The sequence below is a fragment of the Nocardia sp. IFM 10818 genome (assembly GCF_054655275.1).
Map to the genome: position 1 here is coordinate 4539021 of NZ_BAAHJH010000001.1, position 225121 is coordinate 4764141.

A 225121-nucleotide genomic window follows, 5' to 3' on the forward strand; every position below is an offset into this window, starting at 1 on the left:
GCGTCCCGGTGGGGGGACCGGTGCGAGTAGGGCAAATCCGAGCACGACCGGGACAAGCAGCGAAGCGTCGAGCGACGTGCCGTGTTACGGAGTAGACCTCCTGGGTGCGATGTCCGCCAACCTGTCTCGTTTCAAACCTCTTCAGAGGACGATGGTTGATACTGGGCAGTCGGCACATGGAAGGGCCGACGCAGTAATTGCACGACCGTGCCGACCGGTACACCGAGGTTGGTGCGAGAAGTACCAGGAGACAACATGATCCACCGTCGTTCCGCGAAGCTGACGCTGTTGATCGCGGCGGGGATAGCCCTGTCGACCCTTTCGGCCACCACCGCCCAGGCTGAGCCCCAGTACCCCACAGGGTGCAGATCCGCAACCGGAGTGAATCAGTGGTGGAACGAGGTGCGGGCATGGTGCACGGGAGGTCAAGGACAGGTTCGAGCAGTGGCTGTCTGCCGAGACGGCGGGACGACTTGGACCCAATATGGTGCATGGAAATACGTCCCGAATACGGCGGAGCCTTATTGGTCCACGACCGCATGTCCTCCGAACATCCCGGTGGATTCGCACTCGTACCAAACCAGCCGCCTGTAACAGGTGACGCTGGAGATCGGTCATCTCGGCCGCAAGAGCGCGGGGTGCTCCGGTGCGAGGGGCTTACCGTCGTCGTCCAAGCGCTCGATTTGGCCGCGGTAGCCCCACATGCGCACCGGACGCGGATCCACGGACAGCAACTCCCCGGTCCCCGCCGGCAGGGTGTGGGAAGTACGAACAGAAAGTCATGCCGCCCGGCAAGTCCTGGGGCGATTTGCCTGACCGAGCAGGTATCAGTGGATTCAGAACTTGACTCGATGGAATGACGAGAGCCGTTTGCGGAAGGGGGATTCCGGATCGGCTCTCACCAGACGATGCAGCGGAAACTCACTCAATGACGTCGAGGAGCGTACGCCGCCGCGGTCTACGTAGCGACGTTCCCGGCCTGCTCCGTCCTGGGTGCGGCCACCGCACGATCCTGACTTTCAGCTCGCCCGAGTGCCCACTCCGGCGGAGCCGCTTTGGCCTCCGCGCGCAGCATCTCCTGTGTGGAATCCAGATCGCGAAGTGCACTCCGCAGTTCCTCCGGGTTGTCGACGACCCGCACACCGCGATAGCGGTGGGCCAGGGCGTCGTATGCCGACCGCAGGCGTCGGCACTCCTCTTGGTGAACGTCGCAGTTCAGCTTCGTGTGGATGATCGTGAACACCGCGCTCGTCAGAGCAAGGTAAGCAGGCAGGTTGAACAGGCTCGACGCTCAAAGTTTCCCGCCGGTCGATTAGGTCGTTCATCACTGCGCTCCGAGGGGTCACGACGTCCTCGTAGCATTGGCGTGCCGCAGCCGAACTGTATAGCGCCATCAACTGACTCTGATCGAGAAACTCGAGCAGCGCCACGTCGTACTCGGTTGTGAACTGCGCAACCGCATCTGCCTATCCGACTGTGCTGCCGCCTGTGTCCTGGCCGCCAAGAACGTTGCCGCTCCACCGACCGCTGCCCCGATGAACAGGTGCGCGCCGTCCCCCAGATGCCATGGGCCAATGATGCAGTTGGCTGGCCGGTTCGGGTGCGGGATCCACCGACGTGCCGATAGACGATGAAGGGTGGAGTTGTCGTCAAAACGTGCCTGTGTGGTTTCCATCCGTATCCCGAGCTTCACCCCACGCATTCTTGATCCAGTCCCCCTCGTTGCAGAATGTGCTGGACCAAGCGCCCGGCGACACCCAGGTGCCGTAGCGGTTGTAGGTGCCCGGCGTATCGTTCCGCTGGCAGACCGCGACTATCCGTACGCTTCCGTAACCACTTGAGCAGTGGGCCTCGGCGGCTGTCCGGCTCGGCTCGTATATGAACGACACGCAGTCGTAAGGTGCGGGAGGGGCCGCTGTCGCGGTTGTGGCCGGCAGTCCGAGAGCAGCTCCGGTGAGGGCTGCGGCCGCCATCCACCGGGTTGCGTTCAAGCGGTCGATCATGTTCTCTCCTGGTGTTCTCAGCGACCGCGTTGCAGTGAATTGCACGGTGACGCGGCTCGGAATGGCTTGCTGAACACCGACGATCTTTGAATGAATGACGCTGCGCTTCAATACCATTCGGCGCAGCCCGAATCGAGTAGCACCGACGCGACAGCGCGGGCTATCACTCCCGTCAGCAGCATGAGCGCCACCTCCAGGCCCGGCCGGTCCTGCACCCGAGTCGTGCGTGAGGGCGCGTTCGAGGCGGGCGCGAGCTTCGGCCTGCTCGCGGAACTCGCGCTCTTCGTAGGACTCGGCGTCGTCGATCATGGCCTCGATCCTGCCGCCCGGAGTTCGTCCCGGCTGAGTTTCTCTCGGCCCCCTGCGCAGCAGGCGAATTGGTCCGAACGAGATCCTCGGCCCGCATCGGGAAGGCGTAGGCGAGGCTTCGTCGCCCCCTGCTCCGGCCGAAGGGCAGGGGCTGTACGACACCGATCGCGTGCGGTTCGAGGCCGTTAGCCGGGCGGTTGCGCAACCGGGAAACTTCTTGGCGTGTCGAATCGACGACACGCCAGCGAGAACCGTTCTACCGAGACTGGGCCGCAGACATTCACAGCGCGACTCGCCGATCGAGTCCCAGCCTGGTGAAGCGCGCCCGACGGATGGATTCAAGTGCCGAGTGGGCCGGTATTGATCGGTAGTTGTCGGTAGGCGCGCTCCACTTTTGACTCCGCTTTTGCTGGGTTGAAACCGGTAGTGTCCGGTAATGCGCGGTAGAGACCGGTAGGTAATCGATAGAGCTAATCCGCAGTTCATGGACAGGTCCGCGCCTTTGAACTCGACGGTTCCTATTCGCCCCCAATATCTTTCGGAAACCACAAGATCAGAGCCCCGGTCGCCGTACGCTGGCCCACCGACCCACGTATCGGCACAACCCGGAGGCACCATGCTGTCCCTGCAGGAGATTTCGGACCGCCTGGAGATCGAGGACCTGATGGTCCGCTATTCGCATGCGGTGGATACCCACCAGTGGGACCTGCTGGACGAGATCTTCACCCCTGATGCGCACATCGACTACACCGCCATGGGCGGCCCGGCCGGTGACCTGGCTTCCACCAAGACCTTCCTGGCCACCGTCATGCCGAACTTCTCCGCCTTCCAACACCTGATCAGCAACTCGTCCATTCGCGTCGACGGCGATCACGCCACGGCGCGCACCATGTGCCACAACCCCATGCTGGTCGCCGGGGCGGACGGGCACAGCCGGCTGATGCTGTGCGGGCTCTGGTATCACGACACCTTCGTGCGCCTCGGCGGCGGCTGGCGCATCCACCAGCGCGTCGAGGAGAAGAGCTACATGTTCGTCGCGCCCACCGCCAATTGACGTCTCAGCGCCGGTACCGCTGCAGCACCACTCCCGATTTCGGAAACTCGCGCGTTTCCAGCAGGCGCAGCTCGCGGCGCGGTCCCGGCGCGAAGAACCGCTGCCCGAGTCCGAGCAGGACCGGGAACACCGCCAGCCACAACTCGTCCACCAGCCCGAGCCGCAGGAACTCCTGCGCCGTGGTGGCGCCGCCGAACAGCACCAGCGGTTTACCGGGCCGGGCCTTCAGCTCGGCGACCTCCGCGGCCGGATCGGCGCCGATCCGCACCGCCGGCTGCCACGGCAGCTCCTGGCGCCGATGCGAGACAACGTATTTCGGCAGCCCGTTGACCCGGGGCGCGAGCTCGTCCCCGGGCGCGGCGGGCGCACGCTCGGCCTACGGCCAGTACTGCGCCAGCTCCTCGTAGCAGACCCGGCCGAAAATCTGCCCGTCCACACTGTCGAGCAGCGCGGCGAGATATTCGTGGAAGTCGGGATCATCGATCTCGATCCAATCCATCACCCCGCCCGGTCCCTGGGTGAACCCGTCCACCGACACCATCATGTGCAAGAGCAACGCGCGCATGCGATCACCCCTTCGCTCGGATTCATGTCTCGCTGTGGTGACCGGGCGAGCGCGCGAAACTCATCGGCGCGGCCTACCTGTGCGCCGGGCCCGCGGCGGTGGCGAGCAGCTGATCGAACAGATCGCGGTAGCCGCGCAGGGCTTGGCGCAGGTCCTCGGTGTCGGCGCGTTCGCCCTGGTGCCAACGGCGTTCGATGGCCTGGCGGCGCTGGGCGCAGGTGTCGGCCAGCTGCCGGATGGCGTCGCCGACGAGTTCATCGGCGTGAGCGACGCAGTTCTGCGGGTCGTCGACGAATTGGGTCTGCACCTCGCGCCACTGCTCACGCAGGCGGCGCAGGTCCTTCTCGGCGAAGAGCCGGCCGCGGTCGGGCGCAGCGGATTCGGGCTGTCCGGTAGTGCGCGAGTCCATCTCCGGGGACGTGCGGCGTTCCGGATTCGGGGGGACGATCCGCTGGCCGCCTTCGGCGGAGACCGGCTCCGCATCCCGGGACTGCCGCTGTTCGGCGCCCTGCGCCGACCACGGCTCGGCGCCTTGCGGCTGCCTTCCCTGTGCACCCGGGGACGACCACGGCTCCGCGTCCTGGGACTGCCTCCGCTCCCCGCCCTGGGCCGGCCCGTGCTCCGCGCCGGTCACCACCGGATTGGGGCTCGTGGGTGCGGTGCGGTCGGTGACGATCGGCGTGGACGGTTCGGTGGCCTGGGTGTCGGCGGGCGAATCAGCCTGGGTGTGCTTGTTCTTGGCGCGTTCGGATTCGATGCTCATGGCGGTGCCTCACTGGTTGTGGCGGGTGCTGGATGCGGCGCGGTGGCCGTTCATCAGGTCCTCGAACAGTGCGCGGTAGTGCACGATGGCGGTGCGCATGTCCTCGGTCGTCACCTGGCCCTGCCCGGCCCGCCCGGTGATGTCGTGGGCGATCCGGTACTGCTCGAGCGGGCGGGCGTGCTCCACCGAGAGGATGTCCAGTTGCTGGCGGTAGCCCTCGGCCGGATAGCCGCGATCGGTCATGACCGCGGTGACCAGATGGTCGGCATTGGTGAGCGCGCCGACCGGATCGTCGATGAACTGTTCCTGCACCTGCGCCCACTGCATGGTGTAGCGGCGCTTCTCGTCCTCCGAGAGATCGCGCAATTGCAGCTGCTCGTGGCGCTTTTCGCGTTCGGTGAGCTCGCGTTCGGCCACCCGCCGATTCTGGGCCTGCTGCATTGTGCGGTCGTATTCCGGGCCGAAGCGGTCGCGCAGCCGGCGACTGCGCAGGCGCGGGATCAGCGCGACCGCGAGCAGTGCGGCCAGTGCGATCACCGCCGCCACGATGATGGTTGTGATTACTGCACCCGACATCTGATGCCTCCTGGTCGAGTCCGTCGTTTTGGACGGAATGCCTCGGCAGGACGGCACCAAACGCAGGCGCGCCCGGTCAGGTTCCGCGCAGCAGCGGGATGAGCGGGGCGAATTTGTCGATGTTGAACTCGTTGACCGTCAGGTAGTTGAAGCCGAAGCGGTCGCGGCGCTCGCGCAGCGTCCGGGCTTGTTCCTCGGGAGTACCGACCAGCAGCACCGGAATGTCTTCCAGGTCGTCCCCGCTGCCGGGGGGCAGGTGCGGGGCGAGCTGCTCGTGGAACGCGGCGCGGTCGGCGTGTCCGGTGAGACCCTGGATGAGCAGGTTGAATTCGACCGTCTCCGCGCGTGATCCGAGCAGGCCGCGCACGAAGTCGACCTTCTTGGCGGTGGTCGCCGAATCGGCGACGGTGATGTGGCCGCTGTCGGCGGCCCCGCCGCCGACGAAGGCGATGATCTCGGCGTGCTCGGCGGCCACCCGCAGGGCGCGATCACCCCAGGCCGCCATGAGCACCGGCGGCCCGCCCGGCTGCACCGGGCGCGGCTGATGGTCCGGGTCGGCGAACAACCGCCGCAGCGTGCTCACCGTCTCCGCGACGTGCTCGACGCGGCGGCCCGCGGACGGGAACGGTATTCCGGCGGACTCGAATTCGGACTGCACGTAGCCCGTGCCGAGCCCCAGCTCGAAGCGCCCGCCCGAGAGCTGGTCGAGTCCGGCGACATCGCGGGCCAGCAGGGTCGGATTGTAGAACGGGGTGTTGAGCACGAAGGTGTTGAGCCGCACCCGTTCGGTCACCTCGGCCGCCAGCATGAGCGCGGGAAACGGGGCGACCAGTCCCAGATGGTCGGGCACGCCGATGACGTCGAAGCCCAGTTTCTCGGCGCGGCGGCACTTCTCGACCCACGCGGCGCGCGAGGTGGGGGCCAGCAGATTCACACCGAAGCGGAATGGGAGGACCATAGTTCTTGTCTACCAGTCGAATCCACCGGCGTCTCGGCGCCGCGCACACGCCGTCGCGGCGGCGGGGTGAAATGGGCGGTCAGCGAATACTGCGAAGCTGCAGGGAATGAATTAACGCGGCGAGTGCGGCGAATGGGCTCCGCGCGCTCGCGCCGCGCGCCATCATGAGATATCGCACTTCGTCGACCGCTGCGAGGAGTTTGCACGATGGCCCGGTTGCCCGCTCTCTCCCAGCAACGTGCGGAGTTGGAAAAGGTGTGGGCGCGCTGGGCCACCGGCGCCGGCCGGCCGTCGGGGCGGGAGATCGCGCTCCGGCACGAGGTCGCCGAATCCTGGGAGCGCTCGCTGCGCACGGTGGACCCGGCGCGCGCGGTCGCACCGGCCACCGATCGCGACGAATTGAGTTCGCGCTGGGCGGAATCGCCGCTGCGCACACCGGTGACCGAGCTGGCGGGCGAGCTACGGGCCATCACCGAGGACGCCGGCCTGATCGCGGTGGTCACCGACGAGGCGGGCACCGTGCTGTTCTGCTGCGGCGATCGCGGCGTGCGGCGTCGGGCCGAGCAGGTGAACCTCGCCCCCGGCGGATGCTGGGACGAACCGTATATGGGGACCAGCGGCGTGGCGCTGTCGCTGCACACCGGGCAGCCGAGTTCGGTCTGGGCCGCGGAGCATCTGGTGGAGGCGCTGCACGGGTGGGTCTGCTACTGCGCGCCGATCCGCGCGGCCGACGGGCGGCAGCTGGGCGTGCTGGACCTGTCGACGTACTGGGATCGCTCGCATCCGATGATCCTGACCACGGTGCGGGCGCTGGTCACCGCCATCGAGGCGCGACTACACGCCGAGCAGGCCCAGCCCGCCTCGCGCACCCGGCTGGAGTGCCTGGGTGTGCCGCGGCTCTACAAGGAGGGCAAGCAGGTGCCGATGCGGCCGCGGCAGCTGGAGATCCTCACGCTGCTGGCGCTCGAACCCGAGGGCTTCACCCCGGAACGCCTGCACGAGGCGGTGTACGGCGAACGCTCGGTGTCATCGAGCACCCTGAAAGCCGATGTCTCCCGACTACGCCGGGCCACCGACGGCCAGGTGGCCGGTCGCCGCTACATGCTCACCGAGCCCATGGCCTGCGATGCCCTCGAACTGCTCGCCGCCCTGGAGGCCGGTGATATGACCACCGCCGTGCGCCTGTATCGCGGTCCGCTGCTCCCGGATTCGGATGTGCCGGGCATCGTGCAGTGGCGCGAACACCTCGACGTCTGCCTGCGCACCGCCGTGCTGGCCGACCGCAATCCCGAACACGCGCTCCGGTTCGGGCAACGCTGCCCGGACGATATCGAAATCCACGAGCACGCCATGCGTTTGCTGCCGCACGGGGACAGCCGGCGCGCCCTGGCGACCGCTCGTCTGCACACCGCGATGCGCGCGTAGGCCCGCCGACCCACGGCTGTGACCAGCCGACGTTTCACCAACCTCGCGCCAACCCTACGCCAACCTTCGCAGTTCATAGTGACCCCCGTCACCCACAGGTCTGCGATCAGGAGCCGCGCCATGATCTACGCCAAACCAGGCAGCGACGGCAGCATTGTCAGTTACGCCCGCCGCTATGACAACTTCATCGGCGGGGAGTGGAAAGCCCCGATAGAGGGCCGGTACTTCGACAATCCCTCGCCCGTCGACGGTGAAATCTTCTGTGAGGTAGCACGTTCCAGCGCCGCCGACATCGATATGGCCCTCGAGGCCGCGCACCGGGCCGCCGACGCCTGGGGTGCCACCGCGGTGACCGAGCGTGCCAATATTCTCAACCGCATCGCCGACCGCCTGGAAGCGAACCTGGAGAAGCTCGCGGTCGCCGAGACCTGGGAGAACGGCAAACCGGTACGCGAGACGCTTGCCGCGGACTTGCCGCTGGCCATCGATCACTTCCGGTACTTCGCGGGATGCATTCGCGCGCAAGAGGGTTCACTGGCCGAAATCGACGCCGACACGGTGGCGTATCACTTCCACGAACCGCTCGGTGTGGTCGGGCAGATCATTCCGTGGAACTTCCCGATTCTCATGGCGGCCTGGAAGCTGGCGCCCGCGCTGGCGGCCGGCAACTGCGTCGTCATCAAGCCCGCCGAACAGACACCGGCCTCGCTGCTGCTGGTCGTGGAGCTGATCGCCGATCTGCTGCCGCCGGGAGTTCTCAACGTGGTCAACGGTTTCGGCGTCGAAGCCGGTAAACCGCTGGCATCCAGCCCGCGGGTGGCCAAGGTCGCCTTCACCGGGGAGACCACCACCGGGCGGCTGATCATGCAGTACGCCAGCGAGAACATCATTCCGGTCACCCTGGAGCTGGGCGGCAAGAGCCCCAATATCTTCCTGCCGGATGTGACGGCCGCCGATGACGACTTCCTGGACAAGGCGGTCGAGGGCTTCGTCATGTTCGCGCTCAACCAAGGTGAGGTGTGCACCTGTCCCTCGCGCGCGCTGATCCACTCGTCCATCTACGACGAGTTCATCGCCCGCTGCATCGAGCGCACCAAGGCCATCAAGGGCGGCAATCCCCTCGATGATTCGACCATGATCGGCGCGCAGGCCAGCAACGATCAGTACGAGAAGATCCTGTCCTACATCGACATCGGCCGCAAAGAGGGCGCCAAGGTGCTCACCGGCGGCGAGATGCGCAAGGTGGAGGGCCTGCCCAACGGGTACTACATCGAGCCGACCATCTTCGAGGGCCGCAATGACATGCGGATCTTCCAGGAGGAGATCTTCGGCCCGGTGGTAGCGGTGACCCGCTTCGACAACGAGGCCGAGGCGGTCACCATCGCCAATGACACCCTGTACGGTCTGGGCGCGGGCGTCTGGACCCGCGATGGTGGCGCGGCTTACCGCCTGGGCCGCGCCATCAAAGCCGGCCGGGTGTGGACCAACTGCTTCCACGCCTATCCCGCGCACGCGGCCTTCGGCGGCTACAAGAAGTCCGGTATCGGCCGCGAAACCCACAAGATGATGCTCGACCACTATCAGCAGACCAAGAACCTGCTCGTCAGCTACTCCCCCAAGAAGCTCGGATTCTTCTGACGTCGAATCGTGTTGCCGCATCACACGTGGAGGAGTCGTATGAAAACGGGTTCCGTCTCCCGGGTGGGCATCACCGAGGCCGCCGCCGACGTCCTGCAAGGACTGATCGCCCACCACGGCCCGGTCATGTTCCACCAATCCGGCGGCTGCTGCGACGGCAGTTCGCCGATGTGCTATCCGCTGGGCGAGTTCCGGGTGGGAGCCGCCGACGTCCTGCTCGGCCGGGTCTTCCCCGACACCTCGTTCTGGATGAGCGCCGACCAATACGAATACTGGCGCCACACCCATCTCACGGTGGATGTGGTTCCCGGCCGCGGCGGCGGCTTCTCCCTCGAGGCCCCCGAGGGAGTCCGATTCATCATCCGGTCCCGGTTGTTCACCGATGCCGAAGCGGCGGCGTTGGAAGCGGCTCCCGCCCCACCGCGCGGCGCGGACCTGACCGGATGAGAGATGGCGCGGCCGGTTTCTCCGGGCCGGCCGCGCTGTCGTTATGCTGTGCCGCATGGGGAGGAACTCCGCGGTCTGGTTCTTGGTTGCTGCTGCTGTCGCCGGTGTTTCGGGATGTGACAGTGTCAGTGGGCTGCCACAGGAATCCGCGCCGTCCGCGACGACCACCGCAGCCGAATCACCGCGGGTGACGACCCAAACAACTACGACGCCAACGACTTCCACCACCACGGCGGATAACCCCTCCGGGGTCTCGTTGCAGGTGCGGCGGAGCGGGAGCGGGCAGGACGGCGTGCTCACGATCGATGTCGCGGCCGCGGATGGCTCGTGGGCGCAAACCATTACCGAGGAGAATGTCGACATCGACTTCTCCCAACCGTCCTTGCTCGATACCGATGATGACGGGCGCGAAGAACTGCTCGTCCCCTTGATCCTCGGCCCGTATTGGGCTCGAACCGCCGTGTACCACGCCACCGGTACCACCGGCGAGTTCGTCCGCGCCGGTGAATTCACCGGCCTCGGAATCGAATCCGCCGGCGACGGCTACACCGTCACCGACGGAAAGCTGCCGGGCTATCAGGGCTACTTCTACAGCTTCTGGATCTACGAGGACGATCAACTGGTGCCCATCGCCACCGCCGAAGTGCACGTCACCCCCGACTCCACCGGCACCGCCGTCGCCGGCACCGAATGCGTCCTCACCGACGACGGCGGGCTCTACCGCACCGGAATGACATTCACCGAAGCCCGCCGGTACTTCTGCGCCCAGCCCGCCGTCACAGCGACGCACCGATAAAGGCTCCGTCCACGAGCAGCGGGACGGCCGTGCTGGAATCGATTTCGCTGGCGACGGCGACGTCATCGGCGAACCCGATCGCCGCGAGTTCGCGGCCCGAAGCGCAATCGGCGATAAGCGCGGCAATATCGGCGAGCCCGTCGTGACAGGACTTGGCGGCCACCGCCTCCGGTGACAGCGGCCCCGCGCCGTGCGCCTCCAGCGCCGAGATGACGGCAGCGGCTCCGAACCAGTCCTCGATGGCCGGGCGCAGGATGTCCTGACCGGGCCTGCACGAACCAGGTGATGGCGTCGGCACGATTAGTTGTCGTCCGGTTCGTCCAGTCCCTGTGCGATCTTCATGCGTCTGTTGAGCGCCGCAATTTCTTCAGCCGTCAGCGCGCCGACGTGGGTCGCCAGCCAGGGGCGGTAGAGGCGCTTCTGACCCAGGACGTCGGCCCAGCCGTGCGAGGTGGAAGTGGCCAGGGCGTGGCCGGGGTCGATTTCCGAGATAGGGACGCCTTGGAGCCACTGGTACGGGGAATCGATTACGGACTGATCCGAGACGATGACCACGAGCTCACGGCGCGGTGAGGGGGTATCGCTAACGGTCAGGGCATGAATGTAGACATCGCCTCGGTTCATGCGGCGGTGTCGCGGGAGCGGCGCCGCGCATCAGCTTCAGCGGCCATCAGGTAGGCCTCGGCCTCCTGAGCGGCGGCGAGATCGACCGCGGGATCGACTTGCAGCCGGGCCAGGCTGTCAGTGACCTCTTGGCGGGTCGGAACGGGCTCGCTCATATGTCTGGTGTACCAGATCGCGGGCCGCTCGGCCCAGCTTCCTTGGTGATTACACGGAATCCCCGGCGCGGCGTCGGCGGGGACCCCAGCTGTGTCGTCACTCCGGGGACTGGGGCATTGCGGTTCAGCGGCCCGGTAGGAAGCGGATGGCGCGGGCCACGCCCATCAGGAAGGGCTGCCACTTGTCCTGGGAAACCAGCGGGGGCGCATCCAGATTCAGGAAGCGGGTGACGACGACCGTTTGGGGTTCGGTGAACTTCAGCAGGCCGTCGGGGCCGTGGCGGCGGCCCACGCCGGAGATGCCCATGCCGCCCATGGGGGCGCCGGTGGTGCCCCAGGCGGGGGCGTAGCCTTCGTCGACATTGACGGTGCCGGCGTGCAGGCGTTCGGCGATGCGCTCGCCTTCGGCTTTGCTGCCTGCCCAGACACTGGCGTTGAGGCCGTATTCGGTGTCGTTGGCCCGGGTGATGGCCTCTTCGACGTCGGCGACGGGGTAGATGGAGACCAGGGGGCCGAAGGTTTCGTTGCGGCCGCATTCCATGGCGTCGGTGACGTCGGTGAGGACGGTGGGTTCGAAGAAGAGGGGGCCGAGGTCGGGGCGGGGGTTGCCGCCGGCGAGGATCTTGGCGCCCTTGGAGACGGCGTCGGCGACGTGCTTGGTGACGGTTTCGAGTTGGGATTCGGAGATGAGGCTGCCGATGTCGGTGGAGAAGTCGTAGGCCGCGCCGAGTTTGGCGGATTGGACTGCGGCGACGAATTTTTCGGTGAAGTCGCCGGCGACCGCCTTGTCGACGTAGAGGCGTTCGATGGAGATGCAGAGCTGGCCGGCATTGGAGAAGCAGGCGCGCACGGCGGCTTTGGCGGCCTTGTCGAGGTCGGCGTCGCGGGTGACGATCATGGGGTTCTTGCCGCCGAGTTCGGCGGAGAAGCCGATGAGGCGGCGGCCGCACTGTTCGGCGAGGGTGCGGCCGGTGGCGGAGGAACCGGTGAACATGAGGTAGTCGCACTGGTCGACAATGGCCGTGCCCACCACGGTGCCGGGGCCGGTGACCACGGCGAACAGGTCGCGCGGCAGGCCGGCGCGGGCCAGCAGTTCGGCATTGGCGAGGGAGGAGTAGGGGGTCTGGCTGTCGGGCTTGACCACCACGCCGTTGCCCGCGAGCAAGGCGGGGATGGAATCGCCGACCGACAGCAGCATCGGATAGTTCCAGGGCGCGATGACGCCGACCACGCCCTTGGGCACGGCGCGCACCGAGGCGCGGTTGAGCACCGGGAACGCACCGGGAACGCGCTGCGCGGACAGCAGTTTCGGCGCGACCCGGGAGAAGTAGCGGGCCGCGAAGATCAGGCCCATGATCTCTTCCTGGGCGGCCCAGCGCGCCTTGCCGGTCTCGGCTTGCACCACGTCCATGAGGTATTCGCGGTTCTCCACCACCAGCGCGCGATAGCGCTCGAAGACCGCGGCCCGGTCCTTGGCGGGGCGGGCGGCCCATTCCCGCTGGGCGGCACGGGCTTTGGCGACGGCGGCGGTGACATCGGCGGCGGTGCCCACGGGCACGCTGCCCAGGGTGTCGCCGGTGAAGATCTCGGTGATGGCGCGGGTCTCGCGATCCTCGCTCGTGTCCACTGCCGCGAACGACTTCAACCGTTCGAAAACCGCGGGTGCCGGCACCGGCATCATCGCCTCCTGCGTACAAGTTACTTGCGGGTACAGACAATCTACCCCGATGCGGGGACCACGGCCGCCGAGTCCGGGATTCGGGCCGCTCGCGTCGGGTTTACGGCCGAAAATATCGGTCTCCGGCCAGCCGACTCGGTCTGTTTTCTCCGCCTCGCCGCGAGACTCGCCGCACCCGGTGCGATACCGGACATCCCGGCCGCCGTATCCCCTACCGTCGGAGGGGCAAGTGCTCGAGCCGGCTCGAGGACGCGCTGGCGAATCACTCTCGGTAACCGGAGGACCTGCCCTGTTGACGACGAATTACGTTCCCGGCACACCCACCTGGCTCGACCTCGGCGCTCCCGATCCCGGCGCCGCGGCCGCCTTCTATTTCTCGGTGTTCGGCTGGGAGTACCAGAGCGCCGGGCCCGAGTCGGGCGGTTACGGGTTCTTCCTGCTGGACGGCAAGATGCTGGGCGGCATCGGCCCGCTCACCGAGGAGGGCGCGTCCTTGGCCTGGACGCTGTATTTCCACACGCCCGACGCCGATACCACGACCAAACTGGTGCAGGAGGCGGGCGGCACGGTGCGGGTCCCGCCGATGGATGTGTTCGGTTTCGGCCGGATGGCCGCCTACACCGATCCGGCCGGAGCCGAATTCGCGGTGTGGCAGCCGGGCGAGACGCGCGGCATGGAGGTGGTCGCCCAGCCCGGCGCGCTGTGCTGGACCGAGCTGTACACCACCGACGCGAAGGCCGTGCAGGACTTCTATGCCGCGGTGTTCTCGTGGAATACCGAGGACATGAAGATGGGGCCCGACACCGTTTACACGGTCGTGTCCAGTCCGGGTGCGGAGGGCGCCGACACGGGGCAGGGCGGGATCATGCAACTGCACCAGGACAATCTGGACGCCGGGTCGACCTCGGAATGGCATCCGTACTTCGCCGCGGCCGACTGCGATGCGTGCTTCGCCAGGGCCGTCGAGGCCGGAGCCACCGCGCTCATCCCGCCCATGGACACACCGGGTGTGGGCCGCCTGGCCATGTTCGCCGATCCGGCCGGCGCGCCGTTCGCCATTCTGCAACCCGAATAGGTCCCCGCCATCGGCCGTTCGGCACCGGACGATCCCCAGCGGTAGTACCGAATAGCAACCATCGAGTTCATAGTTCGGAAAGGGATTGTCCGATGCGTACTGTCGTGCACGAGGCCGCGGGTGTGACCGCGGCCGCCGTGCTCGCCTCCTGATCCGTGACCGCCGAATCCCGCACACGCCGGAAGTCGCGGGCGGGGCTAGCGGAATCGCCGGCGTCGCGTCAAATCCCATCCTGCTCAAAAGGACTCGTCGGGCGGCAGCCGGTGTGGGATGGCTACCCTCGGGCAATGCTCAGACGGCGGCTCGGTGTCCGGATCCGGATTCTGGCGATCGCGCTGGTGCCGAGCCTGGCGTTGGTGGTCATCGGCGTGGGTGCGGCCGGCGCCCTGGTGGATCGCTCCGATGAGGCGCGCACCTGGGCCGATGAACTGCAGGCCGGTATCGCGCCCACCCGCGAGATCATCGAGGCCGTACAGGCCGAACGCCGAATCTCGGTGTGGCACACCGTCGGCGCCGAACCCGATATTCGCACGCTCACGGCGGCGCGGCTGCGGCTGGACACTGCGCTGCGGCTGCTCGCGCCCGCGCAATCGCGGTTGTCCAGCATCGGCCCGGAGGAGATGGGTGACGCCACCGCCGCGTTCAGCGCCTTGGGCGACCGCCTCACCGGGATTCGCGCCGGAATCGACGCGGGCACGCTGCCGATCGCCGAGGCCGACGCCTTCTACAGCCGGATGCCCGCATTGGTGGCCGCGGGCACCGGCATCGCCCAGCAGACCGCGCCCGATGCCGCCACCGCGACCGAGCTCTCGGACGCGAGCGAGGTCCTGCGGAGCCTGGAATCCATGAGCCGCGCCACCGCATTGGGCGCGGCGCTGGCCACCGAGGCCGGACTCACCCCGGGGCTGTCGGCCGAATTCATCCGTCTGGTGGGCTATTACCGCACGCGCATCGAACGGATGGTCATCGATACCGATCCCGGCCAGGTGGCGGCGGTGCAGACGCTGGTCACCGGTACGGCCTGGCAGCGCACGGGTGCGATGGAAACCGTTCTGGCCCAACGCGCGCTCCCCCGCCCCGCCGGCGCCGCCGCTCCGGAAGCGGAGCTGCCCATGTCCGTGGGGGAATGGCAGAGCGCGGCCGATGAGGTCAATCGCGCTCTCGCCGAGCTGTGGCAGTCCCGGAGCGCGCACGCGCAGCGGCTGGCCAGCGACGCCGCCGCCGAGACCACCCGCAAGTCGTTGTGGGCGGGTGCGGGCATGCTCGTGATCGCGCTCGGCGCGATCCTGGTGGCGCTGATGCTGGCCAATCGGATCATCCGGCGCCTGAAGCGTCTGCGCGATCAGACCTTCGCCCTCGCCGACGAGCAGCTGCCCGAGACCATGCGCCGCCTGTCCGCGGGCGAACCGGTCGACATGCGTGCCGAAACACCCCCGCTCGACTTCGGCAGCGACGAAATCGGCCAGGTCGCAAAGGCGTTCAACCACGCGCACGAGGCCGCCGTCGCGGCCGCGGTCACCGAATCCCGCACCCGCGAGGGCGTGAAAGCGGTCTTCCTCAATATCGCCCACCGCTCCCAGGTGGTGGTGCACAAACAACTTGAGCTCCTCGACGAGGCCGAATCCCGGCAGGAGGATCCGGCTCTGCTCGACACCTTCTTCCGGCTCGACCATCTCGCCACCCGCGAACGCCGCAATGCCGAGAACCTGGTCATCCTCGCCGGCGGCCGGCCCGGCCGCCAATGGCGCAATCCGGTGCCGCTGCTCGAACTGGTCCGCAGCGCCGTCGGCGAGACCGTCGACTACAAGCGCGTCCGGACCGGCCGCCTCCCCGAGGTTTTCGTCGTCGGCATCGCCGTCGGCGATCTCATCCACCTGCTCGCCGAACTCATCGACAACGCCACCGCCTTCTCCCCGCCCCAATCCCACGTCGCCATCACCGGCCACACGGTCGGCCGCGGCGTGGCCCTGGAAATCAGCGATCAGGGCATGGGCATCCCCGACCCCGATCTCACCCGCATCAACGCCCTGCTGGCCACCCCCGCCGATTTCGGCGTCACCACCCTGTCCGAAGACTCCCGCCTGGGCCTGTTCGTCGTGTCCCTGCTGGCCGAACGCCACGGCATCGCCGTCAAGCTCGCCGAATCCGACTACGGCGGCATCCGCGCCATCGTCCTCATCCCCGCCGCCCTCATACCTGGCGAATTCGCACCCGCCGAATATGATTCCGAGCAGCTCGCCATAGGCCGTCGCGCCGCGGCCAGGACCGTCGCCGAGCGCGCAGCCGAGGCGGCGAGGGCTGCCGATTCGCCGCACACCACCGAGTTCTTCCCTGCCACAGGCGAATCAACCGGACTGTATGCCGAGCAACCCGCACTGCCCACCGCCCCGGTACCGGAGGCCGGGCCGGGCGATGCCATCCGTCGAGCACGCGACCGCCCGCGGCCATCCGCGTACCGAACGTCATCCGACGCCACGATGTACGAAGCGGCGGCACCACATCCGCCCACCGCCACACCGAAGCAGCCCGGTGCCCGCACTCCACAGGGCGATTTCGTGCCCGGCGACCGTCCTGAGCCGCCCGCTGGTGGCCCCAGCGCCTGGGCCGGGGCCGCGGGCCGCCGCGGCGACGACGCCCCCGTCGGAGGCGAGGCGTCGTCCACCGTTCCGGGGCATGGCTCCACTCCGGAAGCACCGCAGAGCCGGCCACACAACGGGACCGGCGACGCAACGCGGCCCGTGTTGCCGCGGCGTCGGCGGCAGGAGAGTCTGGCGCCGGAGCTGGCGCACGATCCGGGGCCGCAGGCCGATCCGCCGCCGGTGGCCGTGCAGCGCAGTGCCGAACAGGCACGAGATCTCATGTCCGCCATCGAGATCGGGACCCGGCAGGGCCGGCAGGCCGATGTGGGCGGGTTCTCTCCCAACGACTATCGACAGGAAGGTGATGGTGAGCAGTTCACCCGCCGGTGACCTCGACTGGCTGCTGGATGATCTCGTGGACAAGCTGGCGGGGGTTCGCCATGCCGTGGTGCATTCCACGGACGGATTGCTGCTGGGGCGGTCGGCCGGGATGGGTCGCGAGGACGCCGAGCATTTCGGGGCCATGTCCTCGACGCTGTACGGGCTCTCGCGCAGTGCGGGACATCGATTCAACGGTGGCGGGGTGCGGCAGGCGGTGATCGAGCTGGAGCGGGCGGTGCTGTTCGTGACCGCCGCGGGCTCGAATGCCTGTCTGGCCTTACAAGCCGGGCCGCAGGCCAATCTGGGCATGGCCGCCTACGAGATGAATCTGACCGTGCAGCGGGTCGGCGCCTTCCTGTCCACGAGCGCCCGGCGATCCGGATGAACCGATCATTCCGGTGCACGCATAGCAGTGCTTGTCAATTGCTCTCCCGCTCAACGGGATCGAAGCGGCGGGTGTGACCTACGTCCCGATACGTTGCGCAGATGTTCAGAGCGAGGCTCGGTGTCCGGACCCGTGTTCTCGCCATCGCACTGGTCCCGAGCGCGGCGCTGCTCGTCATCGGTGTGGGTGGCGCGGGATATCTGGTGGCACAGGGCAATCACGCACGTGAGTGGGGAGCCGCACTACAGGACGCCACCCCGACGACCCGGGAACTGGTGAACGCGGTCCAAGGGGAGCGGCAGGTGACGCTGGCACAGCTGGCCGGTGAGACCCCGAATCCGAAAGCCTTGGCCGAGGCCCGATTACGGATGGATGCGGCCATCATCCTGCTGGAGCCGATCACCAAGCAGATGGAGGCGCTGGGCCCGCAGGGGGTCACCGGCGACGTCGGCGGCTTCCAGACCCTGACCCGCCAGCTGTCGGCCATCCGCACCCAGGTCGACGCGGGCGCGCTGCCGTTCGCCGACGCGTACAGGTTCTACGGCCATCTGCTGGATCTGGTGTCGGTCGGCACCAGCGTCGTCATGGTCACCGCGCCCACCTCCGAGGTCGCGGTCGAGACCGGGGAAACCCTCACCCTCATTTCGGCCTCCGAGATGCTCACCCGCAGCGCGGGACTGGCCGAGGTGCTGCTGCACGACGGCACCCTGCCGCCGGAGCTGGGCATCGAATACGCGCGCCTGACCGGCGGTTACCGCATCGGCGTCGAGGCCCTGGCCCGCGATGCCGACGACGCCACCACCATCAATGCCGCGGCGCTGATCACCGGCCAGAACTGGCAGAAGCTGATCATCATGGAGAACTCCCTGATGGCCCGCGCCCTGGATCCGGTCACCAATCCCGATCCGAAACCGGTGCCGCTGGCGTTCACCGAGCAGGAATGGCGCGACACCGTCAACAGCGTGAACCAGACGCTGCTGACGCTGTGGGACGTGCAGAGCCTGCACGCTCAGGGCCTGTCCGAGCAGGCCGGAGAAGAGGACGCCCGCAACTCCCTGCTCGCCGGCGGCGGCATGTTCCTGGTGGCGGTGTCGGCCTTCGGCGTCGCGCTGGTGCTGGCCAACCGGATCATCCGCCGTCTCAAGCGATTGCGCGACCAGACCCTGGCCCTGGCCGACGACCGGCTGCCGCAGACCATGAACCGGCTGCGCTCCGGCAAGGACGTGGACGTGGCCGCGGAAACCCCGCCGCTGGACTTCGGCAGCGATGAAATCGGCCAGGTGGCCAAGGCATTCAGTCACGCCCACGAGGCCGCGGTCGAGGCCGCCGTCACCGAGGCCCGCACCCGGGAGGGCGTGAAGGCGGTCTTCCTCAATATCGCCCACCGCTCCCAGGTGGTGGTGCACCGCCAACTGGAGGTGCTCGACGACGCCGAATCCAAGCAGGAGGACCCGGCGCTGCTCGAAATCTTCTTCCGCCTCGACCATCTCGCCACCCGCGAACGCCGCAATGCCGAGAACCTGATCATTCTCGCCGGCGGGCAGCCGGGTCGGCAGTGGCGCAACCCGGTGAGCCTGGTGGAGGTCGTGCGCTCGGGTGTCGGCGAGGCCCTCGACTACACGCGCGTGAAGATCACTCGCCTGCCCGAGGTGGCGCTGGCCGGCAGCGCGGTGGCCGACCTCGTGCACCTGATCGCCGAGCTGGTCGACAATGCCGCCCATTTCTCCCCGCCGTCCTCGCAGGTCGAGGTGCGCGGCAATGTGGTCGGCAAGGGCATTGCCGTGGAGATCGTCGACCAGGGCATGGGCATGCCCGAGTCCGAACTGGCCCGGGTCAACGAGATGCTGCGCAATCCCCCGGATTTCGGTGTCAATACGCTGTCGGAGGATTCGCGGCTGGGCATGTTCGTGGTCGCCCAGCTGGCGGTCCGCAATGGGATCTCGGTGCGGCTCACCGAATCCGATTACGGCGGTGTGCGCGCCATCGTGCTGATCCCCTCCAGCCTGACCGTGGCCGCCGCCGGCACCGGGGAGATCCCGGTGGTGGCCGAGCGGCTCGAACCCGTTGCCGCGCAGCCGGAGCAGCCGCCCGCGGCGCGCCAGCTCGAGGCCCCGCCGCCGCTGCCGGCCCGCCCCGGCCCGACGGCTCCCGAACGCCCGCTCACGCCCCGCTACTCCCCCGCTCCGGCGTTCGACGCCTTCGCCGCCCCGGCGCGTTCGTTCGAGGAGCAGGCCAAACCCTATGAGCCGCCGACCGAGCCGAATCCGCCGCATCGGCCGACCAATCCGGCTCCGCAACCGGAAATCGGTTTCCGGCCTCGAGAATTCATGCGCGCCCAGTACACTGGCTCCGACGTCCGGCCCGCGCTCCCGCGTAGGCGCCGGCAGGCAAGTCTCGCACCGGAATTGGCGCAGGACACGACGTCCCCCGAGGCGCCGTCCCAGCCCACCCGCACGGCCGAGCAGGCCCGAGACCTCATGTCCGCCATCGAAAACGGAACCAGGCAGGGCCGCCGGGCCGATCCCGGTGTGGCCGAGCCTGTGTCCAACCCATTCCCCGACCGACAGGAAGGCGACGGTGACCACCTCAAACGCTGGTGATCTCAACTGGCTACTCGACGATCTGGTCGATCGGCTAGCCGGTGTCAGACACGCCGTTGTGCACTCCACCGACGGCCTGCTGCTGGGCCGCTCCTCCGCCATGAGCCGGGAGGACGCCGAGCACTTCGGCGCCATGTCCTCCACCCTGTACGGGCTGGCCCGCAGCGCGGGAACGCGTTTCGACGGCGGCGGCGTGCGCCAGGCGGTCATCGAGCTGGAGCGGGCGGTGCTGTTCGTGACCGCGGCCGGTAGCCACGCCTGTCTGGCCCTGCAGGCGACCGAGCAGGCCAACCTCGGCATGGTCGCCTACGAAATGAACCTCACGGTGCAGCGTGTCGGCACCTATCTGTCCACCACCCCGCGCCACCATCTGGCCGGACAGGTCAATCCCCGACTGTCATGATGGCCAGGCCGGGGGAACATTGGTTCGACGAGGCTGCTGGTCCGTTGGTGCGCCCCTACGCCCGGACCGGCGGCCGAACCATGGGCGCGGGACACGATCTGGACATGCTCACGGTGGTGGTGGTGCCCAATGCCGCCCCGCCGCTGCGCCGTGTCGAGCCGGAGTACACCGATATCGTGCGGTTGTGCCGGCTCCCGCTCTCGGTGGCCGAAGTGTCGGCCGCCCTGCGGCTACCGCTCGCGGTGACCAAAATCCTTGTCGGCGACCTCATCTCAGACGGCATCCTCAACTTCCGTGCACCGGCCTCCCCCGAGACCACACCCGGTGACCTCAACATTTTGCGAGCAGTTCTCGATGGCATCCGAAAACTTTGACAATTCCGCGCCCCTGGCCGCCTCGGTGAAGATTCTCATCGCGGGCGGTTTCGGCGTCGGCAAAACGACCCTCGTGTCGACGATCAGCGAGATCACCCCGCTGCGCACCGAAGAGCTCATTACCGAGCTCTCCGCGGGCGTGGACGATCTGCGCGGCGTGGAAGGCAAGACCACCACCACGGTGGCCCTGGACTTCGGCCGCATCACCATCGACCAGAGTTTGGTCCTGTACCTGTTCGGCACCCCCGGTCAGGACCGGTTCTGGTTCCTGTGGGACGAATTGGCCCGCGGCGCCCTGGGCGCGGTGGTCCTGGCCGACACCCGCCGCCTGGAGGGCTCCTTCGCGGCCATCGACTTCTTCGAACGCCGCGGAGTCGCGTTCACGGTCGCGGTGAACTGCTTCGAAGGCGCCCCGCTCTACACCCCGGTCGAGGTGCGCGACGCCCTCGACCTCGACGAGCACATCCCCGTCCTGCTCTGCGACGCCCGCGACCGCGGCTCCTGCAAGAACGTCCTCATGACCCTGGTCGAATACCTCATCGACCGCGCCGCCGCCAAGGTCGTCAGCTGAGCTCTTCTCGAACCATCCGATAGCAGTCGAGCCCGCTCCAGATCGACCGGAGCGGGCTCGAGTGTTTCGAGAGCGGTTACTGGACTCGCGGTTACAGCTCGCCGGGGGCGACGTCGGCGAAGTCGCCGATCCAGCGGTGCGGCGGGCGCGGGCTGTTGGGCTCGCCCGGGCGGGTGACGCCGAGGGCCTGCCAGCCCGCGGCGACGGCGGCGTCGAGTTCGTCCGGATGATCGGACAGGAACAGGATGCTCTGTGCCGGAACGCCGATGGCGCTCGCGATCTTCTCGTAGGAGGCGGCTTCGCGCTTCGGCCCGGCGGTCGAGAGGTCGAAATGGCCGCTCAGCAAGGGAGACAGGTCGCCCTCGCGGGTGAAGGCGAACCAATCCTTCTGGTTGCGAACCGAACCCGAGGAGTAGATGTAGAGTTCCAGGCCGGAGTCGCGCCAGGCGCGCAGCACCGGGGGCACATCGGGGAAGAACTCGCCGAACAGGGCTCCCGCGCGGAAGCCCTCCGCGCAGATGATGCCCTGGGCGGCCTTCAGGGGTTCGGATTTCACATCCGTGTTCAGCCAGGTGATGAGGATGTCGGCGACCTCGGCCGCGTTCGCGTCCGGGCGGTCGGCCTGGGCGCGGGTGGCGGTGATGATGGGATCGGCTGCGCCGCCCTGGTTTTCGGCCAGCCAGCCCGGCAGCCGGGTGCGGGTGTACCCGTACAGGTCCTCGCGCACGGCGCTGGTCGGGCTGGTGGTTCCCTCGATGTCGAGGACGATGGCCTTGATCATGCGGTGAGCAGGTCGTCGAGGGTGGGGAAACCGCTCGAGATCTTGTCGCCGGTGAAGTCGCCGATCCAGCCGTCCTCTTCCTCGAAGAAGCGCACGGCCACGAATTCGGGGCGGGTGCCCATATCGAACCAGTGCAGGGTGCCGGCGGGCACCGAGACCAGATCGCCGGCGGTGCAGACGGTGGCCAGGACCTCATCGCCGAGGTGCAGGTAGAAGCAGCCCTGGCCGGCGGCGAAGAAGCGCACCTCGTCCTCGGCGTGGCGGTGCTCGTCGAGGAATTTGGTGCGGGCGGCGACGGCCTTGGCGGGCCATTCCGGGTCGGCGTCGTCGGGGTGGATGCGGGCGACGTCGATGAACTTGTAGCGGCCGTCGGCATTGAGTTCGGCAATGCGGTCGGCGTATTCGGCCTGGATGTCCTCGGTGGGGGTGGCGGCGGACAGGCCCGCCAGCAGCGGCCAGCGTTCGAAGGTGATGCCGCGCTTGCCCAGTTCGGCGGCGATCTCGGCGTCGTCGCCGGTGCGCAGCTTCACCTCGGTGGCGTCCTGGTCGGACATGATCTGGAGCAGAGTCATCAGGGGTTCCTCCTCGGAACTAATTGTCGCCCACCGGAATCTCACGGTGTCCGGTCAATGTGGTCAGCTCGCACATCGCCTCGAGGCATTCGGCGCGGTCGCGCGCCTGCGCCAGATTCGCGCCCCAGGCGGTGATGCCGTGCCCGGCGATGAACAGCACGGGCGGGGCATCGGGATGCTCGGTCAGGTATTTCTCGATATCCGCGCCGATGCGCGGCACTTCGGCGTGATTGGGGAACACCGGGATATCGATGGCGTCCGGGCGAGTTCCGCCCAGGCCCTTGATCAGCTCGTAGCCGGCGAAGCGCACGGTCCGCGCCTCGGGAGCAGCGGCGCCGATCGACAGCGCCGTCGCATGCGGCGGGTGCACGTGCACCACCGCGCCCGCCTCGCGGACCCGGTACACGGCGGTGTGAATGGTCGTCTCCGCCGAGGGCCGCTTGCCGCCGGCGGCGACCGGCGTCGAATCGGCGACGGCGACGGTCACCGTGTCGGTCTCGGTGAGCTCGCCCTTGGACAGTCCGCTCGCCGTGATCACGGCCGAATCGCCTTGGCGCACCGAGATATTGCCCGCGGTGCCGGGCATCCACCCGTTGGCGTAGAGCCCGCGTGCGATATCGGCGATCTCCCGCCCGGCGCGCAGGGCGGCGTCGGCCTCGGCCAGTCGCAGGACGCGTTCCATGGCGGTGAGCACCTCGTCGGAGGCGGTGTCGCCGGTCGTATCCGCGGCGGTGCGCGCGGTGGCCGGATCGGTGAGCACGCCGTGCTCGGTGACGACGGCGGTCACCAGCTCCGGCGGGGTCACGTCGAAGGCGGGGTTGAAGGTCTTCGTGCCCTCGGGAGCCGTTGTCACTCCGCCGAATCCGGTGACCTCGGCGGCGGCGCGCTGCTCCACCACGATGTCGCCGCCGCGGGCGGTGGCGATATCACGGGTGGATTCGGGCGCGACGACGATGAACGGAATCCCGTGCTGCTTGGCGGCGACGGCCAGCATGTACGTGCCGATCTTGTTGGCGACCGAGCCGTCGGCGGTGATGCGGTCGGCGCCGACGATGACCGCGTCCACCTGCTCGGTGGCCATGGCCCATGCGGCGGCGGAATCGATGGTGAGCCGGTGCGGGATACCGGCTTCGGCCATCTCCCAGGCGGTCAGGCGCGCGCCCTGCAGCAGCGGGCGGGTCTCGTCCACGATCACCTCGGCCACGGCGTCGCGCTGATGCAGCACGCGCAGCGCGCCGATGGCGGTGCCCCACGCGGTGGTGGCGAGGCGGCCGGTATTGCAGTGGGTGAGCAGCCGCAGCGGACGATCCCCGCACAGCCGCTGCAGCAGATCGGCGGCATGGGTGGCGGCGGCGAGATTGACGCGGCCGTCCTCGGCCTGCATCTCGCGCGCCTCGGCGAGCACGGCCGCCACGCCCTCCGGCAGTTTGGCCAGGGCGCGCTGCACGCCCCACGCCAGATTGACCGCGGTCGGGCGGGCAGCGGCGATGCGCGCCGCCTCCGATTCCACCGCCGCGGTGTCCACGACGCCGTCGGTGGTGTGGGCGAGCGCCGCGATCACCACACCGAAGGCTCCGGACACGCCGATCGCCGGGGCGCCGCGAATGGCCAGGGATTTGATGGCCTCGATGAGTTCGTCGACCGTCGTGATCCGCAACTCCCGCAATTCCTGCGGCAGCACCCGCTGATCGATGGTGACCAAGGCTCCGTCGACCCACTCGATCGAACTCTGATCCATCTGGATGTGACCCCTCGGCTGGCGTATGTCGGCGCGTCCGCCGACTGCGGGCGCACGCACACCGTATCGAACCAGGATCCCCGCGTGACCGGCAGGTTTCGGATCAAGTGAATCCGAAACGCCCGGATCGTGCCGCGCGCGAGTGCCGGACTCGGAGATGGGCGCGGGTCCCGGTCGCCGGGATGCCCGCGGTGTCCTCTCCCAGCGCCCGCCCATACCCGACTACCATCTCGGTATGGCGAGAGAACGGCGCACCCGCAAGATCACCGTGTCGGTGCCCGAGGAAATCGCCGCCACCCTGGATGATTGGCGGCGCAAGGGCCGGATCGAATCGGTGTCCGCGTTCGTGGCGGAATCGGTGAAGGCCCGCGTCGACCGCGCCGAATCGCTGGCCCGCATCGAGCAGATCTTCGGCGGCCGCCCACCCCTGGACCTGATCAATCGCGCCCGCGCCGTGCAGGGTCTGCCCCCTTTACCTGAGGAGGATGCCGCCGGCGACCACGCCGGCGCGGCATGACCTCCCCCGGCGCGACCCTCGGTGGCGTCGTCTTCGATACGGCCGCTCTCACCGCCTGGGCGCATCGCGTGGCCTATGTGCAGTCGGTGGTCTGGGCGACCGCCGATGCCGGGCACACCATCATCATTCCGGCCACCACCCTCGCCGCCGCCCGCGCGCTCATCTCGCCCGGCCGCCACGACATTCTCTCGGTGCTGCTGGATCTGCCCAATACGGTGATCCAGCCGCTCGATCGGCCCGCCAGCGATCATCTCGGCGCGGCCCTGGCCGACCGGCCCGACGCCGATGCGCTCATTCCCGCCGGGCACGCCACCATCGAGGCCGTCAGCCGCGATTGGCCGTGCCTGACCGATCGCCCGGACACCTTGCGCAAGCTCGACCCGCGCGTGCAGACCGACATCCTGCCCTGATCCGCAGCGTGGCCGCCGGGTCTCTCTCGGGCGAGCGGTGATTCAGGCGCGGGCCAGCGCCAGGGTCACATTGTGGCCGCCGAATCCGAAGGAGTTGCTCAGCGCGTATTCCAGGCGCTGGCGGCGCGGGCGGTCGGCGACGACATCCAATTCGACATCCTCGTCGAGCTTTTCGACGTTGAGGGTGGACGGCACCAGTTGTTCGCGCAGCGTGCGCAGGGTGAGGATGGCTTCCACCGCACCGACCGCGCCGATGGAATGACCCAGGGCCGATTTCGGCGCGTAGACCGAGGCGTGCGGGGCGACCGCCATGATGGCTTTGGCTTCGGAGGCATCGCCGATCGGGGTGGAGGCCGCGTGCGCGTTGATGTGGTGGATATCGGTGGATTCCAGGCCCGCGGTGGCGATCGCCTTGCGCATGGCCCGGGCCGCGCCTTCGCCGTCGGGGGCGGTGCCGGTGATGTGGTAGCCGTCGGAGGTGATCCCGGCGCCGAGGACGCGGCCCTCGAGGACGGCCCCGCGGGCGCGGGCGTGCTGTTCGGATTCCAGCACCAGCAGCGCGCCGCCCTCGCCGAAGACGAAGCCGTCGCGGTCGCGGTCGAAAGGCCTTGAGGCGCGGGCGGGTTCGTCATTGCGGGTGCTGAGTGCGCGCATCATGGCGAAGCTGGCGATCGGGACCGCGTCCATATGCCCTTCGACGCCGCCGGCCACCACGACGTCCGCCTCACCGGTGACAATGAGCCGCCAGGCGTGCGCGATCGCCTCGGTGCCGGATGCGCACGCCGAGATCGGCGCGTACACACCGGCTTTGGCGCCGAGTTCGAGGCCGATGGTGGCGGCCGATCCATTGGGCATGACCATCGGCACGGTCAGCGGCGGCACCTTGCGGTACCCGCCCGCGCGCATGACATCCACCGCGTGCACCAGCGAATCACCGCCGCCGAGGCCGGTGCCGATCACCACCGCCAGCCGTTCCGGATCGACCTCCGGCGCGCCCGCGGTCTGCCACACCTGCCGCCCCAGCACCAGCGCCAGCTGCTGCACGAACGACAGCCGCCGCTGCTCGATCCGGGTCAACCGCTCCCCCGGCTGCGCGGTCAGCCGCCCGCCGATGCGCACCGGCAGCCCGTATTCGGTCACGAAATCGTCGGTGAGCGCGGCGATTCCGCTTTCGCCCGCGAGCAGTCGCGCCCAGGTGCCGTCCAGGTCCGGCGCGAGGCAGGTGGTGGCGGCCATGCCGGTGACGACCACGCGACGGGCAGTTTCTGAAGCAGTTGTTACACCCATGCCGTCAAGGAATACCTGTAGCACCCGCTACAGTCAAACCGTGCCCCGACCACTCGACCACGCTCGCCGCGCCGAACTGCTCGACGGCGTCATCGCCTACCTCGCCGACCACTGCCTCGCCGAGGTCTCACTGCGCCCGCTGGCCGACTACCTGGGCACCAGCTCGCGCATGCTCATCCACTACTTCGGCACCAAAGAGGCCATGATGGTCGCCGCCCTGGAAACCCACCGGCCCGATATCGGCGCCCTGTTCGCGAATGTGGACGATCTGGACACGCTGCGGACGCGGCTGCTCGAATCCTTCACGCTGAACACCACCGGCGAGGGTGCCGCCAGCCTGCGGGTCCTGCTGCAAGTGCTCGGCGCGGCCACCGTGCCGGACAGCCCTCTGCGCCCATTCGCCACCCAGGCCATCGAGGCGGTCGTGACTCCGCTGACCGAGTCCCTGCGGCGCATCGAACCCCGCCTGGACGATCCGGAGTCGGCGGCGACCCTGCTGGTCTCGGGAATGCGCGGGCTGATCCAGGATTGGTGGATCACCGGCGACACCGCACGAGTGGAACGCGCCGTGCACAAACTGGTGGATGGCGCCGTCGCCCGAAACTGACAGGCATCCCGCAGTCTCGTCCGAAGCGTCAGCGCGCGACCGCGCAGCGATAGAGCGCTGCCCGAACTGTGACCACAGCAAGTCGAGTTGTGTGCCCTGCCCCCTGGCCGTCGCCAGTACCCGTGCCGCGCGCACGGCTCGGTCCGCCGGGGCCGAGTCTGCCGGTTCGCGCTGACCCGCGCGCCGCATTGAGCGCTCGCTGCCTCCACCGTGCGGTGGCCGATTGTCGGTAGCGTGTTTCACGGACTGTGGAGAGGGGAGCTCGATGTTGGAAGTCGCGCATTTGGTGCGCCGGTTCGGAGAGCACATTGCGGTGAACGACGTGTCGTTCGCGGTGGGACCTGGGGCGTTGACCGGGTTCGTGGGCGGCAATGGCGCGGGGAAGACCACGACCATGCGGATGATCATGGGTGTGCTGGCCGTGCACGGCGGTGAGATTCGCTGGGATGGGCGGGCCGTGACGGCGGCGGATCGGCGGTCGTTCGGGTATATGCCCGAGGAGCGGGGGCTGTATCCCAAGCAGCCGGTGGCAGATCAGCTGGTGTATCTGGCGCGGCTGCGGGGGATGTCGGCGGCGGGGGCGCGGGCGCGGGCGGATGAGCTGTTGCGGCGGTTCGATCTCAGCGGGCGGGGCAAGGACAGGTTGGAATCGCTGTCGCTGGGCAATCAGCAACGGGTGCAGATCGCGGCCGCCATGATCGCCGAGCCCGCGGCGCTCATCCTCGACGAGCCGTTCTCCGGACTGGATCCGGTGGCGGTGGACTCGATGGCGGAGCTGTTGAGAGAGTATGCCGCACAGGGCGTTCCGGTGCTGTTCTCCTCTCATCAGCTCGATCTGGTGGAGCGGCTGTGTGATCGGCTGGTGATTCTCGCGGCGGGCAAGGTGGTCGGGCAGGGCTCGGTCGATGAGCTGCGCGCCGGCAGTTCGCCGCGCTATCGGCTGGTGCTCGGCGGTGATCCGGCCTGGCTGAAGGGATTCGCGGGGGTGCGGGTGCTGGAAACCAATGGCGCGCGGGCGGTGCTCGAACTCGACGGCGCCACCACCGACGACCTGCTGCGCGCGGCCCTCGAACGCGGTTCGGTGCGCGAGCTGGCCGAGGTGCGCCCCTCCGTGGCCGAGATCTATCGAGAGGTGACGGCATGACCGAGTCGCATTCCCCCGCAACGGAATCAGCGCCCGGCGGGATGTGGCGCATTGTGGCCCAGCGCGAGATCGCGGTGAAGCTGCGCGACCGCAACTTCCTCATCTCCACCGCCATCACCATCGTGGCCATTGTCGCCTCGCTGGCCATGAGCGGGTTCATCAGCAGCCGCACCGCCACCATCGAGGTGGCCGTGGCCGGCGCCGACGCCGGACAGGTCGTCGCCACCGCCGATGCCCTCGCCGACAGCGCCGGCAAGAACATCGATTTCACCACCCGCACGGTGGCCGACACCGCCGCCGTCGAACAACAGGTCCGCGACGAGACCGTCGAGATCGGCCTGGTCCCCGCCGAATCCGGCTGGCGGCTCCTCGGCCGCTCCGCCGAGAACACCGACGCGGCCACCTACATCACCGCCGCCGCCCGGCAACTCGCCTTGCAGCACAATGCGGAAGCGGCGGGCACCTCCCTCGAGCAGCTCGTGCGCGGCGGCACGGTCACCTACGACCTGCTCGACAAGGCCACCGTCGATCCGGGCCTGGCCAAGGTCGTCGCCATCGTCTTCGCCTTCCTGTTCTATCTCGCCTCGGTCCTGTTCGGCATGGCCATCGCGCAGAGCGTCGTCGAGGAGAAGCAGAACCGCATCGTCGAAATCCTGGCCAGCGCGATCCCCTTGCGCCAGCTGCTGATCGGCAAGGTCGTCGGCAATACCGTCATGGCCTTCGCCCAGCTGGTCCTGTTCGTCGCCGCCGGCCTCCTCGGCCTGGCCGCCACCGGGCGCGGTGATCAGATCACCCGGATCGGCAGCGCCGCAGGCTGGTTCGTCCTCTTCTTCGTCGTCGGCTTCCTGGCCCTGGCCAGCCTCTGGGCCGTCGCCGGCGCCCTGGCCACCCGCAATGAGGACCTGCAATCCACCGCCACTCCCCTGTCCATGTTCATCATGCTCGTCCTGTTCGCCGGCATCTTCCTCACCGGCACCGCCCGCGTCATCGCCTCCTACGGCCCCATCGTCTCCATCGTCTCCATGCCCTCCCGCCTCGCCGACGGCACGGCCGCCTGGTGGGAGCCCCTCATCGCCCTGGCGATCATGGCCCTGGCCACCTACGCCATCGTCGTGGTGGCGGAGAAGATCTACCGCCGCTCCCTCATGCAAACCCAGGGCCGCCTGACCATGAGACAGGCACTGGCTGTAGAAGATTGAGTGTGAAACAGCACCGACCGGGAACTGGTGGCGGCAGCTTCTCGCACAATGCCGCCACCAGTTCCCGGTGATCGCATGACCAGCTCACGCACGGCCGGATTGGGCCGGAGTTCGGGTGGTTGTGGTCCTCCTACGCGGTGAGCACCTTCGGGACCCGGCTCGCGTTCGACGCGTTTCCGCTGATCGCCATTCCGGTGCTGCACGCGGGCGCGGCCCCGCCCGCACCAGCACCCGCCCGACTCTTCCCGAGACCGCCGAGGGGTGGCGCTATATCCTCCACCATCCGCACCTGCGCCCGCTGTTCTTCAATACCGTGCTGGTCAGCGCCCTGATCATGGCCATCGCGCCGCTGTGCGCCATCCTGTTCCTGCGCGAACTCGGTTTCGCCCCATGGCAATACGGCCTGCCCGGTCTCGGGGAGCTGCCGGCCGCCGCTCTCGGCACCCGCCCCGCCATCGCCCTCGCCGGTCTCCTGATCCTCACCACGCCACTGCTGTTGCCCCGCACACGGGACCTGATGCGGGCGGACACCGACGCGACACCCGCCCCGATACCTGCTCCCCGCTAGGAAAGGCGAGGGTTCGCGACCTGCTCGCCGCTCGGGAAGACGCGGGTTCGCGCCGCCGGTGGCCGTCACCCGCCGGTGCGCTCTGCGCCGACCAGGTGACCGCTGATTCCGTCGGCGGTGAGGTCGCGCAGGCAGCCGAGCAGGCGGCGTTCGGTGTGGGTGCCGAGGGCGGGTTCGACTGTGACGGACCAGAGTCCGTCGTGTTCGACCGGCCCGGCGGTGAGGCGGACGTGGTTGACGTGGCTGCGGCATTCTTGCCACAGCTTCAGGGCGGGGTCCGGGTCGGCGGAACCGTCGCGCGCTTGCGCGTCGAAGGTGATCACGGTGCGGCTGCCGGGCCTGCCGGTGTCGGTGTGGAACTTCATGGCATCCGACATGGCGCCCACACCCACGACGACGAGGACGGCGAGGGTCAGCGCCAGGAGGGCGGCGCGCATGCCGGGCACCTCCTATCGCACGAGTGGGCCGCGCAGCAGTCGCGTTCCATCGTCGACGGGAGCCAGAAATCCGTTGGCGGGCAGCTGCAGTCGGTCCAGGCCGGAGATGATGCGCTGGTCCACCGCGGGTCCGGCGGTGACGCGCGCGACCCGTTCGACCACCCAGGCGATTCCGGTGAGCAGGACACCGCCCGCCAGCAGGACCGGCACGAAGACCGTCATCCGGTCCGGGCGGCTCGCCAGCCAGTCGAAGGTGACGCGCGAGCGCGGTGCCGCCGCCCGCACGATTCGCGCGGTCGAATGCCGGTCGCCGCCACCCTCGTCCAACCGGGCCTGCACGGCACGCAGCCGGTTGGTGAGCAGCATGGCCACCAGCGCCACCTCCGCGGCGATGAACAACGTCGCCGACAGGATCGCCCGATTCCACTCCCACCGGTAGAGATAGACGAAAACGTAGGTGCCGGTGGCGATCACGGTGCCGAGCGCGAGCAACACTCCGATCCGGCGAGCCATCATCACAGTCCTCCTTCGCTCTCGGGAACGATCCGCACCTCACCGGTGCGCCCGTCGACCTCCACCAGCGCGCCATCGGGCAACCGCCGCGTCGCCTCGGGAAACCCGACCACGGTCGGCACCTTGTGCTCGCGCGCCAGAATCGCGAGATGGCTGAGCGGACTTCCGGTCTCGGCCACCAGCCCGCCGAGCCCCGGCACCACCGCCGCCAACCGCGGATCCAAATGCCGGACCACCAGCACCGACCCGCGCGGCGGCCGATCCCCCATGTGCACGATCCCGCGCCCACTACCCCCACCTGCTCCGACACCCTGCCGCACAGCCGCTCCGGAGCGCACCGTCGCCACCGGCACCCCCTCCGCGCTCAACCGGAACGCCGTCGGCAACGAGACCGCTTCCGCCCCACGCCGATCCGCAAGATCGGCGGGCACCACCCACCGCAGCACCGCGGCCCGCAATTCCCCCAGCCGCAGCAACGCCACGTCCCCCGCGTTCTCGAGCACTCCGCCATCCACCAGCCGCCGCCCGAGTTCCCCGGCCGCCCGCGCCCCGAGCTCCTGCACCCACCGCGCCCGCAGCCGCAGCGCCTCCCGCAGCACCGCCAGCTCACTGAATCCGTCCGACCGCCCGGTCTCCTCGAACCCGCCCCGCAACGCCCCGAACCCCGCCTCCCCCAACCGCCCCGCCGCAGCCGCGGTGCCGATCACCGGCTTACCATCCGCATCGCCGATCGGCTCCGATGGTCGGCCACCGCCACGCGTGCCGACGCCGCCCGCCGGTCCCGAACTCGATGTCCGGGTCGGGTAGCCCGCCGCCGCATCGCCCGAAGACCACGACTGGTGCGCACCGAAGAGACCTGCCGCGCTGACGATCTCGCCGGTCCCACCGGCGAGCTCACCTTTGGCCGCACTCGCGATTTCACCGTTGGCCGCGCCGAGAATCTCACTGTCGGCTCCGCTGGGGTTCTTGCTGTCGGCCATGCTGGCCATCTCTCTCTCGGCCATGCCGACGATCCCACTGTTGGCCGCGCTGGAGGTTTCACCGTTGGCCGCGCTGGCGATTTCATCGCTGGCCACGCCGAGGTTCTCTCTGTCGGCTCCGCTGGGGTTCCTGCTGTCGGCCGCGCCGGCCATCTCACTGTCGGCCATGCTGGCCATCCCGCCTTTGGCCGCACTCGCGATTTCACCGTTGGCCGCGCTGGCGATTTCATCGCCAGCCACGCCGAGGATCTCACTGTCGGCTCCGCTGGGGTTCTTGCTGTCGGCCATGCTGGCCATCCCACCGTTGGCCGCGTGGGCGATCTCACCGTTGGCTGCGCTGGGGTTCATGCTGTCGGCCGCGCCGGCCATCTCTCTCTCGGCCATGCCGGCGATCCCACTGTTGGCCGCGCTGGAGGTTTCATCGTTGGCCGCGCTGGAGATCTCGCCGTCGGGCGCGCTGGTGCACCCACCGCCAGGGGTCGTGGCGATCTTCCCTTCGGCCACAGTGACCGCGGCGGAGACGATGCGGGGCGGGGTGAGGGCGAGCAAGACCGGGTATTCCTCGATCATGCGGTGGGTGGGGATTTGGGCGGCGCGGGCCTCGGCGAGGGCGGTCAGGGCCGTGGCCGCGGCGGTGGGGGCGGGGCGGCGGTCGTGGTCGAGCATGCCGGCCAGGGCCTCGTAGCCGTGCAGGCTGGTGAGGGCGGTCGTGGTGTGGTGCAACACGTCCAGGAGGGTCTCGTGGGAGAGGTGTTGGAGGGGTGGGACTTCGGCCAGGTCGGTGTCGACGCGTTCGCAGACGCGGCGGCTCAGCTCTGGGAGGGCTGCGGTGAGGCGGCCGACGCGGACGGCGGCGGACAGACGGCGTGCGCCGGGGCGGGGGTCCAACCAGCGCAGGGGTCCGGTGCGGCGGATTACGCCCAGTGCCTGGAGATCTGCGACAGCGAAACCGGCGACGGGGCGCGCGATCGGGATGCGGAGCCGGCGGGGCGAGGCGGTGCCGGACAGTTCCAGGGCCGCGCGCAGGCCCTGGTCGAGGGGGGTCAGCCAGAGGTCTTGTTCGAGTGGGGCGAGCGGGTCGGGGAAGGTTTCGGCCAGTGGGCCGGGGCCCAGGATCGGGCCTTCGCCGGGTCCGTGCAGGGCGGTGATCGGGCGGGCTTGCAGCAGGATCGGGCGGCCGCCGGTGTCGACGGCCCATTCGATGTCGAGTGGGCCGCCGAAGACCCCTTCGGCGCGCAGTGCCATGCGAACGACTCGGCGGCGCAGTTGTTTCGGGAGTTCCTCGCCGTCGGCGGTGAGGACGCGGCGGATGCGGGCGCCGCGGGTGATGGTCGCGGTCCAGCCCGCGTCGATGCCGCCGACAACCGCGGCGGGACCGCCCTGGACGGCGGTGAGCACCATGCGGTCGCGTCGCCCGCTGACCGGGTCGGCGGTGAAAAGGACTCCGCCCCAGGCGGCCCGGAGGAACGGCTGGACCAGCACCGCCATATTCGCCGCCGCGCGGGGCACGAGGGCGCCGGGCATGTCCTCGGGAACGCCGGTCAGCGCCAGCGGTCCGTCGAGCCCGGATCCGGCGGTGGTGGCCGCAGCGTTCAGGGCCGAGGCGCGCACTTCGGCGACGGCGGTGCGGAAGTTCTCCCACCCGCGCACGCCCAGCACGGAGGTGAACAGCCCGGCCATGGAGTGCTCGGCGCCGTCCTCGGCCACCGAGGACGAGCGCACCACCAGCGGGCGCAGGCCGTGCCGGGTCAGGCGCAGCCATTCGGATTCGGGTGGTTTGCCGAGATCGGGCCAGGCGGTGGTGAGCACGAACCCGTCGAGCACGGGGATTCCGTGTGCCCGCGCCTTGGCGAGCGCGGCCGCTTTCGCACCGGTGAGGGCGGAATCGTGGGCCCGCGGATCACGCAGGGAGACGACTCCGGGTTGCTGAGTGGCGGTGAGCGTCATCGAAACACTGCCTTACAGAAGCGATTTCCCTATCTGGAGAGATTCCCTCCGCGTAACTTCGAGTGTTCACCGCACATTCACGCGGTGTCAAGAACGTCCGTTCGTTGTGAGATGACGGGTCGATCACAGGATGCGGCCATAGAACACGTTTCAGTATTGTGTCCGCCATGGCTTTCGTTCTCGATTACCGCGTCGATATCGACGCCCCCGCGGAGCTGGTGTGGCAGGTCCTCACCGACCTCGGCAGCTACGGGGAGTGGAACCCCTTCGTGGCGTCCTGCTCGTCCACCCTGGAACCCGGCGCGCCCATCGATATGCAGGTGCGTTTGATCGGCTCGAAGCCCAAGGCGCAGCGGGAGTTCATCCATTCGCACACGCCGGGCAAGGAATTCAGCTACCGCATGAAGCCGATCCCGGGCCTGCTGCGCAGCGAGCGCTCGCACACCCTGACCCCGCTCAGCGACGGCCGCACCCGCTACGACTCGCACTTCCAGCTCGACGGCCCGCTCAGCATCGTGGTCAGCACCCTGCTCGGCTCGGCGCTGCGCCGCGGCTTCGACGGCATGACCACCGCGGTCAAGCGGCGCGCGGAAACCCTGCGGGCTGCGGCACACTGAGGGCCGGCCCTTCGAAGGCACACTGAGCGCCGGCCCTCGAAGCCGCACCGCTTGTCAGGCCTCGAACGGGATGGTGTTCCCGGCGGCGTCGCGCTGGCCCTGCACGGCGGTGACCGCCGCGGCCAGGTCCTCGACCGAGGACCAGCGCAGCGGCGGCCGGTCCTCGAGATTGCCGATGGTGTACCAGGTGTCGGTGTCGCGGTAGCGGACCAGGCCGGTGCCGTCGGCGTCGACGGCGATATCGAGCTCGCCCGACACCGTCCCCTCCTCCTGGGTCATGACGGCGGTTTCGGTGAGAAGCTCGATGACGTCGATTATTTGAACCCTCCTCGCGCGATGCAGTCATCGACCGCGGTACGCAGTGCGGCTTGCTCATCGGAATCAACGGACAGCCCGTATTTTATCTTGACCTTGATGTACCGATCGATATAGCCACACCGGAACGCCCCCGGCGGCAGGTAGTGCGCCGCGTCCTGATCACCCTTGGACCGGTTGGGCGTGGGATCGGAGGCGACGAGGTTGATCGCGTCGTTGGCGATGCGCCGGCGGGTGTCCTCGTCCATCTTGGCCGCGCCGGAACGCCAGGCCTCGGCGAGCGCGACAATGTGCTCCGCGTCCACGCTCGACGGGTCGGTGATGAACTTGTAGGGCTTGAGCTGTCCGGTCTTCGGATCGAGCACGCCGTACTGGTCGCGCCAGCCGCCGTCCTTGCCGACCTTCAGATCGCAGGTCTTCGCATCGAGGGTGACCGCGCCCTCGGCGTCGCGCAGCATCATCACCTCGCGGGTGGTGCACTTGGCGTACTGCACGTACTCCGGGCCGAAGCCGTGCTCGGATTTATTGGTGTCCCAGTGCGGGAACTTCTCGCGGCTGTAGCCGGTCATCGCCAGTTCCTGCGCGACAACCAGTTTCGACAGCGAGGCGGTGACCTCGCTGCCCACCGCGGCGGGGGCGCCGCCGGAGGGCCCGGCCGGCCGACCGTCGCCGCCGCCCCGCTGTTCGAGGACGACGTAGACGATGATCAAGGCCAGGGTCAGGCAGAGCCCGGCGATGGTGGACAGTCCTCGGCGTGACGGCTTCTTCTGCAACATATCCCGATCACCATCACAATCCACTACCTCAAACAGCAAGCCGCACGGTCGGTTCGGAGACGGGTCTCACACCGAGCCCCCGGAATGCAGGGCTGTCGGCGAACGCGACGCAATCTCCATACTGAGGCCCGTCAAGATCGAGAACAATGGAGGGCCACATGAATTCGCAAAAGTTGCTGGGCGCGCTCGCCGTGTCGATCGCCCTGCTCGCCCCCGCCGCGCTGCTCGCGCCCCCCGCCCAGGCCGAACCGCTCACCCTGGTCGAGGCCGAGCAGATCGACGACAGCGGCGCCGCCAGCGGCTCGGCCACCTACTCCGCCGAAGGTGTGGAACTGCTGGTGTGTCTGCTGAAGGGCGGCTTCACCGGATCCAAGTACCCGCTCTGCTGAGCGGTCCCACGGCCGGCTGCGGCGGGCGGTAGCACAAGCGTGGTGCGGCGGATCGGTGTCCCCGATCACTCGGCTCCCGGGTACTATTCCGCCGCAACCGATTTCAAGGAGACTACGTGTATCCGCAGCACGCGCATCAGGGTGCCACCTCCAGCTCGCGGCAGCCGATCGACGGCACGGGTCCTCGAATCCCGATCCACAGTCCCGAGTTCGCGGCCGATCCGCACGGGACGCCTTCGAGCTCGACGATGAAATCCTCGGTGCGCCAGTGCTTTCCGAGGATCTCCCGGCGGCATGGGATGCGCGCTGCGCCCCCGCGGCCAGCTGATACCGTCAGGCCTGATGCAGCCAGGCCATGAAAAACACTATCCCCACCAGGAATAGGACCAGCGCGACCGGAACGGGCCACCACGGCCCGTTCCGGCCGAGCAGCCGTTGCGCCAGCCGCAGCTCCACCGCGCCGATCCCGGCCAGCAGCACCGCCCACACCGGGAGCAGCCCCACCCCCAGCGCGGCATGCACCGCCCACGCTCCCGCCAATGTCGGCCCGCCCCACGCATTCTCGTAACCGCTCGCCGCCACCAGCGGATAGAAGATCCCCCGCACGGCCGCGATCCCGGCCAGGAACACCACGAACCACGCGACCACACCCACCGCGGCGGACAGCAGCGAATGCGCCACCGCCCGCACCACTCCCGGCCCCCGCAACTCCAACGGCAGCCGCAACACCCGCCGCGTCACCCGCGCCCGCGCCGCCGGGGAGCCGAACGCCATCGGCAACCCCAGCACCGCGAAATACCCCGACCGCAGCACACTCTGAACTCTGCCCACGATCACCACCGTAGCGCCGCGGTGATCGAAGACCACCGAAGCGTGTAGCCAGAAGTCCACCCGGCATCAACATGCGGCCAGAAGTCCCACCCGGCATCAACATGCGGACAGCCCCACCCGCCATCAATGTGCAGACAGTCCCACCCGTCATCCCGGCGTGCCTTTGGCCGGGATCCACCACCTCATCGGAGATTCCGGCCAGAAGCACGCCGGACCGACGAGGTGAGTCCGGGATCGTCACACGGGTGAAGGGTTCGGCGTGACGATCCCGGGCCGAGCCATCACGCCTCGTTGAGCTTGTTCAGCCGCTCGCAGGCTTCCAGGTACTCGGCGATGAGGCGCTGCACGACCTCGGTGGAGCGCTCGACCTTGTTCATCATGCCCACGACCTGGCCGACCGGGTTGAAGTTGACGTCCTTGGCGGCCTCCGGGTAGCGGTGGCCGCGCTTGACCCCGTCGAGGGCGACCATCATCTGCAAGGGCATGGGCAGCGGGTCAGGGGTGCCCTCGGCTTCCCATGCCTCGGTCCAGTCGTTCTTGAGCATGCGGCAGGGCTTGCCGGTCCAGGAACGCGAACGCACGGTGTCGTGGCTGGTGGCGTCGATGTAGGTCTGCATCTGGGCCGGGGGCACATTCGCCTCCTCGACCGTCAGCCACAGCGATCCGGTCCAGGCGCCGGCCGCACCCATGGCCATGGCCGCGGCGACCTGACGGCCGTTGCCGATGCCACCGGCCGCGAGCGCGGGCATATCGCCGATGGCGTCGATCACCTGCGGCCACAGCACCAGCGAGGAGATCTCACCGCAGTGTCCGCCGCCCTCGGTGCCCTGCATGACGACGAAGTCGAGCCCGGCCCGCTTGTGATTGAGCGCGTGCTTGACCGAACCGCACAGCGCGCCGATCAGGCGACCGGAGTCCTGGATCTGCTTGATCACGTCATCCGGCGGGGTGCCCAGGGCATTGGCGACCAGTTTGGCCTTGGGGTGCTGCAGGATCACCTCGATCTGCGGGGCGACCGTGGTGGCGGTCCAGCCCAGCAGCTGGTTGTGGTGCTCCTCCGGCGGCAGGTGCGGCACGCCGTGATCATTGAGCAGCTTCTCCGCGAAATCGCGGTGTCCCTGCGGAACCAGTTCGGCCAGTTTGGCTTCCAGCTCCTCCGGGCTCAGCCCGTCGACGCCCTTGCCCTCGTACTTGGAGGGAATGACCAGGTCCACGCCGTACACGCCGTGCACGTGCTCATCGAGCCAGGCCAGCTCGACCTCGAGCTGTTCGGCGGTGAACCCGACCGCGCCGAGCACGCCCAGCCCGCCGGCATTGCTGACCGCGGCCGCCACATCGCGGCAGTGGGTGAAGGCGAAGATGGGGACATCGATGCCGAGGCGGTCGCAGATCTCGGTACGCATATGTGGTGGGCTCCTCTAACTAATTCCCGGCACTGGAAACGTTGTGCCCACCACGTTAGAACATGTTCTACATTCAAACCAGACTATCGACGCCAGCCTTTTATCGCGCAGGGCAACCCGTTCTAGTTACTAGCGTTAACAAATAGCCCGCACGCTGGGGATTCGCGCTACCGGGCCAGCAGGCCGTCCGCCACCAGATCGTCGAACAGCAGCTGATCCACCGGCGGCACGTGCGGCCGATCGGCATAGGTGAACCAGGCGATCTCCTCGATCTCACTGCTCACCGCGATCGTCCCGGCGTAATCCGCGGTGTAGCAGGCCATTCGCACCACCGCCTCCGGCACCACCGCCTCATAGGTGCCGACATGCGCGACGCTCTCCTCGACCAGCGCGACCGTCAGCTCCTCCTCGATCTCGCGCACCAGCGTCTCGAGATCGGTCTCGCACCCCTCCCGCTTCCCGCCCGGGATATAGAAGACGTCCTTCCCCGCCGGCCGGGCGCACAGGATCCGCCCGCTCTCGATCCGCACCCAGGCCACAGTGTCGATCAACCGCTGCTCCGTCCGCATCCTGGCACCTTATCCGCCGCACATCGCGACACACGCAGCCACACATGTCTAGATGCGCATATGCCCATGTTGGTATGCCAGAGTCTGCTCGGCAGCGGAAGCCGGAGGGATTCGGGCTATGCCGCGAGCGCTGCCCTGGCGGCCTCGATGGTCATGGCCCGATACGAGTCACCGAAGAGGACGACGTGGACCAGCAGCGGATGGAGCTGGTGCAGCGGAATGCGTTGGCGCCAGCCGGGACTCAATGGCGCGTGCTCCTGATAGGAGGACAGGATCGTGTCCAGATGGGGTGCGCCGAACAGGTCGAGCATGGCCAGATCGGTTTCGCGATGGCCGCCGTGCGCCGCCGGATCGATGAGGACCGCGCGGTCGGCGGTCCAGACGATATTGCCCGACCAGAGGTCGCCGTGGATGCGGCTGGGCGGTTCGGAGGGCCCGGCGAGCTCGTCGACACGGGTGATGACCTCTTCGATCAGGCGGGTTCCATTGCGGCCCAGATGCGGTGCGGCCGCGGGGAGATAGGGCGCGAGGCGGTGGGCGGCGTACCACGGGCCCCACTCCCCCGCCGCCGGTGAATTGTCCAGGGGCAGTGTGGCTATGAAGCCGGGCCAGGGCGCGCCGTAGGCGCTCGGGGTCGCGGCGTGCAGGGTCGCCAGGTCGCGGCCGAACCGGTGGGCGGCGGCGGGTGTCGCGGGTTCCGGGGATAGCCAGGGTAGGACGAGCATGGTGTCGTCGACCGCCAGGACTTCGGGAACCAGAGTGGGCACGGCCGCACCGAGCCAGCGCAGTCCGGCCGCTTCCGCGGCGAAGATGCCGGGCGCCGGAGTTCGCGGTTCGAGCAGGGCTTTGACGAATACCGAACGCCCGTCGGCCAGTTCCGCTCGATTGAGGGTCCAGCCGTGACTGCGCCCGATGGGGTGCAGGGGGCCGGCGTGGGTGCCCGTCAGGCGAGTCAGGCGCTGGGTGCCGCTCATAGCGGCTTATTCTCGCGCACTTCGCCCGATGTTACGGACTGCGTATCAGTCGGTTTGGATAGCGATGCGCTCTCGCAACAGGGCGGCGGTGGTGGCGTCGGCCGGGAAGAAGGCTTCGATGGCGAGTTCGGCGACGGTGACGTTCATGGGTGTGCCGAAGACGGTGGTGACGCTGATGAAGGCGAGTTCGTGGCCGTCGTAGCGAAGCCGGAGCGGGACGACGGCCTGATCGGGTTCGGGCAGACCGGGAGAATCCTCACCGCCGGGGTAGCCGCGCAATTCGGTGAGCAGCTCGATCAATTCGGGTGCGCCGCTGACGTCGATCTGGCGTTGCAGGCGTTCGAAGAGATGCCCGCGCCATTCGGGCAGATTGGCGATGCGCCCGGCGAGCCCCTCCGGGTGCAGGCTCAGGCGCAGGGCATTCACCGGCGGCGCGAGCAGCTGCGGATCGACTCCCTCCAGAAACAGGGCGATTCCGGCATTGGCGTCGACCATGTTCCAGCCGGCGTCGACAGCCAGGGCCGGATGGGGTTCGTGGCCGGTGAGAATCTGTCGAATGGCGTTGCGCACGGGTTCCATTGCCGGGGTATCGAGGGCTGGTTCGGTATAGACGGGCGCGTACCCGGCGGCCAGCAGCATCTTGTTGCGTTCGCGCAGCGGGATGTCGAGCTCGTCGGACAAGTGCAGGATCATCTGACGGCTCGGCGTGGCCCGCCCGGTTTCGATGAAGCTGAGGTGGCGGGTGGAGGTTTCGGCACGACCGGCCAGTTCGAGCTGGCTGAGGCGCCGGGTCACTCGCCAATGCCGGAGTAGGTCGCCTGCCGTCTGTGTGCGCATTCCTCGATCGTACGAACCGGTTGGCGGCGTATCCATTACTCGCGAGGTAATGCCCAGCGGTCAGTGGCCGGGGCGGTGGGTGGTGAATTCGGCGAGGGAGATCGGCGGGTGACCGCCGTATTTCTCGATGGCGGGGGTGATTTGGTAGAGGCCGGTGCCTTCGCCGAGGACGCGGAATATCTCCCAGAGTTTGGTGAGGTGGTCGGCGGCGTGGCCGCTGCCGTAGAACTCGAGGGCCCAGCGATGCCAGGCGTCGGGGCTGGTGTCGAGATAGGTGCGGCCGAGCGTGCGGGCGGCCGCGCCGATGGTTTGGACGTCGCCGGTGAGCAGCAGGATCGGATCCGTGTCGAGAGTGGGGTCGGCGAGCAGGCCGGCCGCCACGCGAGCGACATCGGCGGCGGCGACGAGCGGAAGTTCGGTGGTGGCCGGTCCCATGGGGAGGGTGAGGGTATTGCCCGTCCCGGTGTCGGCGATGCGGGCAAGATTCTCGTGGAAGACGGCGGCGCGCAAGTGGACCGCGCCGATCCCGGCCCAATCGAGGATCTGCTCGGCCACCCAGTGCTGGCGCATGCGCGGGGTGAGGGCATGCGGCCCGGCGGCGAGCTGGGAGACGGCGACCACGCGTCGCAGACCGGCCTCACGCGCGGCGACGGCGAATGCGCCTGCGGCATCGAGGAGTCCGTCGATGACCGGATAGGTGAAATAGGCGGCACGGGTTCCGGCGAGGGCGGCGCGGGCGACGGCGATATCGCGGAGATCGCCGATGACGACCTTGGCGCCGAGCGCGCGCAGTACTGTGGCGCGTCCGTCATCGGTGTGAACGAGGGCGCGGACGGGGATGCCGCGGCCGAGCAGTTGTGCGGTGAGGTGCCGACCGGTCGATCCTTGTCGTCCCCCGGCGGCACCGGTGACGAGAACCGGCTCCATTGTTCAACGGTACGGCGCGGCATATTGCGGCAGTGGAGGTTTCACGGATCGACGGCGTGCGGTGCGGCCGGTCTGCTCCCCCGCGCAGCAGTGCGCGTGTCACCGTGGTCGGGTATCACGTCACACTGCTGTACGCGGTCAGCGAGCTTATGGAGGAATGGGTAGTGAAGCGCATCGGCATCATCGGGGTCGGCGAGATCGGCCGGGCCCTGGTCGCGGGTCTGCGGAGCGGGGGCGACGAGTCGGTCGAGGTATTTCTCTCCCCGCGTGGCGCCCGCACGGCTGCGGAGCTGGCCGAGCGGTATCGGGGTGTGCGGGTGTGCGCCGACAATCAAGCCGTCGTGGACAGTTCGGATGTGGTGATCATCGCGGTGCGGCGCGACGACCGGCGCGAAGCGCTCGCCGGGGTGCGGGTGGACGCGGACAAGATCGTGGTGAATGTGATGGCGGGCGTCGCCAATGACGATCTGCGCACCGCCCTGGGCACCGATGCCGCGCTGGTGCGGGCCATCCCGCTGCCCGCCATCCGGGAACGTCGTTCGGTGACGGTGACCTATCCGGCGCACCCGGTGATCGATGAGCTCTTCGAGAGCTTGGGCGGGGTGGTTCCGGTCGCGGACGAGGCGGCGTTCAATGTGTTCTCGGCGCTGACGGGAACGCTGACCGCCCACTACTCGTATCTCGCGACGCTCGCGTCCTGGGCCGCCGATCACGGCGTCGCCGCCGAGGACGCGGATCGCTATGTGCGCAGCCTGTTTCAGGGCGTCGGGCGGTCCCTGGGCGATGAGACCCGCTCGCTGCCCCGGCTCGCGGCCGACCACGAGACGCCGAAGGGCAGCAACGAGCGCATCCGCACCACCTGGTTCACCCCGGCCAATTCCGAGGCCCTCGGCAAGGCCCTCGATGACCTCCTCACCGATCTGAACCGGTCACGCTGATTCCGCCGCGATTTCCGTGGCGAGCGGAGTGGCGAGAAAGGTCAGGCGGCTCGGGTGGCGGGGGTCGAGCACGATGGTCTGATCCTTCATGTGGCGGGCGACCGCCGGAGTCAGGAAGTAGCGGGGCCAGCTGGTGCGGGCCACGGCCACGCGCAGGCGATGCCCGGTGCGCAGGACGGCTTCGGTGGGAGTGAGGTCGATGTCGAGATCATGGGGCAGACCGGGTTTGACGGGCAGGATCGATTCGGCGGTGAGCGGGTGGTCGGGGCTGAGCAGTTCGCCGTCGCGGTACAGGCTGGTGGTTTCGCTGATGGCGCGGCGGGTGGACCGCAGCGCGCCGCGGGCGATGACGGTCGAGGCGCCGTCGGGGGCCACATCGCAGACGGTGACGGCCCAGAAGGCGTCGGTGCCGCCGGTGACCACGCGCAGGTGCAGGTTCAGCGGGCCGGAGATGAGCAGGTCGCCGGTGAGCGCCGGACCGGTGAAGGTGGCGGCCCCGGCTTCGTGGGCGCGATCGTCGACCGACCAGTCGCGGCCGAGCAGGGTGGGCAGGCCCATGAGGATCCAGCTGCTGGTCTGGGAGGCGATGGCGGGGCGCTTGCGGGGCAGGCGGATTCGCTGCGGATACCGGTCCGGGTCGCCGCCGAGGGAGCCGTCGGCGGCGGCGTGCGCGGCGGTGCCGCTGGGGCGGGCCGACAGCTGCCAGCTGTGCACATGGGCGGCGGGATGCGGGTAGGCATCGCGGCTGACCCAGTCGCCGCCGAGCTGGCGCACGGTGACCGGCCCGTATGCGTCGATGCCATTGTCGATGCCCTTGACCCAGCGGTCGAAGAACGCGCACTGCAGTTCGTCGAGGCGTTGCGGATGATCCGGGCTGCCGAAACCGGTGCCGGGCCCGACGTGATAGCCGTCCTCGACGACGAGTTGGGCTGCGCCGGGCGGGAGTTGGAGGCGCTGGTGCAGGGCGGGCGCGGAGCGGGCGAACACATCGTGCCAGCCGGCGTGGATCCAGGTGGCGGCGGTGAAGTTCTCCAGATTGGGTCGGCGGGTGCGGGCGTCGTCGGTGTAGAAGTGCTCGCGGTGCTGGTCGTCGACCATGGCGCCCGCGATATCGGAGAGGCGCGTGAAGGGGCTGGCCAGTCGGTCGCGCAGATAGCGCGGGGCGGCGCCGGATTTCAGCAGGCCGGGGATGGAGGGCAGCCATTTCATGCCATTGACTCCGGCGACCCAGCCGAGGGTGAACATGGATTGGACGCCGCCGGTGAGGATGATGTCGCGGGTGGGATCCTCGGAGCCGACCAGCGCGAACACGGCTTTCAGGCCCGGCGGGCGGTGCCCGGCGGTCTGCAAGGCGGTGATGGCCAGGTAGGAGATGCCGGTCATGGCGAGATCGCCGTCGCACCACGACTGGGCGCGCACCCAGTCCAGGACCTCGAGGTGATCGCGCTGCTCGCGCTCGGACATGATTTCCATACGGCCGGTGGAGGTTCCGGTGCCGCGCACATCGACGGCGACATGCACGTAGCCGCGGGACACCAGGGTCCGGCTGGCGCGCACCGATTCCAGGGCGCCGCCGCCGAGGGCGCGCAGCATCTCACGCCCGCCCGCGCGCCCGTGCGCGGAGGGCGGGACCACGCGATAGATGAGCGGCCCGACCGCGGAGATCACGTTGATGAGCGGGTTGGCACGCGTCATCAGCGTCTTGTTGTACGGCGTGAGCGTTATGACGGCCGGCAGCGGATCGGTGACCGGATTGCCGTGCCGGTCGGCCGGACGGGTGATGTCGGCGGAGAGAATCGTGCCGTCGCTCAACTCGATTCCGACCCCGCGGTGCAGGCGGATGCGCGGGTATCGCACCGGTTGCAGCGGGAAGCGCGCATTCGGCGGCAGCGGGACGCCGCGCGCGGGCAGGGCGGGCGAGGTCGGCGAGAACTCGTGCGGATGCGCCATGATTCGGCTCCTTTGCCGATGCGGCCCGCCACCACGCGAGCGCGTTGTCTCAGACGGTAGCGGGCCACCGGGCATCCTGTCACTACGGCAAAGCGTTCGAATTCCGCGACCGGGTTTGTGCAGCGTGACAGTCGTTGAACCGTTGCCGGACAGTGACTTTCGCGAGATTCACAGGGTCCGGATGACGCGGGCGGGATTGCCTGCGGCGAAGACCTTTTCGGGCAGATCCTTGGTGACCACACTGCCCGCGCCGACCACGGTGTTCGCACCGATCGTCACCCCGGGGCAGACGATCACGCCACCGCCGAGCCACACATTGTCGCCAATCGTGATGGGGGCGGCGGTTTCCCAGCGCCGGCGGCGCAATTCGTGATCCTCCATCGGGTGCAGTGCGGTCAGCAGCTGGGCGCGCGGGCCGATGGAGACGTCATTGCCGATGGTGATGGGCGCGCAGTCCATCAGGATGGCGTCGTAGTTGAGGAAGCTGTTGTCGCCCAGCCGGATCAGGTATCCGTAATCGCATTGGAAGCGCGGCATGATCCACGAGCCCTCCCCGATGCCGCCGAGCAGATCCTCCAGGATGGTGCGGCGTTGCGCGTCCTCCCCCGCGCCGGTCGCATTGAACTTGTCCAGCAGCTGCCCGCAGCGCAGCCGCTCGGCGACGAGGTCGGGATCATTGTCGCGGTAGAGCTCGCCGGCCAGCATGCGGTCTTTATGTTCGCTCACGATCCCATCATGCGTGCGTCACCGGGGATGCCGCCGTGGCGGGCCGCGCTACCGGCGTCTGGTAACCAGGAAGACGTGAAAATCGGCTTCTCACTTCCCCAGCACGGTCCGCAGGCCCGCGAAGGCGCACAGATCCCGCGTTTGGCGATCGAGCTGGAAAAGGCGGGCGCGGACAGCCTCTGGGTGGGTGAGCGGCTGATCGCGGCCACCGATCCGAAGGTCGGGTACGCGGGCAAGGACACCATTCCCGACGAGTTCAACCTCGTGCTGGATCCGTTCCTGGTGCTCGGGCTCGCCGCCGCGGTGACCGAACGAGTCCGGCTGGGCACCAATGTGCTCATCGCGCCGCTGCATCGGCCCGCCGTGCTGGCGCGGGCGCTGACCACCCTGGATGTGGTCAGTAGCGGGCGGCTGGTGCCCGGGTTCGGGATCGGCTGGTCGCCGGAGGAATACGAGGCGGCGGGGGTGCCCTTCACCCATCGCGGGGCGCGACTGGACGAGACTCTCGATGCGCTGGAAGCGATCTGGACCACCGATCCGGCCTCGTATCAGGGGCGATTCGTGACCGTGCCCGAGCATCGCACCGAGCTGAAGCCGGTGCAGCGGCCGCGGCCGCCGATTCACCTGGGCGCGTTCAGCGCCGAGGGGTTGGCGCGCATCGGCCGCCGCGGCGACGGCTGGCTGCCGGTCGTGCCCGTACCCGGTCCGCCCGGCTGGGGTAAGCAGCTGCTGAAGCTGCGGGCCGTGATCGATCGCGCCGCGGAGGCGGCGGGGCGGGATCCGCGGGCCATCTCCACGATCCTGCGCGTGAATGTCGCGGCGGGCACCGATATGGGCCTGGTCGCCGACACCATCGAACAGGTCGCCGCCGACACCGGATTCGACGACTACTTCATCGATCCGATGTATGTCGCCGACTCGGCCGACGCGACACTGGAGATCGCGCTCGGGCTGCTGGCGCGGCTGCGCGCCTGACCGGTTACTCCCCCTTGCGGCGCACCATCTCGGCGCGGGTCCGTCCCCTTCCCTCCCGGGGACGGGCCCGCGCCCGGGATCGGGCTCAGCGGGCGGCCGAACGCGACCGGTTCCAGCCCTGCCAGGTGTCGTCGTCGAGGCCGTGGCGGATGGCGTTCTCGATCGCGCTGCGCTGCGGTTCGGGCAGCCGGTCGGTGGCGGGCAGGGCATCGGTGGACAGCCCGCCCAGATAGTCGATGTCGAGGTCCTGCGTGGTTTCCCGGCGACCCGTGTACTGCGCCTCGCCCGGGTGGACCGCGACCGTGGTGCCCGCCAGCCAGCGATCGATATTGCGGTCGGCGATGAGCAGTTCCGGATTCACGACGGCCAGCACCAGCAGGGTGGCCGCGCCCGCGCCGATCGCGGCCCGCGGCACCCACTGCCGCCGCAACCGCACCAGACTGGCCAGCACCAGCAGATACACCACCCCGATCCACACTTCGAACACCTCCACCAGCAGCCGCAGCACGGTGAACCCGAACGACTGCTGGTACAGCCACATCCGGTGCAATGCCGAAGCCACGATCACCAGCGTCAGCACGCTCACCGCCGCCACCGCCACCCGCAGCCACAGCCGATCCCGCGCCTGTTCCTGCGCCGCCCACGTCTGCACCACCGCGATCACCGCGAGGGTGAGCATGCTGACGATCGACAGCTGCCAGAACCCGCTGCGCGCATATTCCGCCACCGTGAGATCCGCATTGCGCCGCACGTACTCCGCCCCGCCGAACAGCACCGCCAGCTGCGTCCCCACGAACACCGCGAACACCACCGTCAACGCCCCCATCGGCAGCCCCCACTCGATGCGCGACCACCGCCTCCGAACCAGCCGCCCCGCAACCGAATCCGACTCCCCCGCCGCCGCCGGCGGCGGCCCCGCCAGCAGATACAACGCCCCCGTCGCACCCAACCCCGCCACGGTCCCCACGAACACCCACCGCACCACCGAGTCCACCTCGAACTCCGGCACCACGCTCTCCACCAGCCGCGCGAACACCGCGTCCGCCCCCGCCAGCAACGGCACGAACACCAGCAGCACCCCCACCGTCGCCGCCACCGACCACCCCACCCGCTGCACCGACGACACCCGCCGCCCCCGCACCCGCTGCACCCCTCGATACAGCCACGGCACCGACATCACCGCCGACACCGGCACCGCCGCCATGTCGAACACCAGCCCATAAACCGACCGCCTGACCACCGCCAGCGACCCGGCCACCGCCGCCCCCAGCAAACACAGCACGAACAACCACTCCGCCGCCCGCACAGCCCCAACAGCCAAGAGCCCCAACGCAATCGCGGTCCACCACAACGGCGCCCACCGGCGCAGCGACTCGAGTGACCCGCGATCCCCGGAATTCCGCGCGGCCGACGCGGCGACGCCGGCGCCGATACCAGCGCCCTGGGCCGGCCGTTCGCCGACCGCAGCTTCCTCGCCGTGCTCAGCCTGAGCATTCGGCCGGGCCGGCAAGCCTTGCGGCTCTTCACCGGACTGCTCGTCCGCAGCCGGCCGCACACCCCGAGTCTCGTCGATCTCGTGATCGGCTGCGGTGGAACCACCGCCCTCACCGGCGCCCTGCGCGACTCCACAGGTTCGGGGTGCCCGACCGGCCCCGCCGGTTCCGGGGTTCCTGCTTACATTTTCAGAGCTCGTCGAAGCCACGCCTGCCACGACCAGAGAGCCGGCTGATGCGACAGCGACTGGCGAACCGCTCGGCGTAGTGGCAGCCGGAGAGCTGTCCGGTGTGGCGTCGGTCGGAGTGGCGCGTCGGGCCATACGGTCCACCGTGTACACCGCGCCCGCTGTCGCCAGACCGGCAAGGAGCCAGCCGATGCCGGGGCGGTCCAGCGGGATGAATACGGCGGCGGCGATTCCCGTGAGCGCTGTGGCGAGCAAGGCGCCACGTGGCAGGGGTACGCGCATGGATCGCGGTGGGACACGCGGCGGCAGTGGAGCCCTCGGGTAGGGCGCCGAGCCGAACAGATCCTCGGACACAGTGCCATTGCCGCCGTGTGCCGGAGCGCTCGGCGGAGGTGGCGTGGCGGAAGCGACGGTGCCGGTACCTGTGGCGGGAACCGAGGCCGCCTGCGCCTGGGGCGTGGATGACTCCACCGCATGGGTGCGTGTCGTCAGCGCGGTTTCGGAGTCCGGTGCCGCCGCTTCCGAACTCGCCGGGTCCGTGGCCGTTCCGCTGCGCTGCCCTGCTGCGTCGGAGGGTCCGGCGGGGGCGTCGACCGGGCCGCGGGGTGTCATGCGCTGGATGGGCAGGACCGGTGGGCGTTTGCGCTTCGGGCGGGTGGGGGCCGGATCGGCGGGGTCGGTGGGGGTCGGGTTGTCGGGCATGGGTTCTCCGTTGCGTGTGCGGGACCGTCCCGGCGGCCGGGTGGGGCCGAGAGGTGGTTGTGGGTATGTCGTTTCAGGAGGTGGGGAGGGTTACCCGGATGCGGGAGCCCGGGTCGGCGATGGCGATGGTGCCGCCGTGCAGTTCGACGATCCAGCGGGCGATGGCCAGGCCGAGGCCGGTGCCGCCATTGGTGGTGCGGCCGCGGGTGAAGCGTTCGAAGACGCGGGCGCGTTCGGCCGGTGGAATGCCGGGGCCCTCGTCCTGGACTTCGATGACGACGTGCCCGCCGCGGGCGTGGGCTTCGATGCGGACTTCGCCGTGGGCGGGGCCGTGGCGGGTGGCGTTGTCGAGGAGGTTGAGCAGGACCTGGTGCAGGCGGGCGCTGTCGGCGCGGACGGTGAGGCCGGGGGTGGCGAGGTGTGTGGTGAAGCGGACGGGGCGGTCGACGGCGGCGGCCATGACCTCGGCTTCGGCGACGACCTCCTTCAGGAGGGGTTGCAGCGGAGTGGTTTCCAGGTCCAGGCGCACCGCACCGGCTTCGATGCTCGACAGCGCGAGGAGTTCGGAGACCAGTAGGCTCAGCCGCTCGGTCTGGGCGAGCGCGGTCCGCAGGGTGGCCGGATCGGGTTCGGCGACGCCGTCGACGAGGTTCTCCAGCACCGCACCCAATGCCGTGATGGGCGTGCGCAATTCGTGGGACACGTTCGCGATGAAGTCGCGGCGCTGCTGGTCGGCGGCGGCCAGATCGGCGGCCATCTGGTTGAAGGCCTCGGCCAGCTGACCCACCTCGTCGCGCGAGGTGGCGAGCACCCGATGCGAATAGTCACCCTGCGCCATGCGTTTGGCGGCCGCGGTCATCTGCCGCAGCGGCAATGTCATGCCGTGGGCGAGGATCTGCGACAGCACCAGCGCGATGAGCATGGCGCCGATGGTGGTGGTCTGCGGCAGCCATCCGATCCGCCAGCCGAAGTATCCGAACGCGGCGGCACCGGAGCCGACCATGAGGATGGCCAGCTTCAGCTTGATCGACCGCACCCGATCGAGCGGCCGCGGCAACCAGGCCGACAGCTTGTCGGCGGCGGCGCGCACGCGGACCTTGAACGGAAGCGTTTCGCTCGTGCTCAGCGCTGGTCCCCGCTCCGGCGTCATCGCGCCTCCAGGGCATAGCCGACGCCGTGCACCGTGCGGATCAGATCCGCGCCGAGCTTGCGGCGCAGGGCCTTGACGTGGGAATCGACGGCGCGCGTGCCCGACGCGTCGGCCCACCCCCACACCTCGCTGAGCAGTCGTTCCCGGGCCAGCACGGTCCGCGGCCGCCGCGCCAGATGCACGAGCAACTCGAATTCCAATGGCGTGAGCTGAGTTTCGGCATCGGCCCGCCACACCCGCCGCTGATCGATATCGATGCGTAGGTCGCCCACGACCAGGGTCGCTCCCGACTCGGCCGTCCGCTCGACCCGCCGCAGCAACGCGTGCACGCGAGCGGTGAGCACCCGCATGGAGAACGGCTTGGTCAAGTAGTCGTCCGCCCCCACCCCGAGCCCCACCAGCACATCGGTCTCATCCGTCCGCGCCGTGAGCATGAGCACCGGCACCGGCCGCCGAGCCTGAATCCGCCGGCACACCTCGAGCCCGTCGAACCCCGGCAGCATCACATCGAGCACGACCAGATCCGGATCCAGATCCTCCGCCGCCGCCACGGCCGCGGGCCCATTGTGCGCGAGATCCACGGTGAACCCCTCGGCACGCAGCCGAGCGGCCACGGATTCGGCAATGGTGGGCTCGTCCTCCACCACCAGAATCCGTCGCCCGGTGCGCTGCTGGCTGTGTTCCATGCAGGTGACCCTATGAGGTCGGCGTGGAGATGCGTTGCATCGATTGTGAAGATCTTGTGGAGACGCCCCCACAGCAGGCCGGCAAATCCGGCCCGAGCTGGATATCCGCAGGTCACACCGTGCTGCCGAACCGAATCGTTACCTACCGTATGGTCGGTAGGGTCATGTTGACCTTATTACTGGCACTTGCAGGGTTCGCCTTCCTCGATTCCCTCCACGTCCTGAACATAGGGATCACCGCCGCGGTGGTCGTCGACAGCCGCCTGAGCCGTCGCTCCCCGGTACCGGGAGCATTGGCCTTCATTACAGGAATCTTCACTGTCACAACCGCTTTCGGAATCTGCACCGTACTCGGGCTGAGCTTCCTGACCGACCTCGTCGCCTTCGACATCACGCCGACTGTTCGCTATTGGGGAGAACTCGTCGTCGGTGCAATCCTCGTGATCCTCGGGGCCATTCGACTACCGGTCGCCACCACAGGCGCAACACCACCCTGGGTAGTCGAAGCACGCCGCCGACCCTGGATGCTCGGCTTGATCGGAGCGGGCGTCGGCCTCGGCCAAGCCCCCACGGCAGTCCCCTACCTGGCAGCCCTGGCAATGCTCACAGTCCGAGAACCAAGACCCCCACTCTGGCCACTGATCGTAGCCGCATACTGCCTGATCGCCCTGCTACCGCCAATCCTGGTGCTATTCACCGCAACCCGCACCTCCCCCCGCGCACAACGCTCCTACCGCGCCCTCGTCCGAGGGCTCCGCCGCTTCGGCCCCCTATCGGTTCGCGCCCTCTTCCTGGTCTTCGGCACCGTACTCATTGTCGATGCCTTCCGGAATCACTCGTCCCTCTAGCCGACCACCCAAACCGAAACACCATCGACCGGGAACTGGTGGCGGATCCTTCTCGCATTTTGCCGCCACCAGTTCCCGGTCGACGCCGTTTCAGAATGCCGCCGCACGTTCCGTCGCCGGAGCCATTCGCGCTGTCCGCGAGCAAGGCTGCCCTCTCGGCCGAATCATCGAGACGACAGCCTTCCTGGCAACGGTGTCAGTTGCCAGTTGCGGGATCGGAGAGTCGGCCAGGCCCGCCGACAACGCGTTGGATTCGGTCGAGTGCAGATGCAGGAAATGGATAGTCTGGCCGTCGAGCTCGGTCACGAAATGCGGCGACGCGTTCAGCTCGGCTTCGTGGGCTCGCCAATCGAATCCGTCGGCCCAATAGGCGGCCGTGGTCCCACCGCGCGCCGGCGCCGGACACCGGACAGGGCGAGCGGGTACGGGCGAGACGGTCACGCAGATCATCGAGCTCAACCTGCGGAATCTGAATCCGGAAGGGAATGATGTCAGCGTTCATGCAGATCAACCTAGGAACCGACCAGGCCAGAACCTGTCCTAGTTCACCCGAGGGAGATCGAGTCACCCACCACACCTCGCTGCCGCGAACCTATCGACTCACCAGGAAAGATGCACCCAGCTCGGCAATATGGTGCGTTCGCCGCCGCGGCGGCCCACTCCAGATCGCCCGGGGTCGCGGCATAGCGGATGGTCTGCGCCGCGGCCGGTCTCGCTGTCCGCCACGTCGTACTGGCGGGGTCTGTGCGATCGCGGCAATGGCGGATGCGCTCGAGCGTCGAATGCACTCCCCTACGGTCGGGTTGCCTTCCTCAAAACTTGCTGTCGGTTACGGAGATTCACGCCTGTTGGACTTCGCTCCGGTTGTAACGGATGCTGTCTGCCGGGCGACTGATCGGTGAAGGCTCCGGCGCGGTAGGGAGCGGAACATGCCTGATATATCCGGATCGGTGGCGCGGTCGGCGCGCGAGCTGTGGCCGGACTTCATTCGACCGGTCGCCGGCGTTTTCGCAGCGGTCTCGCTGGTCGTTGCCGGCCTTGTTGTGTTTCCGGGTCATCCGTCGCCCGCGCCGGTCGGGAACTCTCGCGTGAGTTTCCCCGTGGTAACCAAGCCCCTGCCGCGGGAATCCCCGTCGGCTACCGTTTCGGTCAGCGGACCCGCCACCCCGCCGAAATGAGCTCGGATGGATAGGCACACCATTTCGGTTGACGTACAGGACAACTGGAGATCTCGACCATGCGAATCCTCGCCACCGTCGTCGTAACACTCGTCGCCACAGTCGTGCTCACGGTCGGCGCGGTGGTGCTGTACTACTACGACGGCGGGTCCAAGGATCACACATACCTCCAGGTCGGCGACTGCTGGGACTACAGCGCTCGATTCGACGAAGCGGTACACCTGAAGCCGTGCTCGGAACCGCATTACGGCGAAGTGATCCTCGAAGCGGACGACTCCGCCATCGAGCGGGATCCCGCCGGGGGGGCTCGACGCCTGGGGCTTCTGTAAACGGGAGCTGGGCGAAATCCTGTCGAGGAACAGCCATCTGAACTACTGGATGGTGCCGAGCGGTGACATCCTCTGCGCGGTGATCTCCGCCGATAATCTCGATACGCGGATCGGCGGCCTTACCGGCAGAGTCGATCGCTAGAACCCGAGCAGTCAGTTTCCCTCGAAGCGGGCTTGTTCGCGGTTCTTGAAGGCTTGGAAGCCGCGGCGGAGGTCCTTGGTCGTGAGGATGCGGGCGAATTCCATGCGGATCTTGCCGATGGCCTTCGCGGCGCCCTTGTCCTGGGCGAGGCGGCCGTTGCGGAGGATGGTTTCGACGCCCAAAGGGGCTTGGCGGGCAATGGTTTCGGCGATTTCGTGGGCTTTGGGCACGGCCTGGCCCGGTTCTGTGAGTTCTTGAATGAGGCCGATGCGGTGGGCTTCGGTGGCGGGGAACTCGTCGCCGGTGAGGGTCCAGCGGTTGGCGTTGTGGGTGCCGACGGCCAGGGGCCAGCGGACGGTGCCGCCGCCGAAGGGGAACAGGCCGCGGCTGACCTCGTATTGGGTGAAGGTGGCCGAGGTGTCGGCGACATTGATGCTGGCCGCCAGGAGGAGTTCGATGCCGAGGGTGAAGCAGCGGCCTTCGACGGCGGTCACGATCGGTTTGCGGCACAGCGGGGTGGTGATGCCCCAGGGATCGACTCCACCCTTGGGCACCAGGCCCCGGACCAGCTCGAAGGGAAAGGGATTGAGCTGGGACAGGACCTCCTGCGGCAGCTTCGGGGCCAGGGCGGCGAGGTCGAGGCCGCTGGTGAAGTAGCGGCCCTCGGCGCGCAGGACGCCGACGCGCAGGGTCTTGTCGTGCGCGAGTTCGGTGTAGGCCTCGGCCAGTTCGCGCAGCATCGGGAAGTCGAAGGCATTGAGCTTGTCCGGACGGTTCAGGGTGATCGTCAGGATGTGCCCGCTGCGTTCGGTGAGGACGGTCGGCGTGGTCATGAAAAGAGCGTAGTAAACCAATCGGTCTACTTCAATGGGTCCACGCCAGCGTCCGACCCGCTCTAGACCACGTTGGCGGCGATCAGCAGTTTCCAGATCTCGCCCTGGTCGACGACCTCGACGCCGAGCTTCTCCGCCTTGGTCAGCTTGCTGTCGCCGACTCCCGCGCCGGTGATGAGCATGTCGGTATTCGCCGAGACCGAGGAGGCCGCCGTCGCGCCCGCCTGCTCACACAGGCGCTGGAAGGCCGGGCGGGCGACCTTCTCGCCGGAACGCGGGTCGCTGATGGCGCCGGTGATCACCACGGTCTTGCCCTCCAGCGGCGCGCCGGCGGCGACGACCGGGGGCAGGTCCTCCTCGCGCACGTCCAGGGAGACGCCCGCCGCGCGCAGGCGCTCGAGCTCCGGGCGCAGGCGGGTCAGGTGGGTGACCAGGGAGGCGGCGACCTTCGCGCCGATGTCGTCCACCGCGACCAGGCGTTCCTCGCCCGCGTCGGCGACTTCTTCCAGGGAGCCGAATCCGGCTCGGGCCAAGCGGGCCGCGGTGCCGTCGGAGGCCATGGGGATGGCCAGGCCGATGAGAGCGCGGCGCAGGCCGACCGAACGGCTCGCATCGATCGAGTCGATCATGCGCTGCGCCGAAACCTCGCCGACGCGGTCGAATTCGAGCAGGCGTTCCTTGGTCAGGGTGTAGAAGTCCGAGGGGCTGGTGAGGATGCCCGCCTCGGCCAGGCGCTCGATCCATACCGGCCCGATGGCGTCGATGTCCGCGGCCGCGCGGGAGGCCCAGTGGATGAGCCTGCGAACCGTCTGTGCGGGGCAGGAGACATTGGTGCAGAACAACTCTCGGCTATTGCCCTGTTCGGTCACCGGCTGCCCGCAGGAGGGGCAGGCGGTGGGCGGGATGATCTCGCGTTCCTCGCCCGTGCGCTTGGCGGCGTCGAGCACGCCCGCCACGAACGGGATCACATCGCCCGCGCGGCGCACCAGAACCGTGTCGCCGACCTTGATGTCGCGGGCGCGGATCACCTCCTGGTTGGCCAGGGTGGCCTTGGTGACCGTGGTGCCGCCCACGAACACCGGCTCCAGCCAGGCGACCGGGACGATCTTGCCCGTCTTGCCGACATCCCAGACGACCTCGCGCAGCAGTGTGGTCTTCTCTTCGGCGGCGAACTTGAACGCCAGCGCGCCGCGCGGGGAGTTCGATCGAGTTCCGGCCGCCGCGTAGGCATCCCGGTCGGCCAGCCGCAGCACCGCGCCGTCGAGGTCGTAGTCCAGGTCATTGCGACCGTTCTCGATCGCGGAGATCGCAGCCTGCGCCTGCTCGGCGTCGGAGCAATGCCGCATCCGCGCGCCGGTGATGCCCAGCGCCAGCAGCCCCTCCTCCAGATCGACCGCCGCGCCGCCCGCGGCGGCATCCAGGTCGAAGCCGAAGAACTGCAGGCGCCGCTCGGCCACCGTGGCCGGATCCTTGGCCCGCAGCGTGCCCGCCGCCGCATTGCGCGGATTGATCAGCGGCTTGTCCGGATGCGCGGTGTTGTACGCCGCGAACGTCGACCGCAGCATGACCGCCTCACCGCGCACCTCCACCCGCCCCGGTGCGTCGATGCGCTCGGGAACGCCGTCGACCAGCGCCCGCACCAGCATCGTCACGTCGTCACCGGTGGTGCCGTCACCCCGGGTCACGGCCCGCGCGAACCGCCCGTCCTCGAAGACCAGCGCCAGCGACAGCCCGTCGAGCTTGGGCATCACCACCACCGACTGGCCGGGGAACCGGTTGAAGAAGGCCTCAACCTGCTCGGGCTTGGTCGCCTTCTCCAGCGACAGCATCGGCCGCGAATGCCGGATCGGCGCGTGCAGCACCGCGGGCGCGCCGACCTGCTCCAGCGGATTCGGATCGGGCGCGAGTTCGGGATGGCCCGCGATCAACTCGCGCAGTTCATCCTCGATCCCGTCGTACTCGGCATCGGCGACCAGCGGCGAGCCCTGGTAGTAGGCGTCCCGCAACGCCACGATCCGGTCCGCCAGCTCTTGGATACGTTCCCCAATTTCCACGGCACCGACGCTACCCAAACCGACCGACATGGACGTCATGGTTGACGGCCTCGTCTGCCATGCGGAGATCGGCCCCGGAGCTGAACAAGCACGGCGGTCCGAAGCAGAGACGCCGGTCATACCACCTGAGCGCGGTACCGACTACGCGCGGTCGTAGCATATTCGGGTGCCCTCACCGACCGATCACACCGCGCGCCTGCGCGGCGCTGGGGTCGGCGCGGCCTCGGGGGCGGTCGCGATTTTCGCGCATGCCCTCGGCGGCGGGACGACTACGCCGGATGGCTCGTCGGTGGCGTTGCTCGTCGCGGCGTGTGCGCTGATCGGGGTGGTGGTCGGATCGGTGCGGCCGCGGGGCGGGGTCGCCGCGCTCATGGGGATGCTGACGGTCGGACAAGCCATCGGGCATGTCGCGCTGTCGGTTTCGCCGACGCATCATCATCACTCGGTGACGCCGCTCATGGTGGCCGCGCACCTGGTGGCCATTCCGGTGGGCGCGGTGCTCATCTCGGCGGCCGAAGCCGGGGTGCGGCGGGCGATCACGAGCCTGCGGCGGTTCATTGTCGCGTTGGGGCTCGCGCCGGTGCCGCCGGAACGACCCGGGCGCGCGTTCGCCGCCGATGAGCGGGCCATGGCGCGGCGGCTACTGGTGAGCCCCGGCATCGGACGCCGCGGACCGCCTCGGAACACGAATCCTCTTCTTCACCTCACTCCGGCATAGCAGCCGGCGCATTCCGTGTGCTGAACACACCCGCGTAGCGCCGCGCGCCCGGAGCGAATTCCCTGTCTATTTCGACGATTCGGAGTGATTCGTGTCCAAGTCTGTTCTCGGCCGCCTGCGTACGGCCACCACCGCTCGCCGTCTCGGCGCCGTCGCCGCCCTCGCGGCCGTCGCCGTGTTCCCCGTCGCGTGTTCCTCGGATTCCGGGTCGAGCAGCTCCGCCGGTAAGGCCGCCGACAGCGTGAGCATGAACGATCAGTGGATCAAGGCCGCCGACAGCGGCATGTCGGCCGCCTTCGGCGAGCTGAAGAATTCCAGCGACCAGCCGGTGCAGCTGGTCGCCGCCTCCAGCCCGGTGTCGGCGCGCGTGGAGATCCACGAGGTCGTCGCCGATTCGGCCACCGGCGACAAGACCATGCGCCCCAAGGAAGGCGGGCTCACCATTCCCGCGCACGGCTCCGCCACGCTGAAGCCGGGCGCCGACCACCTCATGTTCATGGAGCTGAAGGAGCCGCTGCGCACCGGCGCGGAGACGCCCATCACGCTGACCTTCTCCGATGGCTCCACCACCACCGTCACCGCGCAGGTGCGCGACTTCGCCGGCGGCAAGGAGAATTACGAGCCCGGCGCCGACAATGCCGCCCACGGTGGCTGAGCCGAATACTCCGCATCCCAAGGGGTTCTCCCGGCGGCGTCTGCTCGGCGGCGGCGCCGTCGTGGCGGGCGCGGCCGGGGCGGCCGGAATCGGCTGGGGTGCGGCCACTCTCACCCATCGCGAGCATGATCGGGATCCGGCGCAGGAGACCGTCTCGTTCTACGGGACCCATCAGGCCGGGGTCGAGACCGATCCGCAGAATCATGTGGCGTTCGTCGGCTACGACCTGGTCGAGGGCGCCGATCGCCAGGACGTGATCGGCGTGCTCAAGATCTGGACCGATGACGCGGCGCGGCTCACCCAGGGCAAGCCCGCGCTCGCCGATACCGAACCGGAATTGGCCGCGCGCCCGGCCCGGCTCACCGTGACCGTGGGATTCGGGCCGGAGCTGTTCGCCAAGGCGGGGCTGTCGAATCTGCGCCCGCATTGGCTGAAGCCCTTGCCCGCCTTCGAGAAGATCGACCGTCTCGATCCCGCGTACGGCGGCACCGATCTCATGCTGCAGATCTGCGCCGATGAGGCGACCACCGTCTCGCATGCGGTGCGCGTGCTGTCCAAGCATGTGAAATCGCTGGTCACCGTGAAATGGGTGCAGCAGGGATTCCGCAATGCCGCCAAGGGGCAGACCATGCGCAATCTCATGGGCTCGGTGGACGGGACCGTCAATATCGCCCCGGGCACAATCGATTTCGATCGCCTGGTATGGGACGACGGCTCCCACCGGCCGTGGATGGCGGGCGGCACCTCCATGGTGTTGCGACGCATCGAGATGATCCTCGACACCTGGGACGAGCTCGACGCCGATGCCCGCGCCATCACCGTGGGCCGGCGCGTCGACAACGGCGCGCCGCTCGGCGGGGAGAAGGAGTTCGACGACCCGGACTTCACCGCCGTCGACAAGTACGGCATCCCGGTCATCCCGCCGTCATCGCATATCGCGCGCGCCCACCACCAGCACGACGGTGAGCGCTTCCTGCGCCGCGGCTACAACTACGACGATCCGCCGCCACCGGGTCAGGTGTCGAATTCGGGTCTGCTGTTCGCCTCGTTCCAGCGCGATATCGATGCGCAGTATCTGCCGGTTCAGGTGCGGCTCAATGAATTCGACGCACTCAACCAGTGGACGGTACCGGTCGGTTCGGCCGTGTACGCCATCCCGCCCGGCGTCCCCGCGCCGGGCGGCTATCTGGGTCAGCAGCTGTTCGAGGCCGGTTCCTCCGGCAGTTGAGATTCCGGCCGGGTCGCGCATGAGGGCGGCCCGGCCGGGTCCTAGATTGTTGATCATGGTGCTGCGTTCGATCCTGCTCTTCGCCCTGGCGGCCGTCGCCGAGATCGGCGGCGCCTGGCTGGTGTGGCAGGGCGTCCGCGAGCACCGCGGCTGGGCCTGGATCGGCGCGGGCGTGATTGCCCTGGGCCTCTACGGCTTCGTCGCCACCCTGCAGCCCGATGCCAACTTCGGCCGCATTCTCGCCGCGTACGGCGGCGTGTTCGTGGCCGGTTCCCTGGCGTGGGGCATGGCCGTCGACGGCTTCCGCCCCGACCGCTGGGACGTGCTCGGCGCCCTCATCTGCCTGGCCGGTGTGGCGCTCATCATGTACGCGCCCCGATCCACGTGAAACCACCTGTGAACAGCGTGCATTCATGCATCGCACGCAAACTGCACACCCGCGCGCGGTGCACACTTGCACTCCGCGAACCGATTACGCATTCCCCCCGATCAGCGCGTCGATGATGCCGCGGGCGGTGGTGAGGGCGGAGTCCTCGCCCATCTGGGCGGCGGTATTGGCGGCGGCGACGATGGCGTCGAGCTGGAAGGCCAGGGCGTGCGGGTCGTGGGCGGTGAGGTGGCCCTGATCCTGGGCGCGGCGGATTTCCTTCTCCAGTAAGGCGAACCAATCGGCGCGGTCGGCGGCGAGGGCGTCGCGGACGGGGCCGGGGCGGGAGTCGAACTCGGCGGCGCTCTGGACGCGGAAGCAACCGCCGGGCAGGACCGGCTCGGCAATGTAGGCGAACCAGTTGTCGATGAGGGCGCGCAGGCGGGGCATGCCCTTGTCCTGACCCAGGGCCGGGACGATGACGTGCTGGATGAAGACCTCGCGGGCGGATTCGACGGCGGCCAGCTGGAGTTTCTCCTTGGTGCCGAACAGGGTTGCCACGCCGCTCTTGCTCACGCCGAGGTCGGTGGCGAGACGGCCCAGGCTCAGGCCGGTCAGGCCCTCGGCGGAGGCGACGTCGGCGGCGTGGCGGGCAATGGTGGCGCGGGCGCGGGCGCCTTTGAGCAGGCGCTGATCGGATATCTGCGCTTCGGCGGAGGTGGTCGGCTCGGGCACGTCTCCATTCTGGCATCAACTCTTGCAAAAAAGCACGATCGGTCGTACTTTTCAACAAAACGCACGATCGTGCGTACAGTTTGACCTCGCCTCGCAGCTCCTCGCCTCGAAAGTCCTTCCATGACCGAGTTGACGCCGCGGCAGCACGCCGCATCCGCCGACCTCCCGCCCTCCGCTCCTCCGCCCGCGACTCCCGCACCGGATCGCACCGCGCGCCGCGCGCTCCTGGTCGCCTGCGGTGCGGCATTCGTCGCCTTTCTCGATCTCTCCGTCGTCAATATCGCTTTCCCGGCGATCACCCGCGACTTCCCGGAGACCTCCGCGACCAGCCTCACCTGGGTGGTCAGCGGGTATGCCGTCGCATTCGCCGCATTTCTGACCCCGGCGGGGCAGCTGGCCGATGCGCTGGGCCGGGCGCGCGTATTCCTGTACGCCCTGGCCGGATTCGCGCTCACCTCACTGCTGTGCGGGCTCGCGCCGGGCGCCGAATGGCTCATTGCGGGCCGGTTCGCGCAGGGCGCGACCGCGGCATTCCTGATTCCCGCGGGACTGGGCGTGGTGCTGAGCGTGACGCCCGCCGCACGCGTCGGCGTGGCCATGGCCGCCTGGACCGCCGCCGGTGGGTTCGCCGCCACCGTGGGCCCGGCCGCCGGTGGGGCGCTGGTCGAATGGTTCGGGTGGCGTTCGGTTTTCGTGGTGAACGTGCCCGTCACCGCCGTGCTCGTCGCGCTCGCCTGGCGCCTGACCGCCAAGGATGTGCGGCACGGTGACGGATTGCCCGACCCGATCGGAACCCTCGCCACCGGACTCGGCATCGGGGCCGTCGTCGCCGCGGTCACCCAAGGACAGCAATGGGATTGGGGGTCGTGGCGCACACTCGTGTGCGGGCTCGGCGGACTCGCGCTGCTGGCCCTCGCGCTGTGGCGGTCGCGGCGGCATCCGCGCCCGGCCATTGCGGTCGGGTTGTGGCGGCATCACCGCTACGCGCTCGTCAATGCGGTCGCTTTCGTCTTCGGCGCCACCATGTTCGCGTGGCTGCTGGCCGGGCCGATCTGGCTCGACGCCGTCTGGCACTACTCGGTGCTCACCTCGGCGGGCGCCATGACCGTCGGCGCCATCGCGGCCATGGTCACGGCCGTGCTGGCCGGGCGGGCGCCCGAGCGCTGGAACCGCCCGCTCGCCGTCGCCGGTGCGCTGTTGTTCGCGGCGTCCACCTTCTACATGAGCACCGGCGCCTGGAATGCGACCCCGGCGTTCTGGTCGGCGTGGGTTCCTGCCGGAATCCTCGGCGGCGGCGGGATCGGCCTGCTCATCACCGTGCTGGCCACCATGGCCGCGCGTTCGCTGCCGCCGCGGCAATTCGCCGCCGGAATCGGCATGAACCTCACCGCCCGCCAGTCCGGCGGGGCGCTCGGCGTCGCCGTCCTGGCCGCCGTGTTCGCGGCGAATCCAGAGGACGGGCTCACCGCCTTCCACACCCTGTTCGCCGTCTGTGCCGCCATCGCGCTCGCGGCCGCCATACTGGCGGCCCTGCCCGTTCGTTCCGAGGAGGTAAACGCATGATCCGCAACAACATCCACACCGAGGTGATCGCCGATCCCGAGGTGCGCACCGAAGCCAATGATCCGATGTGCCTGCCGGATTCGGACGGCCGGGCTGTGCTGGGACTGGTCCCGTGGCGGCGTTTCGCCATTATCGGCGATTCCACCGCGGCGGGCGTCGGCGATCCGGTGACCGGCTACGAACCCATTCCGTGGGGGCATCGCCTGGCGCGCTGGCTGACCGCCGCCCATCCGGAGACGGCGTACCTCAATACCGGCCGCATCGGCGCGACCATTCCGGAGGTGGCCGCCGAACAGTTCCCGAGCCTGGTCGATTTCCAGCCGGATCTGGTGCACATCAGCTGCGGCGGCAACGACCTGTTCCGTAAGAACGCCGATCTCGCCCTGGTCGAACGCGACCTCGACGAATTGTGCCTGGCCGTCGCCGCCACCGGCGCGCGGCTGTCGCTGTTCACCCTGGCCGACTCGTTCACCGGCGCACTGCGGCCGCTGCGCCCGCTGTTCGCGGGCTTCGCCGAGAGCGTGCGCCGCGTGGCCGCCCGCCACGACGCCATCCTCACCGAGTTCTGGTCCCATCCGGCCAGATTGCGGCCGGATTGGCTCAGCGCCGACCGTATCCACCTGACCATGGCCGGTCAGGCGGTGGTCGCCGCCGAGATGGCGAAGTCCTATGCGGCGGTCAGCTCCACAGCGTGGCGATGAAGACGTTGACAATGGCCAGGCCGCCGGCGGCGTGGGTCATCCACGGCACCGCCTTACCGCGCTTGGCATCGGCCCGCCCCATCTCCGCGAAGGCCGCAACGGCCACGGAGACAACGAGTTTCACGCCGATCTTCGTCATATTCGGATCCTTGCCGAGCGAGTCGATCGACTCGGCCATACCCACCAGGATGATGCCGGTGATCAGCTGGGCCCGCGCGCCCCACACCATCAGTTCCGACACCCGCGGCTGGGAGGCGGCGTACCCGCCGACCACCGCCGCCATACCGAGCAAATGCGCCACGACCATCAGGTTGTAGACGAAGTCCATGCGCCATACCGTAGTTGATCAACCCCGGATTACGACATTCGGTAGTACAAGTTTCCCAACTCTCGGGGCTCTCAGGGGGCCCTGCCGCGCACCGCAGACCGGCGGGCGGCGGCTGAGGGCACTCGCCGGGGGGCGGTGCGATCGAACCGTCGCGACCAGCCGGGGACGTGTTTCGTGGGGGTCGGCATCGGGTAGTCCCCCTCCAATGGCCCTCCATTGTTGGTTTTGGAGGGTCGTCCCGTTGTGGGCAGTGTGACCGGCTAGGAGATCTCAGGTGGCGGTTGTACTCGTGCTACGAGCACGTGGACTGGGTGATCTGCTCACCGCGGTCCCCGCCCTGCGTGCGCTGCGTAGGGCGCGACCCGAGGACCACATCGCGCTCGCCGCGCCGCATCGGTTGAAACCCATCGTGGACCTGATCGCCTCCGTGGACGAGATGGTGCCCACCTCCGATCCGGTCGGAATGCGCTGGGACGGAACGCCGCCCGCGCTCGCGGTCAATCTGCACAGCGGCGGGGCCGAGGGGATCGTGGAGCTGGTCAAGACGCGGCCCGAACGCATTCTCACCTATCGCAATCCCGCCTTCCCGGAGCTGGCCGGGCCGGAGTGGGAGGCGGATATGCACGATGTGGACCGCTGGTGCCATCTGCTCGAGACCGACGGGATGACAGCGGATCGCCGCAATCTCGGGCTGGTGCCGCCGGTGGCCACCACCAGTCACCGCGATTGCGTGGTCGTGCACATCGGCGCCGGAGCGCCCGCGCGGCGCTGGCCACCGGACCGGTTCGCCGCGGTGGTGCGGCATCTGCTGGTGCTGGGGCGGGAAGTGGTGCTGACGGGGGATGAGAACGAGCGCGATATCGCGCTCGGGGTGGCCGCGCGGGCCGGGCTCTCGCCGAACCGGGTGCTGGCGGGGCAGCAGAATCTCATCGAGCTGGCCGCGACGGTCGCCGAGGCCGCGCTGGTGGTGTCCGGGGATACCGGGGTTGCGCATCTGGCGACGGCGTTCGGCACCCGCACCGTACTGCTGTTCGGTCCGACCCCGCCCAGCCGCAGCGGGCCTCCCCCGCATCTATTGGGACGGCACGCGGTGCTGTGGGCCGGGCAGACCGGGGACCCCGATGCCGCCGCGCCCGATGCGGGACTGCTGAAAATCGGTGTGCCCGAGGTCGTCAATGCGGTGGACAAGCAGCTGCGCAAACGGCCGTGGCCGGGCACCGGATTGGATCGCCGCTCCCAGCAAGCCTATCGCCGCGTAGGTTGAGCACCCTTATATAGTTGAGCACCCTTATATAAGAGATACGAGCCTCGCCCACCGACCGTGGCCGAGGCTCTCCTTATATCCCTACATGTCCGCGAGATCGGCACGCGCACTGGACAATGCTGCCGAGTAGGCGGCGATCGCGCTGGGCCAGAACTGCTCCAGATAATCGCGCGCATCGGCGAGGCCGCGCGGATCCAGGGAGTAGAGGCGGTGATTGCCCGCCGGTTGCACCATCACCAGCCTGGCCTCCCGCAAGACCTTCAGATGTTGCGAGACCGCCGAGCTGCTCACGCCTACCGCGGCCGCCAAATCCCCCACTGACCTGGGACCTTGCGGTAGGGCTTCGAAAACGGCCCGGCGGGTGGGGTCGGCTAGTGCGCTCAGCACTTTCACTCCGTTAGTGGGCACTTAAATAGTGTGCCCTTGTACCGGCATGTCGGTCAATACAACGATTCTCAGCTTTTCCCAAGGTCATCCTGAAATTACCGGCGTGTCGTTATCTAGTCGTAATACTCGACCTGGGCTTTTGTACCGCTGTGACGGTAACAACAGGGTTTCGAAACGACCATCACGCTCCCATACATTCGGTGCATGCCCGTAACCGTTCCGTTATCTCGCAGCCTCAAGGCCGGGGGTCGGTATCGAACGGCCGCTACCCGTGCCGTGGCCGTTACCGCCGTCGTGAGCGCCTCCCTGAGCGTGCTCGCCGCCGCCGATCAGCGCGCCGCCGGGGCTCCGACGGACCAGCTCGTCACCCAGGCCGCGCAGGCCCTGCCCGTCGCCTTCACCCCGCCGGAAGCGCAGATCCCGCAGATCGTGCCGCCGGAGGTGCTCGACTTCCTCAATGGCCTGCAGCACGAGCAGGCCCGCCCCAAGACCGTGCGCCCGGTCGCCGGACCGCTCAGCTCCGGCTTCGGCATGCGCTGGGGCGCCATGCACGCCGGCCTGGACTTCGCCGACGGCTTCGGCGCGCCCATTCTCGCCGCCACCGACGGTACCGTCATCGAGGCCGGCCCGGCCTCGGGCTTCGGCCTGTGGGTGCGCGTGCTGCAGGACGACGGCACCATCGGCGTCTACGGCCATATGCAGGACATCCTGGTGCAGGTCGGCCAGCAGGTGCGCGCGGGCGACCACATCGCCACCGTGGGCAGCCGCGGCTACTCCACCGGCCCGCACCTGCACTACGAGGTGCACACCGACGCCGGCCCCATCGACCCGATGCCGTGGCTGGCCGGTCGTGGCGTCGACGTCGGCGCGCCCGTCGACTGACACCGGTTCTGTTGCCGCGCACCGGGAATCGATGAGGGGTTCCCGGAGCACGGCGCCGGTCAACTGAACAACCGCACGTCCCCCGGACCCGGGTAGCGCGCGAGGCTCGGCTCATACCCTGGTACTACGTGCGAACCCCACCGCCGGGGGACGTGGCGTATCGCCGCCCGGTCCTAGCGTCGCGATCATGACCACCGCTCCCCCGGTTACCGCCGCCCGCCGGCTGCATCGCCCGCTGCTCGCCACCACGGCCGTCATGACGGCGCTGGCGCTGTCCTCCCTGTGCGCCATGGCAATCGACGATCGCCTGCTGTTGCAGGAATCGGTGTGGCTCAAACCGCTCAAGTTCGCCATCGCCATGGCGCTGTACACCGGCACGCTCGCCTGGCTGCTGTCGTTCCCGCATCGCGGGCAGCGCGTCACCCGGTGGATGGGGACGCTGTTCGCGCTCACCGCCATCGTGGACGTCGGTTTCGTCACGGTACAGGCCGCGCGCGGCACGTTCAGCCACTTCAACATGCAGACCGATGCGGTGAACAGCATCGGGCAGATGGTCTTCGCGTCCGGGGTGCTCGGACTGTTCGGCGCGAATCTCGTGATCGCCGTGATCCTTTCGTGGCAGCGGGTCACCGATCTGCCCACCACGCGCGCCATCAAGGCCGGACTGGGCATCGCGGTGGCGACCATGGCCCTGGGCTACGCCGTGGTGCCGGGCACCGGCAAGCAGGAGGTCACCGATGCGGCCGGCAATCCGGTGAGCCTGTCCGCCGGGCACACCATCATGGAGGGACAGCCCACGGTGCGCGACGGCGTCGACGGGATGCCGGTCACGCACTGGAGCACCGCGGGCGGCGATATCCGCATCTCCCACTTCGTCGGCATCCACGGGATTCAGCTGCTGATCGTCGCCGCCATCCTGCTCGCCAAGTTCGCGCCCCGGCTGCCGTGGCTGCGCGGTGAACGCACCCGCGCCGATCTGATCGGCGTCCTGGCCTTCGGCATCGCCGGGCTGATGGGCGTGCTGCTGTGGCAGGCGCTGCGCGGACAGCCCGTAACCGCGCCGGACGGCCGCACCCTGGCCGCCCTGGGCCTGCTCGCCGCGGTGACCGCCGCCGGTATCGGCCTGGTCTACGCCCGCCGCGACCGCACCGCGGCGTTCAGCGCAGCCGTTCCGCGTCGCGTGCCAGCTTCACCAATATCGCGGTGAGATCGGCGAGCTCGATGGGATCCGCCCCCTCGGCGACGGCCGTGGCCACGTCCTCGGCCGCGCAGCGGGCCGCGAACCAGCGATCGGACAGGTCGGCCACCTCATGCGCGGACAGCACCACCGAATCCTCGGGAATACCGGTGCCCTTCACGCTGTTTCGATGCTCGTAGGCGCGCTGGCGACAGGATTGCCGACAATATCGTCGGCGACGCCCCATCTCGGATTCGGTGATCTCCCTCCCACACCACATGCAGGACTGGCGTCGCGACATGACCGCTGACCTTAGCGGTTTTGCGGCGTCCGCGGGGGCGGGGCACGCCGGACGAGGGCATTCACCGCCAGCCGGTAGAATGGCGGGGTTCTCCCCACGGGAACCACAGCCCGCGCTGACGCGTTGATGGATGCGGAAGCGCTGAACTGAACTAGACGTTGCCGACAGGCGAGAAGGGACCGCACTCATGGCAGATCGCGTACTCCGGGGCAGTCGGCTCGGAGCGGTGAGCTACGAGACCGACCGCGACCACGACCTGGCGCCGCGTCGGGTGGCGCGGTACCGGACGGACAATGGCGAGGAATTCGATGTTCCCTTCGCCGATGACGCCGAGATTCCCCCGACCTGGCTGTGCCGCAACGGCCAGGAGGGCGTGCTGATCGAGGGCACCACCCAGGAGCCCAAGAAGGTCAAGCCCCCGCGCACCCACTGGGACATGCTGCTCGAGCGCCGCTCCAAGGAGGAGCTGGAGGAGCTGCTCCAGGAGCGGATGGAACTGCTGAAGAACCGCCGCCGCGGGTAGCAGCGAATCACGACAAGGTCCCCCCACACCTCGGTGTGGGGGGACCTTTCGCTGTCGGGGCCCGGTTCGCGGTCAGTGACTGGCGACCTTGCGGTATTGCAGCAGCGCCAGGGGCATGGCGATGAGCAGGATCCCCACCGAGCACATGATCGCGTATTCCACGCAGTGATCGGCGGGCCAGCCCTGGGCGGGGGTGAAGGTCGGGGGTGAGCCGTTGTCGAATAGCTTGCGGCCTGCGGCGGATACGGCGGTGATGGGGTTCCATTCCGCGATGGTGCGCAGGGGGCCGGGGAGGGTTTCGGCGGAGATGAAGGCCGAGGAGATGAAGGTCAGGGGGAAAAGCCAGATGAGGCCGGCGCTTTGGGCTACTTCCACGCTCGGCGACATGAGGCCGGTGATGGCGCCTACCCAGGACATGGCGAAGGCGAAGAGCAGGATGACGCCGAAAGCGAGTGCGGCGTCGGCGATTCCGCCGTTGATGCGCCAGCCGACCACGTAGCCGCAGCCGACCATGACGGCCAGGGCGAGGATGTTCACGACCAGGTCGGACAGGGTGCGGCCCATGAGGACCGCCAGGCGGGACATGGGCAGGGTGCGCATGCGGTCGATGATGCCCTTGTGCAGGTCGTTGGCCAGGCCGACGGTGGTGAAGGCGGCGTTGAAAGCGACTGTCTGGGTGAAGATTCCGGCCAGCAGGAATTCGCGGTACTGGCTGCCGCCCAGGGAGGCGCCGAAGATGTAGGCGAACAGGAAGACGAACATGAGCGGCTGGATGGTGGCGGTCACCAGCAGGGTGGGGACGCGCAGGATGGTGAGCAGGTTGCGGTAGGCGACTATGGCGCTGTCGCGGAACACGCGGGGGAACAGGATGGGAGCCGGGGCGCGGGTGCGCCCGGGCTCGGCCGGTCTGGCCGCGGGATCGGCGGTCAGGGTCGTCACGACAGGATCTCCTCTTGCACGGTGTCGGTGGTGCGGGCGCGTAACTTGCGGTCGGCGGATTTGCCGGTGAGGGACAGGAATACGTCGTCGAGGCTGGGGCGGTGCACCGAGGCGTCGACCACGCAGACGCCGGCGTCGTCGAGCCGGCGCAGCGCCTCCACCATGGTGCGGGTGGAGTCGCCGACCACGATGGTCACCGCGTCCGCGCCCGGATCGTGGCCCGGATCGCCGATGCCGACCCCTGCGAGCACCTGCATGGCGGGTTTGGGATCCTGCCCGGCGGCGAGGGTGACGGTGAGTTTGTCCCCGCCGATGGAGGTCTTGAGTTCGTCGGCGGAGCCGCGCGCGATGACGCGGCCGCGGTCGATGACGGTGATGCGATCGGCGAGGAGGTCGGCCTCCTCGAGGTACTGGGTGGTGAGCAGGACGGTGGTGCCGTCGTCGACGAGTTCGCCGATGACCCGCCACATATCGAGCCGTCCGCGCGGGTCGAGCCCGGTCGTCGGCTCGTCGAGCACCACCACCGGCGGGCGGCACACCAGGGCGCCCGCCAGGTCCAGGCGCCGCGCCATGCCGCCGGAGTAGGTGCCGGCGCGCCGCCCGGCGGCATGGTCGAGGCCGAGGGCGGTGAGCAGTTCGGTGGCGCGGTCGGCGGCGCGTTTGTGGGTCATGCCGTAGAGCCGGGCCACCATGCGCAGGTTCTCGAATCCGGTCAGGTTGGCGTCGATGGCCGCGTACTGCCCGGACAGGCCGAGACGAGTGCGGGCGCGCGCCGGGTTCTCGAGCACGTCGACGCCCGCGATCCGGACCTCGCCCGCGCTCGGGCGTAGCAGGGTGGTGACGATGCGGACCGTGGTGGTCTTGCCCGCCCCATTGGGGCCGAGCAGCCCCATGACGGTGCCGGACGGGATCGCCAGGTCGATGCCGTCCAGCACGCGCACCTTGCCGTAGTACTTGACCAGACCCAGGACTTCCACCGCGAGGCTCATCGGGCGTCCTCCCGCTCGGTGCGGGCGGACCCGTCGGCGCTGTGCCGCAGGAACTCTCGCAGTACCGGGCCGATGACCGACAGCGATTCGGGCGTGGTCATGCCCGAGTGCCGGCAGCGCACCAGCTGATCGTGCACGACGCCGGTGACGTGCGGTTCCCAGGCCGCGGCGCAGCGCTCCGGATCGGCGCGGTTGACCTCGTCCTCGGCGGCGGTGAAGAACAGCAGATCGCCGTCGAAGACGCGCGGGTGGAAGGCATTGGCGAGCATGGCGCCGTCGATGAACCCGCTGTAGATGCGCTCGAGGTGCTCGGTGGTGAGCGCCGCGAACGCGCCGGGCCGGTTGCGCAGCAGCTCCACCGCTTCGTGCAGGTTGATGCGCGGGTCGATATCGGCGGCGTCGCCGAGCAGGTCGCTGCCGAATTCGCCGATGATGTCGGCGATTCCGGGGCGGGCGCGGTCGAGCCATTCATCGGAGAGCCGGAAGCTGTCCATGAGCGCCAGCAGCGCCACCTCGTCGCCGCCCTCCTGCAGCTGTACGGCGACCTCGTGGGCGATGAGACCGCCCAGCGACCATCCCAGCACGTGGTACGGGCCTTCCGGCTGCACCGATTTCATGTGCGCCACATAGTATTTCGCGGCTTCGGCAATGGAGCGGTGGCCTTCTTCCCCGTGCACGTGCGGGGCCTGCAGACCGTAGACCGGCTGCTCGGGCGGCAGCTGGGCCAGCAGTCCGGCGAAGCACCAGGACAGCCCGATGGCCGGGTGGATGCAGAACAGCGGCGGCACCCCGGGTTCATGGATGGGCCGCAGCGGCAGCACCGGTCCCAGCGCCGCGGCCAGGGCGGCGTCGGCGTCGCCGTGCACGTCGGCGAGCCGGCGGGCGATGGCGGCCGGGGTGGATTCGCCGAACATGGCCTGCACGGGCACGTCGATGCCCTCGGCGCGCACGTGCGCGACCACCTTGGTGGCGAGCAGCGAGTTGCCGCCGAGTTCGAAGAACCCGTCGTCCGCGCCGACCTGTTCGACGCCGAGCACATCGGCGAAGGCCCGGCACAGCGCCTCCTCGATGGGCCCGGACGGCGCCCGGTAGCCCTCGCGGGCGGCGAAGACCGGTTCGGGCAGCGCCTTGCGATCCACCTTGCCCACCGGTGAGAGCGGCACCCGCTCCAGCAGCATGATCGATTGCGGGACCATGTAATTGGGCACCAGCTGCGCCACGTGCGTGGTCAGCTGCAGCGGGGTGGGCGCGGTGCCGTTGCGCGGTTTCACATACGACACCAGGGCGGTGGATCCGGCGGCGGTGCGATGGCCAATGGTGGTGGCGAACTCCACCGACGGGTGCTTGGCCAGCGCCGCGTCGATCTCGCCGAGTTCGATGCGGAAGCCGCGGATCTTGACCTGATGGTCGGTGCGGCCCACGTACTCCAGATCCCTGGTGCGGCCGTACTTCTCGACCCACCGCACCAGGTCGCCGGTGCGGTACATGCGTTCGCCGGGCTTGCCGAACGGATTGGCCACGAACTTCTGCGCCGTGAGCCCGGGCCGCCGCAGATAGCCGCGCGCCAGAGCCGCACCGGCCAGATGCAGTTCGCCGGTGACCCCGGCCGGGGTCGGATGCAGACGGCCGTCGAGGACGGACGCGCCGACCCCGCGGATGGGCCCGCCGATGGTGATGTGGCAGCCCGGTGTCATGGGCTGCGAGATGACCGTGACGATGGTGGTCTCGGTGGGCCCGTACACGTTGTAGAACCTGCGGCCGGGCGCCCAGCGGGTGACCAGGTCCGGCGGCAGCGCCTCACCGCCGACGAGTATGTGCCGCAGCGCCGTGACCCCGGTCGGGTCGACGGTCCCGAGCGCGGCGGTGGTGATGAAGGCGTGGGTGATGCCTTCTTCGATGAACACCTGCCCGAGTTCCGCGCCGCCGACGACCCCGGGCGGGGTGATGACGAGGGTGGCCGCGCCGCCGAGCGCGAAGAGCAGGTCGAGCATGGCGGCGTCGAAACTCGGTGTGGCGAAGTGCAGCACGCGGCAGCCGGGCCCGACGTCGAAGCGCTGCGCGGTTTCGGCGGCGAAGTTGGACAGGCCGCCGTGGGTGACGACCACGCCCTTGGGGATGCCGGTGGAGCCGGAGGTGTAGATCACGTAGGCCGGATTGTCCATGCGCAGCGGCGATACGCGTTCGGCGTCGGTGATGGGCGCGTCGGAGGTGGTGAGCACCCGCCGCCGGAACGACGGCGCGTCCAGCACGGTCCAGTTGGCGCCGTCGGGCATGCGCTCGCGGTGCGCGGCCAGGGTGATGCCCACGGCCGCGCCGGAATCCAGCAGCATGTGGCTGATGCGCTGTTCCGGGTAGGTGGGGTCGATGGGCACGAACGCCGCGCCGGCCTTGGCGATGGCCAGCATGACGGCCACCGACTCCGCCGAGCGTGGAATGCCCATGGCGACCAGGGTTTCCGGGCCGACGCCGTAACCGATGAGGACGCGGGCGAGGCGATTGGTCCAGCGGTCGAGGGCGTCGTAGGAGATCTGGGTGCCGCCCGCCCGCACCGCCACGGCTTGGCGGTTGAGGTTGGCCGCGGCCTCGAACACCTCCGGGAAGGTGATGGGCAGCCCGGCCTCCGCGCCGCGCACCGGCGCCAGGGCCGACCATTCGGCGGAGTCCAGGAGTTCCAGATCGCCCACGGCCGTGGCCGGATTCGCGGCGGCGGCGCCGAGCAGCCGCACGAAGCGCCGGGCCAGCCGCTGCGCCGTCGCCTCGTCGAACAGGTCGGCGGCGTAGTTGACGGCCACGGTGATGCCGTCGGGTTCGCGGTTGCGCGTCCAGGATTCGGTCAGCGTGAACTGCAGATCGAATTTGGCGATACCCGGGTCGGCGTCGTCGGCCTCGATGCGCAGGCCCGGCAGTTCGAGCACCCGCAGCGGCTGGTTCTGCACCGACAGCATGACCTGGAACATGGGGTGATGCGCCTGCGAGCGCACCGGATTGAGCACCTCCACCAGGCGTTCGAACGGGACGTCGGCGTGAGCGAAGGCTTCCAGGTCGGTATCGCGCACCGTGCGCAGCAGATCGCCGAAGGCGGCCCCGCTCTCGATCTCGGTGCGCAGCACCAGGGTTCCGACGAACATGCCGACCATCCGGTCGAGCGCGGGATGGCCGCGCCCGGCAATGGGCGTGCCGACGGTGATGTCGTCACTGGCGGTGAGCCGGTGCAGCAGGGCGACCAGCGCCGCGTGCAGCACCATGAACATGGTGACGCCGTGCTCGGCGGCCAGCACCCGCAGTTCGCGGTGGGTGAAGGAGTCGATATCGCATTCGACGATGCCGCCGCGGTAGCTGGGCACCGGCGGGCGCGGGCGGTCGGCGGGCACCGCGAGGAGTTCCGGAATGCCGTCGAGAGCGCGCCGCCAGTAGTCGAGCTGGCGGCTGATGACCGATTCCGGATCGTCCTCACGGCCCAGCACATCTTGCTGCCACATCGTGTAATCGGCGTACTGGATGGGCAATTCGGGCCACTGCGGCGCCTCCCCGCCGGTGTGCGCGCGGTACGCGGCGGCCACATCGGCCGCCAGCGGTTGCAGCGACCAGCCGTCCATGGCGATGTGGTGCACCACCATGACGAGGATGTGCTCGTCGTCCGCGGCACCGGTGACGCGCAGCAGCGCGGCGCGCAGCGGCGCCATGGAGCTGAGATCGAAAGCGGCCGAGGCCAGTCGGCGGATCTCGATGTTCACCTCGGCGGCGCTGACGGTGCGCAGCGGCAGCGAGGCCGCGGCGTCGCTCGGATCGAGCACGTGCTGGCAGGGCTCGCCGTCGATCTCGGGGAAGACGGTGCGCAGCGTTTCGTGCCGGGCCTGCACGGCGTGCAGGGCGGCGCGCAGGGCCGCGATATCGAGCTGCCCGGTGAGCCGCAGCGCGACCGGAATATTGTAGGCGCCCAAGGCTTCTCCGGGATCGCCGGAGGCATTGAACTTCTCCAGGAACCACAGCCGGCGCTGGGCCGCCGACAGCGGGATGCGCTGCGGGCGGGTGCGGCGGCGCGGTTCGGGCCGCAGTTCGGCCGAGCTGGTGCCGGTGTCCAGGGCGGCGGCGAGTCCGGCCACGGTGGGCGCGGCGAACACCGCGCGCACTTCCAGGCGCACACCGGTGGCGGCGGCCAGGCGCGCCACCAATTGCGTGGCCAGCAGCGAGTTTCCGCCGACCTCGAAGAAGCTGTCGTCCGCGCCGAGGGCTTCGGCGCCGACCAGATCGCCCATGACCTCGGCGACCAGGCGTTCGGTCTCGGTCTCCGGATCGCGGGAGACCACCGCCACGACGGCCTGGGGTTGCGGCAGCGCGTCGCGGTCGAGTTTGCCGACCGGGGTGAGCGGGATGTGATCGAGCAGGGTGAAGCTGCCCGGGACCATATGGGCGGGCAGGCGCTGCGCGCAGTGCGCGCGCAGCTCTTCGGGATCGAAGGCGACCGCGGCCGCCTCCCCCACCATGCCGTGCTGGTCGACGCCGCCGAGCTGCACATAGGACACGATGCGCGGGGTGCCCGCGATCTCGCGAACCTCGGTGTGCGCGAACCGGATCGCCGGATGGGCGGTGAGCACGGCGTCGATCTCGCCGAGTTCGATGCGGAAGCCGCGCACCTTGACCTGATGGTCGCTGCGGCCCAGGTACACCAGTTCGCCATCGGCGGTCCAGCGCACCACGTCGCCGGTGCGGTACATGCGCGCGCCCTCGGGGCCGTACGGGTCGGCCACGAACCGGGCGGCGGTGAGCCCGAGCCGGTCGAAATAGCCGCGCGCCGTGCCCTGTCCGCCGACGTACAGTTCGCCCGGGACGCCGACCGGGACCGGTCGCAGCCGCTCGTCGAGAACCAGCGCCCGCGCACCGCGCACCAGGGTGCCGATGGTGACCGGCTGTCCCGGCGTGAGCGCGGCGATGGTGATGACCACGGTGGTCTCGGTGGGCCCGTACCCGTTGAACATGGTGCGGCCGGGCGCCCAGCGCGCCACCAGCTCCGGCCCGCAGGCCTCGCCGCCGACCATGATGGCGCGCAGGTGCGGCAGCGCCCAGCTGTCCCGGTCGATGGTGGCCAGCGCGGCGGGGGTCATGAAGGTGTGGGTGACCTGCTCGGCTTCCATGAGCGCGGCCAGTTCGTCGCCGCCGTAGATATCGGGCGGCACGATGACCATGGTGGCCCCGGAGCCGACGGCGAGCAGCAGATCGAACAGCGCCGCGTCGAAGCTCGGCGAGGAGAAGTGCATGGTGACCGACTCCCGGTCCACCCGCATGCGGTCGCGCAGTTCGTCGGCGAAGTTGGACAGGCCGCCGTGGGTGACGGCCACGCCCTTGGGACGGCCGGTGGACCCGGAAGTGTAGATCACGTACGCCAGGTCCGCGGTCCACAGGGTGGCGGTGCGGTCGGCGTCGGTGATCGGGCCCTCGTCGAGCACCTCCAATTCGTCGAGCAGGGCCGGATTGTCCAGCGGCAGCCATTCGATGATGTGATCGCCGGCGGCGGTGTAGAGCCGGTCCACGAAGTCGCTCATGCTCACCCCGACCCGGCAGCCGGAGTCGGCGAGCATGTGCCGCACCCGATCGGCCGGATAGTTCGGGTCGACCGGCACGAAGGCGGCGCCGGACTTGGCCACGGCCAGCATGGCCAGCACCGATTCCACCGAGCGGGTCAGGCCCAGCGCGATCCGGTCGCCCGGGCCGAGACCGCGGGCGATGAGGGCGCGCGCCAGGCGATTCGAGTACACGTCGGCGTTCTCGTAGCTGAGTTCGGTCTCGCCGGAGCGCAGGAAGATCCGGTCCGGGTTGAGGTGCGCGGTGGCGGCGAAGTACGCGGCCAGACTGCACTGGGGTTCCGGCGCGGGCCCCCAGGCGGGGGTGAGCAGTTCGCGCTCGAGCTCGGTGCGGGCGTCGATATCGCGGATGCGGACCCGCGGATCGGCGGTGACCGCCTCGAAGACCTGCACCAGGCGCTCGGCCAGGGTCTGCACGGTGTCCTGGTCGAACAGTTCGGCGGCGTAGACGAATTCGAAGACCCGATCGCCGGCCTCGCCGGCCGGGGCATTGCGGTCGGCGGGCAGCGCCCGCAGCTCCAGGTCGAACTTGGCCAGCGCGATATCGAGTTCCTCGGCCTGCAACGCCAATCCGGGCAGTTGCAGCGCGGGCAGCGGGGTGTCCTGCACGGTGAGCGCCACCTGCAGGGTGGGCCGTAAGCCGCCGCTGCCGCCGCTGCCGAATTCCTCCACGATGCGTTCGAACGGCACCTCGGCATTGGCCATGGCGGCGAGTTCGGTATCGCGGTCGGCTTGCAGCAGTTCGGCGAAACTGCGGTCCGGATCCACGTCCGAGCGCAGCACCAGGGTATTGACGAACATGCCGACCAGTTCGTCGAGGCGGGTGTCGCTGCGCCCGGCGACCGGTGTGCCGATGACGATGTCACGTCCGCCGGTGACCACGCGCAGCAGCACGGCCAGGGTGGAGCGCAGCATCATGAACAGGCTGACGCCGTGGGCGCGGCCGATATCGTCGAGCTTGCGCTGCAACGCCTCCGGCACCTCGAAGCGGACGGCGCCGGCGCGCTGGGTGGGCTCGGCCGGGCGGGGCCGGTCGTAGGGCAGCGGCATCTCCTCGGGCAGATCCGCCAGGGCGTGCCGCCAGTACGCGAGCTGGGTGGCGGCGACGCTGCCCGGATCGGTTTCCTGACCCAGGATTTCGCGCTGCCACAGGCTGAAATCGGCGTACTGCACCGGCAGTGGCGTCCAGGCCGGGACCGCTCCGCCGAGGCGCGCGGCGTAGGCCACGGCCAGGTCGCGGGTGAGCGGGCCGAGCGACCAGCCGTCGGCGGCGATGTGGTGCAGCACGATGCCGAGCTGATGCCGCCGGTTCCCGGTGCGCAGCAAGGCCATTCGCAGCGGGATGTCGCGGGTCAGGTCGAAGCCGCGCCGGGCCAGCGAGCGCAGCGTGGTGCGGGCGCCGACATCGTCGGTCTCCACGGCCTCCAGCACCGGCAGGCAGCGGGCGGTCTCCAGGACCTCCTGCCGGGCGCCGTGCGCGTCCTCGGGGAAGACGGTGCGCAGCACCTCGTGGCGCTCCACCACGTCGGCGAGGGCGGCCTGCAGGGCCGCGACATCCGGATCGCCGTCGATCCGAAGCACGAAAGCAATGTTGTAGGCGCTGGATTCGGGAGAATATCTATTGAGGAACCACAGGCGCTGCTGCGGCAGCGACAGTGGGATGCGTTCCGGACGCGGGGCATGCACAGCCAGCGCCGCCCGCTGCGTCCGGGGCGCTTCCGCCAGCCGCGCGGCCACCCCGGCCACCGTGGGCGCCTCGAAAATGGCGCGCACCGGCAGCTCCACCCCGAATTCCCCGTGCAGGGCGGCGGTGAGGCGGGTGGCGAGCAGGGAGTTGCCGCCGATCTCGAAGAAGTTGTCCTCCGCGCCGTGCACGGGTGTGCCGAGCACGGCGCCGAAGACCTGCGCGACCTGCTGCTCCAATTCGGTTTCAGGGGCGCGCGAGGGTGCCACGGCCACGAAATCCGGTGCGGGCAGGGCCTTGAGATCCAGTTTGCCGGTCGGGCCGAGCGGCAGCTGCTCGAGCACCGTCAGCGCCGAGGGCACCATGTAGCCGGGCAGGCGGCCGCGCGCGGTGTCGAGCACCGCGGCCAGGTCCAGTTCGGTGTCGGCGGTGAGATAGGTGACCAGGCGCGGGATGCCGCGCTCGTCGTTGTGCACGATGGTGAGCGCGCGGGTGACTCCGGGATGGGAGGCCAGCACATGGTCGATCTCGCGCAGTTCGATGCGGAAGCCGCGGATCTTGATCTGATCGTCGGCGCGGCCCAGGAAGCGCAGCTGCCCGGTGCCGTCGGCGACCACGAGATCGCCGGTGCGGTACATGCGTTCGCCGCGGCGGCCGTGCGGATTGGCCGGGAAGGCCTGTGCGGTGAGCCCGTGCCGGCCCAGGTAGCCGCGGGCCAGGCCGGGACCGGACAGGTACAGCTCCCCCGCCACCCCCGGCGGGACCGGGTGCAGGCGCGGGTCGAGGACGAACAGCCGCATACCGCGCACGGGCAGGCCGATGGGCACCGGCTGCCCCGCGGCCATGGGGCCGGTGGCGGTGGCGGCCACGGTGGCCTCGGACGGGCCGTACATATTGTGCATGCGGCGCGGCGCCGCCGGGGCGGGCCGGGATTCGGGATCGGTCCAGATCCGCACGAGATCCTCGGGGCACGCTTCGCCGCCGACGATGACGGCCTCGAGCGCGGGCAGGTCGTCCGCGGGCACGGTGGCCAGGGCGGCCGGAGTGACGAAGGCGTGGGTGACGCGTTCCGCGCGCAGCAGGGCCGCCAGTTCCGCGCCGCCGAAGATGCCCGCCGGTGCGACCACGATGGTGGCGCCCGCCGCGAAACCGAGCAGCAGCTCGAGCACCGAGGCGTCGAAGCTCGGCGACGAGAAGTGCAGCGTGCGTGCGGAATCGGTGACGTGGAACAGATGCATCTGCTCGTGCGCGAGCGAGGCCAGGCCGGCATTGGTGACGACGACGGCCTTGGGCTTGCCGGTGGAGCCGGAGGTGTAGATGAGATACGCCGGTCCCGCGGTGCGCAGCGGGTGGTGGCGGTCGGCGTCGGTCAGCGGGGTGTCGGGGAACTGCGCGCATTCCTCGGCGAGCTCGGTGGAGCCCACCAGCAGCCAGTCGACATAGGACTTGCGGTGCCGGCCCCGGTTGCCGGGCCAATCCGGCAGGTCCGCACGGCATTCCGCGGTGGTGAGCCCGAGCATGGCGCCCGAGTCGGCCAGCATGTGGGCAATGCGGTCGGCTGGATAGTCCGGGTCGATGGGCACATAGGCGGCGCCGGTCTTGGCGACCGACCACACGGCCAGGATGGATTCCAGGCTGCGCGGCAGGGCGACCGCCACCACCACCTCGGGACCCGCGCCGTGCTCGATGAGCACGCGCGCCAGGCGATTCGAGCGTTCGTCGAGTTCCCGGTAGCTGGTGTCGTGGCCGAGGTAGCGCACGGCCACGTGGTCGGGGACGCGTTCGGCGGTATCGGTGAGCAGCCGGGCCAGGGTGATGGCGGGCTCGGCGGGCGAGCCCATGATGGGCACCAGTTTGGCGGTCTCGCGCGCGTCCAGGATGGGCAGATCGCCCACCGGGACAGCCGGATCGGCGACGGCGGCGGCCAGCACCGCGCCGAAGCGGCGGGCAATGGCCTCGACCGTGGCGTGGTCGAAGACGTCGGCGGCATAACCGAATTCGGCGGTGAGCCCGGCGTCCTCGGCGGCGCCGGGTTCGTGCACGGTCAGTTGCAGGTCGAATTTGGCGACGTCGACCGCCATGGGCAGCACCCGGGCGTGCACGCCGGGCAGCTCCAGGCGCAGTTCCGGACTGCTGTCGTAGGACAGCATGACCTGGAACAGCGGGTGGCGCGCCGCGGAGCGCTCCGGGTTGACGACCTCGACGAGGCGTTCGAAGGGGACGTCGGCATTGGCGAAGGCATTGAGGTCGGTGTCGCGGACCTCGGCGAGCATGCGGTCGAAGCCGGCGGCCGGATCGACGCGGGTGCGCAGCACCAGGGTGTTGACGAACATGCCGACCAGGTCGTCCAGGTCCGGATCGCTGCGCCCGGCAATGGGCGTGCCGATGGCGATATCGGTCGTATTGCACAGGCGCGCAAGGACGGCCGCGAGCGCCGCGTGCAGCACCATGAAGGTGCTGACGCCGCGTTCGGCCGCCAGCGCGGCCAGGGCGCGGCGGGTGTCGGCGGCAATGGTGAACTCGACACGGCCGCCGTCGGTGGAGCGCTGGCGCGGCCGGGGCCGGTCCAGCGGCAGGTCCAGCTGATCGGGCAGATCGGCCAGGGCGGCGCGCCAGTAGGCGAGCTGCCGCGACAGCGCGCTGGCGGGATCGGCTTCGTCGCCGAGCAGTTCGCGCTGCCACAGCGCGAAGTCCGCGTACTGCACCGGCAGTGGCGTCCACTGCGGCGCCCGGCCCTCGGCGCGGGCGGCGACCGCGGCCATGATGTCGCGGGTCAGCGGCGCGATGGACCAGCCGTCACCGCTGATGTGGTGCAGCACCACCAGGAAGACGTGCTTGTCGGGCGCGGTGGCGTAGAGCGCCACCCGGATGGGGGCCTGGCTGCGCAGATCGAAACCGTAGCCGGCGAATTCGCCGGCCAGGGCGAGCACGTCGGCGTCGGTGGCGTCGATGGGATCGAGGGTGAGCGGGATCTCCGCGGCGGGGTGCACCACCTGGCACGGCCCCTGCGGGGTGTCCGGGAAGGTGGTGCGCAGGCTCTCGTGCCGGTCGAGCACGTCGACCAGGCCCGCGCGCAGGGCCGGAATGTCCAGCGGCCCGGTGAGTTCCACCGCCAGGGGCATGTTGTAGGCGGCGGCGTGCTCGGCGAAGCGGTTGAGGATCCACAGCCGCTGCTGGGCCAGCGAGAGCGGTACGTGCGCGGGCCGCTGCGCCGCACCCAGCTTCGGGGAGGCGGCCTCGGCCTGCGGATTGGCCACCCGGGCCGCCAGGGCCGTCACGGTCGCCGATTCGAACAGGTCCCGAATGGTGAGCGCGACCCCGAGCGCGGCATTGACGCGGGCGATGGCGCGGGCCGCGGACAGCGAATTGCCGCCGAGGTCGAAGAAGCTGTCGCCGACGCCGATCTCCGCCACGCCGAGCACCTCGGCGAAGATGGCGGTGAGCTGCCGCTCGGCCTCGGTGCGCGGGCCGGCGGTGGGACGGGCGGGGCGGCGCGCGGCCGTGCCGGGATCGGGCAGGGCCTTGCGGTCCACCTTGCCGTTGGCGCTCAGCGGTAGTTCGTCGAGCACCATGAGCACGGCCGGGACCATATAGCTGGGCAGGGTGCGGCGCAGGCCGGCGGCGAGTTCGGCGGTGTCGAGCGGGCCCGCGCCGGGGGCGGCGACGGCATAGCCGATGAGCTCGTCCCCGCCGCGGCCGTGGCGGGCCACGCAGACGGCGCGGGCGACGCGCCTGTCCGCGAGCAGGGCGTTCTCGATTTCGCCGAGTTCGATGCGCAGGCCGCGGATCTTGACCTGGAAGTCGCTGCGGCCCAGGTATTCCAGCACGCCGGAGCGGCCGCCGCGCCAGCGCACCAGATCACCGGTGCGGTACATGCGGGTGCCCGGGGTGAACGGGTTGGCCACGAAGCGATCGGCGGTCAGGGCGGGGCGGCCGAGGTAGCCGCGGGCCAGCTGCACACCCGCCAGGTACAGCTCGCCCACCACACCCGGCGCGACGGGTTGCAGCCGGGCGTCGAGGACGTAGGTGCGGGTGTTCCAAATGGGCGCGCCGATGGGCACATCGGTGGCGCCGGGCGCGCAGTGCCAGGCGGTCACGTCGACGGCGGCCTCGGTGGGGCCGTAGAGGTTGTGCAGCTGCGGTGCGTCCGGACCGGTGCCGAGGGCGGCGTGGAATTCGGCGACGGTGGCGGCGGGCAGCGCCTCACCGGAGCAGAACACCCGCGACAGGCCGGTGCAGCCCGCGACATCGGTGTCGGTGAGGAAGACCGAGAGCATGGACGGCACGAAATGCGCGGTGGTGACGCCCTTCTCGGCAATGATCCGGGCCAGGTAGCCCGGATCGCGGTGCCCGTCGGGGGCGGCTATGACCAGGCGGGCGCCGATCTGCAAGGGCCAGAAGAATTCCCAGACCGAGACGTCGAAGGTGGAGGGGGTCTTCTGCAGCACGACATCGCCGCCGTCGAGCGGATAGGCGTGCTGCATCCAGCGCAGCCGGTTGACGATGGCGGCGTGGGTGACGCCCACGCCCTTGGGCCGGCCGGTGGAGCCGGAGGTGAAGATGACATAGGCCAGGTGGTCGGCGCGCAGCGGGGCGCGGCGGTCGGCGTCGGTGACCGGACGGCGCGAGCGCTCGGCCAGGTCGGCGGTGTCGATATCGAATCTGTCTGCCGCCGCGGGCAGTTCGACCTCGTCGCGGGTGGTGCTGAGCACGCACAGCGGCCGGGCCTGGTCGAGGATGGCCTCGATGCGGTCGGCCGGGTGGTCGGGATCGATGGGCAGATAGGCCGCGCCCGCCTTGACGATGGCGTACATGCCGATGAGCAGATCGAGGCTGCGGCGGATGGCCAGGCCGATCAGGGTATCCGGCCCGGCGCCGCGGTCGATGAGCTCGCGCGCCAGGCGATTGGCGTGCTCGTCGAAGGCGGCGTAGGTGAGGGTGCGGCCCTCGAAGTCCAGCGCGGTGCGGCTGGGGCACATGGCGGCGCGGTCGGCGAACAGGCCGGCCAGGGTGCCCTCCTGGCGGGCCACCTGAGTCGAATTCCATTCGTGCAGGACGCGTTCGCGCTCCAGGTCGGTGAGCACCGGCAGATCGCCGACGGCGTCCTGCGGGGAGGCGCGCAGGAACCGGTCCAGGAAGTCCAGGAACCGGCCGTGGTGCATGGTCAGCTCGGCATCGCCGTACAGGCGCGGATTGGCCTCGAAGTCGATGTGGATGCGGTTGCCGACGCCGTTGTAGAGGTTGATGGACAGATCCTCGACCGGCCCGGTGGAGAGCACGTTGAGCGAGCCGACCAGGCTGCCGAACTTCAATTCGCTGTGGAACAGCATGAGATTGACCATGGGCCCGAAGAAGCCGCGGGCGTCACGGGAGTAGCCGCAGTCGCGGCGGATATCGTCGCTGCGGTAGCGCTGGTGCCGCAGCGCGCCGGTGATCTGCAGTTCCACCGCGCGCACGGTGTCGGCGACGGTGGCCGCGCCGCCGAACCGTACGCGGATGGGCACCACATTCGACACCACGCCGGCGGAGCGGCGCAGCGCCACGGTGGTACGGGCCGAGACCGGCAGGCTCAGCACCACGTCCTGAGTGCCGGTGACCGCGCGGACGTAGCAGGCCAGGGCCGCCACCACCAGCGCGGGAGTGTTCGAACCATAAGTGGTCGCGGCCGCGACGAGGGCGGCCTCGACCTGTTCGCCGAGGACGGCGGTGGCGCTGCGGCGGCCGGCGTCGGAGGCGGAGCCGATGACGCCGGCGCTGGAGAGCGTCAGCGGTTCGGCCGCGCCCTCGAGCTGTTCGCGCCAGTATTCGGCGTCGGCGCGGCAGCGGCTGGTCTCGTGGTAGCGGCTCTCCTCGGCATAGATGGCGGCCAGCGGCGTGGCGCGGGAGACGACCGGTTCGGTCTGGTTCTCCAGCGCGGTGTAGATCTCGGCGGCGCGGGTGGTGGCGTTCATGGCGCCGTAGCCGTCGATGACGATGTGGTGGCCGCGCGTGTACCAGATGTAATCCGAATCCCCGGTGCGCAGTACCACATTGATGGTGAGCGGATCGTGCTCGATATCGATGGGCGAGCTGGCGTGATCGTTCATCCACGCCAGGGCCGCCGCCCGCGGATCCGGTTCCCCGCGCAGGTCGATGCGCGCCCAGCCGGGCCGCCAGGTCGGATCCACCACCTGGTGCGGCACCCCGTCGATCTCCAGCAGCCGGACGTGCCCGACCTCGGTCTCCGAGCCGAAACGCTCGATGGCGTACAGCAATCGGCCGACATCCAGATCACCGTGGATCTCCACGTACTGCGCGATGGTGAGCGGAATGTCGGGCCTGATGCGTTGGGCGTACCAGAGTGCCGATTGCGCGGGCGAGAGCGCGAAAGGTTGAGCCGAAAATTCACCCGAAGAACATTGGTCGACACGGTCCGTGGCCAATGAACTCATCAATCACTCCGTTCTGCCGCTGTTGACGCAACTCCCCGAGCCCCAAATACCCCGAACCCTGTGGTCTTTTCGAAGGACCACTCCGGCTTTCGCGCACGCGCGAGCCGTAGGACGTGACCCACGCCCTATGATTCGGAGCATCCCGCCGACTGGATCGGTGGTGATCTCGAGTTGTCCGGCAACGAACGTCGTTGGCGGAGCGCAGTATTAGATAGCTACCTCGCGGCAAACTTCACGAAGCTCGCTTAATTCGCATAGACAACCGCAGGAAACTCGGACATTTGGGGCACACAGAAAAGCTTGGCAATGCTTCGGCGAATCGCGATTGCCCGAAGCTGGACGGCCCTCGTCACACGTCCTGGTCGGTCGGTTTGGCAGGGGTACGCGTCCGCCGCCGAATCGCCGCCGCCACAGCGGCAGCCGCGGCAAGGATACACAAGACCGCCTCCGGCGCGGGGCCGATCCGGGTCGCGAGTGTCGTGTCGGTGCGCAGCGGCAGCTCCGCTACCAGCGCCGCGGGGACGAACTGCTCGGTCTGCTGCCGGATGGTCCCGTCCGCGGTGATGATGGCGCTGACGCCGGTGGTCACCGAGACCACCACGGCGCGACCGTGCTCCACCGCGCGCACCCGGGACATGGCCAGCTGCTGAAAGGTCATCTCCGAATCGCCGAAGGTGGCGTTGTTGGAGGGGACGGTGAGAATCTGCGCGCCGGCCCGCAGGGCGTCCTCGAAGGCGCGGTCGAAGGCCACCTCGTAGCAGGTCGCGACGCCGATCGGCACCGGCGCGCCGCCGGTGGCCGGCTGCGCGTGCACCACGCCGTCGCCCTTGCCGGGCACGAAATAGCCTGCGCGGTCCGCGTATTCGGAGAACAGCCGGAAGAACGAGCGCATGGGAAGGTACTCGCCGAAGGGCTGGATGATCTTCTTGTCGTGCCGCTCCCCCGGCCCGTCCGCGCCGTTCCACACGATGACCGAATTGGTGGTGGTGTCGTCATCGTTGACCAGGACCGCGCCGACCAGGATGGGCGCCTTCACATCCCGGGACGCCTTGGTGATGAGGGCGGCGGCGTCGGCATTGCGCAGCGGGTCGATATCGGAGGAGTTCTCCGGCCAGATGACCACATCCGGCTGGGGGGTCCGCCCGGCCGCGATATCGGCGGCGAGTTCCTCGGTGCGCTTGACGTGATTGTCGAGAACCGCGCGGCGCTGGGCATTGAAGTCCAGTCCCAGGCGCGGCACGCTGCCCTGGATCGCGGCGACCGTGATCGGCCGGTTGCCGTCCTCCGGGCCGGGCAGCGCGGTCCGGAGGATCACTCCGGTGAGGGGAACTATAGCCACAAGCATTGCCGCAGCAACAATCCGGTACCACGATGTGAGATGCCGGGCTTCCGATCTGGGACTTTTCTCCCGCATGATCGCCAGCAACCACACCGCGAGCGCCGCGATCCCGGTCCCCGTCAATGCCACGACGAAACTCACCAGGGGCGCGCCCCCGAGCATGGCGTAGGGCAGATACCACCCGTCGGATTGCCCGAAAGCCAGCTTCCCCCAAGGAAATCCCCCGAACGGAAAACTGGCCCGAATCCATTCCGTCAGCGACCAGCAGGCCGCCACCCACAATGGCCATCCCGGCAACCCGCCCACCAGTCGCGCCAGCGCCCCGAAAAGCCCGACATAAACGGCACACACGGCAGACAAAGCCAGCCACGGCACCGGCCCCACATAAATCCCGGTCCACGGCAGCAAGGGCAGGAAGAACCCCAGCCCCGCGATCATCCCGTACCCGAAACCCCCACGCAGACGACCGTTTCCGCGCACCACGAGGGTGAAAATGGCGATCCCGATCGGCGCGAGGAACCACAGCGTCCGCGGCGGGAAACTGGCGAACAGCAGGAGCCCGGCGACCACCGCCGCCAGCATGCGAGTGATCACTGGATGATCGGCCACGAATACGGTCGTCCGCGCGCCCCGGCTCCACTGCGCTGGATTCGCGTCGTTTCCCACGCCCGCGCCTTTCGCCTCGCCCGCGCCTTCCACCGTAGAAGTGGCGTTCAGCGCGGGAGCATCACTGCGCGCGTGGCGCTGCCCGACCGGCTTCTCTGCCGCCGCAGCGGCATTCGCGTCATCCACGGACGGTCGGCTCGCACCAGCGGTCTCCGGAGCGTCATCGGCACCGCCGGTGGCTGGGGCAGCGTGCGCGACAGCCGGGTCGGCGGCCGGGCCCGCGGCATCCGGCTCGAGGTGGTTTCCCGAGAGTTCGGAAGTGACTGCCGCAGCGGAGTTTTCGGGGTGGGACTCAGGCTTCATGGATGACGGCCCCACGGTGCACGGTGCGCAGGCAGCGCGGGAGGGTGGCGTCCGGGGTGAGCGGGGGGAGGCCGGGGACGCGGGAGCGGGGGTCGGTGGACCAGCGCTGGACGGTGTCGGCGGCCGCGGCGACGACGAGGTCGTCGGCTTCCCAGACGGCGTAGGTGGCGGGGGCGCCGGGGACGAGGGTGCCGATCTGGCCGTCGCGCAGTCCGCCTGCGCGCCAGGCGCCTCGGGTGGCGGCGGTGAAGGCGGCGCGCGGGGAGATCTGGTGGCCGGGGGTGCGGTGATTGGCGGCGGCGCGGACCGCTTCCCAGGGGTTGAGCGCCGTCACCGGGGCGTCGGAGCCGATGGCGAGGGAGACGCCCGCAGCGGCCAGGGCCGCGAAGGGGTTGAGGGTGGCGGCGCGGTCGGGGCCGAGGCGGGTGGCGTACATGCCGCCGGGACCGCCCCAGGTGGCGTCGAAACCCGGCTGGACACTGGCGATGACGCCCCATTCGGCGAGTTTGGCGATCTGATCGGGGTCGACCATTTCGGCGTGTTCGAGGCGGTGACCGCGGGCGGCGAAGGCCGGACCGCCGACCTGGGCGACGACGCGCTCGAAGCCGGTGACGACCGTGTCCATGGCGGCGTCGCCGATGACGTGGAAGCCGGTCTGGATGCCCGCTTCGGTGCAGGCCAGCACGTGGGCGGCAATGGCGTCGGCATCGAGGTAGGAGTTGCCGGTGGTGTCGCGGTCGGCATAGGGCGCGCGCAGCCGGGCGGTGCGCGAGCCGATGGAGCCGTCGACGAACAGATCGCCGCCCAGGGCGTGCACGCCGAGTTCCTTCACCAGGGCGCGGGCCTCGTCGGCGGTGCGCACGGCCTGACCCCAGTAGGCGCGCACCTCGACGCCGTGCGAGAACGCCAGCAGTTCCCGGATATCGGTCTCACCGGAGATCTCCGGGCCCGCGCATTCGTGCACGGCCGCAATGCCATTGGCGGCCGCGTGGTCGAGTGCGGCCCGGCGCGCCCGCTCGCGCTGCGCGAAGTCCAAGGCCCCCAGGGCGGCTGCCCGGGCCCGGTGGTGCGCTTCGGCGCGCAGGGGTTCGCCGCGGGTGAAGCCGTGTGCCGCGGTGATTCCCGGCACGGCCTCCAGCAGCGGCGTCGATACGGCCGCCGAATGCGCGTCCACCCGAGCCAGATACACGATGCGGCCGGGTGCGGCGGCGTCGATCTCCGCGGGGGTCGGCGGGCGGCCTTCCGGCCAGGCGGTCTCGTCCCAGCCGTCGCCGAGGATCGCGCCGTCGGGCTGCGCGGCGGCGTGCGCGCGCAGCAGCTCCAGGCATTCGGTCAGTGAACGCGCCTGCGCCAGATCGAGTCCCGTGAGTTTGAGTCCCAGCGCGGTGACGTGCACGTGCGGGTCCACGAAGGCGGGTGCGACGAAGGCCCCGTTCAGGTCGATGACCTCCGCGTCCGGATGCAGCGCCCGCCCCGGCCGTTCCAGCCCCACCCACACCACGGTCCCGTCGGTCACCGCCATGGCAGTGGCATCGGGATTGCTCGAACTGTAGATACGGCCGCCGACCAGCAACTGGGTACTCACGGCCACCCAGTCTGCCTGACCGCGCGTGCCGGCTCCCAACCGCCCGCATTCGCACTGGCAAGAGATCTCTGTACTTTGTAATCTATTTAGCGATTGCTGTACTTTGTATAGAGTTTGGAGGCGGGGATGAGCAGCGTAATCGTCTGTGACCAGGTCCGGAAGCGATATGGCGGCGCCGCGGCGCTGGACGGCTTCGATCTGACCGTGCCGGAGGGAGTGGTGTACGGGCTGCTCGGCCCGAACGGGGCGGGCAAGACCACCGCGGTCCGCATCCTGACGACCCTCACGCGACCGGATTCCGGGCGGGTCGAGGTCGCCGGATTCGACGCGCTCGCCCGGCCGGCGCGGGTGCGGGAGCGGATCGGCCTGGTCGGCCAGCACGCGGCCCTGGACGAGGTGCTGTCGGGGCGGCAGAACCTGGAGATGTTCGGGCGGCTGCACCACCTCGGCGCGGCGGGTGCGCGGCGGCGCGCGGCGGAGCTGCTGGAGTGGTTCGGGCTCGCCGATACCGGCGACAAGGCCGTCCAACAGTATTCGGGCGGCATGCGGCGGCGGCTCGATCTGGCGGCGAGTTTCCTTGTGGCGCCGGCGGTGCTGTTCCTCGACGAGCCGACCACCGGGTTGGATCCGCAGAATCGCACTCAGGTGTGGCAGGCGGTGCGCAATCTGGTGGCCGCGGGCACCACGGTGCTGCTGACCACGCAATATCTCGAGGAAGCCGATCAGCTCGCCGCGACGATATCGGTGCTGAACCACGGCCGGGTGATCGCGACAGGCAGTCCGGCACAGTTGAAGTCGCGCATGGGCGGGGACCGGATCGACATCGTGGCGCACGATGCGGCCGATCTGAGCGCGGCCACTTCCCTGCTGCGCGAACATCTTCGGAGCGAGCCGATGGTCGATCTCGCCGCCCGGCGGGTCAGCGCCGCCGTGGACGATCCGGTGACCGCGCTCGCCGATATCGCCTACGCGCTGCGGGACGCCCGCATCCCCATCGAGGATCTCGCGCTGCGCCGCCCGACACTCGACGAGGTCTTCCTGCATCTGACCGGCGCGTCCACCGACCACATTGCCCAGGAGGCCCGCGCATGATCGGCACTGCCGCAACCGTTTCCACTGCGTCCCTGCACCGCCTGCGGTGGGCGATCTCCGATGCGATCACCATTGCCCGGCGCGAGCTCGCGCACTGGCGGCGTCAGCCCGGCGTCGTCATCGCCAACACCCTGCTGTTCCCGATCATGATCGTGCTCATGTTCGGCTACCTGCTCGGCGGCGCCATGACGGTGCCGGGCGGCGGCGACTACCGGGAGTTCCTGCTGCCGGGCATGTTCGCCATGACCATGGTGTTCGGCATCGGCACCACCATGGTGGCGGTGAGTTCCGATGCCGCGCGCGGCATTACCGACCGCTTCCGTTCGATGCCCATGTCGGCCTCGGCGGTCCTGGCCGGGCGGGCCGTCGCCGATATGCTGAATTCCGCCATCGCCCTGGTCGTCCTGCTGGCCTGCGGCCTGGCCGTCGGCTGGGCGCCGCATCGCGGCCCGGGACCGACCCTAGCCGCGGTCGGGCTGCTCTTGTTGCTGCGCTTCGCATTCCTGTGGGTCGGCGTCTATCTCGGCCTGCTCACCTCTGCGAATCCGGAAGCGGTGACCGCGGTGCGCACCTTCGAATTCCCGCTCGGTTTCCTCGCCAACCCGTTCGTCGCCACCGCCACCATGCCGGCGTGGCTGGGCGTCATCGCCGCGTGGAATCCCTTGTCCGCCACCGTCACCGCGACCCGTGAGCTGTTCGGCAACCCGACCGGCGAGGATGCGTCCTGGATCGCCGATCACGCGCTGCTGATGGCGGTGGTCTGGCCGGTGCTGCTGATCGCGATCTTCCTGCCGCTGTCGGTGCACCGGTATCGCCGTCTCGGCGACTGATCCCGCTGCGATGGGCCGGGCGCCCACTCGGCGCCCGGCCCGCGAAAGACCCTGGCAGCGATCCGGTTTCCCTCCATTGGGGGAGATCGAAGTCCGCCTCGCGGCCGACGTGCAGGGTACACACATTTCCCTACCGTTCGAGTGGCATAAGGCGCGGCTCCCCTTCTCGCGGAATGCGCGCTTGTCCATCACTCGTGTCAGTTGTCGGGAGGAACCGTGCTATCCGCCTTCGTATCGGCATTCCGGGTACCGGACTTACGGCGGAAGATTCTGTTCACCCTGGGACTGCTCGGGCTCTATCGCCTGGGGGCGGCGCTGCCCTCCCCCGGTGTCGACTACCCGGCGGTTCGCCGGTGTGTGGACCTCGTATCCGGTGGTGAGTCCGCGGGCATCTATCAGCTCATCGATCTGTTCTCCGGCGGCGCCATGCTGCAGCTGTCGGTGTTCGCGATCGGCGTCGTGCCGTTCATCACGGCCAGCATCATCACGCAGCTGCTGACCGTCGTGATCCCCCGCTTCGAGGAATTGCGCAAGCAAGGACACTCCGGTCAGGCCACGATCGCGCAGTACACCCGCTATCTCGCAATGGCATTGGCGGTGTTGCAGGCGTCGGCGCTGGTGGCGCTGGCCGCGCGTCGTCAGCTGCTGCGCGGGTGCCCCGAGGACATTCTGGCCGACACCTCGCCATTGGGCATGGCGGTCGCCGTGCTGGTCATGGTGGCGGGCGCGGCGGTGGTCATGTGGATCGGCGAGCTGATCACCGATCGCGGCATCGGCAACGGCATGTCGCTGCTCATCTTCACCGGCATCGCGGCGCGAATTCCGAGCCAGGGCAGGTCGATACTCGACAGCCAGGGCGGGCCGGCCTTCACCGCGGTCTGCGGCGCGCTGGTCCTGCTGCTGGTCGCGATGATCTTCGTCGAGCTGGGCCAGCGCCGGATTCCCGTGCAGTACGCCAAGCGTGTGGTGGGTCGCAAGCTGTACGGCGGTTCGTCGACCTACCTGCCGTTGAAGGTGAATCAGGCGGGCGTGATCCCGGTGATCTTCGCATCCTCGATGCTGTATCTGCCGAACCTGCTGGCGCAGTTCACCCGCAATGGCGACGGCGCCACGGCACGGTGGCAGGAGTTCATCCAGAAGTATCTGGTCAGCCCGGCCAACCCGGTCTATGTCGTCACCTATTGCGCGCTGATCGTGTTCTTCAGCTACTTCTATGTGGCGATCACTTTCGATCCCCGGGAGCGCGCGGAGGAGATGAAGAAGTTCGGCGGCTTCATCCCGGGCTATCGCCCCGGGAAGCCCACCACCGACTATCTGAACCATGTTCTCGTCCGGGTCACTCTGCCCGGCTGCCTGTATCTGGGTGCGGTCGCGGTGTTGCCGGGCCTGATACCGCAGTTCGGCGGCGCGGGCGCGGCCCAGAACCTGATGTTCGGCGGTACGTCGGTGCTGATCGTGGTGAGCGTCGGGCTGGACACGCTCAAACAGGTGGAAGGCCAGCTGATGAACAGGAATTACACCGGGTTCCTGCGCTGATACGGTCGACGATCATGGACCTGACACCGTCCACCCGCGCCCTGCTCCGGGTACTGCCGTCGCTGCTGCTCGCCATCGCCGCCATCACGCTGCCGACCGGGTACGCGCATGCCGCCGCTCCGGTCACCGGGCGGATCGGCGCGGTGGAGCCGGCCGATATCCGCACCGCCGACCCGAATTCGGCGATCTCGGTACTGCTGGCCGACGATCACGTCGTGTTCCGCACGGGTATGCGGGCCGTGATCGGCGCCCATCCCGATATCGACTGTGTCGCGGAGGCGCCCGACACCCGCACCGCCCTGACGGAAATCGCGCGGCTACGGCCCGATGTCGCGATCCTCGACCTGGACATGCCCGGCCTGGGCGATACGACCGTCGTGGACACGGTGGCGGCGCTCAGCGGGCGGACCCGGATCCTGACGCTCGCCGCCACGGAGACCGAGGAAAACCTCTATCGCGCACTGCGACTCGGCGCGAGCGGGTTCCTCACCAGGTCGCTGCCGTCCGAGGATCTGATCGCCGCCATCCGGACCGCCGCGCGCGGCGACGCGCTGATCGACCCCCAGTTGACCCGCCGCTTGATCGGCCGGTTGACCGGCGGCGTCGAACCGTTCACCGCCGCACCGGAAATCGATACGCTCACCACGCGTGAGTATCAGGTCCTGCTATTGCTGGCCAAGGCGCACACCAATCCCGAGATCGCCCGCGCGCTGGGCATCGGCGAGCAGACGGTCAAGACCCACGTGTCGAATGTGCTGGCCAAGCTCGGCGTCCGTGATCGCGTGCATGCCGTCGTCTACGCCTACACGCGCGGCATCGTGCCCCGGGAGCCGCAGGGTCTCGCGTAAACCGTTGGGTATCAGTTCGGGTCGATCATGCGGCGGGCCGTGCCCTGGCCGTCGTCGTAGTACTCGGTCACGACGGTGGCGTCGATGATGTCGCCGTCCGGGTCGATGACCACATGGCGCGCGCCGAAGGGGCCGACGGCCGTGGCGACGCGGTTGAGGCGGCGCGCGGCGAAGGCCGCGACGGCCGGGCGCAGCAGGAAGCGGGTCGGCGGGGCCAGGGCCAGCAGGCCCACGAACGAGGTGAGCAGGCCCGGGATGAACATGAGCATCGCGCCCACCGTCACCAGCGCGCCGTCGGCGACGGCCGTGCTGGGTTCGATCTCGCCGCGCGCCGCCTTGCGGAAGCCTTCGAAGACGCGCCGCCCCTGCGAGCGCACCAGGATCAGGCCGGCGGCCGAGCCCGCGATGAGCAGCAGGATGGTCGGGAACACGCCGATGAGGTTGCCGACCAGCACCAGGGTGGCGATTTCCGCGACGAAGTAGGCGAGGAACAACAGGGCAGGCATTGCACGATCCTTTCGATCGATCTACCTGGGTAACGCCGCGACTACCAGAATTTCTCCCGAATGAGGGATCTCTCACGGAAAACTCAGCCGCGGCGGTGCGAGTTCAGGCGCTGCCCGGACGGACCAGGCCGGTTTCGTAGGCCAGGACCACGGCCTGCACACGGTCGCGCAGGCCCAGTTTGGTGAGGACCCGGCCCACATGCGTCTTGACGGTCGCCTCCGACAGGAACAGCTCACCGGCGATCTCGGCATTGGACCGGCCCGCCGCAATGTGCTCGAGCACCTCGCGCTCGCGGGCGGTGAGCACCTCCAGGACCGAGGGATCGCGGCCCTCGGCCGGATCGTCGGCGATGAGACGGTCCAGCAGGCGTTTGGTGACCTTCGGGGAGACCACGGCGTCACCGGCGGCGACACTGCGGATGGCGGAGATGAGGTCCTCGGGCGGGGTGTCCTTGAGCAGGAACCCGCTGGCGCCCGCGCGCAGCGCGCCCAGGGCGTGTTCGTCGAGGTCGAAGGTGGTCATGACGAGAACGCGGCTGCCGCAACCGGATTCGATGATGGATGCGGTGGCGGTCACGCCGTCGGTGACCGGCATGCGGACATCCATGAGCACCACGTCGGGCCGCAATTCGGTGGTGCGGGCAATGGCGGCGGCGCCATTGTCGGCCTCGCCGATCACCTCGATGTCGGGGTGCGCGCCGAGCACCATCTTCAATCCGGCGCGCATGAGTTCCTGGTCGTCGACTACGAGAACGGTGATCGGCACGTCCCTCACCCTATCGGGCGCAGTCGGCGTAGCCGTTCCTTAGTCTGCGCATGGCCGCAGCGAAGGCGGAGGTACGCCTATCGGCCAGCGTTCAGTGGTTATTCGTCGGTAATTCGCCGCAGCGGGATGGTGGCGCGCACCGACCAGCCGCCATCGGGGCGGCGGCCGGTGGACAGGGTGCCGCCCAGGACCGCCATGCGTTCGCGCATGCCGACCAGGCCCAGACCACTGCCGGGGATGCGGTTGTTCGGACCGGGCGGATCGGTGGTGCCCAGGCGGGCGACGGGCGCGCCGGAGTCCGCCACCTCGATGAGGATGTCTTCCTCGCGGCGGGCCACCCGGACCTCGGCGCGCGGGTCCGGACCGGCGTGGCGCAGGGTATTGGTGAGCGACTCCTGCACGATGCGATGGATGCCGAGGCTGACTTCTGGCGTGACGGCGTCGATTTCGCCGCTGAGTTCCAACGACACCTGCAATCCGGCGCTGCGCATCATGTCGATGAGCTTGGCGATGCCGGCGGTGCCGTGCTGCGGGAGTTCCTCGGGGGCGTGCTCGCTGCGCAGCAGCTCCACGGTGCGGCGCAGTTCGCGCAGGGCCTCGCGGCCGGTGCCGGCAATGGTGGTCATCGCCTTCTCGGCGGTGTCGGGATCGTGCCGGAGTGCGTAGCGGGCCCCGTCGGCCTGCACGATGATGACGCTGACCGCGTGCGCGACCACATCGTGCAGTTCGCGGGCGATGCGAGTGCGCTCGGCGGCGACGGCGTCGTGGGCGCGGCGCTCGCGGTCGTAGTCGGCGACCGCGAGGCGGGCGGCGACCTCGGTGTCGTAGGCGTGACGGGCGCCGATGAACTCGGCGAGGGTCCAGCACAGCGCGTAGTACAGGACGGTGAAGGCGATGTCGTTGCCGTCGGGCGTGCCGATCAGCCAGCGGGCCAGCACGCCGTCGACGAACAGCGCGACCACATAGAGGAGCCCCTCGCGGCGGCCCACATAGGCGACCAGGGTGTAGAGCATGATGCCCAGGCCCAGCAGCGCCGGATGCACCGATTCGTCGAAGAATCCCCAGTGCACGACGGTGGCGCAGGTGGAGACGAGGAACACCGCCAGGGCGGCGGCCCGGGGGTAGGTGCGGCGGAAGATGATCGGCAGCGGCAGCAGCACGCTGAACACCAAATAGGTGATCTTGGACTTGCTTTCGCCCATGGCGAGCACATCGATGGCGAGCAGGGCCAGGGCCAGCATCGAATCGGAGACCAGCGGCCTGTCCCGCAGCCACAAACTGAACCGGCGCACACGACCACCCTAATCAGCCGATCCCCGGCGCCCGGCAGCAACGCCCGCCGGGCGGGCGCCGCATATCCGAGTTGCTCGCGGTGTGCGCGGTCTGATTGGGTCGCCGGGTGGGTGTTGCGGACTGGGCGGTGTTGTTGACGGCGGCGACGGCGGCCGGATGGGTGGATGCGGTGGTCGGCGGGGGTGGGCTGATCATTCTTCCGACGCTGTTCGTGGTGCTGCCGGGCGTGGCGCCCGCGACGGCGCTGGGCACCAATAAGCTGGCCGCCTTCTCCGGAACCAGTGCGGCGGTGGCCACTTTCGCGCGCAAGGTGCCGATGCGGTGGAAGGCGTTGCTGCCGGCGGCGGTGATCGCAGCCCTGGCCGCGGGCTGCGGCTCGGCGGCGGTCTCGCTCATCGATCGGGAGCTGTTCATTCCGATCGTCATGGTGGTGCTGGTCGGGGTGGCGATCTTCGTGACCATGCGGCCCTCGATCGGGGTCACCATGGCCACGCATCCGCCGACCCGGCGCAAGGCGATCTATGTGATCGGCATCGCGGCCGGGGTCATCGGCCTCTACGACGGCCTGCTCGGGCCGGGCACCGGCACCTTCCTCATCATTACCTTCGCCACCCTGCTGGGCACCGAGTTCGTGCGGGCCGCGGCCATGGCGAAGGTGATCAACTGCGGATCCAATCTCGGCTCGCTCATCTTCCTCGGCGCGACCGGGCACGTGCTGTGGGCGCTCGGCCTGGCCATGGCGGTGGCCAATATCGGCGGCTCGATCGTCGGATCCCGCATGGCGCTGGCCAAGGGCGCGGGCTTCGTGCGCATCGTGCTGCTGGTCGTGGTGGTGGCCATGGTGATCCGCTTGGGCTGGCAGCAATTCGGCTAGACCGGCCGCGAATCCGGTTACACCAGGGCGTCTTCGGGCCGGCCTAGCTCGTGGTCGGTCTCCCGGTGCCGCGGCTGCTCCGCGGCCGGCAGGTGATGGATGGGAATCGGGCGGATGCTCTCACCGCCCAGGCGACGGGGCAGCTCCGCCGAGTGGCACACGCCCGATTCCGGCGCGCGCCCGGGGAATTCGGCGGCGGGACGGTTGAGCAGTTCGGTGGCGGGGCGGCCGGGCAGTTCGGCGGGGCGGCGCGCCTCGAGGGCGGCCTCGCGAGCCGCGTCGACAGTGGGCCGCGGCTGCGAAAGCCACGGCGCCAGCACCTTGTTGGTGGTCTCCTGAATACGGCGCTGCAGGGTCGCCGGATCCTCGACGCACTGCGGGTCCTGGAACAGGACGGTCAGCGCACCCGACACCGCGCCGACGACGGCACCCACCAGGGCGGCCGAACCGACCTCGTCGAGCTCCTCCGGAAACGCGACGCGCAACTGCTTGGCGATCTCCTGTTGCGCGGCCAGCTGCGCATGCGCCGCGCGCCCGCTCACCGCGGGCACGGTGCGCGACACCTGCGCGCGGACCACGGCGATCCGCGCGGCGAGGGTGTCGCCCAGATGATCTCCGGGATTGTCGCCAGCGGCGCGCAGCGCCCGCAGCAGCACCTCCACCGGCCGCTCCCCCGGCCGGCGCGAGTCGATGGCGCGCACCGCCGAGGTCACCCGCTCGTCCGGTTCCGGGAACAGCAGCTCCTCTTTGGAGGCGAAGTAGTTGAAAAACGTTCTGGTGCCGACCTCGGCGGTCGCGGCGATATCGGCGACGGTCGTCGCCTCATAACCTCGTTCCTCGAACATGTCGACGGCGGCCTCGAGCAGGGCGCGGCGGGTACGTTCGCGTTTGCGGTCGCGGAGGGCGGATGGCGGCACGCGGGCAGACCCTACGGCATCAGCCCGGCGAAACGCGGCATATCCAGCACTTCTCGCGTGCCGTTTCACGATGTGCCGGTTCACACTTCACGCAACATTGCAGCGTGTGCAAGGTTGCACGGAATGTATTTCACTCGGAATGAGCGTGTTCTTGAACCCTCGGTGTGTCGCCCTCTAGCGTGGTGCGGGTGAGCATCGCAACCAAGGTCGTGGACGCCGAGTTCCGCGCACTGCCACTGGCCGCGCTCGCCGACGCCGCCTTGAGCGCGGCGCGGGCGGCGGGGGCCGAGTATGCCGATCTGCGCGTGCATCGATTGGTGCAGCAGTCCATCAAGTTGCGCGACGGGCGTGTCGAATCGGTGCGCGACAGCACCGATCTCGGGTTCGCGGTGCGCGTGATCGTCGACGGCACCTGGGGATTCGCCTCGCATGCCGATCTCACCGTGGATGTGGCGGCCGAGGTCGCGCGGCGCGCGGTGACGGTGGCGACGACGCTGCGGGGGTTGAATCGCGAGCGCGTCGAGCTGGCGGCGGAGCCGCGCTACGACGGCGTGGAATGGGTGTCGGCCTATGAGGTCGATCCGTTCACGGTGCCCACGCCGGACAAAGTGGCGCTGCTGCTGGACTATTCGGAGCGGTTGCGCGCCGCCGACGGCGTCGACCATGTGACGGCGAGCGTCCTGCAGGCCAAGGAGCAGACCTTCTACGCCGATACCTTCGGCTCGCGCATCACCCAGCAGCGGGTGCGGTTGCAGCCGCAGCTCGAGGCCATCACCGTCGATCCGTCGGCCGGGGTGTTCGAGACCATGCGCACGCTCGCCGCACCGGCCGGGCGCGGCTGGGAGTATGTGACCGGGGCGGACGGAATCTGGGACTGGGCGGGCGAACTGGGGCAGATTCCGGCGCTGCTGGCGGAGAAGGTCAAGGCGCCGAGCGTGCAGGCCGGACCGACCGATCTGGTGATCGATCCGAGCAATCTGTGGCTGACCATTCACGAGTCCATCGGCCACGCCACCGAGTACGACCGCGCCATCGGATACGAATCCGCCTATGCGGGAACCTCCTTCGCCACCCCGGATCTGCTGGGCAAGCTGCAGTACGGCACGCCGATCATGCACGTGACCGGCGACCGCACCCAGGAGCACGGCCTGGCCAGCGTCGGCTACGACGACGAGGGCGTGGCCGGGCAGCAGTGGGATCTGGTGCGCGACGGCATTCTTGTGGGCTACCAGCTCGATCGCGTCTTCGCGCCGCGGCTGGGGCTGGAACGCTCGAACGGGTGCTCCTATGCCGATTCCGCGCATCACGTGCCCATCCAGCGCATGGCGAACGTGTCGCTGCAGCCGGATCGCGAGCACGACACCTCCACCGCGGAACTCATCTCGCGGGTGGAGAACGGCATCTACATCGTGGGCGACAAGTCCTGGTCGATCGATATGCAGCGCTACAACTTCCAGTTCACCGGGCAGCGCTTCTTCCGCATTCGCCATGGCGAACTCGCCGGGCAGGTGCGCGATGTCGCCTATCAGGCCACCACCACCGACTTCTGGGGATCCATGGAGGCCGTGGGCGGTCCGTCCACCTGGGTGCTCGGTGGGGCGTTCAACTGCGGTAAGGCGCAGCCCGGACAGGTCGCGGCGGTCTCGCACGGCTGCCCGTCGGTTCTGGTGCGCGGCATCAATATTCTCAATACTCGCGCCGAAGCCGGGCAGTGAGGAAGGACTACAGGTGAGTGTGCTCCCCGCCCCCGAGGTCGTCGCGGCCGCACTGCGCGCCTCGCGCGCCGATGAGGCCATGGTGATCGTCACCGACGCGCACGAGGCGTCGCTGCGCTGGGCCGGAAACTCCATGACCACCAATGGATCCTCGGTCGCCCGGGACTGGGCGGTCGTCTCGATCTTCCGGGAGGGCCCGAATACCGCGCGGGTCGGCAGCGTGAGCTCCACCAGCGTGGACCCGGCCGATATCGAGGCCGTGGTGCGCGCCAGCGAGGAGGCCGCCCGCACCGCCGAACCGGCCAAGGACGCCATGCCGCTGCTGGATCCGGACAGCCTCGGCACCGACACTCTCGATTGGGCGCTCGACTGGGACGGCGATCCGGCCACCACCGATATCGGCGTGTTCGCCGATCTGGCCCGCGATCTCGCGCCCGGCTTCGACGGCGCGGACCGGCTCTACGGGTTCGCCCACCACCAGATGCACTCCACCTGGCTGGGCACCGCCACCGGCATCCGGCGGCGCTGGGTGCAGCCCACCGGCTCGGTGGAGATCAATGGCAAACGCGGCGCCGGCGCGGAGCTGGCCAGCGCGTGGGTCGGCACCGGCACCTACGACTTCCGCGATGTCGACGTGCCCGGCCTGCTGGCCGAACTCTCGCGGCGCCTGGACTGGAGCAAGCGGCGCGTCGACCTGCCCGCCGGCCGCTACGAAACCCTGCTGCCGCCCTCTGCGGTCGCCGATCTCATGATCTACATGGCCTGGACCATGGAGGGCCGCGGCGCGCACGAGGGCCACACCGCCTTCTCCCGCCCCGGCGGCACCCGAATCGGCGAGCGCCTCAACGACATTCCGCTCACCCTCTACTCCGATCCGAGCGCCACCGGCCTGGAATACCGCCCCTTCGTGGCCACCCCGTCCTCCTCGGAGGCGCTGTCGGTCTTCGACAACGGCCTCAGCGCCAGGCGCAGCGACTGGATCCGCGACGGCGTCATCGAATCCCTGGTCTACCCGCGTGCCACCGCCGCCGAATTCGACGCCCCCGTCACCCTTCCCGGCGAGAACCTGCTCATGACGGGCGGCACCGACGCCACCCTCGCCGATATGATCGCGAACACCGAACGCGGCCTGCTCCTCACCTGCCTCTGGTACATCCGCGAGGTCGATCCGGCCACCCTGCTGCTCACCGGCCTCACCCGCGACGGCGTCTACCTGGTCGAGAACGGCGAAGTCACCGGCGCGGTCAACAACTTCCGCTTCAACGAGAGCCCCCTGGACCTGCTCCGCCGCGTCTCCGAAGCGGGCCGCACCGAGATCACCCTCCCCCGCGAATGGAAGGACTGGTTCACCCGCACCGCCATGCCCCCGCTGCGCATCCCCGACTTCCACATGTCCTCGGTCAGCCAGGCCACCTGACCGCACAATTTCACGGCCTCGGGCCGTCTCAACTCCCAGGAACCACCGGAACCCTGGAGGAGCAGCATGAGCAAGGTAGTCGCGAGCGCGACCATGTCACTGGACGGCTATATCGCCGGTCCCGAGGAAACCGGCTTCGAGCACCTGTTCGCCTGGTACTCCACCGGCGAGACCGACTACCCGAGCGCCAACCCGGACGTGCCGTTCCGGATGACCGAAGGCGACGCCGCCTACCTGCGCGCCGTCGTCGACTCCGCGGGCGTGTTCGTGGTCGGCCGCCGCCTGTTCGACATCACCAACGGCTGGAACGGCATCCACCCCCTCGACAAACCCATAGTCGTCGTCACCCACCGCGTCCCCGGCCAATGGATCGCCGACCATCCGGACGCCCCGTTCACCTTCGCCGATGGCATCAAGGAAGCAATCGACCTCGCCCGCGGCATCGCAGGCGAGAAGAACATCGCGGTCAACGGCGGCACCATCGCCCGCCAATGCCTGGAAGCCGGACTCCTCGACGAACTGTGGGTGGACCTCGCACCGGTCCTGCTCGGCGACGGCGTCCCCCTGCTCGGCCACCTCGACAACGCCCCCGTCCTGCTCGACGGCCCCGAAATCGTCCCCGGCAACCGCGTCACCCACCTGCGCTACCGGGTCGGCTGAATTCGCCCGCCCCACCTGTTCCGCTCCGGCGAATCGCACCGCCGGAGACGAGAGCGTCGGCGTCCCGGGAGGCACCTGACCGGCCGCAGCCCGCAAGTCCGCTGTTCCGCGAATTGCCGATCGGCCCTACCGATCGATGGCAGAGTCCGCATGGTGGGACGTGCCCAGGTCGGTCGTGGGACTCACGACGCCGCGCTGCCGTCAGGCCGCTCGCCGGCGCTACTGGTTTCGCTGAATTCGCCCGTTCCCGAGCGTTTTCGCTGTCGGCGAACCGGTTGTCGGTGCGCGGAAACGCGCGCATGCTGGATTGACAGACGTAATCATGTAATCGGGACGGTGATCGTCGTGGACGACGACTCAGCTTCCTCGTCGACCGCGAAGCCCGAAGATGCCGCGCGGCGGCCGAATTCGGGTGACTTCGCCGGGCGCGACGGGGACTCACGCGGGGCGGCGGGATCGGGCGCGGCCCACAATGTTTCCGATCCGTTCGAGGACGGCGCGAGGGGCGGCGGGAACGGGCTGGGCGGGGATGGCTTGCCGCCGGAGATTCTGGGCGGGACCCCGGATGCGGCTGCGCTGGACTCGTATTCGCGCACCGTGATCGCGGTGGCCAGGTCGGTGACGCCGCAGGTGGCCAGTGTGCAGACGCGGCGCGGGGGCGGGTCGGCGGTGGTGTTCACCGATGACGGGTTCCTGCTCACCAATGCGCATGTGGTGGGGTCGGCGGGGAATGGGGTCGTGGTGTTCGCCGACGGGGTCGAGTCCCGATTCGATGTCGTGGGGGTGGATCCGCTGTCGGATCTGGCGGTGCTGCGGGCGCGCGGGGGCGCTCCGGCGGCGGCCGTGCTCGGGGATGCCGATCGGCTCGCGGTCGGGCAGTTGGTGGTGGCGGTGGGGAGCCCGCTGGGGTTGGCGGGCTCGGTCACCGCGGGCGTGGTCAGTGCGCTCGGGCGGTCGGTGCCGGTCGGCAGCCGGCGCACCACCCGGGTGATCGAGGACGTGATCCAGACCGACGCAGCCCTCAATCCCGGCAATTCCGGTGGTGCGCTGGCCGATTCGGCCGGGCGGGTGGTGGGGATCAATACCGCGGTGGCCGGAATCGGCCTCGGACTGGCCATTCCGATCAATGGCACTACTCGCCGCATTATCAGCACACTGCTCAACGAGGGCCGGGTTCGGCGCGCCTACCTCGGGGTGGTCGGCGTCCCCGCTCCCCTGCCCGCCGCCGTCGCCGCCCGCACCGGGCAGGACGCTGGCCTGCGGATTGTCGAAGTGGTGCGCGGCGGGCCCGCCGAACGCGCGGGCCTGCGCCGCGGTGATCTCGTGCTGAGCGTCGCCCGCACCGAAGTGCGTGATGCGCAGGGCATTCAGCGCCAGCTGTTCGGCGACGCCATCGGCCGCTCACTGCCGGTGACAGTGCTGCGCAATGGCGCGATGGTGGACGTCATCGCCGTCCCCGTGGAGTTGACGGTGGATTGATACGCGCCTCGACGGTGGGCTGGCCCGGGGCCGGATCCCGCGCGGGCGCCGCAGCCGCGCGCGCTGGTTCCGCATACGAAGTCGGCGACGACGCCCGCGCCGTCCTGGACGCAGGCGGCGCCGTCCTCGAGCAGGGCGGTGCCCCACTACGGCTCGAGTGCATCAGGTCCGGGAGCACGCGAACCGCCCGTTGTCAGGATGCGGTGCGGTGCGAATTCTCGGTCTCGGCGGGCTGCCAGTGCTCGGCGAGGTCGTCCAGGGGCACGCCGAGGGCGCGGCTCAGGGCGACCACGGTGCCGAAGGCGGGGGTGGGCAGGCGGCCCGATTCGATCTTGCGCAGGGTTTCCGGGGAGATGCCGGCATCGGCGGCCACCTCGGTCAGATCGCGGTCGGCGCGGGCGGTGCGCAGCGCCCGGCCCAGCCGGCGACCGGCCTCCAGCTGGGCCGGGGTCAGTGGGAGTCGAACCATGCGGGTCAGCCTACGATTGGTATTTAAATACCGCAACCCGCTATGGTCGGTATTAAAATACCGAATCGGAGGTTGTTGTCATGGTGGAACTCAAGACCGCGGCGGAGATCGAGCGCATGCGGGTCACGGGGCAGTTCATCGCCGGGGTGCTGGCGGAGCTGCGCGAGAAGGCGCAGATCGGGGTGAACCTGCTCGAACTGGAAGCCTGTGTGCGCGAACGCATCCGGGAACGCGGGGCGGTGTCGTGCTACTGGGATTACTCGCCGTCCTTCGGGCGCGGACCCTTCCGCAATACCATCTGCCTGTCGGTGAACGACGCCGTGCTGCACGGGCTTCCGTTCGACTACCGGCTGCGTGACGGCGATGTGCTGAGCATGGATCTGGCGGTGGGCATCGACGGCTGGGTCGCCGACTCCGCCACCACGGTCATCGTCGGCGCGGCCGCACCCGAGGACACCCGGCTGGTACGCGCCACCGAACTCGCCCTGGAGGCCGCCATTGCCGCGGCGCAACCGGGCAACCGGATCGGCGACATCTCCGCCGCCATCGCGGCGGTGGCCCGCGAGCACGGCTACCCCGTGAACACCGAATTCGGCGGTCACGGCCTGGGCCGCACCATGCACGAGGATCCGCACGTGCCCAATGACGGCGCGCCCGGTCGCGGCTTCCGGCTGAAGCCGGGTCTGACCATCGCCATCGAGCCGTGGTTCGCCTGCACCACCGATCGCGTCGTCACCGATCCGGACGGCTGGACCATCCGCTCCGCCGACGGTTCCCGCACCGCCCATTCCGAGCACACCGTCGCCATCACCGCCACCGGCCCGCAGGTCCTCACCCGCGCCGCCTGAGCCGCTCACCACGGGATCCGCGCGACCGCCCGGCCCGGCCGCGCGCCCGAAACCCCCTCCCCGCGATAATGATTCGATGGGCAACGACGACAATCCGCCGGGAACCGCCACCGCCGCCTTGGCTTCCGCGCTGGCCAACCTGGAGCGGAGCCAGCGCCGCTTCCCCGAGGGACGCCGCCGCATCTTCCTCGCCGCCATCGACGCCTTCGCCGAACGCGGCTTCCACGCCACCACCACCCGGGACATCGCCGCCCGCGCCGGCCTCTCCCCCGCCGGGCTCTATGTGCACTTCGGCTCCAAAGAGGAAGTCCTGCACCGCATCTCACTGTCATCGGTGCGCCTCACCCAGCAGGTCGCCCAGGCCGCCGCGGCCACGCCCGGCAGCGCGGCGCACCGGCTCGCCACCACCGTGGCCAATCTCGCCGCCTGGCACGCGGAGCACAATGCCGCGGTCCGCGTGGTCCTGCACCACCTCACCGACCTCACCCCCGACCACCGCACCGAGGTGCTCGCGGCGCAGGACGCCATCCACGCCATCCTGCGCGATCTGGTCGCCACCGGCGCCGACCAGGACGAATTCGCCCTCGCCCCAGCCGATCCCACCACCACCGCCATCGCCCTGTACTCCCTGTGCGTGGACACCGCCCGCTGGTACCACCCCGCCCACCACCGCACCCCCGAGCGAATCGGCGCCGACTACGCCGCCGTCGCCCTGCGCATAGTCGGGGCCACCTGATCCGAAACGACGCCGACCGGGAACTGGCTGATGTAGGCCTGTTCGGCGGTCAGGTCCTTGGGTGTGCACAGGACCGGAATCGACACAGCGGCCATTGGGTGCCTCCTCGTGATTGCCTCGGAATCGACGCTATCCAAGCCGGAGCCGCACACGCACACGATTCCTTCCGGGCGGCCGGCGCCGGGGACCGATAGGCTGCGGGCGTGGACAATCCCTTCGGGCCGGTGGGCACCGCCAATTACGTTCTGCTGACCACGTTCAAGAAGGACGGCACTCCGGTCGGCACCGCGGTGTGGGCCGCACTGGACGCCGGTCGTCTCTATGTCTGGACGGTGACCGACAGCTGGAAGGTCAAGCGCATTCGCCGCGATCCGCAGGTGACGCTGCAGCCGTGCGATGTGCGGGGCAAGCCGCACGGCGAGGTGGTCAAGGGCACCGCCACCGTGCTCGACGCGGCCGGCAGCGATCGAGTGCGCGCACTGGTCAAGAAGCGCTACGGGCTGCAGGGTCTGCTGGTCGTGACCGGCAGTGTGCTGCGCCGGGGCAAGCAGGGCACGGTCGGTATCGAGATCACCCCGGCGTAGCGGGCGCGCCTAGGCGGGCGCATCGGGGACGACGGCAATGCCGACCGAGCGATGCGCGCCGCGAAAGAGCTTGTGCGCCTTGATGGCGAGCGTGCCGATCACGCCGTACTTGCGCGCGACCACGCGGCGGACGTGCTCGGTGCCCTCGGCGTCGAGAATGCGGGCGGCGCCGGTGATCACCTCCTCCCCGCGAATACGGCCGCGGCCGTCGCAGGCTTGCAGCGTCACCGCCGGATTGCGCCGGATCCGCTTGACCTTCCAGGTGCCGGTCATGGTCCAGATGACGATGCGGTCGCCGTCGGGCGCCACCCATACCGGGGTGGTGACGGGCGTGCCGTCCTTCTTGTAGGTGGTCAAGGCCGCGAAAGTGGTCCGGGCCACGTCGTTCCAGGTCATGGGAGAACGGTACGGCCGCGGCCCCGGCCCCGGCCCCGACATCCGTCCGCGATCGCGCGGCCGCGTACGTCCGCAGTCGTACGACCCTCATCGCCGCGCGATCATCGGATCGGAAACGGCCGCCGGACCCCGCTGGTCCGGCGGCCGATCATTGGGGTCGCGACGCCGGGGTGCGCCGCGGCCGGATCGAATACCGCCGCGCCGGCTACCTGTTCTCGGCCGCGATGATGCCGCCGATGACCGCGCCGATGATGCAGCCCGGAATCGCGCCGACCAGGAAGAAGATCAGCCCGATCAGTGCGCCGACCACGCACCCGATGGCAATGCCGGCAATGATCTGGCCGGCCGAGGCAATATCCTTCAGCACCACCGCATCCGGCGAGGTCGCCGCGGGCGCGGTGGCCGGCCGGTCGATGGTCAGCGTGGTCCCGGCGGCGTCGACGCGCGGATCCAGCCGCACTTCGCCGAGAACCATGGGGATGGACGCGATCACGCCGCCGCCGGGTGCGGCGACCTCGACCGTATCCGGGGTGATTCGGAAGGTGCCGTTGTCGAGCGTGGTGCTCACACTGCTGTAATCGGGCGCCCACCCGGCGGTATAGGTGACGCCTTGATCGATTCCGCGCACGGCGTTCGCGGCCTGACCCTGCGCTGTGGCCGTGGTGATGCCGAGCCCGGCCGCCACCAGTAAAGCGGCTATTGCAAACTTCTTGATACCCATGACGATTACCTTCAATCGAAGCGCCGATTCACCTGAAAACGAGTAGGCGTATCCGATCGAATTCGTCGAATGGCGACGACTCGATAACTCGGCGAACCGGAAATGCGGGTTCCAATATTCTGGCCCAATAACAAGATTGGGTATGCCCGGCGCCTCCCCGAGTATGACGCCGAACGATTCTTATGATCCTCTTAAGTACGCGCACAGGGAAGCCCCCTGTACCAGGGTTGTCCGCTCTTGTCCTGATCAAGAGCGGCGACGTCGCCCCGTGCGCGTGCCTCGAACCCGCCTCGAATGAGGAATTCCGTTACTCCAGTTCGCCTTCGGTCTCCAGGTAGACCTGCCGCAACCGCTCCAGGGTCTCGGCCTCGGGCTGCTCCCACAGTTTCCGCTCGGCGGCTTCCAGCAAACGTTCCGCAATACCGTGCAGCGCCCACGGATTGGACTGCTCCATGAACTTGCGATTGATCTCGTCGAAAACGTAGCTGTCGGCCAGCTTCTCGTACATCCAGTCGGCGACCACATTGGTGGTGGCGTCGTAACCGAAGAGATAATCCACGGTGGCGGCCATTTCGAACGCGCCCTTGTAGCCGTGCCGGCGCATGGCCTCGAGCCAGCGCGGATTGACCACGCGGGCGCGGAAGACGCGGGTGGTCTCCTCCGACAGGGTGCGGGTGCGCACCGCGTCCGGGCGGGTGCTGTCGCCGATGTAGGCCTCGGGGTTCTTACCGGTCAATGCGCGCACCGCGGCGACCATGCCGCCGTGGTACTGGAAGTAGTCGTCGGAGTCGGCGATATCGTGCTCGCGGGTGTCGGTGTTCTTGGCCGCCACCGCGATTCGCTTGTACGCGGTGCGCATGTCGTCGGCGGCGGGTGCGCCGTCGAGATCGCGGCCGTAGGCGTAGCCGCCCCAGGTGGTGTACACCTGCGCGAGATCTTCGTCGGTGCGCCAGCTCTTGGAATCGATCAGCTGCAGCAGGCCCGCGCCGTAGGTTCCGGGCTTGGAGCCGAAAATGCGGGTGGTGGCGCGACGTTCGTCACCGTGCTCGGCGAGGTCGGCCCGGGCGTGCGCGCGCACGTAATTGGATTCGGCGGGCTCGTCGAGTTCGGCGACCAAGCGCACCGCGTCGTCGAGCAGCGCGAGCACGTGCGGGAAGGCGTCGCGGAAGAAGCCCGAAATTCGCACGGTCACATCGATGCGCGGCCGCCCGAGCTCTTCCAGCCCGATCACTTCCAGCTTGGTGACGCGGCGGCTCGCCTCGTCCCACACCGGGCGCACACCCAGCAGTGCGAAGACCTCGGCGATATCGTCGCCGGAGGTGCGCATGGCGGAGGTGCCCCACACCGACAGGCCCACCGAGCGCGGGTATTCCCCGTGATCGGCGCGGTACCGCTCGAGCAGCGAATCCGCCATGGCCTGACCGGTTTCCCACGCCAGCCGCGACGGCACCGCCTTCGGATCCACCGAGTAGAAGTTGCGCCCGGTGGGCAGCACATTGATCAGCCCGCGCAGCGGCGACCCACTCGGCCCGGCCGGAATGAATCCGCCATTGAGCGCGTGCAGGATTCGCGCGATCTCCACGCCGGTCTGCCGCAGCCGCGGCACCACCTCGGTCGCGGCGAACCCGAGCACCTGGCGCACGGCCGTGAGCCGCGCCCGCACAGCGGACTCCGACTCCCCCACGCGCGCGAGCGATTCCGCTGCCGCCGGGGTGGTTGCCGCAGCGCCGGACGCAGTATCGGCGGCGGGATCGCCCGCGGTAGCAGGGTCGCCCGCGATGGCAGGGCCACCCGCAGTGGCAGCGCTGCCTCCGGTGGCGGAGCCCTTCGACTCCCCCGCCGCGGCGCCGACCAGGGCTTCCGTGATCGCGTCGATCGCATCGACATCCCAGTCGACTTCCTGCATGGCCGAGACCAATTCGCGAGCACGGGACTCGAATTCGTCGACGCGGCCGCGGGATTCGTCGCCGGATTCGCTCAGTCCGAGGGCTTCGCGCAGGCCGGGGACATTGGTTTCCCCGCCCCACAGCTGGCGGGCGCGCAGCATGGCCAGGACGAGGTCCACCTCGGCCTCACCGGCGGGCGCCTGGCCGAGAACGTGCAGGCCGTCGCGGATCTGGACGTCCTTGATCTCGCACAGCCAGCCGTCGACGTGCAGCAGCATATCGTCGAAGACGTCCTCGTCGGGGCGTTCGGCCAGCCCCAGGTCGTGGTCCATCTTGGCCGCGCGCATGAGCGTCCAGATCTGCTGGCGGATGGCGGGCAGCTTGGCCGGATCCAGGGCGGAGATATTGGAGTGCTCGTCGAGCAACTGCTCCAGACGCGAGATGTCGCCGTAGGTTTCGGCGCGCGCCATGGGCGGGATGAGGTGGTCGACCAGGGTGGCGTGGGCGCGGCGCTTGGCCTGGGTGCCCTCACCCGGATCGTTCACCAGGAACGGGTAGATCAGCGGCAGATCGCCGAGCGCGGCGTCGGTGCCGCAGGAGGCGGACATGCCGAGGGTCTTGCCGGGCAGCCATTCCAGATTGCCGTGCTTGCCGAGGTGCACCATGGCGTCCGCGGCGAAACCCTCGGGGGCGGCCAGCCAGCGGTAGGCGGCCAGATAGTGGTGCGAGGGCGGCAGATCCGGATCGTGGTAGATGGCGACCGGGTTCTCGCCGAAACCGCGCGGCGGCTGCACGATGAGCACCACATTGCCGAAACGCAGGGCGGCGATGACGATTTCGCCCTCTGGGTCCTGAGAGCGATCGACGTACATCTCGCCGGGCGGCGGGCCCCAGGCTTCGACGACGGCCGCGCGCAGATCCTCGGGCAGGGTGTCGAACCAGGCGGAGTACAGGTCCGCGCCGATGCGGATCGGATTGCCTTCCAGCTGTTCGGCGGTCAGCCAATCCGGATCCTGGCCGCCGGCGGCGATGAGCGCGTGGATGAGCGCGTCGCCGTCACCCTGCTCCAAGCCCGGGATCTCGCCTTCCGCGCCGAGATCGTAACCGGCGGCACGCATTTCGGTCAGCAGCTTGATGGCGCTGGCGGGAGTGTCGAGGCCGACGGCATTCCCGATGCGGGCGTGCTTGGTCGGGTAGGCCGACAGCACGATGGCAATGCGCTTGTCGGCGGCGGGAATATGGCGCAGCCTGGCGTAGCGCACCGCGATTCCGGCCACGCGGGCCGCGCGTTCGGGATCGGGGACGTAGGTGGACAGGCCGTCGGCGTCGAATTCCTTGAAGGAGAACGGGACCGTGATGATGCGGCCGTCGAACTCCGGCACCGCGACCTGGGTGGCGACATCGAGCGGGGACAGGCCGTCGTCATTGGCCTCCCACTGGGCGCGGCCGCTGGTGAGGCAGAGTCCTTGCAGGATGGGCACATCCAGGTCGGCGAGCGCGCCCACATCCCAGGCTTCGTCATCGCCGCCCGCCGAGGCGGTGGCGGGCTTGGTGCCGCCCGCGGCGAGCACCGTCACCACGAGGGCGTCGGCTCGGCGCAGTGTGGCGAGGAGTTCGGGTTCGGCGGTGCGCAGGGAGGCGCAGTAGAGGGGAAGCGCGCGGGCGCCCTTGTCCTCGATAGCGGTGCACAGGGCGTCGATGTAGCCGGTGTTTCCGGCCAGGTGCTGGGCGCGGTAGTAGACGACGGCGACCGTGGGCGCATTCTCGGCAATCGGGCGGGCAGCGCGTTCCAGCTCGCCCCAGCCGGGCATCTCCACGGGCGGCTCGAAGCCGTGGCCGGTGAGCAGGACGGTGTCGGACAGGAAGTTGTGCAGCTGCCGCAGGTTCACCGGGCCGCCGGCGGCCAGATAGTTGTGGGCGTCCGCCGCCACACCGCCGGGGACGGTGGAGGATTCCATGAGCTCGGCATCGGGGGCGATCTCACCGCCCAGCGCGACCAGGGGAATGCCGCTGGCGCGCACGGTCTCCAGGCCTTCCTCCCAGGCGCGTTTGCCGCCGAGAATGCGCACGATCACCAGGTCCGCGCCCGCGAGCAGGGCGGGAAGGTCCTCGGTCAGGATGCGGGCCGGGTTGGCGAGCCGGTAGTCGGCGCCGCTGGCGCGGGCGCTCAGCAGATCGGTGTCGGAGGTGGACAGCAGGAGAATCACAGGGGTTCGGGCCTTCCTCGGGTTACGCGCCCAGCACGGTTCGGCGCTCATCGGGAAGGTCTGACTGTCACAGTGGCGCGACCGCACCGGAATTGCACCGGTTTCTTCCGTTCGATGAGCTGTTGGATGCTATCGCGTGCGGGTCACAGTGCCGCAAAGCCTGGTCCGCGGGGGTGTTCGGAGGGGGTGGCGCGGCGTACGCTCCGGGTATGCCGAACACCCCGAGCTGGGTCAGGCGGAACAGGTTTGCCGCCTGGTCAGGATACTTTTGCATACTGGTTGCTTTCGCAACGCTGGCAATGGCCCTGACGGCCGCCGGCTCCGGTCATACGCAGTACGCGATGCTCGCCGGGATCGTTTGTGCGGCGACTGTGCTGTTCGGAGTGACCGTTCTGGGTACGACCATCCATCGGGACAATATGGAGCATCACAATGTTCCCAGTTTGTTGAACGACAGCTGGGAACAGTCGCCGGCGTTTGCGCGGCGGCGGGGAGCGCCGCGGGCTATCGAGCCGCATCGGGCCGGATAGGGGTTGGTGCTTGGCGGGTGTCCTTGCTTTGCGGGGACGCCCGCTGAGTGACGTTTTGGGGCTGATTGGCGTTGGGGGCGGGTCTGATCAGGGACGCTCGTGGCTGTGTTTGATTGCCTCCGCTTCGCTCCGGCGGGGTTCGGGGCCTGGAGGTCTCGATTTTTCCCTCCCTCCGCGCACGCCGGAGCTCCTCCGCTTCGCTCCCCCGCTCCGACGCACGCTCCACTCAGTCCAAAATCGAGACGGCCCCGAACCCACACAGTTGATGCACCAACTGTCATCCCTACAGTTCATTGACAGTTCGCCTGCGGCGGACCAACACACAAGCACACGAGCTGATGACCAGACCAGCTGGTGCCCGGACCAGCCGGCAATCGCACCGGCTGGCGATCGGACCAGCCAACGATCGCACCAGCGCGCAACCGCACCAGCCAGCAACCGCACCGGCTGGCGATCGGACCGGCTGGCGAGCGGACGGGCCGTACTTGGGAAGGCTGACTGGTGGGCGGGGCTGGGTCGAGGATTCGGGGCGGTCGTAGGGTGGGGTGGTCATGAGTCGATTCGAAGCTGATTCCTGTCCGGGTGTGCTGCGGCTGCACGAGGCCGCCGATGGGCCGCTCGCTCGGATTCGTGTGCCCGGTGGGCGGTTGACGTCCGAGCAGTTGCAGGGGCTGGCTGCGGCGGCCGTTGATCTCGGGGACGGCAATATCGAATTGACTTCGCGTGGGAATGTGCAGTTGCGGCAGGTTCGCGATGCGGGGGACCTCGAGGAGCGGCTGGCGGGGGCGGGGTTGTTGCCGAGTGCGTCGCACGAGCGCGTGCGGAACATTGTTGCGTCACCGCTGTCCGGGCGGGTCGGCGGGTGGACCGATGTGCATGCGCTGGTGACCGCGCTCGATGACGGGCTGCGGGGGGATCCGCGGCTGGCGGAGTTGCCCGGGCGGGTGCTGTTCACGCTCGATGACGGCCGGGGGGACGTGAGCGGGCTCGGCGGGGATATCGGGGTGCACGCCGTGGATGAGAACACCTATGCGCTGTTGCTCGCGGGAGACGATTCCGGGGTGCGGGTGGCGCCCGAGCAGGCGGTCGATCTGATGCTCGCGGCGGCGCACGGGTTCCTCGAGCTGCGGGACGGGCAGTGGCGGCTGCACGAGATTGCGGAGGGGGCCGGTCGGCTCACCGAGCATCTGCTGGCCGGTCGGCCGGGGCTGGACACGGCCGACGAGCGGGTGGAAGTGGTTGCTCGGCAAGAGATTCCGATCGGCTGGCTGAATCAGTCCGATGACAGGGTGGCGCTCGGCGCGGGTGTGCGGCTGGGGTCGCTGCCGGCTCGTACGGCCGAGTTCATTGCCGCCGTCGAGCGTCCGGTGTTCGTGACTCCCTGGCGGAGTGTGGTCATCACCGATATGGACGAGTGGACCGCCGAACAGGTCGTGCGCGTGCTCGCCCCGATGGGCCTGATCTTCGACGCGAGTTCCCCCTGGCTGCAGGTCAGCGCCTGCGCGGGCATGCCGGGCTGCGCGAAATCCCTGACCGATGTGCGCGCCGATGTGGCCGATGCCGTGCAGTCCGGCCGCGTCCTCGTCGAGGGATCGGCGAACGCTCCGCACGAGGGATTGGCCGCCGCAGAGATCGTCGCGTCCGGCCGCCAGCACTGGTCCGGCTGTGAGCGCCGCTGCGGACGGCCGCGCGGCGCGGTCACCGATATCACCGCCACCGCGGACGGCTACCGCGTCATCCCGGCCGACTGAGCAGACGCAGCCGGACCCGTGCTCTCACGGACGGCGCAAGAGGGTCGAGATCTGTTCGGACGGCACACAACTCGCGGCGTCACCGGGAATGTAGACGACATCGTCGCGATGGCGGTAGTAGAGGGTGTTCCAGATAGCGCGGACTCGTTGATTGCGTTCCCTGGTCTTGCGGCGACCGGCCAGACCCGCCGCGCTGCCGATCGCGACGGCCGGGCTGAGCAGTCCGAGCGCGGCCGATATCACCAGCGGCGCCCCCGCATGCGCCGATGGTATGCGGGGAATCGGGCGTCGTAGTGCGAATCGACCGGCGTCGATACCGGTTTCGAGTCGAGCCGCGACCGCTCAGGCCGCGGAGGAGTCGAGTACGGTTCCGGCGCGGTGCAATTCGAGGGTGCAGCATTTGACGCTGCCGCCGGCGCGCAGGAGTTCGGACAGGTCGATGCCGATGGGGTTGTAGCCGCGGGCGCGGAGTTGGTCGGGCAGGGTGGTGGCGCGGTCGCTGAGGAAGACGTTGTAGCCGTCGCAGACGCCATTGAGGCCGAGGACTTCGGCATCGGCTTCGGTGGCGATGATGGCGTCGGGGTACATGCGCGCCAGCAGGCGGGCGCTTTCGCCGCTGAAGGCCGCCGGGTAGTAGGCGATGGTGTCGTCGAGGACCATGACCGCGGTGTCGAGGTGGTAGAAGCGGGGGTCGATGAGGTCGAGGGAGATGACGGGGAGGCCGAAGAACTCCGCGACTTCCTCGTGGGCGGTGCGGGAGGTGCGGAAGCCGGTGCCGGCCAGGATGTGATCGCGGGTCACCGCGAAATCGCCTTCGCCCTCGTTGGTTTCGCTGGCGGCGGTCAACTGGTAGCGCCCGCGGGCGGACATCCAGTCGTGGTAGGCGGGGCCCTCGGCGGTGCGTTCCGGATTGGCGAAACGGGCGGAGATGGCGCGGTCGCCGATGACCAGGCCGCCATTGGCGGCGAACACCATATCGGGCAGGCCGGGTACGCCGTCGATGACCTCGACCCGATGGCCGTGGCGTTCATAGGTGGCGCGCAGGTTCTCCCATTGGGCGAGGGCGAGCGCGCGGTCGACGGGGGTGGAGGCGTCCATCCACGGATTGATGACGTAGGTGACGTCGAAATGATCCGGGCGGCACATGAGGTACTGCCGCGGGGTGGGGCGGCGAGCACCGGTGGGTTCGGGGGTGGGGAGGGTGGTTACGGACGTCAACGGGGACTCCCTGGCAAGTCGGCGCGGACAGGCGTTCACCTGAAGGTAAGTGGCGTAGCGTTGCGCTCGAAATAGCGATTCGTTGCGGAGATCTTGATGTTTGCGGCGAATCGTTGCGCGATGGCGAAAGGATCGGTGTGGACGACCTCGATCGGCGAATTCTCGGCCACCTGCTCGAGCACGCGCGGGCCTCGTTCCAGGAGATCGGCGCGGCGATCGGGCTGTCCGCGCCGGCGGTGAAGCGGCGCGTGGACAAGATGGTGGCGGGCGGGCAGATCACCGGCTTCACGGCGGTGGTGAATCCGGCCGCGCTGGGCTGGCGCACCGAGGCCTATGTGGAAGTCTTCTACCGCGACAATATCTCTCCGGCCGAACTGCGCCGCAGCCTCGAACCCATCCCCCAGGTGGTCGGGGTGTGGACCATTGCCGGCGAGGCCGACGCGCTCGTCCACGTCATGGCCACCGATATGGCCGAGATCGAATCCACCGTCGAGCGCATTCGCGAGAACGCCCGCGTGGGCCGCACCCGCAGCAGCATCGTCATGTCGCGGCTGCTCGAGCGCCCGCGCACCTGAGGGTGGGCACAATGGTCGCCCGCACGGCGCACCACCCCTTGTGCGAGGGTGTGAGCGGGGCGACTTAGGGTGGGACGCATGTCCGACGTGCGCACCAGCTACCTGACCGACGGGGCCGAGATCTATCGGCGATCGTTCGCCACGATCCGTGCCGAAGCGGATCTCGCGCGATTCCCGGCGGACGTGTCGCAGGTCGTGGTGCGGATGATCCATGCCTGCGGGCAGGTGGATCTGGCCGAGGACGTGGAGTTCAGCGCCGATGTGGTGGCGAAGGCGCGGGCGGCCCTGCGCGCCGGGGCGCCGATTCTGTGCGACGCCAAGATGGTCGGCTCGGGCGTGACGCGCAAGCGGCTGCCCGCCGGCAACGATGTGCTGTGCCTGCTCGACGATCCGCGGGTGCCGGACTTGGCGGCGGCCATGAACAACACCAGATCGGCTGCGGCGCTGGAGCTTTGGCGGGATCACCTGGATGGCGCGGTGGTGGCGATCGGGAATGCGCCGACCGCGCTGTTCCACCTGCTCGACATGCTCGATGCCGGTGCGCCGCGGCCCGCGGCCGTGCTGGGCATCCCGGTCGGGTTCATCGGGGCCGCGGAATCCAAGCAGGCCCTGACCGAATACGGCGGCGTCGAATTCCTGACCGTCCGCGGCCGGCGCGGCGGCAGTGCCATCACCGCGGCCGCCCTCAATGCGATTGCGAGCGAGGCGGAATGAGCGCGTCAGGCCCGGAGGCGGCAGCGCAGCGTAACCACGGAGGGCCCGCGCTCGTTCCCGGGGGACACGGCATGAGCGGCAAGCTCTGGGGGGTCGGACTCGGCCCCGGTGATCCGGAACTGGTGACGGTCAAGGCGGCGCGGGTCATCGGCGCGGCCGATGTGATCGCCTTCCACAGCGCGCGCCACGGCCGCAGCATCTCCCGGGCTATCGCCGCGCCGTACATGCGCGAGGGCCAGCTCGAAGAGCACCTCGTCTACCCGGTCACCACCGAGACCACCGACCACCCCGGCGGCTATCAGGGCGCCATCGACGAGTTCTACGAACGCGCCGCCGCCCTGCTGGCCGGCCATCTCGCCGCCGGCCGCTCCGTCGCCCTTCTGGCCGCGGGCGATCCGCTGTTCTACAGCTCCTTCATGCACATGCACCGCCGCCTGGCCGACCGCTTCGATACCGAGATCATCCCCGGCGTCACCTCGGTCAGCGCCGCCTCCGCGGCCCTCGGCACTCCCCTGGTCGAAGGCGAACAGGTCCTCACCATCCTTCCCGGCACCATGCCCACCGAGGAGCTCACCCGCCGCCTCCGCGAAACCGACGCCGCCGCCATCATGAAACTCGGCCGCACCTATCCCGGTGTGCGCCAAGCCCTCTCCGATTCCGGCCGCCTCGCCGACGCCTACTACGTCGAACGCGCCAGCAGCACCCGCCAGCGCGTCCTGCGCGCCGCCGACGTCGACGACGCCGACGTGCCGTACTTCGCGATCACCGTGGTCCCCGGCCCCGCCCCGGCCACCCGTATTCCCCTGACCGGCCACACCGGCGAACCCACCGACACGGCGGCCACCACCGCAACGACGGCATCCGGCGGACAACCCGCCACCACCGCTGCGGCACAACCCGATCCACGCGGTACGGCGCACGGCGCACGCCGGTCCGAAGCGCCGGTCGCCACAACGTCTTCCAGCGCTGCGAACCGTGGCGCGTTCTCCGTCGCGGCGCAGGATGTTTCGGCTGCTGGAGAGTCCGGATCCGCCACCGGTGAACGCGCCGTCGACGTCGGGCGGCCCGGGTCGCCTGTTGTGGCGATGGGACATCAACGGGGTGAAGTAGCCGCCGGCGCAGCGTCCGGACCGGCGTCTTCGCCTGGGATGCACGGTGATTCGCCGGGTGAGGTGGTCGTGGTCGGGCTCGGGCCGGGGGCCGAGGGGTGGACCACGCCCGAGGTGGCGCGAGCGCTGGAAGAGGCGACCGACATTGTCGGGTACAGCACGTATGTGAATCGGGTGCCGGTGCGGACGGGGCAGCGGCGGCATGCCAGTGACAATCGGGTCGAATCCGAGCGGGCCGCAATGGCTTTGGATATGGCCAAGGCGGGGGCGCGGGTTGTGGTGGTGTCGTCCGGGGATCCCGGGGTGTTCGCCATGGCGGCCGCCGTGGTCGAGGAGTCGGCGGATCCGCAGTGGCGGGATGTGCCGGTGCGGGTATTGCCGGGCGTGACCGCCGCGAGCGCGGTGGCCAGCCGGATCGGCGCGCCGCTGGGGCACGACTTCGCCATGATTTCGCTGTCGGACCGGCTCAAGCCGTGGGAGGTTGTGGCGCAGCGGATTTCGGCGGTGGCGTCGGCGGATATGGCGTTCGCCGTGTACAATCCCGCCTCGTCGCAGCGCCGGTGGCAGGTGGCGGCCATGCGGGATCTGGTGCTCGAGCATCGCAAGCCGGAGACGCCGGTGGTGATCGGCCGTGACGTGGGCGGGCCGGCCGAGACCGTGCGGGTGGTGTCGCTGGCGGAGCTGGATCCGGCCGAGGTGGATATGCGCACGCTGCTCATCGTGGGAGCGTCGACGACCACCGTCTTCGACGCGGCCGGCGGACCCCGGGTGTTCACCTCGCGACGATACGGCGACTAATATTCCATAGTGGAATGTGTGTGTGCGTGGAAGGAGTGGCAGTGGCAGACAGCTCGACCCGGCGCCCGCTCAATTCGACGGCCGCTTCCCTACTCGGCTTCCTGCACCAGGGCGATATGTCCGGATGGGATCTGGTCGCCCTGGCGCAGGAGCGCATCGGCGACTTCTGGACCATCACCCAGAGCCAGGTGTACCGGGAACTGGCCACCATGCATCAGCACGGCCTGGTCGAGAAGGGCGAGGCGGGCGCGCGCGACCGCACGCCCTACCGGATCACCGAGGACGGCCGGGAAGCGTTCGCGGAGTGGATCGCCCGCGATCCCGGGGCCGAGACCATCCGCGTGCCGCTGCTGTTGACGCTGTCGTTCGGCGAGTTCGTCGACCGGCACCGCCTGGACCGGATCATCGCGTCCAATCGGTCCATTCACGAGCAGCGACTGTCGGGCTACATGTCGGGCCACGACGAGCAGCGCATGTCGCCGTTCGAGCGCGCCACCCTCGATTTCGGCATCCGCTATGAGCGCGCGGTGCTCGAATGGTTCGACCGGCTGCCCGACCTACTCGAACGCACCAGCCGCCTGAGTTGATCCGGCGCTCGCGCCGGCGTAGTCGTCCAGGGGAATCTCCAGGTGCACCGTCTGGAAGGTGGCGGCCGGGTCCCGGCCGTCGTGCACGATGACGCCGAAGGTCTGCCAGAACTCCAGCGCGCCCGGCGTTCTGGCGTCGGTGTGCAGGTACAGCCGGGTCAGACCGGGCGTATCGCGCACGAATTCGATACCGCGCCGCACCAATCGGCTGGCGAGCCCCCGCCGCTGATGCTCGGGCCGGACGTAGACCCGGAAGAACTGGCCGGTGGTCGCGTCCGGATAGCGGTTCACCAGCCAGTGCGGATGCGGCGGGTGGCGTGGGCCGCGGGCGCGGATCGCACTGGTGGCGACGATCTTTCCGGCCTGCTCGGCGACCCAGAGCCGCTGGGTGGGCTGGTCGAGATAGACCCCGGCGAGGTCGATGACATCATCGTGCAACTCGGGCAGATAGCCGTAGCCGAAGACCTGGTAGAAGGTGTCCAGCATGACGCTGCGCGCACCGCGCAGGTCCTCCGGGCGGGCTTCACGAATCTCGTAGTCGTCAGGGCCCGTGGTCACTTCAGGGCTCCGATCTTGGTGTCGAGCACCTCGAGCCCTTCCACCGCCACCGGCCCGGGTCCGGTGTAGCCGAAAGGCACCGCGATGATCCGGTCCGCGGCGATGGCCTGCACGGAGGCGAGTTCGGGCCTGCCGCGCAGTGCCGCGCGCGCCGACTCCGGGGTCTGGTCGCCCTGGGTCAGCAGTATGACGACCTCCGGATTGCGCTGGATGAGGGTCTCGGTATTGGCTTGGAAGCTGCGTTTGGCGACATCACCGAAGACGTTGTCCAGTCCCAGCATTCGCAGCTGCGCGTGCACGGTGCTGGTGCTGCCGTAGGCATTGAGCGTGGACCCGTCGCGGGACAGGATCAGCGCGGCCGCCGGGCGCGGGTTCGCCGCGGCGGGATGACGGGCCTCGACCGCGGCGACCCGGGCGCGCAGGGCCGCGGCATTGCCAATGGCGGTCTGCTCGGTGCCGAAGAGCTTTCCGTACAACTCGATATCGCTGAAAATATCGTCGAAGGCGCCCGCGGCGTCCTTGCAATAGCCGCGGGTGATCAGCAGCGGAATTCCGGTGGCCGCCAGATCTTCCGGTTCGATCGCCGCGCCTTCGAAGCTCACCACCACGTCCGGGCCGCGGCTGATGATCTCCTCGCGCGCCAATTCCGCCTTGGGGGCGATCATTTCGGCGTGCTGCAGCGCGTCGGCGTACTCGCCCGGGAAGGGTGCGGTCTCGAAGGTGCGGGTGACGACCTTGTCGGCCGCTCCGGCCGCCGCAATGAGCGGTGCGGCAACCGATCCCACGGTGACGGCCCGCTGGACGGGCGCGGTGAAGGTCACATCCCGCCCGCAGCTGTTGATCGTGAGCGGAAAGCCCTCGTGCGCCGCCGTAGCGGTCTGCGAGGCGGAGCCGCCGCAGGCGGTCAGCGTGGCCGCGGCGAGAACGGCCGTGGTCGCAAGTCCGAGGCGACGGCTGCGCCGCCGATGTCCTGTGGTCACTGAAGTGTGAATTCCTTTCCGGGAACTAGGAAGCAGAAGGGTTCTGCAGCCGCCGCACGAGCACGAGCAGCAGCGGTGCGCCGACGACCGCGGTGACGATGCCGAGCGGCAGTTCGGTGGGCGCGAAGGCGGTGCGCGCCACCACGTCGGCGACGACGAGGAAGATCGCGCCGACCAGTGCCGAGGCGGGCAGCAGTCGCCGGTGCGAACCGCCGACCGCGAGCCTGGCCACATGCGGGACGATCAATCCGACGAACCCGATGGCCCCGGCCACCGCGACCACCGCGCCGACGGCCAAGGCCACGACGGCGAGCGCGATCACCCGCAATCGGGTGGGCGCGAAGCCCAGGGTGCGCGCGGTGTCGTCGCCCACGGCGAGCGCATCGAAGCGAGTGGACAGGAGGAACAACGCGATCGAGCATCCGCCGACCACGATCGCCGTCGTCACCACCGATGGCCAGGCCGCCGAAGCCAGCGACCCGAGCAGCCAGAACAGCACGGCCCGTGCGCCTTCCGGAGAATCGGAGGCGAAAATGAGGAAACTCGTGGCCGCCGAGAAGACGTAACCGATGGTGACGCCGCCGAGCAGCAGCCGCAGCGAGGTCAGCCGACCGTTGATCCGGGCGATGAGGAACAGCAGCCCGGTCGCCGCCAGGCCACCGAGAAACGCACTGACCGTGAGCGTTCCCGCCGCCCCGATCCCGAACAGCAGCGACACCGCCGCACCGGTCGAGGCCCCGGACGTGACGCCGATGAGATGCGGATCCGCCAGCAGGTTCCGCACCACCGTCTGCAGCACGGCCCCGCCCATCGCCAGCGCGGCTCCCGCCAAGGCTCCGAGCAACACCCGCGGCACCCGGACTCGCCATACGATGGCATCCTGCGCTGCGGTCCAATCCGCCGTACCCGGCACCCCGATTACGTGATGCCCGATGATGCGCGCCACCGTCACCGGCGCCACGCCCACCGGCCCCACACCCGTCGCCACGACGATCACCACGACCAGCGCCGCAGCAAATCCGCCGATCCACAAGGCGGTCACCCATCGCGCCCGGGCATACCCGAGATCATCGGTCGGCCGCTGCGGATCGTCGGCTTCGGGCCGTTGCACCACAAGCGTCATGACGACATCACCTCGTCGCTGTCGGAGACGACTTCGGCCGTCTCGATACGTCCACCGAGCACCGTGTCGTCGGCATTGGTGCCGCCCCGCCCACCCGATCCAGAGGAGGTGCCACCCCGCCCGCCCGCTCCGGTGGAGGAGCCGCCCTGTCCGGCCACTCCTGTCGAGACGGCGCCTTCTCCGGCCGCTCCGATGGAGGAGCCGTGTTCATCGGCGTCCACGTCCTCGGCAAAGGCACTCTCAGCGGCCGCCTCCTCTACGGAGACCGAACCGCCGGCATCCCTCGCGGCGATTCCCGCATCGTCCTCGCTCGCCGGCGTGGCCGCGCCGGTGCCGTCGCCCGGCTCGCTCGGCCCGAACAGCAGTTGCAGCGACCCGAAGGCCGTGGACCGCTGCACGGTGACCTGGTAGACGGGCTCGAGCACCTCGGGCCGCAGCACCTCGTCCACGCTGCCCGCCGCGGCCACCCGGCCGCGATCCAGCAGCACCAGCGAATCGCAATAGCGCGCGGCCAGATTCAAATCGTGCAGCACCACCAGGGTCGTCACGTCCAATCCGCGCACCAGCCCCAGCAGTTCGTGCTGAAAGCGGATGTCGAGGTGGTTGGTCGGCTCGTCGAGCAGCAGGTGCTGCGCCTGCTGGGCGAGCGCGCGGGCGATCAGCACCCGCTGCCGCTCACCACCGGACAGCGAGCCGAAGGCCCGATCCGCCAGATGCCGCGCCCCCACCCGCGTCAAAGCCGTTGCGGCAGCGATCCGATCGTCGCGCGAATACCCTTGGAACGCACCCGCCCACGGCGCGCGCCCCAGCAACACCATCTCGGTGACGGTCAGCGGCGTATCGGCCGGTGAATCCTGCGCCACGACCGCGAGTCGCGCGGCCAGCTCACGCCCGCGCAGCCCGCTGACCGGCAGGCCATCGATGACGACCGCGCCGGCGCGCGGGCGCAGCGCCCGGTAGATGATGCGCAACAGCGTCGACTTCCCCGACCCATTGGGCCCGATCAGCCCGACGGTGGACCCGGTTTCGGCAATGAGCCCGACGCGGTCCAGCACGATCGCACCGGAGTAGCCGAAACCGACGTTCTCGACAGTGATCACGCCGGCTCACCTCTGGACGCGGCTACCGTCAATACGGCCTGCGCGACCTGCGCTGTCGCGCGTCGGTCGTCGATGCGGTCGGCCACTTCGTCCATCGGTATCGCGGCGTCCATGGGCACCGTGGTGCTTCCGGCCGGCGACAGCAGGCTCGGCCAATCGGGCGGTCCGGGGCGCCAGGTGCGGTGCACCGTCACCTCGGTCGCGAAATCGGCCGAAATCCGCCGGGCCTCGTCGACTTTCGCGGAATAGTCCGGATCGTCGTCGGCCAGCAGGATACCGGAGGTGGTACCGCTGTGCGCCACGATCACGCCGAGCGCACCGAGGCCGCGGGCGGCGGCGATCATCTTGTCCAGGTGCGGACGCGCACGCAGGGTGGTGCTCAGTTCGGCACTGCGGGTGGCGATTTCACCGATCGCCCGGAGGTCCCCGCGCTCGGCCGCGGTGGTGAGCGCGCCGAGGAGACGGCTGTACTCGTGCTTGTCGGCGGTGGTGAAAGGCTTTGCGCAACGGTTGAACTCGACGGTGTCGACGTAACCGCCCTCGTCGCCGGTCACGATGGTCAGCGACCGCAGTGGAGCCAGGCGGGTGAGCAGCCGGACCTCACGGTGATAGAAGGCGACCGAGCCGGGGTACATGACGCCGTCGGAGGGTTCGATGGCGCGCAGATCGCCTTCGATCTCACTCGCGGTGATCCGGCGGCCCTGGGCGTCGGCTATGGCGCGGGCGGTGGCGACCAGGTCGGCGGTGGAGCTGGCCAGACCCTTGCCTTCCGGTAGATCGCTGATCAGGGTGAGGCGGCCGCCACGCGTCCTGGCGCTGCTGCGGGAGCGCGCGAGCATGAGGGCGGCCAGGCGCTGGGATTTGGATTTGTGCGGCGGGAAGGTTTCGATTTCTCCTGTCGGTGAGCCGGGTTCGAAGACCGCGACCGAGCCGGCACGGATGGGAAGGGTGACCAGGAAATCGCGGTTCTCCGTGGTCACGCCTTGCAGGAGCTCGCCGCAACTGCCGAATGAGCTGCCGACCCCGGTGCGCAGGGTCATCGTGCGGCCCCGGCGCGTCGGGCGACGACGTGCAGGCGGTCGCCGTCGAGGGCGGTGCAGAGGTGCCCGTCGCCGGGCCAGCCCGGGTCGGTGAGGGGCCCGGGGGCGTCGAAGAGGGCTTCGACGTGGAAGCCGTTGCATTCCAGCAGGTATCGCAGTTCCTGGGGGAACAGCAGCCGCCAGGCGGTGTGCTGGTCGACCGGATCCGGGCAGCCGTCCCACGTCCAGGTGCGGCGGCGGCGCAACAACTGTGCGGGCAGGTCGAGGGCCAGGGTGGTGCGGGCGGTGTAGGTGACGCCCTCCCAGTCGATGCGGCGGACCGATTCCTCGTCGAGCAGCTCGCGGCGGCCGCGATCGGTGAGCAGGAATGCGCCACTGCGCATTTCGAGTATCAGCAGACCCCCGGGCGGGAGGCAGGCGCCGAAGCGGCCGAGCGCGGCGGCGATATCGGAGGTGGCGTGCAGGTGCAGCAGGGTGCTGCCGAGACAGGTGACCACATCGATTGGGGCGTCGGTGCGCACGTGGCGCGCATCGCCGACTGTGAAGGACACGTCCGGATATTTGGCGCGGGCGTAGGCGACCATGCGGGGTGAGATGTCCACGCCGGAGACGTCGTAGCCGAGTTCGGCCAGGCGGGCGGCATCGCGGCCGGTGCCGGATCCGACATCGAGCAGCGTGCGCGGTGTGCCGGTGGCGAAGCGCGCGACCAGGTCGTGAACGAAGCGGGCATTGCGATCGCCGGTGTCGGGGAAGGTGCGTTCGTACAGGGCCGGGTTGTCGGTCAGCAGGTTTTCGCTGGCCCGGACCGGGCCGGTCGTGGATGGTGTCATCGTGGCAGTCGTCTTTCGCCTGTGGTCGGGATATCGACGGGTGTGGCGGGTTGCGCTGGATCGGAATCCGGGGCCGTGGGCAGCAGACCGCGGCGGTGCAGGGCGAAGACGGCGAGGGCGCTGAGGAAACCCGCGCTGGCGCACAGCAATCCGGGGCCCCATGCCAGTGCTCCCCCGGCGTGGTCGACGGCCACGCCGACCAGCGAGGTAGAGGCGACGGTGAACAGCCCGGCCACGAGATAGAAAGCGCCGTAATATGTTCCGGTCAACTGCGGTCCGCTGAAGCGCGGAATGAGTTCGTTCACGAACGGCTGGACGATCATGATGCCCAGGGCGAGCGCGACCACTGCCGCCAGCACGGGTGCAACCCGAATCGCCGTGGGCAGCAGTCCGTCTCCAGTCGCCCCCGCCAGCACCGGCGCGGTGAGCGGTGGGATCAGGAAGGCCGCGCCCATGACCGCCATACCGGTGGCCATGGCGGGCCCGCGTGCACGACGACGCCCGAATACCTTGGTGATCCGTACTTGCAGCAGCACCATCGCCACCGTCTCGACGACGTAGAGCGAGGCCACCGCCGCGGCTCCGTGTGGCCCGGCCACGCGCTGGGCTTGCAGAGTCAGGATGAAGTAGATCTGGCTCTGCAGCGCCAGATTCGCCATCATCGCGCCGGCGAAGGCCCAGAACACGCGATGCGAGAACACCTTTCCGAGGTCGCCGAGCACGCCCCCGCCATCGCGCCGCACCGGTCGGGCGGGCAGGAAGGCCAGCTGCGCCAGGGTGAGCGCGGCGAAGATGGCCGCCGACACCACCGCCGTCAGCCGGAAACCAGCTGCCACCAATACCGTTCCGGCCACCGGCCCGACCGCGGATCCGATATTGCCGAACACGTTGAACAGCGCGAAGGCCGCCGCGGCCCGGTCCTCGCTGTCGCGGGCGATATAGGCGCGCACCGCCGGATTGAACAGCGCCCCGGCGAATCCGGTCAGCACCGACGCCGCCATGACCACCGGCACCGAGCCGCCGATGGCGAACAGCGCGAAGCCGACGGCCCGGATGCCCGCCCCGGTGATGATCACTCCCCTGGCGCCGACCCGGTCCGCGATGGTCCCCCCGACCAGGAACAAGCCCTGCTGGCTCAGATTGCGCACGCTCAGCACGACGCCCACCACGGCGGCGGACAGGCCGAGATCGCTCAGCAGGTAGTCGGCCAGGAATGGAATCAGCAGGTAGAACCCGATGTTCCCGGCCAGATGGTTGGCCAGCAGCAGGCGCACCGACAACGGGAAGCTGCGGAAGGAGCCCAGCATCTCAGTCCTCCCCCGCGCGGCGCACGCCGAGGCCCGTTCCGCCCGGACGGTGCAGCACACCGGCTTCGCCCCGCAGCCCCTGCCACGGATCGTCGGCAATGAGCAGGTGGCCGTCGAGATCGACCCAGCGGGCGAAACCGGTCAGGTGCGCGGCGGCCGCGATGCTCAGCGAGGTGGAAGCCTGACAGCCCAGCATGATGTCCCGGCCGGTGCGGGTCGCCTCATCGATCATGGTGAGCGCGGCGTTCAGGCCACCGCATTCGGCGAGCTTGATATTGATTCCGGCCACCGCGTCCGGCAGCGCGCGCAAATCCTCGATCGTCCCCGCGTCCTCATCGGCGATGACCGGAATCGCCACCGCATCGGCTACTGCCGCAAGCTCATCCAGCCGTCCGGGCGCGGTCGGCTGTTCCACCGCCGCGATATCGAACTCGGCCAGCTTCGACAGCATCGCCACTGCGGTGGGCGCATCCCAGGCCCCATTGGGGTCCAGCAGCAGCCGGGCCCGCGGAGCCGCGGCGCGCACCGCCCGCACGCGGGCGATGTCGTCGGCCGGGTCGGGTGCGCCCAATTTCAGCTTGAGCGTAGTGAATCCGGCCGCCGTCAACCGCGTGGCCGCCGCCGTCGCCGCGTCCCGGGTGACGAGGCCGATGGTGTAGGCGGTCGGCACCGCGTCCCAGTGCGGCGCACCGAGAAACTCGTCGAGAGCCAGTCCGGCCGTGGTCGCGGCGAGATCGTGGACGGCCCCATCCACCGCGCAGGCGACCGGCAGCGCCGCGTGCAGGCGCGCCCGCAGCTCGGGCAGCCGGGAAAGCAGTGACGCCGGATCATCGCTCTCGCCGAGCCAGGCGGCGGCCTCGGCGAGGCCGTAGCCGATGCGTTCGACAGTGAGCCCGAGTCGCGGGCTGGTCACCACCTCGCCGTATCCGGCAATGCCGTTGTGCGACAACCGAACCGTCACCGCATCACGCTCCGACATGGCGGCCCGCGAGATGCGCAGGGGCTCGCGCAGGGTCAATCCGGTCGTGGTCCAGTCGAGTTTCATACCGGCACCTGCGTCTGCACCGGATCGCTGATCACACCGCAGCGCGCCCAGCCCTCGACCTCGCGCTCACCGGGTGTGCGGATCTCCAGGGGTTCGGTGCGGAGTGTGCCGAAAAGTCCACGCGCGGCGCACCATTCATCGTTGTAGATGGTGCGCAGGTACCGGTGCGGACCGTCCGGGAAGACGGTGAGCACCCGGCTGCCCGGTTCTCGCCGCGCGGTCCACTCCGCGACCAGGGCCGCCGCGCCGGTGCTCCAGCCGCCGGCCAGGCAGGTGCGGGCCGCGAGTTCGCGGCAGGCGGCCACGGTTTCGGCCGGACCCACCCAGTGCACCTCGTCGTAGTCGGCGTAGGCGACATTGCGCGGCAGGATGCTGCTGCCCAGCCCGCGCATCACGCGTTCGCGCGCCGGTTGACCGAAGATTCGCGAACCCACCGAATCCACGCCCACCACCCGCAATCCGGGCCAGCGTCGGCGCAGCACCCGGGTGAGCCCGGCGCAGTGACCGCCGGATCCGACGGTGGCGACCAGCACGTCCATCGGCTCGACCTGGGCCAGGATCTCCGCCGCCATGGCCTCGTAGCCGAGGGCGTTGTCCGGGTTGTTGTATTGGTTGGGCCAGTACGCGCCCGGTGTCGCGGCGAGCAGGTCGGCCAGCCGGTCCAGTCGCGCCCGCTGCCAGCCGCCCGCCGGATGCGGTTCCTCGACCACGTCCACGCTGACGCCGTAGGCGGCGAACAATGCCCGCATATCCGGTTCGAGTTCGCGGTCCACGACCAGGACGACCGGATGCCCGAGCGCTCGCCCGGCCAGGGCCAGGCCGATACCGAGTGTGCCGCTGGTCGATTCGATCACCGGTGCGCCGGGGGCGAGTTCGCCCCGGTCCCGCGCGGCGGTCAGCATGGAAACCGCGGCGCGGGCCTTCATTCCGCCCACGCCCGCCGACTCCAGTTTCGCCCAGTATCCCAGACCCTCGGCCACCGGGACCCGGGCGACCGGGGTGCCGCCGACGGCGCGCAGCAGGCCGGCGCGGTCGTCACGTATCACAGTGCGCGCCACGGCGACTCCGATCGATAGTGGTACAGGGTGCTGGGACCGCCGTCGAGGGAGAAGAACGGATACGGTTCCGCGGACAGGGCGGTCACGCCGGGCGCGCCCACGAACCACGGCAGCACCGCGCTGGCGGACTGCGCGAACATCACCAGTGGCAGGCCGTCGGCCCGCGCGCGGTTCAGCAGTGCGTCGAAGCTGTTGGTGCCCAAGGTCATTCCAGTCACCAGCAGGGCGTCGTACGAGCCGGTCGCCTGCTCGGCGGACTCCAGCACCGGTTCGCCCCATTCGGTGACGCCTCCGGCCCGGTCACAGGGGAGGTAGCCGATGCCGCGATTGCGCAGCTCGGCCAGCAGCGAGTTCACCACGCCGATCACCAGCACCGTGCGCACACCGGCGGGCAGCAGATCGACCACCAGTCGCGCCCGCTGCCGCGACTTCACCAGGGAGTTCTCCCCCGCCACCGGCACCGCGACACCCGCGCCACCTTCCCAGGGATGGGGGCGCACGTGCATCAGATACGCGTCCAGTGCGGCCATCCGCACCGCCGTCAGCGGATGCGCCAGCAGCTCGCCGACCGACGCTCCCACACACTCGTCGATCACCGCGAGGTGATCACCCCGCTCGTCCGGCTCGAACGCGCACGATCCGACGGCCGCGCCGACCCGGAGGCTGAGTACTTCATTGCGGTACCGCTGCTCCCGCCCTACATGCCGCGTGGCGTGCGAAGTCAGGAACGCACCCGCGACGGCGACCTCGGCCGGGTCCGGGCCGAGCCACCCGCCGACCACCCACGACACCAGCTCCGCCACCGAACTCGGCTGTCCCGCGGTCCCGATGCGGCCCGCACGGGCACCGGGTCCGCTGCCCGCAGGCTCATTACCAGCTGTCGCGCCATCGTGATCGACGAGGCTCTCGCACATCGCGAGCCGACCGTCGGTGACGGCGGGCTCTACTTTCGCGAGCCCCCTCGTCGCGGGCTCCCTCGTCGCGGGCTCCCTCCTCGCGGGCTCCCTCACCGCGGGCTCCCTCCTCGCGGGCTCCCTCACCGCGGGCTCCCTCCTCGCGGGCTCCCTCCTCGCGGGCTCCCTCACCGCGGGCTCCCTCGTCGCGGGCTCCCTCGTCGCGGGCTCCCTCGTCGCGGGCTCCCTCACCGCAGACTCCCTCACCGCAGACTCCCTCACCGCGGACTCCTTCACCGCGGACTCCCTCACCGCGGGCAACCTCCTCGCGGACTCCCCTGTCGCGGGTGGGTTCTCATCGGCGCCGCGGCTGTCCACGCCGGAGTCGACGGCGGTCACGACCGTGACTCCGATTCGGCGTAGGCCGGATGCAGGCTTTCGATCAGGTCGCGCGCGACAGTGCCTGCGGTTCCGGGCTTTTCGTCGATCACCATCACGTGTGCGAGGTATCCGTTGTTGTTCTGTGCGGCGGTGACGACCCGGCCGGGGGCGGCGAGGTCATGGTCGACGATCCGGGGATCCTGCGGCCAGTCTTGCGCGCCATGGATTTCACCCAGCACTCCGGACTGCTCCGGAATCAGGAATGCGATTGCGGCGCTCCCGATTCCGGTCTCGATCGGCGTCAGATCGGGTTCGCGGCCGAGCGCCAGATCGGCGTGCACGGCGGCCAGGTCGATGCCGGTCACCCGGCGTACCAGTTCGGTGATGCGGTTTCCGGCGGGACGCGGGTTGACCTCCACCAGTTTCGGTCCCGAGCCGGTCAGCTTGATCTCGGTGTGCGCGACCGTGGCGTCCAGGCCGAGAGCCGCGATGGCCGCCGTGGCGACCTCGCCGATCTCCAGTGCGACAACCGAATCCAGGGCGGCGGGGAACATGTGCCCGGCTTCGATGAACCACGGCGCGCCCACCACCGGCTTGTCGGTAATGCCGACGACCGCGGTGCGCCCGCCGGAAGTGACCGTCTCGACACTGAATTCGGGGCCGTCCAGGCATTCCTCCAGCAGCACCCGAGGTGAGCGCCGCTGTCCCCGGGCGTTCACCGGGAACCCGGCCAGCTCGTCGACCGCCGCCCGGAGCTCGTCCTCGTCCTCGACGCGGCGCACGAACATGCCGCCGCACAGGTCGACCGGCTTCACCACCAGCGGGAACCCGATGCGCTCGGCGGCGGCCGCCAACTCCGGCCACTCCGAGGCCACCTCGAATTCCGGCTGCGGAACACCGGCCTCCCGGCAGATCCGCCGGGTGCTTTCCTTGTCACAGGCCGCGGCCACCGCATCCCGGCTCGGCCCCGGCAGACCCAGCTCGTTCGCCACCGCCGCCACAGTCGGCAGGTAGTAGTCGCAGGAAGACAGCACGCCGTCGAACGCCAGGACCTCGTGCAGCCGCCGCACGTACGGCAGCAGCGTCGCCTCGTCGTTGGTCTCGGCCGCGACGATATTGGCGGCGGTGAGCAGCGGATGCGCCGCTCCCGCTGGCGATTTCAGGTAGTGCCGCAGATCGCGGGTGAGCAAGCTGAACCGGTCCCCGCGCTGGTGAATCCCGTGCGGGAGCAGGGTGCTCATGGAGCCGACCCAGCTCTCGATCATCAATAGGTGTCCCACGGCGTCGCCTCGCTCACTTCGCCTGCGGCGCGGGCGCGGGCTGGTTGATGGTGGTGAAATACTGGGCCGCGGCCAGAATCGCGACGGGCGCGGTCACGAAGATCTGCCCCGCCAGGGTGCCGAGGAAGCCGATGGCGCTCATCCCCGCGATGCACCCGACGATCGCGCCGGGCAGGGCGCCGAACATGGCCGAGAGCGCACCGGTCAGCGTCGCGCCCGCCACACCGCCGATGAGACAGCCCGCCGCGCCGCCCGCGAGCCCGCCGGCGAGGGTGCCGATGGTCGCGCCCATGCTGATGGTGCTGGTCATGCGGCTCCAGGCCGCCTGCTCGCGCTCGTACTCGGTCTTCCACGGCGCGGAGTTCTCGAACGGCAGCGCGACCGGCTCGTACCGTGCGTGCGCCAGGTCGAATCGCGGGGTCAGCGTGGCCGTCCGCCCAGAGATGTCCGCGGCGATGGGGAATACGAATTCGTCGACGCGGAAGGACAATTCGGTGCCGGCGACGGTGGTGCCGTCCGCGGCCCTGATCCGGAATACGCCGTCCTCGACCGTCATCGACCCGGCATCGGTCCTGATGACGGTGTTCTGCCCGGTACTGGTGGCGGTGTAGTTCACGACCCCCTCGTCGGTGGGCTGGGCGTGGGCGACACCGGGCGCGCTGAGCGCGGCAGCCAGGAGCAGAGCCGGAGCGGCGGTGGACTTCCTCATCGACAAATTCCTCGCAAAGGCCGTGATCGGACCCCGACAGGCGGACGAGATCCATTGGGGGCTAGAGCATATGGCGAGCCCCCGTCTTATTGCAAATGATTTTCATTTACACTGGTCACGGGTATACGAGGCCACGACCGAGAGGAGTGCGGGGTCGAGGAAACGACGAAAGCCGCGCCGGGAGACTCCCGTACGCGGCTCGACGAAGGCGGTCCGGTCAGAACCGGCGCGGCCTCGAATCACGATGGCGGCGCAGCCAATCCCATGCGGCGGCAACGGTTTCCACCGTCACGGCGTCCGGCGGCAGCGCGGGGCGATCCACCACCACGACCGGCAGTCCCAGGCCGCGCGCGGCGGTGAGTTTGGCTTCGGTCTGCGCACCGCCGCTGTCCTTGGTGACCAGCACGTCGATGCAGCGCTCGGTCATCAACCGGACTTCCTCGGCGACGGTGAACGGTCCGCGCGCCAGCAGCAGCTCGTGCCGCGGCGGCAGCGCGCCTTCGGGCGGATCGATGGCGCGAATGAGGAACCACAGCTGGTCCAGGTCGGCGAACGCGCTCACACCCTGGCGTCCGATGGTCAGGAACACCCGCTCCCCCACCGTGGCCACGGTCTCGGCGGCCCAGGCCAGATTGGGCACCCGGATCCAGTGGTCCCCCTCCGTTTCGGCCCAGGCCGGGCGGCGGACGTGCAGCACCGGCAGCCCGAGACTCGCCGCGGCGGCCGCGGCATTGGCGGTGATCCCCTCGGCGAACGGGTGCGTGGCATCGACGACGATCTCGATTCCGTTGTCCGCCAGCCATTCCCGCAGGCCGTCCACCCCGCCGAATCCCCCCACGCGCACCTCGCCGACCGGCAGCAGGGGTTCGCGCACGCGGCCGGCGAGCGAGGAGACGATGTCGAATCCTCGCTCGCCGGCCGCGAGGGCGGCCAGTTCCCGGGCTTCCCGGGTGCCGCCCAGAATCAGCGTCTTCAGGGTTGCCCGCTGAAGTAGGCCGAGCCCGAAGCGATCAGCGGCTGACCGCCCGCGATCAGCAGACCGATGATGGCGCCCGGAATGGCGCCCACCCCGAGCACGAAGAATCCGATGATGCCGCCGATGAGCGCACCCAGCGAGGCCCGCTGCAACTCGGCCATGAACCACTCCTGCGAGCTGATGTCCTTCAGCGTCCCCACGGACGCCGACACCGGGCTCAAGGTCAGCTTCCCCCCGTCGTTCTCCACCGCGGCGGCCAGCTCATAGGGCTTACCCTCCCACTCGCCCACCAGCGGCACCTGGAACAGGGTGTCCCCGGCCGTGTTCGTCAACGCCACCGTCTTCGTGCCCGCATCGAGCCCGAACCGCCCGCCGGTCACCTCGGTAATGATCTGATTGCCGATTTCGGCCATCGTCACTTTATAGTCGACGCCCTGCTCCTGCCCTTGGAATTGCGGCTCGGCAGGTTGCACCTGCTCGATCGGCGCCGGCTCCGCCGGAGCCGCATACCCGGTCCCTGCGGCAATCCCGGTGGCGGCAATCGCCATCAACGCAGTGGCGGCGAACTTCTTGTGTTTCATGAATCTCCCAATATGGCTGGTACGCAACCCGTTACAGACCGAGTTGCCGCACGTGACGATACCGTTGACCTATGGATGTTTCAGTCTGAAGGGCTCATCCGAGCGCCAAACTGCTACTTCGGTGTAAGTTTCGCGGGCTTCAGCTCCTCCAGCAGGTCGAGTTGTCCACCACTGCGCGAACATGACCGGCCCGATGTAGTGCCTCGAAGCGACGCTCGAGCCCTCCGAATGCCCCAGTTGCGCGCTGGCACGACGCTTGTCGCCCCTCCGTCCAGCGATGTGGGTGGCCACGGTGTCTCGGAGATTGCCCCATGTCACCCACTCGACGGTGGACCCAGCCGTCGCCCTCGCACGATCGACACCGCGCCCGCAATGACGCGGGTGGTGACGACGAACGGAACCGACCGCAGCCCGAGCTCGCGGGTGCTGGCGAAGGAGGCCACGATTCCGGTGAGCGGACCCGGGCCGACCAGGTTCAGCGTCGAGAAGGACTGCACGGCCATCGCCGCACCGACCACCAGGCACAGCAGCACCAGCATCGGCACCGTGCCCCGCCCACGCACCGGATCGGATCGATGCCCATCACCCGCAAGGCGTCGATCTCCTCGCGCATGGTGCGCGCGCCCAGATCAGCGGCGATGGCGACAGCTCCCGCGCCGCCCAGCAGCAGCCCAGTGGCCAGCGGCGCGCCCTGCTGCGGAGCTGTGCATCTTGACTCTCTAGGTCATATGACCTAGCGTCCTGTCTAGGACGTATGACCTACATGTTGTGCGCGTGGAGTCCCGGAGGATGCCGTGTCTACTGGTTTGTTCGGCCCGTTTCGTTTGGGTGAGTTGACCTTGGCGAATCGGATGGTGATGGCACCGATGACGCGCAACCGCGCCGATGCCGATGGCGTGGTGCCGCCGGCGATGGTGGTCCACTACGGGCAGCGGGCCAGCGCGGGATTGATTGTGTCGGAATCGGTTCCGGTATCGGCGCAGGGAGTGGGCTATCCGTTCACGCCCGGCGTGTACACCGACGCGCAGGCGGTGAGCTGGCGGCGGGTGACCGATCTGGTGCACGCCGGAGGGGGTTGCATGTTCGCGCAGTTGCAGCACTGCGGGCGCATCTCGCATCCGAGCCTGCAACCTGGCGGGACCCTCCCCGTCGCTCCATCGGCGGTGCGACCGGACGGGCAGGCGGTGACGTATACCGGGATGCAGGATTTCGTGACGCCCCGTCAACTGGACAGCGAGGAGATCCCGGCGATCGTCGCGCAATTCCGCGACGCCGCGCGGCAAGCCAAGCGGGCCGGGTTCGACGGTGTCGAGGTGCACGCAGGCAACGGCTATCTGATCGATCAGTTTCTGCGCGACGGGACCAATCACCGCACCGACTCCTACGGAGGCAGTGTCGGCAACCGGATGCGGCTGCTCAACGAGATTCTCGACGCCGTGTGCACCGTCTGGCCGGCGAGTCGTGTGGGTGTGCGGGCGACACCGGAGAACAGCTTCAACTCCATGTCCGACTCCGACCCGCAGCGACACTTCGAATACTTTGCCGACCAGCTGAATCCGCGAAATCTGGCCTATCTCCACGTCCTCGAGGGCGACATGACGACCACGGCGCGCACCGTGGACTATCACGCGCTGCGAGCGGTGTTCGCCGGAACATACATCGCCAATAACGGCTACGACCTCGAACGCGCCCAGCACGCCATCGACTCCGGGCACGCCGATCTGATCGCCTTCGGAACCCCGTTCGTAGCCAACCCGGATCTGGTGCGCCGCTATCGCGAAGGTCTGCCCCTGGCCGTGCCCGATCGCGGCACCTTCTACACCGGCGGTGATACCGGCTACATCGATTATCCGTTCCATCCGCACGAGGAGGCGCTCAGTGCCTGATCCACGGACCGCGCGACCCGGCACGGGGAGTAAAACGGTCAACGGCAAGACAACTCGCGAACACATCGTCGCTGCCGCGGACGAACTGTTCTACCACCACGGATTCGAGCACACCTCCTTCGCCTCCATCGCCGAGGCGGTGCGGCTCTCGCGCGGCAACTTCTACTACCACTTCAAAGCCAAAGACGACCTCCTCGACGCGGTCATCATCGCCCGCCACGCCTACACCCGGGAAATGCTGGACCGGTGGGAATCCGAGGCGCCGGACCCCGTCGCGCGGATCCGCAAGTTCATCGACATCCTGCTGGTCAACCGCGCCGACATCCAAGAGCACGGCTGCCCTGTCGGCACCCTGACCACCGAGCTGGCCAAACTCGACCACAGCGCCCTCGACGCCGCCAGCGGACTGTTCAGCTTGTTCCGAGACTGGCTGGGCGAGCAGTTCGCCCAGCTCGGACGCGGGGACGCCGACGAACTGGCCATGCATGTACTCGCCGCCAGCCAAGGCGTAGCCACACTGGCCAATGCCTTTCGCGACGAAGACTTCATCCGCCGCGAAGTCGCGCGACTGTACGACTGGCTCGACGACACCATTGAACAACGCTGACGACAATAGAAGCGAGACAACAATGTTCGTAGTTCAGCTCGAGTTTTCCGCCAACAAGGCCGAGGCCCCGCAGCACATGGCCGCCCACCAGCAATGGATCCAACAAGGTTTCGACGACGAGGTGTTTCTCCTCGTCGGCAGCATCAAACCCGGTGTGGGCGGACTCGTTCTCGCACACAACACCACCGCCGAAGGCCTCCAGCAGCGCGTCGCACAGGACCCCTTCGTCGTTGCCAATGTCGTTGTCGCCGAGATCGCCGAGATCGCCGTGGGCCAAACCGACGACCGACTGAAGTTCCTGACGACCCCCTGACAGCACGTCAGCGCGGGCAGCCTCGAGACCCTACGTCGCAGGTCTGGATCATGGGGGACCGGACGACGAACCCTGCCGGGTAGTATGTGGCTGCGATTTCGCTGCCGGTTCGGGTGTCGTTGTGGCGCTGTCGAATTCGGCCCACCAGTCGGTAAATCGCTGCCGCGAACTCCGCTGGAGCGTCCGATTGCAGAAAGTAACCGACGCCGGGAAGGATCACGGTGGTGTGATCGGCAAGTTCGGCTTCCCAGCGTCGGCGTTCGCGGTCGTCGAAGGCGATGTCGGCATCGGCCCAAACGATAAATACGGGAAGCTGGCTGATCGCGGTCAGCCCGGTCTCGACGCGGTCACCGACCGCGATGCGCGATTCGTCATGGCGCGTTTCGACAATGTGACCCAACCCGACCGCATCCTCGCCATGAAAGTGGACGCCACCGGCGTAGAGCCCGGACTCGACGAAATATGGCTCGTGCAGCATGAACCGGGATTCGGTACAAACCGCACAACCTGTCCACAAACGCCGCGCTGCGATCCGCCCCGACCGAGGCAGGTGGCCCCGGCACTCACCGATGTCGACGCTCCGGAAATGGGACCAAGGTCCTTGGACAGCGGCCTTGACCGCCCTACCGCGACATTCGGCAGATCGGCACAGTGGATGAGCGCAGGCCGGGCTGCAATATCGCAGCTCGGATACCCGCGGAGAAGGGAGACACGACAGAGCCTATCCCCGGTGAAGGATCCCCTGTGGGAGTAGGGGCTGGATACCCCACCCGTTTGTCGCCTGCAACCGTGGCACACCACCTCACAGGGTGATCCACTGAATTCGTTTCCAGCCGAACGGAATAGGTCGATCAGCCGATGTCGGTGAACCGGCTCGGCCCGGAGCGAGATACTGTCAAGACCTGTGGATCAGCAAGGTTCAAGCGACCCCGGTCGAGGTGGTGTCGCCGATGACCAGCCCGAGCGCCTGACCGGCGAAGGCAAGATCTACAGCTGCCGCAGTGGCGAGTTGTTTCTCACGACGATCGACGACAAGGGCGAACGCACCACTGTGTTATTGGGGCGCGGTCCGCACACCGACGGGAACGCCACCATTTCCTGCGTCGGCAATCGTGTCAGGACGGTCATCGGCTCCTGACCCGCGTCGCACAGCGACCCTCAGGCGAATGCTCGCCCTCACCTGGCAGCTGGGATTATTCCGCGCGAATCTGGGGCCTGTAGAACGGAAACCCGATCGCGGCGCTTTGGCCCATGACGGACCGGTGATCTCGGCCGCTTCGGCCCGCCTCATCGACGGCCCGATGATGGCGGTCACCGGCTCCTACAGCGGCCTCGTGGAGGCAGACCGCGGCGCCATCACGTAGATCGATGTGGTCGACCGGCGCTGCTCGGCGGAGGCGTGAGTGGGCCGTCCTGGTCACCGTTGGCCTCCTCGCGATATCACCACTCGGCAAGCGCATTCGCACCCGCTGCCGGTCACGGTGGTTGAGCCGGCGTGAGCGGCGACCGACCGGATGGTCCCGGACATCCCCACCCCACGCGAGTGTACCCACCGCCCACACATCCGCGGCCGTTTCCCGCGGCCCTGATCACGGGCCGTACCGCGCCTGCCGGCCAAGATTCGACATGCTTGCAATCTCGATCCAGGCGATCGTGTGCTGGTCGCGGCCGCACGAACGTGCTCACTATTGATCGTCTACTCGACGCCTGTTCTTGCAGCGGCGCTTTGGGCGTACCGGCCGATCTCGTGGCGAGAGCTGCCGTGAAGTCCGACGATGTCGGTCGAGCTCGCGACCCAGCTGAAATTCCGAAGAATTGCCGGCGGTCTGGGCAGCAGCGAAACGCGGAGTTGGCGGAACACCGCGCGCTGCGGAGGTGGACAAGTGGATCGAGCACAACGTCGTCGAAACTACTCGACGTGGCTGGCGTCGTCTCGTCAGAAACCTTTGCCACTTGGAAAATTGGCCAATCGGTGACATCCGCTCTTCCGATACACGGGCCTGGAAGGTTCAGCTCAGCGGGGGCGGACGCGAAGCGGCGAGCTCCCGTCCGGCGAGAGAACCCTGAATCGGTAGCTTTCGATTCCTGCCCATGGCGGCACATAGACGGGGCAGCAGCCGCCGACAGACCCCGGCTCCGGCTTCTTCAAGTCAGCGAGGAATTATCACCTCCCTGCCGAGCGCCCCGTTCTGACCTGCTGGACCCGACCATCGAACCTCACGATGGGTGTCACCCAGCCGAGTGGCGGCTCGGGAAGTCGCAGGAATCAGACTGCAGGATTCGGTGCCAGTTTCCGCGCAAAAGTCGGGAAACCCAGGACGCCGCGGGAAGTCCAGGGAACCCCCCGCTGCGCCCGCACTCCCTGAGCCCCAGCCGATTAGGACCTGCAATCTGGGGCTCGAGATCTCATCTTGAGAGCTTTATGAATCTCTATGAAGGGCTCTGTCTGCATGTCCCAATTGCGCACTCACCCCACACGGGCACCTGTCCTACCCACGATATGGGCACTGGTCGCCCTCATTGTCGCTGTGGTCATCGGACTTGGGTGGCTGCTCGTCGATCGGGCAGAACTGAGCCGACGGTCCCGTCGTTCGGGATGGATCAGTAGTCGCAGAGTTTGATCCACTCGAAGGTGCCGTTGTAATCGTCGAGATCGCTGTAGCTCGAATCGCGGTCACCCCAGTGGTCGGTGTTCTCGAGCAGGAACAACCCGGCGCCGTCCACATAGGGGACGGCTAGGTCGAAATCCGTGGCGCGGTAGATGATCCACTTCCCGTCCCGGGCGCCCAGCACACGCGCCTGCTCGGCAGGCTCGAGGAACCCCATGAAGGTGAAGTCGTGGTCTTCCCAGCTGCCCACTGTGCCGTCGAAGGATGGGCTCGCCCACTGCCAGGTATGGGCGTAGAAGTAGCCACGATCCTGAAAGGACCGATCGACCGAACCCGAGCAACTGCCCGATGCGCTCGACGCCCCGATATTCGTGGCCTGCCCGGGCGTCGACGGAGCAGCGCCACCGGCACCGCCGGACGAGCCCGAGCTCGGCGCGCCGACCGGCAATACCGACGGGTTGGACACGGTATCGGCCCCGGCGGGGGTGGCCGAGAGCAATGCTGTACCGGTCAGCAGCGCGCCGAGGGCCAGTCGAGAAAGGCAGTTCCGCATGAATAGTTCCTTTTATCAAGAGTTTTCGACCAGCAACCGCTGATCACTCCGATGATCGGAACCGCCGGCGCGGGCGTTTCACGCTAGAAGATCCCGATCCGATCGATGAGCCCTGCGGGTCCAGCCACGGCTTCCGAGTGCCATAGCGCGTCGTGAATGGTCAGTGTCCCGGGCTCTCCTGCCGAGTAGCCACCGGGGCTGCTCGGTCACGGGGTTTCAACAGCAAGTTGGCGATTGCCGGTGAACTCATCCGACTGCGGAGGGCGGGGGTGTCCAGTTTGTGCCTGAAGCCCAGAACATTTGACGTGCGGCGATTCTGGCGGGAGTCTGCGCGGGTATCACCAGGACGTCCAGCCGGGTGCCGTTCGGGCCGTACAGATACATGACGGCCAGCGCGGGGGCGGCTCGCGTGGTGGCGTCTTTGCCGTAGCGATCGGGATTCGCTGCCGCCCAGTCGAATCCGATCCGGGTCATGTGTCCCATCAGGGGTATCAGGGCAATGGTCAGTTCGTTCAATTCGCTGGCGGGGTCGGCGGTTCTGGGCCACCACGCCCCGTCGACCGGACCACCCAGCTGGTCCGGATCGCGCAGGGCAATACGAGCGGACAGCCGCCCTGGGCTCCGCGGACCGTATGTGATCGATAGTGGGGTCATGAAAACGTTCTCCTGTCAATGGTTGACGTGGCTGAGCAGCGAAAAGAGTTGAACAGGGCGGCGATACGATCGATCCCGCGGAGACCTGTCTCGCACCCGGGTACCGGTCGATCGGACGGCCTCACTCGATGCGAAGGGCACGACCGCAGATCAACACAGCGGCAAACGCGCTCGCTCAGAAGGTGGATAGACGCAGATCGTGGAGCAGCGTCATGACTGACGCTCCCATCCGGCCGTTGATCCGGCCAATAATGCGGCGCTGACACCGCCCGGTCGACAGCATCTGCACAACCACCGCTGCTTACACGCTACACACCCAGCGCGGTCGACGGTCCGGCAATGTGAATCCACCCGGCAATCTTCCAGAGTCGGACACGACACGAAGGGCCGGACCTGGAACTCAGGGACTCACCATCGCCTGAACGAACATGTCGAGCCTCCCCGACAGATCCTGTGCGGTGGTCGCGGCCCGGCCTCCTTGATCGGCTGCTACTCGACCGGGGTGATTGTCGCCGGTCCGGTGGCTGGTGCTGATCCCGTGGCGGTCGGCGATGTCAGGCGTTCGCTCGGCGGAGTCGTTCGGCTGCCTGTATCCAGAGCGCTTTGCCGGACAATGCCGTGTAGCCGTGGAGCGATTCCCATCGGATGTCGTGTGCCGCGGGCCAGAGTCCGGCCGCCCACGCGATCTGCTGCTCTTCGGTGGTGAACGCGCGGCCCCGCTCGTGTTGGTAGGCGGCCAGGAACGCCTCGGTGCTTTCGATCGGCGGCAGCGTAGCCGGTCCCGTCTTCGGGAACACCGCACTCGCGGCTCCCACCAGGGCAGCTTCCGGTTGCCATGCCAGGCTGTCCCAGTCGTGCACCGTCCGCACCTGCCGGTCGTGCCAGCGCAGGTTGTGTGCCTCGAAGTCGGCGTGACCCAGTACCCGGGGCAGGTCGGCGGCCAGCATGCGCCGGCGGGCCCGGGCGGCTGTGTCCACGACCAAGGCGGGGACGAGATTCTGGTCCTTGTCGTCGAGTGACTCGATCGACGGCCACAGCCCCGGGTCGGTGTGATCGCGTAGCGCGCCGCCACCTCCGGCGAGTCCCCGTGCAACACTGCGCCTTCGGGGCGGAATTCCTCGGCGTGCCCGGCCAGGCGACCGATCCCGACTACCGGCGTGAGCGGGCGGGCGCAGGGGAATCGTCGCGGACCGGGCGCTGGCGGGAATGGACGTCGAGATCTTCACCAGTATCGACATCGGCGAGACCCGCTCCGCTGCCGGCAGCATCCCGATATCCGTGCTGCCGCTGCCCGCGCGAGCCGAGATGCGTTTCGCGAAAACCGCTCTCGGTTTCCAGCCGCGCACCGCGCTGCGGGACCACCCGGGTGAGCCGCCGTTCCCGTTGTCGGCCGAACCGAGGATGGTCGACGACGGTCTTGCCGACCTCGAGAAACGTCCCGACCTCATCGCCCCGGCCGAGCTCGACCGCTGTCCTTCGTCGATGCCGTCGGCATGGCCCGGACGTTGGCCTGCCTCGCACTCGTTCCGCAGCTGCTCATGCGCGGACAGGCCCTGAAACCGGCCATCCAGCAATGGCGGACGACGCCGCCGTTCACGGAGAGCCTGCGCGGCTGAACAATACGTACCGCTCCCGCCGCGGTACTTGCAGCTGCAAGTGCAGCATGCTCGTCAGCATGTGATATGAAACATGTTGTGGCACAATCCCCTACGCTATTGCGAGGCGATTGGAGGGCTGGTGCAGGTTCCCGCGCGAAGGCCGGGCGACGGTGGTTCAGCCGCGCTGCGGCGGGAGGACTATCTCGCACTGGAGGACGAGGCTTCGATAATACGGTGCTACGCACCGGGAGTTGTGCCCGAGCTGCTGCAGACGGCCGCCTACGCGCACGCGGTGAGCGCGATCGGGCGGCCGGAATCGACGGCGCGGATTCAGCATCGGGTCGAGCTGCTCATGCGGCGGCAGCGGGAGCTGCTGGACCGCCCCGATCCGGCGAAACTGTGGGTGGTGATCGAGGAGGGGGCGCTGCGGCGGCCGTTCGGCGGCCTGGAGGCCTGGCGTGATCAGCTCGCCCACCTCGTCGATAGTGTTGCGCGCCAGAATATTACGGTCCAGCTCATGCCGGATCACGCCGGCGGACCGGCCATCTGCACCGTGCCGTTCACAATGCTCCGGTTCGAGGACCCCGTCCGCGGCGATATCGTGCACCTGCACCACGCGGCCGGTGCGCAGTTCCTGGGCGACCGCGCCGACCTGGACACCTACCACGCGATCTGGGACCGATTGTCCGTGCACGCCATGCCGCCGGAGTACACCGGCGAGCTGATCACCGCGCTCACCGCGGGCTGGGCCGAGACCGTCGGGCCCGCCGAGCGAATCCACCAGGGGGACCACTGATATGACCGAGCTCCACAACACCGCACCGCTGCCGACGGAGATCGACACCACGATTCCGCACGAGGCGCGCGTCTACGACTACTGGCTCGGCGGCAAGGATCACTATCCGGCGGACCGGGCGCTCGGCGATCTCATCGCGGGCCACATTCCCACCATCAAGACCATGGCGCGGGCGAATCGCGCCTTCCTCGCGCGTTCGGTGCGCCATCTGGTCGGCGCGGGCGTCACCCAGTTCCTCGATATCGGCACCGGGATCCCGACCGCCGGCAATACCCATGAGGTCGCCCAGAAGCTCGCTCCCGAGGCGAATGTCGTGTACGTGGACAAGGATCCGATCGTGCTGGCCCACGCCCGCGCGCTCATGACCAGCACGCCGGCGGGCCGCACCCGGTTCATTCACGCCGATCTGCACGATCCGCGCAGCATTCTCGACCATCCCGCGACCGCCGAGACTCTCGACCTCGACCGGCCGGTGGCCATCATGCTCGTGGCGATCATGATGTATTTCCGCGACAGCGACCGGCCGGCCGACATCATCGGCAGCCTCCTCGACGCGGTACCCTCCGGCAGTTATCTCGTGATCACCCATCCCACAGCCGATTTCGACGCGGCGGCCATGGCCGGGGTGGTCGCCTCCGCCGAGGCGTCGGGCATCACCTTCCACCCGCGCAGCCGCGCGGAAACCTCATTGCTGTTCGCCGGCACCGAACTCGTGGAACCGGGGGTCGTCCCGGTCGCCACCTGGCGGCCCGGCCTCACCGACGGCCCGACCCCGGTCGGCGAGGCCGACAGCGCCTGGTACTGGGCCGGGGTCGGGCGCAAGCCCTAGGAGGCGATCAGTTCGGGTGGGGCGTCGACGCGCGACCCTCGGGGCACCGTCATGGTGGCGACGAGGGTCGCGATCGCGAGGACGAAGCAGGCGATCGTGTACCAGAGGTTGCCGATGGGGTCGCCATTGGCGGTGATGCCATTGGTCGCATCGAAGAAGTCGGGTAGCGCGGTGGCCCAAAGCAACGCCATCACAACCAGGTACACCAGCGCGTACCACTGCACGGCGCGATTGCGGTACGGGGGCACCCCGGAGGTCCCGGCGCGCAGTGCCGACCACTGCCGCGCCAGCACCACCACCGCCACCGCCGTGAGCACGACGAGCTCTGCGGCATAGAGGAATCCGCGCACGGTGTCACTGCCCATGCCGAAGACGGTCGCGGGCAGCGGCAGCACGAAGGTGCCGACCGAGGCGGCCAGCCCGACCACGATGGTGCGCCACACCAACTGCGGCCCAGTGAATTTCGTGCCCGCGTCGACGTGGCGTCCGACGAAGAACTGCACGCACCAGGCCAGCGACATCGGCCACAGCGCGGCGAAGACGACCACGCTCGGCAGCGGCACCGAATCGAACATCGGCTGATTGAGCGGATGATCCACCGACCACTCCCACCAGCGCAGCTGCGGGCCGATCTGATCGAAGATCTCGTAGAAGGCGTGATGCACGAAGCCGACACAGGTCGCGCCGATCAGCACGCCGTAGCGCCGGAAAACGCCCAGCATCCGGACGATTTCGAAGGCGAGAGTCGCCATCAGCGGATAGATCGCGATGATGTAGAGCGGCAGCCTTCCCCACAGGAAGTCCACCGTGAACACATTGTGCGCGAACATGGTGTCGACATGCGCGGCGATGCCGAAGGCCGACGGGAAGTACAGCGGCGGCTCGATGACGAACAGGTAGGCGGTCGCGCCGAACCAGAGCACCAGGTTGGTGGGATCGCCGTGGCGGCGCAGTCGCACGATCGCATAGATCAGCGCGAGCACCGAACCCAGCACGATGGTCGCCTCGAGCACCGGCAGCGTCCAGTTCTCCAGCGCGGCCGGACTGCGGAATTCGACCAACCCGCCCGCTTCCGCGCACGAGAAGCCGAGTCTCCCAGCGAGATCGGCGAAAGTGGGGGTGCACAGCTCGGACATCACTTGACCTCCGACGCCGTCAGCGCGTTCTGCCGCGCCGCCGCGGTGTACCAGCGGGTGCAGTCGTATCCCGCGTCGTAGCGTTCGAACCAGCGGCCGGCCAGCTCGGGCAGATCCTCGTGCGTCGGATCATGTTTGGGCATCTGGCTGCGAACGATGCCGCGCAGGGCCACGAGCTGTTCCCGCACCGGCAGGCCGGCGAAGGCGCGCGGCATCGGGCCCTTGGTCAGGTACGGCGCGAAGTACTCCAGCACCCGCTGCTTGGCGCGATGGCGGGCGAACATGGACAGCGAATCGACCTTCCGGTCCGCCAGCGGAACGTGCTGATTGAAACCGGCGCAGGCGATCCGGATCACCTTCAGCACATGCGCGAAGATCGACGGCGCCATCCGCATCCGGTAGAGCTCGTCGCCCACAATCGCGTTGAACAGGATCAGCGCCGAGCTGCGGTGCTCGACCTCCTCCACGAAATGCCAGATGAACAGCGATGCGACGCGATCGTCACCCGGCCGGAACAGCGTGTCCTCGTGGTCGAGCATGAGCTTGAACACCGGAGTGAAGGTGGCCTCGAGATCGGCGGTGTAGGCGAGCCGGTATTCGTGCGAGGTCGCCTCGGTGAGCAGATCGAACTCGCCGATCACCGCGTCCAGGGTGTTCTGCAGGCCCGGATACCGCTTGATCAGCGCCTTGACGTGCTGGCGGTGCGCCGTCGAATGGTGCCCTTCCTGCCGCATGAAGGCAATGGCCTCCGCCGCCACCTCCGGATCGGTGAATACCGGTTTGAGCTGCATGATCAGCTTCACGATCATCTTCTCGAAGCCCACCGCGAGGAACGAGACCGCATTGGACATGCTCGACCAGGCCGGGTTCTGGGGGTTCCACAGGAACGGGACATCGGCGTCCTCGAAGCCGAAATCCATCTTGCGGGGCTGTAAATGGGTCACCGTGCGTACCTCGCGTCGGGGTGTGGATCGTTCGGATGCCGCGCTCGGCCAGCGCGATGAGACAATCATACAAACACACGTCTATATGTATGATCACTTTGCCGGAACTGCCGCTCCTGCCCGGTTCGAGCCTGGTCGCTGTGATAACTTCCCCCAGTGGCGCGCAGACGGGGGTGGGGCGGAAGTCCGCCGGAGAACGACGGGGAGGCGCACCGCCGCATCGTCGCCACCGCCGTCGAACTGATCGGCGAAACCGGGTCGGCCATCAGCATTGCCGACGTGGCCGACGCGCTCGGCGTCATCCGCCAGACGGTGTACCGCTACTTCCCCAGCGCCGACGCCCTCATGACCGCCGCGGCCATCGCCTCGGTCGACGGCTTCCTGGACCGCCTCACCGCACACGTCGCGGGCCTGGACGACCCGGTCGACGCCATGACCGAGGGCGTCATCTACACCCTCGCCGAGGTCCGCCGCACCCCCCATCTGGGCATCCTGCTGTCGAACTCGTACGCCAACCCCGACCCCGACAGCCTCACCTCCGAACAGGCCCGGGCGTTCGGCATGTCGATGATCCACCGTTTCGACGTCGACTGGAACGAGCACGGCTACGACGAAGAAGCCCTGCGCGAACTCGTCGAATACGTCCTGCGCACAATGCATTCGTTCTTCGTGTCCCCCGGCAACCCACCCCGCACTGAGGATCAACTCCGCGCCTATCTGCACCGCTGGATGGGCACCGCGATCGCCGCCCAGCGCGAATACGCGGCGGGGCGGTAGAATCGGTCGTCGCGGGTGTCCTCGCATTTGCAGTCTCGGCTGAATTCTCGTGTGCTGCAGAAATATTCGTCTCGCGCGATGGGGACAGCTCGACGTAGACTGGAATTTCACGGCGAGAATGTACTGATAGGCGTGAATTGCCATGTCGCGCACATTGCCATTGCTGGGTGATACGATACCGCTGCTTCGCGATCCGATTGGATTCCTGTCCAGTTTGCCGGAGCGCGGGAGACTTGTCTGGATACGGCTCGGCCCCGTACCGGTCGCGGTGCTCTGCGATCCGGAACTCACCCGCATAGTTCTCAGGGATGACGGCACTTTCGATAAGGGCGGTCCGTTTTTCGATCGGTTGCGCGACCTGTTCGGCGATGGTTTGGGCACCTGCCCGCATGCCGAGCATCGGCGATTGCGCCGGCTCGTCCAGCCCGCGTTCCGGCCCGGGCAGCTGCGCCGGTACGACGAGGTCATGCGGGACGAGGCGCGGCGGATGTCCGAATCCTGGTGTGATGGACAGGTTCTCGATGTGACCGGGGAGACCATGTCCTATACCGCGCGGATCGCGCTGCGGACGCTGTTCTCCGCCTCGCTCACCGAGGAGCTGCTGGACGGCGCGATCACCGATCTCGACGATTTCGTCGCCGGGGTGCCGCGCCGGATGCTCATGCCCCATACCCTCGCTCGGCTGCCGCTGCCCGGCAATCGCCGCTATCAGCGCACCATCACTCGCCTGCGCGCGACAATCGACGAGATCATTGCGGAGCGACGACGGCGGCCGATCACCGTGGGGGAACCGGATCTGCTGGCCAGCATGATCATTGCCAATGACAGTGACAGCGGCGGGCTGACCGATACCGAACTCACCGATCAGGCAACCACTTTCCTCGCCACCGGCACCGAAACCAGTTCCACCACGCTGGCTTGGGCGCTGTATTTGCTGGCGCGCCACCCGCACATCCAAAAGCAACTGCACGTCGCGGCCCGCACCGCCGCACCTACCGGCGCGACATCACCCGGTGAAGACGACTCGGAATTGTTCCGGCACGTTATCGATGAGACCCTGCGGCTCTATCCCCCACCGTGGCTGCTCACCCGGCGGGTCACCACGGACACCGTGCTGGACGGCCATCGGCTGCCCGCCGGAACCATTGTCGCCTACAGCGCCTACCTCACCCAGCGCAACAGCGCCTACTATCCCGATCCCGACGCCTTCGACCCCGGCCGCTGGCACGGCACCGATCCCCGGCCGGGCACCTATCTCCCCTTCGGGGACGGGCCGCGCGGCTGCATAGGCGGCCGGTTCGCCGCAAAGGAACTCATCGCCGCACTCGAGGCCGTCACCGCGCGGTGGCATCTCACCCCGCTCACCGACCGGCCGCAGCGACCCCGCATCGGAACCACGGTGTCACCGCACGGACTGCGACTGCGCGTCACCGCCCTCGGATAAACATCCCGGCGAATCTGGTCCGAGCTCTTGACCAACCGTCGTGTAATCGTTTCCAATACTGCGTGTAATCGTTTCCACGAGGAGGTGGGCCACCGATGGCGGGCATCAAGGATGTCGCCGCGGCCGCGGGTGTTTCCGTTGCCACGGTCTCGCGGGCGCTCAATGGCCATCCCTCGGTCAGCGAAGAGGCCCGCGGCCGCGTGCTGGCGGCGGTGGAGGCGCTGGGCTACCACCCCAATGTCGTGGCCCGGTCCCTGCGGACCGACCAGACCCGCACGCTCGGCCTGGTGACCAGCGATCTGCTCAATCCGTATTTCACCGAGCTCACCCGCTCGGTCGAGGAGCAGGCGCGCGCACTCGGCTACAGCGTCATTATCGGAAATGCCGATGAGCGGCCCGAATTGCAGGACCACTACATTCGCACGCTGCTCGACCGCCGCATCGACGGCTTGCTGGTGGCGCCCACCGACGGCGGCTCGCCGCTCATGCTCGACGCCGTGCGCGACGGCACACCCATGGTGTTCGTGGACCGGTGGATCCCGGGCATCGATGTGCCGGTCGTGCGGGCCGATGGTCGCGCGGCCGTTCGCGATCTGGTCGCTCACCTGCACGGTCTCGGTCACCGCAGGCTCGCCATCATCGCCGGTCCGGCGGTCACCACCACCGGTCGCGAACGGGTCGAGGCATTCCGCGACGCGCTCGGTGCGTACGGGCTCGCGCTGCCCGAAAGCTATATCGGCCAGGGCGATTTCCAGGCCGACAGCGGCCGCCGGGCGACGGAGCGGTTCCTCGATCTCCCCGAGCCGCCCGAGATCGTCTTCGCCGCCGACAATCTCATGGCGCTCGGCGCGCTGGACGCCATTCGCGCCCGCGGGCTGCGCGTACCCCGGGACATCGGGCTGGCCGCCTTCGACGATATCGCCTGGTTCATTCACACCGATCCGCCGATCACGGCGATCGCCCAACCGACCGAGGAACTGGGCCGCGCCGCCGTGCGCGCCCTGGTCGAGCGGATCTCAGGCAGGCCCGCGGAATCGGTCGCCCTGCCCGCCCGTCTCATCGTCCGCCGCTCCTGCGGCGAACCGGCTCTCGAGCAAAGGAGTGATTCGTGAGCGAGCTCGCGAGCCAGCCCGCGGCGCCGCCCGCGTCGGAATTGCTGCGCCTGGAAGGGATAGGCAAATCCTTCCCCGGTGTGGTCGCGCTCGACGGCGTCGATTTCGACCTGCGCCGCGGCGAGGTGCACGTGTTGCTGGGCGAGAACGGGGCGGGTAAGAGCACCCTGATCAAGATGCTGTCCGGCGCCCACCGGCCGGACAGCGGGCGAATCCTGGTCGACGGCAAGGACGTTCGCATCAATGGCGCGCAGGACTCCGAGCGGCTCGGGATCGCCACCATCTACCAGGAGTTCAACCTGGTCCCGGATCTGACCGTCGCGGAGAACATATTCCTCGGGCGGCAGCCGCGGCGCTTCGGGTTGATCGACCGCAAGAAGATGGAGGCCGACGCCGCCGAACTGCTCGAGCGGGTGGGGCTGTCCATATCGCCCCGCGCGCGGGTGCGGGAACTCGGGATCGCCCGCTTGCAGATGGTCGAGATCGCGAAGGCCCTCAGCCTGCGCGCCCGGGTGCTGATCATGGATGAGCCGACCGCGGTGCTCACCTCCGACGAGGTCGACAAGCTGTTCACGATCGTGCGCGCCTTGCGGGACGACGGCGTCGGCATCGTGTTCATCACCCACCATCTGGAGGAGATCGCCGCCCTCGGCGATCGGGTCACCGTCATTCGCGACGGCCGCAGCGTCGGGCAGGCGCCCGCGCACACCCCCGCCGACGAACTCGTGCGCCTGATGGTCGGGCGATCCATCGAGCAGCAGTATCCGCGCGAACGGTCCGATGCCGGGGCCACGCTGCTGACCGTCGACGGCCTGACCAGAGACGGCGTCTTCGAGGACGTGAGCTTCCGGGTCCACGCCGGCGAGGTCGTCGGCATCGCCGGTCTGGTGGGCGCGGGTCGCACCGAGGTCGCGCGGGCCGTGTTCGGCGCCGATCCGTACACCAGCGGCACCGTGCACGTCGCCGGTGCGCCGCTGCGCCGCCACGACGTGAATGCCGCGGTGTCGGCCCGCATCGGCCTGGTCCCCGAGGACCGGAAAGGCCAGGGACTCATCCTCGACGCGTCGATCGAGGAGAATCTGGGGCTGGTCACGCTCCGATCGGCCACGCGCGCGGGGCTTGTCGACCGCGCCGGGCAGCACGACGCCGCCGCCCGCGTCGCCCGGCAGCTGGGCGTGCGCATGGCGGGACTGGATCAGCGGGTGCGCACGCTGTCCGGCGGCAATCAGCAGAAGGTCGTCATCGGCAAATGGCTGCTGGCCGACTCCCGGGTGCTGATCCTGGACGAACCCACGCGCGGTATCGATGTCGGCGCCAAGGTCGAGATCTACCGGCTCATCAATGAACTCACCGCCGCCGGCGCCGCCGTGCTGATGATCTCCAGCGATCTGCCCGAGGTGCTCGGTATGAGCGACCGGGTCCTGGTGATGGCCCAGGGCCGGATCGTCGGCGAACTCGCCGCCGACGAGGCGACCCAGGACGCCGTCATGGCCCTGGCGGTCGCCACCCCGAATTCGACTGTTCCACGCTCGACCGAACTGGAGTCCACCCGTGGCCACTGACACGCTCGCCGGCAGCGCCGGCGTCCGGGGCACCTCGGGCGGCCTGCGCCGCCTGCTGCTCGACAATGGCGCGCTGACCGCGCTCATTCTGCTCGTCATCGTCATGTCGGCGCTGTCGGGTGACTTCCTGACCACCAATAATCTGCTCAATATCGGTGTGCAGGCGGCGGTTACGGCGATTCTCGCCTTCGGCGTCACCTTCGTGATCGTGGCGGCCGGAATCGATCTGTCGGTGGGCTCGGTGGCCGCGCTCTCGGCCACCGTCCTGGCCTGGAGCGCCACTTCGGCGGGCGTCCCGGTGTGGATCGCGGTGATTCTCGCGCTCGCAACGGGTCTCGCCTGCGGCCTGGTCAATGGCGCGCTGATCTCGTTCGGGAAGCTGCCGCCGTTCATCGCCACGCTGGCCATGCTGTCGGTGGCTCGCGGTCTGTCCCTGGTGATTTCGCAGGGCAGCCCGATCGCCTTCCCGGAGTCGGTATCGCATCTCGGTGACACGCTCGGCGGCTGGCTGCCGGTGCCGGTGCTCGTCATGGCGGTGATGGGCCTGATCACCGCGCTGATTCTGGGCCGGACATACATCGGCCGCGCCATGTACGCGATCGGCGGCAACGAGGAGGCCGCGCGCCTGTCCGGGCTGCGGGTATCGCGGCAGAAGGTCGTGATCTACGCTCTGGCAGGCGTTTTCGCCGCGGTCGCGGGCATAGTGCTGGCCGCCCGGCTCTCCTCCGCGCAGCCGCAGGCCGCGCTCGGCTACGAGCTGGACGCCATTGCCGCGGTCGTGATCGGCGGTGCGAGCCTGGCGGGCGGTAAGGGCAAGGCGTCCGGAACGCTGATCGGCGCACTGATTCTGGCGGTGCTGCGCAATGGTCTCAATCTGCTTTCCGTATCGGCCTTCTGGCAGCAGGTCGTCATCGGTGTCGTGATCGCGCTGGCGGTGCTGCTGGATACCTTGCGGCGCAAGACCGCCGCGGCTCCGGCTTCGGCCGGGATGGAGACGACGGGCGGAAAGGGCCGTCAGGCCTTGACCTATGCGCTGGCCGCCGTGGTCGCCATCGCGGCCCTGGGCGGGATGTCCTTCCTGCACACCGGTTCCGGCTCGACCTCCACGAAACTGGGCCTGTCGCTGTCGACCCTGAACAACCCGTTCTTCGTCCAGATCCGGGAGGGCGCGCAGGAGGAGGCGGACAAGCTGGGCATCGATCTGACGGTGACCGATGCCCAGAACGACGCCTCGCAGCAGGCCAATCAGCTGCAGAACTTCACCAGCGCCAACTCCGGGGCCATCATCGTCAACCCGGTGGACTCCGATGCGGCGGGCCCGTCGGCGCGGGCCGCCAACAAGGCCCGCGTCCCCGTCATCGCCATCGACCGCGGCGTGAGCAATGCCGAGACCGCCGCGCTGGTGGCCTCCGACAATGTCGAAGGCGGCAGGCTCGGGGCTCGCGCCCTGGCCGAAAAGCTCGGCGGGCGAGGCAAGATCGTGATCCTGCGCGGCCAACCGGGCACCTCCGCGAGCCGGGAACGCGGCGCGGGCTTCGCCGACGGCATCAAGGAGTATCCGGGCATCACGGTCGTCGCCGAGCAGCCCGCGGACTTCGATCGCACCAAGGGCCTCGACGTCATGACGAACCTGCTCCAGGCGCACCCCGATATCCAGGGCGTCTTCGCCGAGAACGACGAGATGGCGCTCGGCGCGATCAAGGCCCTCGGCGCGAAGGCGGGCGCCTCGGTCCAGGTCGTCGGCTTCGACGGCACCCCGGACGGCCTCACCGCCGTCGAGGCGGGCACGCTGTACGCCTCGGTTGCCCAGCAGCCCAAGGAACTCGGCCGCATCGCGGTCCGCACCGCGCTGGCCGCCGCCGAGGGCGAGCCGGTCGAGCAGTCGATCAAGGTGCCGGTGCAGGTCGTCACCAAGGACAATGTGGCCGGATTCGGCAAATGACGCGCCCCGCGAAACCGGATGGGAGAACAGCCATGCACGACTTCGACCTGGTGGTCGTCGGCTCGGCCAATGCCGACCTGGTGATCGGCGTCGAACGCCGGCCCGCCGCCGGTGAGACGGTGCTCGGCTCCGACCTGGCCGTGCACCCGGGCGGCAAGGGCGCCAACCAGGCCGTCGCCGCCGCCCGGCTCGGGGCGCGCACCGCCCTGCTGGCCCGCATCGGCGACGACGACCACGGCCGCCTGCTGCTCGACTCCCAGCACAAGGCGGGTGTCGACACCGCGGGCGTGCTGGTGGGCGGCGCGCCCACCGGCGTCGCCTTGATCACGGTGGATCCCTCGGGCGACAACAGCATCGTGGTGTCGCCGGGGGCCAATGCCACACTCACGCCCGCCGATGTCCGCGCGGCCGCCGACCTGCTGCGCAGCGCCCGGGTGGTCTCGACCCAACTGGAGATTCCCCTGGAGACGGTCCAGGAGGTGGTCCGGAACCTGGTGCCCGGCAACCGATTCGTGCTGAACCCGTCCCCGCCCCGCCCGCTGCCGCGGGACCTGCTCGACGCCGCCGATCCGCTGATCGTGAACGAACACGAAGCCCATGTGCTGCTGGGCGATTCGGCGGGCGCGACGCCCGAGGACTGGGCCACGGCACTGCTCGCGCTCGGCCCCCGTTCGGTGGTGATCACCCTCGGTGCGCACGGAGCGCTCGTGGCCGACGCCGACGGCATGGAACGCGTTCCGGCAGTACAGGTCCGAGCCGTGGACACGACGGGCGCCGGTGACGCCTTCACCGCGGCCCTGGCCTGGCGGCTCGCGCTGTCGGAGCCGCTGTCCACCGCTGCCGCCTACGCGGCCCGCGTCGCGGCCATCGCCGTCACCAAGGCGGGAGCACAGGAGTCCTACCCCACCGCAACGGAAATCGCGTCCGGCTGACAGGCGCTCAGAATACTTGGCGCAGCTCCACCCCCGCGGCGCCGGTACGTTGCTCCACGAGTCTTTCCGGCTCCCCGGCAGGTTCATCATCGAGCGCCGGGATGCGGTCGGGCGCGCCGCGCTGTCCAGCGAGCTCGGCAGCAGCGGCAGGTTCCACTCGGGCGGCAGCGGGCTGGGCCGGGTAGAGCAGTCCAACGAGACCGAATCCGATTGTGGCGCCGATCAGTTGGGCGGCGATGAAGGCCGCCGCCGAGGTGGGGGCGATGCCGGTGAAGGTGTCGGAGAAGATCCGCCCGATGGTGGCCGCGGGATTGGCGAAGGAGTTCGAGCTGGTGAACCAGCATGCGGCCCCGATGTATGCCGCGACCGTCATCGCCGACAGGGCGGCGCGGCCGGTACGGGCCAGCGCGGTCACGACCAGAATCAGCCCGGCCGTCGCCACCACTTCGCCGACCAGGTGCCCGGCGGTAATGCGATGCTGTGCGGAGATCTGGACGGCGGGCTGATCGAACATGACGTTCGCCAGCACCGCACCGGCGACGCCGCCGAGTATCTGAGCGCCGAGGTAGCCGATCAGCCCGGAGGCCGGCAAGCCGGTGCCGCCGCGCCGTCCGGACCACCAATCCGTCATGGAGACAACGGGATTGAAGTGCCCGCCGGATACCGGTCCGATCACCAGGATGAGGACGCCCAGCCCGAGTACGGTGGCGGTGACGTTCCCCAGCAGCTGCTGACCGGCATCGGCGGGCGACATTCGCTGGGCCGCGATACCGGAGCCGACGATCACGCACACCAGCAGCCCGGTGCCGATGAACTCGGCCAGCATGCGCCGCGCCGCGGCACCGATTTCGCTCATCGATGTTTTCCCTTCTGTGGTCAGCAAAGATAAACATCCCGAGCGAATGCGGGCACCTGTCGCTATGTACAGACTCGGCTCGTCCAGTGGCGGCCGCGTGCGGAGAAATCAGCAGTTGACAATCGCCTACTCCAAGAGCGGAACGACCGCGCGGTACTTCCCGCCCGGCGCCCGCTCCGGTGGTTCCTCTCCACATTCGACGACCACAGTGCCGAGGTCGTTGTCCGCCAGCAAGCGGGTGAGCTCGTCGTGCACGCTGCGCCACACCTGTTCCGGAGCGGGGGTGCGAGTACCCGCCCGGACCCGCGGTGTGCACCGATGCCGTGACACCTACCGGCGGGTCTCGAACAAGGCGGGATCGGCAAATCTCGGATCGCGCGCGGTCTCAGTTGCCGAAGCCCGCGAGGGCGCTGGCCAGATCCGGCACCTCCAGCACCTCGAGCGCCTGACCCCGCACATCGGGGCAGGTGCCGCTGGTGGCGGCGTCGACGATCGTCTTGTCGCGCAGGATCTCGTCATTGAGGCCGTCATTGCGGGCAGCCCAATTCTGCACCGTCCCATTGAAACTGACCTTGGCCAGGGCCGATCCCTGGCCGCGCCAGTTGCCGATCTCGGAGCCGATCATGTCGCACAGCTGCTGCGCGGCGGCCGGTGTCACCACGTCCTCGTCGTCGCCGGTATCCCTGGTGGGTGCGCCCGGCGCTGTCACATCGATGGTCGGAGTCCGCGGAACGTCGACGTCTCCGTCGCCGCCGCAGCCCGCCAGCACGCCGCCGGCGGCGATCACGCCGGCGGCGATCATCGAACGCATGATCGTGGTGCCGTTCTCGCTCATTGCGTCTCCTCGAAGTCGGAATCTCTACGACCGCCTTACCCAGGCCTCGCCGTTTGACGCCGCCGACACGCGAGAACCGCCGGAGGAGGATTCCGTTATACGCGGGCCATGGGCCGCTAGACGCTGATGATCGGCGCTATGTGGGTGCGGGCGAAGGCGGTGAGCTCGGCCTCGGAGTCCAGGTCGGTCGTGCCGATGGGCTGCAGGATCAGCGAGTGGACGATGCGGCAGCCGACCTCGACGCGGGTGGCGAGGTCGGCGGGCTCCGAAAATCCCCTGTCACGCAATGCGGTTCGCAGAATCTCCGTGGTCGCGGCAACGGACATGGTGAAGAAGGCACCGCCCTCGGTGGTGAGCTGCGGGAGCAGGCGGTCGGGTTCGAGGGCCAGCATGCGCTCGACCAGCGGGTGGTTGCGCCAGCGGGTGAGCACGGTGACGAAGATGCCGGCGATCAGGTCTTCCAGGGTCTGGTGCCGAGCCGGGATCTCCTTCAGTTCATCGAGCAGCCGGCCCACCTCCCGACCGGTGACCGCGCGCACGACATCGTCGCGGGAGCCGATGCGGCGATAGACGGTGACGCGATCGACGTCGGCCTTGCGGGCGATGTCCTCGATCGTCGTCTTCTTCACGCCCACCTGTTCGAACTGGACGAGGGCGGCATCGAGAATGCGGTCCTCGATGGCATCGGCCTTGACGGCGTTTCCCGAGGTGGCGGCGGAGGAGGGCACGGTCCGAGGCTAGCACCGGCGAGCCCTCCTGCAACAATCTCGAGGCGTTTGTGGCTGCAACATTGCAATCCAAATTGTTGCACTGTACGTTCGGCGCATGGCTGATAACAGTGCGACGAGGCGCTCCTATCAGGACGAAGCCCATGCGATCCACGCCCGTGACGTGCACTTCGACTTCTCCTCGGTGCCGATGCACTACATCCCGGGCGAAGTGCTCGCGACCCATGTCACCAATGTCATGCATCTGGTGCTGCCGGAAGGGGAACGGGCAATGGCCGCATGCCTGGCCGAGGCGCTGCCGTACATCGACGACGAGCGGCTGCGGGAAGAGGTCACCGGATTCATCGGCCAGGAGACCATGCACGCCGGCAGTCACGAGGGCGCGCGCACGCATCTGCAGTCGATCGGGCTCGATGTCGAGTCGTATGTGCGCAAGGTGGCGTGGCTGGTCGATCGCGTGCTCGGTGATCACGGGCTGACCGGCAAGGCGAAGCAGGAGTGGCTCAAGGAGCGACTCGGGGTGTTCGCGGGGATGGAGCATTTCACCGCGGTGATCGGCGAGTGGCTGCTGGAATCGGAGGCGCTCGAGAACGCCGGGATGCATCCCACCATGCTGGATCTGGTGCGGTGGCACGGCGCCGAGGAGGTCGAGCATCGCAGCGTGGTGTTCGACGCCTATATGCACGTCGACGGCGGCTATGGGCGGCGGGCGCGCACCGGGCTGCTGGCCGCCGGAGTGTTGTTGCCGCTGTTCGTGATTTCGACGGCCTATCTGTATCGCAAGGATCCGAGTGCGGACAAGGGCCGGTTCTGGGGGACGCAATTCGTGAGCGCCACCGTGCGCGGGGTGATCCCCAGTTTCACCACGTTCTTCACCGAGATTCCGCGGTACCTGCGGCCGAGTTTCCATCCCTCGCAATTGGGTTCGATGGACAATGCGCTGCGCTATCTGGCGCATTCGCCGGCGGCGCGGGCATGAGCGGTCACGATGTCGCGACGCCGGGCCTGCGGGCGCTGGGCGCCGCCATGGACGTCTACAAGAAGGTTTTCACCACTCCCGCCGTCTCACGCCCGAATCCGGTGCGATTCAACGGATTCGAGCTGGACGCGGTGGTCGAGACCGTGCGCGCCGAAGCGGCGGAGGTGGTGTCGCTGACATTGCTCGCGCCGTGGCGGGGTTCGCTGCCGGCGTGGCGGCCGGGCGCACATCTGGATGTGTTCCTGCCGTCGGGACGGCAGCGCCAGTATTCGCTGTGCGGCGACCCGCGTGATCGGCGGCGCTATCGCATCGCGGTGCGGCGGATTGCCGACGGGGACGGCGGATCCCGGGAGATGCACGAGCTGCGGCCGGGTGACCCGCTGCGCATTCGTGGGCCGCGCAATGCGTTCACTTTCATCGGGAATGCGCCGTCGTATTTGTTTCTCGCCGCCGGTATCGGCATCACGCCCATCCTGCCGATGGTGCGCGCGGCCGGAGCCAGGGGTCGGCTGGTGTATCTGGGGCGGTCCCGGGCGACCATGCCGTTCCTGAGCGAACTGCCGCCCGAGGCCGATATCCGGCCCGACGACGAGACCGGCGGAACCGATATCGCCGCCGTGCTCGCCGAGGCGAAACCCGGTGCGGCGGTGTATGTCTGCGGTCCGCCACCGGTGCTCGAGGCGGCGCAGCGCCAGATGTTCGGGCTCAATCCGACCGGTTCACTGCATACCGAGCGATTCTCGGCGCTGCCGGTGGTCGACGGCCGCGAGTTCGATCTGTCCCTGGCGCGCACCGGACTGAATGTCCGTGTCGGCGAGCAGGAAACCGCACTGGAGGCCATCCGCCGGGTGCGGCCCGATGTCGCGTACTCGTGCCGCCAGGGCTTCTGCGGCACCTGCAAGACCCGCGTCCTGTCCGGCGATATCGCTCACCACGACCGGCTGCTCACCGCCGGTGAACGCACCGGCCACATGCTGACCTGCGTCTCCCGCTCGACCGGCGGGCCCCTCGTTCTCGATCTCTGACCACGACATCACACCGGAGGATCGGCTCAGCTGTGTCCACACGAATCGAACACCGTCGGATCGCCGTTCTCGGAGCGGGTTTCGGCGGAATCGGACTCGCGATCAAACTGCGGGAGGCCGGTTTCGACGACCTGATAGTCCTCGAACGCGCCGCGGATCTCGGCGGCACCTGGCAGGCGAACACCTATCCCGGGGCGGCCTGCGATGTGCCGTCACACTTGTACAGCTACTCCTTCGCACCCAATCCGGACTGGTCCCGCACCTACGGGCGGCAGGGCGAGATACTCGACTACATGCGCGCGGTCGCCACGAGACACGATGTGGTGCGCCATATCCGGTTCAGCACCGAGCTTCTGGACGCGCGCTGGAACGAGCGCGACTCGGTGTGGGACATCGAGACCTCCCGCGGGAAGCTCACCGCCGACTACTTCATTTCGGCGGCGGGGATCTTCGCCGAGGCGAAGTACCCGTCACTGCCCGGCCTGGAGACCTTCGCGGGCAAGACGTTTCATTCGCTGCACTGGGACCACGACCACGACCTGACGGGCGAGCGCGTCGCGGTCATCGGCACCGGCGCGTCGGCGGTGCAGTTCATCCCCGAGATCCAGCCGAAAGCGGCCGCGCTGACGGTGTTCCAGCGCTCCGCGCCCTGGATCGTCCCACGCTTGGACCGCGAGACCATGGGGCTCGAACGCCTGTTGCTCCGCCATGTCCCCATGGCTCAGAAGGCGATTCGAGGCACCTGGTACACCCTCATCGAGAGCTTCGGCCTGGTCGGCTTCGTGGACAACCGATTCCGCCATCCCTACGAGTTGCTCGGCCGCATCCAGCTGCGCCGCCAGATTCACGATCCCCGGCTGCGCGCGCGGCTCACCCCCGACTACATGATCGGCTGCAAGCGCGCCATCTTCTCCGACGCCTATCTGCCCGCCTTGGCGCAGGACAATGTCGAGGTCGTGACCGACTCGATCGCGGAGGTCCGCCCGCACTCGATCCTGACCCGAGACGGGACGGAGATCGGCGTGGACACCCTCATCTACGGCACGGGTTTCGAGCCGATTCCCACCGCCTTCGAACGCATCATCGGTCGCGAGAACCTCTCCATCGCCGATCTGTATCACGAGCAGCCGCAGACCTATCTCGGCGCGACCATCGCCGGATTCCCCAACTTCTTCTGCACCCTCGGGCCGTTCGGTGCGGCGGGCAACCAATCCGCCATTTTCATGATCGAATCCCAGATCGCCTACATCGTGGACGCCCTCGTCACACTGCGCGCCCGCGGTGCGCGCCGGGTCGAGGTCCGCGCCGCGGCCCAGGACGCCTTCGTCGAGGAAATGCGCCGCCGCAGCACCGAAACGGTCTGGCTGACCGGCGGCTGCCAGACCTACTACACCACACCCGACGGTGGCAATGCCGGTCTCTACCCGAGCTGGAGCTTCGAATACCGCAGGCGCACCGCACGATTCGACGCCGATGCCTACGAGGTGGCCTGATGAGCATCCGCAACCCGCTGACCTGGCTCTCCCCCAACACCTACGACGTGGCCGGAAAAGTCGTGCTCATCACCGGGGCTGCACAAGGCATCGGGCGCGAACTGGCCCGGCTGCTGCACGCCCGCGGCGCGCACGTGATCGTGGCGGACGTCGACGAGTACGCCGCCAAATGCGCGGCAACTGAACTGGCCACCCGCGCGCACGCGGTCGTGGCGGATGTCGCCGACCGCGATGAAATGGTGCGCGCCGTGCAGGCGGCCATCGAATGCCACGGCCGCCTCGACGTGGTGGTCGCCAATGCGGGCGTCACTCCCATCCCCGCCACCCTGCGCACCATGGACCCGCACGACTTCGACCGCGTCATGAGCATCAACCTCACCGGCGTGTTCAATACCGTCCACCCCGCCCTCGACCACATCGTGGCCTCGAAAGGCCATGTCGTCGTGGTCTCCTCGTGTGCAGCCTTCGCCCCCGGCATGGGCGGCTCCCCCTACATGGTGAGCAAGGCGGCCGTCGAACAACTCGGCCGCGCCCTGCGCGTCGAACTCGCCGCCTCCGGGGCCAGCGCCGGCGTCGCCTACTTCGGCATCGTCGACACCGCCATGACCCACGACCTGCTCGACGCCGACGACCTCGGCCGCCGCCTCGACGGCATGCTGCCCTGGCCGCTCAATATCCGCATCACCGCCGCCCAGGCCGCCCGCACCATCGCCGACGGTATCGCCCGCCGCTCCGCCCGCACCATCGCCCCCGCCGGATGGGAGCCCTACGCCCTGCTACGCGGCGCGCTCAACATCGTCCTCGACAACCGACTGGCCTCGAATCCCGCCGTGCACGAACTCATCCGAGCCATCGAGCGGCGCGCCTGACGCCGCCGTCCGATCCGGAAAGATCCCGTCCCCGAGCACAACCCGCTTCGACACGCTGCCCGCGGCGTTCCAGCACACCAGGACCTGGAGGACGGTGTGGGCGGCGAGTTACGGTGGCCGCATGCGGGTTCGGCTCATGCGGTTACTGGCGGCCTTCAATCGGCGGGTGACCAACCCGGTGTTCGGGCGGATCGCCGGTCGGGTGCCCGGGTATGCGAATGTCGTTCATGTCGGACGGTGTTCCGGGCGTCGGTATCGGACGCCGGTTGGGACGACTTGGCGTGGAGAGGAATTGCTCATTGCGGTGAATTACGGGCGCGGCAGTGACTGGGTGCGGAATGTGCTTGCGGCAGGTGAGTTCGAGCTCGAGCAGGGGGCGGAGGTGGTGCGCATGGGGCATCCGCGGCTCATTACCCTTGATGGCCGGCAGTTTCTTGCCGCGGAATCTGTTCGTGGACGGTGAGCAGGAGGTGGTCGAAGGCGCTGCGCCAGTTCACGGGCGGTGGGGGCCGGGAGGTGACGGCGGAGACGAGGGCGGCGGCCAGGGTGCGGAGTTTGGTGTTGGTGGCTTGGGAGCGCCAGGTCAGGACCCGGAAGGCTTGGTCGGCGCCGACGCCGTAGGCCATCATGAGCATGCCCTTGGCCTGTTCGATGATGCCGCGGTGCTCGACCAGATCGGGCAGGAGCTCGTCGACGACGTGGTTGCGCTGGGCGGTGACGGCGGCGGTGACGTCGATGTAGTAGCCGGCCGTGCCGATGATGGCGCCCTCGTCATCGGTGATCGAATCCGATACCACGATGACCTGGTGTTCCCTGCCCGCGGTGTCGACGATGCGATGGCTGCTCGTGAACGGCTCGTGATCGTGCACCGAGGTCACGATCACATTCGACACCCGATCGCGGTCGTCGGGATGTTTGTGCGCCAGTAGCAATTCGGTGGTCGGCGTGACCTCGCCGGGCGCATAGCCGTGCATGCGGGCCACTTCATCCGACCATTCCCAGCGCTGGTCGTCGAACCAGAACCGGAACCAGCCGACCGTCTGCTCCTCACCGACCGCGACGACCTTCTCGATCGCCGTGCCCGGATCCGTGCCGAGGTGTTCATCATCACCGCTGATCATCGCATTCAGTATGCGGCGTGCGCGCGACGGCGACCAGCCTTGCGCACCGCAGCACCCGCCCCGGCCCGGTGATCAGGCCGGGGTGCGGCGCAGGTAGCGGCCGTGCGGATCGCCCTGGACGCGGCCGTCGCGGACCACGTGCCGGCCGCGGAGAAAGACATCGGTGACGGCGGCGTTCATTGCGAAACCCTCGAAAGGCGTGTATTCCTGGGCGGATTCGGAATCTGCGGCGCGCACCGTCCACCGGGCGTCGGGGTCGATCAGGACGATATCCGCGTCATGGCCCGCGCCGATGGCGCCCTTTCCGGCCAGGCCGTAGCGGCGCGCCGGATTCCAGGCGGTGAGTTCGGCGATGCGCGAGAGGGCGACGCCGCGTTTCATCCCCTCTCCCACCAGGCCGGGCAGGAGGTATTCGGCGCCGCCGAAACCGGACTTGGCGGCGAAGACGTCCGCCGGATCGGCCCCGAACTTCTGTTCGTCGCGGCAGCAGGCGTGATCACTCACCACCCAGTCGATATCGCCCGCCAGCAGGTGCCGCCACAGCGCTTCGACGTCGTCACGGTCGCGCAGCGGCGGGTTCACCTTGCCGCCGATGCCGGGTGCGGTGTCGACATCGGCGAGCAGATGACCGATGGTGACCTCGCGGCGGAAGTCCACCTGTGGGAAGGCCGCGGCCATGGTGAGCGCGGCCGCCACCGCCTTGGCCGAGGACAGGTGCAGCAGATTGATATTGGCCAGGCCGGTCTCGTGGGCGAGGTAGGAGGCCATGGTGATAGCCAGGCCCTCGGAATGCGGTGGGCGCGAGGCGCTGTAGGCGCGCAGGCCGGTGAGCGTGCCCTCGCGCTCGACCAATTCGGTGTAGGCGGCCATGATTTCGGCGGTCTCGCAGTGCAGTGACAGCGAGAGGCCGGGGCCCAGGTCCGCGCGCGCCCGCTGCACGGCGCGCATGACGAATTCGAAGTGGGCCAGGTCGTAGCGCTCGTGTGGCGCGAGCATGAGGAAGTCGGCCTGGTCCGTGGACCGGCCGTGCAGGCCGTGGCCGCCGTAGAACATGAAGATCTTGAACGAGGTGATACCGAAATCCCGGACCAGGTACGGTATTTCGGCAATGTGCTCGGCGCTCATGGGCGCCAGGTGCAGGGCGTGGTCCACGAAGGACCGCCCGGCCATCCGCGCGAGCACCTCGGGAACGAATTCACGGTAGGCGCCGCCCCGGTTCAGGTAGTAGCGCCCGGTGCGCATATAGGTGATCGAGGTGGTGACCCCGCCCTGCGCGCAGGCGCGGCTCTCGGATTCGGTGTCGGAGGCCAGATCCCGGTAGATACCCCAGTGCTGATGGGCGTCGACCACGCCGGGGAAGGCGAGCAGGCCCTCGGCGTCGACCACTCGATCCGCGTGCGCCGCGGGCAGATTCGCGCCGACCGCGGTGACGACACCGCCCGCGACGGCGATATCGACCGGTTCGGGATGGTCGGTGGACGGGTCGCCCGGTCGCACCACACGGGCGTTCCGGATCAGCAGGTCGGTCGCCACGGCATGCTCCAGTTTCTCTATGCGAAACAGCTTTACCAACTCGGCGATCATCGCAGTAGTATGCGCTGATAGTCAATGCCGCCGAATGCCTTGATGTTTCGCTATGGGAAACACCCGGCGGCAGATGAGGAGTTGGGCCATGGACGGACCACTGTCGGGAATCCGGGTGCTGGATGCGGCGACGCTGTTCGCCGGACCGCTGGCGGCGACGCTGCTGGCGGATTTCGGGGCCGAGGTGGTGAAGATCGAGCATCCCCAGGGAGATCCGGTCCGCGGCCACGGCGCCCAGCGCGACGGCGTCGGCCTGTGGTGGAAGATGCTGGGGCGCGGCAAGAAATCGGTGACGCTGTACCTGGGCTCCCCCGAGGGCCAGGAGTTGTTCCGGCGCATGGCCGCCGACGCCGATGTGGTGATCGAGAACTTCCGCCCGGGCACCCTCGAGCGCTGGGGACTGGGCTATCCCGAACTGCGGGAGATCAATCCGGGGCTGGTGCTGGCCCGGGTGACCGGTTTCGGGCAGATCGGCCCCTACGCCCGCCGCCCCGGCTTCGGCACCCTCGCCGAGGCCATGAGCGGATTCGCCGCCCTCACCGGCGAACCGGACGGGCCGCCCACCCTGCCTCCCTTCGGTCTCGCCGACGGAATCGCGGCGCAGGCAACGGCTTTCGCCATCATGACCGCACTGCGCGCCCGCGATCGCGACGGGTGCGGCCAGCAGATCGACCTGGCCATTATCGAACCCATCCTCACCCTGCTGGGCCCGCAGCTCATTGCCTACGACCAGCTCGGCGAACTGCCGCCGCGGACGGGCAATCGCTCCTCGAACAACGCGCCGCGGAATGTGTACCGCACCGCCGACGGCGGCTGGGTCGCGGTGTCCACCAGTGCGCAGTCGGTGGCCGAGCGGGTGATGCGGCTGGTGGGCCGCCCGGAGTTCATCGACGAGCCCTGGTTCGGCTCCGGCGCCGAACGCGCCAGGCACGCCGACGAACTCGACGCCGCGGTCGGGGCCTGGATCGCCGAACGCGATACCGGCGAGGTGCTGGCCGCCTTCGAGAAGGCCGAGGCCGCCATAGCTCCCGTCTACACCGCCGCCGATGTCCTGGCCGATCCGCAATTCCGCGCGCTGGGCGCCATCGCCGAAATCCCCGACGACGAACTGGGCAGGATACGCATGCAGAACGTGATCTTCCGGCTCTCCGCCACACCGGGCCGGATCCGCTGGGCGGGACCACCGCTGGGCGCGCACACCGCGGAGGTGCTGGGCGCCTACGGCGTCGACGCCGAACGGCTGGCCCGGCTGCGCGCCGCGGGGGTGGTCCGATGAGCATGCGCGATCCGCTCGTCGCCGCGGTGCGCGGCGGGATCCGGCTGATCGAGCTCGGCCAGCCCTTCTTCACCGGAATGCCGTGCTCGCCCAACCATCCCGGCTTCCGGATGACCCTGGCCCGCAGGCACGGCGATACCGTGCGGCCCGACGGCGGTTCGGCGGCCAACGAGATCATTGTGACCGGCGGCCATGTCGGCACCCATATCGACGCCCTCAGCCATGTCAGCCACGACGGCCTGCTGCACGGCGGCATCGATGCCGCGGCGGCCCAGCGCGGCGGGAGCTTCAGCGCCCACGGCGCCGAACGGCTGCCCGGCTTCGTGTGCCGCGGCCTGCTCCTCGATATCGCGCGCCTGCACGGCACCGATATCCTGCCCGGCGGATACGAGGTCACCGCCGACGATCTCGAGCGCGCGACGAGACGACTCGGCGTGGAACTCGAACCCGGTGACGTGGTGCTGATCCGGACCGGCTGGGCGCGGCTGTTCGGCGAGCCGCAGGCGTATCTCGGTGCTGCGACCGGGGTTCCGGGCGTGGGTGTCGAGGGCGCGCGCTGGCTGGCCGCGCGCGGTATCGCCGCCACCGGAGCCGACACCACCGCCTACGAGCGCATCGCGCCCGGCGCGGGTCACGCCGTCCTGCCCGTGCACCGCGTGCTGCTGGTCGAATCCGGTATCTACCTGCTCGAGCATCTCGCCCTGGAGGATCTCGCCGCCGCGGAGCTCACCGAATTCGTCTTCGTGCTCGCGCCCCTGCGCATCGTGGGCGGCACCGGCTCGCCCGTGCGCCCGCTGGCGGCGGTGAGCCGATGAGCGCGACGACGGTAGTGGGGCGGCTCGCGCACTTCGCCGCGCACACGCGAGATCGGGGCGTCGGCGCCGAATTGCGCGCCGACGCGACCCGGCGGCTGCTCGACGCACTGGGCAACAGCCTTGCGGCGCAGCATGTCCCGGCCGCTGCGGCGGTGCGGGAGCTGGTGCTGGAGTGGGGTGGCCCGGCCCGGGCCACCGCCCTCGGGCTGCCGCACCGCTGTCCGGAGGCCGGTGCGGCGCTGCTGGGCGGAACCCTCGCGCACGCACTGGATTTCGACGACACGCATCTGCCCTCGGTGCTGCATCCGTCCGCGACGGTGGTGCCCGCGGCGCTGGCCGTCGCCGAGGCTACCGGGGCCACCGGCGCCGCGCTCCTGGACGCCATTGCCGTGGGCGTGGAGCTCACCGTGCGGATCGGCATGGCCGGCTATGACGAGAACCTCGGCAACTCGGTGTTCTTCGAGCGCGGCCTGCACGCCACCGCCATCTGCGGGACGCTCGGCGGCGCGGCCGCGGCGGCCATGCTCTACGGCCTCGACGCGGCAGGCATCGGCCATGCCCTCGGTATCGCCGCGAGCATGGGTTCGGGCCTGCTGGAGGCGAATCGGACCGGGGGCACCGTCAAGCGCGTCCACTGCGGCTGGGCCGCGCACGCGGCGGTGACCGCCGCGGGGCTGGCCCGCCACGGCCTCACCGGTCCGCCCACGGTGGTCGAGGGCAGATTCGGCCTGCTCCAAGCCTTTTGCGGCAACCGGGCCGATATCGCCCCGATACTCGACGGGCTCGGCGAGCACTGGGAGCTACCGGGGGTGTTCTTCAAACCGTATCCCTGCAACCACTTCACCCACGCCGGAATCGATGCCGCCCTGCGACTGCGCGAGCGCGGCGTCACCGCCGGCGATGTCGTCCGTCTCACCCTGGGTGCACCCGGGCCGGTACTGCGCACCATCGCCGAACCCGCCGCCGCCAAACGACATCCGGAATCGGGTTACCACGCCGCGTTCTCCGGTCCGTACACCGTCGCGGCGGCCTTGCTCGGCGGCGGCGGACTGGGGTTGTTCCACGCGGACTTCACCGACGAGGCGGCCCGCGATCCGGCCCGGCTCGCCTTGGCGGCCAAGGTGGTCTGCGTCCCCGACGCCCACTGCGGCGAGATCTTCCCGCACCAGTTCCCCGCCGTGCTCACCGCGGAACTGCACGACGGTCGCATCCTCACCGAGCGCGTGGACGTCAATCGCGGCGGACCCGGTAACCCGCTCTCATCGGAGGAGCTGGCCCGGAAGTTTCGTCTCAATACCGCCGGCGTCCTGTCCACCGCCCAGGCCGACGACATCAGCGAGATGACCTACGGCCTGGCCGATCTCGACGATCTCGGCAAGCTCCTGACCCGCCTCCGGAGCGCGGACTAGGCGCTGCGGAGCGTCACGCGGAACCGGGTCCGGCCGCGGGGAAACCCCCGGCCCGGCCGAGCAGGGCGGGCACCGGGGAGCCGAGCACCTCCCCCAGCCAGGTCCCGGTTTCGCTGACCGTGTCCCTGCGCACGCCGGTGGCGATGCCCATGCGGTCCAGCAGATACAGCAGATCCTCGGTCGCGATATTGCCGGTGGCGGCGGGTGCGAAGGGGCAGCCGCCGATACCGCCGGTGCTGGCATCGAGCACCCGCGCACCGCTGTCGATGGCGGCGACGGCATTGGCGTAGCCGGTGTTTCGCGTGTTGTGGAAATGGCAGCGCACGGTGGCGGCGGGCGCCAGGGCGGCGGTCGCGGTCACCAGGGTGCGCACGCGATCGGGGGTGCCGACGCCGATGGTGTCGGCGAGCGCTATCTCGTCGGGATCCGCCGCCGCGACACGGCGCACCAGCTCCAGCACCCATGCCGGAGCGACCTCCCCTTCGAAGGGGCAGCCGAAGGCGGCCGCGAGGGTGACCGTGCGCCGCAGACCGGCCGCGGCCGCGCGCCGTGCCAGCGCCGCCCAGCGCTCGACCCCCTCCAGGGTGGTGCAGCCCTGATTGCGCCCGCTGAAGGTATCGGTCGCCACCACGACGACATTGATCTCGTCCACACCCGCGGCCAGGGCGCGGTCCAAGCCGCGCTCGTTGAACACCAGCCCCGCGTAGGACACCCCGGCCGCACGGGGTACGCCCGCCATGACCGCCTCGGCATCGGCCATCTGCGGAACCCGGTGCGGGTTCACGAAACTCACCGCCTCGATCCGCCGCAGACCCGCCGCGACGGACCGCTCGATCAGGCGGATCTTGTGCTCGGTCGCGACGATCGCCGGTTCGTTCTGCAATCCGTCGCGCGGGGCGACTTCCAGCACGGTGACATTCACGGGTCCTCCCGAATGTGTTTGCCTTGCAGCACTGTTTCTCTCAGGGATACAGTGTTACCACTTTCGCCAACAGTACCCGATCGCCGCCGCGGTCGGTCGTCCCACGAACGGAGGCGACGCATGGCCGCCGCACCGACCCCTTCCCCCGGGCCGCTGGCCGATTCCCCCGGGCCGCTGGCCGATTCCCCCGGGCCGCTGGCCGATTCCCCCGGGCCGCTGGCCGATTCCCCCGGGCCGCTGGCCGATTCCCCCGGGCCGCTGGCCGATCTGCGCGTGATCGAGATGGGCCAGTTGCTGGCCGGACCGTTCTGCGGGCAACTGCTCGGCGATTTCGGCGCGGAGGTGATCAAGCTCGAGGCGCCCGGAACCGGAGATCCCATGCGCCAGTGGGGACGTGAACAGTCGCAGGGCAAATCGCTGTGGTGGCCGGTGGTGGCGCGCAACAAGAAATCGGTCACCTGCGATCTGCGCCGGGCCGACGGCCAGCGGCTGGCGCGCGAGCTCATCGACCGCGCCGATATCGTCATCGAGAACTTCCGGCCCGGAACCATGGAGCGGTGGGGACTCGGCTACGACCGGCTGCGGGAGCGCAATCCGGGCCTGATCATGGTGCGGGTCACCGGCTACGGCCAGACCGGGCCGTACGCCCCGCGCGCCGGATACGGGTCCATCGGCGAGGCCATGGGCGGAATCCGCTACACCACAGGCGATCCCGGACATCCACCCGCGCGCACCGGTATCTCCCTGGGCGATTCGCTCGCCGCCGTCTTCGCCACCATCGGCGCCCTCACCGCCCTGCACCACCGCGACCGGACCGGACAGGGCCAGCTGGTGGATTCGGCCATCTACGAGGCGGTGCTGGCCATGATGGAATCCCTGCTGCCGGAATACGCCGTCACCGGCTATCAGCGCGAGCGCACCGGATCGGTGCTGCCGAATGTCGCGCCCAGCAATGTGTATCCGACCGCCGCAGGCGAGATGATCCTCATCGCCGCGAACCAGGACACCGTCTTCGCCCGGCTCGCCGAGCTCATGGGCCATGCCGGCCTGGCCACCGACGAACGCTATGCGACCCACACCGCACGCGGTGAACGGATGGGCGAACTCGACGAGCTCATCGCCGCGTGGACGGTCACGGCGAAGGCCGATGAGCTCCTCGAACGGCTGCACGCGGCGGGCGTGCCGGCGGGCCGGATCTACACCGCCCGTGACATGTTCGCCGATCCGCATTTCGCCGCCCGCGAGGCGATCGTGCGCATCGCGCACCCCGAATTCGGGGAGCTGCCCATGCACAATGTGGTGCCCAAGCTCAGCGCGACCCCCGGCGCCATCCGGCACGCCGGACCGGAACTGGGCGAGCACAATGCCGCGGTGTACGGCGGCGTCCTCGGGCTGGACCCCGGCCGCATTGCCGAACTCGCCGAAAACGGCGTGATCTGAAGGGAATTCGCATGAAGGATCTCGCCGAGGATGCCCGCGCGGCCGGGTACGGCACACCGCTCGGGGCCGGAGCGCGACCGGCGGTGCTGGTCGTCGATGTCTGCGCGGCCTACCTGACCGACGGCTCGCCGCTGCGCGCCCCCGTGGAGGAGGCGGTGAAAGCCGCTGCCGCCGTGGTCGATCGGGCCCGCGCGGGCGGTTGCCCGGTCCTGTTCACCCGCGTGAGCTACCGGCCCGGCACCGACGAGGGCGGGCTGTTCCGGCGGAAGATACCCACATTGGCGGTCTTCGAGGAGGGCAGCCCGCTGGGGGAATTCCTCGCCGATCCGGCGCCGCTGCCGGGCGAGTGCGTGGTGGTCAAGCAGTACCCCAGCGCGTTTCACGGCACCGCGCTGGCATCCAATCTGACGGCGGCGGGCATCGATACTCTGCTCATCACCGGGCTCACGACCAGCGGCTGTGTCCGGGCCACCGCCACCGACGCCCTCCAGCACGGGTTCCGCCCCATGGTCGTCGCCGAGGCCTGCGGGGATCGCGACCCCCGCCTGCACGAGGCCAATCTCTACGACCTGAACGCGAAGTACGCCGATGTGATCGATCTCGACGCCGCGCTACGACTGCTGCCCTGACTCCACACCGGGGCGCCGAGGTGCTCTCGCGGTCACGGACCGACACTCCGTCCGGGTGCGATCGTTGCGACGACGGGCGGCAGGCACAATCAGGGCATGCCCGATGGTCCGCAGCCCCTACCCGAGCCCGCCGGCTATCCGGTGCGCGCGGTGGCCGAGCGGCTCGGGATCCCGACCGCCACTCTGCGCAGCTGGAATCGGCGCTACCGCATCGGGCCGCCACAGGACCGGCCCGGCCGTCACCGCTTGTACTCCGAGAGCGATATCGCGCTGCTGACCCGGATGGTGAACCTCATCAGGGCGGGCGCCACCCCGGCCGGGGCCGCGGCGGCCGCCCGCGGACCCGCCGTGCCGCTGGGCGACAAGGCCGCGCTGCTCACCGCCGCGTTCGCGCTGGAGAGCCGGGCGGTGTGCGAGCTGCTGACCACGCACCTGCGCGATTACGGGGTGGCCGACACCTGGGATCGCCTGTGCCGCCCCGCTTTCGCCGATATCGTGGCCCGCCAGCTCGGCGGCGAGGGCTGCGTGGACGTCGAACACCTGTTGTCCTGGTGCATCATCGCCAGCCTGCACCGGGCCGCTCCCCCGCCCGACGCCGCGCCCGCACCACTCGTGCTCGCCTGCACCAGCGGCGAAACCCATTCCCTGCCACTGGAAGTCCTGCGGGCAGCCTTGGCCGAGCGCGGCCTCGGCGCCCATATGCTCGGCCCGGACGTGCCCACCGCCGCCCTGCGCGACACGCTGACCCGCCTGCCGGTCCCGGCCACGGTCCTGCTGTGGTCGCAACAGCACGCCACCGCGCTCACCGCGGCCCTGCGCGCCGGTACCGACGCGGGTGCGACCGTCTACGCCGGCGGTCCCGGGTGGGACGCCGTCGTACTGCCGGAGGCGGTCACCCGGCTCGACGGCCTCACCGAGGCCGTCGAGCGGTTCGCGCGGCACGCACGCCGGTGAAATCCGCTCACATGCCATTGAATTCGACGATCGGCGGCGGATAGACCGCGGCGGGCACCGCGGCGCGCCACGGACGGTGGATCGCTCCGCCGGGCAGGTGCGCGAGTTCCGGCAGCCAGCGCCGCGCGTAGGCGCCGTCCGGATCGTAGCGATCGGCCTGGCGCAGCGGGTTGAGCACGCGGCTGGACCGGGTGTCGGTGCCGGTTCCGGCGACCCACTGCCAGTTCAGCCGGTTGTTCGCGAGATCGGCGTCGACCAGCCAGCGTTCGAAATGGGCTGCGCCCGAACGCCAGTCCACGCGCAGCGTCTTGGCCAGGAAACTGGCCGCGATCAAGCGGGCGCGGCCGGGCAGCCAACCCTCGGCGAGCAGTTGGCGCATGCCGGCGTCGACCACCGGATATCCGGTGCGCCCCGCGCGCCAGGCCGCCAGGCCGTCCGGCTCCGTGCGCCAGGACCGGCCGCCGGAGCGGTAGTCGTGCGCGGCGGCCTCGGGGCGGTCGGCCAGCACCTGATGGTGGAAGTCCCGCCAGGCCACCTGCCGGACGAAGGCGTGCCCGCCGGCGGTCGCGGTATCGGTGCGGTACACCACCTCCGCCGGTGAGAGGCAGCCGAAGTGCAGATAGGGCGACAGTCCCGAAGTGCCCTCGACCGCCAGCAGATCCTTGTGCTCGGCATAGTCGCGCAGGGGACCGGACAGCCAGCACGCCAGCAATTCCCGTCCGGTGACCTCGCCGCCGACCCGCAGTCCGGGTGAGGCCATGGCGGCGCAGAGCTCGCCGAGATCCGGTATCGGAGCGCTCGCGATGGCGGGCACGGTGAGCCGGTCCGGTGCGGGCAGCGGACGGCGCATGGGGATTTTGAGCCAGCGCCGGAAGTAGGGCGTGAACACCGCGTAGTGACCGCGGCCGGTATCGGGCTTCATCTCGGCCGGATCCACGGCGGTGATGGACGCCGGATGAGTCCGCACCCGGCAGCCGATCCGCGAAAGCCGTTCCCACAGAACGTTTTCCCGCTCCCGGCTGTACCCGCTGACATCCTCGGCGACATGCAGGGCGCCGGCGCCGGTCTCGCGCGCCACCCGCTCCACCTCCTCGGCCACCCGGCCGCGCCGCAGCACCACCCGCCCGCCCCGGGCGCGCAGTTCGCCGTCCAGTTCGGTCAGCGCGGCCAGCAGGAACCGCACCCGGTTCGGTGCGTGCCGCACCCGCCGCAGCACCTCCTCGTCGAGGACGAACAGCGGCACCACCTCCGCCGCTTCCCGGATGGCGGCGGTGAGCACGGGATTGTCGCGCATGCGCAGATCGCGGGTGAACAGCGCGATGGAGACCGGCATGCTCCCCAGCATACCCACTAATCGATGCACAAACGATGCATCGGTCAGCGGGTCTCGACCCACACGGCCGCATCCGTGCGCGGACCCGTCTCGAAGACGTACCGCCGGGCCTCCGCATCGCCGAGTTGCGACCGGAACCACAGCGCGGTCCAGCGGGCCGCGGTGGCGATCGTCTGCTCCCGCGGCGCGGTGCAGGCGCGGGAATCCGGGGCGGCCCCGGGCGGATTGTCGATATCGGCGAGCCCGAAGTGATTCGCGCCCACCAGGTGCACGAACACCGCCTCCGGCGCGCCGGAGAGCCGGGCGAAGCTCTCCAGGGCCTCGGCCGGTTCGCTCACCCCGTCCTCGGTGCCGTTCAGATACATGACCGGAATCCCCAGCACCGCAACCGAATCGACGGCGCCGCCGATGGTGGTGTTGGCGCCGTGCGCGGCGATGGCCCGCAGTTGCGGCGGATGCCGGTAGGACAGGCCGAAGCAGAAGGGCGGCTGACAGCGATCGGCCGCGGCGTACAGGGCGGCGGCCCCGCCGTAGGAGTGCCCGGCCACCACCAGCGTCTCCGGATCGATGCGCGCGCCGAGCCCGGAGGCGTCCCCGGCCGCCCGCTCCCGGGCCCAGGACACCACATCGCCGAGCGCGAACTCGCTGGGCAGGCTGTATCCGGGCATCGGATAGCGCTCGGGCACCACGACGACGAATCCGTATTCCGCCACCGCCGCGGCGAAGCGCGCATAGTGCGCGCGCCGCACATTCGCCCCGGGCAGGAGCAGTGCGACCGGCAGGCGGCGCTCCGCGGCGGTGGGATACCAGACGGTGGCCGCATCGGCGGCAATGCGGGTTTCCGCCTGGCGCACACCGTCATCGGCGGTGGCGGGCGCGGCGGTGAGCAGCAGCAGGGACAGAGTGGCCGCAAGGAGACAGCGCATGGGGACCCGTTTCGGTTGTGGAAACACTGTTTCGATGTGAGACTGTCGGCGGAGCTTACCGTCGAAACACCGTTTCGCAGAAGAGAACAGGGAGAAGACATGGGAGCGCACCCGAACGGCTGGTGGATCCTGCTGCACCTGTTGCTGTTCGTGTTCTGGCTGGGCGGGGACCTCGGGGTGTACTACTCCAGCCGTTTCGTCATCGATCCGGAGCGCACCCCGGCCGCGCGCGCCACGGCGCTGGCCATCATGAGCGGGCTCGATCTGGGACCGAAGATCTGCCTGGTGCTGTTCCTGCCCAGCGGCCTCACGCTCATGGCGCTGGAACCACACGGCGCGTCCCTGTTCGGAATCGGCTTGTTCCCCGGATGGTTCGTGGTCGCCGTGTGGCTGTTCGCGGCGGTATGGCTGGCGCTCACGGTGATTCAGCACCGCACCCACGGCCGGATCGCAGGCGTCCATCGCGCCGATCTCGCCATCCGGATCGCGGTCGTCGCGGGCCTGGCGGTCTCGGGCTGCTACGCCCTGATCGCCGCCGAACCGTTCGGCGTCACCACGAATCCGCGCTGGCTGGGCGGCAAGATCCTGCTGTACGGTGCCGCCATCACCGCCGGGCTCGGCATTCGAATGACCTTGCGCCCCTTCGGTCCCGCCTTCGGCGCGCTCGTCGCGACCGGTTCCACCGAGCGGGTGGAGCGCACATTGCGGGGCAGCGTCGACGGCTGCCTGCCCTATGTCTGGACGATCTGGGCCAGTGTGCTCGCGGCGGCGGCGCTGGGCGTGCTCAAGCCCGGCGCGCAGTTGTGACGCTAGCCGGAGTACCCCAGCTGCGCCGAGACCGCGCCCGCCGCCTTCTGCAGCATCGGCACGCACTCCTTCATGCGCGGTTCGAATCGCGACAGCGGCCCGCACACGCTGATCGCCGCCACCACGCCGCCGTCGTGGTCGAGCACCGGGGCCGCGATGGAGGCGGCGCCGATCTGCCGCTCCCCCAGCGAGATCGCGTATCCGCGCTTGCGCACCTCGGCCAGTTCGGTGCGCAGTTTGCGGGGGGTGGTGATGGTGGCGTCGGTGTAGGGGGTCAGCTCGTGCCGATCGAGATACTCGTCGATCTCCTCGCTGCGCAGGAAGCCCAGGATGGCCTTGGAGGAGCTGCCGGCATGCAGCGGATACGGGACGCCGAGCGCGACCTCCATGCGCAATTCCTGGTCCGGCACCACCTGATCCACGTACATGCGGGTGTCGCCGCGGCGAATCGACAGGGTGGCGGTCTCGCCGGTCAGCGAGGCCAGCCGGCGCAGTTCGGGGGCCGCCATGACCCGCAGGTCGGTGCGTGCGAGATAGGCGCGGCCGAGCGCGATGGCGGCGTGCCCCAGGGCGTAACGGCGGGTGGTCGGCTCCAGGGTGATCAGGTCCCGATTGCGCAGCGCGGTCAGGATGCGGTGCACCGCGGCCTTGGTCAGGCCCAGTTCATTGGCGATCTCGGTGACCCCGAGATCGGGCCGGCCGGTGCGGCCGAACAGCAACAACACGTCCATGGCCCGCTCGACGGCGGCAATGGAACGACTCTGGCTCTCGGCCTCGGTGTCCGACACGCCTCCAGCTTAGGGCACGCCATTTCCCATTGGGAAACGCCCCGCCGAATGCCTTGGGCGGTGGCCGTTTTTCCGCGTCCGGTTGCACCCGCGCACAATCGGGCGTTACCGTGTGCGTAACAGCGTTTCCACTATCGAAACGGAGCAGCTGTGAGTTCGACCGATCTCCGTGCGGTACTGGCGCAGTGGGCCACCGGCGTGGTCGTGGTGACGACCATCCGCGACGACGGCGGGCTACACGGTATGACGGCCAGTTCGTTCACCAGTGTGGCGCTGGATCCCCCACTCGTCTCCATTTGCCTGACCACCGCCAGCACCACCTGCCGACTCATCCGCCGCAGCGGCGTGTTCGCGATCACTGTGCTCGGCCACGATCACGAGGACATCGGCCGGCGGTTCGCCGCGTCGAGCGCCGGCGACCGTTTCGCGCTCGGCGAGTGGACCACCGCGCGCAGCGGCGCGGCCGTCCTCACCGATGCGGTGGCCTGGCTCGACTGCGTGGTCGCCGCCTGCCATCCGGCCGGGGACCACACCATCGTGCTCGGCCTGGTCCAGGAAGCCGCCACCCCGCGGCCCGCACCCCCGCTCATCTACCACGACCGCACCTACCACGAGGGGATTGCCCGATGACCGGCGAACGACCCACCGGCGAACGGCTCGTCGAAGATATGACCGACGCCGAACGCGAACGCGCGCACCGCGTCGAGACGGTCCTGCCCGCCCTGCGCGCCGCCGCCGAGCAGGCCGATCACACCGCCACCTTCCCGGCCTCCCATATCGCGCTCCTGCGCGACGCGGGCCTGCTCGGCCTGGTGGTACCCGAGAAATTCGGCGGGCTCGGCGGCGGCCTGCGCGATCTGGCCGCCGCCACCTACGCCATGGGCACCGCCTGCCCGTCCACGGCGCTGGCGTACTTCTTCCACAACACCAGCGCCTCACGCGGATTGCTGCCGCTCGAGGCGATCGACGCCGGGTTGTTCGCGGACAATGAGATTCCGGTGGTGCGGGCCTTCGCCGAGAAGGTGCTCACCCGCATGGCCGACGGGGTCTGGCTGGCCAACTTCGCCTCCGAATCGGTGAAGACCGCCAAGGCCAACATCACCATCGCCACCACCGCGCGCAAGGTGGACGGCGGCTGGATCCTGCAGGGCGAGAAGTCTTTCGGCTGCGCGACCGGGGTCGCCGACTACTACCTGACCTCGGCCAGGCTCGAGGGCTACGAGACCGCCGAGGGGCTGGCGACCTTCTTCGTCCCGCGCGATGCGGCGGGGGTGAGCGTGCGCGCCCCCTGGGACGGGCTGGGCATGCGGGCCACCGCCAATAACGGCATCCGGCTCGACGGGGTCTTCGTTCCCGACGACGAGACCTTGGCGCTGCCCGGCGCGTTCACCAGGATGCTCACCATGAGCAGGGGCAGTTTCGTCGGCAATCAGCTCGCCATCGCGGCCGTCTACACCGGATGCGCCCAGCGCGTCTACGACGAGACGCTGGCCGCGACCACGCGAAAGACCTTCGCCGACACCGGGGAACCGATCGCGTCCTCCCCCGTGCACCAGGTGCTGATCGGCGAGATGACCCGGCAGTTGCAGACCGCCTACCTGTGGCTGCGCTATCAACTCGGCATCGAGACCGTGGAACCGCCGGTCAAGCCCAAGCAGGAGGTGTTCACGCAGTGGCGGCTGGGCAAGGGCGCGGTCACCGAGGCCTGCTTCCAGGTGGCCCTCGGCGCGCTCAAGGCGGGCGGCACCTCGGCGGCGTCGATGAGCGGCATTGCCGGGCGCGCGCTGCGCGATCTCGCCATGGGCCTGGTCATGACCTTCCCCGCCGAGCGCGGGCTGCTCGAGGTGGCCCGCATCGTCACCGACGCCACGGCCAACGAATTGTTCACCACCGCACCGGAGGCCACGCGATGACCGCCCCGCTGCCCGCCATCGCCGATCTCGTCGACGGCGAATGGGGAACGCCCGCGCTGGATCTCGGTCTGGGACTGGAGGATCCGGCGACCGGAGCCGAGGTCGCCCGCGCCGTCGCCACCGCACCCGACCGGGTCGAGCGCGCACTCACGGTGGCGGACAAGACTTCCGGTGTCGTCACGCCGGAGGCGCTCGATGCGATCGCCGACGCGCTCGACTCCCGGCTGGCGTGGATCGCCGAGCTGGACGCCCGCGCCACCGGGGTGCCGATCCGGCAGACCGACATCGTCGCCGTGATCGTCTCGGGCGCGTTCCGCCTTGCCGCCCAGCAGATTCGGGAAGGTGCGCTGCGCGGCGACCGTGACGGCGTGCGGGTGCACCGGCTGCCGCTGGGTCCGGCGCTGTGCCTGGTGCCGTGGAACGCGCCCGCCCCGATGGCCGCGCACAAGGTGGCCAGTGCGCTCGCGGCGGGCTGCCCGGTCGTGCTCAAGGTCAGCGAGTTCGCGCCCTACAGCGCGATCCCGCTGGCGGAGGTGATCGCCGAACATGTGCCGCCCGGCATGTTCCAGCTGGTCCAGGGCGGCGCGGCGACCGGTACGCAGTTGGTCGCCGATCCGCGCGTCAAAGCCGTCTCCTTCACCGGCGGACTCGCCGGCGGCCGTTCGGTCGCCACGGCGTCGGCGCCGCTGCTGCGCCCGTGCCAGCTCGAACTGGGCGGCAACAATCCGCTGGTGGTGCTGCCCGACGCCGACCTCGAGGCCGCCGCGCGCATGGCGGCCGAACTGCTCACCACCCTCAACGGCCAGTGGTGCCGGGCGCTGGGGCGCCTGATCCTGCCCGCCGAGCGGGCCGGAGAGCTCCTGGAGGCGATCGGAAAACGCTTGCAGGCCCTGCGCATCGGCCACCCGCTGGACCGGGAGACCGAATACGGCCCGCTCATCCACTCGCGGCACGTGGCCCGGGTGCGGGCGGCGGTGTCCGGGCGCCGATTCCACTCCTTCGGCACCCTGCCCGCGGGCGGGAACTATCTAGCGCCGGCGCTGCTCGCCGAGGACCTCGCCGACGAGGTGTTCGGCCCGGTCGCGGGCACCGTCGGTTACGGCTCGATCGAGGAGGCAGTGCGGCTGGCCAATGCCGTGCCGTACGGGCTCGAGGGCTACGTCTGCGGCGCCGACGAGGAACTGGCAATGACGGTGGCGCAACGCATTCGGGCCGGTGAGGTCAAGGTCAACGGGTCCTCGATCATGAGCCTGCACCTCATGACGCCGCGCCCGGCCTAGGCGCTGTCCGGGCTGGGCGAGGAGGGCACCGGCGAAACCCTGCGCTTCTTCACCGGAGCCCGGGTCGTCGGCGTCGAGGGCCGCTTCGCCCTGCACACCTCGTGAGCGCCGTCGTGGTGGTGGGCGCCGGGCCGGTCGGGCTGACGGCCGCGCTCACGCTGGCGCGCAACGGAATTCCGGTGACCGTCCTCGAACAAGGCGAGGGCCTGGCGACCGAATCACGCGCCTCCACCTTTCATCCCCCGACCCTGGAGATGCTCGCGGAGCTCGGCGTGCTGAGCGCGCTGCTGGACCGGGGCCTCATCGCATCCACCTTCCAGTACCGCGAGCGGAGCGGCGGCGCGATCGCCACCCTGGATCTGGGCGTGCTGGCAACGGACACCGCTTATCCGTTCCGGGTGCAGTGCGAACAGAGCAAACTCACCCCGATCCTGCTCGACGCGCTGCCCGCGCAGGCGCGAGTGTGTTTCGGCCACACCGTGCGCGACGTGCGCGCCACCGGTGACGGGGTCACCGTTCACACCTCCCGGGGCGAGTTCCGCGCCGACTGGGTGATCGGCGCGGACGGCGCGCATTCGGCGGTGCGGCAGGCCATCGGGGCCGGATTCGACGGCGCCACTTATCCGGAACGGTTCCTGGTCGCCTCGGTCGACGAGGATCTCGCGGCCGTCCTGCCCGGCCTCGCGCCGATCAACTACGTCTTCGATCCGCACGAATGGCTGGTGCTGTTGCGCACTCCCGAGCACTGGCGGGTGCTGCTGCCCACCCCGGCCGACAGCGGCGACGATCTCGAATTGCAGCGCCTGCCCGAGCGTTTGGCGACGGTCGCCGATCTGGGGCGGCCCTGGCGCGTCCGGCACGCCTCGCTCTACCGGGTCCATCAGCGCGTCACCGAATCCTTCCGGGTCGGCCGCGTCCTGCTCATGGGCGATGCCGCACATGTGAACAACCCGCTCGGCGGTATGGGCATGAACAGCGGAATCCACGATGCCGTGCAGCTGTCCGCGGCCCTCGCCGAGGTCCTCGGCGGCGGCCCGCAATCGCGCCTGGACACCGTGGCGGCCCGGCGGCGCACGGTCGCCGTCGATCATGTGCAGCGTGCCAGCCACGACAATTGGCGGCGGCTGCGCGGCCACGACGCGGCCGAGCGCGCCCGGCTGCGCGAGCTGGCGGCCGATCCGGTCGCCGCCCGCGCCCACCTGCGCCGCGCCTGTCTGCTCGACTCGCTGGAGGAGTCACGGTGAGGATCACGCGCGAGAATCCCGCACGCCCATCCGAGATCGTCGGCTCGGTGCCGGTCACCCCGGCCGATGCGGTGGATCCCATTGTCCACCAGGCATATCGGGACTTCCGGGAGTTGTCCGCGCTGCCCCTCGAGCAGCGCCTGGCCGCCCTGGCATCGGCCGCCGCCGCCCTCGACGCCGCCGCCGGACGGCTGAGCGTGCTGCTGGCCCGGGAATCGGGCAAGCCCGTCGCCGACTGTCGCGGCGAAATCGGTTTCGCCGCCGCCTATCTGCGCTGGGTGTGCGAGAACGCGCCGCGGGTGCTCGGCTCCGAGATCATCGACGACGGTCAGGGGCGCATCGTGCGCACGCCCGCGCCCTACGGTGTGATCGCGGCGGTCACGCCGTGGAACGCGCCGATCATTCTCGCCACACTCAAGCTGGGCCCGGCGCTGGCGGCGGGGAATACCGTGCTGCTCAAGCCCTCTCCGCTCGCGCCCCTCGCGGTGACCGAACTGGCGGCCCTGCTGCCGGGCACACGGGTGGTCCACGGCGGCCCGGACACAGTGCGGGCGCTCATCGCCCATCCGCGCGTCGCCAAGATCTCCTTCACCGGCGGCGCCGAGGCGGGCCGCAGTATCGCCGCGGCGGCGGGACGCGCGCTCAAGCCCGTCGTGCTCGAACTCGGCGGCAACGATCCGGCGGTGTTCCTCGACGATTTCCTGCTCACCCCGGCCGATTACGAGCGGCTCGTGCTCGCCTCCTTCGCCACGGCGGGCCAGGTGTGCATGGCGGCCAAGCGGCTGTATGTGCCCAAGGCCCGCTTGGACGAGTTCGTGGCGGCGTATCTTGCTGCCGCGCAGCGGATTCTGGTGGTCGGCGATCCACTCGACGAGCGGGTCAGCATGGGGCCGGTGGTCAGCCGGAGCGCCGTCGAGCGGATGAACCACCTCATTGCCGATGCCTGGAATCGCGGCGGCCGGCTGCTGCCCCTGGCCGATCCGCCGGAGACCCACCCGGACGGCTACTTCGTCGCCCCCGCCCTGGCCCTCGACCTCCCGGAGCAGGCCGCACTGGTGCGGGAGGAACAGTTCGGTCCCCTGGTGCCGGTCCTCACCTACGACACCGAGGCCGAGGCCCTGGCCCGCGCCAACGACTCCGACTACGGGCTGGCCGCCTCGGTCTGGTCCGCCGACGAATCCCGGGCGCTCGCCGTCGCCGCGCGCCTGGAAGCCGGATTCACCTTCATCAACACCCACAACCGCACCGGCATGTCGCTGCGGGCCCCGTTCGGGGGCACCAAACGCAGCGGCTTCGGCCGCGAGTACGCCGAGGAGGGCCTGCGCGAGTACGCGCAGACCGCGGTCATCCACGCCCCGGCGGCATTTCGCCCCGGCGGCGCCGGTATGCCGGCCCGCGCGTACCCGGATCCGGCTCACCGGCGCTAGACCTCACCCGCGCCGCCGCGCCAGCACCAGCCCGGCCGCGACCACCGCCACCGCGACCACCGCCGCGCCGATCCCGATGAGCAGGCCGGTATTGCTGTCCTCGTCGCTGTCGGCGGCCGCGGTTATCTCCACCGGTGCAGTGGGTTTCGGAGTCTCCTGTGCGCCGAACCGCAGCGGGACCGAGGCCAGGATGCGCGATGGATCGGTCAGGCTGGTCACGGCGATGGTGCAGGCTCCCGGGGCGGCGGTGCAGTCGGTTCCGCCGACCGCGCCGACCAGGACGAGGTCGCGACCGCCGTCGCCGGGCTGCCACGCGCCCTGTGCATCGGCGCTGCCCATGAGCGAGCCGCCGAGGTGGCAGTCGGTGGGCAGGGTGATCTGCGGTGTGCACTGTCCCACGGCCACGGTGGGCAGATTCGGCGGCAGCCCCGTCAGCGTCACCGTGACCGTTTGCCCCGCTTGCACTCCCGAGACCGGGTTCACCTGCAGTTCGGGTGCGGCGAGCGCGGCCGGGCTGCCCGCCAGCAGGGCCGCGGCGGCGGTTCCGCCCAGCAGTGCGAACCGTGGTGCGAATGTCTTCATCGAGAGTCCTCCTCAGGGGGTTTCACAATCTGCGCCGGTCGGCGAGAGCGGCGATGGCGGTAAAGGACAGCAGGGCGGCGGTGACCGACCACAGCGGCAGGGACGGGCCCTCGAGCTCCGTCTCTGCGCGTGCGGCGACCGGCACCGGTGTGGTGGCCGCGAGTGGCGGCGCACCGGCGAAATCGACCGGCACCTCGGCGGAATTCGCGTCGATGACGGCCTGCGGTTCGGCTCCCGGCAGGGGTGCGGCGGCGATGACGCACTGCTGCCGGGTGCAGTCGATGTCGTGGAAGCGCGGGCGCGCGGTCAGCGTGACCGTCGGGAAGGTGCCGTCCGCGGCGATGTTCACGAAGGTGGCGCCGCCCCCGAGGTCGCAATCACGCACCCCGCTGGTGAAGCCCCGGACACACAGGCCCACCGCGACGGCCGCGAGGCCGGGCCGGAAACCGCTGCCGTCCACCGTGATCCGCTGACCTTCGGTGAGGCCGCTGCTCGCGCTCACCACGAGGGTGGGCCCTTGTTCCGGTGCGGCGGAGCCCAGCGGAGCGGCCGCGCCCACCGCGGCCGCCGCCGCGGCGGCCAGGCAGCCGGTGGCGAATCGAATCATGGTGTGCCTCCTTCGAATACCGGATCGGCGACGGGTGCGCGGACCGTCCGCGTACGCGCCGATCGTTGCCACAGCAGCACCGCGGCCAGGACGGGCACGGCGAGCGCGGTCAGCGCCGTACCCGCGCCGACGGCGTGCCCGGCGGCCGAGACCGCGCCCCACCCCGCCAATCCGGCCGCGACCGGGATGAACACGGTGATCGCGACCGTCCCCGGCGGCTGCTTGGGCCTCTGGGAAGCAAGGAGATCCAGCCCCCGGAGGGCACGCGCGGCGGCGGTCAGGGTGAGCGCGAGACCGATGGTCACGGTCGCTCGCCCCGGGGCGATGGCCACCAGCACCGGCCCGCCCGCGGCCAGAATCAGCAGCACGGCAATGGCGCGGGGGTGGGGTCCGGGCAGCGCCACCGCAATGCTCGCGGGGACCGCGGCCGCCGACAGCAGCCCGGCCTGATCGGCGCCGAGGACCTCCCAGCGAAACAGCAGCAGGTGCAGCGCGGGCAGCACGGTGCCGCCGACTACCAGACCGGCAATGGCGTAACCGGCCGGCACACGCGTGGCCGGTTCAGCGGCGGGTATCGAATTCCCTCGCCGCGCAATGGGTTGCGCCCGCAAGGCGATGAGACTGTGCAGGATCACCGCCGCACCCGCCACGATGAGCCCGGTACCGGGAGCGTCGGCACTCCCGGCGGCCAGCGCGGCGGTGACGGCCACGCCCGCCGTCATGGCGATATGCCACCCGGTCAGTGCGGTCCGGTGCGGCCAGACCAGGACGCGCCCGATCATGATGAGCGGGCCGCCCGCCGCACCGGCCACGAGTACGGCCGCGGCGAAAGCCATGGCGTCGGCGGTGCCGCCCGCGACGATCCAGGCCACACCCGCCGCGATCCCGCACCAGCCCGTCCAGCGCGGCGAGAGTCCGCGCCGGGCCGCCAAACCCGCTGTCGCGCAGCCTGTCAGCAGCGCGGCGAGCGCGCTGTAGCCGACCACCGACCCCGGAATGCCGAGTACCCCACCGAGCGGTTTGGCCACCAGGGCCACCTGCCCGCCCGCCATCGGGCCCGCCCACGCACCGGCGACCACCAGGCCCGCGAGACCGAGAGAGCGACTGAACGATTCGCGGGTCGTCATGCCCACCTCCTGCGCGCGTTTCTCTGATGGAAACGCAGTTTCGGAATTGCCATATTGAACCCGCAGGCCCAGCGGGTGTCAAGGCGAAACAGTGGCGCATACAAGGGAAACGGCGCCATTGCGCCCGCACACCGGGCGATCCGCGGCAGCGGTGGACAGATCCCGTCGCCCGGTACAGAATCAGATCAGGAAACGGCGTTTCGATGTACGAAACACCGTGAGCTAGAGGGGTGAGGGCATGACCCGAGTCGCGGCCGCACAGTTCGCCGTGGGAACCGAGGTGGCGGCCAATCGCGCCACCTGCGTCCGCATGATCGACGCCGCCGCCGACGCCGGCGCCGAAGTGGTGGTCCTCCCCGAGTTCTGTAACCACCTATCCTGGTACGACAATCGCGAGCACGCCCGGCGAATGGCCTGCACGCCCGGAGATCCCTTCCTCACCGCGATCGCCGCACGGGCCGCACGACACCGGATATTCGTCAAGATCGGCGTCACGCTGGCCCGCGACGACGGCCGGACCACCGCCACCAGCCTGCTGTTCGGTCCCCACGGCGCTCTGCTCGGCCAGGCGGACAAGCAGATTCTCATGGGAGCCGAGAACGACCACCTCGATCCCGGCCGCGACGATTCCCCGGTCATCGAGACCGCGCTCGGCCGGATCGGGATGTACGCCTGCCTGGAGGGCGTCATCCCCGAGGTCACCCGATCGCTCGCGGTGCGCGGTGCGCGGTTGCTGCTCAACAGCCTCAACTCCTTCGCCATAGACGAAGCCGCCCTGCATATTCCGGTGCGCGCCGCCGAGAACAAGGTGTGGGTGGTCGCGGCCAACAAGGTCGGCCCGCTGCTGCCGCAGCCGCAGCTGCCCGATATCGCCGCCCGGCTGGGGGTGCCGCCCGAACGCCTCCACGGGGCGGGGGAAAGTCAGATCGTGGCTCCGGACGGGACCTGTGTGGCCATGGCCCCGCCGCAGGGCGAGGCGGTCGTCCTCGCCGATATCGATATCGCCCGCGCCGACGACAAGCGCCGCCCGGACGGCACCGATGTGCTCGCGGCACGCCGTCCGGAGCTGTACCGGCCGCTGCTCGCCGCCCCGGGCATCCGGCAGGCGCCCCCCGGCGCGCGGGCCGTGACCGCCGCCGTCGCCGGGCCCGGCCCCGACACCGTGCGCGCGCTCGCCCGGGGCGGCGCGGCCTTGATCGTGCTGCCCGAACTGGCCGCCGTTCCGATTCCCGAACTCGTTCGCGCCCTGCGCGATACCGATGCCTGCGCGGTCACCTCCGTGCGCGCCGGGTCCGCCCACCACGGCCTGCTGCTGAATGCCGGGGGCATCGTCGCGCGGCAGCCGCAGCTGCACCCGACCGCACGCCACCCCTGGGCGACCACGCCGGGCGCGGAGCTGAACGTCGTCGAACTGCCCTGGGGCCGAATCGCACTCGTGGTCGGCGACGACGCGCTGTTCCCGGAGGTCTTCCGCCTGGCGGCCGTGCGGGACGCGGATGTCGTGGCCGTGCCGCACACCCCGGCCGAGCCGTGGGAGCCGCGCCTGGGCCTGCCCGAACGCGCGGCGGAGAACCGGCTCAATGTGGTCGCCGCCGGGCTCACCGCGGACGGGACGCTCACCGGCGCCATTCACGCGCTCAGCCCCGACTTCACCCTGTGGACGGTGTGGAACGGCCCGTTCACCGGGGTGATCAGCCGGCCCGAGACCACCGCCGTGCCCGCCGGCGCCGACAGCGTCCGCGCCGTCATCCGCCCGGCAGAGGCGGTGAACCGGATGGTCTCGCGGGGCACCGATCTCGTCGCCGGCCGTCCCCGCCACCCCTTCGACACCGTGCCCGTGACCTGACGAAAGACACCGCGTGACAACAGCATCCACACAAGATCCGGAGCAGCGATGAACGAAACCCTGCAACACGTCGAGCAGATGGTCGACCAGACACCCCGCGCCGATGTGACCGAGACGTTCACGGAGTGGCGCGCGCTGCTGAGCGGATTGAAATCCCGTATCGCCGAACGCTTCGACCTCACCCGCGATCCGTGCACGACCGATCTCGACACCTACGGCGATCCGGACGCCGGGCCCTCCGGCAGCCTCGCCGCCTACTCCGGTCCCGAGATCGACTGGCTGGTGCACTCCTGGATCGGCGATCCCCGCACCGGATTCGTGAACCTGCACCTCACCGCATGGCTGGGGCCGCGCACCCGGGTCCCGCATCTGGGCTCGGCGCTGCTGCTGTGGCCCGAGGGCTGGTTCTACGCCGACGCCATTCCGCGCGGCGATCTCGTCGCCGACGGCGAATACTTCGACGCCTACTACGCGCCCGACGATAAGCCCTGGCTGGCCTTCAAGGCCGATCATCCGGATTTCACCTGGTTCACCAGCCGCGCCGGATTCATTCGCGGCAGCCTGTCCCCCACCGCCTACTGCTATTCCTTCCCGCCCACCCGTCCCAATCTCGACACGGTCGCCGAATTGCTCACCGCCCGGGTGGAGCGGTGGCTGACCCAGGTCGGTGAGGCGCCGGAGGTGCCCGCCGCGGAGCGCGCCGCCCTGGCCGCGCGGGATCTGGCCGTGCGCCGCGCCATCGCCGAACGCGATCCGGCGAATGTCATGGGCGAGCGCCTGTTCGGGCCCGACCTCACCCGGCGCCTGGTGCGGGCGCTGTGGGGCGGGGACCGCGAGCTGCCGAGGCCGGCGGCATGACACTCATCCGTTCGCTGTGGTGGTCGGCGCGCACCGATGGCGCGGCCCCGTTCGACACCGCACACATGAAGATCTACTACCCCGCGCTGGCCGCCGGCGACGATGCCGAACGGCTCACCGGGGTCTTCGCTCCCGACCCGGGCGGCGCGCCGCATCCGGTGGTCGTGTTCCTGTCCGGGGTCAATGTCGGGCAGGAGTCCTACCGCCGCTTCGCCATGGCCGTGGCCGCGCGCGGGTTCGCGGTGGTCACCATGGACCGCGTGGCCGAATTGTTCGGCGGACAGCGCGGATTGACCCCGGGTGTGGACCTCGACGCCGCCCGCCCGGATGCGTACGGCACCCGGCCCACCTGCCCCGCCATCGGCGCACTCCTGGCCGCCCTGGCCGAGGTGAACGACCACTCGCCGCTGCGGGGCGCGCTGGATCTGAATCGCATTGCTCTGGGCGGGCATTCGGCGGGCGGCACCGTGGTCTTGCAGTCCGCGCGGTTCTTTCCCGAGGTCGCCGCGGTATTCGCCTGGGGCGCACACACTCTGGTCGCCACCATGCTCGGCTGGGCGCCGGGGACCGTGCTGCCCGCTCAGACCGCCTGCCCGGTGCTGCTCGGGGTGGGCACGCACGACGGCGTCATCCAGGGCAGCGCCGACCGCTACGGCGAGGAGGACGCCGACCGGCCCGATCCGGTGCGGCGCACCTTCACCGAGGCGCTGCCCGCGGGCGATCACCTGCTGGCGGAGATTCCGGGCGCCAACCACTTCGGCATCGCCGACGCCGACCCCACCGCCGCCCGCGCCTTTCTCGACGGCCCCGGCGACACCGATGCCCTGCCGCCCTTCACCCGCCTGGTGTCGATCTTCCTGCGGGCACACCTGCGCGGCGAGGCGGCGGCGAAGACCGAACTGGCCGAATTCCAGGACGCCGCGGTGCGGCTGACGCGGCGAGAGGAGCCGATATGCTGAAGAACTTCTGGTACGCCGTGGAATTCGCCGACCGGGTCGGCGCGAAACCACACCGCGTGACCTGTCTCGGTCAGGACTTCGTGCTGTTCCGCACCGGCTCCGGCGCGGTGACCTGCCTGTCCGATCTGTGCGTGCACCGCGGCGGGGCGCTGTCCATGGGCACCGTCACCGGCAACCGCATCGCCTGCCCGTACCACGGCTGGCAGTACGACACCGACGGGGTGTGCGTGAAGATCCCGGCCAATGCCGAGGAACGCAAGATCCCCCGCAAGGCGCGGGTGGACTCGTATCCGACAGTCGAACGCTACGGGATGATCTGGGCCTTTCTCGGCGATCTCCCGGAGGCCGAGCGACCTCCGATACCGGTCATTCCCGAACACTGCGATCCGGCCTTCCGGCCGGTGCAGTTCGAAATGGAGATCAACGCCAATTACGAACGGGCCCTGGAGAATGTCGTCGATGCCGCGCACACGCCGTTCGTGCACGGCACCGCCTTCGGCAATCCGGATAAGCCGGAGATCCCGGATTTCCGTATCCGCCAGACGGATTGGTCCGCCGAAGCCGATATCCAGCTCAGTCCCCCACTGCCCAAGGGCCTGTGGGGACTGCTGGCGCGGCGGCGGCCGCGCGCGGAATACGTCACCGTCACCAATGCCTGGTATCTGCCCAATATCGTGAAATTGCACGTGCGGCTGCCGATCGGGGATCTGCTGCTCTACGACTTCAATATCCCGCTCTCCCAGGACCGCACGCTGGTCAAGATTCTCGGCTATCGCAATTTCTTCACCGGCGCCTGGGCGGACGGCAATGCGCGCAAGCGCATCGAGAAGATCCTGCTCCAGGATCAGCCGGTGGTGGAATCGCAGCGACCGGAACTGCTGCCTTTCGATCTGTCCGATGAACTGCACGTGCGCAGCGACGGCCTCCAGGTCGCCTACCGCCGGCGCCGCCTGGAGCTGAGGAAGCAGGGGTGGTGGGTCGGCGACGACGACCTCATCACCGGCGATTCACCCCGCCGCACCGCGACCGTGATCGCCTCCCCCGCCCGCCGTGACAATCCCGAACTGGCCAGTGCCTGGGTGCACAAGGCCCGCACCGGAGGAAACGCCCAATGAGCCTGCCCGCCGCCCTGAGCGAGCGCACCCTGACCGCGCTGAGCACCGCCCTCGGGCTCGGCACCGCCGAGGACATCGCGCTCACCAGCGCCATGGCGCCCGATCCGGTCGGCCGCCTGCGCGTGCTGCGCGGCGGCCCGATCGACAAGGCGGTGATCGTGGACCTGGTGGTGCCGCCGATCGGGCTGGACAGCCACATGGTTTTCGCATTCACCGGAAGCGATTCCGCCGTACCGCATTTCACCCTCGACGCGGTGCACGCCGGTGAGTATCACGCCATGCACCTGGATCTGATACCGCGCGTGGATCTGGCGGTGCACCTGGAATATCTCGACGCCGCCTTCCTGCCGCTCACCCCGCTGCTCGAGGAGGCGTGGCGCATCGACGGCGTCTCCCCCGCCGCCATCGGGCCGCGCCAGCGCGCCATGATGTCACCGTGGATGGTGGTGTGCCGGGCCACCGAACCGGCGTTCCGCGCACTCGACGGCATCGTGGACGGCTATCTGGACCAGTGGCTCACACTGGTGGACAAGGGAGTTCCCGCCGTCGCCGCCGATACGGCGGCCCGGGACCGGGCCAATCGCGCGAATCTGTTCAGCCCCGAGGTGGACCCGGTCTGGGCGCGGGTCACCCGGCTGCTCGGCGCGGAGCAGGCCGAGCGGGTGCGCGGGGAGCTGCTGGGATGAGTGCGCCCAGCGAATTCCAGCGCCGTATCGCGGGGGAATGGGTGGGCCGCCCCTCCCTGTTCGACGCGGCGGGCACCTGGCGCGGTTTCGAGGACATTCGCCGCTCCTCGGTGCACGAGGACGGCATCACCACCTACTACATGGACGGCGGCCTGACCGGCGGCGGGGAGCTGGCGGGCCGGTTCGCCCTCGGCGCGCCGTTCGCGTTCGGCGTCCGCGACTCCGATGCGGACCGGATCTACACCGGACCCGACTTCTTCGGATCGGGCCGGCCCTACGGGGGATTCGTGGACGCCCATTACTACGGTCCCGGCTGGCAGGTGTCGCTCAATACCTGGAACCAGACCCTCGGCGACACCCAGGTGTATTCGTCGGTGCTGTACCAGGGTCCGGCGCTGACCGGCGTGTTCAATGGCCTCTACACCCGCGATCCGGCACTCGTCGAGCAGCGCATCGGCATCGAAACCCGCTGCGGGCCTGTGGTATTCACCGTGCCCACCAAGGAGAAGAGCCGCTATTCCGGCGAGCTGGAGGTGTGGACGGCCGCCCAGCGCTCACTGGGCGGCCTGCGCACCGAACTCGAGATCGATCCGGTGAATCTGCTGGTGGCCGAGCACCGGCTGACCATGTCGGGCCCGTTCGACTCCGAGGTGCGCAGCATCGTGCGGCGCGACGGGGTGCGGTCCTTCCACGAGGGACCCGAGGTGTGGGGCAATGGAAACTCCTACGGCCGAGCCAATTTCGTGCGCCTGCACACCACCGGCGGGCACCGGCTCGTCGGGCGCGAGTTCATGATGGATGCCGAACCGGGCATGGGCGCGGGCGCCACCCTCGCCGTGGTGTACCAGGTTTTCGAGCACAACCGCCTGGCCGCCGTCGTGCACGGCGTCCTGGAGCGCTCGTGAGCCCCATCGACTATCCGGTCTCGCTGGCCGTCGAGGATTTCGTGCCGGTGCTGCTCACCACCGCCGGTGTGCTGGTGCTGCGCCGGGCGTTTCCGCACGCGCGCGGGATACCGGTCGCGGCCGCGCTCATCGGTGCGGGCGGAATCGCCAAGGCCACAGCCAAACTCGTCGCCGCGCTGGACGGCTCCGAGCCGACGTGGTTGAGCGGCCTGCTGTTTCCGCTGCTGACCCTCGGATTCGCCGTGCTCTACCTGGTTCTGGTGCGGGATGCGACCGGGAGCGTACCGCGCTGGGCGGCCGGGCTGGTATCCGGCCTCACGGCCGCGTGCGCCCTCGCCGCCCTCCTGGCCGGCGACCCGATCCCCCTGCTGGTGAGCACCACCGTCTTCGCCACCCTCACCGGAATCCACCTGATCGGCCGCGCCCGCGCCCGCGGCGACGGTCCGGCCGCGGCGTTGTTCGGCATTCAGCTGCTCGTCTTCTTCATCCTGGGCCCGCTGGCATCCCGGCCCGATCAGACGGTGACGCTGCAATGGATCGAGCAGGCGTGCAATACGGCGGCACAGGCCGCCTTCCTGATCGCCGCACTGCGATTGCGGGCCGCCGCGCGACGGACGGCCGCCCACGACTACGAGGAGACCATCGCATGACCGACGCACTGGGCTGGCGGCGCAAATTCGGCGTGATCGCGCCGTCCACCAACACCATTGTCGAACCCGACTTCGCCCGGATGGCCGTCCCCGGCGTCACCGCGCATTTCGGCCGCATCCACATCCGCGACCAGAATATGAGCGACGACGCCGGCATGGAGCGGCTGCTCGACCAGATCCGCGCCGAGATAGGCGCCGCCTGCGAGCGGGTGCTGACCTGCGAACCGGATTACATGGTCATGGGCATGTCCGCCGAGACCTTCTGGGGCGGAGTCGAAGGCAACCGGCAATTCGAGCGTCAGATCCACGACATCACCGGATTGCGGGTGGCCACCGGCGCGGAGGCCTGCCGCCGCGCACTGCGTCTCTACGGCGCCGAGCGCATCGGCGTGGTCACGCCCTATCAACCGGTGGGCGACGAGAATGTGGTGCGGTTCTTCGGGGAACTCGGATTCGAGGTCAAGGCCATTCGCGGGCTGCGCTGCCCGACCGCGGTCTCCATCGCGCACGTGCGCGAGGACGAACTGCGCGCCGCGCTGCTCGAGGTCGACGGTGCCGTGGACGCCCTCGTGCAGTGCGGCACCAATCTGTCCATGGTGCGGCTCGCCGATGAGGCCGAACGCTGGCTCGGCAAACCGGTGATCGCCATCAATGCCGCCACCTGGTGGATGGCGCTGCGGGACAACGGCATCCCCGACCGCATCGAGGGCGCGGGCAGTCTGCTGCGCGAGCATTGACACCCGGCCGCGCACGCATCGCGGGCGATTCCGGACGGCGGCGCTCCCGGCGGAGCGCCGCCGCACCGCCGTTCAGTGCTCGCGCAGCAGCAGGCCCGCGCCCTCGATGCGATCGTCGAATCCGTGGTCGCGCAAGGCATGCCACAGGGTGGCCGCATTGATGGCGATGACGGGCTTGCCCAGTTCCGCCTCCAGCCGATCGGCGAGCGCCACGAAGGACAGGTTGGTGCCGACCTGGACGATGGCCTCGATATCCGGGCCGTCGAGTTCCGCGACCACCTCGCGCAGTCGCTCCGCGCCGACCCGGGCGATATCCATGGCGCTCGGGCAGCGCAAGCCGGTGATGGCGGCGACGTCGAACCCCGCCTCGGTGAAGAACCGGCCGACCTCGAGGTCGGCGATCGGCTGATACGGCGAGAACACCGCGATCCGGTGGCAGCCGAGCTCGCGCAGCGCGGCGCGGCACGCACTCGCCCCGGTGGTGATCGGCAGCCCGCTGCGGTCGCGCAGCCGCTGTTCGAAGGCCGCATTGCCCGCCACCCCGCCCCAGAACGTCTCGGCGGACATGCCCATGACCAGGCGTTCGGGTTCGGCGGTGAGCACATCGCGCACGGCGGTGTCGATGGACGCCCGGATCTGGCCGAGCAGGGCCCGGAAATCCGCGTCGTCGCCCATCACCGGATTCGGGATGTACATGGATCCGGCGCGATAGGCGATGCCCGGCAGGCCCGCGCGCCAATAGTCGTGTTCGACAACGGTATTCGTACTCGGGACGACGACGCCGAAGACGGCGCGGGTTCCGACGGCATTGGTCATGACGATTTCCCCTGTGGTGCTCGGTAGTCGATGTTGCTCAGGCGCGTGCGCGGCTCAGCACCTCGGCGGCGGCGCGGTGGGCGCGCTCGCGATCGACGGGGCGGTCCAGCAGCAGCGCGTCGACCAGTAGCGGCGCCACAATGGTCGTGGCCGCCTCCTCGACGGCGGCCTCCTCACCGCCGCCGTGGGCGCGCAGGGCCGCGCGAAAGGGCTCGAGCAGGTCCATCACGTACCGGTGGCGCAGTTCGGTGCAGGCCGGATCGGCCGAGGACGCCGTCACCAGCGCGCGCAGGAATGCGGCGACGGGCTTGTCGCGCAGGCGATCACACAGCAGGTCCACTTCGGTGTGCAGGTCGGCCTCGAGATCGCCGCTGGGGTCGAGGGGTTCGTGCGGGGCCACCGAGATCAGCGCCGCCAGCACATCGCGCGGTGTGGGCCAGTGCCGGTAGATGGTGGTGCGCGCGACGCCGGTAACCGTATGCAGCCGTTGCGGTGTCAGCGCCACGGCGCCTTCGGTGAGCAGCAACTCCAGCGCGGCGGTCAGCACGATCTCCTCGGTCTCGGCGGCGGGGCCTGCGGGGCGTCCGGGTCTGGTCACGGGAATTTACGATACACCTTGTTTTGGTTATTAGTAACCAGTACATTTTGTATCGCAAATATTGCTCCATGGGAGGAGGACCGATGCGTCCACATGTAGAGCTCATCGACGAACGCGACCTGATCAGCCATATCGCCGAGTTCGAGCACGCCGCCGGCAGCGCGGTGCAACGCAATCTCAGCTACGACGAGGAGGACGGATCCGCCTCGCTCAAGGTCACTTTCACCAGCGACTGGTCCCGCCCCGGCGGCGTGCACCGCGCCGAAACGGAGTGGTACGTCCTGTCGGGGCAGGTGACCATCGGCGACACCGTGCTCGGACCCGAAGGCTTCTGGATGGCGCCCACCGGGGTGTGGACGCCGCCGATCGCCGTCATCGCGGGCACCGAGATCCTGCTCTTCCGAGAGGGCGGCGACTGGCGATTCGATCTCGCCGACGCCGATCGCGAATTCGTGCGCCCCGACCAGAAACTCGTCGTCCTCGACTCCGCCGCAATGCCGTGGATCGATGTGAAGGACGGCAGCCCGATGCGTTTCGACCTCGGCGGGACGCCCGTTCCCGGGCTCTACATCAAGCTGCTGCACCGCGATGAGAAGACCGGCTTCTACACCCGGCTCATCAAGGCCAAGCCGGGCTGGCGGGAGGAACCCCTCGCCCACCACCCCTGCTCGGAAGAGGCGTACTGCCTGGCCGGCGGATTCGACTACAACTTCGGCAAGATGTGGCCGGGCACCTACTTCTGGCGGCCCGCCCTGGTCCGCCACGGCGATTTCACCGCCGATGCCGAGCAGGGCTGCACCTGGATCGTCCGCTCGGATGCCGATCTCGTCGACTGGTACACCGACGACGCCAAGGTCGTCATGTCCGGGACCGCGACGAACTGGGGTCCGGACTTCCCGCACAGCCTGGCGCCGCGGCTCGTCGAACCGGTCCGTTCCCGATCCATCGGCGCGTGGGCCGATCCCAGCTACCAGTAGTTCCCGGCCGGGGGCGCTCCCCGCGGAGCGCCCCTCACCGCGTGGCCTCCAGAAGCCTTCTGGCTTCACGGATCACGGCCCGGTCCACCATGCGTCCCGCATCGTCGAGCACCACGCCCCCGGCGGCGGCCTCGAAACGCCGGATCAGCGCACGCGCGCGGTCGATCTCGGCCGGGGCGGGGGTGAAGACCTCGTTGACCACCGGCACCTGCGCCGGATGGATGCACGCTCGGCCGCGAAACCCCAAACGCCGCAGGGCTCGAGTCGATTCGCGCAGGGCGGCGAGGTCCCGGAAGTCGGTGCCGGTGGGGGCGAGCGGCGGCGCGATGCCCGCCGCGGCGCTGGCCAGGACGATCTGGGTGCGGATGGCAAGCAGCTCGCTCGCATCCGGACCGGGCGTGATACCGAGTTCGGCACGCAGGTCCGCTTCGCCGATCTGCACGCGCGACACCCGTGGGGCGGAGGCTATCTCGCGGGCCGCATAGACGGCGGCGGCACTCTCCAGCAGGGGGCAGATGCGGATGGCGGGCCCGGTCTCGCATTCGGACAGCAGCTCGCTCACGGCCCGGACCTGGTGCGCGGACTCGGTTTTCGCCAGGCACACCGCTTCCACGGCGGGCAGGGCAACCGCCCGCAGATCCGCGCGCCCCGGCTCGCCCGGATTCACCCGGACCCAGATGCGCCGCCCGGCCGTCGCGGCGCCACGCAGCCAGGCGGCCACCTCGGCGCGCGCGGATTCCTTGTCCCGCAGTGGAACCGAGTCCTCCAGGTCCAGCAGGACCACATCGGCGGGACCGGCGAGGGCCTTGGCGAACAGTTCCGGCCTGTTGCCCGGTACGTACAGCGCGGATCGCACCGGTCTCCCTTCCCTCGACGCGGCGGCGGATCGACCCCGTATACGAAAAATGAAACAGGGTTTCCCATATCGAAACATAGCGATCACACTCCGGAATGTCCAGGGAAATACGGTCTTTCCAGCGCTTGACAGCAGCGCCGGCATGACCGCTAATGGTCTGCCAAAGCAGAAACGCCATTCCGCTAGAGGAAACAGGCGTCGCCGTGGGAGTACCTATGCACCTCAAAGCCCCTGGCCTGGCCGCCGTCGCCCTCCTCGCCGCCGTGGCGGCCGGACCCACGGCCGGGGCCGCGACCCGGCTGCCCGGCACCATCGAGATCCCCTGCGCCGCCCATGTTCTGGATCAGGACGCCGATTGGTATCTCCCCGAGGGTGAGCCGCGGGCGCTGGTGTGGATCCAGCACGGCTTCGCCCGCACCGGCGGGAACGTCGCCGATCTGGCCGCGACCTTCGCCGATGCGGGCCATCTCGTCTTCGCCCCCAGCCTGCCGTTCATGAACCTCTCGGGCTGCACCCTCCAGAACATCGGCGACAACACCGCGTTCCTGCATCACGTCGCGACCCTGTTCGGCGCCGCCTCGGCTCCGACGGGCCGGCTGTCCACGAGTCTCACCGCCGCCGCGCGGCGGGCAGGCCGGGCCGCGCCCGCCATTCCGGAGAATCTGGTGTTCATCGGCCATTCGGCCGGAGCCGAAGCGGTCGCCTACGTCGCCGAGCGATTGCGCACCCATCACCTGGAGTCCTGGAACACGCTGCGCGGGGTGGTCCTGCTCGATCCCGTCCGGTCCTTCCTCGGCAACAATATCGACCTCGCCCTCACCGGCCTCGACACCACCACCCTTCCGGCCCTGACGATTTCGGCGCCGCCGTCGCCGTGCAACACCTTCGGCATCGGCACCCTCGCGGTGCAGACCCGCCTGCACCGCCCCTTCCTCGGCGTGCGCCTGCCCTCGGGCGCCCACACCGACGCCGAGGGCTCCAGCTCCGACACACTGGGCGAAATGCTCTGCGGCACACCGGAAGCAATGAACTCCGCCACCCTGCGCACCCTCGCGCTCGGCTGGGTGGGTGATTTCCTCACCGGCACTCCGACCCCCGACTACTACCCCGCCGCCCCGCACGGCGCCGTACCCGCGGCGCCCGGGGCGCAGCCGCTCACCGGCCTCTGAACCGGCTCCTCCACTCCGAAAGCATGACGCGCGTGACTGTTCGACCAGCACTGTTCACCGGCCTCCTCGTCACAACGTTCGCCACAGCCCTGTGCGGCGGTCCCGGCGCACCCGCCCTCGCCGACCCCGCCGAGGAGCAATACCCGCGATCACTGTGTCTGCGAGCCCAAGTGACCACCGCCAGCCTGCATCTCGGGAAGTTCCGCAAGGCCGGAGGTGAGCTGCACGAGGCGCCCTATACCGACCTCGGCTCGTTCGCCGCGTCGAAGCCGCAGGTGCAACCGCTCACCGTGACCAGCTACACCACCTACGAGGATTCCGGCACCGGCCTGCCGCGGCAGGTGCGCTGCAAAGGCAAATCGGCCGATCACCTCGCCGAGGTCTACGGTGCGCGTACGGCCGGGCCGGAAGGCACCTGCGCACAGGTCAATCGGGGCACCCTGAAACAGGTCGCCGGATCGCTCACGGACGCCGAACGCGAGGCCCTGGTCTTCCGCCCGAACCGGGTCGTGATCGATCCGGACACGCTCGCGACGACCGGTCAGGACTGGCTATCCGATTTCCCCACAGCCACGGTCGATTCCGCCGGCACTCTGCACCTTCCCGCGAAGGCGCTGCACGTTCCGCTGGATACGCCCGGCATCCCGGATGCCTTCAAGGGCCAGCACTACTGCACGCTCATCGCGCCCGAGCATCTGAAGCGAATCCTGCTCGGCGCCGTCCATCCATCCTGACCGCGGCGGTCCGCCGCGGCCGGGGAGCACTCCGGCGCCTATTTGCGAGTCACCCATTGGGTGACCGGGAGTTGCGGTCGCCACGAGGTGAATCCGCCGAGGGGTTCGGCGCGGTAGATCTGGTAGCGGCGCAGGGTGCCGCCGTGGGTGGCGGCGAGGGTGGTGAGCAGCGCTTCGGATTCGGCGGTGACGGCGTTCGCGACCAGGCGGCCGCCGGGGCGCAGGCGCTGCCAGCAGGCGTCGAACATGCCGTCCTGGGTGAGGCCGCCGCCGAGGAAAACGGCGTCGGGGGACGGCAGGTCCGCGAAGGCGGCGGGGGCCGTGCCGAATACCTGCACCTGGGGGACGCCCAGGGCCGAGGCGTTGGCCGCGATCTGGGCGCGGCGGGTGTCGAGGCGTTCGAAAGTGACTGCGCGGCAGGTAGTGTCGGTGCGGCACCATTCGATGGCGATGGTGCCCGAGCCGCCGCCGACGTCCCAGAGCAGTTCGCCGGGTGCGGGGGCGAGGGCGGCGACGGTGAGGGTGCGGATCTCGGATTTGGTGAGCTGGCCGTCGCCGCCGTAGGCCGCGTCGGGCAGGCCGGGGAGGCGGGTCAGACGGGGGGCATCGGGGTCCGCGACGGCTTCGACGGCGACGATGTTCAGCGGATTGCCTAGTGGCAGTTGCCATTCCCCGGCTACGCCGCTCGTGAGGCGTTCCAGCGGGCCGCCGAGCTGTTCCAGGACGATCAGGGTGGAACCGCCGAATCCATTGCGTGCCAGTAGTTCCGCGAGCTGCGCGGGAGTGCGCTCGTCGGCGCTGAGAACGAGAATCCGGCGACCGTCGGCCAGCTCCGGCAGCACCGTCTCCAACCTGCGGCCCACGGCGCTCACGACGGGCGTCCCGGCCAGCGCCCAGCCCAGCCGGGCGCAGGCCAGAGCGGCCGAGGACGGCTGGGGCAGCACTCGCAAGGCCTGCGCCCCAACCAGTTTCGCGAGCGTCACGCCGATTCCGAAGAACATGGGATCGCCGCTGGCCAGCACGCACACCCGCCGTCCCGCATAGCGTTCCAGCAGCCCGGGCAGCGCCGGCACCAGCGGTGACGGCCAGGTCACCCGCTCCGCGTCACTCTCGGAGTCCGAGACCAGCGCCAGTTGCCGGGCCGACCCCATGAGCACCTCGGCCGCCGCGATGGCACGCCGGGCCTGCCCGCCGAGCCCGTCCCAGCCGTCGGCGCCGATCCCGGCCACAACGAGGGGCCGGTCCGGATCCCATGCCACGGCAGGGCCCGTCATCGCGGCATCCGCCGCCAGATCGATTGCGGGACAAAACGCATGGCGAAGAACATCAGGCGCAGCGCGCCGGGCACCGCGACATTCGCGGCGCGGCGGCGCAATCCGGCGACCACCGCGTCGGCCACCTGATCGGGCGTGCTGGACAGCGGGGCCGGATCCATGCCCTCGGTCATGCGGCCGATGACGAAGCCGGAGCGGATCAGCAGCAGGTGAACGCCGGTGCCGTGCAAGGCATCCTGGAGTCCGCCGGCGAATCCGTCGAGTCCTGCCTTGGCCGAACCGTAGACGTAGTTGGCGCGGCGCACGCGCACCCCGGCGATCGAGCTGAAGACGACGATCTGGCCGGAGCCCTGGGCGCGCAGCAGATTCGCGAGGCTGGTGAGGACGTTCACCTGGGCCACGTAGTCGGTGTTCACCACGGCGACGGCGTGGGCGGGATCGCGTTCGGCCCGGGCCTGATCGCCGAGGATGCCGAAGGCCAGCACCGTGACGCCGATCGGGCCGTGCTCGGCGGCCACCTTCTCGAGCAGCGGCTGATGGCCGGGCAGATCATCGGCGTCGAACTCCACGCAGTGCACCGCACTCGCCCCGGCGGCCTCGAGGGCGGCCCGCTGTTCGCTCAGGTCGCCGCTGCGTCGTGCGGCCAGCACTACGACACGCCCGGGCGCGAGGCGTCGCGCCACCTCGAATCCGATTTCGCTGCGTCCGCCCAGTAGCAGGATGACGCCCGCGTCGACGTCCCGAGATCCGAATGCCATGGCCGATAGTCTGCCATCGACCTTGCTAGCGTCATCACCATGACCAGCACCACCGTGCCCGCGCTCGAGGACGCGCCGCGCACCGAGCTCACGCCCGCCGCCGCCGGATTCGTCGCCGAGCGCCATCTCGCCACCCTGAGCACGCTGCGGGCGAACGGCACACCGCATGTGGTCGCGGTCGGATTCACCTGGGACGGCGGGAGCGGGCTGGTCCGCGTCATCGCCGACGGCGGGTCGGTGAAGGTGCGCAATGTGCGCCGCTCCGGCTATGCCGCGGTCAGCCAGGTCGACGGCGCGCGCTGGATCACCCTCGAGGGTCCTGCCACCGTCCTCGACGATCCGGAATCGGTCGCCGAGGCGGTCGAGCGGTATTCCGGCCGCTACCGGCAGCCCCGGGAGAACCCGAACCGCGTGGTGATCGCGATCCGGGTCGACCGGGTGCTGTCCAGCAGCGCCTTCAAAGCCTAGGGCGGCTCAGAGCCGGGTCAGCCCGTGCGGCCGGTTGTTCATCGATTCGCAGCCGTCCTCGGTGACCACGACGATGTCCTCGATGCGCGCACCCCACTCGCCGGGGAAGTAGATGCCCGGCTCGATGCTGAAGGCCATGCCCGGCTCCAGCACCAGGTCGTTGCCGCCGACGATATAGGGCTCCTCGTGCACCGAGATGCCGATGCCGTGGCCGGTGCGGTGCACGAAGTAGTCGCCGAGACCGGCGGCTTTCAGCACATCGCGGGCGGCGGCGTCGATGGATTCCGCGGTGACGCCCGGCTCGACCGCCGCCACCGCGGCCGCCTGGGCGCGCTCGAGCTCGGCGAACCGCGCCGCCACTTCCTCGCTCGGCTCGCCCAGCACATAGGTGCGGGTGGAATCGGAGAAGTATCCGGGCTGCACCGGACCGCCGATATCGATGACCACCACGTCACCGGCCTCGATGACCCGCTGGGAGACCTCGTGATGCGGGTCCGCGCCGTGCGGGCCGCTGCCGACGATGACGAAAGCGGCTGCGGTGTGGCCCTCTTCGACAATGGCGGCGGTGATATCCGCGGCCACCTCGGCCTCGGTGCGGCCCGGGCGCAGGAACTCGCCCATGCGGGCGTGCACCCGGTCGATGGCCGCGCCCGCGCGCCGCAGCGCGTCGATCTCGCTGGGGTCCTTGGTCATTCGCAGCTGCCGCAGCACCGGGGTGGCCGAGACCGGCACCGTCCCCAGCTGATCGGCGATGGGCAGCAGGTGCAGCGCGGGCATATGGTCGTCGACCGCGGTGCGCGCGCCGGCATTGAGGATGCCCTTGACGATCCGGTACGGGTCCACGCCGTCCACCCAGTCCACGATCTGCAGACCCAGTTCACCGGCCGCGGAATCCTTCAGCGCCGCCAGTTCCATCTTGGGGATGACCACCGACGGCGTCTCGCCGCTGGCCGGAATCACCAGGCAGGTCAGTCGTTCGAAGGATTGCGCCCGGGATCCGAGCAGAAATACCAGGTCGGGACCGGGAGTAATGAGCAGGGCGTCGAGGTGGGCCTGGCGCGCGAGTTCCGCCGCGCGCTCCAGCCGTGCCCCGTAGATCGCCGCCGCGAACCGTGACTCGTCATGAGAGCTCATGTTCTCCGAAGCTACCATTCGCCGCGTGGCCCGGTAGCGTCACACAGCATGAGCACCCCCGCCGCCGGCCCGCTGCTGTTGCTCGACGGAGCCAGCCTCTGGTTCCGCGCGTTCTACGCCATCCCGGAGAAGATCACCGCCCCCGACGGGCGACCGGTGAACGCCCTGCGCGGTTTCACCGATATGGTCGCCGCACTGATCAAACAGCACGCCCCCAGCCGCCTCGTGGTCTGCCTGGATCTGGATTGGCGCCCACAGTTCCGCGTGGACCTCATTCCGTCCTACAAGGCGCATCGCGTCGCCGAAGACCAGCCCGTCGTGGACGGCGTCGAGGCCGAAGAAGTGCCCGACACCCTCACCCCGCAGGTCGACATGATCATGGAGATCCTCGAGGCCGCCGGCATCGCCACCGCCGGCGCCGAGGGCCTGGAGGCCGACGATGTGCTCGGCACCCTCGCCACCCGCGAGCGCGACAGCGAGGTCATCGTCGTCAGCGGCGACCGCGACCTGCTCCAACTCGTCCGCGACACCCCCGCCCCGCCGGTGCGCGTCTTCTACGTCGGCCGCGGCCTGGCCAAGGCCGAACTCTGGGGTCCCGCCGAGGTCTCCGCGAAATACGGTGTGCCGCAAGCGATCGCGGGACCCGCCTACGCCGATATGGCCGCGCTGCGCGGCGACGCCTCCGACGGCCTGCCGGGCGTCGCGGGCATCGGCGATAAGTCCGCCGCCCAGCTCATCTCCAAATTCGGCTCCGTGGAGGCCCTGCGCGCGGCCGCCGCCGACCCGGACTCCGATCTGGCCAAGGGCGTCCGCGCCAAACTCGCTGCGGCGGACGATTATTTGAAGGCCGCGGCCCCGGTGGTCCGCGTGGTGTGCGATGCCGATGTCGAGCTGTCCGGCCCGGACCTGCTCCCCACCACCCCCGCCGATCCGGACCGCCTGACCGCGCTCGCCGCGTCCTACAACGCCGAGAGCCCGGTCAAGCGCCTCATCACCGCCATGGCCAAGCGCTGAGCCGAAGCCCGCTCACATGGGCCAGGTTTCGGGCTTCCCGTCCAAGTCCGAAATCTCGGCCTGAGTGAACCGCTCGTCCACCGGATTCCGCAGCGTGATGTGCGTCGGCGCGGTGCTCACACTGCCACCGGCGCAATTGGGCACGCAGATCCGGCGATACTGCGTTCCCTCACCCTCGGCCCTCTCGGGACCCCACGTGGCCCAGGTGATGTCCTTGACCCACAGCCCGCCATCCCCGCAGGCCAGCAAGAGATTCACCGGCCGCACCACGGACTGGCTCGGATACGTCGTGCAATCGTTGACCACCGGCTCGGCCCCGGCGTGGGCGACCGCGGGAGCGAAGGCGGCGGCCAGCGCCGCGGCAGCGGTCACGCTCCAACCTGTTGTGCGCGCAGCGATGTTCATCGCCACCCCCCAACTAGATCGACTTCGGATTTACGGCCACTCTACTCCCCTGCCACGAGACCTTTAGGCGACCTAATGAAGAAGGGCCCGGCGACGATCGCGCGATCATCGCCGGGCCCCGCGGTTCGTTGTCCGCGCCTAGCTGGGGCGGCCGACTTCGTAGGTGCCGTCGTCCTTGGTGATCTTGATGGTCACCTTCTTGGACTCACCGCCGACCTTGAGGGAGCACTCGAAGGTCTTGTCCACCTCGACCTTCTGGCCGGACGGGCAGCTCACGTCCTGGACGTCCTCGATACCGTAGGAGTCCTTGAGCACCTTCTGCACGCCGGTGGCGACGGCCTTGTTGTCCAGCTGGTCCTTGGCGGTCAGCGCCAGCACACCGCCGACGATCGCGGCCACGATGAGGACCGCGGCGGCGGCCAGGCCGATGTAGAGGCCGGTCTTCTTGTTCGGCGGCTGCTGCGGCGGCCACTGCTGCTGGCCGGGCATCTGCTGCTGGTTCCAGTCCTGCGGGCCGGGCTGCTGGGGCCACTGCGGCTGACTGCCGCCCCACTGCTGACCGGGCTGCGGCTGCTGCTGGCTCCAGTCCGGCTGACCGGGCTGGCCCGGCTGCGGCTGCTGCGGCCACTGCGGCTGGCTGCCGCCCCACTGCTGTTGCGGCTGCTGCGGCTGGCTCTGCCCCCACGGCTGGGCCGGAGGCTGCTGCGGCGGCTGCTGATCACCCCAATGCGTGGTCGGCTGCGCCGGCTGCTGCCCACCCCACTGCTGCGTCGGTCCGGCGCCGCCGGGCGCGGGCTGCTGACCGCTCCCCCACTGCTGCGTCGGATCGTTGCGTCCCTCCCCAGTGCCTGGGGCGTCGTTCGGTCCGTACGGGCCGCTCATTTGCTTGCCTCCACTCGCAATCCGATGTACGCACGCTAGCCCCCCGAGCGGGAACACGCTCGTGAACCCACCGCGGTCGGTACGTCTCAACCAATCAAATCACAGTCCCATCAGCTACGCGGCGTCCACCGCGACGACACCCCGCCGGATGGCCCGCACCGCCTTGGCCGCGGTGGCCGCCACCTCCACATCGTCGGCGGTGCCGTGGATCTGGTCGAGCAGGTCGATGACCTGGCGGCACCAGCGCACGAAATCGCCCGCCGACAGCGGGTTTCCGCGATCGCCGCTGGCCAGCAGGGCATCGGCCAGATCATCGCCGCGGGCCCAGGTGTAGACGCCGGTGACGAAGCCCAGGTCGGGTTCGCGGGTGGGCTGGAGCCGGTGCCGGGATTCGTCGGCGCGCAATTGCGACCAGACGCCGATGGTGGAATCCACCGCCCGGCGAATCGGGGCGGTCGGTCCGGAAGCCCCGAGATAGCCGCCCTCCTGGCGCGATTCGTACACCAGGATGGACACCACGGCCGCCAGCTCGGCGGGACCGAGCCCGCGCCACAGGCCCTGGCGCAGGCTCTCGGCCACGACCAGATCGGCCTCGGCGTAGATGCGGGCCAGCCGCCGCCCGTCGGCGGTCACCTCGCCGCCGTCCACATAGCCGCGCTCGGCCAGCAGCGCGAGAATGCGGTCGAAGGTGCGGGCCAGGGAGTTCGTGGTGGCCGCGACCTGCTGGCGCATGGACTCGGTCTCGCGGGCGATGCGGTTGTAGCGTTCGCCGATGCGCGCCAGCTGTTCCCGATCCGGGCGGGTATGCGCCGGATGGTTGCGCAGGGCGCGGCGCAGCGTCTGCAATTCGCGATCGTCGGCGGCCTTGGACTTGGACCCGCGCCGCCCGCGACCGGGCGCGACGATGCCGGTGCTGCGCAGCGCGGAGGCCAGATCGCGGCGCACCCGCGCGGTGCGGTGATCCACGTGCCGCGGCAGGCGCAGCCGTCCCAGCGATTCCGCGGGCGTCGGGAAATCGGCGGCGGAGATGCGGCCCGCCCATTTGTCCTCGGTGAGCACCAGCGGACGCGGATCCCCCGGTGTCTGATCGGGTTCCAGAATCACCGCGAGTCCCTGGCGGCGGCCGGACGGAATCGCCACCACATCCCCGCGGCGCAGCGCGCCCAGGGCGGCGACGGCGGCCTGGCGGCGATCGGAGCGGCCCTGGCGTTCCAGATGCCGTTCCCGTTCCCGAATGCGTTCGCGCAGTTCGAAGTACTCCAGGAAGTCCTCGCTGAGCTGGGTGCGCAGCTTGCGCAGTTGCGCGTCATTGCGTTCGATGCCGCGCACCAGGCCCACGACCGACCGATCGGCCTGGAACTGGGCGAAGGAGCGTTCCAGCAGCGCCCGCGACTCCACCGCGCCCATCCGGTCGATGAGGTTGATGGACATGTTGTATCCGGGCCGGAAGGAACTGCGCAGCGGATAGGTGCGGGTGGACGCCAGACCGGCCACCGCGCTGGTGTCGACCTCGGGCTGCCACATGACCACCGCGTGACCCTCGACATCGATGCCGCGCCGGCCCGCGCGCCCGGTGAGCTGGGTGTACTCCCCCGGCGTCAGCTCGGCGTGACTCTCGCCATTGAACTTGACCAGGCGCTCCAGCACCACGGTGCGGGCGGGCATATTGATGCCCAATGCCAGTGTCTCGGTGGCGAATACCGCGCGCACCAGACCGCGCACGAACAGTTCCTCGACGGTGTGCCGGAAGGCGGGCAGCATCCCGGCGTGGTGGGCGGCGAAGCCGCGGTGCAGCGCCTCGCGCCACTCCCAGTAGCCGAGTACCTCGAGATCGCTGCGGGGCAGATCCCCGGTGTGCTTCTCGATGATCGCGTCGATCTCCGCGCTGTCCTCCTCGCGCGAGAGATCCAGCCGCGAGCGCACGCACTGGGCAAGGGCCCCATCGCATCCCGCGCGCGAGAAGATGAAGGTGATGGCGGGCAGCAGCCCTTCCTGATCGAGCCGGGCGATCACCTCCGGGCGCGGCATGGGCCGGAACGAACGCCGCGGCCCGCTGCCGCCGCGCCGCCCGGGCACACCCCAATTGTCCATCCGGTCAACGGCTTCCCGGTGCTTGATGTAGCGCACCAGTTCCTGATCCACCACCACCTTGGCATCGCTGGACTTGGGATCGAACAGGTCGAACAGCCGCTTGCCCACCATCACGTGCTGCCACAGCGGCACCGGCCGGGTCTCGTCCACGATGACGGCGGTATCGCCGCGCACCGTCTCCATCCAGGCGCCGAACTCCTCGGCATTGCTGACCGTGGCCGACAGGCTGACCAGGCGCACCTCCGGCGGCAGGTGCAGGATGACCTCTTCCCACACCGCGCCGCGGAACCGGTCGGCCAGGTAGTGCACCTCGTCCATGACCACGTACGAAAGCCCGTGCAGCGCATCCGAACCCGCGTAGAGCATATTCCGCAGCACCTCGGTGGTCATGACCACCACGGCGGCATCGGGATTGATGGACTGATCGCCGGTCAGCAGGCCGACCGTCTCGCGGCCGTAGCGCGCGGTGAGATCGGCGAACTTCTGGTTCGACAACGCCTTGATGGGCGTGGTATAGAAGCATTTGCCGCCCGAGGCCAGCGCCAGGTGCACCGCGAATTCGCCCACCACGGTTTTACCCGCGCCGGTGGGCGCGCAGACGAGCACACTGTGCCCGCCTTCGAGAGCTTCACACGACTGCCGCTGGAACGGATCCAGCTCGAATGTCATTTCGGCGGCGAATGCCGCCAGTTCGCCAGTAAGCGACCGAGACGTCACCGTCAGAGCGTATCGGAGTAATCCGACACGCTTCTCGTTGTTTTTTCGGACGGCGAGGCAACCACCGGTTCCGGCGCGTCGACCGGCGTGGCGCGGTCGATGCGGCCGGGCCCCTCGCCCAGCGGCGAGGCTTCCTCATCGGAGAGGTTGGCCCAGTTCTCGGCTTTGCGGGCGCGTCGCTTGTCATTGAGGCGGGCGATCTGCACCGCGAGCTCGAACAACACCGTCAGCGCGAGCGCCAGCGCCAGCATGGAGAACGGATCCTGCGGGGTGACGATGGCGGCGAAGACGAACAGGCCGAAGATCAGCCCGCGCCGCCACTTCACCAGCTTCTCGTAGGACAGCACGCCGACCAGATTCAGGCCCACGATGAGCAGCGGCGTCTCGAAGCTGACGCCGAAGATGATCAGCAGCTGAATGATGAAGGTGAAGTATTCCGAACCGCTCAGCGCCGTGACCTGCACGTCATTGCCGATGGTCATGAGGAAGCTGAGAGCGTGCGCGACCACCCAGTACGCCAGCACCGCGCCCGCCGCGAACAGCGTGGCGCCCGAGGCGACGAAGGAGATCGCGTACTTGCGCTCCTTGGCGTACAGGCCGGGGGTGATGAACGCCCACAGCTGATACAGCCACGCCGGGCAGGCCAGCACCACACCGGCGGTGATGGCGACCTTCAAGCGCAGCATGAACTGCTCGAACGGGGCCGTCGCCAGCAGACGGCATTCGCCGTCGGCGGTAATGGCGGCGCGCGACTCCGGCGGCAGCGAGCAATACGGGCCGCGCAGGATATCGCCGAGGCTCTCGATGCCCAGGAACGAATGCGAGTACCAGAAGAATCCGAGCACCGTGGTCAGCGCGACCGCGAAAATCGCCTTCAGCAGCCGGGACCGCAACTCGTGCAGGTGCTCGACCAACGACATGGTGCCGTCGGGATTCGTTCTACGCCGGCTGCGCCGGGGGTCGAACGGGATGCGCATGAATGTGTCTGCCTCGCTGATCGCCTGGCGCCGGACCTGGACAAGACTCGCCCCGGGACGAGTGCCTCATCCCGGGGTAGGAACGGCGCTTACGCCTTGTTCAGATCAGCCTTGTTCGTCTCCGCCTTGACCTGCTCCACCGGGGTGGCGGCGGGCTGCGCGGCCGGCAGCTCCGCGGCGGGGGCCGAGGCCTGCGCCGACGAGGACTTGTCACCGTCAGCGTGCATCTCGTTCATCTCGCTCTTGAAGATGCGCAGCGAACGACCGAGACCCCGGGCGGCGTCGGGAAGCCGCTTGGCCCCGAACAGCACCAGGAACAGCAGCGCAATGATGATCCAGTGCGTCGCGCTGAGTGAACCCATCGACTTCCTCCAATACTGTGGTGCTTCGATGCTACCCGACCGGCATATGGCAAACCATTTGTCAACCGTCGTTCTACCGGTGGTCATGCGGATTTGCCCGGATGTTACCCGGGCGGGCCCCGGGCCGCGCGGCACGAAAACCGGGCCTAGCCACCGGCTCCCGCGGCGGCCCGCAGCTCGGCCAGCAGTTCCGGACCCGACCAGGTGCGCCGGTCCCCGTTCTCGGCGGCGCCGATGAGCTCGACCAGCCGCGCATTGACCGGGGTCGGCATTCCGACCATGGCGCCCAGGCTCACGATTTCCCCGCACAGCCAAGCGATTTCGGTCTTCCGCCCGGCCGCCAGATCGTCGGCCATGGAGGACCGGGCCACCGGATCGATGGCCAGGACCTTGCCCGCGACCCGGCGGAACACCGCGTCGGGGACGGTGAGCAGGCGCACCATGACCTCGGGCGGCAGCACCGTCAGCCGCGCCGGGCTGATGCGGGCGCGGGTCATGGCATCGAGGGCCTCGCGCTGGATGAGCGCCAGGCAGCGGCGATAGTCGCGGTTGGCGAGCTCCTCGCGCAGTGGCCGCCCGGACAGGGCGTTGATGGGGTTGTTCAGGTTGAGCAGCAGCTTCGCCCACTGCACCGACAACAGGTCCGGGTACTGCTTCACATCCAGCCCGGACTTCCCGAGCAGCGGCGCGAAACGCTCGAGCACCGGATCGCTCGCCACGGCGATGCCCCCGGCGGTGCCGCGGTGGAAGCGGCCGCCGTCGTGGTGCACGACATTGAACATGACCATGCCGCCCAGAACCACACAGGCGGGCAGGATTTCGCGGATCACCGCATCATTGCCGATGCCGTTCTGCAGGCTGATCACCACGGTGCCGGGCCGCACCAGCCCGGACAATTCGCGCGCGGCCCGCTCGGTATCGCCGGATTTCACGGTGATGAGCACCAGATCCGCCGCGCCCGCCTCGGCGACGGAGGTGGCCGTCCGGAACGCATCCGGCTCGACCCGCACATCCTGTCCGTCCAGATCGGTGAGCCGCAGACCCGCGGCCGTGATCTCGTCGAGCATGCGCGGCCGCCCGACGAAGGTGACCTCCGCCCCCGCCGCCGCCAGGCTCCCCCCGACGTACACCCCGATACTGCCGGCGCCGAGCACCATCACCCGCTGCGCCGCCGTGGAACGAACGGTCAAGCCGGACCGACCTCCTCGAAACCGGCCGTCGCGTACCCGGCCGAACCGTCCTGCGCCAGCGCCGCATACGCGGCCAGCGCGGAGCTGGAACGATCGCGGACCGCGGTCACCAGTTCGGGCGGGCCGAGCACGGTGACGCCGGAGCCGAAGCCCAGCAGCAGGCGCGCCATCCATTCCAGGGTGGCGAAGCGCATGGTGGCCTCGATACCGCCGTCCGGATGCACCGTGACCTTGTGCATCGGGTACTGATCCAGCACCCAGCCGTAGTCGGCGCGAATCAGCAAGCGCGCCAGCGGGACCGCGGGATCGTCGACGAACAGGTCCAGGGCCGCGGTCTCGTCGGCGGCCACGTCCACCGGCGGGCGGGCCGGTTCGTCGAGCTCGGTGGCCGCCTCGATGCGGTCCAGGCGGAACAGCCGCACGCCCTCGGCCTGGCGGCACCAGGCCTGCAGGTAGCTGTTGTTGTCTACCAGCACGATGCGCAGCGGATCCACCACGCGCTCGGAGACCTCGTCGCGGCTGGCGGAGTAGTAGACCAGGCACAGCGCGTGATCATTGGCCAGCGCCGAGCGGACCGTCGCCACCGACGGCGCCTCCACCGGGGCCGGGGCGACCGGGCCCTCGAATTTCCTTCCGGAGATGGCGGATTCGATCTTCGCGATGGCCGAATGCGCGGCGCTGGGATCGACCATGCCGGGCAGGTCGGCAATGGAGCGCAGCGCCACCAGCAGCGCGGTCGCCTCAAGCGAGGTCAGTCGCAGCGGGCGGTCGATGCCGGCGGAGAAGGTGACCTCGATGCTCTCCTCGGAGAAGGACAGGTCGATGAGATCACCGGGCCCGTAGCCGGGCAGGCCGCACATCCACAGCTGGTTCAGATCGCTCATCAGCTGTTTGGTGGTCACGCCCAGTTCGGCGGCCGCCTCGGCGGCGCTGATGCCCGGATTGGCCTGGAAGTACGGCACCATATTGAGCAGCCGCGACAGCCGTGTCGAGAGCCGGCTGCCGGTCGCCGCGCCGCCCTTGCGCTCGCGCAGGCCGCTCGACACGCGGGCGCCGTCCCCGGCGGTCTGCGCGGTCCGGCGCGCCTCGGTCCCGCGGCGCGCGCCGTTCCCGTCCCCGTCACTCACGACTCCACCTCGCCGGCGCTCGGCTCCGTCGTGCGCGACGGCACGCCGTGTTGATGGTTCACTCGCTGGCGCTCGCTCACGACGCCGACACCTCCGTCCGCTCCAGCACCGACTCGAGCCGGGCAATCACGTTGTCGCGCAGATCTTCCGGTGCGAGCACCAGCGCGTCCGCGCCCAGCCCGGTAATGAGGCGGGCCAGCCAGTCGCGCGAGCGGATCGGCACCTCCACGACCGATCCGGCACGGCCGCCGAGAGCGCGATCCTCCAGGAGCGCGCCCATCCGGCGGATCTCCTGACCGCGGCCCTCGGCCACCCAGACCGTCGCCGATCCGGTGATCGGGGCCTGGCTGGTGACCTCCGCGACCAGGGCGCGCACGTCCACGTCCTCGGGTTTGTGCACGGCATTGGCCGGGCCGTACTCGGTGATGTTCTCGCCGATGCGGGAGATGCGGAAAACGCGCTGGGCCTGGCGGGCATTGTCGTAGCCGACCAGATACCAGCGGCCGTGATGGGTGACCACACCCCAGGGCTGCACATCGCGTTCGATCGGATCACCGTGCGACTGGCGGTGTTCGAACTTCACGGCGCGTCCCGCGTCGATGGCGGCGAGCAGCTTGCCCAGCACCGGTTCCGAACCGCGCGTGCGCGCCGGCACCGCCGGCACCGAGGCCACCCCCGCATCGGGTTCCACATGAATGCCCGCCGCGCGCAGCTTGAGCAGGCCGCCCTCCGCGGCCGCCGCGAGTTCGGGCGACTCCCACAGCTGCACGGCCACCGCCACCGCGGCGGCCTCGGCACTGGTCAGATCGATATCGGGTAGCTCGTAGGCATCCCGGTTGATGCGATACCCCTCGGCCCCGGAATACCGGCTGACCGGTCCGATCTCCAATGGAATGCCCAGATCGCGCAGCTCGTTCTTGTCGCGCTCGAACATGCGGCTGAACGCCTCGTCGCTCGCGGACTCCTCGTATCCGGCCACAGAGTCCCGGATCCGCTCCGCGGTCAGGAATTGCCGGGTGGACAGCAGCGCGATAACCAGATTCATCAACCGCTCGACCTTGGATATCGCCACGCGTTAGAGAGTAATGCGCCCAACGGCGAGACGTTGTGCGACCCGGTCAGTTGCGGGTCGCACAACGCGAACGCGCACTCGGGAACCGGGCGCGGAATGGAATCCCCCGCCCCTCGGGGGTCTGGGGGCAGAGCCCCCAGAATTCCGCCGGGGTTCGGGGGCGAAGCCCCCGAGAGCCCCCCGAGAGGTGGGATTCCTACATGGAGGCGATGAGCCGGTCCACCCGCTCGTCGACCGAGCGGAACGGGTCCTTGCAGAGCACCGTGCGCTGGGCCTGATCGTTCAGCTTGAGGTGCACCCAGTCGACGGTGAAGTCGCGGCCCGCCTCCTGGGCGGCGGTAATGAAATCACCGCGTAGCTTGGCGCGCGTGGTCTGCGGCGGCGTGGTGACCGCGGCGTCGACCGCCTCGTCCTCGGTGACCCGCTTGGCCAGACCCTTGCGCTGCAGCAGGTCGAACACGCCGCGGCCGCGCTTGATGTCGTGATAGGCCAGATCCAGCTGGGCGATCTTGGGATCGGACAGCTCCATGCTGTAGCGGTCCTGATAGCGCTGGAACAGCTTGCGCTTGATCACCCAGTCGATCTCGGTGTCCACCTTGGCGAAATCCTGCGCCTCGACCGCGTCGAGGGTGCGGCCCCACAGATCCACCACCGCGTCCACCTGCGGATCGCGATCGCGGTTGCGCAGGTGCTCGACGGCGCGGGCGTAGTACTCGCGCTGGATGTCGAGGGCACTGGCCTGCCGCCCGCCGGCCAGCCGCACCGGCCGCCGGCCGGTGAGATCGTGCGAGACCTCACGGATGGCGCGAATCGGGTTGTCCAGAGCGAAGTCTCGGAACGCGACACCCGCCTCGATCATCTCCAGCACCAGCGAGGCGGTGCCCACCTTGAGCATGGTGGTCGGCTCGGCCATATTCGAATCGCCGACGATCACATGCAGGCGGCGGTACTTCTCGGCATCGGCGTGCGGCTCATCGCGGGTATTGATGATCGGCCGCGACCGCGTGGTCGCCGAGGAGACGCCCTCCCAGATGTGCTCGGCCCGCTGCGACAGGCAGAAGGTGGCCGCCTTGGGCGTCTGCAGCACCTTGCCGGCGCCGCAGATGAGCTGGCGGGTCACCAGGAACGGCAGCAGCACGTCCGAGATGCGGGAGAACTCGCCGGCCCGCACGACCAGGAAGTTCTCGTGGCATCCGTAGGAGTTGCCCGCCGAGTCGGTGTTGTTCTTGAACAGGTAGATGTCGCCGCCGATCCCTTCCTCGGCGAGACGCTGTTCGGCGTCGATGAGCAGATCCTCCAGCACCCGCTCACCGGCGCGGTCATGAGTGACCAGCTGCACCAAGCTGTCGCACTCGGCCGTCGCGTACTCCGGATGCGAACCGACATCGAGGTAGAGCCGGGCGCCGTTGCGGAGGAACACGTTGGAACTACGGCCCCAGGAAACCACCCGGCGGAACAAGTACCGGGCCACCTCGTCAGGACTCAACCGACGGTGACCGTGGAAGGTGCACGTCACCCCGAATTCGGTTTCGATCCCCATGATTCGTCGCTGCACACCATCGACATTACAGCGGTCGGAAGCCGCATAAGGGCGGTGTCGGACAGGCGATGCAAACGTATTCACAACGATTTAGCACGAGATCCAACGTCGCAGGCCCTGTCACCTGCCAAAAACCAAGCCCCCTTTGCACTCTGCTCGTCCGAGTGCAAACACTCGCCCCCGCCGAGTGCAATGCGAAAACATGCGCGCGGACAGAGAAATGCCGGGCCGCGAACCATTTGGCTCGCGGCCCGGCATTTTGCGAATTTCCCAGCGCTAGGACGGATCTCCCGCGCCCGGCTTGTCCTCTTCCGCCGCGGCTTTGGCGGTGGAGGGTTTACCGGTGATCAGTTGTTGCAGGGCCGAACCGCTGATGCGGCGGAAGGCGCGACGCGGGCGGGCCTGCTCCAGCGTCGCCACCTCGAGGGAGGAGACGCCGATGGTGCGCTTGTCCTTGTCGCTGCCGCCCTCCGGGGTGGCCTTCTGCAGGGCCCCGACCGCCACCGTGATGGCGGAATGCAGGTCCATGCCCGGCTTGTAGGCGCCCTTGAGCGCGGTGACGATGGGGTCGGTGTTGCCGCCCATCACCACGAATTCGCGCTCGTCGACAATGGATCCGTCGAAATTGATCCGGTACAGCACCGAGTTCGACGCCTGCTCCGGATAGCCCACCTCGGCGACGCAGATCTCCACCTCGAACGGCTTGAGCTGGTCGGTGAAGATGGAACCGAGGCTCTGCGCGTACAGGTTGGCCAGGAACCGGCCGGTCACATCCCGCCGGTCGAACTGGTAGCCCCGCAGATCCGCCTGCAGGATGCCGCCGCGGCGCAGGCTCTCGAACTCGTTGTACTTGCCGACCGCGGCGAAACCGACGCGGTCGTACAACTCACTCACCTTGTGGAGGGTGGCCGAGGGGTTCTCGGCCACGAACACCACACCCTTGTCGTACACCAGAACGATGACACTGCGTCCCCGTGCGATGCCCTTGCGCGCAAGTTCGGTCTTGTCGCGCATGATCTGTTCGGCCGACGCGTAGTACGGCAGTGTCATGCTTCACCGATCCCTTCCGCGGCCGCCGCGGCACGCTCGTCCACCATCGCCCGCGTGATCTCCTTCAGACGCTCGTCGGAGACCTCCTCCGCGCCCTCGGAGTCGATGACGATCGCCGTCGGGTAGATGTTCCGCATGGTGTCGGGACCACCGGTGGCGGTGTCGTCGTCGGCCGCGTCGAACAGCGACTCGATGGCGATGCGCAATGCCTTGTCCTGATCGATGCCGCGCGAGTAGGTCTTCTTCAGCGAAGACTTGGCGAACAGCGATCCGGATCCGACCGCGGTGTAGCCGAAGCGCTCTTCGCTGCGACCGCCGACCACGTCGTAGGAGATGATGCGGCCGGCCTTGTCCGGGTCCTGCTGGTCCGGGTCGTAGCCGACCAGCAGCGGCACCACCGCCAGGCCCTGCAGGGCCGCGGGCAGGTGGTCGCGCACCATTTTGGAGAGTTTGTTGGCCTTGCCGTCGAAGGTGAGGGGAACGCCCTCGATCTTCTCGTAGTACTCCAGCTCCACCGCGAACAGGCGGATCATCTCGATCGCCATGCCCGCGGTGCCCGCGATGCCGGCCGCGGAGAAGGTGTCGGTGATGTACACCTTCTCGATATCGCGGCTGGCCAGCAGATTGCCCTGGGTTGCCCGGCGGTCGCCCGCGATGAGCACGCCGCCGCGGTAGGACACCGCGACGATGGTGGTGCCGTGCGGGGCGATGTCCGACGGCGAGGCACTCACCGGGTGGCCGCCGTCGGTCCGGAAACCGTTGGCGGGCAACAGTTCCGGAGCGTACATCCGCAGGTACTCGGAGAAGGAGGAGAGGGCGAACCCCGTTTGGAGCCGCAGGGGATCACCTTGGGTCACTGGCCGCCCTTCTGAACATATGCGCGCACGAAGTCCTCCGCGTTCTCCTCCAGAACGTCGTCGATCTCGTCGAGCAGGTCGTCGGTTTCCTCGGCCAGTTTCTCGCGCCGCTCCTGCCCCGCAGCACCGTCACCGACGGGGCCCTCGTCCTCGTCGCCACCACCGGCGCGCTTGGTCTGCTCTTGTGCCATAGCAGCCGACCTCCTCTGTGATCATCGGCGAGCATCGGAGAAAGTCCGATGCCCGTCCCCCAACACTACCCAGCGGCGGGGACAACATGCCGGATTAACCGCAATGTGCCCTGCCCGCTACCTCCCGGAAGCTCCCGGGAGAGCACTCTCCGGGATACCCGGAGAATGACCTTGGAGCGGGCCGCCGAACCTCGGAAAACAGGGCGGCGGCCCGACTCCGGAACCGTGCACCACGCCGCGGCGGGCCGGTGGCCACCGGCTCAGCGTGTGAGTTGTTGCACCAGGTCAGCGGCGGTATCCACGCCGTCCAGAAGTTTGCCGACATGCTGCTTGGTGCCGCGGCGCGGCTCCAGGGTCGGGATGCGGACCAGGGAGTCGCCGCCCAAGTCGAAGATCACCGAATCCCAGCTGGCGGCGGCGATGTCCGCGCCGAAGCGGCGGAGACATTCGCCACGGAAGTAGGCGCGAGTATCGGTGGGCGGGTTGGTCATTGCGTCCACCACTTGCTGCTCGCTGACCAAGCGCCGCATGGACCCGCGGGCCACCAGGCGGTTGTAGAGGCCCTTGTCCAGGCGCACGTCGCTGTACTGCAGATCCATGAGGTGCAGCTTGGGCGCGGCCCAGTTCAGGCCCTCCCGGTTGCGCATGCCTTCCAGCAGACGGAGTTTCGCGGTCCAGTCGAGCAGGTCCGCGGTCTCCATGGGATCGCGCTCGAGCAGATCCAGAACGTGCGCCCACTTTTCGATGATGTCCTGCACCCGGGCGTCGTTGTTGCCGCCGGTGCGGTCCATGAACTTCTCGACGCGGTCGAGGTAGATGCGTTGCAGGGCAAGGCCGGTCAGCTCGCGGCCGTCGGCCAGGGCGACGGTGGCGCGCAGGCTGGGATCGTGGCTGATGGTGTGCACGGCGGTCACCGGGCGGGCCAGCTGCAGATCCGAGAGGTCCTCGCCGGCCTCGATCAGGTCCAGCACCAGGGCGGTGGTGCCGACCTTCAGGTAGGTCGACCATTCCGAGAGGTTGGCGTCGCCGATGATGACGTGCAGGCGGCGGTACTTGTCGGCGTCGGCGTGCGGTTCGTCGCGGGTGTTGATGATGCCGCGCTTGAGCGTGGTCTCCAGGCCGACCTCGACCTCGATGTAGTCGGCGCGCTGGGACAGCTGGAAACCGGGCTGATCACCGGACTGGCCCAGGCCCACGCGGCCGGAGCCGCACACCACCTGGCGGGAGACGAAGAACGGGGTCAGGCCCAGGATGATCTGGTTGAACGGGGTCTCGCGGCTCATGAGGTAGTTCTCATGGGTGCCGTAGGAGGCGCCCTTGCCATCGGTGTTGTTCTTGTACAGCTGCATGCGCGGGGCGCCGGGCACGCTGGAGGCGTAGCGGGCGGCGGCCTCCATGACGCGCTCGCCCGCTTTGTCCCAGATGACCGCATCCAGGGGGTCGGTGACCTCGGGCGCGGAATACTCCGGGTGGGCGTGGTCGACGTAGAGGCGAGCCCCATTGGTGAGGATCATGTTCGCCGCGCCGACCTCGTCGGCATCGATGACCGGGGCGGGCCCGTTGAGCCGCCCCAGATCGAAACCGCGCGCGTCGCGCAGCGGGGACTCCACCTCATAGTCCCAGCGGGTGCGCTTGGCGCGCGGCACGCCTTCGGCCGCGGCATAGGCGAGCACCGCCTGGGTGGACGTGAGAATCGGGTTGGCCGACGGCTCCGAAGGCGTCGAAATGCCGTACTCGACCTCGATTCCGATGATGCGCTGCATGTGTCCGAGCCTAGGCGACTCCACGGGGAATCGGGCGCGAGCGGGTCATCCGTGGCGTGGACGCCGGGTCATTCGTGCGGCGTAGGCGTGATCGTTCTCCCGGGCGATCCGCGCTGACCTGCCCCGACGTCACAATGGCACGCATGGTCGAACCGGTACCCTCGCCGCGGCATGCGCGCCCGGCCCGCACAGTCACCGCCGACCCGAATCCCGTTCCCGCCGCGCCCCGTTCCGGCCGGCTGCCCGCGCTGGACGTGCTGCGCGGCATCGCGATTCTGGGCACGCTGGGCACCAACATCTGGATTTTCACCAACTATGAGGGACTGCTCGGCTACATCTCGCAGGAGAACGAGCCGACCGGTGCGTGGCTGTGGGCCGAACGGGTGCTGCAGCAACTGGCGCAGGGCAAGTTCCTGGGGCTACTCACCATTATGTTCGGCATCGGGCTGGCCATTCAGCAGCGCTCGGCGGTGCGCGGCGGGCGGGCGTGGCCCGGCAAGTACCCGTGGCGGGCCGGGCTGCTGTTCCTCGACGGCTTCCTGAACTTCCTGCTGGTCGCCGAGTTCGATGTCCTGATGGGTTACGCCCTCACCGGCCTGGTGGTGGCATTCGTTCTGGCCACGAGCCCGAAGGCGCAGCGGCGCTGGCTGATCGTCGCGGCGAGCATCCACACCGCCGTGCTCACGCTCATCGCGGTGGGCATGGCCTTCGATTCCCGGTCGCCGTCGGAGCGGCCGCAGCCCGAGGCGCTCGACCCGAATCCCTATGCGGACGGCTCGTTCTGGGATCTGGTGGTGTTCCGCCTGGACCACGCGGCCATGTTCCGCCTGGAGGCGGTGTTCATCTTCCCGATGTCCATCGCGCTGTTCCTGCTCGGCGCGCGGCTGTTCCGGGCCGGGGTGTTCGAGGCCGAGGGTGCGCGAATCCGCAAGCGGCTCATGATCATCGGCCTCGGCATCGCCGCCCCGCTGGACATGGCGATCGGCGTCGCGGGCGGCGGCGACCTGATCCTGTTCACCCGCTACGGCACCGCCCCGTTCGTCGCACTGGGCATCCTGGCGCTGGTCGCCGAGTTCTACACCCGCCGCACGGCTCCGGGCCTGGTGGCACGCCGGTTCTCCGAGGTCGGCCGGATGGCGCTGAGCTGCTACATCCTGCAGAACCTGGTGGCGGGCGCGATCTGCTACGGCTGGGGTCTGGGCCTGACCGGATTGGTGTCCACCCAGGCGCGGGTGCCGTTCACCGTCGGGGTGTACGTGCTGGTCTCGGCGCTCATGATGGTCTTCGCCCACTTCTGGCTGCGCCGCTTCGAGCGCGGCCCGGTCGAATGGCTGTGGAACGCCAGCTACCGTGCCATTGCCGAGCGCGGCTGAAAACGACTGCTGATCGGCCCGGACTCCCGCTACGGGCCGATCAGCGCACGGGCCGACTCAGCCCGCTGATCCGGTGTGCGCCTGGGACCGCGGCACCGCGCCGGTGATTCCCCCATCGGCCGCCAAGCCTGTACAAGTCCGAGATTTCATCGATTCCTCCCCCGAGACGAATCTCTTCATCCTCGGACATTTCCAGCTGTTGCGCCAGAAGGCAAGCGAATTATGCTCCGCCGCTGGTCATCTCACCGACGGCCGCGCTCACCGGGGCGCCGAACCAGCGGCCCAGCGCGGCGTGCAGCGAATCGAGTTCGCCGGTGCTCGGATGGGGTGCGCAGGCCCAGGCCACATACGTGTCGGGCCGCAGCAGGAACGCTCCGACGCCCGGAACCGGCTCCGCCGCACGGCCTGCCACGATGTCCACTCGGTCGCCCCAGCCCGGCACCGCCGCCGACACCGCGTGGTCTTCGGTCAGATCCACGAGCAAAGGCCGTGCGGTTCTGGCCAATTCGGCGAGACGGACGGTGTCACCGCCGAGCTGGAGCTCGAAGTCGGGGGCCATCCTGCCGACGAGTGGGTGCGCGTCCGGCTCGCCCATGTCGTAGCGGATGTCGGAGCCCGCGAGCAGGTCGGCGATGCGCTGGACCGCCGGTTCGTCGGCGAGCAATCCGGCAAGGATCTCCCGCAGGGCGGTGATATCCGAGCCCGGGGCCTGGAGGGCCGCCTGGGCCTGTGCCGACAGCAGGGTGCGGCGGGCCGCGAGACCGCGTTCGGTGTCGTAGGTGTCGAGGAGACCGGCGGGGGCTTCGCCCTTGATCTCGGCGGCGAGTTTCCAGCCGAGGTTGATGGCGTCCTGCAGGCCCAGATTGAGTCCCGGGCCGCCACCGGTGGCGAAGACGTGGGCGGCGTCGCCGGCGAGGAAGATCCGCCCGTCGCGGAATCGCTCCGCCACGCGAGTGTGGCCGCCGGCCATGCGCCGCAAGGCATGCGGGCCGTCACCGGCGGGCGGGGCGAGGGGTACGGGGACGTCGAGGACCCGGGCGATGCTCGCCGCCATCTCGTCGAGGCTCATCGGCTCGGCCGGTTCGGGTTGATCCCATTCGATGGTGCTGAGCAGTGGCGCACGGCCGGGGAAGGGCGCCCAGGCGAATCCGCCGCGCTCGGTGCGCAGCGGCAGGAACGGGCGGATATCGCCGAAGCCGGGGACGTGCAGCATTCCGGTCGCGGCCTCCACCCATTCGGATGGCACGCCCGCGTTCGCGATGCGAGTGAGGGTGCGGTCGTAATGCATTCCCGGGAAGTCGGTTCCGGACATCTTGCGGGTCACGCTGTGCGCGCCCTCCGCGCCGACCAGATACCGAGCGCGCAGCCGGTGCACTCCCCCGGCGCCGGAAACCTCCACGGTCACACCGTCTTCGTCCTGCTCGAAGCCGAGCAGTTCGGTGCCCCAGCGAATCTCGGCGCCCAGCTCCAGGGCGCGATCGCGCAGCACCTCCACCAGGCGAGGCTGCGGTACCGCCAGGGTGTGGATGGGACTGTGCTCGAGCAGGCTCAAATCCAGTGGGAGCGCGGCGAACATGAAGTAGGCGGAGTTGGGCTGCGGCGGGCCGGGCGGGCCGCCCAGGCGTTCGTAGAGGCCGCGGCGATCCATGATCGGCACCACCTGGCCGACCAGCCCATTGGCCTTGGCCTCGCCGCTGGGTTCGGGCAGCCGGTCCAGGACCAGGGCGCCCGCTCCCGCGAGGCGCAGTTCACCGGCCAGCATCAGGCCGACCGGGCCCGCACCGGCGATGATCACATCGACAGTCATGACTTCTCCTGACGGACAGGGATTTTCGGCGCGGGCAAGCCCGCGGCGAGTTGTTCGAGGGCTGTGCGCAGCAGCGGCAGCACCGGCTGCGGCGGGTGCGCGCGCAGGCTGTGGTCGATGGCGGCGGAGCAGGCCGCGCCGATGGCCGCGGCCGCGAGGTTCGGGTACAGATCGTGCTCGGCGTCGGTGCCGGTGCGCGCGGCCACCGCCGCGGCCAGGGTGCGCTCGGCGACCGCGTTCGCTTCCAGCACGGCGGATTGCACGGCGGGTTGGCCGAGCATGAGCTGGATCCCGTCGGCCCACTCGCGGCCTTCGGCGCGGTCCTCGCCCTGCTGCCCAAGTGCGAACCGGTCCAGGACCGCGGCGATCACCGCCTCCCACAGCGGCTCGGATTCCGGCCGCGCCAGCAGTTCCTCCGCCATCTGCTCCATGCGCTCGAGATGGCGCGAGGCGACGGCTTCGGCCTTGCTGGAGAAGTAGTTGCGGAAGGTTCGCACCGAGACATTGGCCGCGGCGGCGATGTCCTCCACCGTCACGTTGTCCCAGCCGCGTTCGACGCTGAGCCGGATGGTCGCGAGGCTCAGTGCGAGCCGGGTTTCCCGCTTCTTGCGCTCGCGCAGACCGATTTCACCCATGCGACCCAGGGTACAGAAACTTGCCGTGGCGGCAAGTTTTCCCACACGGCAAAATTATGAACGGAGCGCCTCCGTGCGCGAGAGCAGCTCGGAGACGACGGTGTCGCGATCCAGGGGCACGTCCAGGCTGCGCGCATTGCCCTCCAACAGGGCCAGCACGGATTCGGTGAGAATGCCTTCGACTTGCTCACTGGTGAGCGCGGATTCGGCGCGCCAGTTGTTGACCACGCCGTCGACGAAGCCGACCATGCCGAAGGCCATGGGGCGGGCGCGATTCCGGTCCAGGCCGAAGCGGGCCAGGGTGTCGGCGAACAGGTCGGCGAGCTGACCGCCGATGCGATCGCGAGCCCCGGCCAGCACCGCGGCGGACTCGCCCTGCGGTTCCCCGGCGGCCAGGAAGCGGTGCAGGTTGGGGTGGCGTTCCACCCAGCCGACATAGGTGCCGACGGCGCCGCGCACCGCATCGCGGACGGTGCCGTCCGGGCGCAGGGCCGGAAGCAGTTCGGCCAGCAGGGAATCCAGGATGTGGCGGCGGATGGCCTGATCCAGATCCGCGCGGCCGTCGAAGTGGCGGTAGACCACCGGGCGCGGGACCCGCAGGCGGTCGGCGATCTGCTGCACCGAGATCTCGGTGCCGTTCTCCTCGATGACGGCCAGGGCGGCGTCGAGCATTTCGGTGCGACGGCGGGCCTTGTGGCCGTTCCAGCGGGTGCTGCGACCGTCGGCCGTCGCGGTCGGCTTGCGTGCGCTGGATGCGGTCATTCGCCTCACGATACTCACCCGCCCATTGACCGATACATCATGTACCACTAATCTGAGTGTAACAGCTTGTATCAGTAATTTGAGTCAGGAGCTGCCATGGCCGACAAGGGCGTTGTCATGGGCGAACGGGCCGCATCGGAACTCTTCGCGCAGCGTTTGCTGATCGGATCGGTGAAGAAGTCCTACGACCCGGTGGTCGATCTGGACTGGGACGCGCCGCTGGATCCGGATAAATTCTTCCTGCCGCCGGAGGTGGTCTCGCTGTACGGGACCCCGCTGTGGGAGTCCATGACGCACGAGCAACGACGCGAGCTGTCCCGGCAGGAGCTGGCGAATGTGCTGTCGGTGGGCATCTGGTTCGAGAACCTGCTCAACCGGCTGCTGCTGCGCGAGCTCATGGCCAATGATCCGCGCTCCGGATACTCGCACTACACGCTCACCGAGATGGGCGACGAATGCCGGCACATGATGATGTTCGGCAAGCTCATCGACCGCATCGAGGCCAAGCCGTACTGGCCGAATCGCTATGAGCGCCTGACGATCAGCGCACTGCAGCTGTTCCTGCGCGGCTCCATGGTGTGGGTGGGCGCACTGGTCGGCGAGGAGATCTTCGACGCCCTCCAGCGGCGCACCCTCGACGATCCGGAACTGCAGCCGCTGGTGGCGCGCACCATGCGGGTTCACGTCACCGAGGAGGCGCGGCACATCGGCTTCGCGCGAGATGCGCTGGCGCGCCGGGTGCCGACCATGTCGAGGACCGAAATCGCCTATACGCGGCTGTGTGTCGCGGTGGCCGCCCCCCTGTTCGTACATCTGCTCACCAATTGGCACATGTACGCGCGCGCCGGAATCGCCGACGGGCGGGCCGCCCGCCGGATGGCGCACGAGAATCCGCACGCCAAACGCGCCCTCGGGGTCGGGGCCGCGAATCTCGGTGCGTTCCTGGACAAGCAGGGCCTCATCGGGCCGATCGGGAAGCGCATCTGGAAGCGCCGGGGGCTGCTGTGAGGTGGCAGCGGGGGCGGCGCCGCCGGGGCTATGACGAATGGATCGACTTCCCCGAACCCGAACCGGCGCACGAGTATTCGGGTCCTGCGGTGCTGGACGCCCCCGGTGCGGAGGTGCCGGTGACCGTCACCTTGAACGGTCACCTCGACCCCATCGACGGCAAATTCCATTGGTACGGCCGGGTGGCCGCGGCCGACGGTGTGGACCTGCCCGGTCCGGGTCGCGGGCAGGTCTTCCTCACCCTCCCCGGCGGCGCTCCGGCCCCGGGGGCATTGCAGGAGCGCGACCCCTGGGGGAATCTGCGGATCATCGGGGTCGGGACGCCGCCGTTTCCGGTGTGAGCCGCACTGGTCAGGCGGCGAGGCCCAGGGCCGGGTCTCCGGTGTAGACGCGGGGGAGAATCAGCGAATCCTCGAAGATGCGGTACGAGGTGACCAGGCCGTCGGCCACGGTGAATCGCATGATGAACTCGTCGTCCAGGATCTGCTGCGAGGGGTGGAAGCGGTAGACGAACCGGCCGTGGACGTAGACCGCGCCCGCGGCGGCATGGGTGTGCACAGGGCGTGCTGGAGGGCAGATTCGATATCGCCGTGCAGCGCCTGCCGCGGCTCGACCACCGGCTCACGGTGCGGCAGTGGTACTCCGAGCCGCTGACATTGTTTCTGCCGCAGGAACATCCGCTGGCGCAAGGCCCGCGCCGGCCCCTGCCGCCGGTCCCCCGCCACCGCCTCGGCGAGACGCCGCTGGTGCTGTGGCCGCGCGAGATCTCGCCGCCGTTGTACGACGAGATCATCGCGTTGTATCACGAGGCCGGTGCGGTGCCGCGGATCGCCGCCGAGGGCCGCAGTGTGCAAACGGTTCTCGCGCTGGTGGCCGCCGGATTCGGGGCGGCGGTGCTGGCCGACTCCCTGCGGGTGCTGCGCCGCGTCGGGGTCACGCCGCGGCCCATCGAGGGCACGCGGTCGAACCGGCATCTCGTATTCCGCAGCGGTGAGGAGAATCCGGTCGTGTCGATGTTTCTCGGTCTGGCCGAAGAGGTCAGGCCGGCAGCCCCATGAGGTCGGCCATGGCGTCGACGGCGAAGTCGAAGAAGGGGCCGGCCGGATCCATGGTGCCGTTGAGCTGACCGAAGACCTCGAAGCTCACTGCACCGAAGAGCTGAGTCCAGGCGACGACCATGCGGACCAGCACGGCCTCGGGCAGGCCGGGGGCGAATTGCCGTGCGATATCGGCGGATTGGGCCGCCAGGTCGGGGTGCACGGAATCCTGCGCTTCGATGAGAGCGCCGCTCTCCCAGGCGCGGTGCACAATGCCGAGCAGACCGAGGGGGACGCGGGACGCTGGTTCGATGGTCGTCTGGGGAGCTTGATAGCCGGGGACCGGTGAACCGTAGAGCAATGCGTATTCGTGGGGGTGCACGATCGCCCAGTGCCGCACCGCCGCGGCGGCGGCGCGCCATTGCCCGCGCGGGGTGTCCGCGGTGCCGACAGCGACGGTGACCTCGTCGCCGATGGCGTTGTACGCCTCGATGATCAGTGCCGTGAGCAGGTCGTCGCGGCTGGGGAAATAGCGGTACAGCGCGGACGAGACCATGCCCAGTTCGCGGGCGATGGCACGGAGGGAGAGCGCGGGCGCGCCCGAGTCCGCGAGCTGACGGCGGGCCGCATCGGCGATTTCGCGGGTGATCTCCGCTCGGGCTCGTTCGCGGGCGGTGCGAGGGGTGTTCATGGAGACAGTATGCCACGGTTTGGAGCGGTGAAACTTTTCGAGAGCACCGCTCTTGACAGCGAGCAGAGAAACCATGCACACTGATCACATCAGAGAGCACCGCTCTCGAAGAGCTTGCAAAGGACGCCACCATGAACGCCAACTCCGCCGCCAACCGCTACATCGGCCCCTCCGGTCTGGACCCGGTCATGAACCGCATCTTCAATCTGCTGCCGAAACTGGGAATCAGCGTGGCCGGGTCCCGGCTGCTGGCGGTGCGCGGGCGCAAGAGCGGGGAATGGCGGACCACCATGGTCAATGTGCTCACCACCGAGGACGGGGCGCGGTATCTGGTCGCGCCGCGCGGGCATACGCAGTGGGTGCGGAATCTGCGGGTGGCCGAGTCGGGCGAGCTGCGGCTGGGGCGGAAGGTCGAATCCTTCACCGCGGCCGAGGTGTCGGATGCGGACAAGATCCCGGTGCTGCGCGCCTACCTGGAGCGCTGGGGGTGGGAGGTCGGCAGGTTCTTCGAGGGCGTCACCAAGAATGCGAGCGACGCCGAATTGGCCGAGATCGCACCGGGATTCCCGGTCTTCCGCATTGCGTGAGCGCACATCCCAGGTCTCGGGGATATGCGGTTGAATCGGTGAGCGTGGCGCGAACTCGGATCAGCGCAGAGCGTCGAGAGATTCGTCGTCGCGTGCCACTATGGCTCGACCGTCGGCGGTGATGACGATGGGGCGCTGGATCAGGCGCGGGTGGGCAGCCAGGGCGTCGATCCAGCGGTCGCGGTCGGCGGGGGTCTTGGCCCACTTGGCGATGCCCAGCTCTTTGGCCTCGGGTTCGGCCGTGCGGGTGATGTCCCACGGCTCCAGGGCGAGTTTGGCCAGTACGTCGCGGATTTCGGCGGCGGTGGGCGGGTTGTCGAGGTAGCGGCGTTCGGTGTAGTCGGTGCCGGACTCGTCGAGGACCGCCTTGGCATTGCGACTCTTGGAGCACTTCGGGTTATGCCAGATCTCCGTTGCCATAACCCGAAGCCTAGCGATCAGACCCAGTCGACGACCCAGCGGTACGGGCGCATCCAGTAGAGGCCGGATTCGGGGAGGGGTGCGCCCCAGCGCTCTTCGGCCTGGCCGAGCTGCCAGCGGTATTCGGGAGCCGGTTCGCCCTCGTGGATTTCGTGCAGGTGGCGGCGCCAGGTATTGAGCATGGCGGGGACGACCTGGGGATTATTGGCGAAGGCCCAGTCGACGCTGCGGCCCATGAGGGTGTCGACGGCGTGATTGCTGGCATTGCGGTCACCGGTGGACAGCGAGTGCAGGAAGGCGGCGACCAGGTTGTAGGCGATGCCGTCGTGCACGGAGGTCTGACCGTTCTCCAGGGACCAGACGCCCAGGTAGGTGGGGGCCTGCTCGTCGACCCAGACGGCGTGCGCCTCACCGACGCGGTTGTCGAAGATGAGCGACATGAGCAGGCCGAGAACGGATTTACCCATGATCAGCGGGTCGGGCTTGCCGGTTTCCATGGCGGAGGCAATGAGGGCGCGGTAGGCGGAAGCGGCCAGGGCGGGGCGCTGAGCTTCCAGCAGGGCGTCCGCGGCTTCACCGCCCGCGCACTGTTCCGTGGGGGGCTGCTTCGGGCCGGCGTGCGGTGCGGCGCCGGGGATCGGCAGGTACTGGGTCGCGGCGCCGCCGGATGCCCCGGTGCCGAGGTCCGCGAGCGGGCCCAGGCCGGGTAGCGGTTCCGGCGCGGATAGCAGCCCCTGCGCCGGCGGCGGTCCGGGCGAGAGCAGCGGATCGGGCGTCGGGTGCGGGGTCGGTCCGCCGAACGGGGCGGGCGCCGAGAGCGGATCACGACCCGGTAGCGGCCCCGGTCCCCCGGCCGGGCCTTGACCTGCGAGCGGACCCCGGCCCGGCAGCGGCCCCGGCCCTCCGACCGGACCTGTTCCGGCCAGCGACTCCGGCCCTCCCGCCGGACCAGTTCCCGCCAGCGGCCCCGGTCCACCGACGGGACCTGCGCCCGCCAGCGGACCCGACCCGCCGACCGGACCTACGCCTGCGAGCGAACCCGGTCCTGCCAGTGGTCCCGATCCCGGGAGGGGGTCCACCCCTTCCAGCGGCCCGGGCCCTCCGAGCGGGCCTGGCCCGCCGAGCTGCCCGGGCCCTCCGAACGGACCGGGGCCTGCGAGCGGGTCGTCTATCGCCGGTGATTTCTGCAGGTAATCGAATGCCTCGCGGGCGAATTCGTTCTCCTGGCGGCTGAGCCATTCGCGGCCGGCACGCAGGGTGTCGATGAGGTGTCCGCCGACGCCGTGTTCAATGGCCGCGCAGACGGCGTAGTAACCGTAGGAGCGGTACTCGTCGAATCCCGCTCCCTCGGCCACCAGCAGTTCCGCGTACCGGCTCGCCAGATCGTGCCGTTCGATATCGCCGAGCAGGGTGCAGGCGGTCATGGCGGCCATCAGCACTTCACCGGGTTCGCCGTGGCTGCGGCGCAATTCGATGCAGCGGTCGGCCATGATGACGGCGGTCTCGGCGCGGCCGAGCTGGGTGGCGGCCTCGACGGCCATGGAGTACATGGTGGCGAGGGTGCCGGGCGGGATGTCTGCGGGGTAGCGGGCCGGACCGTGTTCGGCCAGGTGCAGGGCCTGTTCGTAATCTCCTGCCGCGAAGGCGGATCGGAAGCGGTAGGAGATGATCCAGCCGTAGTCCTTGGGATCCGGCGGTGTGAGCAGCGCATTGTCGAAGGCCGTGAGCCGGGCCAGCGCCTCGGTGGCGAGTCCCGCTTCCAGCATCCCGCTCGCCTCGTTCATCACTTCGACGAACGCGTTTCGGTCCATGGCTACTTCGCCTTCCCGCAGATTTCAGGCCCGGATCGTATGGCGCACCGGGTTTCACGCGCGGGTAGTGAGGGCAACGTCATAGTTTGGCGCGGCGCGGCATGACCGTTCGACCCCCCGAACCGAGCCACCGTCGTCCACTCATCCTCTCGCTACTCAATAGTCTCTCCCCGCAACAGGATTCCACCACACGCGCGCGGGCGCATCCGTCACCGGCCTCCGTGTGGTGGATTGCGCGTATGCGCCAACGCCTGGCGCGGCGGGTGAATTCCGTCCGGCGCGAACGCGAAATGGCGCCGGCACGGATCGTGCCGGCGCCACTGTCGCGGCTCGGTCAGGCGGGCACCTTGTCGAGGAAGCCGAGCACCTGGGCGATCCGGCCGCCGGTGAGGGTGATCACGTCGAATCCGATCACCAGGGGTTCGGGTGCGCCGGGGGCGCCGAGATACCAAGTGAAGCGCGCGGTGTCGTGATGGCCGTCCACCGGTCCGAGGCCGAATTCCAGACCCGCGAACTGCTGCTGGGCGCCGGCCACCATGGCGTCCACGGCCTCGGTGCCGCGGATCTGCACCAGCGGATCGGTGAATGCCACGTCCGCGGTGTACAACTCGTCGATCAGGGCCTTGCGCTTGTCCGCGTCCTGCTCGTTCCAGCTGTCGATGTAGCGCTGTGCGATGTTCGTGTAATCCGTCATGCGTCAAGCTTCTTCGTTGTCGCGCTGCGAGTCGATTACGCGTCGGGTAAAGAGAAGCCATGAGTTTTCCCGCGGAATTCCTGGCGATCGCGAAGCGTGTGAACAACTGGGGGCGTTGGGGTTCCGAGGACGAGCTCGGGACATTGAACCTGATCACCGACGAGGTGGTGCGCGCCGCGGCGGCCACCGTGCGCACCGGACGCCGGGTTTCGCTGGCCTTGCCGCTGACTCAGCAGGGTGTGCAGACGGGGCTGATCCCGGGCCGCGTGAATCCGCTGCACAGCATGGTCGCGATCAATTGGCAGCTGTTCGGCCCGGACACGGTCGCCACCAGCGATGACGTGGTGACCATGGCCCTGCAGGCCGCCACGCACTGGGATGCCCTGCCGCACGTCTCGCATTCCGGCCACATCTACAACGGCCGCCCCGCCGACAGCATTACCGCGCACGGCGGCGCGGCCTTCAGCGCCATCTCCGCCATCCCGCACCTCGTCTCCCGCGGCGTCCTGCTCGATGTGGCCCGCGCCCGCGGCGTCGACCGCCTCCCCGTCGATCATGCGGTCGTCCCCGAAGACCTGGAAGCCGCCGAGGAACTAGCGGGCACCCGAGTCCGCGCCGGCGATATCGTCCTCATCCGCACCGGCCATATGCAGCTGTACCTGTCCGGCGACCGCACCGCCTACGCCATGCCCTCCCCCGGCCTGTCCGTCCGCACCCCCGAATGGTTCCACGCCCGCGACACCGCCGCCGTAGCCACCGACACCCTCACCTTCGAGATCTTCCCGCCCGAAATCCCCAATGTCTGGCTCGCCGTCCACGCCCTCCACCTCGTCGAAATGGGCATGCTCCAAGGTCAGAACTGGAACCTCGAACCCCTCGCCACCGCCTGCGCCGAGCAATCCCGCTACGAATTCCTCCTCTCCGCCATGCCCGAACCCTTCGTCGGCGCCATCGGATCCCCCGTAGCCCCGGTCGCGATCTTCTGAGGCCGCGCCAGGTGTAGACCCGCGGGGACCCTCACACGTCGAAGTAGAGGTCGAATTCGTAGGGGTGGGGGCGGACGTTGATTTCGGCTATTTCGGTGTAGCGCTTGAGGCGGATCCAGGTTTCGATGAGATCTTCGGTGAAGACGCCTCCGGCCGTGAGGTATTCGTGGTCGGATTCGAGGCGGTCGATCACGGCGTCGAGGCTGGGTGGGGTTTGGATTACTTCGGCGGATTCTTCGGGGGTCAGTTCGTAGAGGTCTTTGTCTATGGGGAGGGCGGGTTCGATTTTGTTGGTGATGCCGTCCAGACCGGCCATCATCATGGCCGCGAAGGACAGGTACGGGTTGCCGGAGGAATCCGGGCAGCGGAATTCGAGGCGCTTCGCGCTCGCGCTGGTGCCGGTGACCGGAATGCGTACGGCTGCCGAGCGATTGCGCTGGGAATACACGAGATTCACGGGGGCTTCGAAGCCGGGGACCAGGCGTTTGTAGGAGTTCACCGTGGGGTTGGTGAAGGCGAGGAGGGAGGGGGCGTGGTGGAGGAGGCCGCCTATGTAGTGGCGGGCCAGGTCGGACAAACCCGCGTAACCGGCTTCGTCGTAGAACAGCGGGGAGCCGTCCTTCCAGAGGGATTGGTGGACGTGCATGCCGGAGCCGTTGTCGCCGAAGAGGGGTTTGGGCATGAAGGTGACGGTTTTGCCGGCTGCCCAGGCGGTGTTCTTGATGATGTATTTGTAGAGCTGGAGGTCGTCGGCGGCGGCCAGGAGGGTGTTGTAGCGGTAGTTGATTTCGGCTTGGCCCGCCGTGCCCACTTCGTGGTGGCCCTTTTCGAGTTCGAAGCCGGCGCGCTGGAGATTGGTGCACATCTGATCGCGGAGGTCGACGTCGTGGTCGTAGGGGGCCACGGGGAAGTAGCCGCCTTTGGGACGGACCTTGTAGCCGCGGTTGGGGGTGCCGTCGGCATTGGTTCTGGCGCCGGTGTTCCAGTCCGCGGAGGAGGAGTCGACCTCGTAGAAGGCGCCGTTCATGGCGGTGTCGTAGCGGACGCTGTCGAAGATGTAGAACTCGGCCTCGGGGCCGAAGTAGGCGGTGTCGGCGATGCCGGTGGAGCGGAGATACTCTTCGGCCTTGCGGGCCACATTGCGGGGGTCGCGGCTGTAGGCCACGCGGGTGTGCGGATCGGCCACGAAGCAGTTGATATTGAGCGTCTTGGCGGCGCGGAACGAATCCAGTTGCGCGGTGTTCAGGTCCGGCAGCAGCAGCATGTCGGATTCATGAATGGCTTGGAAGCCGCGCACGGACGAGCCGTCGAACGCGATGCCGTTCTCGACCAGGTCTTCGCCGAACATCTTGGCGGGAATCGAGAAGTGCTGCTGAACGCCGGGGACATCGCAGAAGCGGATGTCGACGTATTCGACTTCCTCGGCGTTGATGTAGTCCAGAACTCCGTTGGTAGTAGGGGTGATCACCGCTGGCTCCTCACACAGCCGCACACCACCCGATCGGACGGCCCGGTCGGGCTCCGGCGGTCCTGTTCGTGTGCTAACACGATACGACGGAATGATCGGCCGCGAACCCCGAATCAGATTGCGGCACCGCCTCTCCGGAAATTCAGCGCCCGGCCGAGAGCCGTCGCGAGTCGCGCTCGCGTGCCGGCGGTTACCGGGGTGCCCGGATTTGGGACGTACCCCAGGAGTTACCCGGCCCGCACGAAATCAGTTGTCACCTCACCAACCTTGTGCATTCTGCACAAGTCGATCGGCGTAGATCTTGTCCATTGCCTCTGGACCGGACCCGACTTTGTGCGGTGTGCTGGATGGCACTGTGAGGGCCGCCACGCCCTCGAACGTTTGATCCCAGAGGTAGGTCGTGAGTTCATCGAATCCCGCGGGGGCCGGCCCGCGCACGCTGGTCGAGGCATTCCAATCGAATGTCGCGCAGTATCCCGACCAGGTGGCACTGCGCACCCTCGGTGGCGCGGTGGCGATCACCTGGCGCGAATACGGCGAGCGAGTCCGCTCGATCGCCTCCGGCCTGGCGGCGCTGGGCATCGGGGCGGGCGACACCGTCGCGCTCATGATGACCAATCGCCCGGAATTCCACCTCTGCGACACCGCCGTCCTGCACACCGGCGCCACCCCGTTCTCGGTGTACAACACCAATCCGGTGGATCTGCTCGCCTACCAGTTCGGCAATGCGGGCAACAAGATCGTCATCTGTGAACGCCAGTTCGCGCCGCAGATTCTCGAGGCCGTGGCAAAGGCCGCCGCCCAGGGCAACACGGTCGAGCGCGTGATCTGCGTGGACGACGCCCCCGCGGGCACCCTCCCCCTCGCCGACGTCGAGGCCCTGCCCGCCGCTGATTTCGATTTCGAGAGCACCTGGCGCGCGGTCGATCCCGAGAACCTGCTCACCATCGTCTACACCTCCGGCACCACCGGACCGCCCAAGGGCGTGGAGCTCACCCACACCAATTTCCTCGAAAACGCCCGGGTCATCGAGGAATTCGGCGGTGGCGGCCCCGAGGACAAGGTCGTCTCCTACCTGCCCGACGCGCACGCCGCCAACCGCTGGTTCGCGCACTATCTGTCCATGCTGACCGGCGGCCAGATCACCACGGTTCCCGATCTCAAGCAGGTCGCCGAGGCGCTCACCGAGGTGCACCCGTCGGTCTTCCTGGGTGTCCCGCGCGTCTGGGTGAAGGTCAAGGCGGCGCTGGAGGAGCGCTTCGCCGCCGAACCCAGCCCGATCAAGCGCCGCCTGGTGGATTGGGCCATTCGCACCGGCCGCGCCCGCGCCCGCGCCGAATCCGACGGCCGCACCCAGAACTTCCTGGAGCGGGCCCGGTTCACGCTGGCCGACCGCCTGGTGCTGGCCACCATCCGGGAACGCCTCGGCCTGGACAAGGTTCGCGTCGCCGTCACCGGCTCGGCCCCCATTCCACACGACACCCACGAGTTCTTCCTCGGCCTGGGCCTGCCGCTGTGCGAGGGCTACGGCATGACCGAGTGCACCGCGGGCGCGACCCTGTCCCGCCACCCGCGCATCAAGATCGGCACGGTGGGCAAGCCGCTGCCCGGCTCCGAGATCAGCATTGCCGCCGACGGCGAGGTCCTGGTGCGCGGCAAGATGGTCATGCGCGGCTACCGCAATGCCCCGGAGAAGACCGCCGAGACCATCGACGCCGACGGCTGGCTGCACACCGGCGATATCGGCGAGATCGACGCCGACGGGTTCCTCAAGATCGTGGATCGCAAGAAGGAACTCATCATCAACGCCGCCGGCAAGAACATGTCGCCCACCAATATCGAGAACACCGTCACCGAGAACACGCCGCTGGCGGGCACCGTGGTGGCCATCGGCGACAACCGCCCGTACAACACCGCGCTCATCCTGCTCGATCCGGATCTGGTCGCCGCCTTCGCCGAGCGCCATCAGCTATCGGACCGGAGCATTGCCGCCCTGGCCGCGGACCCGATTGTGCTGAAGGCCCTGCAAGAGGGCGTGGATGCCGCGAATTCCAAGCTCTCCCGGGTGGAACAGATCAAGAAGTTCGCGGTGCTGCCGGAGGTGTGGACCCCGGGCAGCGACTGCCTCACGGCCACCGGAAAACTGAGGCGCAAACCAATAGCTAACGCCTACGCGGCTACTATCGATTCGCTGTACGGGTAGTAGGAGAGTCATGCAAGCGCGAATCCGGGACCGAGTGCTCGA

At 69.1% G+C, this 225121-nt stretch carries 219 protein-coding genes, 1 pseudogene and 1 riboswitch (1 of these 221 running past the window's edge); of the genes and pseudogenes, 103 read left to right on the plus strand and 117 right to left on the minus strand.

What is annotated here, in order from left to right:
* Positions 1-958: 958 nt before the first annotated feature.
* Positions 959-1243: a hypothetical protein gene (locus ACYQ5L_RS20980; protein WP_459959425.1), complete on the minus strand. Its 285-nt coding sequence runs from the start codon at positions 1241-1243 to the stop codon at positions 959-961.
* Between the two features lie 406 nt (positions 1244-1649).
* Positions 1650-2312: a hypothetical protein gene (locus tag ACYQ5L_RS20985; protein WP_459959426.1), complete on the minus strand. Its 663-nt coding sequence runs from the start codon at positions 2310-2312 to the stop codon at positions 1650-1652.
* A gap of 616 nt (positions 2313-2928) precedes the next feature.
* Between ACYQ5L_RS20985 and ACYQ5L_RS20990 the strand changes: the two genes are divergently transcribed.
* Positions 2929-3366, plus strand: a complete 438-nt coding sequence (locus ACYQ5L_RS20990) for a nuclear transport factor 2 family protein (protein ID WP_379193368.1) — start codon at positions 2929-2931, stop codon at positions 3364-3366.
* 4 nt (positions 3367-3370) lie between these two features.
* Here ACYQ5L_RS20990 and ACYQ5L_RS20995 read toward each other — a convergent pair whose 3' ends face one another.
* From ACYQ5L_RS20995 to ACYQ5L_RS21015, 5 genes are all read right to left on the minus strand, one after another.
* Entirely contained in the window at positions 3371-3688 is a 318-nt protein-coding gene (locus ACYQ5L_RS20995) for a dihydrofolate reductase family protein (protein ID WP_459963489.1), read from the minus strand.
* Between the two features lie 54 nt (positions 3689-3742).
* Entirely contained in the window at positions 3743-3931 is a 189-nt protein-coding gene (locus tag ACYQ5L_RS21000; protein ID WP_459959428.1) for a dihydrofolate reductase family protein, read from the minus strand.
* A 73-nt stretch (positions 3932-4004) separates the two neighbouring features.
* Positions 4005-4694 carry a hypothetical protein gene (locus tag ACYQ5L_RS21005; protein WP_459959430.1) on the minus strand — a complete coding sequence of 230 codons (690 nt, stop codon included), beginning with the start codon at positions 4692-4694 and terminating at the stop codon, positions 4005-4007.
* A gap of 9 nt (positions 4695-4703) precedes the next feature.
* The gene (locus ACYQ5L_RS21010) at positions 4704-5270 is read right to left on the minus strand and encodes a hypothetical protein (protein ID WP_459959432.1); all 567 of its coding nucleotides are present in this window, start codon (positions 5268-5270) and stop codon (positions 4704-4706) included.
* Positions 5271-5346: 76 nt separating this feature from the next.
* A complete protein-coding gene (locus ACYQ5L_RS21015; RefSeq protein ID WP_459959434.1) occupies positions 5347-6228 on the minus strand; it encodes a TIGR03621 family F420-dependent LLM class oxidoreductase in 882 nt (293 codons plus the stop codon).
* Between the two features lie 207 nt (positions 6229-6435).
* On the opposite strand from ACYQ5L_RS21015, the gene ACYQ5L_RS21020 reads away from it, so the two are divergent.
* The 4 genes from ACYQ5L_RS21020 to ACYQ5L_RS21035 all read left to right on the plus strand — a co-directional run bounded on the left by ACYQ5L_RS21020 (position 6436) and on the right by ACYQ5L_RS21035 (position 10534).
* Positions 6436-7653: a transcriptional regulator gene (locus ACYQ5L_RS21020; protein ID WP_459959436.1), complete on the plus strand. Its 1218-nt coding sequence runs from the start codon at positions 6436-6438 to the stop codon at positions 7651-7653.
* A 120-nt stretch (positions 7654-7773) separates the two neighbouring features.
* Positions 7774-9291: an aldehyde dehydrogenase gene (gene adh / locus ACYQ5L_RS21025; RefSeq protein WP_459959438.1), complete on the plus strand. Its 1518-nt coding sequence runs from the start codon at positions 7774-7776 to the stop codon at positions 9289-9291.
* Between the two features lie 39 nt (positions 9292-9330).
* Positions 9331-9738 carry a DUF779 domain-containing protein gene (locus tag ACYQ5L_RS21030; RefSeq protein ID WP_459959440.1) on the plus strand — a complete coding sequence of 136 codons (408 nt, stop codon included), beginning with the start codon at positions 9331-9333 and terminating at the stop codon, positions 9736-9738.
* Positions 9739-10030: 292 nt separating this feature from the next.
* Positions 10031-10534 (plus strand): hypothetical protein, encoded by a 504-nt coding sequence (locus ACYQ5L_RS21035; protein ID WP_459959442.1) that lies wholly within the window; start codon positions 10031-10033, stop codon positions 10532-10534.
* Here the strand turns inward: ACYQ5L_RS21035 and ACYQ5L_RS21040 are convergent.
* The 4 genes from ACYQ5L_RS21040 to ACYQ5L_RS21055 all read right to left on the minus strand — a co-directional run bounded on the left by ACYQ5L_RS21040 (position 10515) and on the right by ACYQ5L_RS21055 (position 12994).
* On the minus strand, positions 10515-10832 hold the full coding sequence (locus ACYQ5L_RS21040) for a 2-phosphosulfolactate phosphatase (protein WP_459959444.1): 318 nt from the start codon (positions 10830-10832) through the stop codon (positions 10515-10517). The two genes, ACYQ5L_RS21035 and ACYQ5L_RS21040, sit on opposite strands and share 20 nt — an antisense overlap.
* A 2-nt stretch (positions 10833-10834) precedes the next feature.
* Entirely contained in the window at positions 10835-11089 is a 255-nt protein-coding gene (locus tag ACYQ5L_RS21045) for a hypothetical protein (RefSeq protein WP_459959445.1), read from the minus strand.
* A 65-nt stretch (positions 11090-11154) separates the two neighbouring features.
* Positions 11155-11313 carry a hypothetical protein gene (locus ACYQ5L_RS21050; protein ID WP_459959446.1) on the minus strand — a complete coding sequence of 53 codons (159 nt, stop codon included), beginning with the start codon at positions 11311-11313 and terminating at the stop codon, positions 11155-11157.
* 124 nt (positions 11314-11437) lie between these two features.
* Positions 11438-12994, minus strand: coding sequence for a succinic semialdehyde dehydrogenase (locus ACYQ5L_RS21055; RefSeq protein WP_459959448.1), 1557 nt, complete (start codon positions 12992-12994; stop codon positions 11438-11440).
* A gap of 289 nt (positions 12995-13283) precedes the next feature.
* Here ACYQ5L_RS21055 and ACYQ5L_RS21060 point away from each other — a divergent pair, with 289 nt between their 5' ends.
* The 7 genes from ACYQ5L_RS21060 (at position 13284) to ACYQ5L_RS21090 (ending at position 21359) form a co-directional block, all read left to right on the plus strand.
* Positions 13284-14066 (plus strand): VOC family protein, encoded by a 783-nt coding sequence (locus ACYQ5L_RS21060; protein ID WP_459959450.1) that lies wholly within the window; start codon positions 13284-13286, stop codon positions 14064-14066.
* A gap of 287 nt (positions 14067-14353) precedes the next feature.
* On the plus strand, positions 14354-17035 hold the full coding sequence (locus ACYQ5L_RS21065) for a sensor histidine kinase (RefSeq protein WP_459959452.1): 2682 nt from the start codon (positions 14354-14356) through the stop codon (positions 17033-17035).
* Entirely contained in the window at positions 17013-17411 is a 399-nt protein-coding gene (locus tag ACYQ5L_RS21070) for a roadblock/LC7 domain-containing protein (protein WP_459959454.1), read from the plus strand. Before ACYQ5L_RS21065 ends, ACYQ5L_RS21070 begins: the two co-directional genes overlap by 23 nt.
* Before the next feature lie 101 nt (positions 17412-17512).
* Positions 17513-20011, plus strand: coding sequence for a sensor histidine kinase (locus tag ACYQ5L_RS21075; protein WP_459959456.1), 2499 nt, complete (start codon positions 17513-17515; stop codon positions 20009-20011).
* Positions 19989-20414: a roadblock/LC7 domain-containing protein gene (locus ACYQ5L_RS21080; RefSeq protein WP_459959458.1), complete on the plus strand. Its 426-nt coding sequence runs from the start codon at positions 19989-19991 to the stop codon at positions 20412-20414. Before ACYQ5L_RS21075 ends, ACYQ5L_RS21080 begins: the two co-directional genes overlap by 23 nt.
* A complete protein-coding gene (locus ACYQ5L_RS21085) occupies positions 20414-20788 on the plus strand; it encodes a DUF742 domain-containing protein (protein ID WP_379193687.1) in 375 nt (124 codons plus the stop codon). The genes ACYQ5L_RS21080 and ACYQ5L_RS21085 overlap by 1 nt, the downstream gene beginning before the upstream one ends.
* Complete coding sequence (locus ACYQ5L_RS21090) at positions 20769-21359, plus strand: GTP-binding protein (protein WP_379193382.1); 591 nt, start codon at positions 20769-20771, stop codon at positions 21357-21359. The genes ACYQ5L_RS21085 and ACYQ5L_RS21090 overlap by 20 nt, the downstream gene beginning before the upstream one ends.
* A gap of 91 nt (positions 21360-21450) precedes the next feature.
* Here ACYQ5L_RS21090 and mtnC read toward each other — a convergent pair whose 3' ends face one another.
* From mtnC to mtnA, 3 genes are read right to left on the minus strand one after another with little or no spacing between them, the layout of a single operon-like run.
* Positions 21451-22140 carry an acireductone synthase gene (gene mtnC / locus ACYQ5L_RS21095; RefSeq protein ID WP_459959460.1) on the minus strand — a complete coding sequence of 230 codons (690 nt, stop codon included), beginning with the start codon at positions 22138-22140 and terminating at the stop codon, positions 21451-21453.
* Positions 22137-22712: a 1,2-dihydroxy-3-keto-5-methylthiopentene dioxygenase gene (locus ACYQ5L_RS21100; protein WP_459959463.1), complete on the minus strand. Its 576-nt coding sequence runs from the start codon at positions 22710-22712 to the stop codon at positions 22137-22139. The genes mtnC and ACYQ5L_RS21100 overlap by 4 nt, the downstream gene beginning before the upstream one ends.
* Before the next feature lie 19 nt (positions 22713-22731).
* Complete coding sequence (gene mtnA / locus ACYQ5L_RS21105; RefSeq protein WP_459959464.1) at positions 22732-24450, minus strand: S-methyl-5-thioribose-1-phosphate isomerase; 1719 nt, start codon at positions 24448-24450, stop codon at positions 22732-22734.
* Positions 24451-24685: 235 nt separating this feature from the next.
* Here mtnA and ACYQ5L_RS21110 point away from each other — a divergent pair, with 235 nt between their 5' ends.
* Positions 24686-24967, plus strand: a complete 282-nt coding sequence (locus ACYQ5L_RS21110) for a ribbon-helix-helix domain-containing protein (protein WP_379193390.1) — start codon at positions 24686-24688, stop codon at positions 24965-24967.
* A complete protein-coding gene (locus tag ACYQ5L_RS21115; protein WP_379193391.1) occupies positions 24964-25377 on the plus strand; it encodes a hypothetical protein in 414 nt (137 codons plus the stop codon). Before ACYQ5L_RS21110 ends, ACYQ5L_RS21115 begins: the two co-directional genes overlap by 4 nt.
* Positions 25378-25419: 42 nt before the next feature.
* Here ACYQ5L_RS21115 and ACYQ5L_RS21120 read toward each other — a convergent pair whose 3' ends face one another.
* Positions 25420-26664, minus strand: coding sequence for a KasA/KasB family beta-ketoacyl-ACP synthase (locus ACYQ5L_RS21120; protein ID WP_459959469.1), 1245 nt, complete (start codon positions 26662-26664; stop codon positions 25420-25422).
* Between the two features lie 40 nt (positions 26665-26704).
* Between ACYQ5L_RS21120 and ACYQ5L_RS21125 the strand changes: the two genes are divergently transcribed.
* From ACYQ5L_RS21125 to ACYQ5L_RS21140, 4 genes are all read left to right on the plus strand, one after another.
* Positions 26705-27271, plus strand: a complete 567-nt coding sequence (locus ACYQ5L_RS21125) for a TetR/AcrR family transcriptional regulator (protein ID WP_459959470.1) — start codon at positions 26705-26707, stop codon at positions 27269-27271.
* Positions 27272-27536: 265 nt separating this feature from the next.
* Complete coding sequence (locus ACYQ5L_RS21130; RefSeq protein ID WP_459959471.1) at positions 27537-28415, plus strand: ABC transporter ATP-binding protein; 879 nt, start codon at positions 27537-27539, stop codon at positions 28413-28415.
* Positions 28412-29614 carry an ABC transporter permease gene (locus tag ACYQ5L_RS21135; protein ID WP_459959472.1) on the plus strand — a complete coding sequence of 401 codons (1203 nt, stop codon included), beginning with the start codon at positions 28412-28414 and terminating at the stop codon, positions 29612-29614. Before ACYQ5L_RS21130 ends, ACYQ5L_RS21135 begins: the two co-directional genes overlap by 4 nt.
* A gap of 115 nt (positions 29615-29729) precedes the next feature.
* On the plus strand, positions 29730-30182 hold the full coding sequence (locus ACYQ5L_RS21140) for an MFS transporter (RefSeq protein ID WP_459959474.1): 453 nt from the start codon (positions 29730-29732) through the stop codon (positions 30180-30182).
* 65 nt (positions 30183-30247) lie between these two features.
* Here ACYQ5L_RS21140 and ACYQ5L_RS21145 read toward each other — a convergent pair whose 3' ends face one another.
* From ACYQ5L_RS21145 to ACYQ5L_RS21155, 3 genes are read right to left on the minus strand one after another with little or no spacing between them, the layout of a single operon-like run.
* Complete coding sequence (locus ACYQ5L_RS21145; RefSeq protein ID WP_459959475.1) at positions 30248-30619, minus strand: hypothetical protein; 372 nt, start codon at positions 30617-30619, stop codon at positions 30248-30250.
* Positions 30620-30631: 12 nt separating this feature from the next.
* Positions 30632-31135 carry a hypothetical protein gene (locus tag ACYQ5L_RS21150; RefSeq protein ID WP_459959477.1) on the minus strand — a complete coding sequence of 168 codons (504 nt, stop codon included), beginning with the start codon at positions 31133-31135 and terminating at the stop codon, positions 30632-30634.
* Complete coding sequence (locus ACYQ5L_RS21155; RefSeq protein WP_459959479.1) at positions 31135-34059, minus strand: PEP/pyruvate-binding domain-containing protein; 2925 nt, start codon at positions 34057-34059, stop codon at positions 31135-31137. Before ACYQ5L_RS21155 ends, ACYQ5L_RS21150 begins: the two co-directional genes overlap by 1 nt.
* A 167-nt stretch (positions 34060-34226) precedes the next feature.
* On the opposite strand from ACYQ5L_RS21155, the gene ACYQ5L_RS21160 reads away from it, so the two are divergent.
* On the plus strand, positions 34227-34676 hold the full coding sequence (locus tag ACYQ5L_RS21160) for an SRPBCC family protein (protein WP_459959480.1): 450 nt from the start codon (positions 34227-34229) through the stop codon (positions 34674-34676).
* A gap of 54 nt (positions 34677-34730) precedes the next feature.
* Here ACYQ5L_RS21160 and ACYQ5L_RS21165 read toward each other — a convergent pair whose 3' ends face one another.
* Positions 34731-34955: a hypothetical protein gene (locus ACYQ5L_RS21165; RefSeq protein WP_459959482.1), complete on the minus strand. Its 225-nt coding sequence runs from the start codon at positions 34953-34955 to the stop codon at positions 34731-34733.
* A 35-nt stretch (positions 34956-34990) separates the two neighbouring features.
* Positions 34991-35767, minus strand: a complete 777-nt coding sequence (locus ACYQ5L_RS21170; protein WP_459959484.1) for an HNH endonuclease family protein — start codon at positions 35765-35767, stop codon at positions 34991-34993.
* Between the two features lie 158 nt (positions 35768-35925).
* Here ACYQ5L_RS21170 and ACYQ5L_RS21175 point away from each other — a divergent pair, with 158 nt between their 5' ends.
* Positions 35926-36156, plus strand: coding sequence for a hypothetical protein (locus ACYQ5L_RS21175; protein WP_459959487.1), 231 nt, complete (start codon positions 35926-35928; stop codon positions 36154-36156).
* A 333-nt stretch (positions 36157-36489) separates the two neighbouring features.
* Here the strand turns inward: ACYQ5L_RS21175 and ACYQ5L_RS21180 are convergent, their stop codons facing one another.
* The 6 genes from ACYQ5L_RS21180 to ACYQ5L_RS21205 all read right to left on the minus strand — a co-directional run bounded on the left by ACYQ5L_RS21180 (position 36490) and on the right by ACYQ5L_RS21205 (position 41697).
* Complete coding sequence (locus ACYQ5L_RS21180) at positions 36490-36987, minus strand: sensor domain-containing protein (protein WP_459959488.1); 498 nt, start codon at positions 36985-36987, stop codon at positions 36490-36492.
* 281 nt (positions 36988-37268) lie between these two features.
* Entirely contained in the window at positions 37269-38390 is a 1122-nt protein-coding gene (locus ACYQ5L_RS21185) for an NAD(P)H-dependent flavin oxidoreductase (protein ID WP_459959490.1), read from the minus strand.
* 167 nt (positions 38391-38557) lie between these two features.
* Positions 38558-38959, minus strand: coding sequence for an NUDIX hydrolase (locus ACYQ5L_RS21190; RefSeq protein WP_459959492.1), 402 nt, complete (start codon positions 38957-38959; stop codon positions 38558-38560).
* 116 nt (positions 38960-39075) lie between these two features.
* Complete coding sequence (locus ACYQ5L_RS21195; protein ID WP_459959494.1) at positions 39076-39933, minus strand: fructosamine kinase family protein; 858 nt, start codon at positions 39931-39933, stop codon at positions 39076-39078.
* A 45-nt stretch (positions 39934-39978) separates the two neighbouring features.
* Positions 39979-40770 carry a helix-turn-helix domain-containing protein gene (locus tag ACYQ5L_RS21200; RefSeq protein ID WP_459959496.1) on the minus strand — a complete coding sequence of 264 codons (792 nt, stop codon included), beginning with the start codon at positions 40768-40770 and terminating at the stop codon, positions 39979-39981.
* Positions 40771-40830: 60 nt separating this feature from the next.
* Positions 40831-41697, minus strand: coding sequence for an NAD(P)H-binding protein (locus ACYQ5L_RS21205; protein ID WP_459959498.1), 867 nt, complete (start codon positions 41695-41697; stop codon positions 40831-40833).
* 32 nt (positions 41698-41729) lie between these two features.
* Here ACYQ5L_RS21205 and ACYQ5L_RS21210 point away from each other — a divergent pair, with 32 nt between their 5' ends.
* Complete coding sequence (locus ACYQ5L_RS21210) at positions 41730-42635, plus strand: NAD(P)-binding domain-containing protein (RefSeq protein ID WP_459959500.1); 906 nt, start codon at positions 41730-41732, stop codon at positions 42633-42635.
* On the opposite strand, the gene ACYQ5L_RS21215 is transcribed toward ACYQ5L_RS21210, so the two are convergent.
* Together ACYQ5L_RS21215 and ACYQ5L_RS21220 are read right to left on the minus strand one after the other, a co-directional pair.
* Entirely contained in the window at positions 42627-44585 is a 1959-nt protein-coding gene (locus ACYQ5L_RS21215; RefSeq protein WP_459959501.1) for a CocE/NonD family hydrolase, read from the minus strand. The two genes, ACYQ5L_RS21210 and ACYQ5L_RS21215, sit on opposite strands and share 9 nt — an antisense overlap.
* Positions 44586-44753: 168 nt before the next feature.
* The gene (locus tag ACYQ5L_RS21220) at positions 44754-45311 is read right to left on the minus strand and encodes a sugar O-acetyltransferase (protein WP_459959503.1); all 558 of its coding nucleotides are present in this window, start codon (positions 45309-45311) and stop codon (positions 44754-44756) included.
* A gap of 9 nt (positions 45312-45320) precedes the next feature.
* Between ACYQ5L_RS21220 and ACYQ5L_RS21225 the strand changes: the two genes are divergently transcribed.
* Entirely contained in the window at positions 45321-46286 is a 966-nt protein-coding gene (locus ACYQ5L_RS21225) for a TIGR03619 family F420-dependent LLM class oxidoreductase (protein ID WP_459959504.1), read from the plus strand.
* An 85-nt stretch (positions 46287-46371) separates the two neighbouring features.
* Here the strand turns inward: ACYQ5L_RS21225 and ACYQ5L_RS21230 are convergent, their stop codons facing one another.
* From ACYQ5L_RS21230 to ACYQ5L_RS21240, 3 genes are all read right to left on the minus strand, one after another.
* Positions 46372-48669, minus strand: a complete 2298-nt coding sequence (locus ACYQ5L_RS21230) for a DUF4153 domain-containing protein (RefSeq protein WP_459959506.1) — start codon at positions 48667-48669, stop codon at positions 46372-46374.
* A 73-nt stretch (positions 48670-48742) separates the two neighbouring features.
* Positions 48743-49672 carry a HAMP domain-containing sensor histidine kinase gene (locus tag ACYQ5L_RS21235; RefSeq protein WP_459963490.1) on the minus strand — a complete coding sequence of 310 codons (930 nt, stop codon included), beginning with the start codon at positions 49670-49672 and terminating at the stop codon, positions 48743-48745.
* A gap of 143 nt (positions 49673-49815) precedes the next feature.
* Positions 49816-50505 (minus strand): response regulator, encoded by a 690-nt coding sequence (locus tag ACYQ5L_RS21240; RefSeq protein ID WP_459959508.1) that lies wholly within the window; start codon positions 50503-50505, stop codon positions 49816-49818.
* Between the two features lie 164 nt (positions 50506-50669).
* Between ACYQ5L_RS21240 and ACYQ5L_RS21245 the strand changes: the two genes are divergently transcribed.
* Entirely contained in the window at positions 50670-51353 is a 684-nt protein-coding gene (locus ACYQ5L_RS21245) for a GAP family protein (RefSeq protein ID WP_459963491.1), read from the plus strand.
* A gap of 90 nt (positions 51354-51443) precedes the next feature.
* Here the strand turns inward: ACYQ5L_RS21245 and ACYQ5L_RS21250 are convergent, their stop codons facing one another.
* On the minus strand, positions 51444-51803 hold the full coding sequence (locus ACYQ5L_RS21250; protein WP_459963492.1) for an epoxide hydrolase N-terminal domain-containing protein: 360 nt from the start codon (positions 51801-51803) through the stop codon (positions 51444-51446).
* Positions 51804-52590: 787 nt separating this feature from the next.
* Here ACYQ5L_RS21250 and ACYQ5L_RS21255 point away from each other — a divergent pair.
* Positions 52591-52860, plus strand: a complete 270-nt coding sequence (locus ACYQ5L_RS21255) for a hypothetical protein (protein WP_459959510.1) — start codon at positions 52591-52593, stop codon at positions 52858-52860.
* 153 nt (positions 52861-53013) lie between these two features.
* Here the strand turns inward: ACYQ5L_RS21255 and ACYQ5L_RS21260 are convergent, their stop codons facing one another.
* Together ACYQ5L_RS21260 and ligA are read right to left on the minus strand one after the other, a co-directional pair.
* Positions 53014-53835, minus strand: coding sequence for a crotonase/enoyl-CoA hydratase family protein (locus ACYQ5L_RS21260; protein WP_459959512.1), 822 nt, complete (start codon positions 53833-53835; stop codon positions 53014-53016).
* A gap of 62 nt (positions 53836-53897) precedes the next feature.
* Positions 53898-55889 carry an NAD-dependent DNA ligase LigA gene (ligA, locus tag ACYQ5L_RS21265; protein WP_459959513.1) on the minus strand — a complete coding sequence of 664 codons (1992 nt, stop codon included), beginning with the start codon at positions 55887-55889 and terminating at the stop codon, positions 53898-53900.
* A 166-nt stretch (positions 55890-56055) separates the two neighbouring features.
* Here ligA and ACYQ5L_RS21270 point away from each other — a divergent pair, with 166 nt between their 5' ends.
* From ACYQ5L_RS21270 to ACYQ5L_RS21285, 4 genes are all read left to right on the plus strand, one after another.
* Positions 56056-56607, plus strand: a complete 552-nt coding sequence (locus tag ACYQ5L_RS21270; RefSeq protein ID WP_459959514.1) for a hypothetical protein — start codon at positions 56056-56058, stop codon at positions 56605-56607.
* Positions 56608-56698: 91 nt separating this feature from the next.
* Positions 56699-57262 carry a copper chaperone PCu(A)C gene (locus ACYQ5L_RS21275; protein WP_459959515.1) on the plus strand — a complete coding sequence of 188 codons (564 nt, stop codon included), beginning with the start codon at positions 56699-56701 and terminating at the stop codon, positions 57260-57262.
* Positions 57255-58490, plus strand: coding sequence for a Dyp-type peroxidase (locus ACYQ5L_RS21280; RefSeq protein WP_459959516.1), 1236 nt, complete (start codon positions 57255-57257; stop codon positions 58488-58490). The genes ACYQ5L_RS21275 and ACYQ5L_RS21280 overlap by 8 nt, the downstream gene beginning before the upstream one ends.
* A gap of 55 nt (positions 58491-58545) precedes the next feature.
* On the plus strand, positions 58546-58878 hold the full coding sequence (locus ACYQ5L_RS21285; RefSeq protein ID WP_459959517.1) for a YnfA family protein: 333 nt from the start codon (positions 58546-58548) through the stop codon (positions 58876-58878).
* An 84-nt stretch (positions 58879-58962) separates the two neighbouring features.
* Here ACYQ5L_RS21285 and ACYQ5L_RS21290 read toward each other — a convergent pair whose 3' ends face one another.
* Complete coding sequence (locus ACYQ5L_RS21290; RefSeq protein WP_459959518.1) at positions 58963-59592, minus strand: TetR/AcrR family transcriptional regulator; 630 nt, start codon at positions 59590-59592, stop codon at positions 58963-58965.
* 120 nt (positions 59593-59712) lie between these two features.
* On the opposite strand from ACYQ5L_RS21290, the gene ACYQ5L_RS21295 reads away from it, so the two are divergent.
* Both ACYQ5L_RS21295 and ACYQ5L_RS21300 read left to right on the plus strand, forming a co-directional pair.
* Entirely contained in the window at positions 59713-61155 is a 1443-nt protein-coding gene (locus ACYQ5L_RS21295) for an MFS transporter (protein ID WP_459959519.1), read from the plus strand.
* Positions 61152-61856, plus strand: a complete 705-nt coding sequence (locus tag ACYQ5L_RS21300; RefSeq protein ID WP_459959520.1) for an SGNH/GDSL hydrolase family protein — start codon at positions 61152-61154, stop codon at positions 61854-61856. Before ACYQ5L_RS21295 ends, ACYQ5L_RS21300 begins: the two co-directional genes overlap by 4 nt.
* On the opposite strand, the gene ACYQ5L_RS21305 is transcribed toward ACYQ5L_RS21300, so the two are convergent.
* A complete protein-coding gene (locus tag ACYQ5L_RS21305; RefSeq protein WP_459959522.1) occupies positions 61834-62184 on the minus strand; it encodes a hypothetical protein in 351 nt (116 codons plus the stop codon). The two genes, ACYQ5L_RS21300 and ACYQ5L_RS21305, sit on opposite strands and share 23 nt — an antisense overlap.
* Before the next feature lie 274 nt (positions 62185-62458).
* Here ACYQ5L_RS21305 and ACYQ5L_RS21310 point away from each other — a divergent pair, with 274 nt between their 5' ends.
* Positions 62459-63448 (plus strand): glycosyltransferase family 9 protein, encoded by a 990-nt coding sequence (locus tag ACYQ5L_RS21310; protein WP_459959524.1) that lies wholly within the window; start codon positions 62459-62461, stop codon positions 63446-63448.
* An 81-nt stretch (positions 63449-63529) separates the two neighbouring features.
* Here the strand turns inward: ACYQ5L_RS21310 and ACYQ5L_RS21315 are convergent, their stop codons facing one another.
* The gene (locus ACYQ5L_RS21315; RefSeq protein ID WP_459959525.1) at positions 63530-63856 is read right to left on the minus strand and encodes an ArsR/SmtB family transcription factor; all 327 of its coding nucleotides are present in this window, start codon (positions 63854-63856) and stop codon (positions 63530-63532) included.
* 273 nt (positions 63857-64129) lie between these two features.
* Here ACYQ5L_RS21315 and ACYQ5L_RS21320 point away from each other — a divergent pair, with 273 nt between their 5' ends.
* Positions 64130-64717 (plus strand): M23 family metallopeptidase, encoded by a 588-nt coding sequence (locus ACYQ5L_RS21320; RefSeq protein WP_459959526.1) that lies wholly within the window; start codon positions 64130-64132, stop codon positions 64715-64717.
* Positions 64718-64904: 187 nt separating this feature from the next.
* Positions 64905-65924: a hypothetical protein gene (locus tag ACYQ5L_RS21325; RefSeq protein ID WP_459959528.1), complete on the plus strand. Its 1020-nt coding sequence runs from the start codon at positions 64905-64907 to the stop codon at positions 65922-65924.
* On the opposite strand, the gene ACYQ5L_RS21330 is transcribed toward ACYQ5L_RS21325, so the two are convergent.
* Positions 65875-66195: a hypothetical protein gene (locus ACYQ5L_RS21330; protein ID WP_459959529.1), complete on the minus strand. Its 321-nt coding sequence runs from the start codon at positions 66193-66195 to the stop codon at positions 65875-65877. The genes ACYQ5L_RS21325 and ACYQ5L_RS21330 overlap by 50 nt on opposite strands.
* A 187-nt stretch (positions 66196-66382) precedes the next feature.
* Between ACYQ5L_RS21330 and ACYQ5L_RS21335 the strand changes: the two genes are divergently transcribed.
* Positions 66383-66718: an RNA polymerase-binding protein RbpA gene (locus ACYQ5L_RS21335; protein WP_067538637.1), complete on the plus strand. Its 336-nt coding sequence runs from the start codon at positions 66383-66385 to the stop codon at positions 66716-66718.
* Positions 66719-66790: 72 nt separating this feature from the next.
* On the opposite strand, the gene ACYQ5L_RS21340 is transcribed toward ACYQ5L_RS21335, so the two are convergent.
* The 5 genes from ACYQ5L_RS21340 to ACYQ5L_RS21360 all read right to left on the minus strand — a co-directional run bounded on the left by ACYQ5L_RS21340 (position 66791) and on the right by ACYQ5L_RS21360 (position 86233).
* Positions 66791-67573 carry an ABC transporter permease gene (locus ACYQ5L_RS21340; RefSeq protein ID WP_459963493.1) on the minus strand — a complete coding sequence of 261 codons (783 nt, stop codon included), beginning with the start codon at positions 67571-67573 and terminating at the stop codon, positions 66791-66793.
* 80 nt (positions 67574-67653) lie between these two features.
* On the minus strand, positions 67654-68646 hold the full coding sequence (locus ACYQ5L_RS21345; RefSeq protein ID WP_459959532.1) for an ATP-binding cassette domain-containing protein: 993 nt from the start codon (positions 68644-68646) through the stop codon (positions 67654-67656).
* Positions 68643-82340, minus strand: a complete 13698-nt coding sequence (locus ACYQ5L_RS21350; RefSeq protein WP_459959533.1) for an amino acid adenylation domain-containing protein — start codon at positions 82338-82340, stop codon at positions 68643-68645. The genes ACYQ5L_RS21345 and ACYQ5L_RS21350 overlap by 4 nt, the downstream gene beginning before the upstream one ends.
* Positions 82341-82689: 349 nt before the next feature.
* A complete protein-coding gene (lnt, locus tag ACYQ5L_RS21355) occupies positions 82690-84261 on the minus strand; it encodes an apolipoprotein N-acyltransferase (RefSeq protein ID WP_459963494.1) in 1572 nt (523 codons plus the stop codon).
* Between the two features lie 376 nt (positions 84262-84637).
* Positions 84638-86233, minus strand: a complete 1596-nt coding sequence (locus tag ACYQ5L_RS21360; protein ID WP_459959534.1) for an amidohydrolase — start codon at positions 86231-86233, stop codon at positions 84638-84640.
* Positions 86234-86359: 126 nt separating this feature from the next.
* Here ACYQ5L_RS21360 and ACYQ5L_RS21365 point away from each other — a divergent pair, with 126 nt between their 5' ends.
* From ACYQ5L_RS21365 to ACYQ5L_RS21380, 4 genes are all read left to right on the plus strand, one after another.
* Positions 86360-87325 carry an ATP-binding cassette domain-containing protein gene (locus tag ACYQ5L_RS21365; RefSeq protein WP_459959535.1) on the plus strand — a complete coding sequence of 322 codons (966 nt, stop codon included), beginning with the start codon at positions 86360-86362 and terminating at the stop codon, positions 87323-87325.
* Positions 87322-88155 carry an ABC transporter permease gene (locus ACYQ5L_RS21370; protein WP_459959536.1) on the plus strand — a complete coding sequence of 278 codons (834 nt, stop codon included), beginning with the start codon at positions 87322-87324 and terminating at the stop codon, positions 88153-88155. Before ACYQ5L_RS21365 ends, ACYQ5L_RS21370 begins: the two co-directional genes overlap by 4 nt.
* A gap of 216 nt (positions 88156-88371) precedes the next feature.
* Positions 88372-89691 carry a preprotein translocase subunit SecY gene (gene secY / locus ACYQ5L_RS21375; RefSeq protein WP_459959537.1) on the plus strand — a complete coding sequence of 440 codons (1320 nt, stop codon included), beginning with the start codon at positions 88372-88374 and terminating at the stop codon, positions 89689-89691.
* 14 nt (positions 89692-89705) lie between these two features.
* Positions 89706-90539 carry a LuxR C-terminal-related transcriptional regulator gene (locus ACYQ5L_RS21380; RefSeq protein WP_459959538.1) on the plus strand — a complete coding sequence of 278 codons (834 nt, stop codon included), beginning with the start codon at positions 89706-89708 and terminating at the stop codon, positions 90537-90539.
* Positions 90540-90550: 11 nt separating this feature from the next.
* On the opposite strand, the gene ACYQ5L_RS21385 is transcribed toward ACYQ5L_RS21380, so the two are convergent.
* The 3 genes from ACYQ5L_RS21385 to ACYQ5L_RS21395 form a co-directional block, all read right to left on the minus strand.
* On the minus strand, positions 90551-91045 hold the full coding sequence (locus ACYQ5L_RS21385; protein WP_459959539.1) for an FxsA family protein: 495 nt from the start codon (positions 91043-91045) through the stop codon (positions 90551-90553).
* Positions 91046-91148: 103 nt separating this feature from the next.
* Positions 91149-91811 (minus strand): response regulator, encoded by a 663-nt coding sequence (locus tag ACYQ5L_RS21390; protein WP_459959541.1) that lies wholly within the window; start codon positions 91809-91811, stop codon positions 91149-91151.
* 98 nt (positions 91812-91909) lie between these two features.
* Positions 91910-93103, minus strand: a complete 1194-nt coding sequence (locus tag ACYQ5L_RS21395; RefSeq protein ID WP_459959542.1) for a sensor histidine kinase — start codon at positions 93101-93103, stop codon at positions 91910-91912.
* A gap of 107 nt (positions 93104-93210) precedes the next feature.
* Here ACYQ5L_RS21395 and ACYQ5L_RS21400 point away from each other — a divergent pair, with 107 nt between their 5' ends.
* On the plus strand, positions 93211-93978 hold the full coding sequence (locus ACYQ5L_RS21400; protein ID WP_459959544.1) for a TSUP family transporter: 768 nt from the start codon (positions 93211-93213) through the stop codon (positions 93976-93978).
* A gap of 17 nt (positions 93979-93995) precedes the next feature.
* Here ACYQ5L_RS21400 and ACYQ5L_RS21405 read toward each other — a convergent pair whose 3' ends face one another.
* Entirely contained in the window at positions 93996-94895 is a 900-nt protein-coding gene (locus ACYQ5L_RS21405) for a TetR/AcrR family transcriptional regulator (RefSeq protein ID WP_459959546.1), read from the minus strand.
* Between the two features lie 188 nt (positions 94896-95083).
* On the opposite strand from ACYQ5L_RS21405, the gene ACYQ5L_RS21410 reads away from it, so the two are divergent.
* The 4 genes from ACYQ5L_RS21410 (at position 95084) to ACYQ5L_RS21425 (ending at position 100166) form a co-directional block, all read left to right on the plus strand.
* Positions 95084-96610, plus strand: coding sequence for a TldD/PmbA family protein (locus ACYQ5L_RS21410; RefSeq protein ID WP_459959548.1), 1527 nt, complete (start codon positions 95084-95086; stop codon positions 96608-96610).
* 19 nt (positions 96611-96629) lie between these two features.
* Positions 96630-98027, plus strand: coding sequence for a metallopeptidase TldD-related protein (locus ACYQ5L_RS21415; RefSeq protein ID WP_459963495.1), 1398 nt, complete (start codon positions 96630-96632; stop codon positions 98025-98027).
* Between the two features lie 66 nt (positions 98028-98093).
* Complete coding sequence (locus ACYQ5L_RS21420) at positions 98094-98687, plus strand: dihydrofolate reductase family protein (RefSeq protein ID WP_459959550.1); 594 nt, start codon at positions 98094-98096, stop codon at positions 98685-98687.
* A gap of 549 nt (positions 98688-99236) precedes the next feature.
* Complete coding sequence (locus ACYQ5L_RS21425; protein WP_459963496.1) at positions 99237-100166, plus strand: S1C family serine protease; 930 nt, start codon at positions 99237-99239, stop codon at positions 100164-100166.
* Between the two features lie 193 nt (positions 100167-100359).
* Here ACYQ5L_RS21425 and ACYQ5L_RS21430 read toward each other — a convergent pair whose 3' ends face one another.
* Positions 100360-100635 carry a helix-turn-helix transcriptional regulator gene (locus ACYQ5L_RS21430; protein ID WP_459959552.1) on the minus strand — a complete coding sequence of 92 codons (276 nt, stop codon included), beginning with the start codon at positions 100633-100635 and terminating at the stop codon, positions 100360-100362.
* Between the two features lie 80 nt (positions 100636-100715).
* Between ACYQ5L_RS21430 and map the strand changes: the two genes are divergently transcribed.
* Both map and ACYQ5L_RS21440 read left to right on the plus strand, forming a co-directional pair.
* On the plus strand, positions 100716-101483 hold the full coding sequence (gene map / locus ACYQ5L_RS21435) for a type I methionyl aminopeptidase (RefSeq protein ID WP_459959554.1): 768 nt from the start codon (positions 100716-100718) through the stop codon (positions 101481-101483).
* Between the two features lie 76 nt (positions 101484-101559).
* Positions 101560-102219 carry a TetR/AcrR family transcriptional regulator gene (locus tag ACYQ5L_RS21440; protein WP_459959555.1) on the plus strand — a complete coding sequence of 220 codons (660 nt, stop codon included), beginning with the start codon at positions 101560-101562 and terminating at the stop codon, positions 102217-102219.
* On the opposite strand, the gene ACYQ5L_RS21445 is transcribed toward ACYQ5L_RS21440, so the two are convergent.
* Positions 102180-102314 (minus strand): hypothetical protein, encoded by a 135-nt coding sequence (locus ACYQ5L_RS21445; protein ID WP_459959557.1) that lies wholly within the window; start codon positions 102312-102314, stop codon positions 102180-102182. The genes ACYQ5L_RS21440 and ACYQ5L_RS21445 overlap by 40 nt on opposite strands.
* A 108-nt stretch (positions 102315-102422) precedes the next feature.
* Here ACYQ5L_RS21445 and ACYQ5L_RS21450 point away from each other — a divergent pair, with 108 nt between their 5' ends.
* Positions 102423-102803: a PPOX class F420-dependent oxidoreductase gene (locus ACYQ5L_RS21450; protein WP_459959559.1), complete on the plus strand. Its 381-nt coding sequence runs from the start codon at positions 102423-102425 to the stop codon at positions 102801-102803.
* A gap of 9 nt (positions 102804-102812) precedes the next feature.
* Here the strand turns inward: ACYQ5L_RS21450 and ACYQ5L_RS21455 are convergent, their stop codons facing one another.
* From ACYQ5L_RS21455 to ACYQ5L_RS21465, 3 genes are all read right to left on the minus strand, one after another.
* Positions 102813-103199 (minus strand): PPOX class F420-dependent oxidoreductase, encoded by a 387-nt coding sequence (locus tag ACYQ5L_RS21455; protein WP_459959560.1) that lies wholly within the window; start codon positions 103197-103199, stop codon positions 102813-102815.
* Between the two features lie 205 nt (positions 103200-103404).
* On the minus strand, positions 103405-103920 hold the full coding sequence (locus ACYQ5L_RS21460) for a DUF8020 domain-containing protein (RefSeq protein ID WP_459959562.1): 516 nt from the start codon (positions 103918-103920) through the stop codon (positions 103405-103407).
* Positions 103921-104227: 307 nt separating this feature from the next.
* The gene (locus ACYQ5L_RS21465) at positions 104228-108013 is read right to left on the minus strand and encodes a cobaltochelatase subunit CobN (protein ID WP_459959564.1); all 3786 of its coding nucleotides are present in this window, start codon (positions 108011-108013) and stop codon (positions 104228-104230) included.
* A gap of 47 nt (positions 108014-108060) precedes the next feature.
* Positions 108061-108131: riboswitch (adenosylcobalamin-variant (AdoCbl-variant) riboswitch) on the minus strand.
* 957 nt (positions 108132-109088) lie between these two features.
* On the opposite strand from ACYQ5L_RS21465, the gene cobG reads away from it, so the two are divergent.
* Positions 109089-110294: a precorrin-3B synthase gene (cobG, locus tag ACYQ5L_RS21470; protein WP_459959566.1), complete on the plus strand. Its 1206-nt coding sequence runs from the start codon at positions 109089-109091 to the stop codon at positions 110292-110294.
* Between the two features lie 24 nt (positions 110295-110318).
* Here cobG and ACYQ5L_RS21475 read toward each other — a convergent pair whose 3' ends face one another.
* Together ACYQ5L_RS21475 and ddaH are read right to left on the minus strand one after the other, a co-directional pair.
* Complete coding sequence (locus ACYQ5L_RS21475) at positions 110319-110537, minus strand: hypothetical protein (protein ID WP_459959568.1); 219 nt, start codon at positions 110535-110537, stop codon at positions 110319-110321.
* A 99-nt stretch (positions 110538-110636) separates the two neighbouring features.
* Entirely contained in the window at positions 110637-111512 is an 876-nt protein-coding gene (gene ddaH, locus ACYQ5L_RS21480) for a dimethylargininase (RefSeq protein WP_459959569.1), read from the minus strand.
* Positions 111513-111649: 137 nt separating this feature from the next.
* Here ddaH and ACYQ5L_RS21485 point away from each other — a divergent pair, with 137 nt between their 5' ends.
* The 4 genes from ACYQ5L_RS21485 (at position 111650) to ACYQ5L_RS21500 (ending at position 115295) form a co-directional block, all read left to right on the plus strand.
* A complete protein-coding gene (locus ACYQ5L_RS21485; protein ID WP_379204122.1) occupies positions 111650-112087 on the plus strand; it encodes an Lrp/AsnC family transcriptional regulator in 438 nt (145 codons plus the stop codon).
* Positions 112088-112165: 78 nt separating this feature from the next.
* A complete protein-coding gene (locus tag ACYQ5L_RS21490; protein WP_459959570.1) occupies positions 112166-112801 on the plus strand; it encodes a precorrin-8X methylmutase in 636 nt (211 codons plus the stop codon).
* Positions 112802-112872: 71 nt separating this feature from the next.
* Positions 112873-114708 carry a precorrin-3B C(17)-methyltransferase gene (cobJ, locus tag ACYQ5L_RS21495; RefSeq protein ID WP_459959572.1) on the plus strand — a complete coding sequence of 612 codons (1836 nt, stop codon included), beginning with the start codon at positions 112873-112875 and terminating at the stop codon, positions 114706-114708.
* A gap of 41 nt (positions 114709-114749) precedes the next feature.
* Positions 114750-115295, plus strand: a complete 546-nt coding sequence (locus ACYQ5L_RS21500; protein ID WP_459959574.1) for a PadR family transcriptional regulator — start codon at positions 114750-114752, stop codon at positions 115293-115295.
* On the opposite strand, the gene ACYQ5L_RS21505 is transcribed toward ACYQ5L_RS21500, so the two are convergent.
* From ACYQ5L_RS21505 to ACYQ5L_RS21580, 16 genes and pseudogenes are all read right to left on the minus strand, one after another.
* A complete protein-coding gene (locus ACYQ5L_RS21505) occupies positions 115266-115853 on the minus strand; it encodes a GNAT family N-acetyltransferase (protein WP_459959576.1) in 588 nt (195 codons plus the stop codon). The genes ACYQ5L_RS21500 and ACYQ5L_RS21505 overlap by 30 nt on opposite strands.
* Positions 115850-116833, minus strand: a complete 984-nt coding sequence (locus tag ACYQ5L_RS21510; protein WP_459959577.1) for an ABC transporter substrate-binding protein — start codon at positions 116831-116833, stop codon at positions 115850-115852. The genes ACYQ5L_RS21505 and ACYQ5L_RS21510 overlap by 4 nt, the downstream gene beginning before the upstream one ends.
* A gap of 25 nt (positions 116834-116858) precedes the next feature.
* Entirely contained in the window at positions 116859-117956 is a 1098-nt protein-coding gene (locus ACYQ5L_RS21515) for a FecCD family ABC transporter permease (protein WP_459959579.1), read from the minus strand.
* Entirely contained in the window at positions 117953-119056 is a 1104-nt protein-coding gene (locus ACYQ5L_RS21520) for an ABC transporter ATP-binding protein (RefSeq protein WP_459959582.1), read from the minus strand. The genes ACYQ5L_RS21515 and ACYQ5L_RS21520 overlap by 4 nt, the downstream gene beginning before the upstream one ends.
* A complete protein-coding gene (locus tag ACYQ5L_RS21525; RefSeq protein ID WP_459959583.1) occupies positions 119053-120036 on the minus strand; it encodes a GHMP family kinase ATP-binding protein in 984 nt (327 codons plus the stop codon). Before ACYQ5L_RS21525 ends, ACYQ5L_RS21520 begins: the two co-directional genes overlap by 4 nt.
* Positions 120037-120092: 56 nt before the next feature.
* Positions 120093-120926, minus strand: a complete 834-nt coding sequence (locus tag ACYQ5L_RS21530; RefSeq protein WP_459959586.1) for a class I SAM-dependent methyltransferase — start codon at positions 120924-120926, stop codon at positions 120093-120095.
* On the minus strand, positions 120923-122233 hold the full coding sequence (locus ACYQ5L_RS21535) for an MFS transporter (RefSeq protein WP_459959589.1): 1311 nt from the start codon (positions 122231-122233) through the stop codon (positions 120923-120925). The genes ACYQ5L_RS21530 and ACYQ5L_RS21535 overlap by 4 nt, the downstream gene beginning before the upstream one ends.
* Before the next feature lies 1 nt (position 122234).
* Positions 122235-123278, minus strand: a complete 1044-nt coding sequence (locus ACYQ5L_RS21540; protein ID WP_459959591.1) for an enolase C-terminal domain-like protein — start codon at positions 123276-123278, stop codon at positions 122235-122237.
* Entirely contained in the window at positions 123275-124336 is a 1062-nt protein-coding gene (locus ACYQ5L_RS21545) for a PLP-dependent cysteine synthase family protein (RefSeq protein WP_459959593.1), read from the minus strand. The genes ACYQ5L_RS21540 and ACYQ5L_RS21545 overlap by 4 nt, the downstream gene beginning before the upstream one ends.
* Complete coding sequence (locus ACYQ5L_RS21550) at positions 124321-125250, minus strand: hypothetical protein (RefSeq protein WP_459959595.1); 930 nt, start codon at positions 125248-125250, stop codon at positions 124321-124323. Before ACYQ5L_RS21550 ends, ACYQ5L_RS21545 begins: the two co-directional genes overlap by 16 nt.
* 374 nt (positions 125251-125624) lie before the next feature.
* Complete coding sequence (locus ACYQ5L_RS21555) at positions 125625-126890, minus strand: ATP-grasp domain-containing protein (protein ID WP_459959597.1); 1266 nt, start codon at positions 126888-126890, stop codon at positions 125625-125627.
* A 13-nt stretch (positions 126891-126903) separates the two neighbouring features.
* The gene (locus tag ACYQ5L_RS21560) at positions 126904-127599 is read right to left on the minus strand and encodes a DUF8020 domain-containing protein (RefSeq protein WP_459959601.1); all 696 of its coding nucleotides are present in this window, start codon (positions 127597-127599) and stop codon (positions 126904-126906) included.
* 217 nt (positions 127600-127816) lie between these two features.
* Entirely contained in the window at positions 127817-128575 is a 759-nt protein-coding gene (locus tag ACYQ5L_RS21565; protein WP_459963497.1) for a cobalt-precorrin-6A reductase, read from the minus strand.
* The gene (locus ACYQ5L_RS21570) at positions 128572-129156 is read right to left on the minus strand and encodes a DUF456 domain-containing protein (protein WP_459959602.1); all 585 of its coding nucleotides are present in this window, start codon (positions 129154-129156) and stop codon (positions 128572-128574) included. Before ACYQ5L_RS21570 ends, ACYQ5L_RS21565 begins: the two co-directional genes overlap by 4 nt.
* A 314-nt stretch (positions 129157-129470) precedes the next feature.
* Positions 129471-129695: a hypothetical protein gene (locus ACYQ5L_RS21575; RefSeq protein WP_459959605.1), complete on the minus strand. Its 225-nt coding sequence runs from the start codon at positions 129693-129695 to the stop codon at positions 129471-129473.
* Positions 129696-129718: 23 nt separating this feature from the next.
* Positions 129719-129853 (minus strand): annotated as a pseudogene (locus ACYQ5L_RS21580) (ABC transporter permease); the annotation flags it as partial.
* 97 nt (positions 129854-129950) lie between these two features.
* Here ACYQ5L_RS21580 and ACYQ5L_RS21585 point away from each other — a divergent pair.
* Genes ACYQ5L_RS21585 through ACYQ5L_RS21595 form a run of 3 tightly spaced genes read left to right on the plus strand, consistent with a single transcriptional unit; the run spans position 129951 to position 131962 of the window.
* Positions 129951-131042 (plus strand): alkene reductase, encoded by a 1092-nt coding sequence (locus tag ACYQ5L_RS21585; protein WP_459959608.1) that lies wholly within the window; start codon positions 129951-129953, stop codon positions 131040-131042.
* The gene (locus ACYQ5L_RS21590) at positions 131035-131649 is read left to right on the plus strand and encodes a TetR/AcrR family transcriptional regulator (protein WP_459959610.1); all 615 of its coding nucleotides are present in this window, start codon (positions 131035-131037) and stop codon (positions 131647-131649) included. Before ACYQ5L_RS21585 ends, ACYQ5L_RS21590 begins: the two co-directional genes overlap by 8 nt.
* A gap of 22 nt (positions 131650-131671) precedes the next feature.
* A complete protein-coding gene (locus ACYQ5L_RS21595) occupies positions 131672-131962 on the plus strand; it encodes a YciI family protein (protein ID WP_459959612.1) in 291 nt (96 codons plus the stop codon).
* Positions 131963-131969: 7 nt separating this feature from the next.
* Here the strand turns inward: ACYQ5L_RS21595 and ACYQ5L_RS21600 are convergent, their stop codons facing one another.
* Entirely contained in the window at positions 131970-132440 is a 471-nt protein-coding gene (locus ACYQ5L_RS21600) for an alpha/beta fold hydrolase (protein WP_459959614.1), read from the minus strand.
* 426 nt (positions 132441-132866) lie between these two features.
* Between ACYQ5L_RS21600 and ACYQ5L_RS21605 the strand changes: the two genes are divergently transcribed.
* Complete coding sequence (locus tag ACYQ5L_RS21605) at positions 132867-133100, plus strand: hypothetical protein (protein WP_459959617.1); 234 nt, start codon at positions 132867-132869, stop codon at positions 133098-133100.
* A gap of 28 nt (positions 133101-133128) precedes the next feature.
* Positions 133129-133326 carry a hypothetical protein gene (locus ACYQ5L_RS21610; protein WP_459959619.1) on the plus strand — a complete coding sequence of 66 codons (198 nt, stop codon included), beginning with the start codon at positions 133129-133131 and terminating at the stop codon, positions 133324-133326.
* A 1237-nt stretch (positions 133327-134563) separates the two neighbouring features.
* On the opposite strand, the gene ACYQ5L_RS21615 is transcribed toward ACYQ5L_RS21610, so the two are convergent.
* The 3 genes from ACYQ5L_RS21615 to ACYQ5L_RS21625 all read right to left on the minus strand — a co-directional run bounded on the left by ACYQ5L_RS21615 (position 134564) and on the right by ACYQ5L_RS21625 (position 136761).
* Positions 134564-135124, minus strand: coding sequence for a hypothetical protein (locus ACYQ5L_RS21615; protein WP_459959621.1), 561 nt, complete (start codon positions 135122-135124; stop codon positions 134564-134566).
* Between the two features lie 246 nt (positions 135125-135370).
* Positions 135371-135778 carry a DUF5994 family protein gene (locus tag ACYQ5L_RS21620; RefSeq protein WP_459959623.1) on the minus strand — a complete coding sequence of 136 codons (408 nt, stop codon included), beginning with the start codon at positions 135776-135778 and terminating at the stop codon, positions 135371-135373.
* A gap of 554 nt (positions 135779-136332) precedes the next feature.
* Positions 136333-136761 carry a phosphotransferase gene (locus ACYQ5L_RS21625; protein ID WP_459959625.1) on the minus strand — a complete coding sequence of 143 codons (429 nt, stop codon included), beginning with the start codon at positions 136759-136761 and terminating at the stop codon, positions 136333-136335.
* A 223-nt stretch (positions 136762-136984) separates the two neighbouring features.
* Between ACYQ5L_RS21625 and ACYQ5L_RS21630 the strand changes: the two genes are divergently transcribed.
* The 3 genes from ACYQ5L_RS21630 to ACYQ5L_RS21640 all read left to right on the plus strand — a co-directional run bounded on the left by ACYQ5L_RS21630 (position 136985) and on the right by ACYQ5L_RS21640 (position 139001).
* Positions 136985-137335 (plus strand): hypothetical protein, encoded by a 351-nt coding sequence (locus ACYQ5L_RS21630; RefSeq protein WP_459959627.1) that lies wholly within the window; start codon positions 136985-136987, stop codon positions 137333-137335.
* A 132-nt stretch (positions 137336-137467) separates the two neighbouring features.
* Positions 137468-138172: a DUF5753 domain-containing protein gene (locus ACYQ5L_RS21635; protein ID WP_459959629.1), complete on the plus strand. Its 705-nt coding sequence runs from the start codon at positions 137468-137470 to the stop codon at positions 138170-138172.
* Between the two features lies 1 nt (position 138173).
* A complete protein-coding gene (locus tag ACYQ5L_RS21640; RefSeq protein WP_459959631.1) occupies positions 138174-139001 on the plus strand; it encodes an SAM-dependent methyltransferase in 828 nt (275 codons plus the stop codon).
* Here ACYQ5L_RS21640 and ACYQ5L_RS21645 read toward each other — a convergent pair.
* Both ACYQ5L_RS21645 and ACYQ5L_RS21650 read right to left on the minus strand, forming a co-directional pair.
* Complete coding sequence (locus tag ACYQ5L_RS21645) at positions 138998-140137, minus strand: hypothetical protein (protein ID WP_459959633.1); 1140 nt, start codon at positions 140135-140137, stop codon at positions 138998-139000. The two genes, ACYQ5L_RS21640 and ACYQ5L_RS21645, sit on opposite strands and share 4 nt — an antisense overlap.
* The gene (locus ACYQ5L_RS21650) at positions 140137-141081 is read right to left on the minus strand and encodes a metal-dependent hydrolase (RefSeq protein WP_459959636.1); all 945 of its coding nucleotides are present in this window, start codon (positions 141079-141081) and stop codon (positions 140137-140139) included. Before ACYQ5L_RS21650 ends, ACYQ5L_RS21645 begins: the two co-directional genes overlap by 1 nt.
* 156 nt (positions 141082-141237) lie before the next feature.
* Here ACYQ5L_RS21650 and ACYQ5L_RS21655 point away from each other — a divergent pair, with 156 nt between their 5' ends.
* The 6 genes from ACYQ5L_RS21655 to ACYQ5L_RS21680 all read left to right on the plus strand — a co-directional run bounded on the left by ACYQ5L_RS21655 (position 141238) and on the right by ACYQ5L_RS21680 (position 148850).
* The gene (locus tag ACYQ5L_RS21655) at positions 141238-141858 is read left to right on the plus strand and encodes a TetR/AcrR family transcriptional regulator (protein WP_459959638.1); all 621 of its coding nucleotides are present in this window, start codon (positions 141238-141240) and stop codon (positions 141856-141858) included.
* Positions 141859-142000: 142 nt separating this feature from the next.
* Positions 142001-143302, plus strand: a complete 1302-nt coding sequence (locus tag ACYQ5L_RS21660) for a cytochrome P450 (protein WP_459959640.1) — start codon at positions 142001-142003, stop codon at positions 143300-143302.
* A 95-nt stretch (positions 143303-143397) separates the two neighbouring features.
* Positions 143398-144414 carry a LacI family DNA-binding transcriptional regulator gene (locus ACYQ5L_RS21665; protein ID WP_459959644.1) on the plus strand — a complete coding sequence of 339 codons (1017 nt, stop codon included), beginning with the start codon at positions 143398-143400 and terminating at the stop codon, positions 144412-144414.
* Positions 144411-145976, plus strand: coding sequence for a sugar ABC transporter ATP-binding protein (locus tag ACYQ5L_RS21670; protein WP_459959646.1), 1566 nt, complete (start codon positions 144411-144413; stop codon positions 145974-145976). Before ACYQ5L_RS21665 ends, ACYQ5L_RS21670 begins: the two co-directional genes overlap by 4 nt.
* The gene (locus tag ACYQ5L_RS21675; RefSeq protein WP_459959648.1) at positions 145966-147918 is read left to right on the plus strand and encodes an ABC transporter permease/substrate-binding protein; all 1953 of its coding nucleotides are present in this window, start codon (positions 145966-145968) and stop codon (positions 147916-147918) included. The genes ACYQ5L_RS21670 and ACYQ5L_RS21675 overlap by 11 nt, the downstream gene beginning before the upstream one ends.
* A gap of 32 nt (positions 147919-147950) precedes the next feature.
* Positions 147951-148850, plus strand: a complete 900-nt coding sequence (locus ACYQ5L_RS21680; protein ID WP_459959649.1) for a ribokinase — start codon at positions 147951-147953, stop codon at positions 148848-148850.
* Positions 148851-148857: 7 nt separating this feature from the next.
* On the opposite strand, the gene ACYQ5L_RS21685 is transcribed toward ACYQ5L_RS21680, so the two are convergent.
* From ACYQ5L_RS21685 to ACYQ5L_RS21700, 4 genes are all read right to left on the minus strand, one after another.
* Positions 148858-149706, minus strand: a complete 849-nt coding sequence (locus ACYQ5L_RS21685) for an aquaporin (protein ID WP_459959650.1) — start codon at positions 149704-149706, stop codon at positions 148858-148860.
* Positions 149707-149832: 126 nt separating this feature from the next.
* A complete protein-coding gene (locus ACYQ5L_RS21690; RefSeq protein WP_459959652.1) occupies positions 149833-149961 on the minus strand; it encodes a hypothetical protein in 129 nt (42 codons plus the stop codon).
* Positions 149962-150091: 130 nt separating this feature from the next.
* Entirely contained in the window at positions 150092-150541 is a 450-nt protein-coding gene (locus ACYQ5L_RS21695; RefSeq protein ID WP_459959654.1) for a hypothetical protein, read from the minus strand.
* Positions 150542-150657: 116 nt separating this feature from the next.
* Complete coding sequence (locus ACYQ5L_RS21700; RefSeq protein ID WP_459959655.1) at positions 150658-151269, minus strand: TetR/AcrR family transcriptional regulator; 612 nt, start codon at positions 151267-151269, stop codon at positions 150658-150660.
* Between the two features lie 97 nt (positions 151270-151366).
* On the opposite strand from ACYQ5L_RS21700, the gene ACYQ5L_RS21705 reads away from it, so the two are divergent.
* From ACYQ5L_RS21705 to ACYQ5L_RS21725, 5 genes are all read left to right on the plus strand, one after another.
* A complete protein-coding gene (locus ACYQ5L_RS21705) occupies positions 151367-152248 on the plus strand; it encodes a metal-dependent hydrolase (RefSeq protein ID WP_459959657.1) in 882 nt (293 codons plus the stop codon).
* Positions 152245-153273 (plus strand): PDR/VanB family oxidoreductase, encoded by a 1029-nt coding sequence (locus ACYQ5L_RS21710; RefSeq protein ID WP_459959659.1) that lies wholly within the window; start codon positions 152245-152247, stop codon positions 153271-153273. Before ACYQ5L_RS21705 ends, ACYQ5L_RS21710 begins: the two co-directional genes overlap by 4 nt.
* A 32-nt stretch (positions 153274-153305) precedes the next feature.
* A complete protein-coding gene (locus ACYQ5L_RS21715; RefSeq protein WP_459959662.1) occupies positions 153306-154766 on the plus strand; it encodes a flavin-containing monooxygenase in 1461 nt (486 codons plus the stop codon).
* Complete coding sequence (locus ACYQ5L_RS21720; RefSeq protein WP_459959663.1) at positions 154766-155635, plus strand: short-chain dehydrogenase/reductase; 870 nt, start codon at positions 154766-154768, stop codon at positions 155633-155635. Before ACYQ5L_RS21715 ends, ACYQ5L_RS21720 begins: the two co-directional genes overlap by 1 nt.
* Before the next feature lie 136 nt (positions 155636-155771).
* Positions 155772-156098, plus strand: coding sequence for a nitroreductase/quinone reductase family protein (locus ACYQ5L_RS21725; RefSeq protein WP_459963498.1), 327 nt, complete (start codon positions 155772-155774; stop codon positions 156096-156098).
* On the opposite strand, the gene ACYQ5L_RS21730 is transcribed toward ACYQ5L_RS21725, so the two are convergent.
* Both ACYQ5L_RS21730 and ACYQ5L_RS21735 read right to left on the minus strand, forming a co-directional pair.
* Positions 156046-156756, minus strand: a complete 711-nt coding sequence (locus tag ACYQ5L_RS21730) for a PAS and ANTAR domain-containing protein (protein WP_459959666.1) — start codon at positions 156754-156756, stop codon at positions 156046-156048. The genes ACYQ5L_RS21725 and ACYQ5L_RS21730 overlap by 53 nt on opposite strands.
* A gap of 72 nt (positions 156757-156828) precedes the next feature.
* Complete coding sequence (locus ACYQ5L_RS21735; protein WP_459959668.1) at positions 156829-158340, minus strand: dihydroorotase; 1512 nt, start codon at positions 158338-158340, stop codon at positions 156829-156831.
* 88 nt (positions 158341-158428) lie between these two features.
* On the opposite strand from ACYQ5L_RS21735, the gene ACYQ5L_RS21740 reads away from it, so the two are divergent.
* From ACYQ5L_RS21740 to ACYQ5L_RS21750, 3 genes are read left to right on the plus strand one after another with little or no spacing between them, the layout of a single operon-like run.
* Positions 158429-159616 (plus strand): CaiB/BaiF CoA transferase family protein, encoded by a 1188-nt coding sequence (locus ACYQ5L_RS21740; protein ID WP_459959670.1) that lies wholly within the window; start codon positions 158429-158431, stop codon positions 159614-159616.
* Entirely contained in the window at positions 159613-160431 is an 819-nt protein-coding gene (locus ACYQ5L_RS21745) for a cyclase family protein (protein WP_459959671.1), read from the plus strand. Before ACYQ5L_RS21740 ends, ACYQ5L_RS21745 begins: the two co-directional genes overlap by 4 nt.
* On the plus strand, positions 160428-161840 hold the full coding sequence (locus ACYQ5L_RS21750; RefSeq protein ID WP_459959675.1) for an MmgE/PrpD family protein: 1413 nt from the start codon (positions 160428-160430) through the stop codon (positions 161838-161840). Before ACYQ5L_RS21745 ends, ACYQ5L_RS21750 begins: the two co-directional genes overlap by 4 nt.
* A 13-nt stretch (positions 161841-161853) precedes the next feature.
* Here ACYQ5L_RS21750 and ACYQ5L_RS21755 read toward each other — a convergent pair whose 3' ends face one another.
* A complete protein-coding gene (locus tag ACYQ5L_RS21755; protein WP_459959676.1) occupies positions 161854-162762 on the minus strand; it encodes a hydroxymethylglutaryl-CoA lyase in 909 nt (302 codons plus the stop codon).
* Between the two features lie 120 nt (positions 162763-162882).
* Between ACYQ5L_RS21755 and ACYQ5L_RS21760 the strand changes: the two genes are divergently transcribed.
* From ACYQ5L_RS21760 to ACYQ5L_RS21770, 3 genes are all read left to right on the plus strand, one after another.
* Positions 162883-164202 carry a CaiB/BaiF CoA transferase family protein gene (locus ACYQ5L_RS21760; RefSeq protein WP_459959679.1) on the plus strand — a complete coding sequence of 440 codons (1320 nt, stop codon included), beginning with the start codon at positions 162883-162885 and terminating at the stop codon, positions 164200-164202.
* 11 nt (positions 164203-164213) lie between these two features.
* Complete coding sequence (locus tag ACYQ5L_RS21765; protein ID WP_459959682.1) at positions 164214-164831, plus strand: isochorismatase family protein; 618 nt, start codon at positions 164214-164216, stop codon at positions 164829-164831.
* 96 nt (positions 164832-164927) lie between these two features.
* Positions 164928-165785 carry a MerR family transcriptional regulator gene (locus tag ACYQ5L_RS21770; protein WP_459959684.1) on the plus strand — a complete coding sequence of 286 codons (858 nt, stop codon included), beginning with the start codon at positions 164928-164930 and terminating at the stop codon, positions 165783-165785.
* Positions 165786-165792: 7 nt separating this feature from the next.
* Here ACYQ5L_RS21770 and ACYQ5L_RS21775 read toward each other — a convergent pair whose 3' ends face one another.
* Positions 165793-167118 carry a cryptochrome/photolyase family protein gene (locus ACYQ5L_RS21775; RefSeq protein ID WP_459959686.1) on the minus strand — a complete coding sequence of 442 codons (1326 nt, stop codon included), beginning with the start codon at positions 167116-167118 and terminating at the stop codon, positions 165793-165795.
* Positions 167119-167162: 44 nt separating this feature from the next.
* A complete protein-coding gene (locus ACYQ5L_RS21780; RefSeq protein ID WP_459959687.1) occupies positions 167163-168044 on the minus strand; it encodes an alpha/beta hydrolase family protein in 882 nt (293 codons plus the stop codon).
* 99 nt (positions 168045-168143) lie between these two features.
* On the opposite strand from ACYQ5L_RS21780, the gene ACYQ5L_RS21785 reads away from it, so the two are divergent.
* The gene (locus ACYQ5L_RS21785; RefSeq protein WP_459959688.1) at positions 168144-168851 is read left to right on the plus strand and encodes a hypothetical protein; all 708 of its coding nucleotides are present in this window, start codon (positions 168144-168146) and stop codon (positions 168849-168851) included.
* Positions 168852-168853: 2 nt separating this feature from the next.
* On the opposite strand, the gene ACYQ5L_RS21790 is transcribed toward ACYQ5L_RS21785, so the two are convergent.
* Positions 168854-169639: an IclR family transcriptional regulator gene (locus tag ACYQ5L_RS21790; protein WP_459959689.1), complete on the minus strand. Its 786-nt coding sequence runs from the start codon at positions 169637-169639 to the stop codon at positions 168854-168856.
* A 150-nt stretch (positions 169640-169789) separates the two neighbouring features.
* On the opposite strand from ACYQ5L_RS21790, the gene ACYQ5L_RS21795 reads away from it, so the two are divergent.
* The 5 genes from ACYQ5L_RS21795 (at position 169790) to ACYQ5L_RS21815 (ending at position 175503) form a co-directional block, all read left to right on the plus strand.
* Positions 169790-170269 carry a flavin reductase family protein gene (locus ACYQ5L_RS21795; RefSeq protein ID WP_459959690.1) on the plus strand — a complete coding sequence of 160 codons (480 nt, stop codon included), beginning with the start codon at positions 169790-169792 and terminating at the stop codon, positions 170267-170269.
* Complete coding sequence (locus ACYQ5L_RS21800) at positions 170266-171552, plus strand: acyl-CoA dehydrogenase family protein (protein ID WP_459959692.1); 1287 nt, start codon at positions 170266-170268, stop codon at positions 171550-171552. The genes ACYQ5L_RS21795 and ACYQ5L_RS21800 overlap by 4 nt, the downstream gene beginning before the upstream one ends.
* Entirely contained in the window at positions 171549-172832 is a 1284-nt protein-coding gene (locus tag ACYQ5L_RS21805; protein ID WP_459959693.1) for an aldehyde dehydrogenase family protein, read from the plus strand. Before ACYQ5L_RS21800 ends, ACYQ5L_RS21805 begins: the two co-directional genes overlap by 4 nt.
* A gap of 101 nt (positions 172833-172933) precedes the next feature.
* Positions 172934-174076, plus strand: a complete 1143-nt coding sequence (locus ACYQ5L_RS21810) for an FAD-dependent oxidoreductase (RefSeq protein ID WP_459959695.1) — start codon at positions 172934-172936, stop codon at positions 174074-174076.
* Positions 174073-175503: an aldehyde dehydrogenase family protein gene (locus tag ACYQ5L_RS21815; protein WP_459959698.1), complete on the plus strand. Its 1431-nt coding sequence runs from the start codon at positions 174073-174075 to the stop codon at positions 175501-175503. The genes ACYQ5L_RS21810 and ACYQ5L_RS21815 overlap by 4 nt, the downstream gene beginning before the upstream one ends.
* A 3-nt stretch (positions 175504-175506) precedes the next feature.
* On the opposite strand, the gene ACYQ5L_RS21820 is transcribed toward ACYQ5L_RS21815, so the two are convergent.
* Genes ACYQ5L_RS21820 through ACYQ5L_RS21830 form a run of 3 tightly spaced genes read right to left on the minus strand, consistent with a single transcriptional unit; the run spans position 175507 to position 177819 of the window.
* Complete coding sequence (locus ACYQ5L_RS21820) at positions 175507-176085, minus strand: neocarzinostatin apoprotein domain-containing protein (RefSeq protein ID WP_459959700.1); 579 nt, start codon at positions 176083-176085, stop codon at positions 175507-175509.
* A gap of 22 nt (positions 176086-176107) precedes the next feature.
* On the minus strand, positions 176108-176692 hold the full coding sequence (locus ACYQ5L_RS21825) for a neocarzinostatin apoprotein domain-containing protein (protein WP_459959701.1): 585 nt from the start codon (positions 176690-176692) through the stop codon (positions 176108-176110).
* Positions 176689-177819: a hypothetical protein gene (locus ACYQ5L_RS21830; RefSeq protein ID WP_459959703.1), complete on the minus strand. Its 1131-nt coding sequence runs from the start codon at positions 177817-177819 to the stop codon at positions 176689-176691. The genes ACYQ5L_RS21825 and ACYQ5L_RS21830 overlap by 4 nt, the downstream gene beginning before the upstream one ends.
* 238 nt (positions 177820-178057) lie before the next feature.
* On the opposite strand from ACYQ5L_RS21830, the gene ACYQ5L_RS21835 reads away from it, so the two are divergent.
* Genes ACYQ5L_RS21835 through ACYQ5L_RS21870 form a run of 8 tightly spaced genes read left to right on the plus strand, consistent with a single transcriptional unit; the run spans position 178058 to position 185575 of the window.
* Positions 178058-179665 (plus strand): nitrilase-related carbon-nitrogen hydrolase, encoded by a 1608-nt coding sequence (locus tag ACYQ5L_RS21835; protein ID WP_459959705.1) that lies wholly within the window; start codon positions 178058-178060, stop codon positions 179663-179665.
* Between the two features lie 48 nt (positions 179666-179713).
* A complete protein-coding gene (locus tag ACYQ5L_RS21840; protein WP_459959706.1) occupies positions 179714-180523 on the plus strand; it encodes an oxidoreductase in 810 nt (269 codons plus the stop codon).
* On the plus strand, positions 180520-181482 hold the full coding sequence (locus tag ACYQ5L_RS21845) for an alpha/beta hydrolase (protein WP_459959708.1): 963 nt from the start codon (positions 180520-180522) through the stop codon (positions 181480-181482). The genes ACYQ5L_RS21840 and ACYQ5L_RS21845 overlap by 4 nt, the downstream gene beginning before the upstream one ends.
* The gene (locus tag ACYQ5L_RS21850; RefSeq protein ID WP_459959710.1) at positions 181476-182597 is read left to right on the plus strand and encodes an aromatic ring-hydroxylating dioxygenase subunit alpha; all 1122 of its coding nucleotides are present in this window, start codon (positions 181476-181478) and stop codon (positions 182595-182597) included. The genes ACYQ5L_RS21845 and ACYQ5L_RS21850 overlap by 7 nt, the downstream gene beginning before the upstream one ends.
* Positions 182594-183283 carry a hypothetical protein gene (locus ACYQ5L_RS21855; RefSeq protein WP_459959712.1) on the plus strand — a complete coding sequence of 230 codons (690 nt, stop codon included), beginning with the start codon at positions 182594-182596 and terminating at the stop codon, positions 183281-183283. Before ACYQ5L_RS21850 ends, ACYQ5L_RS21855 begins: the two co-directional genes overlap by 4 nt.
* On the plus strand, positions 183280-184188 hold the full coding sequence (locus ACYQ5L_RS21860; protein WP_459959714.1) for a hypothetical protein: 909 nt from the start codon (positions 183280-183282) through the stop codon (positions 184186-184188). Before ACYQ5L_RS21855 ends, ACYQ5L_RS21860 begins: the two co-directional genes overlap by 4 nt.
* Complete coding sequence (locus ACYQ5L_RS21865; RefSeq protein WP_459959715.1) at positions 184185-184838, plus strand: hypothetical protein; 654 nt, start codon at positions 184185-184187, stop codon at positions 184836-184838. Before ACYQ5L_RS21860 ends, ACYQ5L_RS21865 begins: the two co-directional genes overlap by 4 nt.
* Positions 184835-185575, plus strand: a complete 741-nt coding sequence (locus ACYQ5L_RS21870) for a maleate cis-trans isomerase family protein (RefSeq protein WP_459959716.1) — start codon at positions 184835-184837, stop codon at positions 185573-185575. Before ACYQ5L_RS21865 ends, ACYQ5L_RS21870 begins: the two co-directional genes overlap by 4 nt.
* 72 nt (positions 185576-185647) lie before the next feature.
* On the opposite strand, the gene ACYQ5L_RS21875 is transcribed toward ACYQ5L_RS21870, so the two are convergent.
* Both ACYQ5L_RS21875 and ACYQ5L_RS21880 read right to left on the minus strand, forming a co-directional pair.
* On the minus strand, positions 185648-186391 hold the full coding sequence (locus ACYQ5L_RS21875; protein ID WP_459959718.1) for a maleate cis-trans isomerase family protein: 744 nt from the start codon (positions 186389-186391) through the stop codon (positions 185648-185650).
* A gap of 37 nt (positions 186392-186428) precedes the next feature.
* Entirely contained in the window at positions 186429-186989 is a 561-nt protein-coding gene (locus ACYQ5L_RS21880) for a TetR/AcrR family transcriptional regulator C-terminal ligand-binding domain-containing protein (protein ID WP_459959720.1), read from the minus strand.
* 83 nt (positions 186990-187072) lie between these two features.
* On the opposite strand from ACYQ5L_RS21880, the gene ACYQ5L_RS21885 reads away from it, so the two are divergent.
* A complete protein-coding gene (locus tag ACYQ5L_RS21885; protein WP_459959722.1) occupies positions 187073-187966 on the plus strand; it encodes a DUF4437 domain-containing protein in 894 nt (297 codons plus the stop codon).
* A 34-nt stretch (positions 187967-188000) separates the two neighbouring features.
* Here the strand turns inward: ACYQ5L_RS21885 and ACYQ5L_RS21890 are convergent, their stop codons facing one another.
* On the minus strand, positions 188001-188822 hold the full coding sequence (locus ACYQ5L_RS21890) for an HpcH/HpaI aldolase/citrate lyase family protein (protein WP_459959724.1): 822 nt from the start codon (positions 188820-188822) through the stop codon (positions 188001-188003).
* Between the two features lie 215 nt (positions 188823-189037).
* Here ACYQ5L_RS21890 and ACYQ5L_RS21895 point away from each other — a divergent pair, with 215 nt between their 5' ends.
* Positions 189038-189991: an alpha/beta fold hydrolase gene (locus tag ACYQ5L_RS21895; RefSeq protein WP_459959726.1), complete on the plus strand. Its 954-nt coding sequence runs from the start codon at positions 189038-189040 to the stop codon at positions 189989-189991.
* Positions 189992-190023: 32 nt separating this feature from the next.
* Positions 190024-190725, plus strand: a complete 702-nt coding sequence (locus ACYQ5L_RS21900; RefSeq protein WP_459959728.1) for a hypothetical protein — start codon at positions 190024-190026, stop codon at positions 190723-190725.
* 38 nt (positions 190726-190763) lie between these two features.
* Here ACYQ5L_RS21900 and cbiE read toward each other — a convergent pair whose 3' ends face one another.
* Positions 190764-191999: a precorrin-6y C5,15-methyltransferase (decarboxylating) subunit CbiE gene (gene cbiE, locus ACYQ5L_RS21905; RefSeq protein ID WP_459959730.1), complete on the minus strand. Its 1236-nt coding sequence runs from the start codon at positions 191997-191999 to the stop codon at positions 190764-190766.
* A complete protein-coding gene (locus ACYQ5L_RS21910; protein WP_459959732.1) occupies positions 191996-192757 on the minus strand; it encodes a decaprenylphospho-beta-D-erythro-pentofuranosid-2-ulose 2-reductase in 762 nt (253 codons plus the stop codon). The genes cbiE and ACYQ5L_RS21910 overlap by 4 nt, the downstream gene beginning before the upstream one ends.
* A gap of 39 nt (positions 192758-192796) precedes the next feature.
* Here ACYQ5L_RS21910 and ACYQ5L_RS21915 point away from each other — a divergent pair, with 39 nt between their 5' ends.
* Positions 192797-193225, plus strand: a complete 429-nt coding sequence (locus tag ACYQ5L_RS21915) for a PPOX class F420-dependent oxidoreductase (RefSeq protein WP_459959734.1) — start codon at positions 192797-192799, stop codon at positions 193223-193225.
* Positions 193226-193231: 6 nt separating this feature from the next.
* Here ACYQ5L_RS21915 and ACYQ5L_RS21920 read toward each other — a convergent pair whose 3' ends face one another.
* Positions 193232-194359 carry a M24 family metallopeptidase gene (locus ACYQ5L_RS21920; RefSeq protein WP_459959736.1) on the minus strand — a complete coding sequence of 376 codons (1128 nt, stop codon included), beginning with the start codon at positions 194357-194359 and terminating at the stop codon, positions 193232-193234.
* Positions 194360-194407: 48 nt separating this feature from the next.
* On the opposite strand from ACYQ5L_RS21920, the gene ACYQ5L_RS21925 reads away from it, so the two are divergent.
* Complete coding sequence (locus ACYQ5L_RS21925; RefSeq protein ID WP_459959738.1) at positions 194408-195373, plus strand: 5'-3' exonuclease; 966 nt, start codon at positions 194408-194410, stop codon at positions 195371-195373.
* A 12-nt stretch (positions 195374-195385) separates the two neighbouring features.
* On the opposite strand, the gene ACYQ5L_RS21930 is transcribed toward ACYQ5L_RS21925, so the two are convergent.
* The 13 genes from ACYQ5L_RS21930 to dop form a co-directional block, all read right to left on the minus strand.
* Complete coding sequence (locus ACYQ5L_RS21930; protein ID WP_459959740.1) at positions 195386-195745, minus strand: hypothetical protein; 360 nt, start codon at positions 195743-195745, stop codon at positions 195386-195388.
* Between the two features lie 171 nt (positions 195746-195916).
* Positions 195917-196660 carry a DUF4333 domain-containing protein gene (locus ACYQ5L_RS21935; protein ID WP_459959742.1) on the minus strand — a complete coding sequence of 248 codons (744 nt, stop codon included), beginning with the start codon at positions 196658-196660 and terminating at the stop codon, positions 195917-195919.
* A gap of 114 nt (positions 196661-196774) precedes the next feature.
* Positions 196775-199468: a DEAD/DEAH box helicase gene (locus tag ACYQ5L_RS21940; protein WP_459959744.1), complete on the minus strand. Its 2694-nt coding sequence runs from the start codon at positions 199466-199468 to the stop codon at positions 196775-196777.
* Between the two features lie 2 nt (positions 199469-199470).
* Positions 199471-200445, minus strand: a complete 975-nt coding sequence (gene tatC, locus ACYQ5L_RS21945; protein WP_459959746.1) for a twin-arginine translocase subunit TatC — start codon at positions 200443-200445, stop codon at positions 199471-199473.
* Positions 200446-200534: 89 nt separating this feature from the next.
* The gene (gene tatA / locus ACYQ5L_RS21950; protein WP_379203580.1) at positions 200535-200807 is read right to left on the minus strand and encodes a Sec-independent protein translocase subunit TatA; all 273 of its coding nucleotides are present in this window, start codon (positions 200805-200807) and stop codon (positions 200535-200537) included.
* A gap of 146 nt (positions 200808-200953) precedes the next feature.
* The gene (locus ACYQ5L_RS21955; RefSeq protein WP_459963499.1) at positions 200954-201964 is read right to left on the minus strand and encodes a 2-dehydropantoate 2-reductase; all 1011 of its coding nucleotides are present in this window, start codon (positions 201962-201964) and stop codon (positions 200954-200956) included.
* Positions 201965-201993: 29 nt separating this feature from the next.
* Complete coding sequence (locus tag ACYQ5L_RS21960) at positions 201994-203031, minus strand: helix-turn-helix transcriptional regulator (RefSeq protein WP_459963500.1); 1038 nt, start codon at positions 203029-203031, stop codon at positions 201994-201996.
* 169 nt (positions 203032-203200) lie between these two features.
* Positions 203201-204196, minus strand: coding sequence for a helix-turn-helix transcriptional regulator (locus tag ACYQ5L_RS21965; RefSeq protein WP_459959749.1), 996 nt, complete (start codon positions 204194-204196; stop codon positions 203201-203203).
* A 196-nt stretch (positions 204197-204392) separates the two neighbouring features.
* Positions 204393-205751 carry a Pup--protein ligase gene (gene pafA / locus ACYQ5L_RS21970; RefSeq protein WP_218021039.1) on the minus strand — a complete coding sequence of 453 codons (1359 nt, stop codon included), beginning with the start codon at positions 205749-205751 and terminating at the stop codon, positions 204393-204395.
* Positions 205752-206012: 261 nt separating this feature from the next.
* Positions 206013-206786, minus strand: a complete 774-nt coding sequence (gene prcA / locus ACYQ5L_RS21975; protein ID WP_459959751.1) for a proteasome subunit alpha — start codon at positions 206784-206786, stop codon at positions 206013-206015.
* Positions 206783-207643, minus strand: coding sequence for a proteasome subunit beta (prcB, locus tag ACYQ5L_RS21980; RefSeq protein WP_459959753.1), 861 nt, complete (start codon positions 207641-207643; stop codon positions 206783-206785). The genes prcA and prcB overlap by 4 nt, the downstream gene beginning before the upstream one ends.
* On the minus strand, positions 207640-207834 hold the full coding sequence (locus ACYQ5L_RS21985; protein ID WP_067536347.1) for a ubiquitin-like protein Pup: 195 nt from the start codon (positions 207832-207834) through the stop codon (positions 207640-207642). Before ACYQ5L_RS21985 ends, prcB begins: the two co-directional genes overlap by 4 nt.
* Before the next feature lie 260 nt (positions 207835-208094).
* On the minus strand, positions 208095-209597 hold the full coding sequence (dop, locus tag ACYQ5L_RS21990; protein WP_459959756.1) for a depupylase/deamidase Dop: 1503 nt from the start codon (positions 209595-209597) through the stop codon (positions 208095-208097).
* A gap of 143 nt (positions 209598-209740) precedes the next feature.
* Here dop and ACYQ5L_RS21995 point away from each other — a divergent pair, with 143 nt between their 5' ends.
* On the plus strand, positions 209741-210970 hold the full coding sequence (locus ACYQ5L_RS21995) for a DUF418 domain-containing protein (protein WP_459959758.1): 1230 nt from the start codon (positions 209741-209743) through the stop codon (positions 210968-210970).
* A gap of 220 nt (positions 210971-211190) precedes the next feature.
* Here ACYQ5L_RS21995 and ACYQ5L_RS22000 read toward each other — a convergent pair whose 3' ends face one another.
* From ACYQ5L_RS22000 to ACYQ5L_RS22010, 3 genes are read right to left on the minus strand one after another with little or no spacing between them, the layout of a single operon-like run.
* Entirely contained in the window at positions 211191-212777 is a 1587-nt protein-coding gene (locus tag ACYQ5L_RS22000; protein ID WP_459959760.1) for an FAD-dependent monooxygenase, read from the minus strand.
* The gene (locus ACYQ5L_RS22005; RefSeq protein WP_459959762.1) at positions 212774-213412 is read right to left on the minus strand and encodes a TetR/AcrR family transcriptional regulator; all 639 of its coding nucleotides are present in this window, start codon (positions 213410-213412) and stop codon (positions 212774-212776) included. Before ACYQ5L_RS22005 ends, ACYQ5L_RS22000 begins: the two co-directional genes overlap by 4 nt.
* 54 nt (positions 213413-213466) lie before the next feature.
* Positions 213467-214174 carry a TetR/AcrR family transcriptional regulator gene (locus ACYQ5L_RS22010; RefSeq protein WP_459959764.1) on the minus strand — a complete coding sequence of 236 codons (708 nt, stop codon included), beginning with the start codon at positions 214172-214174 and terminating at the stop codon, positions 213467-213469.
* Between the two features lie 96 nt (positions 214175-214270).
* Here ACYQ5L_RS22010 and ACYQ5L_RS22015 point away from each other — a divergent pair, with 96 nt between their 5' ends.
* A complete protein-coding gene (locus ACYQ5L_RS22015) occupies positions 214271-215182 on the plus strand; it encodes an AurF N-oxygenase family protein (protein WP_459959765.1) in 912 nt (303 codons plus the stop codon).
* Positions 215179-215523: a DUF4873 domain-containing protein gene (locus ACYQ5L_RS22020; RefSeq protein WP_459959767.1), complete on the plus strand. Its 345-nt coding sequence runs from the start codon at positions 215179-215181 to the stop codon at positions 215521-215523. The genes ACYQ5L_RS22015 and ACYQ5L_RS22020 overlap by 4 nt, the downstream gene beginning before the upstream one ends.
* 10 nt (positions 215524-215533) lie before the next feature.
* Here ACYQ5L_RS22020 and ACYQ5L_RS22025 read toward each other — a convergent pair whose 3' ends face one another.
* Complete coding sequence (locus ACYQ5L_RS22025; RefSeq protein WP_459959769.1) at positions 215534-215740, minus strand: nuclear transport factor 2-like protein; 207 nt, start codon at positions 215738-215740, stop codon at positions 215534-215536.
* Between the two features lie 5 nt (positions 215741-215745).
* Between ACYQ5L_RS22025 and ACYQ5L_RS22030 the strand changes: the two genes are divergently transcribed.
* Positions 215746-216240 carry a LysR family substrate-binding domain-containing protein gene (locus ACYQ5L_RS22030; RefSeq protein ID WP_459959771.1) on the plus strand — a complete coding sequence of 165 codons (495 nt, stop codon included), beginning with the start codon at positions 215746-215748 and terminating at the stop codon, positions 216238-216240.
* Here ACYQ5L_RS22030 and ACYQ5L_RS22035 read toward each other — a convergent pair.
* Positions 216221-216910 (minus strand): TetR/AcrR family transcriptional regulator, encoded by a 690-nt coding sequence (locus ACYQ5L_RS22035; protein WP_459959773.1) that lies wholly within the window; start codon positions 216908-216910, stop codon positions 216221-216223. The two genes, ACYQ5L_RS22030 and ACYQ5L_RS22035, sit on opposite strands and share 20 nt — an antisense overlap.
* 131 nt (positions 216911-217041) lie before the next feature.
* Between ACYQ5L_RS22035 and ACYQ5L_RS22040 the strand changes: the two genes are divergently transcribed.
* Positions 217042-217497, plus strand: coding sequence for a nitroreductase family deazaflavin-dependent oxidoreductase (locus ACYQ5L_RS22040; RefSeq protein ID WP_459959775.1), 456 nt, complete (start codon positions 217042-217044; stop codon positions 217495-217497).
* Between the two features lie 60 nt (positions 217498-217557).
* On the opposite strand, the gene ACYQ5L_RS22045 is transcribed toward ACYQ5L_RS22040, so the two are convergent.
* The 3 genes from ACYQ5L_RS22045 to ACYQ5L_RS22055 form a co-directional block, all read right to left on the minus strand.
* Positions 217558-217917 carry an arsenate reductase family protein gene (locus ACYQ5L_RS22045; RefSeq protein ID WP_459959777.1) on the minus strand — a complete coding sequence of 120 codons (360 nt, stop codon included), beginning with the start codon at positions 217915-217917 and terminating at the stop codon, positions 217558-217560.
* A 17-nt stretch (positions 217918-217934) separates the two neighbouring features.
* A complete protein-coding gene (locus ACYQ5L_RS22050; protein WP_459959779.1) occupies positions 217935-219728 on the minus strand; it encodes a hypothetical protein in 1794 nt (597 codons plus the stop codon).
* 334 nt (positions 219729-220062) lie between these two features.
* Positions 220063-220422, minus strand: a complete 360-nt coding sequence (locus ACYQ5L_RS22055; protein WP_459959780.1) for a nuclear transport factor 2 family protein — start codon at positions 220420-220422, stop codon at positions 220063-220065.
* 59 nt (positions 220423-220481) lie between these two features.
* Between ACYQ5L_RS22055 and ACYQ5L_RS22060 the strand changes: the two genes are divergently transcribed.
* Entirely contained in the window at positions 220482-221408 is a 927-nt protein-coding gene (locus ACYQ5L_RS22060; RefSeq protein WP_459959782.1) for a cyclase family protein, read from the plus strand.
* Between the two features lie 31 nt (positions 221409-221439).
* Here ACYQ5L_RS22060 and glnA read toward each other — a convergent pair whose 3' ends face one another.
* Entirely contained in the window at positions 221440-222876 is a 1437-nt protein-coding gene (glnA, locus tag ACYQ5L_RS22065) for a type I glutamate--ammonia ligase (RefSeq protein ID WP_459959784.1), read from the minus strand.
* Positions 222877-223276: 400 nt separating this feature from the next.
* Between glnA and ACYQ5L_RS22070 the strand changes: the two genes are divergently transcribed.
* Both ACYQ5L_RS22070 and ACYQ5L_RS22075 read left to right on the plus strand, forming a co-directional pair.
* Positions 223277-225079: an AMP-dependent synthetase/ligase gene (locus ACYQ5L_RS22070; RefSeq protein WP_459959786.1), complete on the plus strand. Its 1803-nt coding sequence runs from the start codon at positions 223277-223279 to the stop codon at positions 225077-225079.
* Positions 225080-225089: 10 nt separating this feature from the next.
* A protein-coding gene (locus tag ACYQ5L_RS22075) for a PucR family transcriptional regulator (RefSeq protein ID WP_459959788.1) crosses the window boundary here: on the plus strand, positions 225090-225121 show its start. The gene runs 1153 nt beyond the window's last position; 32 of the gene's 1185 nt are visible here — the first part of the coding sequence; its start codon is at positions 225090-225092; the stop codon falls past the right edge of the window.

Excerpts from the sequence above, each read along its gene's own strand:
- ACYQ5L_RS20985 (WP_459959426.1), bottom strand. The coding sequence starts at position 2,312 with ATGATCGACGACGCCGAGTCCTACGAAGAGCGCGAGTTCCGCGAGCAG.
- ACYQ5L_RS20990 (WP_379193368.1), top strand. The coding sequence starts at position 2,929 with ATGCTGTCCCTGCAGGAGATTTCGGACCGCCTGGAGATCGAGGACCTG.
- ACYQ5L_RS21000 (WP_459959428.1), bottom strand. The coding sequence starts at position 3,931 with ATGCGCGCGTTGCTCTTGCACATGATGGTGTCGGTGGACGGGTTCACC.
- ACYQ5L_RS21005 (WP_459959430.1), bottom strand. The coding sequence starts at position 4,694 with ATGAGCATCGAATCCGAACGCGCCAAGAACAAGCACACCCAGGCTGAT.
- ACYQ5L_RS21010 (WP_459959432.1), bottom strand. The coding sequence starts at position 5,270 with ATGTCGGGTGCAGTAATCACAACCATCATCGTGGCGGCGGTGATCGCA.
- ACYQ5L_RS21015 (WP_459959434.1), bottom strand. The coding sequence starts at position 6,228 with ATGGTCCTCCCATTCCGCTTCGGTGTGAATCTGCTGGCCCCCACCTCG.
- ACYQ5L_RS21020 (WP_459959436.1), top strand. The coding sequence starts at position 6,436 with ATGGCCCGGTTGCCCGCTCTCTCCCAGCAACGTGCGGAGTTGGAAAAG.
- adh (WP_459959438.1), top strand. The coding sequence starts at position 7,774 with ATGATCTACGCCAAACCAGGCAGCGACGGCAGCATTGTCAGTTACGCC.
- ACYQ5L_RS21030 (WP_459959440.1), top strand. The coding sequence starts at position 9,331 with ATGAAAACGGGTTCCGTCTCCCGGGTGGGCATCACCGAGGCCGCCGCC.
- ACYQ5L_RS21050 (WP_459959446.1), bottom strand. The coding sequence starts at position 11,313 with ATGAGCGAGCCCGTTCCGACCCGCCAAGAGGTCACTGACAGCCTGGCC.
- ACYQ5L_RS21055 (WP_459959448.1), bottom strand. The coding sequence starts at position 12,994 with ATGATGCCGGTGCCGGCACCCGCGGTTTTCGAACGGTTGAAGTCGTTC.
- ACYQ5L_RS21065 (WP_459959452.1), top strand. The coding sequence starts at position 14,354 with ATGCTCAGACGGCGGCTCGGTGTCCGGATCCGGATTCTGGCGATCGCG.
- ACYQ5L_RS21075 (WP_459959456.1), top strand. The coding sequence starts at position 17,513 with ATGTTCAGAGCGAGGCTCGGTGTCCGGACCCGTGTTCTCGCCATCGCA.
- ACYQ5L_RS21085 (WP_379193687.1), top strand. The coding sequence starts at position 20,414 with ATGGCCAGGCCGGGGGAACATTGGTTCGACGAGGCTGCTGGTCCGTTG.
- ACYQ5L_RS21090 (WP_379193382.1), top strand. The coding sequence starts at position 20,769 with ATGGCATCCGAAAACTTTGACAATTCCGCGCCCCTGGCCGCCTCGGTG.
- mtnC (WP_459959460.1), bottom strand. The coding sequence starts at position 22,140 with ATGATCAAGGCCATCGTCCTCGACATCGAGGGAACCACCAGCCCGACC.
- ACYQ5L_RS21100 (WP_459959463.1), bottom strand. The coding sequence starts at position 22,712 with ATGACTCTGCTCCAGATCATGTCCGACCAGGACGCCACCGAGGTGAAG.
- mtnA (WP_459959464.1), bottom strand. The coding sequence starts at position 24,450 with ATGGATCAGAGTTCGATCGAGTGGGTCGACGGAGCCTTGGTCACCATC.
- ACYQ5L_RS21110 (WP_379193390.1), top strand. The coding sequence starts at position 24,686 with ATGGCGAGAGAACGGCGCACCCGCAAGATCACCGTGTCGGTGCCCGAG.
- ACYQ5L_RS21115 (WP_379193391.1), top strand. The coding sequence starts at position 24,964 with ATGACCTCCCCCGGCGCGACCCTCGGTGGCGTCGTCTTCGATACGGCC.
- ACYQ5L_RS21120 (WP_459959469.1), bottom strand. The coding sequence starts at position 26,664 with ATGGGTGTAACAACTGCTTCAGAAACTGCCCGTCGCGTGGTCGTCACC.
- ACYQ5L_RS21130 (WP_459959471.1), top strand. The coding sequence starts at position 27,537 with ATGTTGGAAGTCGCGCATTTGGTGCGCCGGTTCGGAGAGCACATTGCG.
- ACYQ5L_RS21135 (WP_459959472.1), top strand. The coding sequence starts at position 28,412 with ATGACCGAGTCGCATTCCCCCGCAACGGAATCAGCGCCCGGCGGGATG.
- ACYQ5L_RS21145 (WP_459959475.1), bottom strand. The coding sequence starts at position 30,619 with ATGCGCGCCGCCCTCCTGGCGCTGACCCTCGCCGTCCTCGTCGTCGTG.
- ACYQ5L_RS21150 (WP_459959477.1), bottom strand. The coding sequence starts at position 31,135 with ATGATGGCTCGCCGGATCGGAGTGTTGCTCGCGCTCGGCACCGTGATC.
- ACYQ5L_RS21155 (WP_459959479.1), bottom strand. The coding sequence starts at position 34,059 with ATGACGCTCACCGCCACTCAGCAACCCGGAGTCGTCTCCCTGCGTGAT.
- ACYQ5L_RS21160 (WP_459959480.1), top strand. The coding sequence starts at position 34,227 with ATGGCTTTCGTTCTCGATTACCGCGTCGATATCGACGCCCCCGCGGAG.
- ACYQ5L_RS21165 (WP_459959482.1), bottom strand. The coding sequence starts at position 34,955 with ATGACCCAGGAGGAGGGGACGGTGTCGGGCGAGCTCGATATCGCCGTC.
- ACYQ5L_RS21170 (WP_459959484.1), bottom strand. The coding sequence starts at position 35,767 with ATGTTGCAGAAGAAGCCGTCACGCCGAGGACTGTCCACCATCGCCGGG.
- ACYQ5L_RS21175 (WP_459959487.1), top strand. The coding sequence starts at position 35,926 with ATGAATTCGCAAAAGTTGCTGGGCGCGCTCGCCGTGTCGATCGCCCTG.
- ACYQ5L_RS21185 (WP_459959490.1), bottom strand. The coding sequence starts at position 38,390 with ATGCGTACCGAGATCTGCGACCGCCTCGGCATCGATGTCCCCATCTTC.
- ACYQ5L_RS21190 (WP_459959492.1), bottom strand. The coding sequence starts at position 38,959 with ATGCGGACGGAGCAGCGGTTGATCGACACTGTGGCCTGGGTGCGGATC.
- ACYQ5L_RS21195 (WP_459959494.1), bottom strand. The coding sequence starts at position 39,933 with ATGAGCGGCACCCAGCGCCTGACTCGCCTGACGGGCACCCACGCCGGC.
- ACYQ5L_RS21200 (WP_459959496.1), bottom strand. The coding sequence starts at position 40,770 with ATGCGCACACAGACGGCAGGCGACCTACTCCGGCATTGGCGAGTGACC.
- ACYQ5L_RS21205 (WP_459959498.1), bottom strand. The coding sequence starts at position 41,697 with ATGGAGCCGGTTCTCGTCACCGGTGCCGCCGGGGGACGACAAGGATCG.
- ACYQ5L_RS21215 (WP_459959501.1), bottom strand. The coding sequence starts at position 44,585 with ATGGCGCATCCGCACGAGTTCTCGCCGACCTCGCCCGCCCTGCCCGCG.
- ACYQ5L_RS21225 (WP_459959504.1), top strand. The coding sequence starts at position 45,321 with ATGCGTGCGTCACCGGGGATGCCGCCGTGGCGGGCCGCGCTACCGGCG.
- ACYQ5L_RS21230 (WP_459959506.1), bottom strand. The coding sequence starts at position 48,669 with ATGCCCGACAACCCGACCCCCACCGACCCCGCCGATCCGGCCCCCACC.
- ACYQ5L_RS21235 (WP_459963490.1), bottom strand. The coding sequence starts at position 49,672 with ATGGTCGGCTCCGGTGCCGCCGCGTTCGGATACTTCGGCTGGCGGATC.
- ACYQ5L_RS21240 (WP_459959508.1), bottom strand. The coding sequence starts at position 50,505 with ATGGAACACAGCCAGCAGCGCACCGGGCGACGGATTCTGGTGGTGGAG.
- ACYQ5L_RS21245 (WP_459963491.1), top strand. The coding sequence starts at position 50,670 with ATGTTGACCTTATTACTGGCACTTGCAGGGTTCGCCTTCCTCGATTCC.
- ACYQ5L_RS21250 (WP_459963492.1), bottom strand. The coding sequence starts at position 51,803 with ATGATCTGCGTGACCGTCTCGCCCGTACCCGCTCGCCCTGTCCGGTGT.
- ACYQ5L_RS21255 (WP_459959510.1), top strand. The coding sequence starts at position 52,591 with ATGCGAATCCTCGCCACCGTCGTCGTAACACTCGTCGCCACAGTCGTG.
- ACYQ5L_RS21260 (WP_459959512.1), bottom strand. The coding sequence starts at position 53,835 with ATGACCACGCCGACCGTCCTCACCGAACGCAGCGGGCACATCCTGACG.
- ACYQ5L_RS21285 (WP_459959517.1), top strand. The coding sequence starts at position 58,546 with ATGGTGCTGCGTTCGATCCTGCTCTTCGCCCTGGCGGCCGTCGCCGAG.
- ACYQ5L_RS21295 (WP_459959519.1), top strand. The coding sequence starts at position 59,713 with ATGACCGAGTTGACGCCGCGGCAGCACGCCGCATCCGCCGACCTCCCG.
- ACYQ5L_RS21300 (WP_459959520.1), top strand. The coding sequence starts at position 61,152 with ATGATCCGCAACAACATCCACACCGAGGTGATCGCCGATCCCGAGGTG.
- ACYQ5L_RS21305 (WP_459959522.1), bottom strand. The coding sequence starts at position 62,184 with ATGGACTTCGTCTACAACCTGATGGTCGTGGCGCATTTGCTCGGTATG.
- ACYQ5L_RS21325 (WP_459959528.1), top strand. The coding sequence starts at position 64,905 with ATGACCACCGCTCCCCCGGTTACCGCCGCCCGCCGGCTGCATCGCCCG.
- ACYQ5L_RS21330 (WP_459959529.1), bottom strand. The coding sequence starts at position 66,195 with ATGTCGCGACGCCAGTCCTGCATGTGGTGTGGGAGGGAGATCACCGAA.
- ACYQ5L_RS21335 (WP_067538637.1), top strand. The coding sequence starts at position 66,383 with ATGGCAGATCGCGTACTCCGGGGCAGTCGGCTCGGAGCGGTGAGCTAC.
- ACYQ5L_RS21345 (WP_459959532.1), bottom strand. The coding sequence starts at position 68,646 with ATGAGCCTCGCGGTGGAAGTCCTGGGTCTGGTCAAGTACTACGGCAAG.
- ACYQ5L_RS21350 (WP_459959533.1), bottom strand. The coding sequence starts at position 82,340 with ATGAGTTCATTGGCCACGGACCGTGTCGACCAATGTTCTTCGGGTGAA.
- lnt (WP_459963494.1), bottom strand. The coding sequence starts at position 84,261 with ATGCTGGCGGCGGTGGTCGCCGGGCTCCTGCTGTTCGCCAGTTTCCCG.
- ACYQ5L_RS21365 (WP_459959535.1), top strand. The coding sequence starts at position 86,360 with ATGAGCAGCGTAATCGTCTGTGACCAGGTCCGGAAGCGATATGGCGGC.
- ACYQ5L_RS21370 (WP_459959536.1), top strand. The coding sequence starts at position 87,322 with ATGATCGGCACTGCCGCAACCGTTTCCACTGCGTCCCTGCACCGCCTG.
- ACYQ5L_RS21380 (WP_459959538.1), top strand. The coding sequence starts at position 89,706 with ATGGACCTGACACCGTCCACCCGCGCCCTGCTCCGGGTACTGCCGTCG.
- ACYQ5L_RS21385 (WP_459959539.1), bottom strand. The coding sequence starts at position 91,045 with ATGCCTGCCCTGTTGTTCCTCGCCTACTTCGTCGCGGAAATCGCCACC.
- ACYQ5L_RS21420 (WP_459959550.1), top strand. The coding sequence starts at position 98,094 with ATGAGCAAGGTAGTCGCGAGCGCGACCATGTCACTGGACGGCTATATC.
- ACYQ5L_RS21430 (WP_459959552.1), bottom strand. The coding sequence starts at position 100,635 with ATGGTTCGACTCCCACTGACCCCGGCCCAGCTGGAGGCCGGTCGCCGG.
- map (WP_459959554.1), top strand. The coding sequence starts at position 100,716 with ATGGTGGAACTCAAGACCGCGGCGGAGATCGAGCGCATGCGGGTCACG.
- ACYQ5L_RS21440 (WP_459959555.1), top strand. The coding sequence starts at position 101,560 with ATGGGCAACGACGACAATCCGCCGGGAACCGCCACCGCCGCCTTGGCT.
- ACYQ5L_RS21445 (WP_459959557.1), bottom strand. The coding sequence starts at position 102,314 with ATGGCCGCTGTGTCGATTCCGGTCCTGTGCACACCCAAGGACCTGACC.
- ACYQ5L_RS21455 (WP_459959560.1), bottom strand. The coding sequence starts at position 103,199 with ATGACCTGGAACGACGTGGCCCGGACCACTTTCGCGGCCTTGACCACC.
- ACYQ5L_RS21460 (WP_459959562.1), bottom strand. The coding sequence starts at position 103,920 with ATGGGTATCAAGAAGTTTGCAATAGCCGCTTTACTGGTGGCGGCCGGG.
- ACYQ5L_RS21490 (WP_459959570.1), top strand. The coding sequence starts at position 112,166 with ATGTCCGACGTGCGCACCAGCTACCTGACCGACGGGGCCGAGATCTAT.
- cobJ (WP_459959572.1), top strand. The coding sequence starts at position 112,873 with ATGAGCGGCAAGCTCTGGGGGGTCGGACTCGGCCCCGGTGATCCGGAA.
- ACYQ5L_RS21515 (WP_459959579.1), bottom strand. The coding sequence starts at position 117,956 with ATGACGCTTGTGGTGCAACGGCCCGAAGCCGACGATCCGCAGCGGCCG.
- ACYQ5L_RS21530 (WP_459959586.1), bottom strand. The coding sequence starts at position 120,926 with ATGACACCATCCACGACCGGCCCGGTCCGGGCCAGCGAAAACCTGCTG.
- ACYQ5L_RS21535 (WP_459959589.1), bottom strand. The coding sequence starts at position 122,233 with ATGCTGGGCTCCTTCCGCAGCTTCCCGTTGTCGGTGCGCCTGCTGCTG.
- ACYQ5L_RS21540 (WP_459959591.1), bottom strand. The coding sequence starts at position 123,278 with ATGAAACTCGACTGGACCACGACCGGATTGACCCTGCGCGAGCCCCTG.
- ACYQ5L_RS21550 (WP_459959595.1), bottom strand. The coding sequence starts at position 125,250 with ATGTGCGAGAGCCTCGTCGATCACGATGGCGCGACAGCTGGTAATGAG.
- ACYQ5L_RS21560 (WP_459959601.1), bottom strand. The coding sequence starts at position 127,599 with ATGAGGAAGTCCACCGCCGCTCCGGCTCTGCTCCTGGCTGCCGCGCTC.
- ACYQ5L_RS21570 (WP_459959602.1), bottom strand. The coding sequence starts at position 129,156 with ATGAAACACAAGAAGTTCGCCGCCACTGCGTTGATGGCGATTGCCGCC.
- ACYQ5L_RS21575 (WP_459959605.1), bottom strand. The coding sequence starts at position 129,695 with ATGCTGGTGCTGCTGTGCCTGGTGGTCGGTGCGGCGATGGCCGTGCAG.
- ACYQ5L_RS21595 (WP_459959612.1), top strand. The coding sequence starts at position 131,672 with ATGTTCGTAGTTCAGCTCGAGTTTTCCGCCAACAAGGCCGAGGCCCCG.
- ACYQ5L_RS21600 (WP_459959614.1), bottom strand. The coding sequence starts at position 132,440 with ATGCTGCACGAGCCATATTTCGTCGAGTCCGGGCTCTACGCCGGTGGC.
- ACYQ5L_RS21610 (WP_459959619.1), top strand. The coding sequence starts at position 133,129 with ATGCTCGCCCTCACCTGGCAGCTGGGATTATTCCGCGCGAATCTGGGG.
- ACYQ5L_RS21615 (WP_459959621.1), bottom strand. The coding sequence starts at position 135,124 with ATGCGGAACTGCCTTTCTCGACTGGCCCTCGGCGCGCTGCTGACCGGT.
- ACYQ5L_RS21620 (WP_459959623.1), bottom strand. The coding sequence starts at position 135,778 with ATGACCCCACTATCGATCACATACGGTCCGCGGAGCCCAGGGCGGCTG.
- ACYQ5L_RS21630 (WP_459959627.1), top strand. The coding sequence starts at position 136,985 with ATGGACGTCGAGATCTTCACCAGTATCGACATCGGCGAGACCCGCTCC.
- ACYQ5L_RS21635 (WP_459959629.1), top strand. The coding sequence starts at position 137,468 with ATGTTGTGGCACAATCCCCTACGCTATTGCGAGGCGATTGGAGGGCTG.
- ACYQ5L_RS21640 (WP_459959631.1), top strand. The coding sequence starts at position 138,174 with ATGACCGAGCTCCACAACACCGCACCGCTGCCGACGGAGATCGACACC.
- ACYQ5L_RS21645 (WP_459959633.1), bottom strand. The coding sequence starts at position 140,137 with ATGTCCGAGCTGTGCACCCCCACTTTCGCCGATCTCGCTGGGAGACTC.
- ACYQ5L_RS21660 (WP_459959640.1), top strand. The coding sequence starts at position 142,001 with ATGTCGCGCACATTGCCATTGCTGGGTGATACGATACCGCTGCTTCGC.
- ACYQ5L_RS21665 (WP_459959644.1), top strand. The coding sequence starts at position 143,398 with ATGGCGGGCATCAAGGATGTCGCCGCGGCCGCGGGTGTTTCCGTTGCC.
- ACYQ5L_RS21680 (WP_459959649.1), top strand. The coding sequence starts at position 147,951 with ATGCACGACTTCGACCTGGTGGTCGTCGGCTCGGCCAATGCCGACCTG.
- ACYQ5L_RS21685 (WP_459959650.1), bottom strand. The coding sequence starts at position 149,706 with ATGAGCGAAATCGGTGCCGCGGCGCGGCGCATGCTGGCCGAGTTCATC.
- ACYQ5L_RS21695 (WP_459959654.1), bottom strand. The coding sequence starts at position 150,541 with ATGAGCGAGAACGGCACCACGATCATGCGTTCGATGATCGCCGCCGGC.
- ACYQ5L_RS21705 (WP_459959657.1), top strand. The coding sequence starts at position 151,367 with ATGGCTGATAACAGTGCGACGAGGCGCTCCTATCAGGACGAAGCCCAT.
- ACYQ5L_RS21710 (WP_459959659.1), top strand. The coding sequence starts at position 152,245 with ATGAGCGGTCACGATGTCGCGACGCCGGGCCTGCGGGCGCTGGGCGCC.
- ACYQ5L_RS21720 (WP_459959663.1), top strand. The coding sequence starts at position 154,766 with ATGAGCATCCGCAACCCGCTGACCTGGCTCTCCCCCAACACCTACGAC.
- ACYQ5L_RS21725 (WP_459963498.1), top strand. The coding sequence starts at position 155,772 with ATGCGGTTACTGGCGGCCTTCAATCGGCGGGTGACCAACCCGGTGTTC.
- ACYQ5L_RS21730 (WP_459959666.1), bottom strand. The coding sequence starts at position 156,756 with ATGATCAGCGGTGATGATGAACACCTCGGCACGGATCCGGGCACGGCG.
- ACYQ5L_RS21735 (WP_459959668.1), bottom strand. The coding sequence starts at position 158,340 with ATGATCGCCGAGTTGGTAAAGCTGTTTCGCATAGAGAAACTGGAGCAT.
- ACYQ5L_RS21740 (WP_459959670.1), top strand. The coding sequence starts at position 158,429 with ATGGACGGACCACTGTCGGGAATCCGGGTGCTGGATGCGGCGACGCTG.
- ACYQ5L_RS21745 (WP_459959671.1), top strand. The coding sequence starts at position 159,613 with ATGAGCATGCGCGATCCGCTCGTCGCCGCGGTGCGCGGCGGGATCCGG.
- ACYQ5L_RS21750 (WP_459959675.1), top strand. The coding sequence starts at position 160,428 with ATGAGCGCGACGACGGTAGTGGGGCGGCTCGCGCACTTCGCCGCGCAC.
- ACYQ5L_RS21760 (WP_459959679.1), top strand. The coding sequence starts at position 162,883 with ATGGCCGCCGCACCGACCCCTTCCCCCGGGCCGCTGGCCGATTCCCCC.
- ACYQ5L_RS21765 (WP_459959682.1), top strand. The coding sequence starts at position 164,214 with ATGAAGGATCTCGCCGAGGATGCCCGCGCGGCCGGGTACGGCACACCG.
- ACYQ5L_RS21770 (WP_459959684.1), top strand. The coding sequence starts at position 164,928 with ATGCCCGATGGTCCGCAGCCCCTACCCGAGCCCGCCGGCTATCCGGTG.
- ACYQ5L_RS21775 (WP_459959686.1), bottom strand. The coding sequence starts at position 167,118 with ATGCCGGTCTCCATCGCGCTGTTCACCCGCGATCTGCGCATGCGCGAC.
- ACYQ5L_RS21780 (WP_459959687.1), bottom strand. The coding sequence starts at position 168,044 with ATGCGCTGTCTCCTTGCGGCCACTCTGTCCCTGCTGCTGCTCACCGCC.
- ACYQ5L_RS21785 (WP_459959688.1), top strand. The coding sequence starts at position 168,144 with ATGGGAGCGCACCCGAACGGCTGGTGGATCCTGCTGCACCTGTTGCTG.
- ACYQ5L_RS21800 (WP_459959692.1), top strand. The coding sequence starts at position 170,266 with ATGACCGGCGAACGACCCACCGGCGAACGGCTCGTCGAAGATATGACC.
- ACYQ5L_RS21805 (WP_459959693.1), top strand. The coding sequence starts at position 171,549 with ATGACCGCCCCGCTGCCCGCCATCGCCGATCTCGTCGACGGCGAATGG.
- ACYQ5L_RS21820 (WP_459959700.1), bottom strand. The coding sequence starts at position 176,085 with ATGAAGACATTCGCACCACGGTTCGCACTGCTGGGCGGAACCGCCGCC.
- ACYQ5L_RS21825 (WP_459959701.1), bottom strand. The coding sequence starts at position 176,692 with ATGATTCGATTCGCCACCGGCTGCCTGGCCGCCGCGGCGGCGGCCGCG.
- ACYQ5L_RS21830 (WP_459959703.1), bottom strand. The coding sequence starts at position 177,819 with ATGACGACCCGCGAATCGTTCAGTCGCTCTCTCGGTCTCGCGGGCCTG.
- ACYQ5L_RS21835 (WP_459959705.1), top strand. The coding sequence starts at position 178,058 with ATGACCCGAGTCGCGGCCGCACAGTTCGCCGTGGGAACCGAGGTGGCG.
- ACYQ5L_RS21840 (WP_459959706.1), top strand. The coding sequence starts at position 179,714 with ATGAACGAAACCCTGCAACACGTCGAGCAGATGGTCGACCAGACACCC.
- ACYQ5L_RS21845 (WP_459959708.1), top strand. The coding sequence starts at position 180,520 with ATGACACTCATCCGTTCGCTGTGGTGGTCGGCGCGCACCGATGGCGCG.
- ACYQ5L_RS21850 (WP_459959710.1), top strand. The coding sequence starts at position 181,476 with ATGCTGAAGAACTTCTGGTACGCCGTGGAATTCGCCGACCGGGTCGGC.
- ACYQ5L_RS21855 (WP_459959712.1), top strand. The coding sequence starts at position 182,594 with ATGAGCCTGCCCGCCGCCCTGAGCGAGCGCACCCTGACCGCGCTGAGC.
- ACYQ5L_RS21860 (WP_459959714.1), top strand. The coding sequence starts at position 183,280 with ATGAGTGCGCCCAGCGAATTCCAGCGCCGTATCGCGGGGGAATGGGTG.
- ACYQ5L_RS21870 (WP_459959716.1), top strand. The coding sequence starts at position 184,835 with ATGACCGACGCACTGGGCTGGCGGCGCAAATTCGGCGTGATCGCGCCG.
- ACYQ5L_RS21875 (WP_459959718.1), bottom strand. The coding sequence starts at position 186,391 with ATGACCAATGCCGTCGGAACCCGCGCCGTCTTCGGCGTCGTCGTCCCG.
- ACYQ5L_RS21885 (WP_459959722.1), top strand. The coding sequence starts at position 187,073 with ATGCGTCCACATGTAGAGCTCATCGACGAACGCGACCTGATCAGCCAT.
- ACYQ5L_RS21895 (WP_459959726.1), top strand. The coding sequence starts at position 189,038 with ATGCACCTCAAAGCCCCTGGCCTGGCCGCCGTCGCCCTCCTCGCCGCC.
- cbiE (WP_459959730.1), bottom strand. The coding sequence starts at position 191,999 with ATGACGGGCCCTGCCGTGGCATGGGATCCGGACCGGCCCCTCGTTGTG.
- ACYQ5L_RS21910 (WP_459959732.1), bottom strand. The coding sequence starts at position 192,757 with ATGGCATTCGGATCTCGGGACGTCGACGCGGGCGTCATCCTGCTACTG.
- ACYQ5L_RS21915 (WP_459959734.1), top strand. The coding sequence starts at position 192,797 with ATGACCAGCACCACCGTGCCCGCGCTCGAGGACGCGCCGCGCACCGAG.
- ACYQ5L_RS21920 (WP_459959736.1), bottom strand. The coding sequence starts at position 194,359 with ATGAGCTCTCATGACGAGTCACGGTTCGCGGCGGCGATCTACGGGGCA.
- ACYQ5L_RS21925 (WP_459959738.1), top strand. The coding sequence starts at position 194,408 with ATGAGCACCCCCGCCGCCGGCCCGCTGCTGTTGCTCGACGGAGCCAGC.
- ACYQ5L_RS21935 (WP_459959742.1), bottom strand. The coding sequence starts at position 196,660 with ATGAGCGGCCCGTACGGACCGAACGACGCCCCAGGCACTGGGGAGGGA.
- tatC (WP_459959746.1), bottom strand. The coding sequence starts at position 200,445 with ATGCGCATCCCGTTCGACCCCCGGCGCAGCCGGCGTAGAACGAATCCC.
- tatA (WP_379203580.1), bottom strand. The coding sequence starts at position 200,807 with ATGGGTTCACTCAGCGCGACGCACTGGATCATCATTGCGCTGCTGTTC.
- ACYQ5L_RS21955 (WP_459963499.1), bottom strand. The coding sequence starts at position 201,964 with ATGGTGCTCGGCGCCGGCAGTATCGGGGTGTACGTCGGGGGGAGCCTG.
- prcA (WP_459959751.1), bottom strand. The coding sequence starts at position 206,786 with ATGACACTGCCGTACTACGCGTCGGCCGAACAGATCATGCGCGACAAG.
- ACYQ5L_RS21985 (WP_067536347.1), bottom strand. The coding sequence starts at position 207,834 with ATGGCACAAGAGCAGACCAAGCGCGCCGGTGGTGGCGACGAGGACGAG.
- dop (WP_459959756.1), bottom strand. The coding sequence starts at position 209,597 with ATGCAGCGCATCATCGGAATCGAGGTCGAGTACGGCATTTCGACGCCT.
- ACYQ5L_RS21995 (WP_459959758.1), top strand. The coding sequence starts at position 209,741 with ATGGTCGAACCGGTACCCTCGCCGCGGCATGCGCGCCCGGCCCGCACA.
- ACYQ5L_RS22000 (WP_459959760.1), bottom strand. The coding sequence starts at position 212,777 with ATGACTGTCGATGTGATCATCGCCGGTGCGGGCCCGGTCGGCCTGATG.
- ACYQ5L_RS22005 (WP_459959762.1), bottom strand. The coding sequence starts at position 213,412 with ATGGGTGAAATCGGTCTGCGCGAGCGCAAGAAGCGGGAAACCCGGCTC.
- ACYQ5L_RS22010 (WP_459959764.1), bottom strand. The coding sequence starts at position 214,174 with ATGACCGCATCCAGCGCACGCAAGCCGACCGCGACGGCCGACGGTCGC.
- ACYQ5L_RS22015 (WP_459959765.1), top strand. The coding sequence starts at position 214,271 with ATGGCCGACAAGGGCGTTGTCATGGGCGAACGGGCCGCATCGGAACTC.
- ACYQ5L_RS22035 (WP_459959773.1), bottom strand. The coding sequence starts at position 216,910 with ATGAACACCCCTCGCACCGCCCGCGAACGAGCCCGAGCGGAGATCACC.
- ACYQ5L_RS22040 (WP_459959775.1), top strand. The coding sequence starts at position 217,042 with ATGAACGCCAACTCCGCCGCCAACCGCTACATCGGCCCCTCCGGTCTG.
- ACYQ5L_RS22045 (WP_459959777.1), bottom strand. The coding sequence starts at position 217,917 with ATGGCAACGGAGATCTGGCATAACCCGAAGTGCTCCAAGAGTCGCAAT.
- ACYQ5L_RS22050 (WP_459959779.1), bottom strand. The coding sequence starts at position 219,728 with ATGGACCGAAACGCGTTCGTCGAAGTGATGAACGAGGCGAGCGGGATG.
- ACYQ5L_RS22055 (WP_459959780.1), bottom strand. The coding sequence starts at position 220,422 with ATGACGGATTACACGAACATCGCACAGCGCTACATCGACAGCTGGAAC.
- ACYQ5L_RS22060 (WP_459959782.1), top strand. The coding sequence starts at position 220,482 with ATGAGTTTTCCCGCGGAATTCCTGGCGATCGCGAAGCGTGTGAACAAC.